The sequence below is a fragment of the Methylobacterium nodulans ORS 2060 genome (genome assembly GCF_000022085.1).
GTDB classification, from domain to species: domain Bacteria; phylum Pseudomonadota; class Alphaproteobacteria; order Rhizobiales; family Beijerinckiaceae; genus Methylobacterium; species Methylobacterium nodulans.
This window is the reverse complement of the sequence record NC_011894.1, coordinates 3315398-3545466: the sequence shown is the minus strand read 5'-3', so window position 1 is coordinate 3545466 and position 230069 is coordinate 3315398. Positions and strand designations below refer to the sequence as shown.

Sequence of the window (230069 nt, the reverse complement as noted above, 5' to 3'; positions counted from 1 at the left end):
GCTCGTGATCGGGGCGATCTGCGTGCGGCTGAAAGAGATCTACTTCGCCTTCATCACGCTCGCCTTTCAGATGTTCATTCACAGCATCATCGTGACCTGGGTGAGCCTGACCGGCGGCGACCAGGGGCTGCGCGGGGGCATCCCGCGGCCGCCCTTCCTCGGCATCGACCTGAACGACGCGCGGGTGCTCTACGGGGCCTGCGCGGTTTTGTTCGTGCTCTGCGTGCTGGCAATGCGGCAGGTGTCGCAATCCCCCTTCGGCTACACGCTCCGGATGATCCGCGACAACCCGGCCCGGGCGAATTTCCTCGGCGTGAACGTGGCGGCGGCGAAGCTCGGGATCTTCGTCTTCGCGGGCGCAATGGCGAGCGTCGGCGGCCTCATCCTGGCGCTGTTCGTCTCGGGCGCCTATCCGGAATTCGCCTTCTGGACCACGTCGGGCGAAGCGATCTTCATGATCATGCTCGGCGGCACCAAGCTGTTCCTCGGGCCGCTCGTCGGCACGCTGCTGCTCCAGACCCTGAACCACTACGTGACGATCTACACGGAGTATCACGGCCTCGTGCTCGGGACCGTGATCCTGCTGATCGTGCTGGGGCTGCGTCGCGGGATCGCCGACACCCTGTACGACACGCTGCGCCAGCGCCGCGCACCGCGCCCCGCGGCGTCGCCTCCCCCCGCTTCGAGCCCCGCCGTCGCCGCGACGGCGGACGACCTCGCCAAAGGCAGGACGGTGTGATGCTCCGCGTCGAGAATCTCTCCAAGTCCTTCGGCGGCGTGCGCGCCACGCGCGACGTGTCGATCGACTTCCCGGCGGGCTCGCTCACCGCGATCATCGGGCCGAACGGGGCAGGCAAGACCACCTTCTTCAACCTGATCTCCGGCCATATCCGCCCCGACGAGGGGCGGGTGCTGTTCGACGGTGAGGATCTCGTCGGGCTCTCCAGCCTGGAGGTGGTGCGGCGCGGCATGGCCCGCGCCTTCCAGGTCGCCTCGCTCTTCCCGAGCCTCACCGTGCGGGAGGCGCTTGCCGCCGCCGTCACGGCCCATCGGCGCCGCTCCTGGCAGGTGCTGACGCGCTTCCCCCTGGCGGGCGCGGTGCGCCGGGCCGACGAGATCATGGACCTGCTCGGGCTCTCGCAGAGGGCGGAGGTCGTCTCCGCCAACCTGTCGCATGGCGACCAGAAGCTCCTCGATATCGGGTTCGCCCTCGCCATGGAGCCGAAGGTGCTGCTCCTCGACGAGCCCACCGCCGGCATGGGGCCGGAGGAGCGCTGGCGGATGATCGGCAAGGTCCACCGGCTCTGGGAGGTCACCGGCATGACGATGATCTTCATCGAGCACGACATGGACATCGTTTTCAAGATCGCGCAGACGATCCACGTCCTGAAGTACGGCGCCGTCCTGGCCCAGGGCACGCCGGACGAGATCCGGCGCAACAGGGACGTGATCGATGCCTATCTGGGCGTCGATCACCGGCTCTCCGAGACGGTCGGGGAGGCTTGAGCCATGGCCGCACCGATGCTCGAAGTGCGCGGCGCCGACGTCTTCTATGGCGCGAGTCAGATCCTGTTCGGTCTCGACCTCTCGGTCGAGCGGGGCCAGACCATGGCGCTGCTCGGCCGCAACGGGGCGGGCAAGAGCACGACCTTCAAGGCCATCGCCGGCCTCGCGCCGCCGCGGCGTGGGGAGATCCGGCTGGCGGGGGTGCCGGTCTCCGGCAAGGCGCCCTACCGCATCGCGCGGGCCGGGATCGGCTACGTGCCCGAGGACCGGCAGATCTTCCCGGAGCACACGGTCGAGGACAACCTGATCGTCGGCGCCAAGCGCGGCCCGCGCGGCGAGGCCCACTGGACGCTGACGCGCATCTACGAGGTCTTCCCGCTGCTCGCGGGGATGCGCACCCGCATGGCCGGCCGCCTCTCGGGCGGCGAGCAGCAGATGCTCACCATCGCCCGGGCCCTGATGGGCAACCCGGATATCCTGCTCCTCGACGAGCCGAGCGAGGGCTTGGCGCCGATCATCGTGCAGGCGATCGGCGGGCTGATCCGCACCATGCGCGGTATGGGCGTCACCATCCTGCTCGCCGAGCAGAACATGCATTTCTGCCTCGACGTCGCGACCCACGCGACCGTCGTGGACAAGGGGCAGGTCGTCTACTGCGCCCCGATGGCGGAGCTGCGCAGCAACGCCGCGATCACGCAGCGCTTCCTCGCCGTGTAGCGCGCCGGTCCCCGTGCGGGGGCGGTTCTTTGCAGGAGTCGATGATGGAACGGGACGAAGGACGCGGCCGGGTCGCCCTGGTGACCGGCGGCGCGAGCGGGATCGGGCGCGCGACCGCGGGCGTGCTGGCCGCGCGGGGATGGCGCGTCGTCATCTCCGACATCGACGCGGCACGCTGCCTGGAGGCGGCCGGGACGATCGGGGCCGAGGCGGTCCCCTTCGACGTGGTGGACGAGGCGGCGACCGAGGCGGCGCTCGCCGATATCGAGGCGCGGCTCGGCCCCGTGGACGCGCTGGTGGCCAATGCCGGGCTGATCCAGCCGGGCGGCCGGCCGGAGGACCTGCCCCTGTCCGAGTTCGACCGCATCATCGCGGTGAACCTGCGCGGGGTCTACGTGTCGTGCCTGAAGGCCGGGACCCGCATGGCCGGGCGCGGCCGGGGCGCCATCGTCATCACGGGCTCGGTCACCGCCTCCCGGACGGCCCCGCTCCATGCCTACGCGCCGTCGAAGGCGGCGGCCGTCCACATGGCGGCCTGCCTCGCGGCCGAATGGGGCCGCTCGGGCGTGCGGGTGAACGCCGTCTCGCCGGGCTACGTCGCGACCCCGCCGCTGCAGGCCGCCATCGACCGTGGCCAGCGCGACCCGCGACTGCTGACGGAGGCGGCCGCGCTCGGACGCCTCGTCGCGGCGGAAGAGGTGGGACGCGGGGTCGCCTTCCTCCTGTCGGACGACGCCTCGGCGATCACCGGCATCAACCTGCCGGTGGATGCCGGGTGGCTCGCGGGCGCGCATCTATCGACCTATGGCGGCGTGCGCCCGGCCCGCTGATGCCCTGCGCGGCCCGCACCGATGGGCCGGCCGCCGAAGCAAGACCATGGTCCGCAAAAGGGGAAGTAGACGCAATGAAGGCGCGGTCACGCTTCTGTGCCCTGATGGCTCTGATGCTGGGGTCGAGTGCAGTCCAGGCCCAGATCTCCGACAACGTGGTCAAGATCGGCGTGCTCTCCGATATGAGCGCCGGCCAATCCGACAGCACGGGACCGGGATCGGTGGTGGCGGCCCGCATGGCTGTCGAGGATTTCGGCGGAAAGGTGCTGGACCAGCCCATCGAGGTCGTCTCGGCCGATCACCAGAACAAACCCGATGTGGGTTCGAACATCGTCCGGCAATGGCTGGAGCGACAGCAGGTCGACGTCGTCGCCGACGTCCCGACCTCGTCGGTTGCGCTCGCGGTCCAGACGCTCACGCGGGAGCGCGACCGCATCTTCCTGAACTCCTCGGCAGGCTCGTCCGACCTGTCCGGACCGGCCTGCTCGCCCACGGCGATCCACTGGACCTACGACACCTACTCCCTGGCCAATGGGACGGCCGGTCCCCTCGTCAGCCAAGGCGCGGATACGTGGTACTTCATCACGGCCGACTACGCCTTCGGCCATGCCCTCGAACGCGACACGAGCCAGGCCGTGACGCGGAACGGCGGCAAGGTCTCGGGCACCGTGCGGCATCCTATGGGCATGGCCGACTTCTCCTCGCCCCTGCTGCAGGCGCAGGCCTCGCAGGCGAAGGTGATCGCACTGGCCGATCCCGTCGGCGACACCGCCACGGCGGCCAAGCAGGCCGGCGAGTTCGGCATCCAGGTGCAGGGCCAGAAGCTCGTGGGCCTGCTCATCGACGTCGTCGACCTGCGGGCGATCGGGCTTCCCATCGCCCAGGGCATGCTGCTGACGACCTCGTTCTACTGGGACCGGGACGACGAGACCCGAGCCTTCGCGAAGCGCTTCTTTGACCGCCACAAGCGCATGCCGACCCAGTTCCAGGCCGGCGTGTACTCGAGCATCATGCACTACCTCAAGGCCGTGCAGGCGGCAGGAACCGACGAGGCGAAGGCCGTCGTCGCGAAGATGCGGGAGATGCCGGTCAACGACTTCTTTGCCCGGAACGGCAGGCTGCGCGAGGACGGTCGCATGGTTCACGACATGTACCTCATGCAGGTCAAATCGCCGGCCGAGTCGAAGGGCGAGTGGGATCTGCTCAAGCTCGTGCAGACGATCCCGGGCGAGCGGGCCTTTCGCCCACTCGATGCCGGCGGCTGCCCCTTGGTCGCCAAGGACCGGAAAGACTAGAGCGCTCCCCGCCGGCGTGGAGGCCGGTTCGGCACAAGGGAGCGCGTCACATCAAGGCCTGAGAGCCGTGAGCCGACCCAACCGGGGCGGGCAGGGCTGCGATGCGGTAGATCGCGCGGAAGCGGCGTCTGCGCGATCCCGAAGGGGATCACGGACGGCGAGTGGCTGTGGATGACGGAGTGCAGGTCGGGCCGCACCCGGTAGATCTCGGCGTGGATGAAGCGCGCCAGGAAGACCGGCCGGCTCCTCGGGTCGACCGGGTTACCATCGAGATCAAATTCCATGATGTCGTCCGCCGTGACCCCAGGGCCGGCGTCCCGGAGCGCGTCATCGAACCGGCTCGGGTTGCGCTGGAGGCTGCGGAGAATAGAACCGTGCGCAATCAGGCCGGCATAATGCACCCGCAAGGCCCTGAAATTCCTGTTGGCTTTTCGATGACAAGATGAATCTCTCAACCGGGGAAATGCAAGTCACGCCCCAGAATTGTGCACCTCACCCTGCCTGTGGATTCTCCGCATGTGTCAAATGCAATGGTGGATTGGGACACGCTCAATGCCCCGGCATGTGACCTCGTTGAGAGACGTGCCAGGGCAGGGACAGTCGTTCGGCCCCTTCCACGACGTAGAAGAGTATGGTGCCGAGAATTCCGAGCAGGATCAGGCAAACAAAGACGCGAGGTGTATCGAATTGCCCTTGAGCGGTCAGGATCGCGAAGCCGAGCCCCTCGGAGCCGGCCACGAATTCCCCGACAATGGCGCCGACCAGTGCGAAAGAGATCGCGACCTTAAGGCCAGCGAAAATGCTCGGCAGCGCGTTCGGCAGCCTGATCTTGGCAAGGATCGCGAGCTGACTCGCTCGGCTGATCCTCGCAAGGTTTAGCATGTCGGGATCAACCGAGCGAAGGCCGAGCACAGCGTCGATCACGACGGAAAAGAGAGCGAGCATCAGCGCGATGCCGATCTTCGGCTCGATGCCGGTTCCCATCCAGATGACAAAGAGTGGCGCGAGCGCCACCTTCGGCACGCTGTTGAGCGCGACGAGAAGCGTGTAGACGGTCTTCTCCAGCAGGCGCGAATGCACAATCCCTATCGCGAGAACAAGACCGAGGAGCGCAGCGAGTCCGAAGCCAGCCAAGGTTGTGTAGAGCGTGAAGGCAGTCTGCCGAAGAAAATAGGTCGGTGTCTGCAGAAATTCCGACATGATGACGCTTGGCGCCGGCAGGATGATCGGCGGCGGCTTGATCAGCCACACACCGAACTCCCATAAGGCGAACGCCACCGCGATGATGCCTAGGACCGACGCGATCTCATGCAGAGTGGAGCGCATGGTTCAGCCCTCCTTGAGGATGCCGAGGCCGGCGAAGAGGTGGCGGACATGAGCCACGTAGCGTCCGAATTCGGGAGTCTCGCGCACGGCGAGGCTGCGCGGGCGCGGCAGGTCGATCTCGAGCACTTCGGCGATGCGGCCGGGATTGCGGTCCATCATGACGACGCGGTCGGAAAGGAAGATCGCTTCCGAGATTCCGTGCGTGACGAAGACCACCGTCTTCCTGGTGTCCTGCCAGATGCGGGCAAGCTCAAGATTGAGGTCGTCGCGCGTCATGGCGTCGAGAGCCCCAAAAGGCTCATCCATGAGGAGAAGCTCGGGATCGCAGAGGAGCGCTCGGCAGATCGAGGCGCGCTGGCGCATCCCGCCCGACAGCTCCCAGGGATGGCGGTTCTCGAATCCCGAAAGCCCGAAGCGCTTGAGGAGTTGCATGGCGCGCGGTTTCAAATCCTCGCGCCTCAGCCCGAGGAATTCGGCCGTGATGAGCACGTTGTCAAGGATCGTGCGCCAGTCCAGAAGCACGTCGCGTTGGAATACCATGCCAGCCTTCGCTGGCGGGCCGGAGAGCGGCTGGCCGCGGATCTTGAGTGATCCGGTGGTGATGTTCTCAAGACCGCCGATGCATTTGAGCAGCGTGCTCTTGCCACATCCGCTGGGTCCGAGGATCGAGAGAAACTCACCCTCACGGACCTGGAGATCAATCCCGGAGAGGGCCTTCACCGCGCCGTGGCGCGAACCGTAGGCTTTGCCAACGTTCTCGATGGAGATGTAAGCGGGCGCCTCGCCAGCCGAGGAAAGGCCACCGACCCTGAAGGCGGTTGCTGGTTCGATCGTCTTCATGGCGAGGGTCGTCCTCATGCGAGTTCCCCTATTTGATCAAGTCGTTGGTGTAGTAGTCCGATGTCTTCCATCCCGGCTTCACGGCCCCGGCCGCCTCCAGGCCTTTGAGAGCCGCGTTCCAGTCGCTGTCCGCCTGCCAGCCGATGGGCTTGCCTTGGGTGGCCGGCGTGTCGAAAAAGGCAATCGTGAGCCGGATCTGCTCGGCGAGCGCTGTGCGATCGAGCTTGGCGTCGGGCCGCTGCTTGACGATGGCGTCGACGCCCTCCTCGATCTTGCCGTCGCGGAGGTAGGCCCAGGCCTTGGCCTGCACGGCGACGAGCTTGGCCAAAGCCTCCCTCTTGGCCGCGATCGTCTTTTCCGTCGCGACCAGCCCGTAGCTCGGATAGGCGACGCCGGCATCTTCGGCCAGGATCGCCTTGGAGGGCCGCGCCGCCGCGGCGATCGGGAGCGCCGAGGGCTCGGTCGACATCAGGCCGTCCGCGCGCTTGGCGGTGTAGGTGCCCCATAGCGCCGCCGGGTCGACGAACATGATTGTGGTCTTGGTACGGTCGAGGCCGCCCTGCTTGAGCCAATAGTCGATGTAGGGGGCCCAGGGACTCGCGGCGAAGACCACCAACGTCTTGCCAGCAAAGTCAGAGACCTTCTTGATCGGCGAGTCCTTGTCGACCAGCACTGCGAGATCGGTGCGGCGCCCCCACCCGGCGATGCCCTTCACCTGGGCGCCGTTCTCGCGTGCCTGCGGCAGGAGGCCGAGCTGGATCTGGCCCACATCGACCTGGCCGGCATTGACGAGTTGAAGGGTATTGCCTGAGCCGCGTCCGTCCTGGACGTCGACGTCGAGCCCGGCCTCCTTGAACCAGCCCTTCTCTTTGGCGAGGTGCATGGCGGCATGCACGCCCCAGGGCGAGAAATCGAGCCGGACGCTGACCTTCTCCTGGGCCAGCGCGGGCAAGGCCGAGATCGCCAGCACCGCAAGACCGACCCCCATCCCGCGCAGGGCGCGGGCCCATTGAGTGGTTCGCTCCATCGTTCCCTCCCGGCTCACTCCTTGTAGACTAACCGGTCCAACTAACGGCGCAAGCCCAATCTTGCGCCTCTTCCTGCCTCGCAGATCGCTGCAGCTAAGCTTGACTCCGGTCATTTGCAGGACTAACCACCTAGTCCAATAGAGAGGAGAGGCCTCATGGCTGGAGCGAGCGGCACCGCCCGGATCGGCGTCGATATCGGGGGCACCTTCACGGATCTCGTGCTCACGGATGCGGCAGGGCGGACCTTCCAGCGCAAGGTTTCCTCGACGCCTGCGGCGCCAGAGGAGGCCGTGCTCACTGGCGTGCGCGAGATCCTCGACCAAGCGGGCATCCCGGCCTCCGAGGTCGGCGAAGTCGTGCATGGGACTACGGTCGGATCGAACACGCTGCTGCAAAAGGTTGGTGCTCCGACCGGCCTCATCACAACCCGCGGCTTCAGGGACGTGCTCGAGATCGGGCGTTTGCGGACGCCAGGCATGTTCGACCTGCAATGGGAGAAGCCGCGGCCGCTCGTGCCGCGGCGCCATCGCCGCGAGGTTGCGGAGCGCATCACGGCCTCGGGTGCGATCCACACGCCGCTCGACGAGGCGGAACTGATCGAGGCGGGTCGCGCACTCGCAGCGGAGGGGATCAAGTCTGTTGCGATCTGCTTCCTGAGTTCCTACCGCAATCCGGAGCATGAGCGCCGGGCTGAGGCGCTGCTCGCCGAGCATGTGCCCGAGTTGCAGGTGACGACCTCTGTCTCGGTCCTGCCCGAGGCCAAGGAGTACGAGCGCACCTCGACGACGGTCGTGAACGCCTATGTGCGGCCGGTGCTGGAGGCCTATCTGACGCGGCTCGAGCGGGGTCTCAGCTCGATCGGCGTCTCGGCGCCCCTCCTCGTCTGCAACTCCAACGGCGCGCTCGCCTCGTCGGGGATGGCCCGGGCGAAGCCCGTCTTCTTCATCTCGTCAGGCCGCGCGGCGGGCGTCGTCGGCGGAGGCCGCCTGGGCGAGGCGCTCGGGGAAGGCGATCTCGTCGTCTTCGACATGGGCGGAACCACCGCCTCAGCCTCCCTCATCCAGGGAGGTCATCTGATGCGGGTGTCGGAATACGAATTCCGGGCCGGCATCTCGACGCCGAGCCGTTTCATCAAGGCGGGCGGCTACATGATGAGCGTGCCGACCGTGGACGTCGCGGAGGTCGGTAGCGGCGCGGGCTCGATCGCGCATGTCGATGAGGGCGGGCTCATGAAGGTCGGGCCGGTCTCGGCTGGCGCCGACCCGGGCCCCGCATGTTACGGGATCGGCGGCGACAAGCCGACCGTCACCGACGCGAACCTCTATCTCGGCTATCTGCCGGATACCCTCGCGGGCGGCTCTCGGAAACTCTCGCGCGAAATGGCGGAGGCTGCCATTGCGCGCGACCTCGCCGAGCCCTTCGGCCTGGATGCCGCAACGGCGGCCTACGGCGTGCGCGAGGTTGTGAACGCCAACATGGCCCGCGCCATCCGGGCAGTCACGGTCGAGCGCGGGGTCGATCCGCGCGACTTCACGCTCGTGGCGATCGGCGGCTCCGGCCCGGTCCACGCCGTCGACATCGCCCGGCTCCTGTCGATGCCGCGCGTTCTCGTGCCGGCCTCGCCGGGGGTCTTCACGGCCATGGGCATGCTTGCCGGCGACGTCGAGCACTACCTGATCCGCCCACTTCCCGGCCGCCTGGACGGCATCGACCTCGAAGGCGCGCGCCGGATCGTCGACGAGCTTGCCGCCGAGGCGCGCGAGCGGCTTCTCCGAGAAGGGGTCGCGGACGAGGACATCTCCCTCCAGCCCGAACTCGACATGCGCTTCCGCGGCCAGGAGATGTCGCTCGCCGTGCCCTTCGGTGAGGCAGCCGATGCGGCGAGCCTGCGCGTGGCCTTCCTCGCTGCCTATGGCGCCATCTACAGCTACGCCTCTGACGACATCATTGAGACGGTTAGCCTGCGCCTGATCGGGCGGGGCCTGCGGCCGGGCAAGCTCGACTTCCGGCACAAGCAGGAGAGCGTCGAAGCCGCTCCCGGCCCGAGCGAGCGCCGCGAGGTCTATTTCGGGCCGGAGCGCGGCTGGATCGACACGCCGATCTACGACCGTGCCACCCTGCGGGGCCGCGTCGAGGGGCCGGCCATCCTCCAGGGGGCGGACTCGACCGTCCTCGTTCCGCCGGATGCGTCCGCCGTCACGGATCCGCACGGGAACCTTCTCATCACGCTCGCCGAGGGAAGCCTGTCATGAGCAAGCGAATCGATCCGATCACCTTCGCGGTGTTGAAGAGCGCCCTCGAATCCATCGTCGATGACATGGCCTACACGGTCATGCGGACCGCCCGCTCGCCCATCGTGCGCGACGTGCTCGACTACTCGACCACCATGTGCGACGCGAAAGGACGCATCCTGGCCCAGGCGAAGACGGTCGCGCTGCATCTCGGCGCGGTGCCGGACGCCATGGAGGCGCTCATGCGCCACTACGGAGACGATCTTCATCCCGGCGACGTCATCATTTTCAATGATCCCTATGATGGCGGCATGCACCTGCCGGACATCTTCATGTTCAAGCCGATCTTCGCCGGACCACGCCACGTGGGCTTCTCGGTCGTGATCTGCCACCATTGCGACGTCGGCGGCAGGGTGCCGGGCTCGAACGCGAGCGACTCGACCGAGATCTTCCAAGAGGGCTTGCGCATCCCGCCGCTGAAGCTCCTCGACAAGGGTGTCCGCAATAAGACGCTGTTCAACATCATCGCGAAGAACGTCCGCTTGCCCGACCTTGTGATCGGCGATCTCGACGCGCAGCTCGCGACCTGCGCGCTGGGTGAGCGCGAATTGCTGCGCCTCGTCGACAAGTACGGGATCGCACAACTCGAGGGCTTTCTCGAAGAATTTCTCGATTATGGTGAGCGACTCTCCCGCAGGGCTTTCGCAGCTTGGCCCGATGGAACCTACCGCTTCACGGACTACATCGATGGCGATGGGTTCGACGAGGCGCCCATCCCGATCAGGGTCGCCGTCACGGTCGAGGGCGATGGTCTGATCGTCGACTTCGCCGGGTCCTCGCCGCAGGTGCGGGGGGCCATCAACTCAACGCTCTCCTTCGTGAAGTCGGCGACCTATCTCGCTGTTCGCTGCACCCTGGATGCGGATGTGCCGAACAATGCAGGCCTGTATCGCTGCATCGACATCCGCGCACCCAAGGGCTCGCTCCTCAACCCCGACTTCCCGGCTCCCGTCGCGGCGCGGGCGCTCACCGGCTACCGCGTCGTGGACACCGTGCTCGGAGCGCTGGCCCAGATCGTGCCCGACCGCGTCTCGGCGGCGGGCGAGGGCGGCAACTCGGTCGTCTGCCTCGGCGGCTATGACAAGGAGACGCGGGAGCCTTTCATCGTCGTCGATATGATCAACGGGGCGCTCGGTGCCCGCGCCGGCAAGGATGGAATCGACGCGATCACCAATCCCTCGCAGAACATGTCCAACATGCCGGTCGAGATCATGGAGGCGACCTATCCGCTCATGATCGAGGAATATGCGCTTCGCCCAGATTCGGGCGGAGCCGGCCGGAACCGCGGCGGCATCGGCGTCGTCCGGCAATACCGCCTCCTCGCCGATGAGGCGGTCATGCAGCTCCGCACGGACCGTTACACGACCAGGCCCTACGGCCTCTTCGGCGGGGAACCTGGCCTGGCCTCGCGCAACATCCTCACGAAAGCTGAGACGGGGACCGCCGAGGTACTGCCGAGCAAGATCACCCGTACGGTCCGGAAGGGCGACGTCATCCGCCACGAACAGGCCGGCGGCGGCGGCTACGGCAATCCCCACGCGCGGGATCCGGCCCGGGTTCTGGAGGACGTGATCGATGGAAAGGTGACCGAGCGCTTCGCGCGCGAGGGCTTCGGCGTCGTCATCCGAGAGGGGGCCGTCGATGACGTCGCGACGGCACGCCTGCGCGGCACAGGTACGAGGAGCGCCGCGTGAGCACGTCTCGTCCGGATCTCTCCCGCTTCGCCATCAACCAGATCACGACCCGCGACTGGACGCTCGCGCAGGCCGTCGACGGCTATGCCAGAGCCGGTGTGCGAGGCATCGGGGCCTGGGTCCAGTACGTGGACGATGCCGGCACCGCGGCCGCCGCGCGGCTGATCCGTGAGGCAGGGCTCTTCGTGCCCTGCCTGTGCACGACGGCCTGGGTGAACCTCGCCGACTCCACCGCCTACCGGGCCGCTCTCGCGGAGAACCGTCGCCGGCTCGACATGGCGGCGGAGATCGGCGCGAAGACCCTCGTCGTTGTTCCGGGAGGCCTCGCCACGGGCGAGCGCGACCTCGCAGCCGCGCGCCGCCGCGTGGCGGAGGCGCTGGCCGAGCTTCTGCCCTATGCACGCTCGGTCGGCGTGGCGCTCGGGCTGGAGCCGCTGCATCCCATGTACGCGGCGGACCGCTCGTGCCTTTCGACCTTCGCGCATTGCCTCGATCTCTGCGAGCTGCTGGGCACCGGGGCCGGTATCGTGGCCGACGTCTATCATTGCTGGTGGGATCCGAACTTCATCGCAGGCTTGGAGAAGGCCGGACCGGACCGTATCCTGACCTTCCACCTCTGCGACTGGCTCGTCCCGACGCGGGACGTCTATCAGGACCGTGGCATGGTGGGCGACGGCGTCATCGACATCGCCGGCTACCGGGCGGTGCTCGATCGGATCGGCTACGATGGCCCGTTCGAGATTGAGATCTTCTCGAAACTCGATTGGTGGCTGCGCGACGGCGCGGAGACGACGCGGATTGCCGTCGAGCGCTGCGCGCCTTTCGTTTCCCCGCGGCCCCAGGCTAAAGCGGCGTGAGGTCCACGATGTTCGCGGTCCCGCCGACAGAGCCCAAGCACGACGTGAAAGAGCAGCCGCGCAAGCGCGATTCGATCCAGACTCAGGAGCGCATCCTCCTGGCAGCCCAGGCGGAATTCGCCCGCAAGGGGTATGACGGTGCGCGCGTCGATGCCATCATCGACCGGGCAAAGATCAGCAAGAACCTCCTCTATCACCATTTCGGTTCCAAGGAGGATCTCTACATCCGCGTCCTGGAGCGGACATACGAGACGCTGCGTCGGCGCCAGGGCGACGTCCCGCTCGCCGGCCTTGATCCCGTCGAGGCGATGCGGCGGCTCTGCGAGAGCACCTTCCAGGTCTTCATCGACGAGCCCGACATCATCGTGATGCTGAACACGGAGAACCTGCATCGCGGCAAGCACATCTCCAAGTCGCCCATCATACGGGCGCTCTACAACCGCCTCTCTGACACGATCCGTTCGATCCTCGACGAGGGAGTGCGGCAGGGTGTGTTCAGGCCGAACGTCGATACGGTCGAGCTGTACATCTCCATGTCGGCGCTCGGCTATTTCTATCTGTCGAACCGCTTCACGCTCTCGCTCCTCTTCGAGCGGGATCTCAAGGCGCCCCAGAACCTCGTGCATCGGAAGGCACACATTGTCGACATGGTGTTGTCATACCTGACGAACGGCGCCCCAAAGGGCAGCTGGACGCCGCAGGCACCCTCATCTCCTCCGGCCGAGGCGCCGGAGGAGACCAAGCCCTGAATCCCGAGCCGAACCCCGCAGGCAACCATGGCCCATTCTCTCAACCGAGACCCTGCTCCTGTCGCTTCGGTTCCGGCCGATCGCCTGAACCGTCCCGCGCTCGACAGTGACGAGGTGATGCAGGCACGCATCGACCTCGCCGCCTGCTTCCGCTTCGCGGACCGGCTCGGCATGCACGAGGGCATCTGCAACCACTTCTCCGCCATGGTGCCGGGGCACGACGACCTGTTTCTGGTAAACCCCTATGGCTATGCCTTCCGCGAGGTGACGGCCTCGAAGCTCCTGATCTGCGATTTCCACGGCAATGTCGTGCAGGGCGAGGGCGAGCCGGAGGCGACGGCCTTCTACATCCACGCCCGGCTACACAAGAACGTGCCGCGCGCTCGCGTCGCTTTCCACACGCACATGCCTTACGCGACGGCGCTCACGATGGTCGAAGGCGATCCGCTCGTCTTCGCGGGCCAAACGGCTCTGAAATTCTACGGCCGTACGATCGTCGATGGGGACTACAACGGCCTCGCACTCGACGAACGGGAGGGCGACCGCATCGCGGCCGCGATTGGCGATGCCGACATCGTCTTCATGAAGCATCACGGCGTGATGGTACTGGCTCCCACTATTGCCGAGGCCTGGGACGACCTCTATTACCTTGAGCGGGCGTGCGAAGTACAATGCCTTGCGCTGTCGACGGGTCGGCGGATTGTCCCTGTCTCGAAGGAGATTGCCGAAGCCACGGCGCGGCAGATGAGGGCTGGAGACGCGGAATCCGCCAAGCTCCATCTTCAAAGTCTTCGCAGGACCTTGGATCGCCAGGAGCCCGACTACCGAAATTAGCGGCCGCCTGGAGCGCTCCCCGCCGAAGTGGATGCCGGTTAGGCGCAAGGGAGCGCGTGACTGCAAGACCTGAATAGAAACCGACGTGGGTGGCAGCCGCCCCGCACTTCAGCATGAGGGCCGGAGTTGGGTGCCATGAACGGGAGTGCTCATTCAGCCACGGTTTCATCCGTCAGGGTGAACCCGGCCGGTGGCGAACTGACACCGACGGCCCGAGATGCTGACGCGCATGCTCACGCATCGGGCCGTTGACCCATCTCGAAGTGTCGACACCAAGCCAAAGGCTTTGAGACGAGGCTTGGCGACAATGCGAGACCGGAACCAGCGGTCCTTTTCAAGGACCGTTGGTATAACAACTCAATTCTGGATTATCGATCATCTTCTGCGTATTTTGATTCTTCGTCGGTCACTATGAGAAAGACGGGTCAATGTCGTCTCAAGCAAATGCCGAAGAACTTAATTTCTATGTTAGTCATTAGGTATTAAAAAGTCGCGTTGACGCTCGATCGAAAACCTATATCGCGATCAAACATTCATTTGCCGTCGAGTTGCGAGGGTTGAGATCGGCTTCAATTAGAAGCTGGGCGGAGTGCAGGCACTAACGACCTCGCATGGTAGTGGGCCGATGCACCGGAAGCGGTGGGGGCGGCGGCTTGAGAAGTAATACGCGTCCCCGGGCCCAAGGATGCGTCGCTCGTCGTCGACCGTCACTTCGAGCCGCCCCGACAGCACGATGCCGCCCTCCTCGCCGTCATGGGCGAGCGGGATGCGCCCGGTATCCGCGCCCGGCTCGTAGCGCTCCTTGAGCAGCTGCAGCGCACGACCGAACAGGGCATCGCCGACCTGGCGGTAGGAGATGCGCCCCTTCCCGATCTCGACCAGTTCCTCGCTGGCATAGAACGCCTTCTCGGACCGGTCCGGCGTGAGAGAGAAGAACTCCGCCAAGCCGATTGGCACCGCGTCGAGGATGCGCTTGAGCGCCCCGACCGAGGGATTGGCCTTGCCGGACTCGATCAGCGAGATCGTCGAATTCACGACCCCGGCCTTCTTGGCGAGCGCGCGCTGCGACAGGCCGTGCCGGAGCCGCACGTAGCGCAGCCGCGCTCCCACACCGTCGTTCGTCATGCGGTTCCCGTTCAGGTTGTTGCGGTTCTCGCAACATTGCCGCGCGTGCACAAGCAATGTCAAAGGGTTATGCCGACAAAGAAAAGGACTTGTTGGGGCTCTCGGAACAGGGTGTCTGCGGGTGGTCCGCACCACGACACGGAGACCGCCGCCATGCCTGCCCAGACCCGAGCCAACCGACCGAGCCTCGACGCCTACTGGATGCCCTTCACGGCCAACCGTCAGTTCAAGGCGGCCCCGCGCCTGCTGGTTGCAGCAGAGGGTATGCACTACACGAGCGAGGATGGCCGCCGCGTTCTCGACGGCACGGCAGGCCTGTGGTGCGTCAACGCGGGGCATGGGCGCCGACGCATCGCCGCGGCGGTGGAGCACCAGCTCGCAACCCTCGACTACGCGCCCTCCTTCCAGATGGGCCACCCGATCGCCTTCGCGTTCGCCGAGCGGCTGGGCGCTATCGCGCCGGGCGGCCTCGACCGCGTGTTCTTCACCGGCTCGGGCTCGGAATCCGTCGACACGGCGCTCAAGATCGCCCTCGCGTACCAGCGCGCCATCGGGCAGGGGACGCGCACGCGCCTGATCGGCCGCGAGCGCGGCTATCACGGCGTCGGCTTCGGCGGCATCTCGGTCGGCGGCCTCGTCAACAACCGCCGCGCCTTCCCGCTCCTGCCGGGCACCGACCATCTCCGGCACACGCACGACCTCGCCCGCAACGCCTTCGTGAAAGGGCAGCCCGAGCACGGGGCGGACCTCGCGGACGACCTCGAGCGGCTCGTGGCCCTGCACGGGGCCGAGACGATCGCCGCGGTGATCGTCGAGCCGGTGGCGGGCTCCACGGGCGTCCTCGTGCCGCCGAAGGGCTATCTGGAGCGCCTGCGCGAGATCGCGACGCGGCACGGCATCCTGCTCATCTTCGACGAGGTGATCACGGGCTTCGGCCGCCTCGGGGCGCCCTTCGCCACCGACTTCTTCGGCGTGACGCCGGACCTCGTGACGACGGCCAAGGGCCTGACCAATGGCACGATCCCGATGGGCGCCGTCTTCGCCAGCCGCGCCGTGCACGACGCGCTGATGACCGGGCCGGAGAACGCGATCGAGCTCTTCCACGGCTACACCTATTCCGGCCATCCGGTCGCCTGCGCGGCGGGCCTTGCGACGCTCGATGTGTACGAGGAGGAGGGCCTGCTCACCCGGGCGGCGGCGCTGCAGGATCATTGGCACGAGGCGATGCACGTCCTGCGCGGCGCCCCCCACGTGATCGACATCCGCACGATCGGGCTCGTCGCGGGAATCGAACTCGCGCCGCGGGCCGGGGCGCCGGGGTCGCGCGCCCACGCGGTGTTCGTCGACTGCTTCGAGAAGGGCCTGCTGATCCGGGTCACCGGGGACGTCATCGCCCTCTCGCCGCCCCTCATCACCGAGCGCGCGCAGATCGACGCCATGGCGTCGATGCTCGGGGACGCCCTCGCGCGCGCGGCCTGAGCTCGCGCGCGCGGCCAGTCCGGACGGGCCGTGCTCGGCCGCGCGCGCCGCCCGCCGGGTCAGTCGTGCGGCGGCGTGATGATCCAGACGACCTTGGTCTCGACCTCGCCCGGATTGGCGCAGCGATGCCGCCCCGTGCTGCTGTAAGGAGAAGCTGTCGCTGACCGCGAGGCGGAACATCTTCTCCCCGATCCACAGGTCGAGCGTGGCGGCGAGCGCCAAGCCCGCCTCCATACCGTCGTGGCTGTAGAAGTCGCCGTCGGAGCCGGGGGCGATCGTGCAGAGCAGCACCTCCAGCGGACCGCTCAGGTTCGGCGAGAGGAGTTCCTCCGCGATCCCCGTGCCGGTGAACGACATCCTGCGGCGGTCGGCCCGCACGATGAAGTCCCGCTCCTCGGGCGGGCCGAGCGTCTGCGGCGCTGGCAGGCCGTGCGTGCTGTCCAGGATGGTCATGTCAGCCCTCTTCAAAGCAGAGGCCATAAGCCAAGCACGGCGCGCCACTCTGCCGCACAGGTTCCAGACGTGAATGGGCGGAGAACCGACCCAAGCTAAGCTTCCGTTTTGCCGATAGCTCCTGGAGAGCTGCTATGGGCTGACCCTCCTGGGCGGCAATGGGACATATTTTGCAAAATCCATTTGCATTGGTGCTGAAAATGCAGGCAATTTTGCGCTGCAGCACGAGTTTTCGGTACTAAACTTCCACACGTGTCGGCGCCTACCAAAAAACTGTCGCAATGGGACAAGCCGGCCGGCGGCCACTCGCTACTTTTTGATAGTCCTAGATAAAAACCTGTCGGATTGCTGAAGGCGGAAAGTCTTCCCGCAAGGCGCCGAATCGATAGGGAGTGTACGCATGGGCCGACTGTCTCTCGTGGGCGTCAGCAAGATATTTGGGGCGAACTGCGCCGAGGCTCTCGACCTCATCGCAAAAGGAAAAGGTAAGAACGAAATTGCTGCGACATGCAACGCTGTCGTCGGCCTGCGCGACATCTCGTTCGATATCACCGAAGGAGAAATTCTTGTCCTGATGGGTCTTTCGGGGTCGGGAAAGTCGACTCTGTTGCGCTGCATGAACAGACTGGTCGAGCCGAGCTGCGGACAGATCGTCGTGGACGACGTAGACGTCACCAAGCTCAGCCGCAAGGAGCTTCTGGCATTCCGCCAGAAGAAGTTCGGCATGGTGTTCCAGCACTTTGCGCTCCTTCCGAACCGGACGATCCTCGGAAACGTCGGCTTCGGCCTCGAGATCAGACGAGTTCCGGCCAGGCAGCGCATCGAGCGGGCGATGCAAGCCATTGAGCTCGTCGGCCTGAAGGGCTGGGACAGCAAGTATCCGCATGAGCTCTCCGGCGGGATGCAGCAGCGCGCAGGACTTGCGAGGGCGCTGGCCGCCGATGCGGACATTCTCCTGATGGACGAAGCCTTTAGCGCTCTCGACCCTCTCATCCGGCGCGACATGCAGGCTGAGTTGCGGGAACTCCAGCGGAAGCTGAGGAAGACGATCGTCTTCGTTTCTCATGATCTCGACGAAGCCATATCGCTCGGCGGCCGCATCGTCCTGATGAAGGACGGCGAGGTGGTCCAGATCGGGCAGCCCGAGGAGATCGTCGCTCGCCCCGCGAACGAGTATGTTGAGCGGTTCGTCGAGCATATCGACGTCGCCGCTGTATTCAAAGCGGAACAGGTTGCCGACCGTTCGAGCGTCGTTCTTGCTTCCACGCAGACGGTCGCAGAGGCCAGAGCGGCGACCGCAGCCACGGCCGACGATGCGTGGCTCGTCGCCGACGACGACGGCCGGTTCGTCGGCCGTGTCTTCGCGAACAAACTCGGCGCAGCCCGCTCCACGGAGACCGTCTCCTCCCTGCTCGACCTCGGGGTCGGCGCCGTGGAGGCGGACGCTCGCCTGGAAACGATTTTGGAGCAGGTGGCAGTCGAAGGGGCCGTGGCTGTCGTCGCGCGCGACGGGCGCCTGATCGGACGCGTGGCGAGCCGCGACATCGTGCGGGCATTGGCGTCCAGACCTGGCGCCGCCCATGGAATTCGTCACACGGGCCCTGTGACATGCCCGAACCCGGCAGGAGCGGATCAATGGAGTGGAACGTCCCCAAATTCCCCCTCGATGCGATCAGCGATGATGTTCTCGGCTGGCTCACAGACCATGGGAGCTGGCTGACCCGGGCCGTCAGCCGCAACATCTCCGACTGGATCGACAGCTTCACGACCGCGCTCGTATCGCTCCCGCCCTGGATCTGCATCGGCATCGCCACGCTGGTCTCCTACCGTATCGGAGGCCGGAAGATCGGGGTGCTGACACTGGCGGGCCTCCTGTTTCTCTGGAACCTGCGGCTTTGGCAGTCGACCGTCGAGACGCTCGTCCTGGTGACGCTCGCAACTGTCGTGGCTCTGGTGATCGGCATCCCGGTGGGAATCTGCTGTGCGCTCAGCCGACGCGCTTGGCGGCTGTTCTCGCCGCTGCTCGACATGATGCAGACGCTGCCGAGCTTCGTCTATCTGATCCCCGCTCTTCCCTTTTTCGGGCTGGGCGCCGTGTCGGCGTGTTTCGCGACGATCGTCTTCTCCGTACCGCCCGTGATCCGGCTCACGGCTCTCGGCATACGGGGCGTGCCCACCGAACTGGTCGAGGCGTCCGATGCCTTCGGCGGCTCGGCGGCTCAGAAGTTGTTCAAAGTTCAGCTTCCGCTGGCGCTCCCGACCATCATGGCCGGCGTCAATCAGACAATGATGCTTGCCCTCTCCATGGTCGTCATCGCGGCGATGATCGGGGCAGGTGGTCTCGGCCGGGAGGTCTGGCAGTCGATCCAACGGCTCGAAGCCGGTGCAGGTTTCGAAGCAGGGATCGGGATCGTGATCGTTGCGGTCATCCTGGACCGGGTGACCCAGGCCCTCGCGGCCCGAGCACGTCCCCACGGCACGGCGTAGGAGCGTTCCCTGCCGAAGTGGATGCCGGTTCGGCGTCAGGGAGCGCGAAAAATCAAGAACTCAGAGCCGCCGACCTGATGCAATCAGGTCGGCGGCTCTAGAGAGCTTCCCGCCCAGGCAGATGCCGATCCGGCGCCAAGATGCGGGAGAACACAAAGACTTGCGAGCCATGCCTGATCCGACTGGACGGGCAAACGCAAGGGCAGTGCAAGTCGTACCCGTCCTCTTTCGATGAAATGAAGGTTCGACCGATGCGTGCAAAGGTGCTCGGGACTCTCCTCTGCCTGACCCTGGTTCAGGGATCTGCCGAAGCGGCAGACAAACAGGTCAGGATTGCCTACGTAGAGTGGGCCGATGCCGTGGTTGCCACCAACATTCTCAAGCTCGTTCTTGAGGAGAAGGGCTACCAGGTGAAGACGATCCCACTCGCCGCTGCGGCCATGTGGCAGTCAGTGGCGAACGGCGATGCGGATGTAAGCGTTGCAGCTTGGCTTCCGACCACGCAGGGCGCCTACTATGCGAAACTCAAGAACCGCGTCGATCTCATCGGCCCCAATGTGACGGGTGCGAAGATCGGCTGGGTGGTCCCGGCCTATTCCGATCTGAATTCGATCGAGGATCTGAAGTCGAAGGCATCCGAAGTCGATGGCAAGGTCATCGGGATCGATCCCGGTGCCGGCGTCATGAGAAGCTCTGAAGAGGCGATCAAGGCATACAAGCTTCCGGTCAAGCTCGTTGACGGCAGCGATGCCACGATGACGAGCGCGCTCAAAGATTCGATAAGACAAAAGAAGAACATCGTCGTCACCGCATGGACGCCGCACTGGATGTTCGCGCGCTACGATCTGAAATACCTCGCCGATCCCAAGGGGGCGTTCGGTCAGGAAGAGACCGTGAACACCCTGGCCCGCAAAGGGCTCAAGGATGACATGCCCGAGGTCTACAGGATACTCCAGAAGTTCAAGCTGACCATCAAGGACGAAGAAACCGTGATGGCAGAGAACGAAGAGAAGGGTGCGAAGCCGTCCGAGACGGCCGCGAAGTGGATCGCAGAAAATCGCGCGACAGTCGACAGCTGGCTGAAGTAGAGGCTGAAGATCGGACGGCCGCTCCTTAAGGCCGTCCTGCCGCATTCATCGGCAGAGGAGGAGATCGTCCCGCCACCGGCCTAATCGGCCGGATTTGGCGCGGCGGCAGCCCAAAGACAAAAAACGCGCAAGGGTGCGAGGAGCAGCAACATGAACGCTAGGGAATTGGCGGCCGCCCTTGTGGTCTGCGCCGCAGGGGGACTGCTGTTCAATTCTCCTGCCTGTGCGCAGGACCAGGGCACGCAGGAGATCAACGCCGAGCCCAGCCAGGTGAATCGGGAGGAGCCGGTGACCGTGCCCGAACCGACACCACCAACAGAGGCCGCGCCGGGGTTGCCGGGCAAGTTTACCTTCGGGGGCGCTATCCGAGCCCGTTACGACGTGCGGTTCAACTCTGTCAGCCTGAGCGGCTTCCCCAAGACCGCGGAGCATTTCTCCTTCGACACGCTCGCCCTCAAAGCGGCCTACGATTCGGACACCATCTTTGGTGCTGCTCAATATCGGTTCTATGGGGGCAGCTTCATCTACGGCCCCCGGAACGGCTACAGAGGCTATCCGGGCGAAGTCAATTTCCCGATGTGGGCCTATATAGGCTACAAGCTGACTCCCGCCGATAGCATCACCTTTGGCCTCAATCAGGTTCCTTTCGGGCTGACGCCCTATTTCGGGTCAAGCTTTCTCGAATCTCTTGGCTTTACAATGGGAATCGAGGAAATCTATAATTTAGGCGTCAAGTACGCGCATGTCGAGCCGGATTTCAACTACCAATTCGGCTTCTATCCGAGCGCCAGTCCGAGCGCATTCGGCATCAGCCGTGACAGCGCCCGCTATTCAACAAACATCGTAAAAGCCGACAGCTATGTCCCCTTCGGTTCGCGCAACGCCGAGGAGAACATGTTCGTCGGCAGGGTGGAATATTTCTTCGTAAAGAACGATCTGGCTTCCCTGGCTCTCGGCGCTTCGATCTGGCATTCTGACATCTACAACTTCGACACGCGTCAGACAGGCTCGAAGCAGCTCGAAGGTCTGCATTTAAACGCCACCTATGGGCCGTGGGGGTTCAAGGCGATCTACGTCCGGCAGGACATCGATCCGAAGAATCCCATCAGGAACGACCTCATCACGATCGGAGGCTACGATGCTTCCTACAACATGGCAACGCACGGAAATTTCATCTCGGGGGAAGTGAGCTACAAGATTCCCGAGGACATCGGCCCCTTCAATGTCGTGCCTTACCTGAACTACAGCGCCTACTTCAAGGATCGGTCGAATTTCAAGAATTCCGAGCGCTATATCCTGGGAGCCGCTTGGACATTGAAGGCTGATCCGAACTTGGTGATCTATTCGGAAGGCGTCTTCGGCCGAAATGACCCCTATGTCGGAGCGGGGCAGTTTTTAAATGGCCTCGCGAAGGGGGGCGACAACAAGTGGAAAGCTGCGTTCATCGTGAACATCGGCTACTACTTCTAGAGCACTCCCCACCGAAGTGGAGGCCAGTTCGGCGTTAGGGAGCGCGTCACATCAGGAGCTTGTAGAACCCGGTCGACGGGACGCGACCCACTCAACCAACCGTCCTCGGGACGAAACTCTCCAACAGTCGAGGTCACCATGAGCGCGGGCTCCGCCAAGACATCCCTGTCCAACTCCTTCTTCTCGGCCTCGCTGGCGGAGGTCGATCCGGAGCTCGCCCGCGCGGTTGATCAGGAGCTCGGCCGCCAGCAGCACGAGATCGAGCTGATCGCCTCCGAGAACATCGTGTCGCGGGCGGTGCTGCAGGCGCAGGGCTCGGTGCTCACCAACAAGTATGCGGAGGGCTATCCGGGCCGCCGCTACTATGGCGGCTGCCAGTTCGTCGACATCGCCGAGAATCTCGCCATCGAGCGCGCCAAGCGCCTGTTTGCTTGCGAGTTCGCCAACGTGCAGCCGAATTCCGGCTCCCAGGCCAACCAGGCCGTGTTCATGGCGACGATGCAGCCGGGCGACACCTTCCTCGGCCTCGACCTCGCCGCGGGCGGCCACCTGACCCATGGCGCGCCCCCGAACGTGTCGGGCAAGTGGTTCAAGCCGGTCTCCTACACGGTGCGCCGCGAGGACCAGCGCATCGACATGGAGCAGGTCGCCCGGCTCGCCGCGGAGCACAAGCCGAAGCTGATCATCGCCGGCGGCTCGGGCTACCCGCGCCACTGGGACTTCGCGCAGTTCCGCGCGATCGCCGACAGCGTCGGGGCGGTGTTCTTCGTCGACATGGCGCATTTCGCCGGCCTGGTGGCGGGCGGGGTGCATCCCTCGCCGTTCCCGCATGCGCATGTGGTCACCACCACGACGCACAAGACCCTGCGCGGGCCGCGCGGCGGCATGGTGCTGACCAACGACGAGGCGCTGGCCAAGAAGATCAACTCGGCGGTGTTCCCGGGCCTGCAGGGCGGCCCGCTGATGCACGTCATCGCCGCCAAGGCGGTGGCCTTCGGCGAGGCGCTGACGCCCGAGTTCAAGCTCTACACCAAGCAGGTGGTCGAGAACGCCAAGGCGCTGGCCGCCACCATCAGCGCGGGCGGCTTTGCCATCACCACGGGCGGCACCGACAACCACCTGATGCTGGTCGATCTGCGGCCCAAGAGCCTGACCGGCAAGGCCGCCGAGGCGGCGCTGTCGCGGGCCGGCATCACCTGCAACAAGAACGGCGTGCCGTTCGACCCGCAGAAGCCGACCGTGACCTCGGGCATCCGCCTCGGCACGCCGGCGGCGACCTCCCGCGGCTTCGGGGTCGCCGAGTTCAAGAAGGTGGGCGAGCTGATCGTGGCGGTGCTCGATGGGCTGGCCCGCGCGGGCGAGGCGGGCGACGCCGCCGCCGAGGCGAAGGTGCTGCAGGAGGTCCACGCCCTCACCGGCCGCTTCCCCATCTACAGCTGATCGATTACACGGCAGCGTGGGAGCCGGGCCTTCAGGACCGGCTCCCACGCCGACGTTGCAACGGCCATCATGAGGACCATGACCGTAAGGCAGCTCTAAATCTTTCCATCAAGGCCCATCTGGTAATATTTGTGGATAATTTTGTTCTGGTTCTCCAAAAGCCAGTCGATCGACGGCTCGTTGGTCATGGCCTTGCGGATCGCCTCGGTCATGCCCTTGCGCTGGATCTCGAACAGCGCCTTGTGGTCGACGGTCTCCGCCTCGATCACGCCGGGGCTCAGCCAGACCGAGCAGATGATGCCGAGATCGTTGACCCGGTCCTTCGGCAGGTAGCCCGCCCGCACCGCATCCAGCACGCCGTTGGCGATGGCGAACTGCACCGTGCCCATCAGGATCGAGGTGTATTTCGACTCCGTGACGCTGACCTTGGAGACACACAGCGTCACCGGGCGCACCATGATGTCGGTATTCAGGAGGGCGAAGACGCGCGAGTGGCCGACCACCTGATCCCCCGTGAGGGTGGCGATGGCGGTGCCGACCGGCCCGTCCAACTCGCCGATGATGACTTCGGGCTCGGAGGCGGTGTTGGGCGGACCGCCCGCCACGAGGGCTTCGCCGGCGCGAAGGATGATGCGTTCGCTCATGCTGGGTATCCTTTCTGACAATTCCGGGCGCTGACCGAGAGCCGATCAGTCCTGCTGGGGTGTCTTACATGTTCGGGAGTTGGGTCCAACCTAGGCTGAACGGATCCTGCTCTAGAGCATTTTCCGACGAAGTGGATCCCGGTTCGTCGCAGAAAATACGGCACAATCAAAAACCTGGAGCAGGATCTGTTCCACCATGAACGGATCCTGCTCTAGAAATCGGCTGGCTCGGTGACGGCTTCCGAAACCGAAAGCACGAAGGCGTGAGGGGCGTGCCCGTGGGCGGTCAAGATGTCGACGAGATCACCGGGCCTGATCGAGAGTGTCCTGTCGCTCGTCAGAGGATGAACGTTGATCCTCTCCTCGGCGAGGAGCGATGATTCGATGAAAACGGTCACGATACCCGCTGCGTCGTTCATGGCCGCGAGCGGAGAGACCGCGCCGCTGATGACGTGGAGCTTCTCGCGAAGAGCCTCGTCGCTAGCGAAGGATAAACCGCCCTTCGCGCCCAGAACTGGACGAAGGGCCTTCAAGTCGAGACGGGCGTCGTGGGGAAGCGTGACCAGAAAATAGTTCTTCTTGCCATCGCGCAGAAATAGGTTCTTCGTGTGAGCCCCTTTGATGTCGCCGCAGACCTCCATCATTTCTTCCACGGTCAATACCGGCGGATGCTCGTGGAGATCTGCCTGGATGCCGCCGGTGCGGATCGTCGCGAGAAGGGCGTCGGAATCGTAGGGCATGTCTGTTGACGTCTTTAGTGTTGGGGCGCAGCGCCGGTGATGGTCTCGTCTCTTGCGTTCAGCCGTTCAAGGCGGAGCGCGATCCTTCGCAGGAGGCGCCAAGACACCGATCTGACGCAGAAAGGCGATGATCTCGCGCGCCGCCTCGGCGGGGTCAGGATCGATCAGGACCCTGCCACCGGACTGCCCCGCATTTCCCGTGGCGGCTTTGAGTCGGTCCCCGGCACTCCCCCCGGAGGGGGCGCCTTTCAGGATCTTCGGACGCCTCCGATAAGGCCTTTCCTCCAACGGCTGCTGCGGCGCATGAGCAAGGAAGGGAACCGGCTTCGCCTCGATCGTCTGGATGCGTCCGCGACGCGCACGGCCGAAGGCAAAGGCCAAGGCCGGGGGGGCATCGTGATGCACGGTGAGAACAGCGGGAAGACGTACGACGAGGCGGCGCAGGGCACCACGGCCGAGGCTTTGATCGACCGTGAGCGTGCCGGGAGTGGCGCCCGAACTCACTGACACGACGTCGGAGACGAGCGTCATGGACAGCGCTCTCGCCAGCACATAAGGCACGAGGCCGGTTTCTTCGCCGCCCTGGCTCCTGCGCCCGGTCAGCACGACATCCGGCGGCGCGGCGGACAGGCGGCCGATCAGAAACGGCACCGGGTCGGCATCTCGCGGGGTCTCGACATGCTCGACAAAAGCCAATCCGTGCCCCAATGCATCCGACACGGCATCGGCACTCGGGCCCGCATGCAATCCGTAGGCTTCCCCGAGCGTCTGACCCATTCGGATGGCCTGGGCCTCTGTCTTCGGAACCACAGGCGCCCCGGACACGGGGTGCAGACCCGACGACAGCAGAACGGCGACCTTCATGCCGCGCCTCCATTGTCCTGTGCCAAGGCCGCCAGGAGCGCGGGCATCACGCGCTGCGCATCCTGAACGATGGCGAGCCCGGCCCGCTCGATCATGGCCGCATGCAGGTCGGTATTGACGGCGACGACGTGTTCGCACCCGGCGACACCCTGAAGGTGCTGCGGTGCTCCCGAGATGCCGAGGGCGAAATAGCAGGTCGCGGTCAGAACGGTGCCGGAGGCACCGACCTGACTGTGCCGGGGCATCAGGCCGGCATCGCACATGACGCGGCTCGCGCCGGGCGTCGCGCGCAAGGCTTCCGCGAGCCGCCGGAACGTCGCCAGATCGGTGACGCCGTTTCCGACCGCCGCGACGAAGTCGGCGAGCCCGAGCGGTACGGTCGCGGGATCCGCCGGGATGCGCTGCGACGTGATCACGCCGCCATCTCCCGGCATGTTTGCCATCGGAAAACCGTCGGCGATTTCGCGCGCTTCGCGCGGCGGGCCCGAATATTCGGCGACCGCATCCGCCGCGACCGTGATCAGGCGCGCGGGAGCACAACGCTGCTCGACGCGCCGGCCGCGGGCCGCTCTCAGCAGGCTGGACGCCGAGACGAGCTCTGCGTCCGTGAAGAGAGATTCGCCCGAGACCACGGCCAACCGGCGTGCGCGATCCCCACCGTCGACCGTTTCCGGAAACAGCACATGCCGGGGATTGAGTCCCTGCACCGCCGCATGGATCGCGGAGACGATCGCATCGGGGTCGTGGGCAGCCCGACATTCCGGAAGCCGGAGCAGCCGGTCCGCCCCCAGAGCTCCGCAGGGCTCGCAGTCCGGAGGAGCGAAAACAACGACGGCACCGTCGCGACCAGCAAGAAGGCGAGCCGCTCCGATCGTTTGCCGGTCGAGCGCCGAGAGTCGGCCGCCCGGTGCATCCGGAACCACACCGACGAGGAAGGCCGGCCTCTCGACCAGAACGATCTCAGGCCTGTTCGGGCCTTCGGGACGATCGACCGGATTCGCCCCCGGATTGCCGGACAGGAACCGTTGCGAGCGATCCAGCCGGAGGCGCGGCCCGCTCCGGACGGATTGTGTCGCCAGCTCCTGCCGCGGGTCGCGGCGCAGGCGGCCTCCGCTGCCGCGCCTGCCAAAATCGAACCGGGCGCGAGGGCTCCCCGAGACGGCGGCTGCCTCGCGCTCTGCGCGTGGATTGCGACGAATGCGCATCAGGAGCGTGCCTCCACCGCAGCGAGCAGCAGCTCGGCAACGTCGCGGATCTCCGCCTTGCGGTCGGTCACGCCCTCGAGCATCGCCGTACAGGTCGGGCAGGCCACCGCGACGACGCCCGCGCCCGTCTCGGCCGCCTGAGCCATGCGCAGATCCGGGATCCGGCGCTCTCCCTGGACATCGCTGACCGGTGCTCCGCCGCCGCCGCCGCAACACATCGAGCGTCGCCCATGGCGGGCCATCTCGACCCGCTCGACACCGATCGTGTCGAGGAGGTTGCGCGGGGCTTCGGTCTCGCCGTTGTAGCGACCGAGGTAGCAGGGATCGTGATAGGTCACGGACAGGTCGCTGAGGCGTCCCGGGACGAGTTTCCCCTGCCTGACGAGTTCGAGCAGGAATGCCGTGTGGTGCACGACCTCATAGCGTGCCCCGAAATGCGGATATTCGTTCCGTAGCGCGTGCAGCACATGCGGGTCCGCCGTCACGATCTTCGAGAAGCGGTAGCGGGCGAGTGTCGCCGTATTTCTGCGCGCCAGATCCTGGAATGTGGCCTCGTCGCCGAGGCGCCGCGCGAGATCGCCGGTGTCGCACTCCTCCGCACCGAGGACGGCGAAGTCGACGCCCGCCTGGCGCAGGAGCTTCACGAGCGCCCGAAGGGTACGGCCGTAGCGCAGGTCGTAGGCCCCCTCGCCGAGCCAGAGAAGCACGTCCGCGCTGCCGCGATCGGCCATCACCGGCAGGTCGAGGCCCGCCGCGAAATCGGTGCGTGCGGCCAAGGGCCGTCCGCCGGCATCACCCGCCGCGCGGAGCTCCGCGATCGGAGCCACCGCCTTCTCCGGCAACGCCCCGAGCTCAAGGGTCTGATGACGCCGCAGGGAGACGATCGCATCGACGTGCTCGATCATCATCGGGCATTCTTCGACGCAGGCCCGGCAAGTCGTGCAGGACCAGAGCGTGTCCGGATGGATTTGGGCATCGGAACCGACGAGGCGTACGAGCGGACCGCCCGAGCCTGGACACGGACCCTCATCGACCCCCGGGTAGGGACTGCCGGCATAGGCTGGATCGGCGGGCGAGAGGCCAGCGACGAGATCCTGGATCAGCTTCTTCGGATTGAGCGGCTGGCCGGCCGCGAAGGCCGGGCAGGCCGTCTCGCAGCGGCCGCACTGGACACAGGCGTCGAAGGACAGAAGCCGGTTCCAGGTGAAATCGGCCGGCATTTCCGAGCCGAGCCGTGGCGCTGTGAGATCGAGCGGCTGCAGCGCGGTATCGGGACGCCCCTCGAAACGGCCGGGCCGTGGATGAGCAACGAGATGGAGCGCGCCCGCCACCGCATGCCGCATCGGGCCGCGGCGGACTTCGAAGGCGAGGCCAAGACCACCGATCGCGGCGAGCGCGAGCGGCAAGGCAAGAACCGGGATTCCGGCAAGATCGAACGCCAGCAGGAGAGCCGTGACGGTGCCGCCGATCGTATAGGCAAGGAGCAGGACAGGGAGGTATTGGAACCTGCCGCCGGAAAGACGTTTCGGGCGGTGCGGATAGCGGCGCGCGCCCACCAGGAGCGCGCCGGCGGCGCTCACGGCGAAAGCGAGGGCGACGAGAGCCCAGTAGGGCCGGAATCCGGCAAGCGGCGGAAGCAGGGCGAAGGCCGTCAGGACGGAGGCGGCGATGAGACCGCCCGCAACGACGGCATGCATCCGGGACGCGTAGGGATCCCGTGCCACCACGTGGTGGACGTCGACGAGATAGCGGCGGGGCAGCTTGGCGATGCCCGACAGCCAATCGACTGGCGCGGCGGCTCCGAGGCGCCACAACGCCGAGCGGCGAAGTCCCTGAACCAGCGCCAGGGCGGCCATCGCCCAAACCAAGCCGGTGAATGCGTAGCTCATGGTCGGGTTGCCGATTCTCGATGGGCCGCCCGGTCGCGGCCGGTGCTGAGCGTCCGCGACGGGGCCTTAAGCGGTTTCAGAGGTCCTTGCAGAGACGCAAGGCGTCGTAGATGGCCGCATGGATGTTGCGGCCCGCGACGGCATCGCCGATGCGGTACAGCGCGTAGCCCTTGGAGAGATCGTGAGGCTGCGGCTCGCCGCGGACGATTGCCGCCTGGTCGGTCTGCCCCCGGTTGACCGAGCCCGCCTTGAGCGCGTGGTACAGCCCCTCGACCGGCAGGGTGCCGTGTTCGACGACCACGCGGTCGACGACCCGCTCCTCTTCCGCATCCGTCATCGTGTTGCGCAGGGCGGCGACGAGCCGGTTGCCCTCGGGATAGATCTCGATCAGCTCCATGTTCGGCGTCATCATCACGCCGAGCTTGTACAGCTCACGCAGATGGATCGGCTGGTTCGTCGTGCCGACCTCTTCCGCAATCATGCGGTCATGCGTGACCATCTCGACGAGGCAGCCGCGCTTGGCCAGGAGTTCCGCCACGGAGGCGGCGTTGTGCTGGCCCATCTCATCGTAGAGGAGGACGGACCCGGTCGGCTCGACCGCGCCGGTGAGAACGTCGACCGTCGTCACGGCATGAGCCTCCTCGCCCTTGGCATGGCCACGAGAGGGCGTGCCTCCGGTCGCGACGATGACTACGTCCGGCTTCTCGGCGAGCACGGCCGCCTCGGTCGCCTCGGTTCCGAGGCGAATGTCGACGCCGAGCTTGGTCACTTGGGACAACAGCCAGCGTGTAATGCCCGACATGGCCTCCCGCCAGCCGGCCTTCGCGGCGATGGTGATCTGTCCGCCCGCGGCCGCGTTCTTCTCGAACAGGACGACCGAATGCCCGCGCTCGGCCGCGACCCGGGCGGCTTCCAGTCCGGCAGGGCCGGCGCCCACGACGACGACGCGCCGCTTCACCTCCGCACGGCGGATCTCGTGCGGCATCGTCGCTTCACGGCCGGTGGCGGCATTCTGGATGCACAGGGCGTCTTTCCCGACATAGATGCGATCGATGCAATAGCCGGCACCGACGCATTGCCGAATGTCGTCTGCCCGGCCTTCGGACAACTTCCGGACGAGATGCGGATCCGCGATGTGGGCGCGGGTCATTGCGACCATGTCGACATGGCCCTCGGCGACGGCCCGGGCGGCCGTGGCGAGGTCGGTGACGCGCTGGGCATGAAATACCGGTACGTCCACCTCCCGCTTGATCGCGCTCGGCAGAAAAAGGAACGGCGCGACCGGGAACGACATGTTCGGCAGCGAGATCGCATGGGCCATATCGTCACGGGCCTGGCCGCCGAGGATGTTGAGGAAGTCGACGAGCCCGCGCCTGGCATATTCGGTGGCAATGGCGACGCAATCCTCGTGGCTCAGACCATCCGCGATCATCTCGTCGCCGGACATGCGGATACCGATGACGTAGTCGTCCCCGGCCGCTTCGCGCATGGCCTCGAGCACCTCGATGCCGAAGCGCATCCGGTTCTCGAGACTACCGCCGTATTTGTCCGTCCGCTGATTGACCGAAGGCGACCAGAACTGGTCGATGAGGTGGCCATGCGCCGCAGAGACCTCGCAGCCGTCGAGGCCGCCCTCGCGGCAGCGCCGCACGGCATCGGCGAAGCTTTTCACGATCCGGGCGATGTCCTCCTCCTCGATCTCCTTGGGGATCGTGCGGGAGGCCGGTTCGCGACGCGGCGACGGCGAGACCGTCGGCAGCCAGTGCTCGGTGTCCCATTTTGTCCGCCGACCCATGTGGGTCAGCTGGATCATGAGCTTCGCACCGTGACGGTGCACGCGGTCGGAGAACTCGCGAAAGAAGGGGATCACCGAGTCGTCGGCGACCGAAATCTGGTTCCAGGGCGCGGCCGGGCTGTCGAGTGCCACAGACGAGGAGCCGCCGAACATGGTCAGACCGATGCCGCCCTTGGCCTTCTCCTCGTGATAGAGCTGATAGCGCTCCTGCGGCTTTCCGTCCCGGCCGTATCCAGGGGCGTGGCTCGTGGACATGACCCGGTTGCGGATTGTCAGGCCCTTGATGGTCAGGGGCTTGAGCAACGCGTCGGCATTGGCGATCACGGGGACAACTCCCGAGGGCTAGAGACTTCCGATTGCCCTCTGCCGACGAGCGGCCGAGGACGCGCTATCGGTCGATGACGAGGTCGCTCGTCGGCTTGGAGCAGCACAGGAGCGCCATGCCGGCGTCGATCTCGCGCTGGCGGATGCCGCCGGCATGGCTCATCGCAACCGTTCCGGATGCGATCTTCGACTTGCAGGTGCCGCACAGGCCCTTCGTGCACGAGGATGGAAGACGCAGACCGGCCTTTCGGGCCGCCTCGAGCACGGTGACATCCTCGGGGCATTCGAGCACGCGGCGCGTCTTTGCAAATTCCACCCGGAACGTCCGACCACTCCTCGGCGCGTCCAGTTCCTGTTGTGCCTCGACCGCCGCCTCCCTCTCGACCGATGGCAGTTCGTCGAAGTCGAAGCTCTCCTCGTGGTGCCTCCGCATGTCGAAGCCGGCATTGGCCAGCATCGTGCGGACGGCCGCCATGTAGGGTTTGGGACCGCAGACGAAGACCTCGCGATCGAGGAAGTCAGGGACCGCGTCGCGAAGCGCGTCGATGGAGATCCGTCCCGTCGGACCGTTCCAGCTTTCGCCGGGAGCCTGGTCCTCGCAGATGGCGACGAAGCGGAACGCGGTGTCGAGTTGCGCCATCCGCTCGAGCTCGCTGCGGAAGATGATGTCCGCGGGCGTGCGCGCCGAGTGGACGAACGAGACGTCCCGCGCCTCGCCGAGATCGTGGAAGGTGCGCGCCATGGACATCATCGGAGTGATGCCGCTGCCACCTGACAGGAAGAGGTATTTCGGGGCCGGATGGGTGAAGCATGAGAACTCGCCCATCGGGCCGACGGCCCGCACGATGTCGCCGGCCCGCAGACGGTCGTGCAGCCAATTCGACACAGGCCCGCCGGGCACGCGCTTGACCGTGATGGAAGCCGCCCCGGGCCGCGTCGGAGCCGACGAGATCGTGTAGCAGCGATGGATCGTCTCGCCGTCGATCTCGAAGGCAAAGGTCAGGAACTGGCCCGGCGCATACACGAAACGTTGCGGCGCTGCGGGCGCGAACACAAACGTTTTCACGTCGTGCGTTTCGTCCCGGACGGCGACGCAGACGAGTTGGTCGTCGGCTTCGGCGTTCCAGTCACCGGAGGCCGCGAGCCGAGCGGCCGCCGGCTCGAGCATGGTTTGGGCAGAGGGGAATGCCATGTCAGCGCTCGAGATGCGCGGCCATGCGGCCGACATACCAATTGCAGAATTTCTCGACGAGCATCTCCGTATGCGGAGAGTAGGGGCCGGGCTGATAGGCCGGGCTGTGCACCCCCTGCTGGCAGAAGCCGACGAGCTCGCTGTCCTGGTCGTTCGTTGCCTGCCAGACGCTGGTCAGGTTCTCGAGGTCGTAGTCGACGCCCTCGACCGCGTCCTTGTGGACCAGCCACTTGGTGCGCAGCAACGAGCGCTCCGCGTCAAGCGGCAGCACCGAAAACGTGACGATATGGTCGCCGAGGAAATGGTGCCACGAATTCGGCTGCGTCCAGACGGACAGGCCGCCGAGCTTGGCGTTGGAGAAATTGCCCAGGAGCTTCTTGCAGGCGGCCTTCGTGTCGAGGGTGTGGGACTCGCCTTCGCCGTCGAGCGGAAGCCGCTCGGTGCGGAAGCCCGTGACCCTGGTGTCGAGCTCGTCGATCTCCTTCGAGGGCAACCCCTCGCTCTCCCACTCGGCATGCCGGGTCTTCAGGAGACAGCCGTAGCGCTCGGCATTGGCGCGGTCGGTCTCATCCATCTCCTGAGGCGCGAAGCCGAAGCCGTAGGCGAAGAGCGGCACGGTCAGCTCGGGATGGTTCGCGTTGCAGTGGTAGCACTCGCGATTGTTCTCCATTGTGAGCTTCCAGTTGCCCGGCTCCACGATGTCCTTCTGGAAGGCTACCTTGGTGTTCCGGACGTTGTGCGGCTCGAGATAGGGGCCGAGCTTTGCCGCCATCTCGTCGAAATCTGCCGGCGGCTGCTCCGCGAGGCAGATGAAGAGCAGGCCGGCCAGCGAACGGACATGCACCGGCTTCAGCCCGTGGCAGCCCTTGCTGAAGTTCGGCCCCATGTGCTCGGCGTGAATCAGGCTGCCGGTGAGGTCGTAGGTCCAGGAATGGTAGCGGCACACAAGATTGCCGACCGTACTCTTTTCCTCATGGACGAGCCGGGCGCCCCGGTGGCGGCAGACATTGTGGAAGGCGCGGATCTGCTCGTCGTCGTCGCGAACGATCGCGACCGACGTCTTGCCGATATCGACGACCATGACGTCGCCCGGCTCCGGCACGTCCGGCTCGACGCCGACATAGATCCAGTGCCGCCCAAAGATCACTTCCATGTCGGCTTCGAAGATCTCCGGGCTCGTATAGAAGGGGGCCTGGAGCGTGTAGCCGGGGCGGCGCTCCTGAAGCAGCCGCTGCAACGGAGTCGGCGTAACGTCGAGCATGGGATTCTCCGGGACTGCTGCACCGAGCGATTGGTTGACGGCATGATTATGCGTCGATGCCGGCTCCACGCTGCCATGGCAGCGACATTCCGTTGGCTCGATGCGACGCGTCCCAGGCGCGCGGGAGACGCTGGCAACGGACGGATCTGGATTGCCCATGAATCCAGATTTGGAATCCGGGCTTGAGGGCCGCCGCGCCCATTGTTGTGGTGATCGGGCAAGCTCGGTGTGGTCACGGCTGTCGCTCGCCGTGCCACCGTCAGCGCTGGGCCACGGCAGGCCGCGGCGGCGCCTTCAACTCGGCGAAGCCACTGCGGGCCCCTCTCCGGAGAGAAAGGAGGCTCGCTCGCGACCGACATGGTAGCGTAGCGGCTTCATGCATGGCGGTACTGGCCGAGCGCTGCTACACTTCCACCTGATGCCCGAGCAGTCGCCAATCTCGAGGCCTCGCTCCAATCCAGTTGCGCATACGCGTCAAAAGTTGTGAGAGGGAGGTAGCTGTGGCAGAGCATGTCTTCAAGGTGATCGAGCTTGTTGGCACGTCGAAGGAGAGCGTCTCAGACGCCATCAATGCTGCGGTTAAACGAGCGGCAGCGACTGTTCGCAATATGCGGTGGTTTGAAGTAGTTGAGACGCGCGGAGATATTGTTGGTGAGAATGTGCAACATTACCAAGTGACACTTAAGGTCGGATTTACGCTTGAGGATGCTGGATGATTTCGGTGAGGCGCCCCCTCCGAGGGCCGCTCATCGAAGCGGATCCAGGCCAGCTCGATTGCCCAGCCTGATACGGCATCCGATTGATCTGTTCGGAGACAAGAGGGCGCGGGAACCGCGGGATCCCCTCTCCCGAGCGGGAGAGGGGTAGGGGTGAGGGTCCCGGACCGTGCAGCAAGCACCCACAACCGTGGTGCTGGCAGCGGGACGGTTCAGGATACTTGCTGAACCACCTGGGCCCTCACGCGCGATCTTCGATCGCCTGCCCCTCTCCCGCACGGGAGAGGGGTTCCCCGCGCGTCCTCGTCTCGGAAGGAATCAACCGGAAGCCGTATGACTCAACCCGCTCGGGCTCTGCTTTAGCCCGCTCTGCCGCGGCTGAACGGGCGGCTTGTGCGATTTCACGCGCAAGACAAGCCATCAAAGTGCCCGGGCGGCATCAGCCGCAGAAGGTGCATGAAGGGATGCCTGTCGTTGACAAGGGTCCGCGGTAAGCTTTGGTCATTTCGCGGGGACCCCGGACAACGATCGCGGGGTCGCCTTGCGCTCGGAACTGGGAGGGTGGCCGTAACAGTCGACATAAGCCTTCGAGAAATGCGATGCCGAGGTGAACCCACATTCCATGGCGACCGATAGCAGCGGCATCGCCGTCTGCCGGATCAGGCAGCGCGCCTTGTCCAGCCGAACGCGCAGATAGTACTTCGCCGGCGATTGCCCCAGGTATTTAAAGAACAGGCGCTCAAGCTGCCGGGTGGACAATTGGACGGAATCAGCGAGATCCTGGCTGCTCAGGGGCTCTTCGAGCGATTCCTGCATCAGGGCGACAACCCGCAGCAGCTTGGGATGCGAGATGCCGAGCCGCATGCGCAGATCCATCCGCTGCCGCTCGCCAGCTTCGCGGATCCGGTGGTGGATCAGCTGGTCCGCGACGTCCGACGCGATGTCCGGTCCATGATCCTGCATGATCATCGACAGCATCATGTCGGCCGAGGCCGTGCCGCCGCTGCACGTAAAGCGGTTGCGATCGATCTCGAAGAGGTCCGAGCCGAGTTCGAGGCCGGCATGCTCCGAGGCGAGCCCCGGCAGGTTCTCCCAGTGGATGGTGGCCCGGTAGCCTTCGAGGAGGCCGGCTTTGGCGAGTACGTAGGTGCCGGTGCAGACCGCCCCTAGGGCCGCGCCGAGCTTCGCTCCGCGCCGGAGTGCCGCATTGAGGGCCCTGTGGTCCAGAAGGTGGATGTCGATGCCGCCGCAGACGATCATGAAGTCGAGGTCGACCGCCTCCGAGAAGCGGCCCGAGACCTTGACCTCTATCCCGTTCGAGGCCGTGCACGATTGTCCCGCCTCCGACCAGGTCGAGTAGCGGTACAGCTCGCGCCCGGCGGCCCGATTCGCGAGCCTGAGCGGTTCGATCGCCGAGGCGAACGCGATCATCGAAAACTTGTCGACCAGCATGAAGCCGATCGACCTCGTCTGTGGCGAGCGTCCCAAATTGCTTGCCGCGTACATGCTCCTGCTCCGCCCGTTCCGACGGCTGAAGGGACGCTTTTAGCAGATTTCGACGGAGCGGACGCAGGAAGTCGCATTGCCGACCGGCAACGCTTCCCCGGCCGAGCGGGAGTGAGCCCAAGTCGTAAATCCGAAACTCGCCGTCGCCTTGGACGAAGCCGCGCTGCGGAGGGCAACGCAGTATTGATCATCACGTGAGGCCGATCGATGCGCCGCTTCTCTCTATCATCTCTCCTGACCGAGGCCCTGAATGGCCATCAGGGCTGGGGCCGCCAATGGCGAGACCCTCAGCCGAAACGTCATTACGATGTCGTGATCGTCGGCGGCGGCGCCCACGGGCTCGCGACCGCCTACTATCTCGCGAGCGTCCACGGCATTACCAACGTCGCCGTCTTGGAGAAGGGGTGGATCGGCGGCGGCAATACCGGCCGCAACACGACGATCATCCGCTCCAACTACCTCTACGACGAAAGCGCCGGCATCTATGAGCATGCCTTGAAGCTCTGGGAAGGCCTGTCGCAGGAGCTCAACTACAACGTCATGTTCTCGCAGCGCGGCGTCCTCATGCTTGCGCACAACATTCACGACGTCCAGAGCTTCAAGCGCCACGTTTACGCGAACCGCCTCAACGGCATCGACAACGAGTGGCTGACGAAGGAGCAGTGCAAGGAGTTCTGCCCGCCTCTCGATATCTCTTCCTCGCTCCGGTATCCGGTCCTCGGCGGCGCGCTCCAGCGCCGCGCCGGGACGGCCCGCCACGATGCGGTAGCCTGGGGTTACGCCCGCAGCGCAGATGCAAGGGGCGTCGACATCATCCAGAACTGCGAGGTGAAGAGCATCCGGCGCGATCTTGCCGGGGCGGCAGTCGGGGTCGAGACGACCCGTGGCTACATCGGCGCCGGCCGGATCGGCGTCGTCGCTGCTGGCAATACCAGCACTGTGATGGCCATGGCCGGCGTGCGGATGCCGCTTGAAAGCTATCCGCTCCAGGCCCTCGTTTCCGAACCGGTCAAGCCGGTCTTCCCCTGCGTCGTGATGTCGAACGCGGTTCACGCCTACATCTCGCAATCCGACAAGGGCGAGCTCGTGATCGGTGCCGGCACCGACCAGTACACGTCCTACAGCCAGCAGGGCGGCCTCCACATCACCAACCACACCCTCGACGCGATCTGCGAGCTGTTTCCGCAGTTCACGCGGATGCGCATGCTTCGCTCCTGGGGCGGCATCGTCGACGTCACGCCGGACCGCTCGCCGATCATCGGGAAGACCCCGGTGCCGAACCTGTTCGTGAACTGCGGCTGGGGCACCGGCGGCTTCAAGGCGACACCCGGCTCGGGCCACGTCTTCGCGCATACCCTGGCGACCGGGATGCCGCACGAGATCAACGCGCCCTTTACACTCGACCGCTTCCGCACCGGGCGCCTGATCGACGAGGCCGCGGCGGCCGCCGTTGCGCACTGACCGACGTCCTTCCTTTCACCCTTCAGCGACGAGCCACCCGATGCTGCTGATCGCCTGTCCGAATTGCGGCCGCCGGCCGGAGACCGAGTTCCGGTGCGGAGGCCAGGCCCATATCGCGCGTCCGGCGGATCCTTCCGCCCTGAGCGACGAGGCCTGGGCCGAGCACCTGTTCGTGCGCGCCAATCCCCGTGGCGTACACGCCGAGCGGTGGTGCCACGTCCACGGCTGCGGCCGCTGGTTCAACGCGCTGCGCGACACCGTCAGCGACCGCTTCCTCGAAACCTATCCGATCGGCGCGAAGCCGGCCCGCACCACCGAAACCGAGACGAGGGCGTGATGACACAGCCGTACCGACTTTCCCGCGGCGGCCGCATCGACCGGTCGCGCCCCATCGTGTTCGAGTTCAACGGCCGGCCGGTCCATGGCTTCCAGGGTGATACCGTCGCCTCGGCCCTCCTCGCAAACGGCATCCACCTCGTCGGGCGCTCGTTCAAGTATCACCGTCCGCGCGGCATCCTCAGCCATGGCGCCGACGAGCCGAGCGCGCTCCTGTCGGTCGACCGCGGCGCCGGACGTGTCGACCCGAACAACCGCGCCTCCGTGGTCGAAGCGCGCAACGGCCTGCGGACGACCTCGCAGAACCACTGGCCGTCGCTGGATTTCGATGTCGGCGCGGTCAATGACCTGCTCTCGCCGGTCTTCGTTGCCGGCTTCTACTACAAGACCTTCATGTGGCCCCGGAAGTTCTGGGACCGGGTCTACGAGCCCTTCATCCGTTCCGCGGCGGGTCTTGGCAAGGCTCCGACCGAGGCGGATCCGGACCGCTACGCCAACCGCCACGCCCATTGCGACGTCCTCGTCGTCGGTGCCGGGCCGGCGGGGCTCGCCGCCGCACTCGCTGCCGCACGTGCGGGCGCCCGCGTGATCGTCGCCGAAGAAGGCGCGGAGCCCGGCGGCTCCCTTTTGCACGACACGACCTCCGAGATCGGCAACCGCCCAGCGGCTGGCTGGCTGGCTGACGTCCTGGCCGACCTCGACGCCCGGGAGAATGTGATCTTCCTGCCTCGGACGACGGCGTTCGGCTACTACAACCACAACCATGTCGCCCTCGCCGAGCGGATCAGCGACCACCTGCCCGGCGACGTCTCGCGCATGCCACGCGAGCGCCTGTGGCAGGTGCGCGCCGAGCGCGTCGTGCTCGCATGCGGCGCGCACGAACGTCCTCTCGTCTTCGCGGACAATGACAGGCCGGCCATCATGCTCGCCGAGAGTGTCCGCGTCTTCCTCAACCGCTACGGCGTCGCTCCTGGGCGGCGCATCGTCTTTGCCACCAGCGGCGCCTCCGCCTACACGGCTGCGCTCGATGCCAAGGCAGCCGGCCTCAATGTGACCCTCGTCGACCTCCGCCCGGAGGCGGATTGCGGGCCGGAGTTGGGGCGCCTGCGAGCGGCCGGCTGCGAGGTATTGACCGGCCACACCGTGGTCGGATCCAAGGGCCGAAAGCGCGTGACGGGGCTTCTCGTGGCGCCGATCGGAAGCGGCGGCCGGATCGGCAGCCGCCGCGTTCTGCCCTGCGACTGCGTCGGGATGTCTGGAGGCTGGACACCGGCCGTCCACCTGTTCTCTCAGTCGCGCGGCAAGCTCGCCTACGACAAGGCCATTGACGCATTCGTGCCGGGAGCCTCGGCGCAGGCTGAGCAATCGGCCGGGGCCGCCAGGGGCACCTACGATCTTTCGGCCTGCCTCGCGGAAGGCTATGCGGCGGGCGCTGCGGCTGCCGGCACGGACGAGCGGTGCGACTTCTCGGCCACGCCGACCGCCACCGGCTTCCAGCCGGTGCGGAGCATGCCGACCGACGCCGATCCGACCAAGGTCCGTGCCTTCGTCGACTTCCAGAACGATGTCACGGCCAAAGACATCAAGCTCGCGGTCCGCGAAGGCTTCCAGTCGATCGAGCACGTCAAGCGCTACACGACGACCGGAATGGCGACCGACCAGGGCAAGACGTCGAACATGAACGCCCTCGGGATCGTCGCCGAGGTTCTCGATCGGCCGCTGCCCAGCGTCGGTACGACGACATTCCGCCCCCCCTACACGCCCGTGACTTTCGGAACGCTGGTCGGGCCGGCCCGGTACGCGCTGTTCGATCCGATCCGGACGACACCGATCCACGAATGGGCGGAGCGCCAAGGCGCCGCCTTCGAGAATGTCGCGCTCTGGCGGCGTGCCTGGTATTTCCCGAAGGACGGCGAGGACATCCACGCGGCGGTCGCGCGCGAATGCAAGGCGGTCCGCGAGGGGGTCGGCATCTTCGACGCGTCGACGCTTGGTAAGATCGAAATCGTCGGTCCGGACGCCGCCGAGTTCATGAACCGGATGTACGTCAATCCCTGGCTGAAGCTCGAGCCCGGCCGCTGCCGCTACGGGCTGATGCTCAAGGAGGACGGATACATCCTCGACGATGGCGTCGTGGCCCGCGTCTCGAAGGATTGCTTCCACGTCACGACGACGACCGGCGGCGCCCCGCGCGTGCTCGCCCATATGGAGGACTACCTGCAGACCGAGTGGCCGGATCTGCAGGTCTTCCTCACCTCGACCACCGAGCAGTGGGCGGTGATCGCGCTCCAAGGCCCGAAGGCCCGGCAGGTCATCGAGCCCCTCGTCGAAGACATCGACCTGTCGCCTGACGCCTTCCCGCACATGGCGATGCGTGTCGGCAGCATTTGCGGCGTCCCGACGCGCCTGTTTCGGGTCTCGTTCACGGGCGAACTCGGCTTCGAGATCAACGTGCCGTCGGACCACGCATTGGCCGTCTGGGAGGCGATCTACAAGGCCGGTCAACCCTTCGGCATCACGCCCTATGGCACGGAGACGATGCACGTCCTTCGCGCGGAGAAAGGCTACATCATCGTCGGCCAGGAGACGGACGGCACGGTGACGCCCGACGACGTCGGGCTCGCGGGCATGATCGCCAAGGCCAAGAAGGATTTCGTCGGAAAGCGCTCGCTTGCGCGTCCCGACGTCGTCGCCTCCGGCCGCAAGCAACTCGTCGGTCTCGTCACCGACGACCCGACGCTCGTCCTCGACGAGGGCGCCCAGATCGTCGCCGATCCGAACCAACCTGTCCCCATGCGGATGCTTGGCCACGTGACGTCGAGCTACTGGAGCCCGAATTGCAACCGGTCCATCGCCCTGGCTCTCGTCGCGGGCGGCCGGGAGCTTCTCGGTCGTCATCTCTACGCCACGACGCCCACCGGATTCAGCCGGGTCGTGGTCCGTGAACCGGTGTTCTTCGATATTCAGGGGGAGCGCATCAATGCTTGAGACCCGCTTTTCGACCGGGCGCGCGTTGCCTCTCGGCACCGTCGTCAAGACGATCTCCGATCCCTCCGGCGTGGAGATCCGCCCCGTCGGCGCCGAGGCGCGGTTCTCCCTCCGCGTTCGACTCTCGGGCGAAGTCGGCACGGAGGTGGCCGGCTTCGACCTCAGCGCCCCACTCAATACCGTCGTCGCGAACGGCGACCAGTGGATCGCGCGACTTGGGCCCGACGAATGGCTGGTCGGCTGTCCGGAGAGCGATTCCGATCTCGTACAGGCGCGGATCGAGGAAGGTCTGGGCGGGCGCGCCTACGCCCTCGTCGACGTGTCCCATCGCAATGTGGGCATCGACATTTCGGGGGAGCATGCAGCCATCGCCCTCAATGCCGGCTGCCCCCTCGACCTCGGCGAGATCGCCTTTCCGCCGGGCAGCGCCACACGAACGCTCCTGGGCAAGGCCGAGATCGTCCTGCTGCGCGTTGGCACGGAGCCGAAGTACCGGGTCGAATGCTGGCGCTCCTTTGCGGATTACGTCCACACCTTCCTGGCGGAGGCGGCGTTCGGCCTCGGCGGCCCGGGAGCACGGCCGGCGCGATGATCAGCACATTCGATCTCTTCAAGATCGGAGTCGGGCCGTCCAGCTCGCATACTGTCGGCCCCATGCTTGCCGCGCGTCGGTTTCGCGAAGCCGTCCTTGCGGAGCCTGGCATTGTACGCGTGACGGCCGAGATCTACGGGTCCCTGGCCTGGACGGGGCGCGGGCACGGCACCGATATCGCCATCTTCCTCGGGCTGCTCGGTCATGACCCGGCGACGGTCGACCCGGATCTGACCACGTCCTACGCGAACGAGCTCAGGCGGAAAGGCGATCTCGGGATCCCCGGCGTCGTGTTCAACGCCGAGCGGGACCTCGTGTTCAACTTTACCGAGGTGCTGCCGCTGCACACGAACGGCATGCGGTTTCGTGCCTACGATGCCGGCGGGACGATCGTCGCGGACCAAATCTTCTACTCGATCGGAGGCGGCTTCGTCGTCTCGGACGTGGCAGCCGCCGAGACATCTGTCGTGCAGCCGAAGTTCGCCTTCGGGAGCGCGCGCGAACTCCTCGCGCTCGCCGTCCGCACCAGACTGACCGTGTCCCAGATCCAATTCGCCAACGAGCTGACGCTGCGCTCCCGCGAGGAGATCGAGGAGGGGCTCGACGCGATCCGGGACGCGATGTTCGCCTGCATCGAGCGCGGTCTCCGGATGGACGGCGAGCTTCCTGGCGGCCTCCGGGTGCGCAGGCGGGCCAAGCGCCTGCATGAATCCCTCGAGGGGGGCAAACTGTCCAACACCAGGCCGGCGCACGAGATCGTTGACTGGATCAGCCTTTATGCCCTTGCGGTGAACGAGGAGAACGCCTCGGGCGGCCGGGTCGTTACGGCACCGACCAACGGTGCGGCCGGCATCATTCCGGCCGTGCTGCGCTACTGCCGCGACTTCTGCCCTGGCTGGACCGTCGAGCGTGGGCGCGACTTCCTCCTGACGGCCGCCGCGATCGGCGGATTGATCAAGAGCCGGGCCTCGATCTCAGGGGCCGAGGTGGGATGCCAGGGCGAGGTCGGCTCGGCCGCTGCCATGGCCGCTGCGGGTCTCACGGCTGCGCTCGGTGGAACGGCCTTCCAGATCGAGAATGCAGCCGAGATTGCCATGGAGCACCATCTCGGCATGACCTGCGATCCCATCGCCGGTCTGGTTCAGGTGCCCTGCATCGAGCGCAACGCCTTCGGCGCGAACAAGGCCGTGGTCGCGGCCTCGCTCGCACTGAGGGGGGACGGCGAGCACCGGGTGACGCTCGACGAGGTGATCGAGACGATGCGCCAGACCGGCCTCGACATGCAGTCGAAGTACAAGGAGACCTCTCTTGGCGGCCTTGCCGTGAACGTCGCCGCCTGCTGAGGCGCGGCTTCTCAAGCTAAGCAGAGAGAGAGGGGGTTGGGCTTCTCGACGGATGGGGGCCGTAAGCTCTGTCCCCTGGTGATGGACCTCCTCGAGCGGATCCCGCCGGAGTGGCGCCAGGGCCCCTTGATCATCGACGAGAGCGCCGGGCGGCCCTACGCCGAATCAGCCTACGGCCGCGAGTGGCGGGTGGTGGCGCGCGCGGCCGGCCTGCCGAGCCACGTCTGGAGCATGGACGCGCGGGCGGGCGCGATCACGGAAGCGGAGGATGCGGGTGCCGACCTCGACCACATCCGCTCGGCCGCGGCGCATGCTCAAGCTGCGACGATGCAGCGCTCCTCGCGCGGCGCGGTGGGCAAATCGCCCGGTGGCGGAGACGCGGCTGGCGCACCGGGGCCTGCGGAAGGGATCCTGAACAGGAGCGGGGAACGGCTGGGGAACGCCTCGGCCGTTCGGCCTCTGAAAACTTCTGGCGCCACGCGCATAGCAGCCGGCGGCGTGGAGGCTTCGCGCTGCTGCTCCATGCGTTTCGGCGGGATCGGCTTGACCATGAAATGCTTGCACGCGCATGCAACCCGCCTTCCTCCGAGGACCAGGTTCTGTGTGGCCTTTCCACATCAGCTGAGTAGGTCATGTGGTCTAGCACCACCTCAGCCACTAAACCGGCTACCCCGGCCCGCCGAAACGTGCTGTTAAGGTTCCGTTAATGAGCAGTGCCGGGCCACTCGGATCGGAGCTGACCGAGGAGCCGATGTCGCTGATTCACGCCAGCCTTGCCCGCACCATACGGCTCGCGCTCGCGTCCGGGTGCCTCATCATTCTCACAGCCGCTCACGCGCAAGCTGCTGACGAAGGTGGCCTCGGCGGCTTCTTCCAGCGCCTCTTCTCGTCCCAGCCTGCACCGGCCACGCAGCCTATTCCGACGCCTGCCGTGCAGGCTCCGGCCTACGGCTTCGGGGATGGCTCTGGACACCACGAGGCGCGGACTGCCCGTCGCCGCTTGCTACGGGACCTGTATGGGCACGTTCGTCCCAAAGTCAGGTACGCTGCCCTGTCCAAGCCTGAGAAGGTGAAGATTGCCGCGACGGAGAAGACGCGCGCGGCGGAGAACAAGGCTGCGGCACTGGCCAAGGCCGGCGAGCCGAACGCAGCACTGCTGCAGGACGCAACCCTGCGCAAGGGCGACATCGTCATCATGGCTGAAGGGCCGAAGGTGTTCACCGGCAGGGCGAAGGAGCACCACACAGCCGGCGACTTCGAGGAGGCGAGCCGCTCACCGGGCCTGGATCGCAAGACCCGCGAGCTTCTGGCCGCAATGGTGGCGCCTCGCGGTGCGCTGCCGGCGGACGAGGCGCGCAAGCTCGTGGCCGAGCTGCCCCGCCCATCGGAGCAGACCTCCGCACCTGTGGCAGTGCAGGCGCAGGCCGCGCCCCTGCGGGTTGTGTACCCCTCCGCCGCGCCGGAGGCCGCAGTGAAGGTCAATCTGCAGGACCGCTGAGCCTCGACACGCGACTGACCTAACCGCCGCAGCGGCAGACCTCGATGAATGCGCCCCGTGCCGGACGGCTACTCCGCAGCTTCGGCCAAAGTGTTCGGCGAGCGGTCCTGCTCTCCTCCCGCACCGCGAGCCTGAGCTCGGCCTAAACCCATGGCCTTCGCCCACCCGGAGCGCTGGGCAGCGTAGCTGGCGGCCACCATTGGATATCACCGCCCATTCCCGATCCGCCATGTCGGCGTTGTCACGCGAAGAGGAGGCAGGTCCGCTCGGGTCGGGGTAGGGCAGGGGCCATGCCGCCCGTCTCCTACGCTCGCCACCAGCTCCCACCCGAGATCATTCAGCACGCCGTCTGGCTCTATCTCCGCTTCACGCTCAGCTGCCGCGGCATGGAGGAGCTCCTGGCCGAGCGCGGCATCCAGACCACCTACGAGAGTATCCGGCGCTGGGTCCTGAAGTTCGGGCCCGTGTTCGCCCGCAACCTCCGCCGCCTCCGGCCCCGGGTCGGCCAGCACTTGGCACCTGGATGAGATGGTGGTCTCGATCCAGGGCCGGCGCCTGGACCTGTGGCGGGCGGTCGATGCGGAAGGCGAGGTGCTCGACCTGCTCGTGCAGCCCAAGCGGGACAAGCGCGCGGCCCGGAAGCTCATGCGCAAGTTGGTCAAGAAACAGGGCTTCGCCCCAGAGACGCTGGTGACCGACAAGCTGGGTTCTTATGGCGCAGCCAGACGCGAGCTGCGTCTCTCCTGCCGCCACGAGCAGGGACTCCGGAAGAACAACCGGGCGGAGAACTCCCGCCAGCCGGTCCGACGACGGAAGCGCAAGCAGCAGGGCTTCAAGTCGCCGGGGTCAGCCCAGTGGTTCTTGTCAATGCACACAGCTGTCCAGAACACGTTCTCCATTCAACGTCATCTATCTCCCGCCGCACGCTTCTCCAGTTCAGGGCTGAGGCGGCGGACGCGTGGCAGACGGCAACCACTGCGGCCTGAGATGAGGCCGGTCCTGCCGTTCCTGCGACCACAGCTCAGTTCCCGTGACAGTGCCGGCGTGCCCATTGTGGGGAGCCGAGGAGAGGCGTAGCATCAGTGGTGCCCGCACCAGAGCCATTGATCGACGGCGCTTCGCCGATAGGTCACCGTGGCAGGAGGGCGCCATGGCACTTGCTCCGACCCTGGAAAAATATCTGGCCGACCGCGGGATCACGTACGACGTGATCTCGCATGAGAGAACGGAATCCTCGCTGGGGACAGTCGAGACAAGCCATATCTCGGCGGATCGCTTCGCCAAGGGGGTACTGCTGCGAGACCGGCAGGGCTATTGGCTGGCCGTCGTGCCTGCGTCGCGGCATGTTCGCCTGTCCGATCTCAAGGAGGACCTCGGCGACCGCATCGATCTGGCCAGTGAGGAGGAGATCGCCAATGTCTTCCGGGATTGCATCCGCGGCGCCATTCCGCCGTTCGGTGAGTGCTATGGGCTGGATGTGATCGTGGACAACAGCATCGATCAGCAGCCGGAGCTCTACTGCGAAGGCGGCGACCACGCGACACTCGTCCATATGAGCCAGGCTGAGTTCGCACGGCTGAACGGCCAAGCCCGGCATGGATCTTTTGCGAGCCTCGACTGAGCCTGCGACGACCTCCAGCAAGCCTGGATCGCCCTGGATCGCCAGACGCTGCTCCGGACGGAGATGACGCCGATGGCTTACACCTGCGCAACGCCCGACGACGTTCTCAAGGCGATTAAGGACGACGAGGTCGCCATGGTCGATCTGCGCTTCACGGATCTTCCCGGCCTGTGGCAGCACTTTTCTGTCCCGCCCTCGGCCCTTGCTGGCGACAGCTTCACCGAAGGCGTCGGTTTCGACGGCTCCTCGATCCGGGGCTTTCAGGAGATCCAGGAAAGCGACATGCTGGTCGTGCCGGATCCGACTACCGCTTTCCTGGACCCGTTCAGCGAGGCGCAGACCCTGGTTCTCATCTGCGACCTCCGGGATCCAGTCAGCGGCCAGCCCTATGGGCGGGATCCCCGCCATATCGCGCACAGGGCAGAAGTCTATCTGACGAGCACGGCGATCGGCGACACGGCCTATTTCGGTCCCGAGCTCGAGTACTTCGTGTTCAACGAGGTCAGCTACGACCAGGGCGCGAACTACGGATACTACGAAGTCGACGCCATTGAGGCCAACTGGACCGCCAGGCGCACCGACGGGCCGAGCCTTGGTCACAAGCTCCGTCCCAAGGAGGGCTACTTCCCGGTGCCTCCCGCGGACGTACTGCAGGACGTCCGCACCAACATGGTGCTGACCCTCGAGGCGATCGGCATCTCGGTCGAAGCCCACCATCATGAGGTCGCGACCGGCGGGCAGGGCGAAATCGACATGCGCTTTGCGACGCTCAAGCGGATGGCCGACAACGTGATGATCTACAAATACGTGGTGAAGAACGTCGCCCGCGAGCGCGGTATGAGCGCGACCTTCATGCCGAAGCCGCTCTTCGGCGACAACGGCTCGGGCATGCACGTCCATCAGAGCCTCTGGAAAGGGGAGCGGCCGCTCTTTGCGGGCGATGGATATGCCGGAACGAGCGACCTCATGCGCTACTACATCGGCGGGCTGCTCCGGCACGCGCCGGCGCTCCTGGCCATCTGCGCTCCCACCTCCAATTCTTATCGGCGGCTCGTTCCTGGGTTCGAAGCCCCGGTCAATCTCGGCTACTCCGCGCGCAACCGTTCGGCCGCGTGTCGCATTCCCATGTATTCGCTCAGTCCGAAGGCGAAGCGGGTCGAGTTCCGCTGCCCGGATCCTGCCTGCAACCCGTATCTCGGATTTGCCGCCATGCTGATGGCGGGCCTGGACGGCATCAAGAACCGCATCGATCCGGGCGATCCAATCGACAAGAACCTCTACGACCTGCCTCCTCAGGAGCGAGCCAGGATTCCTTCCACGCCTGCCTCCCTGGAGCAGGCCCTCGATGCGCTCGAGAGGGACCACAAGTTCCTTTTGACCGGTGAGGTGTTCACGGCAGACGTGATCGAGACCTATCTGACTTACAAGCGCCTGCACGAAGTCAACGAGATGCGCCTGCGGCCTCATCCGTACGAGTTCGTTCTCTACTACGACGTCTAGGGGCGGGCCTGCACGGCAGTCGTCATGGCGCGGGCTTCACGTTTCAGCCATCAACGAGCAGGAGACAGACTGAAGACGTCCAGCATACCCACAGGTTCTTCGTCGTCCCGGAAACTGGTGACCGCCTTCCTCGAGAACCGCGGCGATGCCGAGGATGCCATCGATCGCCTGGTCGATGCCGGCGTGTCCCGCAACGGTATTCGATTCATACCCGGTATCGAGCGCGACCCGCCGGACGATCCGGCGCCTTGAGGCGCACGGAGCCGCGCGGCTCCACATCTATGCGGAGAGCCTGCGCCGCGGCGGCTATCTCATCTCGGTTCATGCCAGCGACGAGAGATATGAGCGCGTGCTCGACAGGCGTTGTCACGGGAACGGTTTTTACTTACCGATCGCGGCCCTGTGGGGCAGGGCACCCTCTGCGCCTTCAACGACTTAGCCTATGTCGAAAAGGCCACGGATGGCGCCGAAACGCCCTTTGCTTGTTAGATGTGACAATGCCATCCAGACAGTTAGGGCTCGGCCCAACTGGGCTTGAGCGGTTCGGATTGAATCTGAAGGTTCGTCCGTTCCGGCAAATTGACCGAAAGTCACGCCGAATCGCTCCGCAGGCGGAGGTGATCGAGCAGATTCGTTGGGAGCGGGAAGACTATGGTCGAGGACCGTTCGCCGGCGATATCATGCAACGCCGCGAAATAGCGTAGCTGCATCGCCTGCGGTTCCTGGGCGAGGATGCGGCCGGCCTCGACGAGCTTTTCCGCGGCCTGCTGCTCGCCCATCGCGTTGATCACTTTGGCACGTCGCAGCCGTTCCGCCTCGGCTTGCTTGGCGATCGCGCGCACCATAGTTTCGTTGAGATCGACATCCTTTATCTCGATTGCGGTGACCTTGATACCCCAGATGTCGGTCTGCTTGTCGAGGATTTCCTGGATGTCGGCGTTTAGCCTGTCGCGTTCCGCGAGCATCTCGTCGAGTTCGTGCTTGCCGAGCACCGAGCGCAGCGTGGTTTGTGCCAGCTGGCTGGTCGCGGACATGTAGTCGCCAACCTTGATGATAGCGCGCTCGGAATCGACGATACGGAAGTAGAGAACGGCGTTGACCTTGACCGAGACATTATCGCGCGAAATCACGTCCTGCGGCGGAACGACCTGCACCATCACCCTGAGATCGACCTTGACAAGTTGCTGTACAACCGGAATGAGGATGATGAGGCCCGGACCCTTCACGCCGGTGAAGCGGCCAAGCGTGAAGACGACGCCGCGCTCGTATTCCCGCAGGATGCGAATGGCCTGGGATAGAAATATGATGACAAGCAGCGCAAGCGCTGCATAAGTGAAATAATCAAGCATCATGTTGTGCCTCCGTCTCCGGCGGAGCTGACGTGCGCCGTACCACCAGCGTCAAATCGATGATGTTGGCCACTTCGACCGTCTCTCCGGGCCTGAACGTTTCGGCGCCGCGCGCTTGCCAGCGTTCACCGTGGGCAAGGACGTGGCCTTCGTTCTCGGACCAGTCGAGTATCTCGGCAGGTAGGCCTCGCATGGCTTGCGCGCCGACCCGTATCGGACCCTTGCCGGCGCGGCGAAGCGAGCCGAGCACGACGACAACAAAGCCGACGAACACCGCCACAGTGGTGCCGATGACCCACCATGACAGCCGGTAGCCAGGCGCCTCGACCCTGAAGAGCATCAGCGCTCCCAGCACAAAGGCGATAACCCCTCCGAGGCCGATCACGATGGTCGGGTTGAAAGCTTCGATGGTGAGAAGCGCGATCCCGATCAGCATCAAGGCGAAGCCGGCGTAGTTGATCGGGAGCAGATTGAGGGAATAAAGGCCGAGCAGCAGGCAGATCGTGCCGACGACCCCCGGGGCGACAGCGCCGGGGGACATGAATTCGAAGATCAGCCCATAGATCCCGATCATCAGCAGAATGAACGCGACGTTGGGATCGGCGATGATCGTGAGGAAGTGTGAGATCCATCCGGGATCGATGGCTTCGAGGATGGCATACTTCGTGTTCAGGCGTTGCGTCTTGCCACCTGCAACCTCCACCGTGCGTCCATCGACCTGCCTCAGCAATTCTGCCGGATCACGTGCGACGAGGTCGATGACACTTGCCTGCAACGCGCCGTTGGCCGAGAGGGTGGCAGCCTCACGCACCGCCCTTTCGGCCCAGTCGGCATTGCGGCCACGCAGCTCGGCGAGGCTGCGGATGAAAGCGACGGCATCATTTGTCGCCTTTGCCGTCATGGTGTCCTTCGCTTCGGGTTGACGGCCGCCATCCTTCTTGTCTTTGCCATCCTTGTCGGGGATGCCGCCCGGCAGACCCGGAATCGGCCCGCCGATCTGCACCGGTGTCGCCGCGCCGATGTTGGTGCCCGGCGCCATGGCCGCGATATGCGTCGCATAAAGAATATAGGTCCCGGCGCTTGCCGCATGGGCTCCGGAGGGAGCGACGTAGCCGACGACAGGAACGGAAGAGGCGAGCACATCGCGGATAATCTCGCGCATGCTGGTGTTGAGACCGCCTGGTGTATTCAGCCGCAGAATGATGATCTCGGCACGTCGTTCGCGCGCCGTCACCAGGGCGTCCTTCACGTAACTGGCCGACGCCGGTCCGATCGCTCTATCGATTGAAATAATCAGTGCAAGACTGCCGCTCACCTCCGCTGAACCGGGACGGAGGGAGACAATCAGAGCGACGATTGCCATCGCCGCAACGAAGGCCGCCTTTGCGGTCTGCACAGCAAGGACTCCCTTGCAGAAAATATGGGGTTCCAGTCCGGAACCTCAATGCCCCCGAGCGATTCCGGACGCCGTTGTGCAATGCAATGGATCAGCCGGAACGCCTTTTCTGGAAGCACGTGCAAACAGGTGAGAGTCCGTTGGGAAAGGGTGGCCAAGAGAAAAGGCCGGGTGGTAGGGGCATGTCCGCTCGCCTCGAATGGATGAATGGCCCCTCCTTGGTCTGGACCGCTACAAATAGGCCGCGCTATGACCGCCGCGGCCAGAGATACCCCGGTGATATGACGAACGACGAGTGGCTGACCCTGGAGCCACTGCTTTCTGCCGCGGAGGGAACAGGGCGACCGCGGACCTATCCCATCCGGGACATCATGAATGGCATTCGCTACGTGCAGCGGTACGGGATCCCGTGGGATGCCATGCCCAAGGATCTGCCGCCCGCCAGTCTCTGCTACGATGATCGGCGGCTGCTCGCCGATGGCGGCCACATGGAGCGGATCAACCCTCATCTCGTGATGATGGATCGAGAGAAGTCTGGACAAGAAGCCAGTCCGACCTTGGCGATGGTGGATGCCCAGGCGGTGAAGTGTGACGCCCCGCAAGGCGAGCGGGGGTACGACGCCGGAAAGAAAGTGCTGGGCCGCAAGCGCCATCTGGCGGTCGACAGCGACGGACGTCTGCTGGCGGTGATGGTCACCCCCGCCGACGTTCAGGATCAGGAGGGCGGCATCCCGCTGGTCAAGCGCTTGGTTCGTCTGTGTCCCTGGATCACGACCGTCGTGGTGGACGGCGGCTCCAAGAGCCGTTTCATCGACGCCGTTCAGGCGGGGATGAACCGTGTCGTGGACATGGTCCTATGGCCGCAATTTGCGAAGGGCTTTGTGCATCTGCCGAAAGGGTGGCGGATTGAGCAAAGCATCGGTGCCCTTACGGTGTCGCGCCGTCTCAAGCTGGACTACGATACGCTGCTTCATATCTCGGCGGCGGCCATGCTTTTCGCCTCGATAACCCGGATTCTTGCGTCTATCACTATGAAATGACCCTTTCCCAACGAGCTCTGAGTTACGACTTCAGCTCAAGGTCTGACTTCAGTGCGACCATGAAGCGAGCGGCTTCGCCGCCGGTCACGACGCGATGATCGAAGGTGAGCGACAACGGCAGCACACGCCTCAGGGCAGGGTGGCCCTGATGCGCGACTGGCTGCTGGGAAATCCGCCCCGCTCCAATGATCGCCACCTGCGGCGGCACGATGATCAGGTTGGCAAACCGGCCTCCGATCATCCCGAAATTCGACAGCGTAACGGTCGCGCCGCGCAGCTCCTCAGCGGGTATCGAGCGCGCGATTGAATCAGCCCGCAGGCGATCGAGGCCGGCCCGCAAATCCGATACGCTGCGCGCTGCGACATTGCGCAATACGGGAACGATGAGGCCACCCTCGGTATCGACGGCGATGCCAAGATCGACGCGCTCGATGAGGCGCCGTTCTCCCGCGGCGGAACTGTACCAGGCATTGAGAGCGGGTTCTGCCTTGCAGGCGGCGGCGATGGCCCGCACCAAGCGGATCGTCACGTCCTCGCCAGTCAGCCAATCATCGATGTCGGCTTCATCGGTTACGGTGGCGGGGACGACTTGCGCATGGGCTGCCGTCATGCGTTGGGCCATCGCGCGCCGCATGCCGCGAAGGGGCTCGGCGCGGCCGGTTTGGGACAGGTTCTTTGCGGCCCGTTCGACGTCCGACCGCGTGATGGTGCCATCGGGTCCCGTCGCCTCGACACTCTCAAGATCGACATCGAGCTTGCGCGCGAGTGCGCGCACAGCCGGAAACACCCGAGGCTGCTGCCCGGTCGGCCGCTCCGAGAGGATTCCTGCCGCGGGCGAATGTTCGCCGCTGCCGAGCTCGCCTACGATTGTGCCAGTGTCTTGTTCGGCGCCTTCGGCAAATTCGACGAGCGGCATGCCGACCTTCACGATATCTCCGTTGGCGCCAAATACGTGGGCGATGCGTCCGTTCGTTGGGGACGGAATTTCGACGACCGCCTTGTCGGTCTCAACGGAAAGGAGCGGCTGATCGGTGACGACGTGATCGCCTTCGTTGACATACCAGGTGACGATCTCAGCCTCTTCAAGGCCTTCTCCCAGATCCGGCAGCATGAACTGGCGCATAGGATGTCCGTTGAGAACTAGCTGAACTGGCACGCCCTGCGCGCCCCAGTGACGATGCGTTCGACCGAAGGCATATAGTATTGCTCGAGGCGTGCCATCGGGATGACGGTGTCATAGCCGGTGACGCGGGTCACGGGCGCAAGCAGCGAGGGAAGACCACGCTCGGCGATAAGGGCTGCGATCTCGGCGCCAAATCCGCCGGTGTGTGCCGCCTCGTGCACGATAACGCAACGTCCGGTCTTTGCAACCGAATCGAGCACGGTACTCTCATCATAAGGCTTGAGCGTGGCAAGATCGATAACCTCGGCGGCAATGCCTTCGGCGGTAAGCGCATCGGCTGCGGCCATGGTCTCCCTCACCACCGCGCCCCAACTGATCAGCGTGATGTCGCGTCCTTCCCGCAGGACGAAGGCACGATCCAGCGGCAAGGCTTCACCGTCATCCTGCACCTCGCCCTTTGCCGCACGGTATAGGCGCGTTGGCTCCAGAAACACCACCGGATCGGGATCGCGGATCGCGGCGAGCAGAAGTCCATAGGCGCGCTCCGGCGAAGAAGGGATGACAACACGCAAGCCGGGAATATGGGCGAGCATCGCCTCGGTGCTTTCGGAGTGATGCTCGGGCGCGCGAATGCCAGCCCCATGCGGCGTACGCAGGACCATTGGACACGTGAGCCGTCCCTGGGTGCGGTTACGCATTCGGGACGCGTGGTTCACCAGCTGATCCAGGCAGGGATAAATAAACCCCATAAACTGGATTTCGCCGATGGGCTTCAGCCCCTGCGCCGCCATGCCCACGCAGAGCCCGCTGATCAGGAGCTCAGCAAGCGGCGTATCGAAGACGCGCTCAGCCCCAAAGCGTTTCTGCAGGCCTGCAGTCGCGCGGAAGACGCCTCCGTTGACGCCAACGTCTTCACCAAGCACGACCACATCGGGATCGTCCTCCATCGCGCGTCCTAGCGCCAGATTGATGGCTTCCACCAGCGTTACCTCAGGCATCGTGCTCTCCCGTGAGCTCGCGGCGCTGTGCGGCATAGACCTCGGGTAGATCGGCGTAGAGGTGATCGAACATGGTTTCCGGCCGGCGCGGAGCCGTTGCCAGATAACGCTCGACCGCCGCCTCGATGCGCTCATGGCACTCGGTGGCGAGCCGCTCCTCGTCTGCTTTGCCCCACATTTTTTGAGCAACGAGATAGGCCCTCAGGCGGGCGATCGGCTCTTCCTTCCAACGCGCCTGGACTTCGTCAGCCGAACGATAGCGTGATGCGTCATCGGAGGTTGTATGGTCGCCGAGGCGGTAGGTGACCGCCTCGATGAAACGGGGGCCTTTGCCGTCACGCGCTGCGGCAATGGCCTCTTCGGCAGCGGCGCGCATCGCCACCACGTCACTGCCATCGACCTGCTCACCGGTGAATCCCGCGGCGATGGCCTTCTGCGCCAGCGTTTCGGAACTGGTCTGCAGTCGCAACGGCACCGAAATGGCCCATTGATTGTTGGTGGTGACGAACACGACGGGCAATTTGTGCACGCCGGCAAAATTCATCGCTTCGTAGACGTCGCCTTTCGAGGTGGCGCCATCGCCGAACAGGCACACGGCGACATGCGGCTTCTTGCGCAGCTTCAAGGCATAGGCGACGCCGGCGGCATGAGGCGCCTGAGATCCCACGGGAACGCAGAATGGAAAATCGTGGACCGGTCCGGAGAAACAATTGCCTCGTTCGTCCCCGCCCCAAAACAGCAGGATCTCTTCAAGCTTGACGCCGCGCCAAAGCAGCGCGCCATTGTCGCGATAGGAGGGTAACAACACATCTTCTTCTCGCATCGCACTGGCTATCGCAACCGATACCGCCTCTTGGCCGAGCGAAACGGCGTAAGTCCCGAGCCGACCGGTGCGCTGCAGTGCAACAGCCTTTTTGTCAAACAGGCGCAGCAGCACCATGGCCCGGTAGAGCGCGATGAGCAGGTTGGCATCGGAGGCGAAGGCGGGGAGCGGCCGGGCTATCGAGCCGTCTGGCGCGAGGTATTTGCGATGGCGCACCTCAAAGCGCGCGACGACGGGGAGATCCTGGTTTACCCTTCGGCTGGCCACGCTCTCACTCCTGGAGCGATTGTGTCTTGTATAACTTATTCAGTTGGTGTTTGTGCCGGGACGATGCAAGAGCACGCGGGCGCCCGTTGATGCGCATCCGGTCATTGCTGCACCATGAACAACCCGGTGCTGACGGAGCAAATGCTTCCGACGCTGGCACGGGTTGCCGGTCCGGATCGGGTCCGGCTGTGACCGGCCGCCATGGCGACCGAGGACTTTTCGTTTTTCGCCCAGCAGGTGCCGGGCCTGTTCTTCTGGGTCGGGATCACGCCGCCGGACCAGGATCCGAGACGAGCTGCGCCGAACCACTCACCGCTGTTCAAGGTCGACGAGACGGGGCTGCTGTTGGGCTTGCGCGGCATGCTGCACGTGGTCGCCGACCATACGGGCAGCGGGGCCGCCTGATCGGGTCAGCTGGAGCCCGGAGCAAAGTCGGCGCGCTCCAGTCTGATTGTACGATGTGCAGAAAACGACGGGAAACCTTCCACGCGGATTGGGTCCCGCCCGGCGCTCCAGCCCCTCAGCCGTCTGTGTCAGGAAACCCTGTCAGGAAATCAAATGTCCGGAAAACGCTCGCAACCGGACGTTCCCCACACCGGCTGTGAAGGTCTGAAAGGGGTCACTCTCTTCCGTTCGGTGCTGACTTGGTCGAATCGGCCGCGTGCCTCGAAGGCGAGTTGACCTGAGAAGGGCAGGGGGCGAGCCTGCCGACCGCAAGAGGTGGTCTCCAGCGCGCACGTGTGTCGCGGGGCGTGAAAGCCTGTCCTCGCCTGACGCGCCCGCGTGTGCCCGTCGCAGTGCTATGAATGGAGCGCAGGTTGCAGCCTGTCCACCTGGCACGAGATAGGCCCGCGCGAGGAGATTGGCATGAAGCGGTGCGTTGCTCTCGCGCTTGTGGCTGCACTTGCAGCCAGTTCAGCTTCCGCCGAACCAGTCGAGCTTTCGACCTTTCGCAGTCTGCCGCGGCCCGAGCCCACTCTGCAGGTCCGCTACGGTGAGGCATCCACGCAAGTGGTCGACGTTTTCCTGCCTGCCGGCCCTGGTCCGCATCCGGTTGCAGTCCTGATCCATGGCGGCTGCTGGAGCGCCACCACTTCGGGCCGCGAGCAGCTGCGGCACCTCGGGCCAGAGTTGACCCGGCATGGTATCGCAGTGTGGAGCATCGGGTATCGTCGCGCGAACGATGCCGGCGGCGGCTATCCCGGCACCTACCTGGACATCAGTGCCGCACTTGAACGCCTGCACGGGAATGCAGCACTCCACAACCTGGACCTCTCGCGCACGGTGCTCGTCGGTCATTCGGCAGGGGGCCATCTCGCCCTTTGGGCAGCGTCACGCTCCTCGCTTCCTGCCACAAGCCCGCTACATGCGGTGTCCCGGGTCGTACCCCGCGCAGTCATCAGTCTGGCAGGCGTCGGGGATCTCGATGCTTTCGCACGTTTTGTCCCGCTGTTCTGCGGCAGTGGGATCCTTGAGTGGCTTGCCCCGCCGGACAAGCTCGCGGAGGTGTCGCCGGCCGCCCTCGTACCATCGGCGGCCTCGATCGTTCTGGTCAGCGGCGTGCTTGATCGGCTCGTGCCACCCTACGTTGCGTATGACTATGCCCGCGCCGTGCGCGCCAAGTCCGGGGCCGCGGTGCGGCTGATCAACATCCCGGATGCCGGGCATTTCGACTTGGTCACGCCGAACTCGTCGGCATGGGAGGAAGTGCGCAGCCTCATCGAGTCTGCTCTGAAAGTTCCGTAGGTCGCCGGCTTCTACGGCAGAAGGGTGTCCCTTGCTGCAGCACGAACGGGCAGGCTGGTCACGCAGAGATTGGTCTGCAACGCGCCAGCATCGGAATGTGCCGTCGACGTTTCAGGCGGGCCCTGCAGGACGGACGGAGAGACGGAACGGGTCGAAAAAGAAACGGAGCAGCGGCCCAATATTGGGATGGCTAAGCAGCTGCTTTGGCGAGGCAGCAAGCCGGCCAGCAATGCTAACGCCTACCAGTCAGCGAGCGGGAAAGGCCACCTCAGCCGGGTCTTCATCTGGCCGTGCGGGTCGGGTTTACAGCCCCGCATGCCCACGATCATGGTGATGCTGATCGCCTCCTCGAAGGACGACAGGTTGGGCTTGCGGATCTGGATCCAGGACTCCGGCAGTTTCTCCGCGCACCAGTCCAGGAAGGTCTCCGCGGTGTCGCCCGCCGGCCACTCGCAGCCGGTCAGGTACTCCATCAGGCTCACGCGGTGCGTCACCTTGATCGCCAGCCCAGGCCACCTGCGCGGATGCCCGTGGCGGGCGTCGTCGCGCAGTTCACGGATCACCAAGCGGACGCATGCCATGGCCGCGAGTTGGCTCGCCGCCCCTTGCGATTCGGTTATCCGAGACGAAGCCCGTGCCCTCGTAGGTGATGAGCGCGACCGGAATGCCGAGGCGGCGTCCCAGCTCGCGCGCGAGATCGACCGAGAGGGCTTGTCACGTTGGTCCGGGTGATGGCTTGCCCAGGCTCGACGGGCGGCATAGCCGGTAAGGATGAACGCGCCCTCCTACGCCGGCTTCCGCTACTCCTCCACCTGAACTGCCTGCTACCGAACGAGGCCGAACTCGATGCCGAGAGCCTGCCGCGCGTCGCCATGCCGAACCGCAACGGCTTCGTGCCCGATGCCCGGCCGGACGTTCCCCACCGAAACCGTGACAGGGCACGTCGGGCGAAGGCCGGTGCCCTCCGGAGATCGGGGGCGGCATCGACCTCGGCGCCAATCAGGGCGGCGACCTCGACGGCCTGGTTGCGGATGTCGGGCGCCGCGAGGCATTCCCACGGCGCGCCGCGCAGGAGCGGCCCGAGGGTCCAGAGCCGGCCCGGCCGGACGCCCCGCACCCGATAATCCGGACCGACATCAAGGCCGAGCCGGAAGGGCCTCGGCCGCACGAGACCCCGCGCCGTCAGGCGGTGCAGCAGCGGGTCCGCGCTCTCGTCGATGCGCCCGATCCCGGTCGCGTCGAGGAAGTGGTGCTTCGTCACCACCAACTCGAAGGGACTGATCGTCAAGCTCGAGGCGAGCATCCGCAAACGGTTCGGCGCCGCCCGGCGGCTCATCACGATCACGGCCGACACCGGCTCGCGGGCCGATGTGCAGGACTTCGTGGCGAACGCCGCCGCCCGGGCAGCCGACTACGACGTCATCCTCTGCTTGCCCTCGCTCGGCACGGGAGTGGACATCACCTTCCCTGACAAAGCCAAGCATCGTGGATGCCGTGTTCGGCTTCTGCGAGCCGAAGATCAACACGCACCTCGACTTCGACCAGCAGCTCGCCCGTGTCCGTCATCCCGGAATTGCCAAGATCTGGATCGCGCCCCGCCGCTTCAACTTCGAGACGCATCTCGACGTGGTGCGGCACGACATCCCGCGGGCCGGACTGTACAAGGACATGCTGGATGGCTTCGGCGACGACGGGAAGCCACGCTTCGTCGAGGATGATCCGCTGATCGAGATGGCGGCCCTCGTCAAGTCAGCCCAGCGTGCCTCGAAGAACAACCTGCGCGGCAACTTCATCCGCTACAAGCAAGCTCAGGGCTGCACCATCGTTCACGTCGGCAAGAACCTCGACCGGAGCGTCGATGGTTACGCCGCGTTGAAGCGCGGAGAGGCTCTGGCCGGCGAGGAGCTCGAGGCCCGGATCATGGGTGCGTCAGTCCTGACGCAGCCTGACTTCGAACAGGTCCAGAAGGCTCTCGAGGCGGGCGACGTCGTCAGTGAGGCGATCCGCAGCTCCTACAACCGCACGCGCCTGGAGCTGTTCTACCGCGCCGAGGCATCACCGGAGCTGGTCCGGCTCGATCGCGGCGGCAGAGGTCGACGGGAAGTCCGCCTGTTTCAGGAGGTCACGCGCCTCCCGCCAGAGGCCGTCCCGGCGAACCCGCTCGAGCCGCTGCACAGGGACCTGAGCTTCATCGGCGACGCCAGGCGGGACCTTGCCCCGACCCTCGTGCGGCTTCTGCGGCTGACGCCGCTGTGGCGGGAGCATCGGCACGATCCGCTCCCCATGGGTGTGAGCGTGAGCGAGGCGGGCCGGTTGGCTCCGCCCCTCGATGCGTGGCTGCTGGTGCCGGACGGACGCGTCGCGGGATCGTTCGACGCCGAGGCGGTGCTCGACACCCGTGACCTCCAGACCCTCGCGCGATTCATGATCGACAACAAGGAGCCGCTGGAGAGCCTGCTCGGGTGCGAGGTCCGCGCCGACGTCCTGAAGAAGCCGGCTCAGCAGCTGGGGCAGGTGCTTGGCCTCCACGGGCTCGCCCACACCGGGGCCGGAACCCTGAAGATCTCGGGCCGGAAGATCCGCCGCTACCGGCTCGACGCGACCGCCCTGTCCGCGATGGAGGGGATCGTGGCCCGGCGGGAGCGGAAGAAGGGCTGGGCGTTCCTGGTCGACCGCTACGGGCCGCACATGGACCCGTCGGACGCCGATGATTGGAGCGAGGCCGAAGCGGAGATCGCGCGCGCGGCCGAGTTCGTGCGGGGGGACAACGGGGACAGTACAGGGAGAGGAGAAAAATGATCTCTAAAGAAATCCCCGCGTTGTCCCCACCACCGCTCGTCAGGGGGGACAACGGGGGCATTACAGGACGAGGGGAAAGATGATCTCTATAAAAATTGCCCCGTTGTCCCCGCCGCGAGGGGGGCAGGGTCGGGAGCGGGGAGGGGGGCGCCCACTCTCCCGGACCGCGAGCCTGCAGCCGGAGGCACCATCCTGCGGATTGCGACGATCCACTCTGATCCTCCAATCAGGAGCAGGGGAGGGGGCGGGTGCCGATCCCGCCCCTCGTCCCCGCCCCAAAGGCAAACGAACACCCCAGCCGCCCCGCGCCGGCTCCAAGATTCCGGCCGTCCTCCTTTCTCGAGCTGACCGCGTCCCCCGATGAGCCGCAGCTGCCCCTCTCGCGATGCCGGGCTGTTCCCGTCCGAGGCCGAGATCGCGCGGCGGCTCAGCCAGACCCCGCAGGAGTGGGCCGCCAAGGCCAAGGTGCTCGAGCGTGACGGGTTGCCCCGCGTCGACCCCCTGATGGGCGGAAGGTTCTGGCCGGCGGTCCGCGCGTACTTCCTGGCGCGGTACGGTCTTGCCGGTGCCGAGGCGCTCGCGCCCGACGGCCCGGAGAACCTCGATGCCCTCTGACCGCAACACGCCCGGCCTCAAGGTCCGACGCAATCCGGGCAGGACGCGGGCGCCGACCTCGACCACATCCGCGCGGCCGCGGCGCACGCGCAGGCCGGGACGACGCAGCGCTACTCGCGGGGCGCGGTGGGCAAGTCGCGACGGGTCGCCGAACTGCGGGTCGCACACCGATAATCTTCGCAACTCGGTGATGCGCGAGGTCCCACTCATGGCGCAGCTGAGCCACTCGTTGCGCCGATCTCCAATGGGTGAGAATTGACCCGAAGCGGCCCCTCGCGGCGCGTGTCGGGAACGTCCGGTTGCGAGGGTTTTCCGGACATTTGATTTCCTGACACGGTTTCCTGACATCGGCCGCCACATGGGACTCTCGCGTCAGGCGCGTCAGCCGGAGCCGCCGTCCGACCTGTAAGGAATCCGTCGTTTTCTTTACACATAACAATCGACTGGCGGCACCAATAGGGGTTGCATGGTCGCAAACCATCTCTGGGCCGTCGTACTCGGCACCTTCCTGCTGCGTCCGAGTGTCCCTCAGAGCCGGACTCAAAAGTTCACGTTGGATAGCAGCACCTTGCGAGCCATCGTGACATCAGCCGGATGCTGGCGATGAAGGCCCACGCAGCGGAACTCGCGGTGGTTTTCTCCCGGTCCTTCGCGAGGCGCCGGCAGCGGCCAAGCCAGGCGAACGTTCGTCCGACCACCTATCTGCGCGGGAGAACCGCGAAGCCCTCTGCGGTGTCGGATCACTGGATGATCGCGATGGTCCAGACGCCCTGGCCGCGAAGCGCCGCGCGCAGCTTGTCACCCGCATAGCCGCCATCGGCGAAGATCTGGCACAGCGAGGGAAAACGGGAGCGGATCGCCTTCAGCAGAGCCGGGGCTCCGTCGCGATCCTGCACGTCGGCCCCGTGAACGAGGACGAAGAGCATCAGCCCGAGCGTGTCGGTCACGATGTGGCGCTTGCGGTCTTTGATCGTCTTGCCCACAGCGTAACCCGCCAGCCCTCCGCTCTCGCTGGTCTTCACACTCTGGCTGTCGATGACGCCCGCGGTGGGGCTGGCCTCCCGCCCTTCCAACTCCCGCGTGCTCAGGACCAAAAGGTGGTTGATCGTCTCCCAAAGACGGCTGTCCCGCCAGCTGTAGAGGTAGCCCTGCACCGTTGATCGGGGCGGAAAATCCTTGGGCAGCATCCGCCATTGGCAGCCACCGCAGGCGATGGAGAGGATGGCGTCCATTACCGCCCGCAGATCGGTCGTGCGCGGCCCCCCTCCCGACTTGGGTGGGGGCAACAGGGGCGCAATCACGGCCCATTCCCGATCCGTCATGTCACCCGGATAGCGAGCAGACGAACGCTGATGGTGGCGGCGAGCCGCATCATCCCAGGCCATCGGATCCTCCGCCTCTCTGTCGGGCGGAGGGATCACAACCCATTGAGATCACTCAACTCCGTTTCGGCCCGGCTCTGACGGCCCTCCGAATCTCGGTCCGGCCAAAGCGTAAGCCTCCGAATATGCACCAGATGCACCCTGAAGATCGGCTGCAGGTACTTTATCCGTAGCAAACTGAACGCGATGATGTCTTCGGTGGCGAGCTCGCTCCCGATGCTGCCTGATTGATTTGGAAGCTATTTGTAATTCGATTTTTGCTGAGCAGGTCCCACACATCCAGATCGGTGTTGTAAACAGCGTACAGGGCGTGCGATCAGGATCGAAAAAGCCTCACCTGCGTCTGCATGGTTGTTGCGGATCGCCTTGGAGGCCGCCGACGGTGCTCCTGTGCCGGCGTAGCCGACGACTGGAGAGCTGCCCGACGCGTCAGAAGCCCCCATAGCTGGGCTACGCTTGCAGATCCCCTGACAAATCATTAATTGACCATACGGACAAATTTTTTGGTATCTGCGGGGATCCGCCATGGGCGGAGACGGGTTCGCTCCATGCCCTGCGAGTAGGGCTGGACGGGCTGGTCGACACGGATGAGGCAACATGGCTCGCACGCGCGCTCAGGACTACGACCTTAAACGACAGACAATCCTACACAAGTCGGCGGAACTCTTCGCTCAGTTTGGCTATTCTGGCACCTCGATCGCCATGATTGCAGAGGCCTGTGGCGTGTCCAAGGCCCTGCTCTACCACTATTATCATGATAAAGAGGCAGTGCTCTTCGACATCCTGTCATCACATCTCGAGCAGCTCATTGAGGTGGTGGAGTCTGCCCTTGAGACCGCGCCTGAGGTCAGTCGCATCTATGCTATCGCGGCTGCGCTGCTCGAGGCGTATCGCGATGCCGATGCTGAGCACCAAGTCCAACTTGCGAACCTCAAGCTGCTACCCGCCGAGAAACAAGAGGTGCTGCGTGGTATGGAGCGCCGGCTCGTCACCTATTTGTCCGATGCCATCGCGGAGGCAGTGCCCGAGATCGGTCGCGGACCGCTGCTCAAGCCCGTTACCATGTCAGCCTTCGGGATGATTAATTGGCATTATCTCTGGTTTCGCGACGGCAAGGGCCTCTCTCGCGCCGATTACGCCCGCCTCGTAGCGGAGTTGATTACGACTGGTGCAGCAGGAGCCGCCGAGGCTCTCGCAGCGCCCATCCCTGCCAGTCGGATGACAGTGCCACCACGTCCCGCTGCGGCGGTCAGCCGCCGGAAGACGCCAGCCCCTGGTGAAGTCTAAGCCGAAGGGGGCTCAGCGCTCCGCAGCACGAGGGCGGCGCAAGCCGGAGTAGTAGGCTCTTCTCGCCCCTGCATGTCTCGCTACGACAATGAGCTTTTCGACAAAGCATTTCGTACCAACAGCAAAGGCCCGGCATGAGCCGGGCCTTGTCGACTGTCAGTACCAGAGAGCCTTGTCTACCTGCCTCCCGGAGAAGAACAAGAGAATATTCAACCTTTTGGTCGGCGGTCGATGATGCGCTTTGCCTTGCCGGTGGCGGAACGCTCGATGCCGCCAGGCGCATGCAACTCAATGCGAGTCGTGATGCCGATCGTGTCCTTGATTCGGGCGAGAATACGCTGAGCGCAGACATCGAGATCGGCGCTGGCATGGGCGTCCTCGCGGACCTCGGCATGGACGGTCATCTCGTCCATGCGGCCCTCACGCGTGAGCTCCAGCTGGTAATGCCCTGAGCAGGGCTCGATTGCCAGCAGGATTTCCTCGATCTGAGTCGGGAAGACGTTGACGCCGCGCAGGATGATCATGTCGTCCGAGCGCCCGGTGATCTTCTCCATGCGCCGCATGCCGGGCCGAGCCGTACCCGGAAGAAGGCGTGTGAGGTCCCGCGTGCGATAACGGATGATGGGAAAGGCTTCCTTGGTGAGTGAGGTGAAGACGAGCTCGCCCTTCTCACCATCGGGCAGCACCTCGCCAGTCTCTGGATCGATCACCTCTGGCAAGAAGTGGTCCTCCCAGATGTGAAGGCCGTCCTTGGTCTCCACGCATTCCTGCGCCACTCCCGGGCCGATCACCTCGGACAGGCCATAGATGTCGGTAGCATCCAGGGCGAAGTCACGCTCAATCTCCTCACGCATGGCGTTGGTCCACGGCTCGGCGCCAAAGATGCCGAACTTCAGGGACGAGGCGCGCGGATCAAGGCCGGCTTTCGTGAAGCCGTCGAGAAGCGCGAGCATATAGCTTGGCGTCACCATGATGGCGTCGGGTCGGAAGTCGTTGATCAGCTGGACCTGTCGATCGGTCATGCCGCCTGACATGGGCACTACAGTGCAGCCCAGCCGCTCTACGCCGTAGTGCGCACCGAGACCTCCGGTGAACAGGCCGTAACCGTAGGCCACGTGCACCATCATGCCAGGTCGCACGCCCGCCGCGCGGATGGAGCGAGCCACTACGTCGGCCCACATGTCGATGTCAGCCGCAGTATATCCCACAACGATGGGTTTGCCGGTGGTGCCCGAGGAGCCGTGGATTCGCATCAACTTCTCGCGCGGCACGGCGAACATGTTGAATGGGTAGTTGTCCCGCAGATCGGTCTTGACCGTGAAGGGAAACTTGGCGAGATCCGAGAGATCTCGCAGGTCGGACGGGTGGACGCCTGCCTCATCGAACTTCCGCCTGTAGAACGGCACGTTCTCGTAAGCATGGCGCAGTGACCAGGCGAGACGGTCCCGCTGCAGGGACAGGATCTGATCTCGCGACGCGCGTTCTGCCGAATCAAGCCCGCCTTTGATCGTTCGCCCTAAAGAAGATGATGAATCAGACATGGCTGTCCTCCCTTCACTATTAAGCTGATGATGCAGTACTTTATTCTTCCGGTGCGCCTGCTGGAGGGGCGATAACAGCGCCTCCGATGGTACGGGAATGCCCGCGAAACTGCGCGATTACGACGTCGTCTTGCGTCACCGCAACGTCGTAGATGCCGGATCGGCCGAGACGGGCGACTTCCCGTGCCACGGCCACGAGCCGTCCTCCGCAGGTGCCGGGGCGAAGGAAGGTGATGGAGCAGTGCGCCGCGACTGTGCGCTCATCATAAGTGTTACAGGCGAAGGCGAAAGCGCTGTCGGCCAGGGCAAAGATGAAGCCTCCGTGGGCCGAACCATGGCCGTTGGTCATGCGCTCGGTGAGCGTCATCGCGAGCGTCGCCGTGCCGGGGCCGACTGCCAGGATCTCAATCCCGAGCCCCTGGCTGGCAAGGTCCGTCGCCCACATCGCCGCCGCGCACAGGCGCGCTGTCTCCTGAGCCGAACGGAGCAGAGTAGGCGTGCTCATGAGCACCACCCCAAGAAGCAGGCAGACCGCTTTTCTATGAAGGCGGTGACGCTCTCGCGGCAAACCGGCGTGTAACCCGCCTCGCGCTGCGGGTCGAGATCGTGATCCCCGTTCGCAGCATCGTCGAGTACTGCGGCCATGGCCCGGCTCAGCTCTTCATTGAAGGAGTTGAGGCGGTCGGGACAGTTGAGCGTCAGCTCCGTCCAGCCGTCATGATGCGTCACGAGAAGCGATGGATCCACGTCGACCTCCCTGTCCGGGCTCCTCGGAGGAGTTTTTAATTTACCGATCATTCGGTTAATAATAGCGGAAGAGACACGGCTGTCAATGCCTATGGAGACCGCACCACTCTTTCCTTTTCAAATATTAGACCAGGATCGAGAGCAAATACGTCAACTCCTGGTGTCCAGTTCGCGTCGCCTATCGCTCGGTATTAGATGCAGCAACCAAGCAGAACTCCGAGATAAAATGCAGAGCCACGCTAAAGACAGGCGCGGCCCTGCTCAGGGCATAACTCACTGTCCGACCAAAACGGGGGGAGCGTTATCCAGTTTTATCTTTGTCTTCTGGACCGGCGGAATCTGATGCCTGACCATCCAGAGCCCGGTCAGTACGCAGACCATGGCTACGCCAAGCATCGTGAAATAGGCCGATGCACCGCCAGCCGTGATCACCGCAGCTCCAGCAAACGCGCTCAGGATCGCCCCCAGTCGCCCAACTGCAAGCGTCGCAGCTGTGCCGGTGGCCCGCACATTGGTAGGATACACGTGGGCGCATAGGGCATAGATGATGCACTGCACGGTGGTCACGAACAATCCGTGCACTCCAACCCCAAAGATTAGGACATTCGTGTTTTGGGTGGGGTTCACCCCGATCAGCAGGAGTGCGCTGAGTGCGCCGCCCGCGCTGAACACCGCCAGCGGCCAGCGAGAACCGAAACGGGCAACTGCAGCTGCGCAGAGCAAGGCGCCGCATACGCCTCCCAGATTGTAGGCGGTCAATCCAGAACCGGCCACGCTCGCACTGAGCCCCTCGTTGGCCAACATGGTCGGCAGCCAGCTGAATGCACTGTACACGGCCAACAGGCATGCAAAGGTCGCGAGCCAGAGGGCAATTGTGTCGCGTCGGCGCCCCTCTTCGAACAGAGCGCGCAAACCAGCATCTTCCTCGACCTTTTCTTCCCTGCTGTCGATGAACGTCGACCCTGCCGACACAGGGCGGGACATGCGTCCGAGTAGCCTGATCAACTCGGGCCAACGGGCATGGTGGTGAGCCAAAAAGCGAGGAGACTCCGGTAGACGAAAAAACAGCACTAAAGCGAGAAGGAGCGGGATCGTACCGCCTATCCAGAATAGACCGCGCCAGCCGAACGCTGGGAGAATAAAGCTTGCGAATACTCCGCTGAGCATGCCGCCCAGCGGGAAGCAAACGATGGTAGCTGTGATGGCTATCGTTCGGCTTCGGGCAGGGGTGTACTCCGCCGTCATGGTGGTCGAGGTCGGAAGCGCGCCACCGATCCCGAGCCCCGCGACGAACCGAAGCGCAGCCATCATCCAAAGGTTCTCGGAGAAGCCGATAGCGCAGGTCGCTAAACTGAATAGCAAGACACTGCAGATGACACCCATGCGCCGTCCAAAATGGTCGGCCAACATCCCTGCGCACGCACTTCCGATCGCCATGCCGATGAGGCCGGACGCCACCACAGGCGCAAAATCACCCCGAGTTACGTTCCATTCTTTGATGATGAGGGGGATCGCAAATCCGATGAGTTGGCCATCAAAGCCATCTGCCACAATTGCGAGCGCGGCCAGAACAACCACTATCTTCTGCATCGTTGTCCAAGGGCCGTCATCGAGGATCTGGCCGATGTCCACCCTCTGCTCCTGAGAGTTATAGGTCACAGCCATTGCAGCACCCCCTGTTCAGAACGAGCTAGAAGGCCGGTTGGGGGCTGGCCGCACACCATTTCAGGTGGAGCCCCATTGGTTGGCAGAGACATCCATCACCTCCCTCGTTAAGCGATGTTTATGAGCGCCGCCCCGAGAAGCGGGCCGGCCGCTTCTCCATGAAGGCGGTGACACCCTCGCGGTAATCCGGCGTGCGACCCGCCTCGCGCTGCAGGTCGCGCTCGAGGTCGAGTTGTGCATCGAGCGTATTGCCGGCCGAGGCATTAAGCGCCGCCTTGGCCAACGCGAGGCCCTGCGTCGGCTGGGTGGCGAGGTGGGCGGCGAGCGCCCGAGCCTCCGGGAGCAGAGCCACATCGTCCACCGCCCGCCAGATGAGACCCCAACTCTCGGCCGTCTCCGCGCTCACCGGCTCGGCAAGCAGGGAAACTGCGCGCGCGCGGGCCTCGCCGATCAGGCGCGGCAGGAAGAAGGTGCCGCCGGAATCCGGCACGAGGCCGATCTTGGCGAAGGCCTGAATAAACTTGGCCGAGCGCGCGGCCAGCACAATGTCGCAGGCGAGCGCAAGGTTTGCGCCCGCGCCCGCGGCGACTCCGTTCACCGCGCATACGACAGGCTTGCGCAATCCGCGGAGCCGCCGGACCAGGGGGTTGTAGAAGGTCTCGATCGTGTAGCCGAGATCTGGGGGACCATCGGCGCTGACGCGCTCGCCGAGATCCTGCCCCGCACAGAAACCACGGCCGGCCCCCGTGAGAAGGACCGCGCGACAGGCGTCATCTTCTGCGTCATCTAGCGCCGCGGCGAGCGCCCGGCTCAGCTCTTCATTGAAGGAGTTGAGGCGGTCGGGACGGTTGAGCGTCAGCTCCGTCCAGCCGTCATGATGCGCCACGAGAAGCGATGGATCCACGTCGGCCTCCCTATCCGGGCTCCACAATGAGGGTGGAAGCCTCTTGCATTAACCGATCGACCGGTTAATGATAGCCGAAGTGGCACGGGTGTCAACGTCGTTGAAGACCGCGTCGTACTCGGGAGGAATGTCGTGGACGATCTGTTTCAGGCTCACGCCGCGCTGCTCGATGCGGCGGTTGCTGCGTCACGCCGTCGAGAGTTTTGGTCGGCTTTCCCCGAGCATCCGAAAGCCTATCCTGGCTCGGCCCCGGCCGAGGGACAGGCGGCCTTCGAGGCCCTGAAGAATCGCCCTTTCGAGCTTGCGCGCGATGAGCAGGATGAGCTGCGCGGCTGCTGGGTCGGCGAGGAAGTGTCTCCCTTCGGTATGCGGCTCGGCATCACTTATCGCTCACAAGCTGCGGATGATCTCGTTGCGGCGGCTCAGAGGGCGCATGCAGCCTGGTCGGAAGCGTCGGTGGAGCAGCGCGTCGGCGTCACACTCGAGATCCTCGTACGCCTGAACGCGGCGAGCTTTCTGATCGCCCAGGCGGTGGAGCATACGACCGGACAGGCTTCCGCCATGGCCTTCCAGGCCGGAGGGCCTCACGCGCAGGACCGGGGGCTCGAGGCCGTCGCCTACGCGTATGCGGAAATGACGCGCGTCCCCGAGGCCGTCCGTTGGGAGAAACCGATCGGGCGGTCGTTCATCCGCCTCGACAAGAATTTCTTCGTCGTGCCCCGTGGTATCGGGCTCATCATCGGCTGCGCCACTTTCCCGACTTGGAATAGCTACCCGGCCCTCTTTGCGAACCTTGCGACTGGCAATGCTGTCATCGTGAAGCCGCACCCGGCCGCGATTCTGCCACTCGCTTTAACCGTGAAGATTGGGCGCGAGGTGCTCGCTGGGCAGGGCTTCGATCCCGACGTGCTCCAGCTCGCGCCGGACACGACAGAAGCTCCGCTCGCGAAAATTCTGGCGACGCACGCGGCCATCGACATCGTCGATTTCACAGGTTCTTCAGCCTTTGGCAGCTGGCTACGGACCAACGTGACGGACAAGCTCCTGTTCACCGAAGAGGCGGGCGTGAACACGATCGTCATCGCCTCGACAAATGCCTTCTCGGCGATGTGCCAGAACATCGCTTTCTCCCTGTCCCTCTATAGCGGACAGATGTGCACTGCGCCTCAGACCATTTTTGTTCCAGCGTCTGGGATCTCGACTGACGAGGGGCACAAGAGCTTCGAGGCGGTGGCCGCGTCGATCGCAGGCGCTATCGATGCGCTGCTCTCAGATCCGGTTCGTGCAGGTGCGGTGCTCGGAGCGATCCAGAGTCCGGAAACCCTCACGCGTATCGAAGCGGCGCGTACCCTTGGCAGGGTCGTGCGTGACAGCTCAGCCCTACCGCTCGAGAGGGCTCGGACTGCAACACCGCTCCTGATCTCGCTCGATGCGTCCGAGGCCACTCCTGCGCTTGAAGAATGGTTCGGGCCGATCGCCTTCATCGTCGCGGTGCACGACGCCGAGGAAGGCATTGCGCGGGCGAGCGCCGCAGCCCGCACCAAGGGCGCGATCACGGCCGCGCTCTACAGCACGGACGAGGCGCAGATCGCGAGGGCGATCCCGTCGTATGCCCGAGCAGGTGTCGCGCTCTCTGTGAATTTAACAGGCGGGATCTACGTCAATCAAAGTGCAGCCTTCAGTGACTATCACGTTACGGGCGCCAATCCCGCCGGAAATGCCTGCCTGACCGACACTGCCTTCGTAGCTGGGCGCTTTCGCGTCGTATGTGTTCGTCGTCCGGCTGCCGCCTGAATTCCGCTTCCAAGGAGAGCACCATGTCTCACGCCTATATTTGCGATTTCGCCCGCACGCCCATCGGCCGCTATGGCGGCGCGCTCAAGGACGTTCGCGCCGACGACCTCGCGGCCTATCCGATCCGCGTGCTGAAGGAGCGCAACCCGGGTATCGACTGGGAGGCGGTGGACGACGTGGTGCTCGGCTGCGCCAACCAGGCCGGGGAGGACAACCGGGACGTCGCTCGCATGGCGGCGCTGCTCGCCGGCCTGCCAGTGAGCGCACCGGGGACAACGGTCAACCGGCTGTGCGGCTCGGGCCTCGACGCGGTCGGCATCGCCGCCCGTGCCATCATGACGGGCGATGCGGACCTCATGCTGGCGGGCGGCGTGGAGAGCATGACGCGTGCGCCCTTCGTGATGGGCAAGGCGACGGAGGCCTTCTCCCGCCAAGCGGAGGTGTTCGACACCACCATCGGCTGGCGCTTTGTGAACCCGCTGATGAAGGCTCAGTACGGCATCGATTCCATGCCCGAAACCGGCGAGAACGTCGCCGAAGAGTTCCGGATCTCGCGACAGGACCAGGACCTCTTCGCTCTTCGCTCGCAGCAGCGCGCAGCGGCGGCCCAGGCCGAGGGGTTCTTCGACCGCGAGATCGTGGCTCTGGAGGTGAAGGGCAAGAAGGGGGCGGTGATCCGGGTAGATCGGGACGAGCATCCGCGCCCCGACACCACGCTGGAGCAGCTGGCGGCCCTGAAGACCTCGTTTCGCAAGGAGGGCGGCACCGTAACGGCCGGCAACGCCTCCGGCGTGAATGACGGGGCCGGTGCCCTCATCCTTGCTTCAGAAGAAGCCGCACGGAAGTATGGCCTCACGCCGCGGGCGCGGGTGGTGTCCGTCGTGCAGGCGGGCGTGCCACCGCGCATCATGGGCATCGGGCCTGCCCCGGCCACCCGCAAGCTCCTCGCGAAGAATGGACTCTCTCTGAGCGAGATCGACCTGATCGAGCTCAACGAGGCGTTCGCCTCACAGGCCCTGGCGGTATTGCGCGAGCTCGGGCTGCCGGACGATGCGGAGCACGTGAACCCTCACGGCGGAGCCATCGCGCTAGGCCATCCGCTCGGCATGTCGGGGGCGCGGCTCGCAATGACGGCCGTGAGTGCGCTCGAGGTCCGCGGCGGCAAGCGCGCGGTCGCCACGATGTGCATTGGCGTTGGACAGGGGATCGCCGCCCTCATCGAGAGGGTGTGAGCGTGAGTACCTCGACATCTCCCGTCCAGGTCCACCGCCACGGGACGGTGGCGGTGATCACCATCGATCACCCTCCGGTGAATGCCCTGTCGCAGGCGGTGCGGCAGGGCCTCCTCGCTGCCGTGCGCAAGCTCGATGCCGATTCCTCTGTTACGGCATTGGTGATCACTGGCGTTGAGGGCCGCTTCATCGCGGGTGCCGACATCCGCGAGATGAACCAGCCTCCGGGCGAGCCGCTCCTGCCCGACGTCGTCGCGGCGATCGATGCTTGTACCAAGCCGCTGATCGCGGCCATCGGCGGCCCGGCTCTGGGCGCGGGCTTAGAGATCGCGCTCGCTTGCGATGCGCGTCTCGGTGGACCCGCGGCGCAACTCGGCCTGACCGAAATCAGGCTCGGTCTCATCCCGGGAGCGGGGGGGACGCAGCGCTTGCCGCGCCTCGTCGGCGTGGCCCGGGCGGTGTCGCTCATTGGCGAAGGTCGCGTGCTGAAGGCGCCGGAGGCCCACGACCTTGGTCTGTTGGACGAGGTGGTGACGGGAGACCTCCTGGTCGCTGCCCTCGAACGAGCGCCGCACGTGGCCAAACGCCGCGTCTCGGAGCTTCCCGTTCCGCGGGGTGATGCGGCCGCGGAGGCGCTGGCCTTCTCCCGCGCACGGAAAGCGGCGAAGAGTGTTCCGGCGATCGAGGCCGCGATCCGGGTGATCAGCGCCGCGCATGAAGGCGATTTCGCCTCCGGCCTTGCTCAAGAGCGCGCTGCCTTTCTTGCCTTGCGAGGGAGCTCGGAAGCGCGCGCTCTGCGCCATCTCTTCTTCGCCGAGCGCGAGGCCGGCAAAGTCCCAGGAATGGCGGAGGCGGTTGCGCGTCACGTGGCCATGGTCGCGGTGATCGGCGCCGGGACGATGGGCGCGGGCATCGCGGTCGCCCTCGCCGACGCCGGTCTGCCTGTGATGCTGGTCGAGCGCGACGACACGGCGGCTTCGGCCGGGCTCAGCCGGGTTCGCGACCTCTACGAGCGACAGGTGAAGAGTGGTCGCATTTCGGAAGCGGATGTGGCGGAAAGACTCGGTCGCATCCTTCCAACGTCGGATTGGAGCTGTCTTGCCGCTGCCGACCTCATCGTCGAGGCCGCCTTCGAGGACATGGCAGTGAAGGCGGATATTTTTCGCCGCCTCGACGCTGTCGCGAAGAGCGGCGCGGTGCTCGCCACGAACACCTCCTACTTGGACCTCGACGCGATCGCGGCTGCCACTTGCCGCCCGCAGGACGTGGTGGGGCTGCATTTCTTTGCTCCCGCCCATGTCATGAAGCTCCTCGAGGTGGTGCGTGGCAGGGCCACTGCACCCGAGGTGATCGCCACCGCACTCACCCTCGCGAGGAGGGCAGGCAAGCAGCCCGTGGTGGCTGGGAATTGCGACGGCTTCATCGGGAACCGCATCTATGCAGCCTATCGGCGCCATGCGGAGTACCTTGTCGAAGACGGGGCGGCTCCCGATGCCGTCGATGCAGCGCTCGAGGCCTACGGCTTTGCCATGGGCATCTTCACCGTGTCCGATATGTCCGGCCTCGACATCGCCTTCGCCATGAGGAAGCGCCGAGCTGCGACCCGTGACTCTCGCGAGCGTTACGTCGCGATCCCGGACCGCCTGTGTGAGCTCCAGCGCCTCGGGCGGAAGACGAATGCAGGGTGGTACGCCTATGATGCAGCGGGACGGAAATCCGTCGATCCGTTGGTCACGCAGCTGATCGCTGCGGCGCGTGCGGAGAAGGGCATCGTTCCCCGTACCTTCACGGCTTTGGAGATCCAGAACCGCCTTCTTGCGGTCATGGCCAATGAGGGTGCGAAAGCCCTCGCGGAGGGTGTCGCGCTGCGCGCCTCCGACATCGATGTCGTGTTCGTCAATGGCTACGGCTTCCCACGCACCAAGGGCGGACCGATGTGGGCTGCCGACCAGATGGGACTGCCGCGCGTCCTCGCAGAGATGAAAGCGGCTCAGGAGGCGGGTGGCTCTGGCTCGGAGCCTGCGCCCCTCCTCGTCGAGCTGGCGCGCACAGGTCGCAGCTTCGCCGACTGGCACTAGGGAAGGACAATTCAGATGACTCGTATCCTCAACAGCTACGCCCTCGATCGCTGGTTCGTCCCGGAGGAGGGGCTCGTCGACATTCCGAGTGCCATCGACGGACGGATCGTGGCGCGCTCCTCCACGCGGGGGCTCGATATGGCAGCCATGGTGCACCACGCCCGGACCGTCGGCGGTCCGGCCTTGCGTGCGCTCACCTTTCACGAGCGTGCCGACCGGCTTCGCGCGCTCGCTACCCACCTGACCGCCCACAAGGACGCGCTCGCGGAGCTTGCCGCCGACACGGGCGCCACCAAGCGCGACAACGCCTTCGACATCGACGGAGGTATCGGCACCCTGTTCGCCTATGCATCGCGTGGGCGGCGGGAGCTGCCGGCCCAACGCTTCGTCGTGGACGGCGGGCCTGAGCCCCTCTCCAGGGGCGGCTCGTTCCTGGGAATGCACGTCATGACACCGCTGCGCGGCGTCGCCGTGCACGTCAACGCCTTCAACTTCCCTTGCTGGGGCATGCTGGAGAAGCTCGCCCCCTCCATCCTCGCCGGGGTGCCTGTTATCACCAAACCAGCCACCGCAACCGCCTACGTTGCTGAAGCAGTGGTGCGCCTGATCGTGGAGGCGGACGTCCTGCCGAAGGGCGCGCTCCAGCTCCTGTGCGGGTCGGCCGGCGACCTGCTCGACCACCTCGCCGGGCAGGACGTCCTCTCCTTCACCGGGTCGGCTGCGACCTCACAGGTCCTGCGCGACCACCCGGCGGTCTCGCGCCAAGCGGTGCGCTTCATCGCCGAGCGGGATTCCCTTAACGCCGCAGTGCTCGGGCCCGATGCGGCGGAGGGCACGCCGGAGTTCAACCTCTTCGTCAAAGAGGTCGTCCGCGAGATGACGGTGAAGGCGGGCCAGAAGTGCACCGCCATCCGCCGCGTCATCGTCCCGCGCGCGTTGGAGCCGGCCGTCATCGGTGCGCTCAAGGCGCAGCTCGCCGCGGTGCCGGTTGGCGATCCCCGCCGGGAGGACGTGCGCATGGGCCCGCTCGCGAGCCTGAGCCAGCGCGCCGCCACGCGTGAGGCCGTTGCGGAGATCGCTCGGGAGGCGGAGATCGTCTTCGGGGATCCCGAGACCGTCACGGCGATCGGCGCGGACCCTGAGGCCGGGGCGTTCATGGCGCCGGTCCTGCTGCGGTGCCCGGATCCCCTGCGGGCCGTCGCGCCCCACGCGGTGGAGGCGTTCGGTCCGGTAGCCACGGTGATGGCCTATGACGACCTCGACGACGCGGTGGCCCTGGTGGCGAAGGGGGAGGGCAGTCTCGTCGCCTCGGTGGTCACGGCTGACCCCGAGGTCGCCGAGAGCCTCGTGTTCGGCATCGCCGCCCACCACGGCCGCGTGCACGTGCTCGATCGCGACTGCGCCAAGGAATCCACGGGCCACGGCTCGCCCCTGCCGGGTCTCGTGCACGGTGGACCCGGCCGGGCTGGCGGCGGGGAGGAACTCGGCGGCCTGCGCGGCGTCTTCCACTACTTGCAGCGCACGGCGGTTCAGGGCTCGCCTGCGCGGCTCTCGGCCCTGACCCGCACATGGCTCTCGGGCGCCCCGGCGCCCGTCACGGCCGAGCATCCCTTCCGGCGCGACTACGACGCGCTCGCTGTCGGGGACACGGTCGAGACGCCCTCGCGGGTGATCACGCTCGACGACATCGAGCACTTCGCCAGCTTCACGGGCGACACCTTCTACGCCCACATGAACGAGGAGGCCGCCAAGGCCAATCCCTTCTTCCCCGGCCGCGTCGCGCACGGCTACCTCATCCTGTCCTTCGCGGCCGGCCTGTTCGTGGATCCGGCTCCGGGACCGCTGCTGGCCAATTACGGGCTCGACAACCTGCGCTTCCTCAAGCCGGTCTCACCGGGCGACGCGATCCGCGTGCGGCTCACCGTCAAGCAGAAGCAGCCCGCCCGCAAGCCCGAGTACGGTGAGGTGCGCTGGGACGTGGAGGTCTTCAACCAGGACGGCGAGACGGTGGCGCGCTACGAGCTTCTCACCATGAGCGCGCGAAACACGGCCGGCGGTCGCGCGGCCGCGTGAGCGGCCCGCTGGTCCTGATCGTCGCGGCGAGGGGCCGTCCGGCCAGTGGGCGCTGCCGCCCCTCGCCTCCCGATTGTGCGACTAGTGGCTGAAACCTGACGGTTGAGTCCATCAGATGCCGGGAGGGGGGCGGATCAGCGGTCTGCCTGCGAGGCTAGCGGGATGCTCAACGGCATCTCGATCACGCTCACCGCCCCCGACCGTGCCAGCCTCGAAGCCCTGGTCGCGGACCGGAACATGCCCCAGAAGCACGTCTGGCGCGCCCGGATCGTGCTGATGAGCGCTGGGGCTCGGGCACGCACGCGACCATGCGCGAGGCGGGCGTGTCCAAAACCGCCGTCTGGCGCTGGCCGGAACGCTTCATGCGGGAGGGTGTAGGGGGTCTGTTGCGCGACAAGACCCGGCCCTCCCGCATCCCGCCGCTCGGACCGGAGGTGGCCGAGCGCATCATCATCCTGACCCAGGCCGACCCGCCCGGCGAGACGACGCACTGGACAGCTGCCGCCATGGCCGAGGCGGCGGGGATCTCGGTCTCGTCCGTGCAGCGGATCTGGCGCAGGCCCGGCCTGCAGCCGCACCGTATCCGGCAGCTCAAGCTCTCCACCGACCCGGCTTTCGCCGAAAAGCTGCGCGACGTAGTCGGGCTCTCCGTCAATCCCCCGGCCCACGCCGTGGTGTTGTCGGTCGATGAAAAATCCCAGATCCAGGCACTCGCCCGCACCCAGGCTCCGCTGCCCATAAAGAAGGGCCGGCCTGAAACCCGCACCCACGACGACAAACGCCACGGCACCACGACACTATTTGCCGCGCTCAACGTGCTGGAGGGCAAGGTGATCGGCCGCACGGTCGAGGCGGCGGTCCCGGCCAGCAAGGTCGTGCACGCGATCCTGGACAACGATGCGGTCCACAAGCACCCGAAGGTGCGCGCCTGGCTTGAGCGCCACCCGCGCTGGACCTTCCACTTCACGCCGACCTCCGCCTCCTGGCTCAATGCCATCGGAGGCTTCTTTGCCAAACGCGCCAAGCGCCGGCTGAAGCGCGTGTGTTCGGCTCGTTGTCGAGGTGCAGGCGGCCATCAAGCGCTTCATCGCCGAGACCAACGGCAACCCGAAACCCTTCGTCTGGACTGCAGACCCCGACCGTATCATCCAAGCCGCCAAGCGTGGGCATCAAGCTTTAGACTCGAACCACCAGCGGTTTTGACGTAAGCCGCTCTGCCCATTCCGCTTCGGTCGAGGATCGAAGGCGTCGGCGAGGGCAGCGGACGATGATGTGCGCCGCGATCGCCCTTAAGGGGAGGTGATTTGAGCAAGGCGCGCAGAACCCTTTCGGACAGCAGCGGCGGAGCCCTGCTCTCGCGCCTGATCGAGAAGGTGCCGCTGCGCTCGGGCAGCTTCATCGTCACCCTGTACGGCGATGTGGTCGAGCCCCGCGGCGGCCGCCTGTGGATGGGCAACATCGTCGACACCTGCGAGGCGGTCGGGATCAGCGAGACGTTGGTGAGAACGGCGGTGTCCCGGCTCGTCTCCGCGGGCCAGCTGACAGGCGAGCGGCAAGGGCGCCGAAGCTTTTACCGGCTCACCGAGGCGGCGCGGCGCGAGTTCCTGTCGGCGGCCAGGATCCTGTTCGAGCCGCATGACGAGACGGGATGGCGGTTTGTCTGGCTCGATCCCGACCGGTCGGGCGAGGGCGGGCCGATGCTGGAGCAAGCGGGCTACGTCCGGCTCGGGCCGCAATGGTTCCTCGGGCCGGCCCATCAGGCACTCTCCGATCCGTCCCTCGCAATCTTCGAGGGCACGACCGCGGCGGCGGGGCCGGTGCTCCGGCGGCTCGCTGCGGCGCACTGGGACATCGCCTCCTTCAACGCGGCCTATGACGCCTTCCTCGCCGCCTTCGCTCCCGTCAGCGAGGCTCTCGCGAAGGGCGTTCGTCCCAGCGATGCGCAGGCCCTGCACCTCCGGCTGCTGCTCGTGCACACCTACCGCCTTGCGGCTCTGCGGGACGCCCGTCTTCCGGCCGAGACTCTGCCCCCCGACTGGAGCGGGCATCGCGCCCGCAGGCTGTTCGCCGACCTCTATCTGCGGCTCTCACCCGGAGCTGACCGTCACGTTGGGCACCACCTCCTCTCAGGCGAGAGCACGCTGCCCGCGGAATCCCCGGAAGTCTCGCGGAGGCTCACGGCGCTCGCACGGGTGCTCGACGGCGCCTGAACCGGCCGCTCGCGGCGGGCGATCCGGCGCGGCCGAATGTGTCACAAGAAATGGCGACACCCGTCTTGTTGTGTGATGCTTTCGGTGGTACATGATTGACCGAGCGGTCGGATTTTGCGGCGCGACAGGCCCGCACGGTGCGAAGGCCGTCATGAAGGCGGCCTCGAGGCATGGTGCGCCGAGTCCATCGGCGTTGGGCCGGCATTGCCCCCGCCATCGCACGCGTCTGATCAGGAGGATCTGGCATGTATGCTCAATTGGTGAAGACAGACAGCGACCGCATCCGAGGCGCCGACGAGATGTCTCCCGAGGAGCGGGCGTTCCAGGAGCGGATCGACCGGGGCGAGAAGATCGAGCCCAAGGAGTGGATGCCCGAAGGCTACCGCAAGACGCTCATCCGGCAGATCGGCCAGCACGCCCATTCGGAGATCGTCGGGCAGCTGCCGGAGGGCAATTGGATCACGCGAGCCCCAACGCTCGAGCGAAAGGCGATCCTGCTCGCCAAGGTGCAGGACGAAGCTGGCCACGGGCTCTACCTCTACTGCGCTGCCGAGACGCTCGGCGTCAGCCGCGACGAACTCATAGAGCTGCTGCACGCGGGCAAGATGAAGTATTCGTCGATCTTCAACTATCCAACGCTGACCTGGGCCGACATGGGCGCGGTGGGCTGGTTGGTCGACGGTGCGGCGATCATGAATCAGGTGCCATTACAGCGCACGTCCTACGGCCCCTACAGCCGCGCGATGATCCGCATCTGCAAGGAGGAGAGCTTCCACCAGCGGCAGGGCTACGACATCATGATGAAGATGGCGCGTGGCACGCCCGCGCAGAAGGCCATGGCGCAGGATGCGCTCAATCGCTTCTGGTATCCAGCGCTGATGATGTTCGGGCCGTCCGACAAGGACTCGGTCCATTCGGCGCAGTCCATGGCCTGGAAGATTAAGATGAACACGAACGACGAGCTGCGCCAGAAGTTCGTCGACCAGACCGTGCCGCAGGCCGAGTACCTGGGCCTGACGGTTCCCGACGAGAACCTGCGTTGGAACGAGGAGAAGGGCGGCTACGACTTCTCCGAGCCCGACTGGAGCGAGTTCTTCGATGTGATCGCGGGCAACGGGCCCTGCAACCGCGAACGGCTCGGCGCACGGGTAAAGGCCTGGGAGGATGGTGCTTGGTTCCGCGACGGCCTGAAGGCCTATGCGGACAAGGCCTCCGCACGCCGCTCTGCCGTGGCCATCGCGGCCGAATAGCAACGCAGTCGCGCGGCCAGCGCTGGGCAATCGGACCCAGCCGCCCGCCAACCCGGGACTCTGGAGGCAGCAAATGTCCAATGAATGGCCCTTGTGGGAGATCTTCATCCGCGGCCAGCACGGCCTGAACCACCGCCACGTGGGCAGCCTGCATGCCCCTGACGCCGAACTGGCGATCAAGAACGCTCGTGACGTCTACACGCGCCGCAACGAAGGCGTGAGCATCTGGGCGGTGCGGTCGAGCGACATCGCCGCTTCGAGCCCCAGCGACAAGGGGCCCCTGTTCGAGCCGTCGAACGCCAAAGTCTATCGGCACCCGACGTTCTACGCCATTCCCGAAGATGTGGGACACATGTGATGCCATCGCTGCCTGACATGACAACGCCCAACGTCGTCGCGCTCGCCGCCGCGGCCGCCGAGGCTACTCCGCCGCGGGTCTACAATGAGGCGTGCCCTGAGAAACGCGCCGCCCTGTTCGAGTTCCTCACCCGGATGGGCGACAACACCCTCGTCCTCGGTCACCGCCTGTCGGAATGGTGTGGCCATGCCCCGGTGCTGGAAGAGGACATCGCCCTTGCCAACCTCGCGCTCGATCTGATCGGACAGACCCAGTTCTGGCTGGGCCTCGCAGGCGAGGTCGAGGGCCTTGGACGAAGCGCCGACGACCTCGCCTTCCTGCGCGATGTCTGGGACTTCCGCAACGTCCTTCTGGTCGAGCGCCCGAACGGCGATTTCGGGCACACGATCATGCGCCAGTTCCTGTTCGATGCATGGCACATTGAGGCGTTGCGGGCGCTCACGCACTCGTCGGACGCGCGCATCGCCGGCATCGCCAGCAAGGCGATCAAGGAGGCATCCTACCACGTCGAGAGATCGGCGGATCTCGTCATTCGGCTCGGTGGCGGTACCGAGGAAAGTCACCGTCGGATGCAGCAAGCGCTTGACGAGCTGTGGACCTACACAGGCGAGCTGTTTCTGTCCGATTCGACCGACGTGGCCATGGCCGAGGCTGGCATTGCTCCCGATCCCGAGAGCCTCAAGGCCGCCTGGGACGCAACCGTCAGGTCGGTCCTCGCGGAGGCGACGCTCGCGATCCCCGCCACGGCCTATGTCCACAAGGGCGGGCGGCGTGGCGTTCATACCGAGCACCTGGGCCGCATGCTGGCCGAGATGCAGTTTCTCCAGCGCGCCTATCCCGGCGCGAGGTGGTAGGCCGCAATGAGTGTCCATACTCTCCCTGCAATTGACGAGATCTGGACCTGGCTCGCACAGGTGCCTGACCCTGAGATACCCGTGATCTCCGTCGTGGACCTTGGGATTATCCGCGACGTGGTTTGGGAGGATGACACTCTTATCGTGACGGTGACGCCCACCTACTCAGGCTGCCCTGCCACCTCGGCCATTAACCTCGCCATTGAGGCGGCCCTCCGTGCGCAAGGCATTGAAAAGTTAAGGTTGATTCGTTCGCTCTCGCCCCCTTGGACGACCGACTGGATCAGCATCGAGGGCCGCGAGAAGCTGCTGGCCTACGGCATTGCCCCGCCGATCGATGGTACCGCCGCGGACGGCCGCCTCGCTGGAAGGATTGACCGTCTCGCCAAGGGCTCGAACCTGGCGATCCGCTGCCCAAGATGCGGATCGTCCGAGACCGAGTTGATCAGCAACTTCGGATCGACGCCTTGTAAGGCTAGCCGGCGATGCACGGCCTGCCTGGAACCCTTCGATTACTTCAAGTGCATCTGATCATCTGGCAGTGACGCTCCATGGCACGCTTCTACCCTCTCGACGTCGCTGACGTCCGACGCGAAACCCGTGATGCGGTGGTGCTCACGCTGACGCCGCGTGATGGTCACGGTGCGCTGTTCGATTTCACGCAGGGTCAATACCTGACCTTCCGTCGCGAGTTTGATGGCGTCGAACTGCGCCGCTCCTACTCGATCTGCGCCGGCAAGGACGAGGGTGTCCTGCGCGTTGGCATCAAACGCGTTGAGGGCGGCGCGTTCTCGACCTGGGCCAACGAGGACCTGAAGCCTGGCGACGTGCTGGATGCGATGCCGCCGATGGGCGCCTTCCACACGCCCATCGAGCCCGACGTGGCGAAACATTATCTGGGCTTCGCGGGTGGCAGCGGCATCACGCCCCTGCTCTCCATCCTCAAGACCGTGCTCGCCCGCGAGCCGCTCTCGCGCTTCACGCTCGTCTACGCTAACCGGCAGGTCAACACGATCATGTTCCGGGAGGAGTTGGAGGATCTGAAGAACCTCCACCTCGGCCGCCTCTCCGTAATCCATATCCTTGAGAGCGAGACGCAGGAGATCGACCTCTTCACGGGCCGCGTCGACGCCCAGAAGTGCGAGATGCTGTTCCGGACTTGGATCGACCTGAACTCCGTCGATACCGCCTTCATCTGCGGGCCGGAGCCGATGATGCTCGCCATCGCAGCAGCGCTCCGGGAGCATGGACTGTCGGACAAGCAAATCAAGTTCGAGCTGTTCGCATCGAGCCAGCCCGGCCGGGCTAGGGCCCGCGCGGTGTCGGCGACCTCTGCGGCATCAGACGCGACCTGCGAGGCGACCGTAACGCTTGATGGCGCGACGCGCACGTTCCGCATGCCGAAGCAAGGCGAGAGTCTGCTGGACGCGGCGCTCGCGAACAGCATGGACGCGCCCTACGCCTGCAAGGCCGGTGTCTGCTCGACGTGCAGAGCTAAAGTGCTCGATGGCGAGGTCGAGATGATCACGAATCACGCGCTCGAAGATTACGAGGTGCGGCAGGGCTACGTCCTGACCTGTCAGTGCTACCCGATGACGGACAAGGTTGTCGTCAGTTTCGATCAGTGAACGAATCCGGGGGGTGTGCGTGTCTGATACAATGGAAATCGACGACTATCTCGCGCAAGGTGGCGTGCTAACGAGCCCCGCCAATACGCCGCCCCGCTACCGGGGCGAGCTGCTGCGACTGATGGCCACCTTCGTCGACAGCGAACTTGCAGGCTCCGCAGGATTCGCGGACGTCATCAACGACGCTCCGGGCCTCAAGGAGCGGATCGCGGCCGCGCGGATCGTTCTTGAGAAAACCGATCATGCGGAGCGTGTGCTCAACCTGATGGGCACGTTCGGAGCCGACACGGGGCGCTATGCGGTCCACCATCCCTGGGCTGCGCGCGTCGATCGTGAAGCCGATATCGGTGCGACCCGCCAAGGGACGGATATGCGCCTGTCGGTGTTCCACTACCCCCTACAGGGCTGGACCGACGCGGTTGTGATGAACGTGCTGATGGGGCAGGCTGTCGGAATTCAGCTTGAGGAATTCTCGCGCGTTTCCTATGCGCCACTGGCCGACGTCTTCCGCGAGATCGCGCCGCGTGAGGCGCGGCACGCGGAGCTCGGGCGGGAGGGCCTGATCCGGATCGTCTCCACGGGGGAAGGACGCGAGCAGGCGAAGCGGAGCATCGCCTTCTGGCGACCCCGGGTTGCCGCGAGCTTCGGCCGGGAGGGCTCGGCGCGGTTCGAAACTTTGAGGCGCTTCGGCCTGCGTCACCGCACGAATGAAGAGCTTCTTGCGGCCTGGACAGCCGACATCGACGAACTTTTGCCGACGCTCAGTCTGCACTGAGACCCCGCCACGTTTCTCGTCGGTAATCCGCGCGGCCCGAAAGCGATCTGCTCTTCTCGGGGCCTGTCGCAAACGCGCGGGTGTTCACGCATCGTTAGGCATACCCACCCAGTTTGCCGGCTCCGCCCCGGAGCCGGCCCATGATCCTCAACGCCCTCTCCCTCAAGCTGAAGCGACAGGCCCAAGGCGACTTCAGGGGCCGGCACGTCGAGGCCCCCCGATCGTGCAGGCCGTCTCCTGGTATCTGCTCTACGCGCTCAGTTACCCGCGACATCGAAGAGACCCTTTGTTTCCGCCCCTGAGGAGCTCTGGTTCCATACGCTGTGCTTATGCGGATGGGACGAGGTCGGAAGTACGATCCACGAGCTTTCGAGAGGTCCGCTGTCCGGAGACGAACGGCCCTTCCGGACGCGGTGCCTGAAGGTCCGGAAAGTGTGAAGGGTTTCGGATGCCGGCCCGAGCTCGACGGGTCTGACGTGGCAGAGGGCCGGCGTCCGAAAGCCCCCAAGGAGGGAAACCGCGGACCAACCGGCTGCGCGTGCCGAACGAGCTATGGGGATTGAGCGGGGTGCCCGGGCGGTCGGCAAAGGCGTGCGGGGCGCCGAGGCGGTGCTCGCAGCCGGCCGGGCCGCGCTCGGGATCGGCTAACGGCGCTCCGGACGCCTTGCACGAGAGCACCAGCACCGGATCGGGCACGGCGGCACGAGCGAAGGCGCGCCCGTCCAAGCTTGGGCGGCGCACTGAGCATCGATCCAGCAGCGGGGCGCGTTCGGATGGGAGCTCATGACGTGCCGATCCTGACGACGCGGATCGGGCGCAACATCCTGACGGCACGGATGTAATCGGCTTGCGTCTTGGTGCCGAAGCCGGATGGTCATATCCTCGATCATGCGACGGCGCAGCGGGCTGACGGCTTCGTTGGTCTTGAGAGGCTCCTGTCCGAGACGAGGTGGACCCCTCGATCTTCGGACAGGCCTCGCCGGGCCAATCACGCATCTGCTTGCAAAGCGCTCTACCGCGGAAGCGGTTTAGTTCAATGTCGGCTTGTAGCGCATGGGCAATCAAGCTGAACGCAAACTCGGGTCCGGTCGCAGGCCCTCGCAGTTCGCGTGCCGAACGTCCAGCCTGGAGCGTTCACCGGACTATTCATTCTGACACACGGTTCTCGCGCACAGCCTATCTGTGGCTGGGCCGCCTAGTCGCGCTTGGATCGGGTGACTCCGATCCCAGTCGGATGCTGTTGACGAGTTCCTGTGTTGGTTTGAGTGCCGTCGGGAGTCTGTTTACCGCTGACGTGCTGCGCGATCGACCACGATCGCGCCCCCCGCCACGATCAGCGCTGGCATCTGCCTTTCGACGACGATCTGTGGCACGTGCTGGGCGTCAAAGATGACGAGGTCGGCCCGGGCCCCAGGGGTGATCGTCCCCGGCCCGAGACCGGCGGCGCGCGATGGCACCTCGGTGACGTGGTCGATCATCGATGCGATTTCGTCGTCGCGCCTGAGCCCAAATCGATAGGTCGCCAGCATGGCACGGTCGACCATGCCGATGACGGAGGCCGGGTTCCAGCAGTCTCGGACATTGTCCGAACCGAAGAAGACCGCGACGCCCAGTTCGCGCAGGCGCGGGATTGGCGGACAACGATCGCCGCCCGGAATGCTGGAGAGGATCGCGACGCCCGCTTCGCGCAGTGCCTCCGCTATCGTCCCGAGGCGTCTATCATCCGCATCCGCGAGCGCGAAGGCGTGACTGATGGTGACCCTGCCGCTGAGGCCGCCCGCCCGCGTGCGATCTACGATTGCGTCGATCTCATCAAGCCCTGCAGGACCGCCGTCGTGCAGGTGGATATCGATGGCGCGACCGTGGCGTTCAGCCAGCGAGAACACGACGTCGAGCTGCCCGTCGCGGTCGCCGTCGATGCCGACCGGATCGAGGCCGCCGATCAGATCCGCACCCATCCGCAGCGCCTCGTCGAGGTACTCGGCCACGGGCGGGCAGGCCATGACCCCGCTCTGCGGAAATGCGACAATCTGGATCTGCATCCGGTCGGCCCATCGCGCGCGCAGGTCGAGCAGTTGAGCGAGATGGTCAAGTCGGGTCACATCGTCGATATCGACGTGTGTGCGCAGACTCGTCGTGCCGTGACGGAGCGCCGCCTCGAGCAGCGCCCGGGCCCCTTGCTCATCCAGGGGGATCTGTGCCGCGCGGCGGTAATTCTTCTCGTCCTCGATGCGTGCCCGGATCGAGGGAGCCGAGCGATGCGGCCGCCACTTCGACCCCAGCATGGTCTTGTCGAGGTGGACGTGGCCGTCGGTGAGGCCAGGAAGGACCAGCGCCCCGCTGAGATCGATCTCGGCTGCGGCGGCAGGCATGGATACGTCCGCGCTTTTAACCGCGGCGATGCATCCGGCCGCGATCTCGATCGCGACGCGCCGGCCGTCGGCCAGGCGAGCATGGGCCAGCCGTAGATCACAGAGACAATCTGTCATCGCATCTCACCAGCGGATCGCTGACTGTGCCTGAAGGAAGGATTCCTTGGCTAGCTCGATCACTGGGGAGGCTAGAGCGTTATTCGACCACCGTCATGCAGCGGGAGCCTCTCCGCCTTATGTGCGGTTAAGGCCGGCCTCGATGCCGCTCGATTCCTTCACGAACGTCCGCTCTCAGGCGACGAGCCAACTTCCAATCATGTGAAGGTTTTCGGATGCCGGCCCGTGCGCGACGGATCTGGCGCGGCTGAGGGGCCGGCGGTCGAAAACCTCCCGGGGAGGAAACCACGGGACGGTGAGGCTCCCGGCGACGCTGCCGCGACCGATGGGGATTTGGCGCGGGGAGCGGGGGTTTGGCGACGGTCTGGCGATTGGCTCGCCGGTGCCGTCGATGTCCTGACCGGCTTGGTCGATCGAAGGTGCCTGTCACCGGGATGGGGATCGGGTGCTCCTGATCGAGCCCAGCGGTCTGGATCGGGCCTGAGCGCGCGAGCGGGAGCGTGGCGGGTCGATGGACCCACGATGCATCGGTCGACGATCGCGATGGTGTCCGGAGCGGCGATCATGACGGATCGATCCGGATGACGGTCAGGCTCGGCGCATGCGCGAGCAGCAGCGCGACCTCCTCAAGGCTAGCACGACGGGCAGCCTCTCGGGAGAAGGTATCCGGGCCATGCAGTCGCCGAAGCCCGGCCGACCGAGCATGACATGGAAGAAGAACCGCAACGCCGTGCCGGCGAGGTTCATGCGGGCGTAGCTCGCGCCGAGCGAGGCGAGATGGAGCTGGAAGCGTCGGAGATCCTCGGACTCGGCCCGGTCCGGGGAGCGACCGAGGAGGAGTGCGAACTCCCGGACCTGGCGGATGTCGTCGCGCTTGGTGTGCTCGCCGAACTGGCGGATGGTCATGTCCTCAATCATCCGCCGGCGCAGCGGAGAGACGGTGTCGCGGGTCATGGGAAGCTCCCGTCCGAAGGTGAGGCGGCCAAACGCCGGCTGGAGCTACCGCGAGAGCGGTTTAGTCCTATGGCGCATCTTCACCTTTCTGGGCACAGCTCGGACAAGTTGGACACGCTCTGTCGTGCCGCCCGCCGGGTATTGCAGTTTACCTCTTCGGTCTCGCGCGCTCTCGGTCACCCAGATCTGCCGGGCGTGCCAGGCCTATCGATGCTGCCGAAGTGGCATTAATGGCCAAGCCTCGCTACTCTCCTCGTCGATCCGAATGCGGAGGCGACATGCAAGCCGCCTTAGCCCATGCGGCGCGCAGTAGCGCTTCAAGAAAATAGTAATACGAGTTTTGGGAGAGAAAACATGCCGCGCAATATTCTGATCCTGGGAGCCTCGTACGGCTCTTTGCTCGCGACCAAGCTGCTGATGGCTGGTCACAGCGTGACCCTGGTCTGCCGAAGGAAGACCGCCGACCTGATCAATCGGGACGGTACCGAAGTCCGCATCAAGTTGCGTGACGAAGCCGGCCACCGGTCCATTCTATCGCGCGATCTGCCTGGAACGTTGGATGCAGCGCCGCCTGAAGAAGTTGACCTGCGCCGCTACGATCTGGTCTGCCTCGCCATGCAGGAACCGCAATATAACAACCATACGATCCGCGTCCTGATGATCAAGATCGCCGAGGCGAAGCTGCCTTGTCTCTCAATCATGAATATGCCGCCCCTGCCGTATCTCAAACGCATCCCGGCGCTTGCGGAAATGGACCTCGAGGATGCCTACACCAATGCTGGCGTTTGGGACCGGTTTGAGCCCGAGTTGATGTCGCTCTGCTCCCCTGACCCGCAGGCCTTCCGCCCGGCGGACGAGGGGGCAAACGTCCTTCATGTCGGGCTGCCGACGAACTTCAAAGCGGCGACATTCGTGGACGAGACGCACAATCGGCTGCTCCGAGAACTGGAGGCGGACATCGACACGGTGCGGCTTGACGGCAAGGACGTTCCGGTCAAGCTCAAGATATATGACTCGCTCTTCGTCCCGCTGGCGAAATGGTCGATGTTGCTGACCGGCAATTACCGCTGCATCACGCTTGGCGAACCTCAGTCGATCCGCGACGCGGTGCACGGTGATCTGGCGCGTTCACGCGCGATTTATGAGCACGTCGACGCGATTGCCCAACGTTTGGGCGCTGATCCGAAGGACCAGGTCCCGTTTAAGAAGTATGCCAAGGCCGCGGAGGCGCTTCTCAAGCCCTCTTCGGCGGCCCGGGCGGTGGCGAACGGGGCACCTTTCATTGAGCGGGTCGACCTGCTGGTCAAGCGGATCTCGCATCAGCTCGGCATGCCTAACGCCGAGATCGACCGGACGGTGGAGATCGTGGATCGGAAGCTCGGAGAGCGGATCATCGAAGGCTGATCCGGCACGGCGTGAGGTGCGATCTCCGCACCTCAACCCTTGCCTGACAAAACCTCAGCAGATGGATCCGCCACGCTGTCTGGACCCACACCCGAATTCTTTGGACAGCCGAGGCCGGAGGCACTGCACAGGCTCGGTCGCTGGTCCGCAATGCGGGAGCACGACCGAATCTGGCGGATTTCGTTGAAAAACTCGCGGGCGATCTGGATCGAGCACCGATCGGCTGAGCGAGCCGATCCAACATGAGGGGGATCCCGGCCGATCAGGCCGGGCTCAGCTGCTGTAGCGGGATCAGCTGGGCGAGCTTCCTGAGGTTCTGGGCCGCTGCGGCGAGGTGGAACTCGTCCCGGGCCCCGTTCGGACCCCGCAGCCGCAGCCGATCCAGCTTCAGGATTCGCTTGAGGTGGGCGAACAACATCTCGACCTTCTTGCGCTCGCGCCGCGAGGTGCGGCCCTCCTCCGAGGCGCAGATGTCGCGCGCCATCTGCCGGGCGCCTTCGTGGATCGAGCGCGGGATCTTGCGGGCGGGTGTGGTGGGGCAGCATCGTGGCTTCAGCGCGCAGGCGTCGCAGTCGCGCTTGCTGGCCCGGTAGCGCATCATGCCATCGTCGTCGACGAGCGGGAACGGCGTCCGATAGACCTTCTGGCGTGGCCGCAATGGGTGGCCGGCCGGGCAGGTGTAGGCATCGGCTGCAGGGTCGTAGGTGAAGGCTGACCGGCTGAAGGTGCCATCGCGGCGCTCGGACTTGTCGAAGACGGGGATGTGCGGCTCGATCCCGCGCTCGTGCACGAGCCAAGCGAGCTGCTCGGCCGACCCGTAGGCACTGTCGGCCGCAAGCCGGGCCGGCCACAGCCCGAAGCGGTCCTGCGCGCGCGCGATCATGGTGCGGGCTGCCCCGACCTCCGCCTGCCGGATGGCGCGGCTGGCCTCGACATCGACGATCACGGCGTGGTCGAGGTCGATCAGGTAGTTGGTGGCGTAGGCGAAGAAGGCATGGCCCTTCAGCGCGCCCGTCCACTGCGCCGCCGGGTCGGAGCGGGAGACGAACTTCGGCTGGACCTCGCTCGCTGCTCCCCAGGCGGCTTCGTCGAGGGTGTCGAGGTACTCGCGCACCGACCGGCGGATCCGGGCGAGATCGTTCCAGTCGACGGCCTCGGAGGCGTCTGCGGAGCGCTGCTTGTTGGCATCGGCCCGGATCAGGCTGGCATCGACCGCGAAGCCCTCGCCACCGACCAGCCCCTCCTCGATGCAGCGCTGCACGGTGGTCTCGAACACCTCGCGCAGCAGGTCGCTGTCACGGAAACGACCGTGTCGGTTCTTGGAGAAGGTCGAGTGGTCGGGCACCGCGCCATCCAACCCGAGCCGGCAGAACCAGCGGTAGGCGAGGTTGAGATGCACCTCCTCGCACAGACGGCGCTCGGAGCGGATGCCGAAGCAGTAGCCGACGAGCAGCATGCGAACCATCAGCTCGGGATCGACCGAAGGCCGACCCGTGGTGCTGTAGAAGGGACGCAGGTGCGCGCGTAGGCCCGACAGGTCGACGAAGCGGTCGATGGCGCGCAGGAGATGGTCGGCGGGTACGTGGGTATCGAGCGAGAACTCGTAAAACAGGGCGCCCTGCTCGACTTGCCGAGGTCCCATCATCTGCTTCGATCTCCGTCTTTCGACAGGAGTGAATCACCCCGCGACTACCGCCGCAACAGCGGAGTTTTTCAACAGAATCGGCGCATTGCTGACCTTCGAACGCGCGAAGCCATCAACTCGGGCGTGCAGTGTTCCTCAGCTGTGAGGTCAATGTCGGGGTTGCAGGCAAGCACTTTGGCAATTCGGCCCGGAGGCAGGAATACCGCACGCTCTCGGAGGTGCCGTCAGCTTCCGCTCCCTCCAACGCCTTCTCGCTGGCTCCCCGCAGAAGAGGCGCTCCGACGATGCGCTACGCTGGGAAGGCCTGGTCCAGTTGCCGCAACTCGTCCAGTCCTAGCCTCAAGGTCAGAGCCGCTGCATTCTCGCGCACATGGGCAACCGATCCGGACTCGGGAATCGCGATCACGTTTCCAGAGCGCATTGCCCAGGCCAGAGCGACGGCTGCCGAGCTTTGACCCTGCGAAGAAGCGATGCGCTGCACAGCCGGGTTCCGCAAAACCCTCGAGCCTTCACCGCCGAGCGGGGAATAGGCCATGATCGGCATGCGGTGTTGTACACACCACGGCAGAACATCGCGCTCGACCTTCCGATCGGCCAAGCTGTAGGACACCTGATTGGTCGCGCAGTGCTCGCCTGCAGGGATGCGGAACAGCCGATCCAGTTCGGCAACCCCGAAGTTCGAGACGCCCCAACGCCAGATCTGACCGCCAGCCCGCAATTGCTCGAAGGTGCCGACGACTTCTGCCAGATCCTTCACGCGGTCAGGCCAATGCAGCAGGTACAAGTCGAGATGATCGGTGCCGAGGCGGGCGAGGCTGGCGGAGCAGGCACTCTGGATGCCCGCTCGGGTCGCGTGCGAGGGCCACACTTTCGAGACGAGGAAGACCTCCTCGCGCCGGCCCTTGATCACACGCCCGATCAGTTGTTCCGCCTTTCCGTCGCCGTAGATCTCAGCCGTATCGATGAGCGTCATGCCGAGCGAGAGGCCGGTGCTCATGGCCTGCTCCTCCTCAGCGAGGGGATGCCGCCCCTGGCCCAGACGCGCTGATCCTTGCCCCAAGGCCGGCACGACCGTGCCATCGCTCAGAGAAACGGTTTGCGCGGCCGCGCTCGTGGCGATGCGCGGCAGACTCAGGGCCGAGATCAGGCCCGCGCTGCATGCGGCAAAGCGACGTCGCGTGATCGCGTTCATGGCGCTCTCCGACCTCGATGGCGGATCGGAGACGTGTACACGTCTTCGGAACCCGCAGGGATGGCGATTGCGCGTTGAGAGAAGGGCTTGATGCCAGTGCAGGCCGAGCGCCGAGGGATACGGTCGTTCGGCATCCCGCCCGCGGGCTATAGAGCAGGCGACCGTGCCCGCGATCACAATGATCGGCATGGAGGGCGTGAAGAACGTGGTCCATGCCTCGCGCGCCAAGCGGCTCCCGGCGGGGACAACCCGGGACATCAGTGAGGGAGAGTGGATGATTTCCTATAAAACTCCCCGCGTTGTCCCCGCCCGGTCACACTCCCGACGAGGGAGCTCCGGCGATGCTCAGCGGGGGCCTTCAGCGGGTCGACGGGAGGCCTTCGCCATCGGCCATTCCGCCTCGGCAGTCTCCTCGGAGCCGTCCCGTGCAGTCGAGCCTGCCTCATGCCCCGGGCTGCCGAGGCACGAACAGGCCTCGTCCGCGGGGGCGAGCCGCCGAAACCCCACTCGGCTGGTGCGCTCGGGCTGGGCCTCTCGCTGCAGCCTTCGTGTGTGCAAGGGGCCTCACCCCCCCGATCTTCTGAGCACGGAGAGCGATGCCGTCGTGGAGGCCGCTTCATGCCGCCGCATCCGTTCAGGCGATGCCGCGCTCACCCCTCGCGCGGATCAACAGACGAGCGAAGCGGTCGTGGCCGGTGAAGCGGCTGATGCTCGTCGAGACACTCACCCGCCGGATGGTCGCCGCAGGGATCAGTCCTGAGGCGCGGAACAGATCCTGAACGAGACAGGGGGAACGCGGTGGGGAACATGGGGAACACCTCGGCCGCTTGGTGGCTCAAAAGGTGTTCAGTTCCAAGGGGTTGATGGAGCGGGCGATCGGGATCGAACCGACGACATTCAGCTTGGGAAGCTGACGTTCTACCACTGAACTACGCCCGCGTCGGGCCCATGCGGGACCCGATCGTGGCACGGTGGCGCACAAACGCCTCACCGAGCCGGGCGGGACCATAAGCAGAGTCGGCGGGTTTGTCCACGGTGGTGTGCCGCGTGGCTGGACGGCGGGCGTGAGATAGGGCAGGTGCGGTCCCCGAGACGACCACCCATCCACTCAGGGCGCGCCATGACCGAGTCTTCTCCGCCTGCGCCGGGCACGCGTCCCAAGCTCGTGCTCGCCTCGGGCTCGCCGCGGCGCCTCGCGCTGCTGCAGCAGTCGGGCATCGAGCCGGACGCGCTGCTGCCGGCGGATCTCGACGAAACGCCACTCAAGGGCGAACGCCCGCGGGAGCTGGCGCGGCGGCTGGCCCGCGCGAAGCTCGACGTCGCGCTCGCGGCGGCCCGCCACGGCGAGGATCTGCGCGAGGCCTTCGTGGTCTCGGCCGACACGGTGGTGGCGGTCGGGCGGCGCATCCTGCCGAAGCCCGAGGTGGCCGACGAAGCCGAAGCCTGCATGCGCCTCCTGTCGGGCCGAACGCACCGCGTCTACACGGCGGTCTGCATCGCCGGGCCGCGGGATCGCACGCGCGAGCGGCTCGTCGAGACCCGGGTCCGCTTCAAGCGTCTGGCCGCGCGCGAGATCGATGCCTATGTGGCCAGCGGCGAATGGCGCGGCAAGGCGGGCGGCTATGCCATCCAGGGCCTCGCCGGCGGCTTCGTGGTGAAGGTGGTGGGCTCCTATAGCGCGGTGGTCGGGCTGCCGCTCTACGAAACGATCGCCCTTCTCGAGGGCGAAGGCTATCCGGTGCGCGCCGCGTGGCGCGCCGCTGCGTGAGGGCGCCGTGACGGCCGACCCACCCGGCGATGCGCCGGCTCCCGCGCCCTGCCCGATCTGCGGCAAGCCTGCGGATCCCAAGTTCCGGCCCTTCTGCTCGAAGCGCTGCGCCGACGTGGACCTGCAGCGCTGGCTGAGCGGGCGCTACGCGATTCCCGGCCGGGAGGACGACGCCCTTGGCCGCGAGGACGAGGGCGAGGGCTGAGGGCGGCCGTCATCCGGCATTCAACGGCCCGTGCTTGAAGGGGCCGGCACAGGGAGGCGGCGGATGAGCGAGCGGATGACCCTGACGCGGCGCGAGACCGTGGCCGGTGCGGCGGCCCTGGCACTGGCGCCCCGGGCGGCGGGCGCGCAGGGCGGGCCTGTCCAGGTCACGGGCATGCAAGTCACGGGCGTGGTCTACGAGGACCGCTCCGGCCGCGGCCGGCGGGGTCCGGACGATGCCGGGCTGCCGGATGTGCTGGTCTCGAATGGGCGCGAGGTGGTGCGCACCGACGCGCAGGGCCGCTACACCCTGCCCGTCAGCGACGAGACGGCGATCTTCGTCATCAAACCCACCGGCTACGCCCTGCCGCGGGATGCCGACAACATCCCACGCTTCGCCTATCTGCATCACCCGGCCGGGACACCCGCGGCGCTGAACCTGCGCTTTCCGGGAATCGCGCCGACCGGGCCGCTGCCGGCCTCCGTCGATTTCGGCCTCACCCGGGCCGAGGAGAGCGCTGATTTCGACGTGATCCTGTTCACCGACCCGCAGCCCGAAAGTCACGCGGAGCTCAGCTATGTCCGCGACACCGCCGTGACCCGGGCGATGGGCCTCAAGGCCGCCTTCGGCATGACGACAGGCGACGTCCTGTTCGACGACCTGTCGCTCTATGCCCGGCAGAACCGGATCGTCGGGCGGATCGGCCTGCCCTGGTTCCACATTGGAGGCAACCACGACCTCAACTTCGAGGCGCCCGATGCCCGCCACAGCCGCGAGACCTTCAAGCGCATCTACGGGGCACCCTACTACGCCCTCAACCACGGCGGCGTGCTCTTCCTGATGCTCGACAACGTCCATTATCTGGGCGCGGCCACCGGATCCGCATCGCGCGGCGGGCGCTACGAGGGCCGGATCGGGGAGGCGCAGTTCGCCTTCGTGGAGGCGGTGCTGCGCGAGACCCCGCGCGATCGCCTCGTCGTCGTGGCCATGCACATCCCGCTCGCGACCGATCTCGGGCCGGACGATCCGGTGATCAGCACCGTCGACCGGGCCGCCCTGCTGCGGCTCCTCGCGGGACGCCCCTGCCTGAGCGTTGCGGGCCACACCCACACGACGGAGCACCACTACCTCGATGCGGCCGGGCGGCCCGGTGCCCCGGGGCCGGAGGCGCATCATCACCACGTGCTCACCGCCGTCTCCGGCTCGTGGTGGAGCGGCCCGCCCGACCGGCGCGGCATCGCCACGGCCGACAGCCGCGACGGCACCCCGCACGGCTTCCACGTGCTGAGCATCCGGGGCGGGCGCGACTACACCACCCGCTACGTCCCGGCGAGCGAGGATGCCGGCCGCCAGATGCGGATCGTGCTGGAGAGCCAGTTCCGCGGCGCGGATCTCGCCGGCCTGCCGGACACGCGGCTGAACGAGCTGTTCGGCTCGCCCATTCCCGCCGAGTCGGTCGGGACCACGGACCTCGTGGTGAACCTCTTCGACGGTGGACCGAAGAGCCGGGTGCGCTACCGGATCAACGGCGGCGCCGCGATCGAGATGGTGCGCACACGCCGGCCCGATCCCTTCGTGGCGGCGCTCTATGCCCGCTTCGCCGCGACGAAGAAGTCCTGGGTCAAGGCTGAGCCCTCCTCGCATATCTGGACCGCCCGGCTGCCGCGCGATCTCGCGCCCGGGACGCACCGTATCGGCGTCGAGGCGGCCGATGAGTACGGCCGCCTCCACGAGGACGGGATCGTGCTGGAGGTGCTGGCCGGGGAGGGGAGTCCGCGGAGGATCTGAATAAAAACTCGCTATCTGAGCGTGCAAACTGCCTCGAAAATGCTCGCCCAGGCTTCATCCATCAGGGTCGGTGTCGCCGGTGGCAACTGATCCGGTTTCCGGTTGAGCCGTCAGAGCCGCTTGGGGAAATTGATCACCGCGTCGCCGACGGCCTCGACCGTGTCCTTGATCGCCTTGCCGGCGGGCGCGAAGTCGGGGACGGGGAGGCCGAGGAAGGTGTTGCGTTCGGGTTGCTCCGGGGCGGGCGCCGGTTCGGCGGTCGCCGTCCTGGTGGCGTCCGGCTTCTCCCGCTTGGCCACAGGCTTGGGCGCGGGCTTCTGGGGCTTGGCCGCTGCCTTCGCGGGCGGCTTGGCCGGAACGGGGGCGGTCTCACGGGCCTCCCGCGCAGCCGGGGCTGGCTCCGCGTTGGGCGCCGGCGCGGCGGATTTCGGCTCTACGGGCTTGGATTCGGTGGCCTTGGGTTCGGTGACCTTGGGCTCGACGGGCTTCGGCTCCGCTGGTTCGGATACGCTGGGCTGGGGTTCGACGGCCTTGGCGACCGGTTCCGGTGCGGGATGCTCGAAACGCTGGGGCGGGTTGAGCGTGCCGGTCACGAGGCTGTCGGCACGGGCCGCCACCACGGGTTGGGCCGGCGGCGGCGTCTGCGGGGGCTCGGCAGGCTTCTCGGTCGGGGCCGCGGCGGGCGGAATCGCCACGGTGCGCACCCGCGGGGCCTCGGGCGCGATCTCGGGCGTGTCCGCCTTGAGCGCCGGAATGCCGTCCTTGATCTCCGGCATCTCGCGGATCGGTCCGACGCGGATCGCGCTCGGGCGCGGGGCCAGCAGAGCCGAGACCGCCGGATAGGCGAACGCCCCGAACGCGGCCACGCCGCCGAGGCCCGCGGCCGCGATGAGCGCCGGACCGCGCCAGCCGGAACGCGCCGGCGCAGGGCTGCGCCGTTCGGACGGATCGATCTCAACGGACATCATGTTTCCGGCACTCCGGTTTGCGCCTCCCCGCTTGACAGCATCATGGCGAATCAGGCGCGAAGATGTCGGACAGTGGCCGACTTTGCCGGAATAGCTGCGATCACTCACGAATTCGTTAGCGTGGCTTTTCGCCGTCGCGGCCGGTCCGTTCTGTTTCGCAACACCCATCCTTATTTTGGCAGCATGCAGTGGAGCGATGAGGGCCTCGTCCTGGGGGCGCGGCGGCATGGCGAGACGAGCGTCGTTCTCGAATTGATGACGGCCGGGCACGGCCGTCATCTCGGGCTCGTGCATGGGGGGCGCTCGCGGCGGATGCAGCCCGTGCTCCAGCCCGGCAACCGCGTGCGGGCGGTCTGGCGGGCCCGCCTCGACGAGGGCCTGGGGCATTTCGCGGTCGAGCCGATCGAGAGCGCGGCCGGGCGGCTGATGGGATCGCGCCTCGCCCTCTACGGCCTGGCCCATGCCGCCGCCCTGTTGCGGCTCCTGCCCGAGCGCGACCCGCATCCAAGCCTCTACGCCGCCGCCCAGGTGCTGGTCGCCCACCTGACCGACCCGGCCATCGCCCCCGCCCTGATGGTGCGCTTCGAGCTTGCGGTGCTCGCCGACCTCGGTTTCGGCCTCGACCTCTCGGCCTGTGCAGCCACGGGCTCCAACGCCTACCTGGCCTATGTCTCGCCGAAGAGCGGACGCGCGGTGAGTGCTGCGGCCGGTGAGCCCTGGCGCGACCGTCTCCTCGCCCTGCCCGACTTCCTGGTCGCGCGCGAGGCGGGCGGGACCGGGGCCACCCCGACGCCCCGCGACGTTCGCCAAGGATTTACCTTGACGGGATATTTCCTCGATCAGCATGTCTGGCATCCGCGCGGCGTCGCGCCGCCCGAGGCGCGCGAGCTATTCGTCGCACTCGGCACCGCGGATGCGGGCTGATGTTCGTGTTATGTTCCGTCATCTGGACCGGAACGCAATGAGCCGACGGGGGTCATGGGCAAGCCATTCGAGCCGCCATCCGATCACGGGGGAATCGAGAGCGTCGAGCTGAAGGCCGCGCTGGAGGAGCGCTACCTCGCCTATGCGCTCTCGACCATCATGCACCGGGCGCTGCCCGATGCGCGTGACGGGCTCAAGCCCGTGCACCGGCGCATCCTCTACGGCATGCGCCTCCTGCGCCTCGACCCGAATACGGCCTTCAAGAAATGCGCCAAGATCGTCGGCGACGTGATGGGCGATTTCCATCCGCACGGCGACCAGGCGATCTACGACGCGCTCGTGCGCCTGAGCCAGGACTTCGCGCAGCGCTATCCGCTCGTCGACGGCCAGGGCAATTTCGGCAATATCGACGGCGACGGCCCCGCCGCCTACCGCTACACCGAGGCGCGGCTGACCGAGGTCGCGCGCCTCCTCCTCGACGGCATCGACGAGGACGCGGTCGATTTCCGCCCGAGCTACAACGGCGAGAAGGACGAGCCGGTCGTCCTGCCGGGCGCCTTCCCGAACCTGCTCGCCAACGGCTCGCAGGGCATCGCGGTCGGCATGGCCACCTCGATCCCGCCGCACAACGCGGCCGAGCTCTGCGACGCCGCCCTCTACCTGATCACCCATCCGACCGCGACGTCCGAGCAGCTTACGAGCTTCGTGAAGGGGCCGGACTTCCCGACCGGGGGCATCGTGGTCGATTCCGCGGAAGCGATCGCCGAGGCCTACCGCACCGGGCGGGGCGCCTTCCGGGTCCGCGCGCGCTGGACCAGGGAGGATCTCGGCCGCGGCGCCTGGAACGTGGTGGTCACCGAGATCCCCTATGGCGTGCCGAAGGCCCGGCTGATCGAGAAGATGGCCGAGCTCCTCACGGAGCGGAAGCTGCCGCTCCTCGCCGATGTCCGCGACGAATCGGCGGAGGATGTCCGCATCGTCCTGGAGCCGCGCTCCCGCACGGTCGATCCGGTGGTGCTGATGGAGTCGCTTTTTCGGCTCACCGAGCTGGAGAGCCGCTTCTCCCTCAACATGAACGTGCTGGTGAGCGGGCAGGTGCCGCGGGTCGTGGGCCTCGCCGAGGCGCTGCGCGAATGGCTCGACCACCGCCGCACCGTGCTCCAGCGCCGCTCCCGCCACCGCCTCGCGCAGATCGAGAAGCGGCTGGAGATCCTGGGCGGCCTGCTCATCGTCTATCTCGACCTCGACCAGGTGATCCGCATCATCCGCGAGGAGGACGAGCCGAAGGCCGAGCTGATGCGCTACTTCCAGCTCACGGAGGTGCAGGCGAACGCGATCCTCGACACGCGGCTGCGCTCCCTGCGCAAGCTCGAGGAGATGGAGCTGAAGCGCGAGCAGGCCGCGCTCACCGCCGAGAAGGCGGATCTCGACGCGCTCCTCGGCTCGGAAGCCCTGCAGTGGAAATCCATCGCCGCGCAGGTGCGGGCGGTGAAGAAGACTTTTGGGCCGGAGACGCCGCTCGGCCGCCGCCGCACGACGCTGGAGAACCCGCCCGACACCTCCGACCTCGATCTCGCCGAGGCGATGATCGAGCGCGAGCCGATCACCGTGATCGTGTCGCAGAAGGGCTGGATCCGGTCGCTCAAGGGCCATGTCGCCGACCTGTCGGGCGTGCAGTTCAAGGGCGACGACGCCCTCAAGCTCAGTTTCCCGACCGAGACGACGGCGAAGCTGCTCGTGCTCGCCTCGAACGGCAAGGTCTTCACGCTCGACGCCGCCAAGCTCCCGGGCGGACGCGGCTTCGGCGATCCGATACGCCTGATGGCCGATCTCGACGAGGGCACCGACATCGTGACGGTCTGGCCCTACCGGGCGGGCGCCAAGCTCCTGTTCGGCACGATCGACGGGCGCGGCTTCACGACGGGCTCGGACGGCCTCGTGGCGAATACCCGCAAGGGCAAGCAGGTCGTGGCGCTCGACGGGGCCGCGGTGGTCACGCATTGCGTCGAGGTGGGGGAGGGCGACCACGTCGCGGCCTGCGGCGAGAACCGCCTGCTCGTGGTGTTCCCGCTCACCGAGATCCCCGAGATGGCCCGCGGCAAGGGCGTGCGGCTGCAGCGCTATCGCGAGAGCACGCTCGCCTACCTGACCGTGTTCAAGCTGGCGGAGGGGCTGACCTGGCCCGACAGCGCCGGCCGCACGCGGAGTGTGGTGGGCGAGGAACTGGCCAAGTGGGTCGGCCACCGCGGCACGGTGGGGATCATGGCGCCGCGGGGATTCCCGCGCAGCAACCGGCCGTAGGGCTCAGCCGATCGGTGAAGGGCTGGCGCGGGATGCTCCGGATCCCCTCTCCCGGGTGGGAGAGGGGCAGGGGTGAGGGTGGAGACGGTGCAGCAAGAGGCTGGAACCGTGCCGCGGCCAGCGCGACGCTCAGTGCTTCATTCTGAACCCGTGCACCCTCACCCCTACCCCTCTCCCACTCGGGAGAGGGGGATCCCGCGCTCTTTAACTCTGTGTGTGATCAGAAACTCTGTAGGTGATCAGAGCCGGACGGCACCGCGCGTGATCGCCGCGTAGAGTTCCGCGGTCAGCGGCACGTAGGCCCCCGCCGCCGCATCCTCGAAATACAGCGGATCCGCGATCCGCGCCGGATCGAAACCCTCCGCCAGCAGCGTCTGCTTCTTCTGCTTGAAGGTCTCGGTGATCTCGAAACCGGCGCGAAGGCGCAGGAAGAGCGGGCGGGCATAGGCGGGCAGCTGCGCGGCGAGATGCGCCCTCAGAACGGCGAGATCGAAGCCGGGCCCGACCTTGAGAGCCGCCATGCCGGCCCGGCCCTCCGTCCCCGGAACGGCCACGCCGTAGACCGCCGCCTCCTCCACCCCGGCGGCACCGGACAAAGCCGCCGCTACCTCCGTCGTCGCCACGTTCTCGCCCTTCCAGCGGAAGGTATCGCCGGCCCGGTCGACGAAGAAGTAGAAGCCCTGCCGGTCGATCCGCATCAGATCCCCGGTGCGGAACCACGCGTCACCCGGCTTGAACACGTCGCGCAGCAGCTTGGCGTCACTCGCCGCCGCGCTGGTATAGCCCTCGAAGCGCTGGCTCCCGACCTCGCTTCTGAGCCGGCCGATCAGCTCGCCCGCCTCGCCGGGAGGGCAGCGCAGGCAGAAGCCGTCGGCCCCTCGGGCCGGCGCGCCCGTGTCGGGATCGTGGCGGACGATCGCCGCCGGCGAGGAATGCGCCAGGAAGGGAGGGACCCGCCCCACCGCGCCGACCCGCCCCTCGACATTGCAGAGCGACAGCGTGCCCTCGGTCGCGGCGTAGAACTCGAGGATGCGGGGAATGGCGAACCGTGCCTGGAACGCCTCCCAGACCTCCGGCCGCAGGCCGTTGCCGGTGGCGATCCGCAGGGAATGGGCCCGCTCCAGCGGGTGGGTGGGTGCCGCGAGGAGATAGCGGCAGAGTTCGCCGATATACTGGAACAGGGTGCAGCGCTCGGCCGCGATGTCGTCCCAGAAGCGCCGCGCGGAAAAGCGCTCGCGCAGGATGGCGGCCCCGCCGCCCACGATGACGCTCCCGGTCGCCACGACGCCGCCGACGCTGTGATACATCGGCAGGCAAGTGTAGAGCCGGTCCTCCGGCCCGGTCGCCAGCAGCCCGGCGAACCAGTGGCTCCAGGTCATCACCCGGTGGTGGCTCACCCGGGCGGCCTTGGGCAGGCCGGTCGTTCCCGAAGTGTAGATGTAGAGGGCGGTGTCGGCGAGCGTCACCGCGCGTTCCTCGCGCTCCTCGAACGGACCGCCGTCGCAGTGCGCCAGGGCGGCGGCGAGGTCGTCGGCTCGGACGAGACGCGGCCGCTCCGGCAGGTGCGGCGCGGCCTCCTCGCAGGCAGGCCACAGGCGCTCCGCGACGATCAGGTGCGTGGGCGCCGCGGCCGCGATGCAATGGGCGAGGCTCGCGCCGGTGAGGTTCGTGTTGAGGAGCGCGACGCGCAGGCCGACCCGGCTGAGCCCGAGCCACGCCGCCATGTAGTCGGGGCCGTTCGGCATCAGGAGCGCCACCGCGTCGCCGGCCCGGATGCCCTCGGCGAGTGCCCAGCGGGCGTAGCGCCGCGCCCGGTCGGCCAGGCCGGCATGGCTCAGCGTGCCCTGCTCGCCGATCAGCGCCGGCGCCTCGCCGTGGGCGAGGCCGAGCTCGTCCACGACCCGCGGCAGGATTCGCGACGGCTGCGTGCCGATCCGGGACGTGCGTTCGAGCGCCCCGAGCCACCCGCCCGCAGCGGCCGACGGGCCCTGCCGCGCAGCCGATGCGCCTGCAACTGCCATGTCTCGCACCTTTGTCCTCGTCGAGGGATCGTGCCGCAGGCTGCGTCCAAGGTTTAAACAAACGCTTGCAGGGTCTTCACAAGACCGTCATCCCCGCCCGCCCGGCGAAGTCGAAATAGTGCAGCAAGACATTCTTCAGCATGGCCGCGACTTCCCGTCCGGCAATGCGGCTTTGCGGGCGGCCGGGAAGCAAGTCGCAAGGTTCTCGGATCAGTATCCCGGCACCATCGACCGCGAGCCCGGCCGGCTTGTGCGAACGCGGCACAGTCCGTCCGGTGCAGCGCTTGCATCCTGATGGCCAAACAGGTTCGAGGACGACACGATGCGGCCCGAGACGATCGCGATCCACGCCGGCTACGAGGACGACCCGACGACCAAGGCCGTCGCGGTGCCGATCTACCAGACCGCCGCCTACGCCTTCGACAGCGCCGAGCACGGCGCCGCGCTCTTCAATCTGGAGGCCGAGGGCTACCGCTACAGCCGCATCGCCAACCCGACCAACGCGGTGCTGGAGCGGCGCGTGGCCGAGCTCGAAGGCGGCCACAGCGCGCTCAGCGTCGCCACCGGACAGGCGGCCCTCCACTACGCGATCGCGACCCTGGCGGATTGCGGCGGCAACATCGTGTCGGTGCCGCAGCTCTACGGGACCACGCACACGCTCCTCGCGCATGTGCTGCCGCGTCAGGGCATCGAGACGCGCTTCGCCGAGACCGACTCGCCGGAGGCGATCGCCCGCCTGATCGACCGCGACACCAAGGCGGTCTATTGCGAGAGCATCGGCAACCCCGCGGGTAACATCTGCGACATCGCGACCCTCGCCGAGGTGGCGCATGGCTGCGGCGTGCCCCTCGTCGTCGACAACACTGTCGCGACCCCGATCCTGATGCGCCCGATCGACCACGGGGCGGACATCGTCGTGGCCTCGCTCACCAAGTTCATGGGCGGCCACGGCACCACTCTGGGCGGCATCATCGTGGATAGCGGGCGCTTCCCCTGGCTGGCGCATGCCGAGCGCTTCCCGATGTTCTGCGAGCCCGACGCCTCCTATCACGGCCTCGTCTATGCGGAGCGGTTCGGGGCGGGGGCCTTCGCGGCGCGGGCGCGCAGCGTCTACCAGCGCACCACCGGGGCGGTGCTCGCGCCGCTGAGCGCCTTCCTGCTGCTTCAGGGCATCGAGACCGTGGCGCTGCGCGTCGAGCGCCACGTCGAGAATGCCCGCAAGGTGGCGGAATTCCTGCGCGACGATCCCCGCGTCGCCTGGGTGAACTACGCGGGCTTCCCCGACAGCCCGCATCACGCCATGGCCCAAAAATATCTCGGCGGCCGGGCCTCCTCGCTCCTCACCTTCGGGGTGCGGGGCGGCTACCGGGGCGGTGCGGCCTTCTACGACGCGCTGAAGCTGATCAAGCGGCTCGTGAATATCGGCGATGCGAAGTCGCTGGCCTGCCATCCGGCCTCGACCACGCACCGCCAGATGTCACCCGAGGAGCAGCGCCAGGCGGGCGTGCTGCCGGAGACGATCCGGATCTCGGTCGGCATCGAGCACAGCGACGACATCCTGGCTGATCTCGATCAGGCGCTCGCCGCGGCGAGCCGCAGCCTGATCCGCGCCGCCGAATAGCCCCGGGGGGGGCCGCGATGCTTCAGCCCGCCGTCGGCCCGTCCGCTCCCCACCGGCGCCCCCGCCGCTCTCCGGCGGGCGACCGCATCACCGTCGGTCTCCTCAACAACATGCCGGACGCCGCGCTCGCGGCGACGGAAAGGCAATTCGAACGGCTCGTCGGCGGGCGGGCCCGCCTGCTGCGCTTCCACCTGCCGGAGATCGCCCGCGGCCCCCAGGCGCTGGACTTCCTCGCTCCGCGCTCGGCGCCGGCCGAGGCGATGGAGAGCGCCGGCCTCGATGCGCTGATCGTCACCGGCTGCGAGCCCCGCGCGGCGAATCTGCGCGACGAGCCCTACTGGACGGCGCTGACCCGCGCCATCGACTGGGCGCGGGACCACACCGCCTCGACCCTGTTCTCATGCCTCGCCGCCCATGCGGCGGTGCTGCATCTCGACGGCATCGAGCGCCGCAGGCTCGCGCGCAAGTGCTCGGGCGTCTTCGTCTGCCGGGCGCTCGCCGGCCATCCGCTCCTCGCCGGGCTGCCCGGAACCGTGGCCATCCCGCATTCGCGCTGGAACGCGCTGCCGGAGACCGATCTCGCGGCGGCGGGTTACGCGGTGCTGACCCGTTCGGACGAGGCCGGGGTCGATCTCTTCGTGAAGCCGGGCCGCAGCCTCCTCGTCTTCCTGCAGGGCCATCCGGAATACGATGCGGACAGCCTCGCCCGCGAGTACCGGCGCGACCTGGCCCGTTTCCGTGCCGGCGAGCGTCCCGACCGGCCGGACCTGCCCGCCCATTACTTCGATGCCGCCGTCGCCGCATCCCTCGACGCCTCTGCGGCGGACCCGCAGGCGGACGAGCCGCCCGCCATCGAGGCCCCCGCCGACCCGCCCTGGCCGGGGATCGCGGAGGCTCTGTTCGCGAACTGGCTCGCTCTCGTCGCCGCGCGGCGCAGCGCCCGGGCCGCCGCCCCGGGGGTGCCGTGATCGGCCGCCCGGGGCTCCCGGCCCGCCTCTCCCAGCTCCTTGGCGGCTCCGCCGTCCTGGCAGCGATCCGTCTCGGCGGGGTCCGCTTGCATCCTGTGCGTGACGCCGCTCCTCGCCGCGGCGCAGGTCGCGGTGTTCGGGCTCTGCCCGAAGCTCGCGCTTCTCGTCGGCTATGTGGTGCAGGTGATCCGGCAGATGGCGGTGCCGGACTTCGCCGATGCCCGCCGCGCGGGCGACCGGCCGGCGATGCGGCGCATTCTGCGGCGGGCGGTGACGCTGCCGGCCGCCGCCCTGGCGGACCTCGCGGTCGTCGTCGCGGGCGCGGCGGGCGCCGTGCTCGCGAGCTACGCCGCCTGGATCTTCGGGACGGCGGCCACCCTGAGACGCCTCGGCGAGATGCGCACAGGCCTCATCGCCCTGCTGTCGGGCCGGAGGATGGTGCCGGCCGGGGCCTGAGAGCGCCCTTGCCAGCCGTCCGCGCCTGCCGCAGGGATACGGCGGGGCCGCCGGATCAAGGCGGCCGGGAGGACGACGATGAAGGCGCTTCTGTGCAAGGCGCTCGGCGGCCCGGAGGATCTCGTCATCGAGGATCTGCCGGATCCGGTGCCCGGACCGGGCGAGGTCCTGGTGAGGGTCACGGTCGCGGCGCTCAATTTCTTCGATACGCTCATCATCGCCGGGCGCTACCAGGTGAAGCCGGACCTGCCCTTCTCGCCGGGCGCGGAGGCGGCCGGGATCGTCGAGGCGCTGGGGCCGGGGGTCGAGGGCTTCCGGATCGGCGAGCGCGTCATCGCGCATCTGGGCTACGGAGCCTGCCGCGAGCGCGTCGTGGTCGGCGTCGGCGGCCTCAGCCGCGTGCCGGATCAGGTGAGCGACGAGCAGGCCGCCGGCCTCACCGTCACCTACGGCACCTCGCTGCACGCTCTCCAGGACCGGGCCGGCCTCAGGCCCGGCGAGACGCTGGCGGTGCTCGGGGCCTCGGGCGGTGTCGGTCTCGCGGCGGTCGAACTCGGCCACGCCATGGGCGCGCGCGTCATCGCCTGCGCCTCCTCGGCCGACAAGCTCGAGGCGGCCAAGGCACACGGCGCCGATCTCATCCTCGACTACGGCACGGAGAACCTGCGCGAGGGCCTTCGCCGCCTCGGCGGCGAGAAGGGCATCGATGTCGTCTACGATCCCGTCGGCGGCGACTTCTCCGAGCCGGCGCTGCGCTCGCTCAACTGGAAGGGCCGTTTCCTCGTCATCGGATTCGCGTCCGGGCCGATTCCCCGCATCCCCCTCAACCTCGTGCTCCTCAAGGGCATCGACGTCCAGGGCGTGCATTGGGGCGCCTTCGTGAAGAACGAACCGGAGGCCCATGCGGCGAATCAGGCACGCCTCCTCGCCCTGGTCGCGGAGGGGCGCCTGACCGCCAAGGTGCACGGGGTCTATCCGCTCGCGCGAGCCGCGGAGGCGCTCGGAATCCTCTCCCGCCGCGAGGCGGTGGGGAAGGTGCTGCTGCGGCCTTGAGGGCATCGACCCTGGAACCCGGCGGTCCCGTTCCGGTTGGGCGCGGCGTGGCTCTTCGGCCGGAAGCGGCACGACGTCCGCAGACGACGGCATGCCGTTCCGCTACGGTCGGGCCTCGCGTGGTTCAGCGTCCGCGAAGCCGTGACGACGCGCCGTCACGGCTTCGCGGCGATGGGTCGCGTCGTTCCTGTATTTTCAGAAATTCCTGAAATGACGAAATAGCTCACACGCAAGCCTCGAACGGGGGTTCGTCATGCTGTCGGACGTCGAAGCGCTGCTGCTGGCCCGGATCCAGTTCGGGTTCACGGTGGCGTTCCACATCATCTTTCCGGCCTTCTCGATCGGGCTCGCGAGCTACCTCGCCGTCCTGGAGGGGCTCTGGCTCGCCACCAAGCGCGCAGTCTTCTTCGACCTCTTCAAGTACTGGGTGAAGATCTTCGCCGTCGCCTTCGCGATGGGGGTCGTTTCGGGCCTGGTGATGTCCTACCAGTTCGGCACCAACTGGTCCGTGTTCTCGGACAAGGCCGGTCCGGTGGTCGGGCCGCTGATGGCCTACGAGGTGCTCTCCGCCTTCTTCCTGGAGGCCGGCTTCCTCGGCGTGATGCTGTTCGGCATGAACAAGGTCGGGCCGCGCCTGCACTTCCTGGCGACGCTGGCGGTCGCGGCCGGCACCTTCTTCTCGGCCTTCTGGATCCTGTCGGTGAATTCGTGGATGCAGACGCCGCAGGGCCATGTCACGAACGCCGCCGGGCAATTCGTGCCGCAGGACTGGTGGGCGATCATCTTCAACCCGTCCTTCCCGTTCCGCCTCGTGCACATGGTGCTGGCCGCCTATCTGACGACGGCCCTCGTGGTGGGCGCGGTCGGCGCGTGGCACCTCCTGCGCGACAGCCGGGCCGCGGTGAGCGGCCCGAACGAGGGCGCCCGCACCATGTTCTCGATGGCGATGTGGATGGCCGCCCTGGTGGCGCCGATCCAGATCGCGGCGGGCGACGCGCACGGGCTCAACACCCTGGAGCACCAGCCGGCCAAGGTCATGGCCATGGAGGGCCATTTCGAGAGCCACCCGGCCGGCGCGCCGCTGATCCTGTTCGGCCTTCCCGACCAGGAGGCGGGCCGCGTCCGCTATGCCCTCGAGATCCCGAAACTCTCCTCGCTCATCCTCAAGCACGATCCGAACGCACCCCTGAAGGGGCTCGACACGGTGCCGCGGGAGAACTGGCCGCCGGTGCCGGTGGTGTTCTGGTCGTTCCGGGTGATGGTGGGCCTCGGCTTCCTCATCCTGTTCCTCGGCCTGCTCAGCCTGTGGGCGCGCCTGCGGGGGCGGCTCTACGATTGGGTTGCCCTGCACCGCTTCGCCCTGGTGATGGGGCCGGCCGGCTTCGTCGCCGTGGTGGCGGGCTGGATCACCACCGAGGTCGGGCGCCAGCCCTTCACGGTCTACGGGCTCCTGCGCACGGCCGAATCCGCCTCGCCGCTCTCGGCCCCGGCGGTGGCGGGCTCGCTGATCGCCTTCGTGCTGATCTATTTCGCGGTGTTCTCGATGGGCGTGATCTACATCCTGCGGCTGATGAGCAAGCCGCCGCATTACGGCGAGCCCGGCGTCGAGCCCGGCAAGCCGATCCGCACGGCCGGCATCACGCCGGCGCCCTCGGTCCATCCGGACCGCGCCCTGTGGCCCGCCGAGTGAGGAGGCAGGAATGCTGGAGAGCCTCGATCTCACGATCGTCTGGGCCTTCGTGATCGCCTTCGCGGTGTTCGCCTACATCGTGATGGACGGTTTCGATCTCGGCATCGGCATCCTGTTCCCGGCCTTCCGGCCGGGCGAGGAGCGCGACACCGCCATGAACTCGGTCGCGCCGGTCTGGGACGGGAACGAGACCTGGCTGGTGCTCGGGGGAGGGGGGCTCTTCGCCGCCTTCCCGCTCGCCTACGCGGTGCTGCTGCCGGCCCTCTACGTGCCGATCATCGCCATGCTGCTCGGCCTGATCTTCCGGGGCGTGGCCTTCGAGTTCCGCTGGCGCGATCCGGGCCACCGGGCCTTCTGGGATCTCGCCTTCACGGGCGGATCGGTCGTCGCCGCGCTGTCGCAGGGCATCGCGCTCGGCGCCATGCTGCAGGGCGTCGCCGTCGAGGGGCGGGCCTATGCGGGCGGTTGGTGGGACTGGCTGTCGCCCTTCAGCATCCTCGTCGGCTTGGCCCTCGTCTGCGGCTACGCGCTGCTCGGGGCGACCTGGCTGGTGATGCGCACCGTGGGACCGCTTCAGGACCGGGCCCGCAGCCTCTCGGTGGCCTTGGGGGTGGCGACGATCCTGGCCATCGCCCTGGTGAGCGCGGTGACGCCCTTCCTCGAAGGGAAGTACTGGCAGCGCTGGTTCGCCATGCCGAGCGTGCTCCTCACCGCGCAGGTGCCGCTCCTCGTGGCGGTGGCGAGCGTCCTGTTCTTCCGCTCCCTGGCGCGGGGAGGCGAGCGCGCGCCCTTCCTGATCGCGCTCGGGCTGTTCCTGCTCTCCTTCATCGGGCTCGGCATCAGCATCTACCCGGACGTCGTGCCGGGGCGGATCTCGATCTGGGACGCCGCCTCGCCGCACTCGAGCCAAATGTTCATGCTGGTCGGCGCCTCCGTGCTGATCCCGATCATCCTGGCCTACACCGCCTATTCCTACTGGGTGTTCCGCGGGAAGGTCGATTCGACGGGCTACCACTGATGGCCTCCCCCTCTGATCCCAACGGCCCAAGATGCTGCCGCATCGGGCCGTCGACCCATCTCGAATTTTCGACACCTAGCCAGAGGCTTGGCGAAAATCCGGGAACGGAACCAACGGTCATTTTCAATGACCGCTGGTATGACAGGCCGGCGCCGCTCTGGCGCCGGCTCCTCTGGTTCGCGGCGCTCTACGGCGGCAGCGTGCTCGTCCTCGGCCTGGTGACGCTCGGGCTGCGCGCGTGGCTGAAGGCGGCCTGACCGGCCGGGTGCCGCCGTGCAGCTGCCCCCGTTGATCCAGACCTTCGTCCTCCATTTCGGCGAGATGGGCTCGCGCTGGGGGATCAACCGCACGGTCGGCCAGATCTACGCCCTGCTCTTCGTCGCGGAGCGCGCCCTCAATGCCGACGAGATCGTCGAGCGGCTGGGGCTGTCGCGCTCGAACGTCAGCATGGGCCTGAAGGAGTTGCAGGCCTGGAACCTCGTGCGGCTGCAGCACGTGCCCGGCGACCGGCGCGACTACTTCTCGACGCCCGAGGATATCTGGCAGATCGTGCGCACGCTGGTGGAGGAGCGCAAGAAGCGCGAGGTCGACCCGACCCTCACCCTGCTGCGCGAGATCCTCATGCAGGAGCCGCAGACCGGCGAGGAGCGGCATGCGCAGAGCCGGCTGCGCGAGATGCACGACCTCTTCGAGCTCTTCGCCGGCTGGTACTCGGACGTGCGGCGTCTGGAGACGGAGCGGCTGATCCAGCTCCTCACCCTGGGGGCCCGCGTGCAGAAGATCCTGGAGATGAAGGACCGGCTGTTCGGCGGGGCGCCCCGCGGCCGCCCGGAGGGAGAGCCGGACTGACAGGATTCGGTCACGCTGCACCTGCGAATGGCGTGCGGTGCGGCGTGCCCTGTGGCATGATCGGGGCAGTGTTTCACGCTCGGATGTGATCGGGCATGTCATCCATCGAACAGACCATCTCGGACCTGAAGAGCCTCGAAGCGGCCGGGGAGGCCGCTCTCAACGCGGCCCTGAGCCGGCTCTCGCCCGCGGAGCGGGACGCCTACTGGGCTTCGGTGCGCCGCTGCTACAATGCGCCCTACAATGACGCGCCGGCGAAGGCGCGGGCCGCCCTGTGGCCGCGGGAAGGCGGGCCGCAGCTGCGGGCCGGCTGAGTGGCGCTGCTCTCTCTCTCTCTCTCTCTCTCTCTCTCTCTCTCTCTCTCTGCTCAGACACGCGGAGGAACCCCTCTCCCGGCCGGGAGAGGGGTTTCTTCATGGGTCCGGCCACCGGCGCGAGCAGGCCGAGCCCTCGGCGGCCTTCCGGCGCAAGCATCCGGGAAGGTTGCCGGATCCGGATCGGACATACATCGCGTTAACCATTTTTTAAGCTTTCCGGACGATAACCGCAGGCGTCCAGCCTTCTGGATGTCGAGTGGTCTCTGTCCACTCTGTTTGATGCCTCCCTGTACGACTCTCCGCCGCCCCTCGGGGCGGCTTTCTTTTTTCCGCCTCTGCCAGGTTTTCGCCTCCGCCACGCCGATCGTGGCCGGGAGCCGCGCACCGTTTCGCGCGTTCCGCGTTAAGGTTAACGTCCCGTTACCCGGGCGCAGGGCGGCCGTCGGCGCTATTGTTGCGACGGTGGGTTCGAACACGGGGCGCACGTTTCGAAACGGGACGGCGCCGAGACGCCCAGGTCGCAGGAGGGGTTATGGTCGGGATGGACGTCATGTTTCGGGACCCGCGCGAGACGGTGAATTTCGGCGAGACCTTCGTGGCCTCGGATGCGTTCCGGACCCTGTTTCGTGAGGGCATGACGCTGGTCGAGGAGACCGCCGCCTATCTCGATGGCCCCGGCCGCGACGAGTCCCGCCTGCTCGCCCGCCATGCGGCCTTGAGCTATGCCAGCGAAAGCATGCGGCTGACCACGCGGCTCATGCAGATCGCCTCCTGGCTCCTGGTCCAGCGGGCGGTGTCGGAGGGCGAACTCTCCTTGAGCGAGGCGCAGCAGGAGAAGACCCGGGTGAGGCTCGGGGCGAACGAGGGGCCCGAGACCTCGGCGGTCGTGCTGGCCGAGCTTCCGCTCTCCCTGCAGGCGCTGATCGAGCACTCGAAGCGTCTTCACGCCCGCATCCGGCATCTCGACAGCCTGATCTCGGACGACCGCCCGACGCCGGCCCCGCGCGAGAGCCCGGTCTTCGCCCAGCACGACCTCCTGCGCGCCGCGTTTCGCACCGCGCGGTAGCGCATTTGCGGGTTCACCACGGGCCTTGCCAACCCTGACGGATGACACCGCGGCTGATTGAGCGCTTCCTCCTATGCTACCCCGACGGCCCTCAATCGGAACTGACCTGCGTGGAGGCCGCCCCGCTCCTCATGCCGAGCAACCATTAGTTTGATTGAGGGCTGGGGTTGGCTGCCGCAGGTGGGAGCGCTCGGACAGCGGCGGTTTCATCGGCCAGGGTCTGCAGCGCCGGTGGTGATCTCGTCCGACATCCGATGAATGGCTTCGCCATACGGGATGGCGTCGGCATGCGGATGTCGGTTTGGTTCAGGCGGACGGTTCTCCGCCCCTTCGCGCTCCCTCTTTCCGGGCCCGTTCGGGCCTGCACGACTGCAGCGGCAGCGGAAGGAGATCCGGGAACCAGCACGGCGAGTTGCCGCGCGGCGGCTCCGGTTGTCTCCAGCGTGGCTAACAAGCGGTTGCTGCGCGACGTCTTGTGCTGGGTCCCGGGTCGCATTCCGCTGTCGCTCCATGCGCCCGAGAAAGGGCGGAGCGGACATCCTCGCCTGGGCCTGCCGCGGTCTCAATCGATCGAGGAGCGGGGCGGCTTCCATGCACGGTGTCCGGGCGGGGATGGGCCTCCATTTTCGATCAAGCCCACAGCCGAACGCTGCAGCGCCGCGCCCTCTTGTTCAAGCGGGGGACATTGTGGCGCCATCGGCCCCCGGAGCCACTCCGGCCCGCGAAACCCGGCCCATGAAAAAACCCCGACCGGGCGGCCGGGGTCTGACCTTGCGGGCAAGGGAGGGCGCGGGGCGCCCCCGCCTCACTTCTTGCCGAACGTCATGTTGCCGAAGCGCGAGTTGAAGCGCGACACGCGGCCGCCGCGGTCCATCAGCTTCTGCTCGCCGCCGGTCCATGCCGGATGGGTCGTCGGGTCGATATCGAGGTTGAGGGTGTCCCCCTCCTTCCCCCAGGTCGACCGGGTCGTGTATTCCGTGCCGTCCGTCATCACCACCTTGATGAAGTGGTAGTCGGGGTGCTCGGTGGCCTTCTTGGCAGTGGTCTTCGCCATGACGTAATCCTCGAAGCGGCCCGCCGCCAACGCTCCGCTGTGGGCCGCGGCCATTGATCGCGCGTAATCGGATGAGCGGCGGCCTATACCTCACCCGACGGCGCCAAACAAGCGCAGCAACCGGATTCGCTCACACGACATGGATTCCGCCGATACGGCCCGCTCCCGGGCCTCCCTGGGCGCGCTGAAACCGCTCATTCCCTACGCCATGCGCTACCGCGGCCGCATCGCGGCGGCCCTGGTCGCGCTGATCGCCGCGGCCGGCGCGACGCTGATCGTGCCGATCGCGATCCGGCGCGTGGTCGATCTCGGCTTCTCGCATGTGGGCGCGGCGATGATCGACGCCTATTTCGGGGCGCTGCTCGGCGTCGTGGGCATCCTCGCGCTGGCGAGCGCCGCGCGCTACTACTTCGTCGTGACGCTCGGGGAGCGTGTGATCGCGGACCTGCGCGCCGCGGTCTTTGCGCGGCTCACCACGCTGGACCCCGCCTTCTTCGATCAGGCGCGCAGCGGCGAACTCGTCTCGCGTCTCACCGCGGATGCCGCGCAGGTGAAGGCGGTCTTCGGCGTGTCGCTGTCGATCCTCTTGCGCAACGTCTTCCTGTTCCTCGGCGCGGTGGCCATGATGGTGTGGACGAGCCCGTGGCTCTCCGTCCTGGTGCTCGTCGCGATCCCGATCATCGTGTTCCCGCTGATCCTCTCGGGCCGCGGCGTGCGGCGCCGCTCGCGCGCCGCGCAGGACCGGCTCGCCGATGCCTCCGCCTATGCCACGGAGGCGGTGGGGGCCGTGCGCACCATGCAGGCCTTCGGCATGGGGCCGGCGACCGCCGCGCGTTTCGCGGCGGCCTCCGAGGCGGCCTTCCTGGCGGCGCGCCACTCGGCCCGGGCGCGGGCGCTCCTCACGGGCGTCGCCATCTTCCTCGTCTCGGCGAGCGTCGTCGGCGTGCTCTGGTACGGTGCGCAGGGCGTGGCGAGCGGCGTGATGTCGGCCGGCCAGTTGTCGCAGTTCGTGCTCTACGCGGTGTTCGGCGCGAGCGCGCTGGGGCAGCTCTCGGAGGTCTATGGCGAGCTCACGCTGGCGGCGGGTGCCGCGGAACGGCTCGGCGAGATCCTGCACACCGAGCCCGCCATTACGGCCCCGGCGCAGCCCGTCGCGCTGCCGGTTCCGCCGCGCGGCGAGGTGGCCTTCGAGCACGTGCGCTTCTCCTATCCGGCGCGGCCGGAGCAATCGGCCCTTCAGGATCTCAGCTTCCGCGTGGCGCCGGGCGAGCGCGTCGCCCTGGTGGGGCCGTCAGGCGCTGGCAAGAGCACGGTGCTGCAGCTGCTCCTGCGCTTCTACGATCCCGATTCGGGACAGGTGCGGGTGGATGGGGTGCCGGTCGACGCGGTCGACCCCGCCCTGTTGCGGGACCGGCTCTCGCTCGTGCCGCAGGACCCGACGGTGTTCAGCGGCAGCGTGCTCGACAACATCCGCTACGGCCGGCCGGAGGCCAGCGAGGCCGAGGTGGTGCGGGCCGCCGAGCAGGCGCATGCGGATGGCTTCATCCGCGCCCTGCCGCAGGGCTACGCCACACTGGTGGGCGAGCGCGGCGTCACCCTGTCGGGCGGCCAGCGCCAGCGCATCGCCATCGCCCGCGCGATCCTGAAGGATGCGCCGATCCTGCTCCTCGACGAGGCGACCTCGGCCCTCGATGCGGAGAGCGAGCGCGCCGTGCAGGCGGCCCTCGATCTGCTGATGCGCGGGCGTACCACCCTGGTGATCGCCCATCGCCTCGCGACGATCCGGGCGGCGGACCGCATTCTCGTGCTCGATGACGGGCGCGTGGTGGAGGAGGGAACCCATGAGGGGCTGCTCGCCCGCAACGGGCTCTATGCCCAGCTGGCGGCGCTCCAGTTCGCCGATCCGGGGGAGGGGGGGCGCGCGCGTCTGGTCGCGGTATAGGTGGGCGCCCCGTGGCGCGGCAATAGTGGACCCTGCCCCGGGCGATGCTTATCTTGCCCGTGTATCGTATGAACCCTCAACCGCCCGGGCCTTGAACCCGGCTGCCGGAGAGATCGGGATGGTAAAGAGTTTCAAGGTGATGACGCTGACCGAGGCGGCTGCCGACCGGATCAAGCGCATCATCGCGGAGGCCGATCGCCCCATTGCGGGCGTCCGTGTCGGCGTGAAGAACGGCGGCTGCGCCGGGATGAGCTACACGATGGAATACGCCGAGGAGCAGCGCCCCGGCGAGGATGTGGTGGAGGACCGCGGGGTACGCGTCTTCGTCGACCCCAAGGCGGTGCTGTTCCTGCTCGGGACCGAGATGGACTTCCAGACGACGAAGCTCGCGTCGCAATTCGTGTTCAACAACCCGAACCAGACCTCGGCCTGCGGCTGCGGCGAATCGGTGGCGATCACGCCGGCCAAGCCGGAGGCGCTCCAGGCTGCCGGAGCCTGAGCCAGACCCTTTCCCGCGTCAGGCGACCTGCGTGACGTCCAGTCCGGATTCGTCCACGACGACGCGGTTGCGGCCGGAGCGCTTGGCCGCGAACATGCACTGATCTGCACGCTCGATCAGCGAAACAGCGGTGTCGCCGGCCCGATAGGCGGCGACACCGACCGAGACCGTGACGCGGCCGAGCGACTCGCCGCTCGACCGCTTGACGAGCTCGCGGCCCATCACGCTCGTGCGGATCCGCTCCGCCAGATCGAGCGCATCGTCCCGCCCGCCATAGGGCACGATGACCCCGAACTCCTCGCCGCCGAAGCGGGCGATGGTGGCGCGCGAATCGACCATCTCGCGCATTGTCAGCGCGACGAGGCGCAGCACGCGGTCTCCGGTGAGATGGCCATAGACGTCGTTGAACCGCTTGAAGTGGTCGATGTCGAGAACGATGAGCGCGATGGACTGCCGGTTCGCGACGGCGTCGCCGACCGCCTTGTGCAGCACCTCCTCGAACAGCTTGCGGTTGCCGATCCCGGTGAGCGGATCGGTGAGGGACTCGACCCGGACGGCCTCCAGCATCTCGTGCAGGCTCCGGATCTCCTCGCGGCTCTCCCGCATCCGCGCCTCGAGGGTGCGGTTGTCGGCGGTGACGTCCCGCGTCGCCACGATCAGCGACGCCACGAGATCGCGCAGCCGCGCCCGGTTGACCGTCGGGGCGACGATGTCTTGGCTGAAGGCCTGGAGCGAGGCCCCGTAGCGGGCCGTCGAGCCGAGTGCGACATCCAGCATCTCCAGCACCTGCTCCATCTCGGAGAGCAGGGTGGTGCCCGCCCGCTCGGTCTCCACGACCTGGCGGCGGCTGTCGAGATAGGTGTCGTAGAGAACCTCGATCGTGTCGTCGCGCAGCGCGCCGTGCTCGGCCGCGATTCGCTTCACCGCCTCGTTGAGCAGAGGCTGATGCCCCGACACGTAGGTGTACCAGACAGCATAGCTGCGCGGGCTCGCCGACGACCCATAGGCCTTCATCAGCTCGATCGCCCGTTGGCCGACCGCGAGGCTGCGGTCCGTGTCGGCCCTGGACAGGTCGCTCATCCGGCTCCTCCGTGCGCCATGTCGGATCGGTGATCCGTCCGGCAGCCATCATCCTAGGGCGGGCGAATGGAAAAGCCGTTAAAGTAGATCCGCTGGATCGAGACGACCGCGAGAACTTGAGTCTCTACTCACGGTCCTTGCGTTTTTTCAGGATAACCGGGCGGAGCAGGAAGGCCGGTACATGCGCGCCGAGCCCGACCTCGGCCTCCGGCATGGCGTCATCCTCGTTGCGGCGCCGGGCGGCGGCCCGGGGGCGGTCCTCGCGGCGGGGAGTCTTCGGCCGCTCCTCGGTGCGGCGCTCGCCGCGCCGGCTGCGCTCGCCGCGTTCCCCGCGACCGCCCCGCTCGCGCGGACGGCGCTCGCGCGCCTCGCCGGGCTCCTCCTCCGGCAGGCTGCCGAGGTCGCCCTCGGCCCAGGGGATCGGCTGGCCGATCAGGCTCTCGATCGCGGCCAGCGCCTTCTCGTCCCCGCGGGCGACCAGGGTGAAAGCGGAGCCGTTGCGCCCGGCGCGGCCGGTGCGGCCGATCCGGTGCACGTAATCCTCCGCGTGGTGCGGCACGTCGAAATTGAAGACATGGCTCACGGCCGGGATGTCGAGGCCGCGGGCTGCCACGTCGCTCGCCACGAGGAGCGGGATCTCGCCCGACCGGAAGGCGTCGAGGGCCGCCATGCGGGCCCGCTGGTCCATGTCTCCGTGCAGGGCCGCGACCGTGAAGCCGTGGTTGGCCAGCGACTTCTGCAGCTGCGCCACGTCGCGCTTGCGGTTGCAGAAGATGATGCCGTTCTTGAGCTCCTCCGCGCCGCGGATCAGCCGGCGGAGGGTCTTGCGCTTCTGGTGACCCTCGCCGCCCGTGGCGACGAGGCGCTGCTCGATGGTCGAGGCCGTGGAGGCGGGCCGCGCGACCTCGATCCGCACCGGATTGTGGAGGAAGTCGTCCGCGAGCCGCTGGATCTCGGGCGGCATCGTCGCCGAGAAGAACAGCGTCTGGCGGGTGAACGGCACCAGCTTCACGATCCGCTCGATATCCGGGATGAAGCCCATGTCGAGCATGCGGTCCGCCTCGTCGATGACGAGGAGCTCGACGCCCGTGAGCAGCAGCTTGCCGCGCTCGAAGTGATCGAGGAGCCGGCCCGGCGTGGCGATCAGGACGTCGACGCCGCGGGTGATCTTGGCATCCTGGTCCGCGAAGGAGACGCCGCCGATCAGCAGCGCGACGTTGAGCTTGTGGTTGGTGCCGTAGCGCTCGAAATTCTCCTCGACCTGCGCGGCGAGCTCGCGCGTGGGTTCGAGGATCAGCGTGCGCGGCATGCGGGCCCGGGCTCGACCCTGCTCCAGGCGGGTCAGCATCGGCAGCGTGAAGGCGGCCGTCTTGCCCGTGCCGGTCTGCGCCACGCCGAGGACGTCGCGGCGGGCGAGGACGTGCGGGATGGCCTGGGCTTGGATCGGGGTCGGCGTGGTGTAGCCGGCCGCGGAGACGGCCTGCAGGACCTTTTCGCTGAGACCGAGTTCGGCGAATGACATCAGGAATGAAAACCGTTGCGCGCGGGCCGGGCAACCGGCGCGAGGGGGAGTCCGTCGCGGCAACGGCCTGGACGAAAAGAAGCTTCGCGCCCCGGCTGCGCTCGCGCGAGCAGGGCACCCGAACCTGCCATTGCTGCAGCGCGCGGGATCGCGCCGGCGGGTGCGACACGCCCGATGAGCGCGCGTTTGTCAAGTGGCTGCTTCGCCACACGTCCCTTTCGGTCGGCTCACCGGGCCCCGTGCGGGCCGCACGGGTCGAGCCGCAATTCCCCGGCACCGCCGAGGGCGCCCGTCGTCTCGGGGTCGGCGGCCCCGCGCAGCGCGGCGAAACCGGCCTGAAGGCGGCCCGGGCGGCTCTGCTCGGCCATGTAATGGGTCGCAGCGAGCGCCAGGACGGTGATCAGCGCCGCGAGCTTTCCCGTCCGCACCAGCAGAGCGCGTGTCGGGGCACGGTTCTCGTATTTCTGCATGGCAACCCGGCATTCGGTACATGGCTGGCAGCACGATCGGGAATCAAGGTTAATCCAGGGTAAGCGGCCTCAACTCCTTTGTTCGATTCGGCGGAACCGTGAGTTCATCTTTTGTTGACGGGTTCGGGGCTATTGAGCAGTCCTCGTTGCAGGAAAGCGACAGACCGGACGTGAGGCCGGGGATAGAAGCCGCGCCGGCTCTCGCCAACAGGACCATGACAATGAAGAAGATCCTCCTCTCCACGGTCGCCCTTGCGGGCCTCACCGCCGCCGCGTCGGCCGCGGATCTGCCGCGCCGTGTTGCGCCCCCGCCGGTGTTCACGCCGGTGCCGGTCTTCACCTGGACCGGGTTCTACGCCGGTTTCAACGCCGGCTACGGCTTCAGCACCAACGACAACAACACCCCGACGGTGCTCGGCGTCGGCCCGGCCACCGGCCTCGTCTTTGCCCCGACGGTGATCGCCTTCCAGAACCGCAACAACAATGACGGCTTCGTCGGCGGCGGTCAGGTCGGCTACAACTACCAGTTCACGCCCGGCTCGGGCGTGGTGATCGGTCTCGAGGCCGACGCCCAGTTCGCCGATTTCGGCCGCAACCGCAACCGCTTCCTGGCCACCGGCCCGATCGCCGCCCAGACGGTGTTCAACCCGGCCGGCATCTCCGGTCTCGACTGGTTCGGCACGGTGCGCGGCCGGCTCGGCTACGCCTTCGACCGCACCCTGGTCTACGCCACCGGCGGCTTCGCCTATGGCAGCGGCGGCGGCCGCGACTTCGGCCTGCCCAACCGCGACGACTTCCAGACCGGCTGGACCGCTGGCGGCGGTGTCGAGTACGCCCTGCCCACCGACTCGTTCCTGAACTTCTTCAAGTCGAACGCCGTGACGGTGAAGGTCGAAGGCCTGTACGTGAACCTGGAGCGCGAGCGGAACCGCAGCGGCGCCTTCGCGGTGAACAATGCCGGCACCCTCATCACGACGGCGAGCCCCGGCGTGGTGGTGGTCAGCGGCGCCAACCTGCGCCGCGACACTGAGTTCGCGGTGGTCCGCGCCGGCCTGAACTACAAGTTCGGCACCTACTAAGTCTGGGCCCCCCCGATCCCCAGCAGAAGCCCGGCCGAAAGGCCGGGCTTTTTCATATGGTTTCCGGGTGATCCGTTCGGAGACAAGAGGGTGCGGGAACCGCGCGATCCCCTCTCCCGTGCGGGAGAGGGGTTCCCCGCGCGTCCTCGTCTCGGAAGGGATCAACCGGAAGCCGTTATCACTCGATCCCGAGCTTCGCCTTCAGCAGGGCGTTCACGGCGGCCGGATTGGCCTTGCCGCCCGTCGCCTTCATGGTCTGGCCCACGAACCAGCCGAGCAAGGTCGGCTTGGCCTGGGCCTGGACCACCTTGTCCGGATTGGCCGCGATGATCTGATCGACCGCCGCCTCGATCGCTCCGGTATCCGTCACCTGCCTGAGGCCGCGGCTCTCCACGATGGCGCGCGGGTCGCCGCCCTCGCTCCAGACGATCTCGAACAGATCCTTGGCGATCTTGCCCGAGATAGTGCCGTCGGCGATGAGGTCGATGATCGCCCCGAGCTGCTCGGCCGATACGGGCGAGTCCTCGATGCCGTGCCCCTCCTTGTTGAGGCGGCCGAACAGCTCGTTGATGACCCAGTTCGCCGCAGCCTTGCCGTCGCGACCCCTGGCCACGGCCTCGAAGTAGTCGGCCGAGGCGCGTTCGGCCACCAGCACCGTCGCGTCATAGGCCGAGAGGCCGTACTCGGCGACGAAGCGGGCCTTCTTGGTGTCGGGCAGCTCCGGCAGCTCGGTCTTCAGCTCATCGATGAAGGCGTCATCGATCTCCAGCGGCAGCAGGTCCGGATCGGGGAAGTAGCGGTAGTCGTGCGCCTCCTCCTTGGAGCGCATCGAGCGCGTCTCGCCCTTGTTCGGGTCGAACAGGCGCGTCTCCTGCTCGATCACGCCGCCATCCTCCAGGATGGCGATCTGGCGGCGCGCCTCGGCCTCGATCGCCTGGCCGATGAAGCGGATCGAGTTGACGTTCTTGATCTCGCAGCGGGTGCCGAGGAACTCGCCGGGTCGCCGCACCGAGACGTTCACGTCGGCGCGCAGGTTGCCCTTCTCCATGTCGCCGTCGCAGGTGCCGAGATAGCGCAGGATGGTGCGCAGCTTCGTGACGTAGGCCTTGGCCTCCTCGGCGGAGCGCAGGTCGGGCTTCGAGACGATCTCCATCAGCGCCACGCCCGACCGGTTGAGGTCGACGAAGCTCAAGGATGGGTGCTGGTCGTGCAGCGACTTGCCGGCATCCTGCTCCAGGTGCAGGCGCTCGATGCCGACCCGGATCGTCTCGCCCTCCGGGAGATCCACCAGCACCTCGCCCTCGCCGACGATCGGGCTCTTGTACTGGCTGATCTGGTAGCCCTGGGGCAGGTCCGGGTAGAAGTAGTTCTTGCGGTCGAACACCGAGCGGTGATTGATCTGCGCCTTCAGCCCGAGGCCGGTGCGCACGGCCTGCGCCACGCATTCCCGGTTGATCACGGGCAGCATGCCCGGCATGGCGGCGTCGACCAGCGACACATTGTCGTTCGGCTCCGCGCCGAAGGCCGTCGAGGCGCCCGAGAACAGCTTCGAGCGGCTCGTCACCTGGGCGTGGATCTCCATGCCGATGACCACCTCCCAGTCGCCCAAGGCGCCCTTGATCAGCTTCTTGGGGTTCACGGGAGCGTTCATGGCGTGGGGTCTCCGGAAGGGCTGGGATGCGCGTCCCGCGTGGAGAGGGGGGCTCGGGTGCCTAGTAGGGAGCGGCGGACGGGCCGGTCAAGCGCGTCAGGGGCGGGGCGCGATCACGCGCCGCGCACCGTAGCCGAGGAGGGCCCAGAGGAAGGCGGCAGCGGTGCGCACGGGGAAGAAGGTCGGCAGGTCGTGGCCGATCGGCGCCGGCCAGGGCAGGCCGATGCCCGTCAGGATCCACGAGGCCAGGACCGAGACCGCGAGCGCCGCGATGGCGACGATGGAGACCTTTCCGAGCTGGTCCGCCTTCCAGCCGAGGACGAGCGCGACCGCGATCAGGATCGGGTCGAGGCCCGCCATCAGCCAGACGGAGGGCGGATAATACGGGACGCTCACCCGGTCACGCCCACCAGCGCGGCGGCAGCACGGTCCGGCCGGCCGCCTCCTCGATGACCTGCCCCGCCGCGAACAGCGTCTCCTCGTCGAAGGGACGGCCGATGAGCTGGAGACCGAGCGGCAGGCCCTGCGCATCGAGCCCCGCCGGCACGGCGATGCCGGGCAGTCCCGCCATGTTCACCGTCACGGTGAAGACGTCGTTCAGGTACATCTCGACCGGATCGGCGTTCTGCTTCTCGCCGATGCCGAACGCCGCCGAGGGGGTCGCAGGCGTGAGGATGGCGTCGACGCCGTTCGCATACACGGCCTCGAAGTCGCGCTTGATCAGCGTGCGGATCTTCTGGGCGCGCACGTAATAGGCGTCGTAGTAGCCCGCCGAGAGCACGTAGGTACCGATCATGATGCGCCGCTTCACCTCGCGGCCGAATCCGGCCGCGCGGGTCTGCTCGTACATGCCGACGATGTCCTTGGCCGGCACGCGCAGCCCGTAGCGCACGCCGTCGTAGCGGGCGAGGTTCGAGGAGGCCTCCGCCGGGGCGACGATGTAATAGGCCGGCAGGGCGTATTGGGTGTGCGGCAGCGAGACCTCGACGATGGTGGCGCCCGCCGCCTTCAGCCACTCGGCGCCCTGGTGCCAGAGGCGCTCGATCTCGGCCGGCATCCCGTCGACGCGGTATTCCTTCGGGATGCCGATGGTCAGGCCCTTCACGCCGCGCCCGACCGCCTTCTCGTAATCCGGCACCGGGCGGTCGACGCAGGTCGTGTCCTTCGGGTCGTGCCCGGCCATGGAGGTGAGGAGGATCGCCGTGTCGCGCACCGTGCGGGCGATCGGGCCGGCCTGATCGAGGGAGGATGCGAAGGCGACGATGCCCCAGCGCGAGCAGCGCCCGTAGGTCGGCTTGATGCCGACCGTGCCGGTGAAGGCCGCGGGCTGGCGGATCGATCCGCCGGTATCGGTGGCCGTCGCACCGAGGCAGAGCCGGGCCGCGACCGCCGCCGCCGAGCCGCCCGAGGAGCCGCCCGGCACCAAGGGCGCGTCCGAATCCCGGCGGCGCCAGGGCGAGATTACCGGGCCGTAGGCGCTGGTTTCGTTCGACGAGCCCATCGCGAACTCGTCGAGGTTGAGCTTGCCCAGCATCACGGCGCCGTCGCGCCAGAGATTGTGGCTGACGGTCGACTCGTAGTGCGGCCGGAAGCCTTCGAGGATCTTCGAGCCCGCCGTGGTCGGCACGTCGTGGGTGCAGAACAGGTCCTTGATGCCGAGCGGCAGCCCTTCGAGGGGGCGCGCCTCGCCGGCGGCGATCTTCCGGTCCGCCACCTCCGCCATGGCGAGCGCCCGCTCGGGCGTCTCGATCAGGTAGGCGTTGAGCTTGCGCGCCTGCGCCACCGCGTCGAGATGCGCCTGCGTGATCTCACGGGCGGAAAAGGATTTCTGACGAAGACCGTCGCGGGCCTCCGCGAGGGTGAGTTCGGTCAGGTCTGCCGGTGTCGTGCTCAAATCGAAAGTTCCTCGCCGCCCCGGGGCGCCGCCGTCGGCCTACTCGACGACCTTCGGCACCAGGAAATAGTTGTCCTCGGTCAGCGGTGCGTTGAAGACGATGTCGCGGGCATAGCCGCCATCGGTCACCGCGTCCTCGCGCTGCTTCATCGCCATCGGGGTGACCGAGGTCATCGGCTCGACGCCGGACACGTCGACCGCGCCGAGCTGCTCGACGAAGGCCAGGATGGCGTTGAGCTCGTCCTGGAGCGGCGGCACCTCCGCGTCGCTCACCGCGATGCGCGCCAGATGCGCGATGCGCCGAACCGTCTGCGCGTCGACCGACATGAAACCCCGCTTCGCGTGGAGAGTCCGGCCTCGCGGGCCGTCCGCCGCGCGCTATAGCACCGGCTTTCGCGCAGCCGCAACGGCGAGCCGGACCGCGGTCGCTCCGCTGGCCCTGCGGGTCTCCAGCAAGGCGATCCGGTGACCGTCGCGGCCCGCATCCTCGATCAGGATGGCGGGAGGCCGGAATTCCTGGCGCGCCCGCGCCGTCCCGGCCACCAGCACCTCGGCGGCGAGCGCCAGCATGAGCTTGTGGCGCAGCGGCATCGCTCTGCGGCGGGGTGCCGGGGGCAGCGTGATCCGGGGCCGTCCCGCCCGGATCGGATGCGGGCGTGGCCGCGCGGGCGCAGGCCGGCCGACCGGCACGAAGGCGCGGGCCGAAATACGCTCCCGCCCGGCCGGGGCGGCGGCCCGGTTCGGGAGACGCGGTGCTGCGGCCCGGGCCCGTCCGATCGTCACGATGGCGGCGTGCGGAACCCGCGAACGGCGCCTCGGCATGCGGGCCTGCCCGGGAAAGCTGCCGCCCGCGCGGGGGAGGGGACCCCGCAGCGGCTCCTGGCTGCCGTCGAGATCGATCGTCAGCCGGGCGCTGCCCCTGCAGGCGCCCGACGGCAGCGTGGTCGCGAGGGAGAAGGGGAGCACGGGCGGACTTGGCTCCGGTGGGCCGCAGGTTAACGCAGAGTTAATGCTGCCCGCCCGCCCGCGCCATATCAACCTCGCCTTAACCCTAACCGCCCGGCGCTCACGGGATCGTCACCGCCGTGCCCTTGTGCGGAACGACGACCTGGATCCCGCTGCCGTCGAGGGCGGACACGAAGGCATCGGCGCTCGGGGCGATGATCGGGAAGGAGCCGTAATGGCAGGGGATCACCGCCTTCGGCGCGAAGAACTTCCGCACGGCCAGCGCCGCCGTCTCGGCGCCCATGGTGAAGCGGTCGCCGATCGGCACCATCAGCACGTCGGGGCGGTAGATCTCCTGGATCAGCGCCATGTCGCCGAAGATGTCGGTGTCGCCCATATGGTAGACGGTCGGCTCGCCCGCGGCGCGGACGATGATGCCGTTCGGCAGGCCGAGCGGCACGGTGACGCCCGCCTCGCTCATCCCGGCCGAATGGTCGGCGTGCACGAGGGTGACCCGGAACGCGCCCTGGTCCGTCGTCCCGCCCGTGTTCATCGGGTCGAAATTCGTCAGGCCCTTCGAGGCGAGCCACATGCAGAGGTCGTAATTCGTGACCACCTTGGCGCCGGTCTCGCCCGCGACCGCAAGCGTGTCGCCCACGTGATCGCCGTGGCCATGCGTGATGAGGATGTGGGTTGCGCCCTCGACCGCGCTCGCCCGCGCGGCATCGCCGCCCTCGAAGGCGGGGTTGCCGGTGAAGAAGGGATCGATCAGGACGTGGCTCGCCCCGAAATCGAGGCGGAAGGCCGAGTGGCCGAACCAGGTGATGCGCATGAGGAGGTCTCCCGGATGGACGCCACGTACTTAAAGCCTGGCGCGCGCCCGTGAACCGGGAGAGTTTCGCGCGCTTCGCGGAATCCTCGCGTGCCGGCGGCGCGCGCCTGCTCGGGCTCGATCTCGGCACGAAGACCATCGGGCTTGCCCTCTCGGATGTCGGGCGGCGCATCGCCTCGCCGCTGGAGACGATCAGGCGGGTCAAGTTCACGCCGGATGCGCAGAAGCTCGCGGGAATCGCCCGGCAGCACGGCGTCGGCGGGCTGGTGATCGGCCTTCCCCTCAACATGGACGGCAGCGAGGGGCCGCGGGCGCAATCGACCCGCGCCTTCGTGCGCAATCTCGCGCCGATCCTGCCCCTGCCCGTGCTGCTCTTCGACGAGCGCCTCTCCACCGCCGCCGTGACCCGCACGCTCCTCGAAGCCGATGCGTCGCGGGCCCGCCGCGGCGATCTCGTGGACAAGCTCGCCGCCGCCTACATCCTGCAGGGCTGCCTCGACGTCCTGGCGGGTCTCGCGCCACCCGACGCGGTGGAGGATTAGAGTATGTCCAGGAGAAGTGGACACCGGTTCTCCGTCCGGACATACGAAAAATCAAAGACTTAGAGTCTGTCAGGCGCTTCCATGAGTGCCTGACAGACTCTAGCGCAGCGACACCGTGCCGCCTCCGTGGCGCGCGACGAGCCCGTCCAGTTCGAGTTCGAGCAGCAATCCCTGGACGGCGCGGGCCGGCAGGCCGGCCTGCCGGGCGAGGGCATCGATCGCGACCGGCGCGGGGCCGAGGAGCGCGAGCAGGCGAGCGCGGTCGCTCCCGGGGATGGGGGCCTCCGCCTCCTCGAAGCCGAGCGGCACCGGCGCGGGAGCGGCGCCGTCGCCGAAGAAGTCGGTCTCGTCCCAGTAGAGGGCTGGCTCGGCAGGCCGCTCGCCGTCCTCCGCCTCCCTAAGCTCATCGCGGCCGGCGACGAGCGGCGCCAGGACGGCGATGACATGCTCGGGGGCGGCGCAGAGCGTGGCGCCCTGCCGGATCAGGTCGTTGGTGCCCTCCGCCCGGGGATCGAGGGGCGAGCCCGGCACGGCGAAGACCTCGCGGCCCTGTTCGAGGGCGAAGCGGGCGGTGATGAGCGAGCCGGAGCGGCGCGCCGCCTCGACCACGACGGTGCCGAGGGACAGCCCCGAGATGATCCGGTTGCGGCGGGGGAAATCGCGCCCGCGCGGCTCCCAGCCGAGGGGCATCTCGGCCACGATGGCCCCGCCATGGTCGAGGATGCGGGCGGCGAGGGGCTCGTGCTCGGCCGGATAGATCCGGTCGTGGCCGCCGGCCAGCACCGCGACCGTTCCGGAGTCGAGCGCCGCCGCATGCGCGCGGGCATCGATGCCGCGGGCGAGGCCGGAGACGACGACGAGCCCCTCGGCCCCGAGCGCATGCGCGAGCCGCTCGGTGAAGGTCAGGCCGGCGGCCGAGGCGTTGCGGGAGCCCACGACGGCGATGCAGGGGCGCCGGAGGGAGGCGGCATCGCCCCTGAGGGCAATCAGCGGCGGGGCGTCGTCGGTCGCCTGGAGCGGCGCCGGATATTCGTCCTCGCCCATCGCGACGAAGCGCACGCCGATCCGCGCGGCGGCCGCGATCTCGCGCTCTCCTTGAGCCTTGGTCATGACCTTGACGGCCTTGCCCCGCGCGCGGGCGAGGTCCGGCAGGGCCTCCAGGGCTGCGCCCGCCCCGCCGAAGCGGTTCACGAGGCCGCGGAAGGTGCGCGGGCCAACGCCCTCCGAGCGAATCAGCCGCAGCCAGTCGAGGCGCTGCGCGTCGGTCAGCTGCACGTGAGGCTCCCCTGCGGCAGGGCAGGGGATCGTCTCAACCCTTCTGCCCGATGCGCCCTTCGGTGCCGTCCATCAGGCGCCGGATATTGGGCATGTGCTTCCACCATAGCAGCAGGGCGAGCACGACGAACAGCAGGGCGGCGCGGGTCTCGCCCATTGCCCAGAGCAAGGCCGGGGTCGCGGCGCTCGCCGCGAGAGCCGCGGCGGAGGAGTAGCGCAGCAGGAATGCGAGGCCAAGCCAGATCGCCGCGAAGGCGAGGACGGCGAGCGGGGCCAGGGCCAGGAGCACGCCGAGGAAGGTCGCGACCCCCTTTCCGCCCTTGAAGCCGAGCCAGACCGGGAAGAGGTGGCCGAGGAAGGCTCCGAGCCCGGCGGCGAGCGCGGCCTCCGGCGCTCCGAAGCGGCCCACGATCAGCACGGCGGCGGTGCCCTTGAGGGCATCGCCCACAAGGGTCGCGGCCGCGAGGCCCTTGCGGCCGGTGCGCAGCACGTTGGTGGCGCCGATATTGCCCGATCCGATCGACCGCACGTCGCCGAGCCCGGCGGAGCGGGTGAGGATGAGCCCGAAGGGGATCGAGCCGAGGAGATAGCCGAGGCCGAGGGCGGCGAGCAGGAACGGCCAGCTCTGCGCGTCCATCAGCGGCCCGCCTCGAACCGGTAGGCGATGCGGCCACCGACCAGGGTGAGGAGAGCGCGGCCCTGGAGCCGCGCCTCGTCGAAGGGCGAGTTCTTGGAGCGGGACTTCAGCAGGCGCTTGTCGAGGATGTAGGGCTCGTCGGGATCGAACAGGACGAGGTCGGCCGGCGCGCCCTTGGCGAGCCGCCCGCCCTCGCGGCCGAGGAGCCGCGCCGGCTCGGCCGACAGGGCGGCGAGGAGGCGCGGCAGGGCGATGTCGCCGGCATGCACGAGGCGCAAGGAAGCGGCGAGCAGCGTCTCGATGCCGAGCGCCCCGTCCGCCGCCTCCGCGAAGGGCAGGCGCTTCGTCTCCACGTCCTGCGGGTTGTGGTCCGAGACGACGACGTCGATGACGCCCTCGTTCAGGGCCGCGACCACCGCCTTGCGGTCCTCCTCGGTACGCAAGGGGGGCGAGAGCTTGCAGAAGGTGCGGTAGTGGCCGATGTCGTTCTCGTTCAGCACCAGGTTGTTGATCGAGACGCCGCAGGTGACGGGCAGCCCCGCCTCCTTGGCCCGCCGCACGATCTCGACCGAATCGGCGCAGGAGATCATGGCGGCGTGGTAGCGGGCGCGGGTCAGGCGCACGAGGCGCAGGTCGCGTTCCAGCAGGATCGTCTCGGCCTCGCGCGGGATGCCGTGCAGCCCGAGCCGCGAGGCCATCTCGCCCTCGTTCATCACCCCGTCGCCGACGAGATCGGGCTCCTCGACATGCTGCATCAGCAGCGCGCCGAAATCGCGGGCATAGGTGAGGGCCCGGCGCATCACCTGGGCGTTGGTGACCGCGCGCAGGCCGTCCGTGAAGGCGACGGCGCCCGCCTCCGACAGGAGCCCGAACTCCGTCATCTCGCGCCCGGCGAGATGCTTGGTGATGGCGGCGGCCGGCAGCACGTGCACGCTGGCGGTGTCGCGGGCGCGGCGCAGCACGAAGTCCACGATGGCCGGCTCGTCGATCACCGGGTTGGTGTCGGGCATGCAGACCAGCGTGGTGACGCCGCCCGCCGCGGCCGCCGCGCTCGCGCTCGCGAGCGTCTCGCGGTGCTCGGCCCCGGGCTCGCCCACGAAGGCGCGCAGGTCGGTGAGGCCCGGCGCCAGGACATGCCCGCCGCCGTCGATGATCTCGGCGTCCTCCGGCGCGGGCGGGGACGCGCCCCACTGGAGGTCCGCAATGCGGCCGTCGCGGATGAGGAGGGCGCCTACCTTGTCCTGCCCGGAGACGGGATCCAGGAGGCGCGCATTGGCGATGACAAGAGGGCGTGCGGTCATGGCATCCCGTGGACTGGCGCCCGAGAGGCTCGGCGCTGAGGCCAGCTGAAGCGGACGGCCGGCACCGGCCGTCACCCATTCGGAAGCGTTTGGCAGATGACGCGGTGCCGGGACAAGCCTCGTTACGGCGTCTCAGGCGTTCGGCAGGTGCATCGCCAGCGCCTCCAGCACCGCCATGCGCACCGCCACGCCCATCTCCACCTGTTCCTTGATCAGCGACTGCGCCCCGTCCGCGACCTCGGACGAGATCTCGACGCCCCGGTTCATGGGGCCCGGATGCATCACGAGCGCGTCGGGCTTGGCGAGCCTCAGCTTCTCGCCGTCGAGGCCGAAATAGCGGAAATACTCTTTCACGGAGGGCACGAAGGAGCCGTTCATGCGCTCGCGCTGAAGGCGCAGCATCATGACGATGTCGGAGTCGCGCAGGCCCGCCCGCATGTCGGTGAAGACCTCGACGCCCATGCGCTCGATGCCCGGCGGCAGCAGCGTCGAGGGGCCGATGACCCGCACCCGGGCACCGAGCGCCTGGAGCAGGATGATGTTCGAGCGCGCCACCCGCGAATGCAGGACGTCGCCGCAGATCGCCACCTGGAGCCCCTCGATCCGGCCCTTGTTGCGGCGGATGGTGAGCGCGTCGAGGAGGGCCTGGGTCGGGTGCTCGTGGGCGCCATCGCCCGCATTCACCACCGCGCAATCGACCTTGCGGGCCAGGAGATGCACGGCGCCCGCCTGATGGTGGCGCACCACGATGATGTCGGGCCGCATGGCGTTCAGCGTCGCGGCGGTGTCGATCAGCGTCTCGCCCTTCTTCACCGACGAGGAGGCGACCGACATGTTCATCACGTCGGCCCCGAGCCGCTTGCCCGCGAGCTCGAAGGAGGATTGGGTGCGGGTCGAGGGCTCGAAGAACAGGTTGATCTGCGTGCGGCCGCGCAGCGTCGTGCGCTTCTTCTCCACCTGCCGGCTGATCTCGACGGCCTCGTCGGCGCGGTCGAGCAGCGCGGCGATGTCGAGGGGCGTCAGGCCCTCGATGCCGAGCAGGTGGCGGTGCGGGAAGCCCGGGCGGGTCGGCTGGGTGCTCATGCTGAGCCCCGGCTATAGGAGCAGGGCGAGAGGCCCGCAAGCAGGGCAGGCCCCCCGTTCCGGGCATTTGACAACGGCTCCGCGTTCACCCACTTGTCGGGCTTGAGGCGCCTCCCCTTAGCGCCGTGCGTCCGCCACATCGAGACAAGACCGCAGCGGTCTGCTTGGGAAGAGGCAAGCCGTTCATGAAAGTCGTCGTCGTCGAGTCGCCCGCCAAGGCCAAGACGATCAACAAGTATCTCGGCCACGGCTACGAGGTTCTGGCCTCCTTCGGGCATGTGCGCGACCTGCCCGCCAAGGACGGCTCGGTCGATCCCGAGCAGGACTTCAAGATGCTCTGGGAGCTGGAGGACCGCGGCGCGAAGCGGGTCTCGGAGATCGCCAGGGCGGTCAAGGGCGCCGACAAGCTGATCCTCGCCACCGACCCCGACCGCGAGGGCGAGGCGATCTCCTGGCACGTGCTGGAGGCGCTGCAGGCCAAGCGGGTGCTCAAGGACGTGTCCGTCGAGCGCGTGACCTTCAACGCCATCACCAAGGACGCGGTCCAGACGGCGATGGCCCAGCCCAGGCAGATCGACCAGGCGCTGGTGGATGCCTATCTGGCCCGCCGGGCTCTCGACTACCTCGTCGGCTTCAACCTCTCGCCGGTGCTGTGGCGCAAGCTGCCGGGCGCGCGCTCGGCGGGCCGGGTGCAATCGGTGGCCCTGCGCCTCGTCTGCGACCGCGAGGCGGAGATCGAGGCGTTCAGGCCGCGCGAATTCTGGTCGCTCGTCGCCACGCTCGCCACCGCCAGGGGCGCTGTGTTCGATGCGCGGCTCGTCGGCGCCGACGGCAAGCGCATCCAGCGCCTCGATATCGGCACGGCCGAGGAGGCGGAGGCGTTCCGGCGCGACCTCGAACTCGCCACCTTCACGGTGGGAAACGTCGAGGCGAAGCCCGCCAGGCGCCACCCGCAGCCGCCCTTCACCACCTCGACCCTGCAGCAGGAGGCCTCCCGCAAGCTCGGGCTCGCCCCGGCCCAGACCATGCGCATCGCCCAGCGCCTCTACGAGGGCGTCGAGATCGGCGGCGAGACGGTCGGCCTGATCACCTACATGCGGACGGACGGCGTCGACATGGCGCCGGAGGCGATCCAGGACGCGCGCCGCGTCATCGGGGCCGAGTTCGGGGATGCCTACGTGCCCGCCGCGCCCCGCAGCTACAGCGTCAAGGCGAAGAACGCCCAGGAGGCCCACGAGGCCGTGCGCCCGACCGATCTCGGCCGCCTGCCCAAGGAGGTCGCCCGCTTCCTCGAACCCGAGCAGGCCCGGCTCTACGAGCTGATCTGGATCCGCACCGTCGCGAGCCAGATGGAATCGGCCGAGCTCGAGCGCACCACGGTCGACATCGCCGCGCAGGTCGGCCCGCGCCGCCTCGACCTGCGCGCCACCGGGCAGGTGGTGAAGTTCGACGGCTTCCTCACCCTCTACCAGGAGGGCAAGGACGACGAGGAGGACGAGGAATCCCGCCGCCTGCCGTCCATGGCGGCGGGCGAGGCCTTGCGGCGCGAGCGCATCGCCGCGACCCAGCACTTCACGGAGCCGCCGCCGCGCTACTCGGAGGCGAGCCTCGTGAAGCGGATGGAGGAACTCGGCATCGGCCGTCCCTCCACCTACGCCGCCGTGCTGCAGGTGCTGCGCGACCGCGAATACGTGCGCCTGGACAAGAAGCGGCTCGTGCCGGAGGACAAGGGGCGCCTCGTCACCGGCTTCCTGGAGAGCTTCTTCCGGCGCTACGTCGAGTACGACTTCACGGCCGACCTGGAGGAGCAGCTCGACCGGATCTCGAACGCCGAGATCGACTGGCGCGCCGTGCTGCGCGACTTCTGGCGCGACTTCTCGGCGGCGATCGCCGGCACCAAGGAGTTGCGCACCGCGGAGGTGCTGGAGGCGCTCAACCAGCTCCTCGGGCCGCATATCTTCCCGCCGCGTGCGGACGGCGCGAACCCGCGCGCCTGCCCGAACTGCGCGAGCGGGACGCTCTCGCTCAAGCTCGGCAAGTTCGGCGCCTTCGTCGGCTGCTCGAACTACCCGGAATGCAAGTACACCCGGCAGCTCTCGGCCGCGGGAGTCGAGGGCGAGGGGGACGGGAGTTCCGGCGAGGGCGGCCAGCCCGGCCAGCGCGTCCTTGGCGAGGACCCGGCAACGGGCCTGCCCGTGACCCTGCGCGAGGGCCGCTTCGGCCCCTTCGTGCAGCTCGGCGAGGCCTCGGCCGAGAAGGGCGCCGAGAAGCCCAAGCGCTCCTCGCTGCCGCGCGGCCTCTCGCCCGCCGAGGTGTCGCTGGAGACGGCGCTGAAGCTCCTCGCCCTGCCGCGGGAAGTGGCGCGGCACCCCGAGACCGGCGAGCCGATCCTGGTCAATCTCGGCCGCTTCGGTCCCTACGTGCAGCACGGGAAGACCTACGCCAACCTGGGCAAGGGCGACGATCTCCTGGAGATCGGCGCGAACCGGGCGATCGACCTGATCGTCGCCAAGGAGCAGGGGGGCGGGCGGCCGGCGGCCGATCCGGGCCGCGTCCTCGGCAACGATCCCGAGAGCGGGCGCGCGGTCACCGTGAAGGCCGGACGCTACGGGCCCTACGTGACGGATGGCGAGGTGAACGCGACCCTGCCGAAGGGCGCCGACCGCGACGCAATCACGCTCGATGAGGCGCTCAGGCTGATCGCGGCCCGGCGCGAGGCCGGCGGGGGCACCAAGAAGAAGGCGACGACCCGCACGCGCAAGTCCGAGACCGCCGCGAAGCCGGCCGGGAAGGCCACCAAGAAGGCGCCCACCAAGGCGAGCGCGGCCAAGAAGAAGGCAGCCGCCGAATAGAGCATTTTCCGACGAAGCGGATGCCGGCTCGTCGCAGACAATGCGGCACAATCAAAGAGCGAGAGCAGGATCCGTTCCACCATGAACGGATCCTGCTCTAGCCCGGGCGTCAGAGCGCCCAGGCGAGCGTGGCGGCGAGGGCGACCGCCACGGCGGCCCCCGTCGCCGTGGTGGCGAAGCGGCGGGCTGAAAGGTGGGAGACCATCACCGCCTCGTCGAGACAGCCGAAGGCCTGACCGGCGGCGCGCTCGGCGCGCGCAAGGGCGATATGACGCGCATGGCGGGTGGCGACGGTCATCGGCTGGCAACCTCTCGACGGGACCGGGAAGCGTAGCCGTAACGCGTCGATGCCCGGATTGTTCCCGGGGGAGGGGTGCGGAGTGAAGCAATCTTAACGTAACCTGTTTACGAACCCGCGACGGGCTGGGCGCGTGCCGCATGCTCCCACTCCGCCGCGGATCCGTGTTTGGACCCTTTCTGTTTCCGGTTTGTTCCGGTATAGGGAGAGGATGAGTGCGAATGCTGCCAGAGCCGTCCCCCCATCGCGAGGCCGTCGCGTGAACGACGCCGCGCGGGATCTGTTCGGTCCGGGCGCCAAGCCGGCGCCCGTCGACCCCATCGCCGGGCCGAAGCGCCCGAAGCCCGTGGCCGTGCCGCAGCCGGAGCCGACCCCGGAGGCGGGCTACGACGCATCGGCGATCGAGGTGCTGGAAGGGCTGGAGCCGGTCCGGCGCCGGCCCGGCATGTATATCGGCGGCACCGACGAGAAGGCGCTGCACCACCTCTTCGCGGAGGTGATCGACAACGCCATGGACGAGGCGGTGGCGGGCCATGCGAGCTTCATCGAGGTGGAACTCGCGGAGGGCGGGATCCTCACCGTGACCGACAACGGCCGCGGCATCCCGGTGGACCCGCATCCGAAATTTCCGGGCAAGTCGGCCCTCGAAGTGATCATGACCACGCTGCATGCGGGCGGCAAGTTCGACTCGAAGGTCTACGAGACCTCGGGCGGGCTTCACGGCGTCGGCGTCTCGGTGGTGAACGCGCTCTCCGACCTCCTGGAGGTCGAGGTCGCCCGCAAGCAGATCCTCTACCGCCAGACCTTCTCGCGGGGCCTGCCCCAGGGCGGGCTGGAGCAGGTCGGCCCGGTGCAGAACCGGCGCGGCACCAAGGTGCGCTTCCATCCCGATCCGCAGATCTTCGGCGCCCTGACCTTCGAGCCGCGGCGCCTGTTCAAGATGGCCCGCTCGAAGGCCTATCTGTTCGGTGGGGTCGAGATCCGCTGGCGCTGCGCCCCGGCGCTGCTGGAGGGCGTCGCGAACGTCCCGGCCGAGGCCGTGCACCGCTTCCCGGCGGGCCTGAAGGATTATCTGGCGCGGGAGATCGACGGCAAGGAACTCGTCACGGACGGGCTCTTCACCGGCAAGATCACGAAGCCCGGCAGCCACGGCTCGCTCGAATGGGCAGTGGCGTGGCTTGCCAACGACGACGGCTTCTCCTCCTCCTATTGCAACACCGTGCCCACGCCCGAGGGCGGCACGCACGAGAGCGGCCTGCGCATCGCGCTGTTGCGGGGCCTGCGCGACCACGCCGAGCGCGTGGGGCAGGTGAAGCGCATGCAGGCGGTCACGACCGACGACGTGATGGCGACCTGCGCCGCCATGCTGTCGGTCTTCATCCGCGAGCCCGAGTTCCAGGGTCAGACCAAGGACAAGCTCGCGACCCTCGAAGCCTCGCGCATCGTCGAGGCGGCGGTGCGCGACGCCTTCGACCACTGGCTCGCGGCCTCCCCGACACAGGCGAACCGCCTGCTCGACTGGGTCATCGACCGGGCCGAGGAGCGGCTGCGCCGCCGCCAGGAGAAGGAGGTCGCCCGCAAGACCGCGACCCGCAAGCTGCGCCTGCCGGGCAAGCTCGCCGATTGCTCGAAGGCCGGGGCGGCGGGCTCCGAGATCTTCATCGTCGAGGGCGACTCGGCCGGCGGCTCCGCCAAGCAGGCGCGCGACCGCGCCACCCAGGCGGTGCTGCCGCTGCGCGGCAAGATCCTCAACGTGGCCTCCGCCAGCCGCGACAAGCTCGGGGCGAACCAGCTCCTCTCGGATCTGACCCAGGCGCTCGGCTGCGGCACCGGCGCCCATTACCGCGAGGACGACCTTCGCTACGAGAAGGTCATCATCATGACGGACGCCGACGTCGACGGCGCCCATATCGCCTCGCTGCTCATCACCTTCTTCTACCGGCAGATGCCGCGGCTGATCGAGAAGGGGCACCTCTACCTCGCGGTGCCGCCGCTCTACCGGCTGACCCAGGGCTCGAAGAGCGCCTATGCGCGTGACGACCGCCACAAGGAGCAGCTCATCAAGACCGTGTTCAAGAACGGCAAGGTCGAGATCGGGCGCTTCAAGGGCCTCGGCGAGATGATGCCGGGACAGCTCAAGGAGACCACGATGGATCCGGCGAAGCGCACGCTCCTGCGCGTCGCCGTCCTGGAGGAGGCGCGCGAGGCCACGGGCGACACGGTGGAGCGCCTGATGGGCAACAAGCCGGAGGCGCGCTTCGCCTTCATCTCCGAGCGCGCAGCCTTCGCGGACGAGGCGGAGCTCGATATCTGATCCCAACGGTCCAGGATGCCGATGCGTCCTTCGGGCCGTGGGTGTGAGTTCGCCAGCGGCTGCGTCGACGCTGGCGGATAAACCTGAGGCGGCCGCGCGGGCGTCCCTCCTCAGTCCCGCAAGACGGTCGTGGAGGCCAGAACGATCCTTATGCTGAGGCGCTGGCGATCAAAGATCGCACAGGCGATCGAAGATCGCTCAGCCTCGAAGCACCCCGGACCGGTGCTCCCGATCACCCGGAGCTTGGACGAGCGGTCAGGCGTGCTTCGAGGGCCGGCTGCCGCCAGCCACCTCAGCATGAGGGCCGTTCTGGCCTCCACGACCGTCTTGCGGGACTGATAGGGACGGGTCTTGACTTCGTTCGGTGCCGGCCAAACCGACCCTGACGACGGATGAAGCGCCAAATGCGCCCTGCGTCGTCCCGAACCCAAACGACAGATAGTCTCAGAAGGCAAAGCGGAAGCGGCTGAGGTGGGGCATCTCTGTCTGTGAGCCGCACGTACATGACGTGGCCTCGAGCCCCGGGGGCCGCTTCCACCCTGTCATCCGCGAAGAACCGCTACGCACCGGACCGGACGCCTTCCGGCGCGATCAACGCGGCATGTTTCGTCGGTGGCGTCATGCCTCCCTCCGCGTGGTGCGCTCCGGCTGCTCGTTCGTACTGCTGGTCCCTGGCGGCCGGAGCAGGTGAAACGTGATCCTCCGATCGAGGAAGGTCAAGGGAGATTCGGCGGCGAATCGGCTGCTACCATCGGCCTGCGGGCGGCTCGACCCGTCCCGCTTCCGACCTGGAGGAGACGCCGATGCAAAAGCCCGAGATCAGGGTCGCGACCTTCGCCGGACCCGGCGCCGCGCCGGAGATCCGCACCGTCCCCTGGCCCGCCGTGCCGCGCCGGGCCGCGCTCATCAAGATCGGCGCCTGCGGGGTCTGCGGCACGGACCAGCACATCCTGAAGGGCCATTGGCCGAAGCCCTTGCCGTGGCCCTTCACCCTCGGCCACGAGATCGGCGGCGTCATCGTGGAGAAGGGCGACGACTTCACCGCCGACTTCATGGACAAGCCGCTCGCCGTCGGCTCGAAGGTGATGATCCCGCCGCTGATGCCCTGCGGGCACTGCTACTACTGCGTCCATTACCCGGAGCAGGCCAACAAGTGCCTGACGCCGGTCTATTACGGGCGCTATCTCGGCTTCGACAAGGCGCCGCACCTGTGGGGCGGCTTTGCCGAATACGTCTATGTCGATCTCGACATGCTGCCCGGCACCAAGGTGTACAAGCTGCCGGACGACATGAACCTGCGGCTCGGGGCGCTGGCCGAGCCGCTCACTTCGTGCATCCGCGCCTTCAACCGCGCCGTGAAGGCGGGCGGGTTCAGGTGGGGCGATACGGTGGTCATCCAGGGATCCGGGCCGATCGGCATCCTGGCCGTTGCGGCAGCCCAGGAGATGGGGGCGGGCCGCGTCGTCTGCGTCGGCGCGCCGGAGGAGCCGCGGCTTGCCTTGGCACGCAGGTTCGGCGCCGAGGCCACGGTGGACATCTCGGCGGTGACGACGCCCGAGGCGCGCATCGCGCGCGTGCGCGAGATCGTCGGCGGCTTCGGGGCCGACCTCGTGATGGACTGCTCGGGGCATCCGTCCGCAGGGCCGGAGGGGATCGAGTTCCTGCGCGACGGCGGGACTTACGTGGAAATGGGGCAGTTCACGGATGCGGGCTCGATCGAGACCTCCTGGCACCGCATCTGCGCCAAGGATCTCACGGTGCTGGGCTCCTGGGCCTTCACGGGCAATGACTTGCCGCTCGGCGTCGACATGCTCTATCGGGCACGCGCGAAGTATCCCTGGCTGGAGATGCAGACCCTGTATCCCTTCACCCGGGACGGCGTCAGCGCCGCCGTGGCGGACGCCATGGCGATGCGGACCGTCAAATCCACCATCGTGCCCTTCCCCGATCTCGTCGCGTGAGGCCGCGACCGCTTCCCCCACCTCATCCGGAGACGCCCCTTGCACCGTGTGATGATCGCCCTTCTGGCCCTGACGATGCCGGCGCTCGCCGAGCCGAAGCTCGACCCCAGCGGCACCTGGCTCACCCCGGGGGGCGACGCCCATATCCGCATCTCCCGCTGCGGCGGGGGCTATTGCGGCACCGTCGCCAAGATCCTGACCGGCGAAACCCGGGACGTGAACAATCCCGACCCGGCCTTGCGCGGGCGCAGCCTCGTCGGCGTTGCCCTGTCGAGCGACATGCATCCGACCCTGGAGGGCTGGGAGGGCTCGCTGTACAATTTCCGCGACGGGAAGACCTATACGGGCAAGCTCGCGATGAAGAGCCAGAACGCCCTTGAACTTGCCGGTTGCGTCCTCGGCGGGCTGATCTGCAAGCGGCAGGTGTGGTCGCGGGTGAATTGAGGCGAGAGGATGTCCAGGAGAAGCTGGCGCCTCTTCTCCGTCCGGACATCCGGCCCATCAAGGATCGAGAGCCTGTCCGGCGCTTCGAGACGCGCCGGACAGGCTCTCGAGGCCGCCTCGCGCGTGACGTCCCGCTGATCGAAGCCATCATCCATCCTTATTCGACAGGCCCGATCGCCCACCCCTAGGATCGCCGCCAAATCCGACCGCTGATCGCGGGGCGGCCGCGAAGGCGGGAAGAGCAGATCGAGGGATCGTCCATGGACGCGGCGGCACGCCATCGGATCGACGGGGAGGCCCATTCCCCGGAGGCGGGCAGCATCGCTCCGGTGAGCGGCGCGCGCGCCGGCCGGATCGCGCCGGGCGGCCCGCTGATCGGCCGGGCCCGCCGCGACGCAGTGGCGGCGCGGGTGGAGGCCGGCTTCACGGAACCGAGGCACGTCGGCGAAGTGCCCGGCCTGATCGAGGGACGTCTGTCGTGAGCCGCAACCTGCCCCTCGTGGTCGGCATCTCGGGGGCCTCGGGCGTGATCTACGGCATTCGCCTGCTGGAGATCCTGCGCGACCTCGGGATCCCGGCCCATCTGGTGATGTCGCGCTCGGCCGAGGTGACCCTGGCGCACGAGACGGACCTCAAGGTCACGGAGGTTCGCGCGCTCGCCGCCAGGACCTACGCGCAGGCCGATATCGGCGCGGCGATCTCCTCGGGCTCGTTCCGGACCCGCGGCATGATCGTGGCACCCTGTTCGATGCGCAGCATGGCGGAGATCGCCACCGGCGTGACCTCCGGACTGCTGACGCGGGCCGCGGACGTGGTGCTGAAGGAGCGCCGCCGCCTGGTGCTGATGGTGCGCGAGACGCCCCTGCATACCGGCCACCTGCGCACCATGACGACCCTGTCCGAGATGGGGGCGATCATCGCGCCGCCCGTGCCGGCCTTCTACGCGCGGCCGGACAGCATTGCCGAGATGATCGACCACACGCTCGGCCGGGTCCTCGACCTGTTCGAGATCGAGTCCGGCATCGTCCGGCGCTGGCGCGACGCCGAGGCTTGAGGGTGGGGCTCAGAGCCCCGCGAAGGCCCCAAGCAGGGCATCGGACGCCGCCCTCGGCAACGGACGGCCCAGATGCAGGGCGTAGAGATCGAGATGGCGCCGGGCCGACGCCAGCGGGTCCAGCGGGGGCCCGGCCCGGGGCGCGCCCGCCGACAGGGCGGCCAGGGCAAGGCGCTCCGCCTCGATCTCCACAGCCTTGATCCTGTCGCGGAACGCCTCCGTCCCCGTGCCCGCAAGCAGCGGCGTCTTGGTGGCGCGGCGCACCCGCCGCAGAGGCTCGACCACGGCGGCGCGCCAGGCCGCGACGGCGTCGTCCGCTGCCCGGACCGCCCCGGCATCGAGAGATCGGTTCGTGGCGGCGCACCAGATCAGGTAGAGCAGGATGGTCACGTCGGCTCCCGCCTCGTCCTGCAGGGTGAGGCAGGCGGGCGCGGCGCCCGGCCGGCCATAGAGGTCGAGGGAGAAGGTCCAGAGCGGATCCTCGGACATCGGCTCAATTCCTTCCCGAGAAAAGCGGTGTCCGGCGCTGCGGAGTTCGCATCGCCGGACACGATGGTGCCGAGGGCCGGATCCGGAGTGGATCTCGGACCGCTCAGAAGCGGTCGAGGTTGCCCCGGGTCTCCGGCGTGAGGAGGGCACCGGCCAGGTACACGAGGGTCACGGCGGTGGTGAAGATCGCGAGCATCATCGGGATCTGGCTCGGGCCGTCGACCGCCAGCGACACCAGAGTCGGCAGCATGCCGCCGAGGGCGAAGCCGACATTCCAGGTCAGGCCGGTGCCGGTGGCGCGCAGGGCCGTCGGGAACTTCTCGTTGAGGAAGATCAGCAGCGGGCCGTAGCTCGCATTGGCGATGAAGGAGAGGAGCAGGGCGTAGACCGTGATCAGGGCGAGGTCCGTCGTCCCCGCCATGGCCAGGAACAGCGCCGGGAAGGCCACGAGCCGGACCGCGCCCATGATCAGGAAGGTGCGCTTGCGTCCGATGCGCTGGCTCAGCTCGCCCAGCGCGCAGGCGCCGAAGGCGGCGGCGATGTTGGCGCCGATGAGCATCATCGAGGCGTTCGCGTTCGGCACCCCGTTCACGAGCTTGAGGAAGGTCGGCAGGTAACCCAAGGTCAGGTAATAGGCTGCGCCGCCGCCGAACGAGACCAGGACCGCGACCACGAAGGCGCGCAGGTGCTCGGCCGAGAACAGGGCGCGGACCGGCGAGGCCACGACCGGCGCGCCGGCGCGGCGGGCCGCCTTGTCGGCCTGGAGCTGCCGGAAGATCGGCGATTCCTCAAGGTTGCGGAACAGGATCAGGCCGATGACCGAAGTCAGGAGGCCCGAGAAGAACATCGCGCGCCAGCCCCACGACGCGAAGGCGTCGCCGGGCGCCAGGAGGGAGACCACATAGAAGACCAGCGAGGCGAGCAGCCCGCCGATCGCGGCGCCGCCGCCGCCGACCGCGCCCGACATCAGGCCGCGCCAGCGCTCGGGCACGGATTCGGTCCCGATCGTGTGCGAGGCCGCGACCACGCCCCCGACGAAGATGCCCTGAATCAGCCGGAAGGCCAGGAAGATCGCGGTCGCGAGCCAGCCGATCTGCCCGACGGTCGGCAGGAGCCCGAAGGCCGCCGTCGAGAGGCCGACGCCCATCACTGCGATCATGAGGGCGCGCCGCCTGCCCAGCCGGTCGGCGTAGGAGCCGAACAGGGCCGAGCCCAGGGGCCGGATCAGCAGCGTGACGGCGAAGGAGGCGTAGGCGCCGGCGAGCGACAGCATCGGCTTGTCGGCGGGAAAGAACAGGGCGCCGACGACCGGCGCGACGTAGAGCAGGATGAAGAGGTCGAACAGGTCGAGGCCCCAGCCGAACAGCGAGGCCATGGCGGCGGTGGCGGTCTGACGGGTCGTGGGTCTGGGCAGAGCCGCCTCTTGGGCCGGCATCGTCGTCGCGGCGTTCATGGGTTTCCTCCTCTGGGCATGCGTCATGGTTCACGCCGCCTCGCCGGTCGCGTGTTCGGGGTCCGCCCCGCCGGTCTTGTGCCGGCCGGAGCGGGAATAGGCGGGTGCGGCTCTACGAGCGTGCGGCTCTACGAGCCGCGGAAGGTCGGCTTGCGCTTCGCGTGGAAGGCTTCGACGCCCTCGCGGAAATCATCCGACTGGCGCAGGCGGCTGTAGCAGTGGCCTTCGAGCTCGATGGCGATCGAGAGGGTCGCATCCTCGGTGTCGTTGAGGAGCTTCTTGGCCGTCCGCTGGGCGATGGGCGAGAAGGCGCGCAACTCCTCGACCAGGGCGTCGACCGCGGCTTCGAGCTCGCCGTCCGGGACGCATTCGGTGGCGATGCCCCAGTCCAGCGCCTGCCGGCCGGGGATGCGCTTGGAGCGCATCACGATGTCCTTGGTGCGGGTGATGCCGACGATCTTCTGCAGGCGGGCCGAGCCGCCCGAGCCCGGGATCTGGCCGAGCTTCTGCTCGGGCAGCGCGTATTGGCAGGTCTCCGAGACGATGCGGAAGTCGCAGGCGAGCGAGATCTCGAACCCGACCCCGAAGGTGTAGCCGCGATTGGCGGCGATCACCGGCTTGCTGCAGCGGGCCGGGGCGGCGATGTTCCAGGCAAGCTTGGAGACGTGCTCGGGCGAGGCTTCGAGGAAGCCCTTGATGTAGCCGCCCGAGGAGAAGTGCTCGCCTTCCGCGCGCAGCACGATGACACGCACGCGGTCGTCCTCGTCGAGGGCCTCGAACACCTTCCGGATCTCGTCGCGCTGGGGCATCGAGATCACGTTCATGGGCGGCCGGGCGAGAATGACGTCGGCGCGCTCGCGGGCGGGGTCGATCTCGACCCGGAAGCCGTCGAGGTTGGTCAGGCGGGGATCGCTTGTCATGGCGGCACTCTCTCGGTGAGGGGGGAAGACGGTCAGGGGCTCAGGCGGCGGCCGAAGGGTCGCCCTGGGTTTCGGCGTCGTAGGCGCCCGCGACGAGCTGGCGGCGCAGGAGCTTGCCGACCGGCGATTTCGGGATCTCGGCGACGAAGACGTAAGCACGGGGCCGCTTGTGGCTCGGCAGGCCCGCCTCGCGGCAATGGGCGTCGAGGGCGGCCTCCTCGACCGGGCCGCGGCGCTTGACGAAGGCGGTCACCACCTTGCCCCAGCGCTCGTCCGGCAGGCCGACCACCGCGACCTCCGAGACGCCCGGATGCAGGGACAGGCAGCTCTCGATCTCGACGGGCGAGACGTTCTCGCCCCCCGTGATGATCATGTCGTCGACCCGGCCGGTGACGAAGACATCGCCGTCCTCGTCCATGAAGCCGGTATCACCCGTGAAGTACCAGCCGTTGCGGAACGCCTTGGCGTCGGCCTCCGGGCGGCGCCAATAGCCCTCGAAGGCCTCGTCGCCGCTCGCGATGACGGCGATCTCGCCCTCCTCGCCGGGCGCCGCGCTCGCCTCCGGATCGGTCGCCCCGAGGGGCGCGATCCGCACCATGGTGTTGAGCCCGGCGCGGCCCGCCGATCCGGGCTTGCCCGCGGCATCCTGGTTGATCGTGAAGGTGTAGACCTCCGACGAGCCGTAATGGTTGACGAACAGCTCCGGCCGGAACGCCTCGGTCAGTTTCTTCAGGAGGCCGTCGGTCATCGGCGCGCCCGCGAAGCCGAGCTTGCGCACCGAGGAGGTGTCGGTGGCCGCGAAATCCGGGTGATGGACGAGGTCGTGATAGAGGGTCGGCACGAGGTAGAGGTTGGTCACCCGCTCGGCCGCGATCAGGCGCAGCGCCCCGGCCACGTCGAAGCGCGGCAGGCACACGAAGGTGCCGCCGATGAGCGACATGGCGAGCAGCGAGCGCACCCCCATCGTGTGGTAGAGCGGCATGACGCCGAGCGTCCGCTCGCCGCGCCCGTAGAGGTTCTGCGCCACGTGGGCGAGGGCGGCGGCGCGCTCGGCGCGGTGGCGGCGCGGCACGCCCTTGGGCTTGGCCGTGGTGCCCGAGGTGTAGAGCATCAGCGAGATCGCCTCGGCATCCGCCCGGGGCTTGGCCGGCGGGGCCTCCCGGGCGGCGAGATCGGCGAATCCGGTCTCGCCGGGCTCGGGCGGCACGCCGACGGCGATGCGCGGGAGGTTCCGCGCGGCCGCGCTCGCCCGCAGGCTCGCGGCCGAGACCCCCTCGTAGGCGATGGCCTTCGCCTCCGCGTTCTCGACCGCGAAGTCGATCTCGTCGGGGCTGGCGCGCCAGTTGATCGGCGTCAGGACGAGGCCGGCGAACTGGCAGGCCCAGTGGAGCGTCGCCGCCTCCACACGGTTCTGCAGCACCGTGACGAGGTGGTCGCCGGCCTTGAGGCCGAGGGCGTCGAAGCCTGAGACCACCGAGGAGATGATCCGGTACCACTGCGCATAGGTGAGCCGGGTCTCGCCGTCGACGATGGCGAGTTCCCGCGGGTCGCGCGAGACGCTCGCCAGGAAGCTGGTGCCAAGGTCAAGCATGGGTCGAAATCTCCTCGATCGCTTCGCCGCGCAGCATGGCGGCGGCTTCGACGGCAGCCTCGATGATCGGGGCGTAGCCGGTGCAGCGGCAGAGATGCCCGCCGATCACCTCGGTGAGTTCGGCGCGCGTCGCCCGGGGGCGCAGCCGCAGAAAGGCATCGAGCGACATCAGGATGCCGGCGGTGCAGAAGCCGCATTGCAGGGCATGGTGGCGCCGGAACGCCGCCTGGAGCACCCCGAGCCGTCCGGGCTCCGGCGCCAGCCCCTCGACGGTGCGGACCTCGCAGCCCTCGACGCCGACGGCGAGCGTCAGGCAGGCGCGGGCCGGCACGCCGTCGATCGCGACCGTGCAGGCGCCGCAGACGCCGTGCTCGCAGCCGACATGGGTGCCGGTCATCCCGAGCCCGTGGCGCAGGGCGTCGGTGAGCAGCGTGCGCGGCTCGACCTCGACCCGGGCCGGGGCGCCGTTCAGGGTGAAGGCGACGCTATGGCGGCGCTCCGCATCTAGCCGTGGCATCGGCGAGCCTCCTCTCTGGCCTCTTCCAGCACCCGGCGGCCGAGACGGCGCACGAGGTCGCGGCGGTAGCGCGCCGTCGCATGGACGTCGTCGCCCGCGCCGAGGTCCCACGCGAAGGCGTTGAGGGCGTCGTCGAGGGCGGAGCCGTCGAGAGGCGGGAAATCGCGGGCGGTCGGCCGGTCGGCGACGCCGCCCACGGCGAGCCGCATCCGCCGGCCGTCGACCACCGCCGCGCAGGCGACGATGGCGAAGTCGCCGTGACGCCGCCCGACCTCCGCGAAGGCGTAGCCGGTGCCGGGCGCGCGGGTGGGATAGCCGATCGCCTCGACGAGCTCGTCGTCGGCCCTGTCGGTCACCATCATGCCGACGAAGAAATCCTCCGCCCGCACGCGCCGCGCCCGCTTGCGGGAGCGCAGATGCACCTCGCCGCCGAGGGCGACGAGGCAGAGCGGGATCTCGGCGCTCGGATCGGCATGGGCCACGGAGCCGCACAGGGTGCCGCGGGCCCGGGTCTGGACATGGCCCACCCAGGGCAGGGCGGCGGCGAGCAGCGGCAGGTCGTCGGCGAGCCCGGGCCGGTCGAGCAGGATCGCCTGGCGGATTCCGGCCGGGACCACGAGGGCGCCGCCCTCCAGGCGGGGCTCGCGCAAGGTGCCGATCCGCATCACGTCGACGAGGATCGCGGGCTTCGTCAGCCGCATGTTCAGCATCGGCAGCAGCGACTGGCCGCCGGCGATGACGCGCGCCTCGTCGCCGTGGCGGCCGAGCGCCTCCAGCGCCTCGTCGAGGCTGCCGGCGCGCAGGTAGTCGAACCGGGCGGGCTTCATGCGGAGATCCCCAGAAGCGCGAGGAGGCGGCGCAGCAGGCCCGGCGCGGCGCCTCCGCCGGCCCGGCGGGCGAGGGCCGAGAAGAACCCGCCGATGATCACGCGGGCCGCGCCGTCGAGCAGCCGACCGCCCACCGCCGCGACCTTGCCGCCGACCGAGGCCTCGTAGGCATAGCCGATCCGCGTGCCGCCCCGGCCGTCCGGCTCCAGGGTGATGCGCCCCGTGCCGCCGCCATTGCCGAGCGCCCCCGTCACGGTGCCGGAGAGCGTGGCGGCCCGGGGCGGATCGAGGTCGGAGAGGGTGATGTCGGCCTTGTAGCGGCCCTTCACCGGCCCGACGCCGAGGGTCACATCGGCGCGGAAATGCGTGCCGGACAGCTTCCTCACCCCGTGCGCGCCCGGGATGACCGAGGCCAGCACCTCCGGATCGAGCAGCATCGCCCAGACCGCCTCCGGGGCCGCCGACACCGTGGCCGACCCGTCCCCGCGCATGGTCCGATCGCCCGGCTTGGCCGCGGATCGCGGAGCCGCCCCGTGGCCCGCCGGGGGAGCGGGCTCCTCCTCGCGCGCCGCCAGGGCGGCGAGCTTGGCCGGGGTCAGCGGCAGGTCGATGGAATCGAGGCCGAGCGCATCGGCGACCGCATTGGCGAGGCAGACCGGCGTCGACATGCAGTTGCCTTCGCCGACCCCCTTCGCGCCGAGCGGCGTGAAGGGCGAGGGGCTCTCGACATGCAGGACGGTGAGTTCCGGCACCTCCGCGGCGGTCGGGAGCAGGTAGTCGGCGAAGGTGCCGGACAGGAAGGCGCCGTCCTCCCCGTAGGACAATTCCTCGTAGACGGCCGCGCCGAGCGCCTGCGCGAAACCCCCGCGCACCTGCCCCTCGACCATGCCGGGATGCAGGATCCGGCCGCAATCGTGCATGGAGACGTAGCGGTCGATGCGCAGCTGGCCGGTCACGGGATCGACCTCGACGCCGCAGAAGTCGAAGATGAAGCCGTGGCAGAGCGACGAGTTGACCGCGTCGCCTTCGTCCGGCGCGGTCAGTTCCGGCGGCGTCCAGAACGCCGTCTCGCGGATCACGGCGCCGACCTCCTCCGGCACCAGGCCCGGCGACCAGTGGCTGGTCGCGGCGACCCGGGCGAAGGGAAGGGCGGCATCCGGGTTCGTGCGCGAGGCGACGCGGCCTCCTGCGAAAACGAGTTCGTCGGGCCGGACGTTGAGCTGCGCGGCGGCGACGGCCGCGAGCCTGTCGCGCAGGCGCGTGGCGGCCTGGTGCGCCACCCCGGCGACCGCGGCGGCGAAGCGGCTCGAATAATTGCCCGAGGCGATCGACCACGCGTCCTTGGCGGTGTCGAGGTCGGCCGTCACCCGGACCTGATCCATCGGGATGCCGAGGACGTCCGCCACGACCTGGGCGAGCACCGTGCGGTGTCCCTGGCCCTGGGGCACGGAGGCGACCTGGACGGTCACCGAGCCCACCGGGTCGAGGGTGATGGTCGCGGTGGCCTGCGCGCCATTCTTCGGGCCGGCCTTGGCGCGCTCGGCCGCGGTCAGCACCGTCGTGATGTAGCCCATGTTCGAGACGCTGGGCTCCACCGCGGCGGTGAGCCCGATGCCATAGAGCCGGCCCTCGGCCCGGGCCGCCGCGCGGCGGCGGCGCAATTCCTCCAGGCCGCCGTCCCGGACCGCCTCGTCCAGCGCCCGCTGGTAGTCGCCCGAATCGTAGAGCGCCCCGGTTGCCGTCCGGTACGGAAAGGCATCGGCCGGGATCAGGTTCCGCCGGATCACGTCGAGCGGATCGAGCCCCAGGGTGACGGCGATGCGCTGCACCAGGCGCTCCAGGGGGTAATAGACCTGCGGACCGCCGAAGCCCCGCACGAGGCCGGTCGGCGTCTTGTTGGTCAGGACCACCCGGTTGCGGATGCGCACGTGCCGGATCGCGTAGGCGCCGGTCATGTTGCCGTGCATGCGATATAGCGTGGCCGGCTCGGGCGCGCGCAGATAGGCTCCGCAATCCTCGACCTGGTCCCAGTCGAGCGCGGCGATGCGGCCCTCCTCGTCGAAGGCTGCGGTCAGGGTGGTGACGCGGTTCGTCGCCGAGACCGAGGCTGCGAGATGCTCCAGCCGGTCCTCGATCCACTTGACCGGGCGCCCGACCCGGCGGGCGGCGGCGGCGATCAGGACGGCGTAGGGGGCAACGCCCTGCTTCACGCCGAAGCTGCCGCCGGAATCGGGCGGCGTGCGCAGCCGCAGGCGGTTGCCCGGCACCTTGAGCGCCCGCGCCAGCACGGCGTGGATGCTGAACGGTCCCTGGAAATTGGCGAGGACGTCGTAGCTGTCGTCACCCGGGTCGTACTCGGCGACGACCCCGTAGGTCTCCATCGGCGAGCCGGTGTTGCGCGGGTAGCGGACCGTCACCGACAGGGTGCGGGGCGCCTGCGCGAAGGCGGCCTCCGGGTCGCCGTAGCGGAAGGAGCGGTCGCTGACGAGATTGGCGCCGGCTCCGTCGTGGAGCACGGGCGCGTCCGGCGCGAGGGCCGCCAGCGGATCGACCACGGCCGGGCGGACCCGGTACTCGGCCTCGATCAGGTCGCAGCCGTCCTCGGCGAGGTAGCGGTCCTGCGCCACCACCACGGCGACGGGCTCGCCGACATAGCGCACCCGGTCGACCGCGATCACCCGGGCATCGACGGCGGCGCGCAGGGCCGGGACGAGGGGCCCGGTGATGTCGAGAAGGTCACGGCCGGTGAGCACCGCGACGACGCCCGGCAGCGCGAGGGCGGCCGTGGCGTCGATGCCGAGGATATCCGCATGGGCGTGGGGCGAGCGCAGGATCGCCGCGTGCAGCGTGCCCGGCTTGTGCCCGAGATCGTCGATGTAGCGGCCGCGGCCGGACAGCAGAGCGGCGTCCTCGACGCGCTCGATCGACTGCCCGACGAAACGGCGATGCGCGATGCCCAAGATCCGTTTCCTCACGCGAGGCTCGTTCCGTGCGGCCTCGTCGCGGGCACGATGCCCCCGGCAGTCGGCCCGGCGCGACGCCGAGGGGTCTCGCGACTTACCCAGACGTCTCAAAATGTCGGGGAGGGCTTGCGCGCGGCAGCGGCGCAGGGGCCGAGGAGCGTGGCGCCTTGCGCATCCTGAGGCTCCATACGGTTTCCGGTTGATCTGTTCGGAGACGAGAGGGCGCGGGATCCCCTCTCCCGAGTGGGAGAGGGGTTAGGGTGAGGGTGCACGGGTTCAGGATTGAGCGCTGAGCGTCGCGCTGGCAGCGGCACGGTTCAGGATACTTGCTGCACCGTCTCCACCCTCACCCCTGCCCCTCTCCCACTCGGGAGAGGGGTTCCCGCGCGTCCTCGTCTCCGAACAGATCAACCGGAAACCGTATCATCCGTCAGGGCGGGGCAGCCGGTGGCGAACTCATCCGACATCCGGTCGCTTGCTTGCCCATGCGGATGTCGGGTTCAGGTGCCGCGCGGGTGCGATGATCCGAGGAAACCTCCGGCAGAGGCCCGGGCGGGCGCTCAGAGCGTTGCAGCGGCGGTCCGGCGCACGATGCTGCGAAAGACGCTCGGCGGCACGCTCACGTGGTCGCGGAAGAAGCGCGAGAAATGGGCGGGCGCCGAGAAGCCGAGCTTCGTCCCGAGTTCGGCGAGGCTCTCGTCGCTGCCGACGATCGCCTCCACGGCGCGTTCGACCCGGATGGCATTGAGGAAGACGTGCGGCGAGGCGCCGGTCGTCTGTTCGAACAGGCGGTAGAAATGGGCACGCGACAGGCCCGCCTCGCGCGCGAGCGCCTCGGCGCTCAGGCCGAGCCCATTCTCCCCGCGCATCCGCGCGATCGCGCGCTGCACGCGCCAGTCGCCCCGCGGGCGCCGGCTCGCCTCGCGCAGCGACAGGCCGACCTCGCGCCACTTCGTGAAGCGCTCGATCAGAGCGACCATCAGCCCGGGCAGCAGCTCGTCGCGGATGCGCTTCGAGCCGGGGGCATAGACCATCTCGGCGGCGAGGTCCCGGACGAGCCCCCGGATCGGAGCGGTCACGAGGCCGACGGGCTCGTGGAAGAAGCCCGGCGCGCCGCTCGCCGACCAATTGTGCCGGAAGGCGCCGAGCCATGCCGGCTCGATGTAGAGGGCCAGGATCATCGCCGCGTCGCGGCGTGGATCGTGGAGGTAGGCGTGGGTCTCCCAGGCGTTGACGAGCACGGCCTGCTCGTCGGTCAGCCGGACCACCCGGTCGCCGACGAGGAACTGCGTGTCGTCGCCCTCGACCTTCAGGAGCACGTGGCAGTGGGGATGCGCGTGCCGCACGAGCCCGCGATCCATGTCGAGCAGGGCGACCCGGCCGAAGTCTCCGTAGGCGATCTCAAGAGCCTCAGACATCGGAAGAGTTTAGCATCCGGCGCAGGACGCAGCCAGCCGTGGGCCCGAATCGCCTCGGGCGATGGCGTCCGGCTGATTCTGCACCCCCGGCACCACAGGAGGAATGGGCGGCCCAGGCGGCCGCCCTGCCGATCGCCCGGCCGCCTACTCCCGGGACAGCGATGGGGCCGGGACCGCCTCCTGCGCGCGCGTGCCCGCTCCCTTCAGCAGATGGTCGACCCCCATCACGACGAGGGGAATGACGAGCGCCACATAGGCGTTGTCGATCCCGAAGGGGTCGCCGGCCAGGAACCATCCGATCGTCAGCACGAGCGAGGCGAGAATGCTGACCACCGCCGACCGCGGCCGGGCGACGTGCGGGGCATAGAAGGCGAAGAGCACGAGCACGGCCAGGGTGGTCCGCAGGGACTTGGCCAGGAAGGTGACCTTCAGGATGTCCGGGGCGTAGATGGCGAGCGGGATCGGAGCGAGGCCCACGAGCACCGTGGCGACGCGCACGAAGACGAGCGAGCCGCGCGTCTCCTCGCCGCCGCGGAGAGGCAGGTAGAAGTCCTTGTAGAGGAGCGTGGCCGCCCCGATGCTGAGGGCCGAGATCGTCCCGAACAGCGAGCCGGCGAGCCCCGCCACGACGATGGCCGCGAGGAGATCGCCCATCCGGGCGATCAGGGCCGGCAGCGCCTGGATCGGCGGCAGCCCCGGCAGCAGCGCGCCGGCGCAGACGCCGACGAGGGCCGCGAGCAGGCCGAAGGGAATCAGCAGCACCGCGCAGTAGAAGCTCGCCGCCTGGGCAGTGCGCCCGTCCTCCACGGTGTTGATCGCCTGGATCACGTACTGGGTCGAGAAGACGGCGCCGATCCCGGCGACGAGCCACGCGAAGATCTGGGCCCAGCCCACGGTATCGGCCGCGAACATGCGGGGCGGCACCTGGGCCTGCAGCGCCGCGAGGCCGCCGACCTGCGACAGGGCGAAGGCGGCGGCGACCAGGATGCCGATATACTTGACGAGGGCGTGCAGGACGTTGGTGTAGATCACCGAGCGCATGCCGCCCATGCCGACATAGAGCGTCGCCACCGCCCCCGTGATGATGATCGCGGTCGTGCGGTCGACCCGCAGGAGGCCGGCCAGGATGGTGCCGCCTCCCGCATAGGTCGAGACCGCCACGATCTGCAGCGCGAAGATCATGATGACGGAGGTGGCGAGCTTCGTCGGCCGGCCATAGGCGCGGGCGAGCGCGCCCGAGATCGTGTTCTCGCCGAGCGTCTTGAAGCGATGCGCCAGGAAGCAGGCGTAGAGCACGAAGCCGATGGCGAGCGCCACGATGTTCCAGGCTGCGGAGAGGCCGACCGAGACGGCCGTCTGCGTCGTGCCGACGCTGGCGGCGGTTCCGATGAATTCCGACATCAGCAGGAAGCCGATCAGGAAGGCGGGGTAGCGCGTCCCGCCGGAGGTGAAGCTCCCCGCACTCCTGGCGTAACGCCGGGCGGAGAGGCTGATCAGCCCCATCGCCGCCATGTAGGCCAGCGTGAGCGACAGTACGATCCAGTTCGGCTGCATGGCGGGCCGTCCGTCAGACGTCCAGACCCGCGCGCAGGGCGCAGTGGCAGAGCATGGTTCCTCCCGTTTCGTGTTTTTGGTCTCCCGCGCAGGCCGATATCTGCGGGCGCGCGACCTTCACTGCGGGATCGTGCGTGCGGTTGAACTATTCATCAAATAGAGAAAACTGATCCTGCCGATCAGGAACAATGATGCCTTCTGACGGCCACCAGGTTCGTCGGTGCATGTCCACCCGCCTGCCGGCCTTCGACGCAGGCTGCGGCGAGCAGGGCCATCGGCTGCCTGACGTGCCGGGCGGACCGCCCGGCTGGCCTTCAACAAGGGTGAGCGTCCCCGAACAGCCAGGCCCCATAGCCTACGACGGCGTCGCGCGAGCCTGCCGTATCACCCGAATTGCACAAGGCAAGCCGCTGCGCCTCGAGGCCCCGCCGGGTTGTCAGGACGAGCAAGCCCGCAATCGCCAGATACCCGCAGGCGTCCCCGGGACCGAGGCCGGCCCAGGTTCCACGCTCGATCGCCACGGCGGTGTCCGCATCTCGGAGCCGCGCGGTCTCGTAATCCTGGAAGTGGGACAGATCGGAGCTGACGACGATCACCGTTTCCGGCCCGCCCCAGAGCCGGTCCAGAACAGCGGCCACCTCCTCGGGGCGGGCATCACCAACGAGCAGCGGCACGGCCGCAAACCGGGAGAGGAGAACCTGCAGGAAGGGGAGTTCAACCTCCAGGGCGTGCTCGGGAGCGTGGGGCGCGTCGGCGGCTTGCACGCCCGGCATCTCGGCACTGACCGCAAGCGCGTTCAGGTCCAGCGGAACACGGCCGAGCGGCGTCTCGAAGCCCTCGACCATTGGAATGCAGATCCCGCGAAACCGGATATAATGGGCCGGCCCGATCAGGATGACACGCTCGATGTCCTGTTCGGCCCCTTCCAGTGGGGCGAAGGCTGCGGCGGCGACCGGGCCGGAATAGGAATAGCCGGCATGGGGAGCGATGATCGCCTTCGGGCGACCGCTTGCGGCGGCTCGGGGGGCCTCGGCCAGGAGCCTTTCCACCGCGGAGCGGAGACGGTGCGAATCGTCCGGGTAGAACAGGCCCGCCGCAGCCGCCGGGCGTGTGGTGAGGCGGGCTGACCAGGTCGGCATGGCTTGCTTCCGCTGCATCCGATCCCTAGCTAGATGGTGCCGCATCATAGGCATTGCCAGGCATGACTGAGTTGATCGTCCCCGGCACGCCGGGCCGCTACTGGCATTCTCTCGAGGACGGGCGCATTCAGTGCGACGTCTGCCCGCGCTTGTGCAAGCTGCATGAGGGCCAGCGCGGTTTGTGCTTCGTACGCGCCCGCCAGGACGACCGGATCGTGCTGACGACCTACGGCCGCTCCTCCGGCTTCTGCATCGACCCGATCGAGAAGAAGCCGCTCAACCATTTCCTGCCCGGCACGCCCGTGCTGTCGTTCGGCACCGCAGGCTGCAACCTCACCTGCAAGTTCTGCCAGAATTGGGACATCTCGAAAGCCCGCGCCTTCGATCGCGTGCAGGATGTCGCCTCGCCCGAGGCGATCGCCGAGGCGGCGGAGCGAAGCGGCTGCCGCTCGGTCGCCTTCACCTACAACGACCCGGTGATTTTCCTGGAATACGCCATCGACGTGGCGCAGGCCTGCCGCGCGCGGGGGATCAGGTCGGTGGCGGTGAGCGCCGGCTACATCTGCGAGGCGCCGCGGGCCGAGTTCTTCCGGCACATGGACGCCGCCAACATCGACCTGAAAGGCTTCACCGAAGACTTCTACAAGAACCTCTGCTCGGCCCGGCTCGGCCCCGTGCTGGAGACCCTGGAGTATCTGAAGCACGAGACGGATGTCTGGTTCGAGATCACGACGCTCCTGATTCCCGGCGAGAACGATTCACCCGGCGAGATCGAAGCGCTCAGCCGCTGGGTCATGGAGCGCTTGGGCCCGGACGTGCCGCTGCACTTCACGGCCTTCCACCCCGACTGGAAGATGCTGGACAGGCCGCCGACACCGCCTGCCACGCTGCGCACGGCCCGACGCATCGCGCAGGATGCAGGGCTGCGGTACGTGTTCACCGGGAACGTTCACGACGAGGCGGGGCAGAGCACCTACTGCCATGCCTGCCAGGCGCGGCTGATCGGCCGCGACTGGTACGACCTCACGGCCTGGACCCTCACGGATGACGGCCGCTGCGCAGAATGCGGCACGCCCTGCGCCGGAATCTTCGAGGGCCGGCCCGGAACATGGGGCCGGCAGCGGCGCTCGCTGACGGTGCGGGAGCATGCCGTTGGGGCGTGACGGTCAGGACGACCGTCCCGCAGCGTTTCAGAGCTGATCCAGGGACGGTGCGTCACCGCCGAACCAATTGCCTTTCATCAGGCGCTTTGCGTCTTCGATCCCTTGGGCATCGCCGCGCATCTCCGCGACTCTCAGCAGGCCCGCAGCGGCCCATCCGTTGTTCGGCGAGCGTTGCAGCGCTGTCCGGAAGGCCCCCTCCGCCTCGGCGAGCCGGCCCTGCGAAGCCAAGGCCGCGCCAAGCGACTGATGGACCGGGTAGTCCCAGAAGGGTGGCTCCATGTAGGGCAGCCGGTCCTGAATCTCCGCAGCCTGCGCGAAGAGCGCAGCCGACGTCGCGTGATCTCCCGCGTTCTGGGCCGCTCGCGCCTCGATCACCTTTCCGGCAATGGCCAGGATGTCGAGGCCCGGCACGCCGGCAGCCGTGAGAGCCGCAATCTCCGGCGTCTGCGCCAACCGGTTGATGGCCTCCACGTCGGCTCTCGCCTCGTCGGCCCGTCCGAGCCGCGCGAGAGCAACGCCGCGCGCATAGTGCCACGTGGCGCGAATGAACGGGAAGCTCGTGTCAGGTGGGGCTAAGGCCAGCACGGTCTCGGGCGAGGAGAAGCGCGCATGGGCGCTGTAGGGAGCGGCCGCGATCGGCTGCGTCCAGGGCACCTCTCGCTTCGCGCGGTCCGACACGATCCCGGCGAGTTTTTCCGCAGCCGCCACCGCCGTCTGCCCGTCACCGCCCATCACCGCGGAGGCGAGCACGAAATGGACGTTGTGGGCGTAGTAGGCCTCCGAATAGAGCAGGCTCGCACCGCCTCGCCGGACGAGCATCTCGTCGACGGCGGCGGCCCTCACATTGGCGTCCAGGCTCTCGCGCCAGCGTCCCACCCGGTACCAGATGTGGCTCGGCATGTGCACGAGATGCCCGGCCCCCGGCATCAGGGACGCCAGTCTCTCCGCATGGGGAACCGCCCGCTCGGGCCGGTCGGAGGCCTCGACGGCGTGGATATACAGGTGAATGGCGCCGGGATGATCGGGAGCCGCCACGAGAGCGCCCACCTTCCGGTCGCCCAGAACGCCCTCAATGAGCTCCACCATCCGCCCCGCCTCACCTTTCGGCGTCCGCCCTCCATCGGCCCAATAATCCCAGGGGCTCAGGTTCATGAGCGCATCGGCCGTCAGCAGCGCGACATCCGGGCTGTCCGGGAACCTGGCCTGCACGGCCTTCATGGCGTCCGCATAGGCTTGGTCGAGCGCCTTGCGGTCCGCATTCGCCTCGGACGCGTAGCGATGGGCAAGCGCCTCGATGAGCGCCGCCTGGAGCGGTTCCGCTGAGGATGCCAGGCGCTTTGCTTCCGCCAAGGCGACGAGCGCCCTGGCATTGGCGTCCGCCTCCAGAGGGAAGTTGATGTGCGGCCCGAGCACCCAGGCTTCGCCCCAGAAGCACATGGCGCAGCGCGGGTCGAGTTCCTGTGCGGCCCGGAACGCGCGGGCGGCCTCGGCGTGATTGAAAGCCCACGCGAACCGGTATCCCTGGTCGAAATAGGCCCTTGCCTCCGCATGGGAGGGCCGCACCACCGCCCAGGTGAGTTGACCGAGGTTGTCGTAGAGCGGCGGGCGCTCGGAGGTCGTCGGCGCCGCAGCCCCTCTCGGCAGATCGCGACTGTAGGTTCCGAGCTCGTTGCGGGCCGGCGGAACCGGGTGCGCGGGATGTTGGGCCTGCGCCGTCAGCATCGTCGCTCCGGCGGCGGGCCGGTCGGGCGGGAGCAGGCTATGGAGGAGCCGCACGCGCGGGCTGTCATGGCTTCCGAGAGGGCAGGCCGTTGCCGCGCTCCCCATCGCCAGACCGCTTGCCGCCGTGGTGATCAGAAGAGCACGTGCGAGAGAGTGCTGACGCCGCATGGCGGAGTTGATCATCGGAGCCTCCCGTGATCACGCAGACCGACAAGCATCCTCCAGATCAATCGCGCATGCGCCAACTACAAATCTTATGAGAGCTGCGCGGAACGGCCGATCGTGGATGATCAGGCCGGCATGCGCTTCCGGCCCCGGGATGCCGGCGCTGACGCAGGGTTTTGGCCAGCCCTTATGCCATAGCCGGAAACGGGGCGGCCCAGGGGGTTGTTCCTGTCGGGAACCCCGCCACGGCTTCATGCCCTTGGTCACGGCCTGATCACGGAAGGTGAGCGAACAATGTGCTGATCGGATCCATGCCGACGTGCGATTCCTCTTGGCAGGAGCAGATCTCGGTTTTCTTTTTGCGTTGGAAAGTTTCAGGAAATATCCTCGCGAGCGCGAAGGCCCCGCTCATGGCCGGGGTGCGGGTCCGGCTGCGACGCGCAGGAAGGTCGCGATGATCCGGCTGCCGGCCCGCAGCGTGCCGGAGAGCGAGCCCGCCACCTTCGAGGCGCCCCCCGCGCGGCACCGGTAGGGCAGGGGCAGCTCGGCGATGCGCAGGCCCGCGCGGGCGGCCTGCATCTGCATCTCGATGTTCCAGCCGTAGGTCATCTCACGCAGGCGCAGCCGCGCCAGCGCGGCCCGGTCGATCGCCCGGAAGGCACACATGTCGGAGTAGCGCACGCCGTAGAGCGCCCCGATGCCGAAGCCCGCGAGGCGCCCGGCGAGCACCTGGTGCCAGAGCATCGCGCCCGGCTCGCGCGCGCCGCGGGTGCGCGATGCCAGAACGAGATCCCGCTCGCCCGCCAGCACCGGGCCGGCCACCTCCGCGACGAGGTCGCCGCGGTCGGCGCCGTCGCCGTCGAGGAAGACGAGGACGCGGCTCTCGGGCCGGGCTGCCGCCGCGCCCGCCGCGCAGGCGCGCCCGTAGCCGCGCCCGGCCGCGATCACCCGCGCGCCCGCGGCCGCGGCGGCGGCCGGCGTGCCGTCGCTGCTGCCGCCATCGGCCACGATCAGGTCCCCCGCATAGGCGCGCGGAATCTCGCGTAAGACAGCCCCGATCGTCTCCGCCTCGTTCAGGGTCGGGATGATGACGCTCACAGGCTCCATCGCAGGCCACAATTCCGGCAGGGGGCGGGGGGCGCATCCGAGAGGAGGGCGGTGCGGAAGTCGCGATAGGCGGCGCCGTTCCAGATCTCGCGCAGCGTCGCCTGCGTCGCGTCGCCGAGCGTGTAGTGGCTGTAGCCGCGCACCGAAAAGGGCGCGATGCAACAGGGCAGCGCCCGGCCATGGGCGGTGAAGTACATCAGCGACCAGGGCCGGCGGCAGGTCGCCCAGGGCTGGTCCTCGGCCTGCCGCTTGAGGCTCAGGCCCGGCTCGGTCGCCCCCGAGGCGTCGAGGGTGACGCCGAGATCCGCCCCGATGGCCTGCGCGGCCTCGATCGCGGCGAGTTCTTCGGCTCGCGTGGTCTCGAACAGCGAGAGGTCGGCCCGGGCAAGGCCGTAGCCGACCTCGTCGAAGACGAGGCGCTGCAGATGCACCTCGCGCACGCCCATCTCGGCGGCGAGGCGCACGAAGGCCGGCAGCTGCGCGATGGTGTCCTTCAGCCCCGTGAGCCAGAGCGAGACCTTCGGCGTCGCGGCCCCGACCTCCCGCTGATAGGCGACGAACCGGCCGACATCCCGCACGATCCGATCGAAGAAATCCTTGCCGCGCACCCGCAGGTAGGAGGCGCGGTCGGCCGCATCGAGCGAAACCCGCAATTCGTCGAGGCCGGTATCGATCAGCTCCTGGAAGCGCTTAGGGTTCATCAGGGTGCCGTTCGTGTTGAACAGCACGTAGGTGCCCCGGTCCTTCAGGTAGCGGATCATCCGCGGCAGGGACTTCACCAGCATCGGCTCGCCGACGCCGTGGAGCACCACGCGGGCCACGTCCGGCACCTGGTCGACGATGCGGGTGAACAGCTCCCAGCTCATGTCGGCCGGGGGTTCCAGCGTCTCGAAGGTGCGCGGGCAGGTCTCGCAGAGGAGATTGCAGCGGTTCGTCACCTCCAGATAGAGGCAGACCGGCGGCGCCTCGGATAGTGCCGAGCGCTGCGCACCGATCTGCTCGAAGTAGCGGCGCGGGTCCTTGAGCATGGCGGATGCCGGCATCAGGAGGCTCCTCTCGGACTGAAGGCGAGCGGGGCGGAGCGGGCGCGCAAGGAGGCGCGCAGCACCAGCGCCAGGGCCGGGACAAAGACGAGGCCCGGCCAGACGAAGCGCTCGTTGAACGGGTCGATGTAGAAGAGGACGGGCGCGGCCGAGAGCCAGATCACCGCCGGGCTCGGAGCCACCGTCGCGGGGAGCGCAAGCCACGCATAGTACCATGCATAATGCGGATTCGCGGCGGCGGTGGCGCAGGCGGCGAGGATGCCGGCGTCGCGGCATAGGGTGACCGGGGCGGGCACATCCGCGGGCAAAGGCCGCGTCGCGATCCGCAGCGCGAGGGCCGCGAGGGCGAGGGCGACGCCGAGCCCATAGACCCGGGCGGCCCCGGATGGCAGCGGGACGAGGTGGGACAGGCCGGCGAGTAGCCAGAAGCCCTGTCCGGTATCAAAACCCTCCTCCGCCCCGTAGGCCGGGAGGAAGCCCAGCACCTGCGCGCCCGCCGACAGGTAGGGCAGGTAGAGCGCGGCAATGATTGCGGTGCCCGCGAGGACCGGCCGCCAGAACCGTCCGCCACGCAGGAAGGCCGGCGCCACGACGACGGGCAGGAACTTCACCAGCGTCGCCGCGGCGAGGATCACCCCCGCGAGCCCGTCGCGGCGATGCACGCGGGCGAGGAGCGCCAGGGCCAGCAGCGCCACCGCCAGCGCGTCCACATGCCCGTCGCAGGCGAAGGACCACAGCACGAGCGGGTTCCAGGCGTAGATCAGCACGCGCTCCCGCTTCAGGCCGGAGAGCGCGAGCAGGCGCAGCAGACAGGCGATCGCGAGGCTGTCGCAGAGCAGCATCGCGGCCTTCATGCCGGTGACGGTGGCCGTGACCTGCCCGACGGCGGCGAAGAAGATCTGCGCGGCCGGCGGATAGATGGTGTGGGCGTAGTCGGCCCGGTTGATGAGCGGGAACACCGCCGGATCACGTAGCCGAGCCAGCGCCGGATCCGCCGGCACGTAGCGGTAGGGATTGATGCCCGCGGCCTGGACCTGCCCGTCCCAGACATAGCGGTAGATGTCGCTCGACAGGAAGGGCAACGAGGGCAGGAGGAGGAGGCGAAGGAGCGCCGCAATGGCGATCACGAGCCAGACGGCCTGCGGCGGCAGCGCCGTCCGCAGGACGTGGCGCACGGCGACGAGCCAGGCAGCGACGCTGATTGCGAGCACGCCGACGAAGATCTGGGCCCGCAGCGGCGTGCCGACCGTGTCGGCGCCGGGCAGGTGGAGCGACAGGGCGCACGCCATGAGCGCGATCAGGACGCTGCCGAGCAGGGCGAGGCCGGCGAGGGGCCTCCTGACCGCCGCTCATGGCGTGCGCCCTGTGCCCCGCCGCCACGGCCGGATCGCCGCCTGTCTCCGGCGCTCCGTCATGCCGGGAGCCGCGGCGGCGTCGCCTCTCCCTGCCTCGCCGCGGTCGAGCCGCGCCAGGACGGCGCGGGTCGCGGGCGCCGCATAGCCGTTGCGCTCCGCCCGCAGACAGGCGAGCGAGGCCGCGTCGTCCACGTCGTACCAGGGCGGCAGCTCGACGAGGTCGAGCCCGAGCCCGCGGGCCCGCGCGCGCGTGGCCTCGGCGACGCTCGCGGTGCTCCAGGCGATGCACGAGAACATCTCCGGGTGCCGTGCCTTCAGGCCGAGCAGGTAGTAGCCGCCATCCGCGCAGGCGCCGAGCACCGCCCGGTCGCCGGGTTCGAGGAGGAGCCGGGCGGCCTCCACCAGGAGGGCGGTCGGCAGGGTCGGGCAGTCGGAGCTCAGCACGCAGGCGGCTTCATGGCCCTCGGCCAGCATTCCGTCGATGGCCTGGAGCAGGCAGCGCCCGAACCCGTCCACGCCCTCCGGCATCGGCGGCGAGCCGTCCGCCAGCACCAGGGCCGTTCCCGGGGCGATGCCGGCCCGGACGAGATCCTCCGCGCCCGCAGGCGCATAGGCGGCGTAGGGCGCGATCGGCGCCGTTGCTGCCGCCTCCGCCACATTCCGGGTCGTGTCGTGCAGGAAGGCCGCCGAGAGCGCGGCGGCCTCCTCGGGCGCGAGCGGCGGGCAGAGGCGCGTCTTCGAGCGGCCGGGCTGCGGGGCCTTGGCCATCACGCCGATCGCGCAGGTTCCGGGGACGGCGCAGCCCATGCTCAGAGCCCGCTGAACCAGTTGTAGCCGCGGTCCGTCCAATAGCCGCGCGGCTGCTTGTCCGTGACGTAGAGGGTGGTCACGAATTTCGGATTCTTGAAGCCGAGCTTCGTCGGGATGCGCAGCTTGAAGGGGAAGCCGTGCCGGTGCGGCAGCAACTCGTCATGCAGGCGGAACGCCATCAGGGTCTGCGGGTGGAGCGCCGTCGGCATGTCCAGGCCCTCGTAGTAGCCGTCCGCGCACTCGAAGCCGACGTAACGGGCCGTGGTGTCGGCCCCGATGCGCTCCAGGAAGGTGCGCAGCGGCGTGCCGGTCCACTTGCCGATCATGCTCCAGCCTTCGACGCAGACGTGCCGGGTGATCTGGGTCACCTGGGGCAGGGCATGCAGGGCGGCCACGGTCCAGGGACGCTTGTCGGCGATCCTGCCCGCCAGGAGGAGACGGTAATCCGCAGGGTCGAGGCGCGGCGCCTGCTCGGGCCCGTACCACGCGTTGTAGCGGAAGTCCTTGATCGCCATGGATTCCGGGAAGGTGGGCGCGAGGCGATCCGGGCCGAACAGGCTGGCCTGGACCCGATCGTTCCAGGCCGAGACCCGCGCGAGCGCCGCCTGGACCGCGTCGCTGTCGCTCACATCGCAGCCCGTGAGCAGCGTGAGGGCGCCGAGCGTGACGCCGCCGCCGAGAAGCTGGCGTCGCGCAAACGTGAAGTCTCGCGGAGTCCTGATCACGGCGCTCCTCCGGTCTGGGACGTCTTCGGTTCCTCGAGGTCCGGCCGGCCGGAGCGCCCGGTGATCATCGCCACGAGGGTGCTCGGCACCAGCGCCACGAGGACGAGGTGAATGGCGAGGAAGCCGACGATCGCCGACATGGCGAGGAAATGGACGATGCGGGCGCCCTGGAAGCCGCCGAACAGCACTTCGAGCGGATAGGTCTGCACCGGCTTCCAGATCGCGAGGCCGGAGACGATGATCACGGCGATCGCCGCGAGCACCCCCCAGTAGAAGACCTTCTGCACGGCGTTGTACTCGCCGAGCCGGTGCTCCAGGCGGAAACGCAGGGCCGCCGTGAAGTCGCGCAGGAAGGCGCGGGGGCCGACCGGCAGGAAGTCGCGCCGGAAATGGCCCGAGAGCACGCCGTAGCCCACGAAGAGCAGGAAGGCGGCGACGAGGAGCCACATGCCGGCGAAGTGCCACGCGATCGCGGTGGCGACCCCTGGATCGCCGTGGCGGGCGAGGGCCGCCTCCACGTCGCCGCCGAGCGTGGCCGCGAGCGGGAAGCGGAAGGGCAGGATCGGCTCGGCATTGTAGATCCGCCAGCCGCTCCCGATCATGATCAGGATGGCGAGCGCCATCGACCAATGCGCCACGCGCACCGGCCAGGCATGGGTCTGGACACCGTGGGCGCTCATGCGGCGGCCTCCAGCCCTTGCGCGCTCAGGGCCGCCCGGCCCGGGGCCGACAGGAGGAAATCCACGAAGGCCTGCGGGTCGGGGCGGCGGGCGAGGGTCGTCACCGCGACCCGGTAGGCGAGCGGCGGCGCCACTTCATCCGGCACGGGGCGGACCGCCTCCAGGCTCGGGCGATGGGGGAGGTCGCTCGCATGGAGGAGGCCGGCCTCCGCCTCGCCGCGATCCAGCAGGAACGCGACCTCGTCCGTGTCGAGGACGCCGAGGATCGCCCTCTCGCCGAGATGCAGCGCCCGGATCACTTCTGGCCCGTCCACATCCGCGGCGGGCGTCGGGTCGGGGACGGCGATGCGCCCCTTGAGGGCCGCCTCTCCCATGCCGCTTCGCGCGGCCAGCACGAGGCGGTTGCGCCATGCGCCCGCGGCTTCGCCCGCGATCAGGCCGGCGGCTGCCGCCGCCTCCATGATGGTGCCCTGCGTGAACAGAAGGTCGTTCTGGACCTTGCGGGCGAGCTGCGGGATGAGAAGGCCGGGGCTCGTCGGGAAGATCCGCACGCGCACGCCGACGGCCTCGTGGAACCGGTCGGCGGCGCGCGTGAGGGCGGGTGCCGTCGCGGTGTCGCAGTTCAGGACGAGGTCCGTCGTGGTGACGGTTCCGCCCGAATTCCGGGGCTTGGCCGCCACGAGCGACAGCAGGGGCAGGCTCTGGAGAAGACGTCGGCGCGGAATCGTCATGCTGGCGCAGTCCTCCGATCGACCTGATCTTGGTTCGTCGGGCGGGCGGGGCGGTTACGCGGGGAGCCGAAAAATCGTCCGTCCCGACCTCCGCAGGGTCCGGCCACTCTGTCGGCGGCTTGCCGCCCTTCGCCCTGTGCGATTCAGCGGGCCATCCGCAGACGTGTAACGCTGCCTCCTCTCTCGCCCGTGAGCGCAATGCGCTGATCTCGACGTGCGCGATGCAGGTTGACCTTCGGCGCATCTTGGCTGAGCCCGGTCGCTGCCGCCGCCTCGTCGACAGAATACTCGCGTCGGGAGAGCAATTCCATGGCAACTTCGCCAAGCTCACTCACGCGCCCGACAGGCGCTTCGTCGTGATCGGCGAGGGCACGCATGCGGCGATCATGGAGACTGAATGAGCGCTCCCTCCCGTGGCATCCCCACCGGTCCTCATGCTGACGTGCCGGCTGGCTTCCACGCAGGTCAGGTTCTATCTGGAGCCGCCGACCTGATTGCATCAGGTCGGCGGCTCTCAAGCTCTTGATATGACGCGCTCCCTTGCGCCGAACCGGCGTCCACTTCGGCGGGGAGCGCTCCAAGCAGGCTTCGAAGTCCGCGGTTTTCCGGCAAAAACCTGCGACAGACCAAGGACCTCAGCAGGCGAAGTGGTGGCACGCCAACGCAAGCCTGCTCAGCGCGAGCCGGAGACGATCGGGCAGTTGCCCTCTCCCATCGGCCGGAAGGCCTCCTCGGCCGGGATGGTCCTGAGCAGCTTGTAATAGTCCCAGGGGCCCTTGGATTCGGACGGCGTCTTCGTCTCGAACAGGTACATGTTGTGCATCTTGCGCCCGTCCGCCCGGATCGTGCCCTTGCCGAACAGCGGGTCGTCGGTGGGCAGGCTCTTGGCGACCTCGACCACGTGCTTCCCGTCGGTCTTCGTCCCGGCCTTCTCGACGGCCTTGAGGTAGTGCAGCGTGGCCGAGTAGGCGCCGGCCTGGAGCTGCGTCGGCATGCGGCCCTCCATGCGCTCGGCAAAGCGCTTGGCGAAGGCCCGCGTGCCGTCGTTGAGGTCCCAGTAATAGGCCGCCGTGAACTGCAGGCCCTGCGCGACGTCCAGGCCGAGGGAATGCACGTCGGTGATGTAGAGCACCATGGCGGCGATCTTCTGCCCGCCCTGCGCGATGCCGAACTCGGAGGCCTGCTTGATCGAGTTGATGGTGTCCCCGCCCGCATTGACGAGGCCGACCACCTTCGCCTTCGACGCCTGCGCCTGCAGCAGGAAGGACGAGAAGTCCGGGGTGTTGAGCGGGGTGCGGGCGCTGCCGAGCACCTTGGCGCCGGTGGCCGAGAGGATCTTGCGGATGTCGGCCTCCATCGTGTGGCCGAACGCGTAATCCGCCGTCAGCAGGTACCAGGAATCGCCGCCGGAAGCCACCACGGCGCGGCTCGTGCCGGTGGCGAGCGCGTAGGTGTCGTAGGTCCAGTGGATGCTGTTCGGTGTGCAGTTCTTGCCGGTGAAGTCCGACGAGGATGCGCCCGAATTCATGAACACCTTGTTCTTCTGGCGCGCCAGTTCCGTCACGCTGAGGGCGACGGCCGAGTTCGGCACGTCCACCACGACGTCGACCCCGCCCTGGTCGAACCACTCGCGCGTGATGGTCGAGCCGACATCGGGTTTGTTCTGGTGGTCGGCGGCGACGACCTCGGCCTTCACTTTGCCTCCCGCGGCCTCGTAGTCCTCGACGGCCATGCGGGTGGCCGTCACCGCGCCGCTCCCGTTGGTGTCCGCGTAGAGGCTCGAGAGATCGGTCAGAACCCCGATCTTCACCGACAGCGCCTCCGGCTCCGCGAGCGCGGAGCCCGCCGCGACCGCGACGGCGCCCGCGCACAGCGCGCGCAGCAATGCCCTGATGCCCATTCCTCCCGACCTCCCTGATCGTCTCTCGTTGTCGCACGCCGGTTGACGAGGTGTGCACATCTGTACCATGGTACGAATATCCAAGGGAGGCAAGGCGTGCCGGACATCGTTGTCGAAAGAAAGGGAAGGGTGGCGGTCCTCACCATCGACCGCCCGCGTCGGCGGAACGCCATCGGCGTGCAGCTCGTGGAGGATCTGACGCGGGAATTCGCGCGCCTGGATCGTGACGCCGACACGCATGCCATCGTGCTGACGGGCGCAGCGCCCGGCTTCTGCGCGGGGAGCGATCTCAAGGAACTGGCCGACACCGATCTCACCGGGATGTGCGCGCACGAGGCGCACACGGGCGCGCTCGCCCGCTCGATCGCCTTCCTCGACACGCCCGTGATCGCCGCGGTGGACGGGTTCGCGCTCGGCGGCGGCTTCGTGCTGGCGATCTCCTGCGACGTCGTGGTGACGGGGGCGGAGGCGCGCTGGCACCTGCCGGAGGTGACGATCGGCTGGATCCCGCCCTGGGGCCTCCAGGCGGTGGTCGCCCGCGTCGGGCCGGTCGCCGCCCGCCGGCTGACCTGGGGCGCGGCGCCCTTCGACGGCCGCGAGGCCCACCGCCTCGGCATCGCGGACACGCTCGTCGCCCCCGGCGAGAGCGTCCTCGATGCGGCGTTGCGCGAGGCGGAAGGCCTGGCGGCCCTGCCGCCGCCGGCCGTCGCCTCGACCAAGCAATTCTACGCTCCCCTCGTGGCGGGCAATGCGGAAGCCGCGGATGCCTGGGCGAACCGCCTGTTCGCGGGCGATTGCGGTCACCCGGTCGCGCAAGCGACGCTGCGGCGCTTTGGAGTGAAGGCATGAGCAAGCGCATCACCGCCGCCGAGGCCGCGCGGCTCGTCCGCTCCGGCGACACCGTCGCGAGCGTCGGCGTGATCGGCTGGATCACGCCGGATGCCCTCCTGAAGGCGCTCGGCGAGCGCTTCCAGCAGGATGGCGATCCGCGCGACCTCACCTTCTACTTCCCGTGCGGGACCGGCGACTCGATCGACATCCGGGGCATGGACCACGTCGCGATCGAAGGGCTGATGAAGCGGATCGTGTCGGGGTCCTACGTGAACCCCCTCCACCCGGTGAAGCGGACGAGGCCCGAGCTGATGCGGCTCATCCGCGAGAACCGCGTCGAGGCCTATAGCTGGCCGATCGGCGCCAGCATGCACTGGCTGCGCGAGGTCGCGCGCAAGAGTCCCGGCTACATGACCGAGATCGGCCTCGGCACCTATGCCGACCCGCGCCAGCAGGGCGGCAAATTCACCGCCCGCGCGACCGAGGACCTGGTCGAGCTGATCGAGTTCCGGGGCAAGGAATACCTGTTCTACCCGACCTTCCCGCTGAATGTCGGCTTCATCCGGGCCTCGTCGGCGGATGCCTTCGGCAACCTGTCCTACGAGGACGAGGCCCTGATGTCGTCCAACACGGCGCTTGCGCTGGCCGTGAAGGCCTCGGGCGGCATCGTGGTGGCGCAGGTGCGGCGCGAGGTGGAGCGGCATTCGCGTCCGGCCCATTTCGTGCGGGTGCCGGGGGCGCTCGTCGATCACTACGTGGTCGAGCCCGAGCAGATGTCGGGCACCGACAACCCCTTCGACCCGATCTATCTCGGCGGCCAGCGCGCGGCCCCCTCGGCGCTGCCGCGGCTGCCGCTCGGGCCCGACAAGGTGATCGCCCGGCGCGCCGCCGCCGAGGTGAGGCCCGGCCGCACCAGCATCTTCGGCTTCGGCGCCTCCTCGGACGCGCCCCTGGTGATGGCCGAGGCCGGTCTGTTCGACGATGGCCGCATCGACGAGTACCAGTTCACCACCGAGCACGGCCCCTTCGGCGGCGTCGTGATGAGCGGCTGGCAATTCTCGGCCAATATGGGCCCCGAGGCCCTGCTCGACGGGCTGCAGCAGTTCGATTTCATCGACGGCGGCAACTGCCCGTTCGCGGCGCTCGCCTTCGCGCAGTTCGATGCGGACGGCAACGTCAACGTCAGCTGGTTCGGCGCGAGCAACCCGGGCGCCGGAGGCTTCATCGACATCGCCCAGAACGCCAAGGACCTTCTCTTCACCGGCACCTTCACGACGGGCGGCCTCGACTGCGCCATCGGGGAGGGCGGGCTGTCGATCCGCCGGGAGGGGAGGGTGCGCAAGCTCGTAACTCACGCCGAGCAGGTGACCTATCCGGTCCGCGTCGGCGTCACCGAGCGCGGGCAATCGGCCCTCGTCATCACCGAGCGCGCCGTGTTCCGGGTCGAGCCCCAGGGGCTCGCGCTCGTCGAGGTCGCGCGCGGCGTCGACGTGCGGCGCGACATCCTCGACCAGATGGAGTTCGCGCCGCACCGGATCGCCGATCCGCTGCCCTTCATGGATGCGGGGCTGTTCGCCGAATAGGCGGTCGCCCCTGCGCACGACGACCCGCGCGACGGTCCGCCCGACCGTCCCGCGGCCGAGACAACGACAAGGACGACGAACGGGAGGACGCCATGAAGGCGCGGGTGATCGGGGCGGTCCTGCTGACGGCCGCTCTCGCCGCCGGAGGAGCCCAGGCGGGCGAGAAGGCCGTGAAGATCGGCGTGCTCACGGATATGAGCGGCATCTACGCCGATTTCGGCGGGCGCGGATCGGCGCTGGCGGCCCAGATGGCGGCGGAGGATTTCGGCGGCCGGGTCGGCAACCTGCCGATCGAGGTGGTTTCGGCCGACCATCAGAACAAGGCCGATATCGGCTCGGCGCTCGCCCGGCGCTGGTTCGACCAGGAGGGCGTCGACGTCATCGCGGACGTGCCCACCTCCTCGGTGGCGCTGGCCGTGTCGGAGATCGCCCGCGAGAAGAACAAGGTGCTGCTCGTCTCGGGCGCCGGCACCTCGGACCTCACGGGCAAGAACTGCTCGCCCAATACGGTGCACTGGACCTACGACACCTGGGCGCTGGCGAATTCCACCGGCGGCGCTCTGACCAAGGCCGGGTTCGACACGTGGTACTTCATCACGGTCGACTATTCCTTCGGCTATGCGCTGGAGCGCGACGCGAGCGACTCGCTGACGGCGGCAGGTGGCCGGATCCTCGGCAAGGTGCGCCACCCGGTCGGCACGGGCGACTTCTCGTCCTTCCTGCTGCAGGCGCAAGGGTCGGGCGCCAAGGTGGTGGCGTTCGGCAATGCCGGCTCCGACACGATCAACGGCGTCAAGCAGGCGGCGGAGTTCGGCCTCGTCCAGGGCGGGCAGAAGCTCGCCAGCATGCTGATCACGCTGAGCGACATCCATTCGCTCGGGCTCAAGGCCGCACAGGGGCTGGTGCTGACGGAGGCCTTCTACTGGGACCTCAACGAGGGCACGCGCGCCTTCGCCAAGCAGTTCGCGGAACGCAATGGCGGCGTCTACCCGAACATGGTGCATGCGGGCGTCTACGGGGCCGTGCTGCATTACCTGAAGGCGCGGGCGTCGGTGAACGGCGACGACGGCACGGCGGTCGTCCGGGAGATGAAGCGCCTCAAGACCGACGATCCGCTCTTCGGCAAGGGCGAGGTGCGCAGCGACGGGCGGGCGACGCACGACCTCCATCTCTTCGAGGTCAAGGCGCCGGCCGAGAGCAAGGGGCCCTACGACTACTACAAGCACCTGCGCACGGTCCCGGCCGCCGAGGCGTTCCGGCCGCTTGAGGCTGGCGGCTGCTCCCTCGTGAACTGAGGGGTGTCTTCCAGGTCGGGACAGGGGGCAAGGGCATGGGAGTTCGGCGTTTCGCATCGAGCGCCGGGCCGTCGGCACCGCCTCCGCGGCGGACCACGAGACTGTAATTGGAGAGTCGAACGTGATGCGGGAAATCGACGAACGCAGCGGGTTTGCCCTCGATACCGACGTGCTCGTCGTCGGCGGAGGCGCGGCCGGCGTGGCGGCGGCGGTGACGGCGGCCCGGCAGGGCGCGCAGGTCACGCTGCTGGAGCGGTACGGCTTCTGCGGCGGGGGCGCCGTGGCGGGCCTCTCGGGGACCATCTGCGGCATGTATGCCGCAACCGACGACCGCAATGCTCCGCCCCGCCAGGTGGTCCACGGCTTCCTCGACGACTTCGTGGCGGCGATGGAGTATCGCGGCGGCCTTGCCGAGCCGGTGCGCTACGGCAAGACTTACACCCGCGTCCACGACCCGCTGGTCTGGCGCGAGGCCGCCGACGCGCTCCTGGCGGAGGCCGGCGTGCGGGTGATCTACCACACGGTGGTGACGGGCGCGCTGGTGGAAGGCGGTGAGCGCATCGAGGGCGTCGTCGCCTACACCAAGGAGGGCAGGGCGCGCATCCGCGCCAAGGTCACGATCGACGCGAGCGGCGACGCCGACGTCGTCGCGATGGCGGGCTTGCCGTCCTTCGTCGGGCAGGACGGCCACGTCCAGAACCCGACCATGATCTTCCGGCTGATGGGCGTCGACACCGCCCGCTTCCTTAAGACCTACGGCACCGACACCATCATGGGCGAAGAGGTCTCGGCGCTCATTCGCGAGAAGGGGGGCGGGAACGGCTACACGCTCCCGCGCGCGAAGATCTGGCTGTTCACGACCACCCGCCCCGGCGAACTCCTCTGCAACTGCACCCGCGTGATCGGGGCGGAGGGGCGCGAGCTGAACACGCTCTACGCCCGCGACTTCACCGAGGCCGAGATCGAGGGGCGGCGCCAGATGCGGGAATATGCCCGCTTCTTCCGCGATCATCTCGTTGGCTGCGAAAACAGCTTCGTGAACGACACCGGCGTTCAGGTGGGGGTGCGGCAGACCCGGCAGGCGAAGGGCGTCTCGCTCCTGCGCAACGCCGACGTGCTGGCGGGCACGAAATTCGCCGACGGGATCGCCCGCTCGCCCTGGCCGATCGAGCTCCACACGGGCGCCAAGCCCCGGGTCGAGTGGCTGCTCGACGACGTCTACGAGGTGCCCTACGGCTGCTTCGTGCCCGAGCGCGGCGAGGGGTTGCTCACCGCCGGGCGCTGCCTGTCGGCGGAGCACGAGGCGGTCGCCTCCGCCCGGGTCACGGCCCAGTGCTTCAGCTACGGCCATGCGATCGGGCATGCGGCCGCCATCGCGGCGCTCGACCGGGTCGCGCCCCGCGCCATCTTGGGCGCCGACCTGCGCGCGCGCCTGAACCGCGACGGAGCGCGCCTCGATTGAGCACGACGCAGCGGCAGCACACGCGACCGTTGTCGCCGGAGGGGGATTCGGCCTACCACGAGGGCCCGATCCTTCCCTGGCACCGATCTCCCTTGCTGCACTCCCTCGACACGCTCGCCGAACCCACCGCCGCCAAAGCCGGGTTGCGCCTCGGCGACCAGGCCTACGCGGCCCTGGAGGAACTGATCGTCACGGCGGCGCTGCCGCCCGGCAGCCTGTGGTCGGAGGCGGCGCTGAGCGAGCGCACCGGCATCGGGCGCACCCCGGTCCGCGAGGCGCTGCAGCGGCTTGCCGCCGATCACCTCGTCATCCTGCTGCGCCGGCACGGCATCAAGATCACCGAGGTGCTGGGCGCCGAGCAGCTTCTCGTGCTCGACGCGCGCCGCGAGCTGGAGCGGCTCGTCTCGGTCTGCGCCGCGCGCCGTGCCACCAGGGCCGAGCGGGAGGCGCATGTGCGCAGCGCGGTCGAGCTGCGCGAGGCTGGCGAGCGGCGCGACCCGCTCCTCTACCTGCGGGTCCATTTCGCGCTCAAGCGGTTCACCTGCGAATGCGCGCGCAACCCCTACGCCACACGGGCCCTGTCACCGCTGCACGCCCTCTCGCGCCGCTTCTTCTACGTCCACTGGGACCGCTTCGGCGACCTGATGGAAGTGGCGCGGGTCCATGCCGACCTCGCCGAAGCGATCGGCCGCGGCGACGAGGCCGGCGCCTCGGCCTGCTGCGACACGATGACGGACTACGCGGTCGCGTTCACGCGCAAGATCATCCTGGAATAGGCAGGAATGCCGATGCCCCGCGATGCTGCACCTCCGGCCTTCCCCCGTGGGCTCCTCGGCGAGGCCGCGCTGGCGCTCTGGGGCGGCATCGACCCCGCCCGCGAGGCCGAGTTCAACGACTGGTACACGCACGAGCACCTGCCCGAGCGCATCGCGATCCCGGGTTTCCTGCGCGCGCGCCGCTACGTCGAGAGCCTGACGGACCCTCTTCTCGCCGGCTGGCGCTACTTCACCCTGTACGAGGTTGAGAATGCGGGCGTCCTGCACTCGCCGGCCTACCTGAGCGCGCTCGACCATCCGACGCCCCGCACCCTGGCCTCGCTGCCCCTGTTCCGGGCCATGAGCCGCATGGGTTGCGCCGTGACGCATTCCATCGCCCGCGGGATGGGCGGCGACCTGTTCGTGGCGGAACTCGGCCCCCGGGCCGGCGAGGCGGAGCGTTTGCGCGCGTGGCTCGCGACCACGGTCTCGTCCCGGGTGATGGAGATGTCCGGCGCGCTTGCGGCGCATCTGTGCGAGAACGACGCGGCGGCGACGCGGGCGGGCGTCGATGTCGCGTCCTACCGCGAGGTGAAGACCGGAACCGGGCGGTGGCTGTGGCTGGTCGAGGGCGCCTGGACCGACCCGGCCCAGGCCATGGCGGATTGCATAAGGGCGATCGCCGAGGCCAGCGCCCAGGGCGCCGAGGAGCGGGTCTCGCTCGGCATGTTCCGGTTCCTCGGCTCGCTCACGCCCGGGCAGCTGGGGGCCGCGTGATCCCGGTGGCCCCAGGCTGCTGACGCATCGGGCCGTCGGGATACGTTTGCCGCCGGCTGCGCCGACCCTGAGGGATGAACCCGGCCGCAAGGCCCCCGATGGCAGCCCCACCTCAGTTTCTATTTCGAGGAACCTGGTTCGTACCGTGCGATCCAGTCGAAGACCCTCGGCCAGAGCCGCTCATGGGCGGCTGGCGCCACCAAGGGGCCAAGATGCTGCAGCATCGGGCCGAAATCGCCCTCATAGGTCAGCACATCGACCGGCGCACCTGTCACCGCCTCAAGGCCGCGCAACAGGGATGCCGGCGGCACGATGCCGCCGATCGGGTTGATCACGGCCAGGACAGGCGTGCGCAGACCAGCGATCCCGATCCGCCGATCACCGATCTGGAGCGTGCCGCCTCGAAAGCGGTCCTCTCTGTAGAGTTGCTCCAGGACATCCTCGAAGAGCTGTCCGGGGAGCGGGAACTCGTCGAGCGCCCAGCGTGCCACACGCGTATGGACCGTCAGGGCGAGTGGATTGGTCAGGCTCGCGGCGAGATCCATGACGGGCTGGAGACGGAAGACCTCCGGCGCCGCCTCAAGGCTGAGCGCGTTGATCACGGATCCGGGCACCGGACTGCCGAAGGCCGCGCGGATGCCTCTCGCATGTGGGATCAGCCTCACGGCGCGGGCCAGGGGCCCGCCCTCCTCGCCGAAGGCGAGAGGCGCATCCACCAGGACGAGGCCGCCGACCTGCTCGGGATGCAGGGCCGCGAAGATGGCCGCGAAGGTGCCGCCGAGCGAGTGACCTGCGATCAGGGGTACCCCCCCGTTCGTCTCCGACGCGATCGCGGCCAGCGCGTTCCCGAGCAGGCGGTCGGCGTAATCGGTGAGACTCCGTCCGTCGTCCTGCTCGGTGGGATCGAGCCACTCGAGCAGATAGACGCGCAGACCCCGTGCGAGACAGCGTCGCACCACGCTCACCTGCGGGAGCAGGTCCCAGATATAGGCACGCTTGAACGGAGCAGGACAGATCAGCAGGACGGGCCCGTCGGATTGCTGTCGACCGTGATAGGCGCGGACCCGCGCGCCGGGCAGATCAGCGACGACGCGCCATGGCGTCTCCACCGGCCCGCAGCCGAGCGCCTCAAGCATCCGCCCGATCTGGCGGCGCATCTCGTCCAGCCACGCACTCATACGGTTTCCGGTTGATCCATGAGTTTCGATTTGGAACTTCCACCGCGGATCCGGGTCCTCGGTGTGGCCCACGAAGGCGGCTCTCCGCAGAGCACGCAGATCAGGGCATGACCCTGCTCTGGCGTCCTCCAGCTGCCGCATCCCTCCTGCGATTCGCGACGATCCGGATGCCTTCATGATCGTCGCCGAAGCCCGGTTCGGCCTCCGTCTCCGGCCCATCCTGAAACGGGCTGCAGCCCGCCGCACCCCTGCCGTGCCTCCGGCGCCGCCCTAGATCCCGACCGGTCCTCGCGTCCGAGATCCGAAGGTCCGCTGCATCCCGCCCACGATCAGGAGGCCGTGTCATGCGCTCGCGCTTTTCCTCGCTCTGCCGGCATAACACCGGCTCGCGCCTCCGGACGGGCGCCGGGGCGCTCGCCACGGCCCTTCTCGCATTGCCGGCTGTCGGCACATCGCCTCGGGCGGCCGGCGGTTCCGGCGCGGCCTGCCCGGGGGACAACGGCGGGCTCTCCCTGCCGCCGGGCTTCTGCGCGACGGTGTTTGCCGACAATCTCGGCCATGTCCGCCAGATGGCGGTCGCACAGGACGGCACGCTCTACGCCAACACCTGGAGCGGCCCCTACTACAAGAACAACGATCTGCCGCCCGGCGGATTCCTCGTCGCCCTCAAGGACCGGAACGGCGACGGACGCGCGGACGTGACCGAGCGCTTCGGCGAGACCCCCGCCCAGGGCGGGCATGGCGGCACCGGCCTCGCGCTCTTCGACGGCGCGGTCTATGCCGAGAGCAACGACCGCATCATGCGCTACCCCCTGGCGCAGGGCGAGATCGCCCCGAAGGCCAAGGGCGCGGTGGTCGTGTCCGGCCTGCCGCTCACCGGCGACCACCCGATGCATCCCTTCGCGATCACGCCGAAGGGCGAGCTCCTCGTCGATCTCGGCTCGGCGACGAATGCCTGCGAGGTGAGGAACCGCATGCCGGGCTCGCCGGGCAACAACCCGTGCACCGAGAAGCAGACCCGCGGCGGCATCTGGCGCTACGACGCCCGCAAGACCAACCAGACCTTCTCGCCGGCCGAACGCTACGCCTCCGGCATCCGCAATGGCGAGGGCATCGCGCTGGACGGGGAGGGCCGCGTCTTTGCGACCCAGCACGGCCGCGACCAGCTCCACGAGAACTGGCCGAAGCTCTACACCGCCCAGCAGGGCTTCGAGCTGCCCGCGGAAGAGGTGGTCGAGCTGAAGCAGGGGGCGGAATACGGTTGGCCGGAATGCTACTTCGACCCGACCCAGCAGAAGCTGGTGCTCGCCCCCGAATACGGCGGGGACGGGGGCCGGAAGGTCGGCCTCTGCGCCGAGCGGCAGGGGCCGGTGGCGGTTTTCCCGGCGCATTGGGCGCCCAACGACATGAAGTTCTACCTCGCGAAGGGGGCCACGGCCTTCCCGGCAGCCTACGAGGGCGGAGCCTTCATCGCGTTCCACGGCTCGTGGAACCGGGCGCCCGGTCCGCAGGGCGGCTACAACGTGGTGTTCCAGCCGATGAAGGACGGCAGGGCGTCGGGCGATTACGTGGTGTTCGCCGACGGCTTCGCCGGGGCGGTCAAGGAGCCGGGCCGGGCGCAGCATCGCCCCTCCGGCCTCGCGGTCGGCCCGGATGGTGCCCTGTACGTCTCGGACGACGTGCGCGGACGGATCTGGCGCGTGACCTATGTGGGCGGCAACCCGGGCGCCGCGATTGCCGCCGCCCCGGCGGCCGGCCCGCCGGCCCGCAGCTCGCGCGCGGCACTTCCCCCCGAGGGCATCCATCCCGATGCCGGGCAGGCGGTGGCGGCGCTGCCGGTGCCACCCGGAGCCACCCGGGAGCAGGTCGCGCGCGGCGAGCGGGTATTCCATGGCGAGGTTGCGGGCGCGACCTGCGGCGGCTGCCACGGCTCGGACGCGAAGGGCTCGCCGATCGGGCCTGATCTCACGGACGGCAAGTGGCTGTGGAGCGACGGCAGCCTCAAGGGCATCGAGCAGACGATCGCGAACGGTGTGCCCGAGCCGAAGCAGCATGGGGGGGCGATGCCGCCGATGGGAGGGGTCGAGCTGTCCGATGCCGACCTGAAAGCCGTAGCCGCCTATGTCTGGGCCGTCGGGCACCCAACCAAATGAATCGGATCAGCCGACCTCGCCGCGCGGCCGCGCCACGAGGCTGCGCCGGCCCTCGATCAGCTGCCAGAGCAGGAGTGAGGGGAGCCCCAGCACCACGTCCGGCACGCGCTTGACCAGGGACAGGGCGAGCGCGGTATCGGCGTCGATGCCGAAGAGGGCACCGAGGAGCACGAGGCCGCCCTCCTGCACGCCGAGGCCGCTCGGTACCGGGAAGGCCGCCGACTTGATGGCCTGGCTTAAGGATTCGAGCACCACCGCTTCGGCGAAGGAGACATCGGCGACGCCGATGCATTTGAGGGCGATCCAGATCTCCAGCGCGCCGAGGAGCCAGGCGGCCATGTGGAGACAGAATCCCTGCATCAGCGAGCACCAGCGGCTGCGCGCCCAGAGGGTGTCGAGCGCCCCCTGAACGCCCGGCCGGGCATCCGGGCTCGGTGCCGTCTCGCGCAGGAAGCGCCGGCCGAGCGCGGCGAGCCGGCGCTCCACCGCGCCCGCGCCGCCGAGGCGCTGCACGGCGAAGAAGGCGCTAAGCACGATCGCGCTCACCACGAGACCCTCCGCGCACCAGGTCGCGAGCCGCGCCGCCTGCGCGTTCTCCACCTGGGCCAGCAGGAGCGCGCCCGCCAGCGCGAAGAGCGCGAGCCCGATGACCTGGAAGAACAGGTCGACGACGATGCCCGCCGCCGCGAGCGGACCTGCCACGCCCCAGAAGGTGAGGAGCCGCCCGCCGAGCACCTCGCCGCCGACCGACGCCACCGGCAGCAGCACGTTCACGCCCTCGCGCACGAAGCGCAGGAGCAGGAACGGCCCGGTCCCGATCCCGGAAGCGTCGGCGACCTTCGCCCAGGCGAAGCCGCAGAGCAGGAGGATCAGCGTGCGGACGAGCACCACTGCCGCCAGACCAGCCGGGCCGACGCGCCCGAAGGCGCTCGCCACGGCGCCGACGTCATGGACGCTCACGAGCCAGAGGGCCAGGAGGATGCCCGCGAGGGCGCCGAGCAGCGGAACGCGCCGCAGCAGGGCCCTGCCGAGCCGATGCCGCAGAGGGGCGGAGGAGGCGGTCGTCACGACGCGGGATCCGGCACGAGCACCTGCGCCATCGCCTCGGCTTCCGTCGCTGGATCGAGGACCACAAGGCGGCCGGCGCGCAGGGAGGCCGCCGTCGCGAAGGTGAGGCTGCGCTTCGGGCAGAGGCCGAGGCAGCCGGTCTCGACGACGCGCACCTTGCGGTCGGGCCGGGTGCGCTTGAGGGCGCGCTTGAGGTCCTTGCGCACCTTGCCGATCCCCTGCCGCTTGGCGCATTTGGCGCAGACCACGACGAGGTCGTTCCAGGGGGCCGAGGCCGCCTTCGGCCGCCGACGCTGCACGTCACCGCTCCCGCTCACACCGTCCCTCCTGGCCCCCGGCGGGCCGGCCGATGGGGTAGCGGCGCGCGAGGGAGGGTGCAACGCGGCATGCTGAGCCGCCCCGCGAGGATGACGGGCGCGCTTGGATCGCGACCGATCGATTCTCCGGGGCGTCGCCTGGGGAAGAGGCACTGAACCGGCTCGCCTGAAGGACCCGACGCGTGGGAACGGCCAGGGTTGGCTGCCGGTTCCGGGGGCGACACGCCATGCCGCCCCGGCGCCGTGCGGTCAGGCGGCCTCGCCGATCCGGATGCAGCGCGCCGCGTGGCCCGGCACCACCGCCACGCGCGGCGGCAGGCCGTCGCGGCAGGGCGGCGCGGCGCGGCTGCACCGGGGCTCGAACGGGCAGCCGGGGGGCGGGTCGGCGAGATCCGGCGGCGAGCCCGGGATCGTGGCGAGCCGCACGCCCTTCTGCGAATCCGGCGTGATCCGCGAGGCGAGCAGGCCCTGCGTGTAGGGATGGGCGGGCGTGCCGATCACCTCGCCGCTCGATCCCACCTCGACGAGGTGGCCGCCATACATCACCGCCACCCGGTCGGCGACCTGCACGGCGACGCCGACATCGTGGGTCACGAAGATCACCGCGAGGCCGAGATCCCGCTGCAGCTCGCGCAGGAGCAGCAGGATCTGGATCTGCACCGTGGCATCGAGGGCGGTGGTCGGCTCGTCGGCGAGGAGCAGCTTCGGCCGGCAGGCCAGCGCCAGCGCGATCATGGCGCGCTGGCGCATGCCGCCCGACATCTCATGCGGGTAGGCGTCGAGCCGCCGGGCCGGGGAGGGGATGTGGACCCGCTCGAACAGCTCGAGCGCCCGCGCGCGGCCCTTGGCGAAGCTCGCGCCCTCGTGGCGCACCACCGCCTCGGCGATCTGGTCGCCGATCCTGTAGACCGGATCGAGGGCGAGGCCCGGATCCTGGAAGATCATCGCGACGGTGCCGCCCCGGTAGGCCGCGAGGCTCCGGCGGCCGAGGGACAGCACGTCCTGGCCGTCGACGCGCAGCGTGCCGCCGATGCGGGTGCGCCTCTCCGGCAGCAGCCGCATCAGGGCGCGCTGCGTCACGCTCTTGCCCGACCCGGATTCGCCGAGGAGCGCGAGGGCATCGCCGGCCTTGAGGTCGAAATCGACGCCGCCGACCGCCCGGACCGGCTTCCTCCCGCCGAGGAAATCCACCGTCAGGCCGCGGACATGGACGAGGGCGTCGGTCGCCGTCTCGGGCTGACGCGGGGAAAAGTTCATGATCAGGCTGCCATGGGGAGAGCGGGAGCCTCGGGGTGGCCGGAGCCGGCCACCGCCCTGTGGCAGGCGGCCCGATGGGCGGGCGCGACCGGGTCGAGGCCGGGCTCGCGGCTGCGGCACACCTCGGCGGCGAAGCGGCAGCGGGTGTGGAAGCGGCACCCCGGCGGCGGGTTGATCGGGTTCGGCGGATCGCCCGTGAGCGGCGCGGCGTCGATCCGCGCGCGCGGGTCGGTGGAGGGCTGCGAGGCCAGGAGCGCAGCCGTGTAGGGATGGCGCGGCGTCGCCAGGATGTCGTCCGCGGGGCCGAGCTCGGCGACCTTGCCGAGATACATCACCATCACCCGGTCGGACATGAAGCGCACGACGTTGAGGTCGTGCGAGATGAAAAGGTAGGTCAGCCCGAAATCCCGCTTGAGGTCCGCGAGCAGGTTGAGCACCTGGGCTTCCACCGACTTGTCGAGGGCCGAGACCGCCTCGTCCAGGATGAGCAGCCGGGGTTCCAGGGCGAGGGCGCGGGCGATGTTCACGCGCTGGCGCTGGCCGCCCGAGACCTCGTGCGGGTAGCGCCCGCCGAAGCGCCGGGGCTCCAGGCCGACCCGGCGCAGCAGGTCGTGGGCGCGCCCGAGCGCGGCCTTGCGCGACAGCCCATGCGCCTGCGGCCCGAAAGCCACCGTCTCCTCGACGGTCAGGCGCGGGTTGAGCGAGGCGTAGGAATCCTGGAAGACCATCTGCACCTGCCGGCGATAGGACTTCAGGTCGAGGGCGCGCGAGCCGAGGAGCTCGCCGTCGAAGACGATCTCGCCCTGGTCCGGGGCGATGATCTGCATGAGAAGGCGCGCGGTAGTGGACTTGCCGCAGCCCGACTCGCCGACGACGCCGAGCGTCTCGCCCTTCAGGATGTCGAAATCGACGCCGTCCACGGCACGCACCACCGGGCCTTTGCCGAACAGGCCGCCCTTCGTCCCGAAATGCTTGACGAGGCCGGTGACCGACAGGAGGGGCTGGGCGGGGCCGCCACGGTCCCGCGGATCGAGCGTCTCGCTCATGAGCGCACCTCCATGGCCGAACGCAGGCCATCCGACAGCAGGTTGAAGGAGATCGAGGTGAGGAAGATCATCACGCCCGGCAGCGCTGCGACGAGCGGGTTGACGTAGATCGCCGTGCGCAGGGTGTTGAGCATCAGGCCCCATTCCGGCTCTGGCGGCTTCACGCCGAGGCCGAGGAAGGAGAGGCCCGAGGCCAGGATCATCGACACCGAGATCAGGCTGGTCGCGTAGACGAAGACCGGACCCAGCACGTTGCCGAGCACCTGCACCCGCACGACCCGGAACGGGTTGGCGCCCGAGACGCGGGCCGCCTCGACGTAGTCGCGATTGCGGATCTGCACCGTCACGCTCTCGGCCACGCGGGTGATCTGCGGGACGAACACGACGGTGAGCGAGACGATCGAGTTGAGGATGCCCGCCCCGAGCGCGCCCGAGAGCGCGATGGCGAGCAGCACGGACGGGAAGGCGAAGAACACGTCGACGACGCGCATGATCAGCGTGTTGATCCAGCCCCCGGCATAGCCCGCCAGGATGCCGAGGCCGGACCCGATGAAGAAGGCGATCACCACCGGCAGCACGCCCATGAACAGCGACAGGCGGCCGGCGTAGAGCAGGCGGCTCAGCATGTCGCGCCCGAGCTCGTCCGATCCGAGGATGTAGGTCGCGTCGCCGATATGCTTGAGGCGGCGGACCATCGAGCCCTTGAACGGATCCATGGGCGCGATCAGCGGCGCGAAGATCGCGGCGAGCACGATCAGCAGGATGACCAGGGCGGCCGCCATGGCGACGGGGTCGCGCAGGAGGCGGGAGAGCACGCTGGACCAGTAGCCGCGTCCCGCCTGGATCGGGGCTTCGGCCGCCTCGGCGGGGAGCGCCGTCGCGGCGCCGGGATCGGCGGAGGCGAGGGAGGTCGGCGTCGTCATCGTCTCACGCCCTCTGGATGCGCGGGTCGAGGGCGGTCTGCACCACGTCGACCAGGAGGTTCAGGGTCACGAAGAACATCGCCAGCACCAGGATCGTCCCCTGGAGGAGCGGCAGGTCCCGCTGGAAGATCGCGGCATTCAGCAGGAAGCCGGTGCCGGGCCAGGCGAACACGGTCTCGATCAGGATCGAGCCGCCGAGCAGGTAGCCGAGCTGCAGGCCCATGATGGCGATGGCGGTCGGGGCGGCGTTCTTCACCACGTGCCTGAACACGCCGAATTCCGACAGGCCCTTGGCGCGCAGGGCCTGCACGAAGTCCTGGTGCAGGATGTCGCCGACGAGCGCCCGCACGGTGCGGGAGATCACGCCCATCGGGATCACCGACATGGTGATGGCCGGGAGCACGAGGTAGCGCAGGTGCTCGGCGTCCGGCCACCAATTGCCGGAGCCTTGGGGCCCCGCCCCGGTCGGTGGCAGCCAGCCGAGCATCGCCGAGAAGATGATCACCATCACGATGCCGAGCCAGTAATGGGGCACGCTCACCCCGAAGACCGCGATGGCCGAGGCGAGCCGGTCGAGCCAGGAATCGCGGGCGTAGCCGGCGACGAAGCCGAAGAAGGTGCCGGTGGTGAAGCCGATCAGCGTCGCGACGGCGGCGAGGATCAGGCTGTTGCTCACCGCGCGCCCGACCTCGGACAGCACGGGCCGGCCGGTGGCGATCGAGGTGCCGAGATCGCCCTGCAGCACCTTCCAGAGCCAGAGCCCGTACTGAACCGGCAGCGGCTTGTCGAAGCCGTAGGCCGCCCGCATCTGCGCCTGCATCTCGGCCGTGGCGTCGACCGGCAGGATCGCGCTCAAGGGATCCCCCGGCGCGAGGTGAACGAGGAGGAAGCAGACGAGGCTGACCCCCAGGGCGACGGGCGCCGCATAGGCGACGCGCTTCAGGATGAACGAGAGCATGACGCCTCAATGCCTGTCTTGCGGGAGGCCTCTTGCGGGAGGCCCTTCGCCGACACCTCGGTCCTCATGCCGGGGTGCCGGCGATCGATCACTTCTCCATCGAGATCGACGAGAAGTTCTGGAACCAGCTCTGCGCCTGCACGAAGCCCTTCACCTTCGGGCTCATCGCCCGCGGGTTGACGTCGTGCGTGACCATCAGGAAGAGTGCGTCGTCGACGAATTTCTCGTGGATCTTCTGCAGCACCGCCGTCTGGGCTGCCGGGTCGAAGGTGCTGCGGACCTGATCGAACAGCTTGTCCATCTCGGGGTCGCAGTAGAAGCCCCAGTTGGTGCCGTTCGGCGGCGCCAGGTTGCACTGGGCGTGGCGGATGAAGGCGGTGAACGGGTCCTGGATCAGGTAGGAGTAGTTCATGCCCGTGGCGCCGCGGGCGGTGTCACTCTTGGCGCCCGCACGCCAGATATTGATGAGCGTGTTCCACTCCACGACCTCGAAATCGACCTTGATGCCGATTTCGGCGAGGTTCTGCTGGATGAACTCGTTCATGGGCAGCGGCTGCATCTGGCCGGAGCCCGAGGCCGAGATCAGGATCTTGGTGGTGATCGGCTTGTCGGGGCCGTAGCCCGCCTCCTTCAGGAGCTTTTTGGCCGCCTCGGGATCGTACTTCACGGTGAAGCTCGGCTTGCCGAACCAGGGATGGCCGGGCGTCATGAAGCCTTCGGCCGGCACCGCGAGGCCGCCGAGGAACTCCTTCAGGCCCTCGCGGTCGACCGCAAGATTCGCCGCCTTGCGCACGCGGATGTCGTTCCAGGGCGAGCCCTCGACCCGCGACAGGTGCCAGGTCCAGTTGTGCGGGTAGAGGTTCGTCACGAGCCTGAAGCCCGCGGCCTTCAGCGAGGCGAGGGCGTCGGGAGCGGGCGCCTCGATCCAGTCCACCTGGCCGGAGCGCAGGGCCGCCACGCGGGCATTGGCCTCGGGCAGCGGGATCAGCACGAGCTTGTCGAGCTTCGGCACCCGCGCCTTGTCCCAGTAGTCCTTGTTGGGCGTGAGCTCCGCCCGCTCGCGCGGCACGAAGGCGGTGATCTTCCACGGTCCGGTGCCCGACGGGGACTTCGCCACCGCGTCCCAGCTCCTGCCCTGCTTCTCCCAGTTCGCCGGCGAGGACATCAGGATCCAGGAGATCTGGTACGGGAAGGTCGCGTCCGGTGTCTTGGTGGCGATCTCGACTGTCTTCGGGTCGATCGCCCGGTAGCTCGCCACGCCCGGGATGCGGGTGCGCCCTTGCGCCGACTGGCGGGGATCGAATTGCGGGCTGTCGGTCTTGAGGATCTTGTCGAGGTTCCAGACCACCGCGTCGGCGTTGAACGGCGATCCGTCGTGGAAGGTCACGCCCTCGCGCAGCGTGAAGATCCACTTGCGGGTGTCGTTCGGGTCGACCTTCCAGGCGGTGGCGAGGCCGGGCGTCAGCACGGCAGCCTTGTCGGCGCTGCCGAGGTCCCAGTTGATGAGCGCGTCGTAGGCCGTGTAGCCCGTGAAGCGCATGCCCTCGCCACCGTTGTCGGCCTGTCCGGTCGTCAGCGGAATGTCCGACGCCGTCATGCCGATGCGGAGCACGCCCTGCGCGGCTGCCGGCCACGCCATCACGGCGCCGAGAGCCAGACCCAGAAGCGGGCTGCGGAAGAACGATGGCCTCACTGAACACCTCGCGTCGCTGTTGACGCGACGGCTTCTGCAAGAGGCCTGCCAGGACGGGCTGCCCGTCCGGCCAAGGTGAGAGGCGCGCGATTGCCTAGCTTATAGGCAGATTTGCATGCGGGCCAATTTCGAGGCAGGCGAGCCTGCCCGCTTCTGCCGCGCGCCGCCGCGGAGGCTGGCGGCCGGCGATCTCAGCCGAGATCGAGCTCGACCGTGACCGGCACGTGATCGGAGGGCTTGTCGAGGCCGCGCAGGTGCTTCTGCACGGAGGCCGAGACCAGGCGGTCGAGGGCCTGGGGCGAGAGCAGCAGGTGGTCGATGCGGATGCCGAGATTCCGCGACCACGCCCCGGCCTGATAGTCCCAGAAGGTGTAGAGCCCGGGCCGCTCGTCGCAGGCCCGCAGCGCATCCGTGAAGCCTTCGTTGAGGAGCATCCGGAAGGCAGCCCGGCTCTCGGGCAGGAACAGGGCATCGCCGGTCCAGGCCTCCGGATTGGCGACGTCGATGGGCTCCGGGATCACGTTGTAGTCGCCGGCGAGGACCAGCACCTCCTCCTTCTCGCGCAAGGCGCGGGCATGCAGCAGGAGGCGGCGCAGGAAGGCGAGCTTGTAGTCGTATTTCGGCGTGCCGATCGGGTTGCCGTTCGGCAGATAGATCGAGGCCACCCGCAGCGTCGCCGTCGCGGTGGGGATGACCGCCTCGATGTAGCGCGCCTGCCCGTCCTCCGGGTCGCCGGGCAGGCCGCGGCGCACATCGCGCAGGGGCAGGGGCTGGCGGGTGAGGAGCGCGACGCCGTTGAAGGCCTTCTGGCCGTGGGTCGCCACCACGTAGCCGGCCTCCTCGATCTCCGTCCGCGGAAACGCCTCGTCGACGCATTTCAGCTCCTGCAGGCAGACCACGTCGGGACTGGCCTCCTTCAGGAAGGCGAGGAGGTGGCCGAGGCGCTGCTTGACCGAGTTGACGTTCCAGGTGGTGATCCGCATCGGGGCCCACGGCGCGTTGGAGGAAGGCGGCTGCCGTCATCGGGGTTTCGCCGAGGCTTTGCAAGAAGACGGGACGGGGTGCCGCGGGGGAGGCCGATGGGGTGGTGGGAGCCGGTGCGGGCCTATTGCGAGCGCATCGATGCGGGCTTCTGGGCCGAGCCGCTGAACGCCCTCTCGAACGCCGCCTTCCTGGTCGCCGCCGTCGCGCTGGCCTTGGCCGAGCGGCGCCGCGCGGCGCCCGATCCGGTCGCGCTCGCGCTTGCGGGGCTCGTCGGGCTGATCGGGCTCGGCAGCTTCCTGTTCCACACGCTCGCCTTGCGCTGGGCCGAGCTCGCCGACGTGCTGCCGATCACGCTGTTCATCCACGCCTATTTCTTCCTCGCGCTATACCGCCTGCTCGGTCTTGGCGCGCTTGCCAGCACGCTCCTGACCCTCGCCTTCGCGGCGGCGGGGTTCGGGTTCGAGCCCGCGCTCTCGGCCCTTGCCGGGCGGCCGCTCGCCCCGGCGACGAACGGGTCGATCGCCTACGCGCCCGCACTCCTGGCTCTCCTTGGGATCGGCGCGGCGCTGCGGGCAGCCCCGCGGGAAGCGCAGCACCGGGCCGGCCGGGCCCTCCTCGGCATCGCGGGGATCTTCCTGCTGTCGCTCTGCGCCAGAACCCTCGACCGCGCGCTCTGCCCGCTGCTGCCCTCCGGAACGCACTGGCTCTGGCACATCCTCAACGCCGTGGTCCTGGCGGCCCTGGTGCGGGTCGCCGCGCGCCACCGGCGGGAGCCGGCGGGCTGAGCGTTCCTTGCACGGGGCCGGAAATCGTTGCAGAAGGTCCCCGTCCGCCGGAGGCCGCGCTTCGCGCACGTCCGGTTGTCGAGAAGCCCCTTGGATGCGTGCATGACTCAGAGCCTTCGCCTCGGCGTTGCCGGTCTCGGCACGGTCGGCTCCGCCGTCGTGCGCATGGTGGAGCGCCGCGCCGCGACGCTCACGGACGCGGCCGGACGGCCGATCCGCGTGACCGCCGTCTCGGCCCGCGACCGGACCCGCGACCGCGGCCTCGCGCTCGCCGACGTCGCGTGGTTCGAGGATCCGGTGGCGCTCGCCCGCTCGGGCGAGGTCGATTGCGTGGTCGAGCTGATCGGCGGCGCCGAGGGGGCTGCCCGCGCCACCGTCGAGGCGGCGCTCGCCGCCGGCAAGCACGTGGTGACCGCCAACAAGGCGCTGCTCGCCCGCCACGGCGCGGCGCTCGCCCGCGCGGCGGAGGCGGCCGGCGTCGCGCTCGCCTTCGAGGCCTCGGCCGCTGGCGGCATCCCGGTGGTCAAGACCCTGCGCGAGGCGCTCGCCGGCAACCGGATCTCCCGCATCTACGGGATCCTCAACGGCACCTGCAACTACATCCTGAGCCGGATGGAGCTGGAGGGCCTGACCTTCGAGGCCTGCCTCAAGGACGCCCAGGCGCTCGGCTACGCGGAGGCCGACCCGACCTTCGACGTCGAGGGCTACGACACCGCCCACAAGCTCGCTTTGCTGACAAGCCTCGCCTTCGGCAGCGAGATCGACGCGGATGGCGTCTCGGTGGAGGGGATCTCGGCCATCACGCCCCTCGACCTGCGCATGGCCGACGAGCTCGGCTACCGGATCAAGCTGCTCGGGGTGGCGGAAACCACGCCGGCCGGCATCGAGCAGCGCGTCCACCCGACCATGGTGCCGAAATCCTCCGCCATCGCGCAGGTGATGGGGGTGACGAACGCGGTGACCATCGACACGGACGCGCTGCGCGAGCTGACGCTCATCGGCCCCGGGGCGGGCGGCGAGGCGACGGCCTCGGCAGTCGTCGCGGATATCGCGGACGTCGCGGCCGGCCGCCTCGTCCCGGCCTTCGGCCGCCCGGCGGCGGCGCTGGTGCATCCCCGGCGGGCCGAGATGCAGCGGCACGAGGGCGGCTACTACATCCGCCTCACGGTCCACGACCGGCCCGGCGTCGCCGCGGGCGTTGCGACCCGGATGGCCGAGCGTGACATCTCGCTGGAGAGCATCCTGCAGCGCCGCTCCGAGAACGCGGCCCAGCAGGATCCGCATGGACGCTCCGGCGTGCCGGTGCCGCTCGTGCTCATCACCTATGCGGCGACGGAGGCGGCGATCCGCGCGAGCCTCGACGCCATGGCGGCGGACGGCCTCCTGTCGGAGCCGCCGCAGGTCATCCGCATCGAGCGGGACTGATCCCGGCACCGTTACCCGAGAGACTGACGAGGGAACCTGACCGCATGTCGGACGCCACCAAGGCCGGCCCGAGCCCGATCATCGAGCGCATCCTCACCCTCGAACTGGTGCGCGTGACTGAGCGTGCGGCGGTCGCCGCCGCCCGCCTGCGGGGCCAGGGCAACGAGAAGGCCGCCGACCAGGCTGCCGTCGATGCCATGCGCCGCGAGCTCAACCGGCTGCCGATCGCCGGAACGGTGGTGATCGGCGAGGGCGAGCGCGACGAGGCGCCGATGCTGTTCATCGGCGAGACGCTCGGCAACGGCCAGGGGCCCAAGGTCGACATCGCGGTCGATCCACTGGAGGGCACCACCCTCTGCGCCAAGGACATGCCGGGCTCGGTCGCCGTCATGGCGATGGCCGAAGGCGGCACGCTGCTCGCCGCCCCCGACGTCTACATGCACAAGATCGCGATCGGCCCCGGCTATCCGAAGGGCGTCGTCGATCTCGATGCCTCGCCCGAGGACAACATCCATGCCCTCGCCAAGGCCAAGGGCGTGCCGCCCTCCGAGATCACCGCCCTCGTGCTCGACCGGCCGCGCCACACCGACCTCATCGCGGCGATCCGCCGGACCGGCGCGGGCGTGCGCCTGATCTCCGACGGCGACGTGGCGGGCGTGATCTTCACGACCATGCCGGAGGAGACCGGCATCGACATCTATCTCGGCATCGGCGCGGCGCCGGAGGGCGTGCTCGCGGCGGGCGCGCTGCGCTGCATCGGCGGCCAGATGCAGGGGCGGCTGATCCTCGATACGCAGGACAAGCGGGACCGCGCGGCCAAGATGGGCGTCACCGACCCCGACCGCCGCTACGAACTCGAGGATCTCGCCCGCGGCGACGTGGTGGTGGCGCTGACCGGCGTGACCGACGGCGCGCTGGTCAAGGGCGTGCGCTTCGGCCGGGAGGTCGTCCAGACGGACACGATCGTCTACCGCTCGCATACCGGCACGGTGCGCCGCATCCAGGCGGAGCACCGCGACTTCGCGAAGTTCCACCTGAAGTAGGGCGATGGCGGGCTTGCTGATCCGTCCCCTGCGGCCCGACGAGCGGGCCGCCTGGGATCCCCTGTGGCAGGGCTATCTGCGCTTCTACGGCCAGAGTCTCGATCCGGCCGTCAGCGACACGACCTGGGCGCGCCTGCACGACCCCGCCGAGCCGATGCACGCCCTGGTGGCCGAGATGGACGGGGCAGTGATCGGCCTCGTCCACTACCTCTTCCACCGCTCGACCTGGACGGTCGGGCCCTACTGCTATCTGCAGGACCTGTTCACCGCGGAAAGCGCCCGCGGGCAAGGGGCGGGCCGGGCGCTGATCGAAGCCGTTTACGCGGCGGCCCGCGCGGCGGGTGCGAGCCGCGTCTACTGGCTCACGCAGGAGGGCAACGTGACGGCCCGCGCGCTCTACGACACGCTCGCCGACCGGCCGGGCTTCATCCAGTACCGGAAGGTATTTTGAAGAGGGGCACCGGGACCGGCGGATCCCGGCGGACGGGCAGTTCTTGATCGATCGTCCGTGCTGCCCGTCCTCACCCCTGGCCGTGCGGCGCACCCGCTCGCTAGTTCGGTCCAGCTGCGAGAGAAGGACGCGGGCGTCCTGCACGAAGACCTCACCAGCCTCGGTCAGTTCGACACCGCGCGGCAGCCGCTGCACCCCAAGCTCGCGTTTGAGCTTCCGGATCTGCTGGCTAAGCGGCGGCTGCTGCATGCCCAGCCGCACGGGTGATGTGCCCCTTCTCGGCAACGGCGAGCAGGTAGCGCAGGTGCCGGAGTTCCACGGTGCCATATTCCGCAGATATCGGTTGCGACGTTTCCATATTATTGCTCGCGTTCACGTCGGCAACTAGACTTGCATCATCCTGACAACCTGAAGGTCAGCGCCATGATCATCAGCCGTCGCCAGTTGCTGGCGGGCGGGGGAGCCGCCTGCGCCCACAGCCAGCAAGTCCGCCCGGCCCCGCTGCGGCTGGCATTCTGTCCTAAAGATTCCGCTCTCGGAAGGTCGGTTACCCCGCAAGAAGAGATGCGCCTCATGCCGAGGACGTGCTTAGCTATAACTCCCTGAGAGCAAGATGTCGCCTTCGCCCCGCCTGGCCCTGCCACGGCGGGGCTTTTCTCTTCAGCCCTCCTCATCCGGCCACGGCACGTCCCGCCCGACCGCCTTGTCGTGCGCTGGCAGCGGACCGGCCGATCCCGTGCCCCATCCGGTCTCGGCGTGCATCCGAGCATCGTGGGCCAGCATGTCGCGCATCACGCCGACCTCCCGGGAGCCGCAGGCGGAGCAGCGGAGGCGCAGCGCAATACCCGGGAAGGGCAGATCGGCCGGGAAGCGATCGGTGCTGATGATCGCGTGGCGGCGGCCTCCGTAGCGGCTCACGGGCGCGGTGGTAGGGCTGGCCGTGCGCACCATCCCGGACCTCTGGACCGCCATGAAACGCGCGCTGACCCGCTACCGTCCGGCCGAGTTCGAAACGGCGTCGCCACAGCGGGGTACGACGCAACTTGATCGATTGCCGCCCTAAGCAGCCCCACGAAGACAGCCCAAGAGGATTTTTTGACCTACCCACTCAGCCCGCCGCGGCGGGCCGCCTTCCGTATCGGACGCCTGTCTGGATCTGTCCCGTGGGACCCCACGTTGATCCGTTAGGCACGGGCCAGAAGCCCAGTGTCAGCCAACGTACATAGGGAGCTCTCCCGATGAAACCTGGACACGTCCTTGGCGTATGCACTGCAGCCATGTTGTCCCTCGGCTCAGTAGCCCTTGCAGCGGAAGGGACGACCACAGGATCAGGAACCGACAAACCGGCAGCGGCGGGTAATGCTCAACAGGAGCCACGCACGACCGGCGCAACACCAGGCGCAAATGTTGGTGGCGGAGCGCCCGGCGTCGCAGGACAGCCAGGTGGCCGAGCCGATCCCGGCCACCCGCCGGGTCCAGGCGAGCGTCCTGAATCCAAGCAGAAGTGAAAGATACTCGAGTTCGCTGTGTCCGTCCGTGCGTAGCTCGGCGATGGTCGGCGGCGGGATCTCCCGATCGTTGTCGCCGTAGGCATAACGGGGATTGCGGCGGAATCTCATGAAGATAGAGGTGCGCCGCGCCCTGGTGCGCGGCGACTGTGTGAGTCAGGCTGGCCTCACCGATAAAATCGCTGCCCTGTCCGGAATTGTTATGACCCAGCAGGCTTCTTCGAAGCGCCAACGAGTTCCGCATGTGCGAGGAACGCTTCGATGTCCGGGCTGAGAAGCTGGGATATTGCTGCCGCAATCTGCTCCTCCGGCCAGTTCCACCATGCGACGCGAAGCAGACGCTCGATGATGGGCGCCTCAAAACGGTAGCGCACGACCTTTGCCGGATTGCCGGCCACAATCGCATAGGGTGGCACTTGCCCGCGCACGAGGCTGCTTGCTCCGACGACGGCACCGGATCCAATTCGTGCGCCCGAGAGGATCGTGCTGCTGGCGCCGAGCCACACGTCGTGCCCGATAAGCACGTCGCCGCGTGTGTCGTGATCGTCGTCCGCATTCGCGGCGCTCGGCCAAGCTGTCGAGAGCGTGTTGATCGCTTTGAATGGATAGGTCGTAACAAGATCCGTTCGGTGATTTCCGAGCGCGATGGTGACGTTTGGGCCGATGGAGCAGAAGCGACCGATGTGAAGGCGTGCGAGGTCAGGCTCGAGCACGCGAGGCGTACCATAGGTATGCTCACCTATGTCCCACCCCCACATCGCGATCTCACTGGCGAGTCGGAGGCGTGTCAGCTCCGGGAACACCGGATTGGGCTCAATCATCCTATCACCCGGCAGAGTGGCTGCAGTGGGGTGTACGCAACGATCACGCCTGCCAGCAGGATCGCGGTCCTCACTGCCATGCAGACGCTCAGCCTGCGGGTTTGATATCGGCTTCCGCTGCGATCAGCATCGCCTGCGGCCAGGTTTGGGCGCCGAGCGCTTCCATGACTCGGGCCCGGTGGACCTCAACCGTGCGTGGGCTCAGCCCTAGCATACCTCGCGCTCGCGAGCGGAGAGAGAGACGCGATCCTAGCCAGAGCGCCCTGGCGTGAACGCTGGCGATCGACGTCCGCGCGGATCTCGGCCAACGCAGCCGCTATAGCGCTCAACAATGCATCCGGCGCATAGGGCTTCTCGAGGTGGTCGACGGCACCCGCCTTGATCGCGCGGACGCCGAAGCCGACATCGCCACCGCTCGATCCCAGGACGGCCACCGGCAGGTTGCGGCCCATCGCTCAGAGCACGCCCTATTGGAACACCGGCCCCCTGAGATTGCGCCTGCCGGGATGCTGTCCGCATGTCGGGCTAGGAGGAGGCGGCGCATAGGGCACCACCTCCCACGGAACGCACGTCTCGGACTACGGCCTCGATGGTGCGGTTCCGGATCCCGGGCTTGCGCTGCCTGTAGTCGGCAGCGAACGGGCTTTGTCGAATAGCATGGTGGCAGCGTCAACGCAGTCCTTCAACGTTTCGCGGGGACCGCATTGGACACGGATCCTCGCATCTCCAATCTTTATGTGGAACGAAGAGCCTCGCCTCGGCATGTAATCCGAATAATCTCGCCAATCATCGTGGTCTCGGTCCTCATAGGGACGATATCTCCCATCGTCTCTACTTCTGTCACTTCGGCCGTATGATCCGCCTCGGTCATCATCCCGGGATAAACCTTGAGCAAGAGCAGGAAGCGGCAGTAAGAAAAGACAAGATGCAGCGATAAGGATCTTTCTCATTTTGCACCTCCAGAAACAGGCACCGAGTCACATTCAGAATCAGCGGCAATTTTCCCGGTAGCGCCGGCAGTTGCCCGCCCCTCGCTCGCCCAGTTCATCCTTATAGAGGCAGGCTTGGCGCAGTTCCCAGCACATATCTCGAGAGGGACGGCGTCTCTCGCACGCTTCGCGGTAGCGCCGGCAGTTGCCTTCGCCCCGTTCACCCAAGGCGTCCTTGTTCAAGCACGCGCGCCTTAGCTGCTCGCAGTCGCCGCCGCGGCGGCCGCCTCCGAAGCCAATACCGCCCGGCCCAATCTCAATCCCCTGTGAGAAGGCCGAAATCGGCAAGATGAAGAGCGCTGCTGCAGCGGTGATGCCGAGTGCATGTGGACGCATGATGTGGCCTCCCTCTGAGTGCTGAAGGACGCAACAGCTAGGGGTATGGCCCAGTTTTTCAAGACGACGGCGCGGATCCGGTTCCGGAGGACACTCGCGCGGCGGCCATGCCGCCCGCTCCCCTACGGCGCCTAAAGCCGAGGAGTCCGCCTAGGTACCGCCCAAGGTCGAGGTGACAGGGAGCCTACCCACGCAATCAGCCCCCAAGCGGCCGGAGATTGCCAAGGGCCGGCTTCCGAACCGGAAGCTGGGCACGCCGAGGGGCATGTACGCGGTGCGGGACATTTGCATCGGCTGCAATCCCTGACGCGAGCCGCTCACTCGCGGCGTCGGCTCACGGCTGTCGAGCGCGGCCAAATTGGCCATTATGCGAACGGCCCTCCTCTTGCGCGTGCGAGGGGCCGTACAGTCTCACAGCTTCGCGGGCGTCTTGACCCGTTCGTCGGGCCGGAAGCCAGGGCACGGCGGCAGGCCCAGCGACAGGCTGGCGAGCCCGCGGCTCCATTCGAGGACGGTGGGGACGGATAATGGGGAGGTTGTGCTCAGTCCTATGCCGCGAGAGCAGCCCGATCGAGACCAGGGCAGAGTGGAAACAGACCGTGGTAACGCGCGCGGTAACGCACCTGAAAGATCAGGTGAGGAAGCGCCACTTAAGTCATTGAGAGATAAGTGGTGCCAGGGGCGGAATCGAACCACCGACACTGCGATTTTCAGGAGCGTTGTTTATCGTCCGTTTTCAACAAGTTAGCGCCGAGCGAAGCTGTCTAACCGGCCTTTGAGAAGCTTGGGCTTTTCCGCCAGTTTGTCTAACCTACCCGTCGCATGACCGAGCCCGATTTTGACCTCTCCCCCACCGTCCTCGAATGGTCCCGCGGGCTCGCCAGCCTGTCGGCGGGCCAGCCGCCATGCCCCCGCTTTCGGCCGGACGAATGGGTCGAGACGCTCGCGAACTGCCGGCGTTTCGTGGACGACTTCGGGCCTGAGGCTGACCGGCTCGGCTGGGACACTTTGACGCTGTTCGGGGTCCACCCTCAGTCCGGTGTGATCCGAGGCGACTGGACAGGCGTGCTGCTGATCAGCCTCTACCCGGTTCTGGAGGTGCGGGCCGACTCATGCGGAAGCACCTCTGGACGATCCCACGGCACAAGCCGGGGCGGTATCGCGGGATCCTGGTGTGGGAGTTCGGGCGTTAATGCGATTAGGCCGGCGTTCTGGCAGATTGCGGCTTGAGTCTTACCGCGTCCCAAAGGCCCCGGAGTTGTAATTAACGATAGGCTGTAAAACGGTATTCGATTTGCCATACCAGCCGTCGTGGATCTTTTTCAGCTTTTCTGAATACCCGCTCGTATCTTTGCAGGCATAGATCCGGTTGCTTTGACCGCCATACCAGCGGCAACTTTTGGCTGAAGCAGTGGTTGCGAACGCCGCGCTAGCGATGACGCCCGCAATAGCTAAGGTAAGACTCTTTTTCATAATCTATTTCCTCCAATCTCCAGATTAGGGTTGCGCAGGCATCTGAAGTGAGAACGTCATAAGCAGTTTGTCGGAGGACTGCTGTGCGTTGGTGCACGACAGTAGATCGAACGAATGCACTCTCGCAGGCTTCTGTAGGGAGAATTAGCCGCGCAACGTGCGGGGCCTACGTCTCCGTCTATGAGCCGCCGCAGCCCGCGCGGCGCCTACGACGAGAACGGCCGGGAGATCCCACCACCTACAATGAGCGAAGCCGCCCGGCACATGGCAGTGCGGACAGCGATCCTGCTGGCGAGGCCCGCGTGAGTGACCCGAACCCGCACACCGTAGCGGCGTGGCAGGCCAGCGGAGCGCTCGGCTTCACTCTGCACTGCCGATACTGCCAGCGACGGACCCGGATGGGCTGACCGTTCCTGGTCGCGCGGCCGGAGGAGGCTCTGGTTGGTGAAGCCGATATACCGGGCGATCGGCGCCTTGAGCGCCGCAAGCACGCCCGGCTGGTTCCCTCTCGCTTGGATCTAGACCCCCGTCTCAAGCTGTTTCGGAAGCCTCACCCCCGGCCATCTGAGACGTACTGAACGGCGTCTCACGCCGCCGCCTCAAATCGGCACACCTTAGCAGACAACACCGTCCTGCTTAAAGAAAATGCCGGCACAGCTGACAATCCCGGCCAGCATTCGAAGTTTCGGCTGCTATTAGACCTGCCGTTGGCGCACAGATCTCATCCCAGGCTCAAGCCGGCGGGGTGAGATACCCGCCCATCGAGATGCCGTGATGATCGAAATGGTCCGGCTCCGAGGTGGCCATCAGGCTGCCGAACAGGCCCTGTGCTTCGTTCTGCACACCCGACGTGAAGTAGACGCTGTGGGGATCGCCGTTTCGCACCCCGGTGCCGGGTTCAAGCGCCCACAGGTCCCCAATCGTGATTGGATTCCCCGCGGGGTCATCCAATTTGCCCAGAAAGCCGAAGTTATGCGGGTCGTAGACGTTGATCGTCCCGTCCCCGAAGTTCCCGACCAGGAGGTCGCCAGAGAATTCCCCGAACCCAGAGGGAGCGATGGCCAGCCCCCAGGGAGAGTTCAGCAGCCCACCCGAGGCAACGCGGTGGAGAAGGTGCCCGGAGAAGTCGAACTCGTCGACAAAGCCGTTGCCCGGGCCAGCCACATCGTCGTGCTTGGCCTCATCCTGCAGAGCAAAGCTGACGAACAGGTGGTCATCGAGTACCTGCGTGTTGAAGGGCGCGTACCCTGCCGGCAAGCTCGGGTCCGTGAAACTATTGACCGGGTGGAACTGACTGTCGAACACGTCCACGGTTCCATCGTGGAAATTCGCCGCGAAGAGGAGCGTATCGGACTCGGTATGTCCGATTGCCAGTCCCTTGTAGACAGCTCCGGCTGTGGAATTATCGACCGCCAGCACCGACTTGGCCGGATCTACGTTCGGGTTCCAGCCGGAGATGGTGCCGTCCTCGGTCCCGAAAATGAAGGCCGCGGGCGCTGTTGAGCCGTTCTCGGTAATATCGAAGCCGCTACCGGTGTCGTTGAAGACCTGGCCGGTTGGGGTGGCGTGGTCGGTTTGACCGGGCGGCGTCGCGATGGTGATGGCTGTGTTTCCGTCAATCGGGATCAGATTACCAGCGCCATCGTAGACGGTGGTTACGCCTGTGCCGTTGTCTGAAACCCAGAGCGGTCCGCCGGGGCCGTGCGCAACACCCCACGGATTGATCAGGTTGGGATCGATGAACTCCGCCGGCAGCGATGGGTCGGAAGACACCAAATTGGTCTGAGTGTAGCTGTTTTCTTGTTCCTGCCGGTGATGCTGATGACGCATGTGTTCGTGCCGGTGATGCATGTGCTCGGGTTCGGCTTGACTGTAATCTAAGGCGCCCATGGCTTTACTCCACGCACTGGGTTAGCCCCCTGCGCTGCCAAAGGAATGCCGGCTCAGCACAAAGTTCGCCCAGGCCTCGGTGCCCGTTTGATGTTTGGCAGGAGCCACAATATTTCGTGGCTTAGGCCGACGGCATGCTACAATATGTTGTGCTTAAGCTGCACTCCCGAACGGGCTGTCACGGCCGGCAATGTCTTGGTCAGCGTGAGTAGAATGGCATAGGCGCGCGGAAAACCGAATCACTTTTGATGCGTCTGAGGCAAGATATTTGTTGGATGTACGAGGCGGAGGGTTCGGGTACCTGTTTCTATCGTTGCCGGGATCTGTAGTTATACTAGTCCAGTGCGTATGACCTGAGCACGTGCGGGTTCACGATCGAGGAGTGCCTGCAGAAAAGGGGTCTCCCGCTCGACCACCCCCATGATGGCAGCCAGCTACGCAGATGCGGCGCATCAGGGGGAACGACACGCTCGCTCACACTGGCACGGCATTGACCACGGGCAGTTCGTCAAGCCGCGTCGTGTAGCGGGGCGTGCGCATCTCGAACTTGGTCGCCCACGTCCGCTTCGCCTCCAGCCCCGCCCGCGCCGGCACCACGGTGCCGCGCCCGAAACGTCGGTTGAGCAAGCAGGCTCTTGCACAGTCTCGGCCTGCAGCAATGGGTCAGAACTTTCGCTGGCCGGTATCACGGCCAGCAGAGCTGGATGAGCGGTAAGCTCTACCGCGTTGGGTTGAGCGCGACCGAGCCCAAAGCCGAAGAGGGCAACGCCTCCACGCTCCTCATCCCGGCGTCATGCCCCGTGACTTGAGCCACGTGGCGACAGCGGCGGCCTTGCTGCCGGGCCGATGCATGTCGGGGATCAAGCCAGCTTTGGTCAGTCCTGAACACTTGCTTGGCAGTGGGGCGACGGCATCCATTGTTAAGTTTGTCGTAGGTGCTGGTCCAGCCTCCTGTTCTGCGAGTTTTTCGCTGATCCGCATAGCTTGTCTCCACGTCGGTTCCGCGACGAATGCGCTGAAACTGCGGAGGCAACTGCATCAGCGCGCAGTTTGATCCATTCTCGTACGGCAGCGGTGCTTTAGCGCTGCTGTGAGCCTGCAAAGGCTCATCGCTCCCGCATCTCCCACCACTCCCGGATCAGTGCCCGCACCGCGCGCCGCATCGCGATCGCCGCGGAGCTAGAGCCTCGGTTTCGGAGCGATGGCGCTGAGGATCATGGGTCTGTTCCGGGGGATGCGGCCCATCGACAGGCGCTATCAGCGCACAGCGGAGGGCCTGCACTGCCGGCCGATGCTGTTCCGGTTCAGTCCCGACGAGGGGCAGGCCTTCGCCTCGGCCAACGCGCGGGCACAGCGGGCCCGTCGAGCCCCGGCGCCAGCTGGCCGGCGAGATCCCGCCGTCTGCGCTGCAACGCCCGCCTATAAGCCTCCCTGCGCCCCCAGGGCCATGCCAGCGGCTCAGGTCGCCCACATGCAAAGCTCACCGGGAACCGGTCCGATTATGGGCGAGGAGAGGAGCAGGGCACCAGAATCGAGCCTCGAGGCTGCGCTTGAGCCACTGCGCCGGGCGGGAGGGTTCTGGTCCGTGGAGGCCAGCGGAGCCGTCGCAAAGGCTGCCGAGAGGCAGGGCGGCAGCGGCCGGCGCAGCTTGCGAGATTCCCGCAGGGTCGCGGAGGCGATTGATGCTATGCGGTAGGGCGTCGGATCAGGCCACGATTGAATCCGGCCTGACCCCGGTGCCTCGAACTCGTGATGCCCTATTTCGGGTTCAACAAGGCTGACCTGAGGCTCAAATGAAACGCGCTCTGATCATCTTTACTGCTCCGCTCCTGATGACTGCAGGAACATCATGTGCGTATGCAAAGGACCCTTGGAAGAAATACTATAAGCAAGAGATGAAACAGGAAAAAGAGTTCTATAAGGCTCAGCGCAAAAGCGAGAAGGCTTGGCACAAATATCACAGGAAGTACGGTTACGATTGGTAGGACCGCATCATATCAGGCGGATCGGCCAGACGAGAAGAAGCCCGCCACGGCAGGACCGGGCGGGCTTAGAGTGTTCTCAACGGGGGTGTTGAGATAGGCGGCAAAGGCCACAGCGGGCCACGTGGCGAAATCACATATGTTGGTGCTCCGGCATCTGAGGCGGGTCTCATCGGATTGCCCCCTGCGCATTGGGCATGCTCATCTCGTGCACGCGGGCGAACCGAGGAAAGAGCCCGCCACGGCGGGACCGGGCGGGCTACGGCGATGACCGAGTCTCATCAGATCAAGCGGCGCACCTCGCAGCGTGGCGCAACGCAGATGCCCCGCCGCGTTGGCATCGCAGCGGGGCATGCTCCTCCCTAAACCTCGGGCCGCTCCGCAAGAGCGGCTTTTCCTTTTGCCCTGCTGGCTGGATTGCCTCTCGCTCGCGCGAGGCGACGCGCTACAGGCGGGCTGCTGCTCGTGAACTCGGCGTTCCGACGAGCCCTGCGAGATGATTGGCCAGTCAGGCTGGTATACCCTCCAATCATATCTCCCAATACCCATTCCCATAGCTGCTACGTACACCAGCGTGTACCCTCATGTTGGAGGCGAATGAGTGTAGGGGTTGGACGTTTACCCTACCCGTTGTTTTAGGAGGAACGCCGTGTATTCTGATCTGGAGCGCGCACGTCAGAGGTGCGAACAGCAGAAGGAAGTGATGCGCCGACTTGAGCGGAGTGAACCGGAGCAGGGCAAATCTCGGGCGCAGCAGGAGGCGACCCTGCACACGGCCCGCCTTCGCGGCTACATCGCGATGGGCCGCGTGATCGCACTACAGCAAAGCTGCCATGCTCATCAAGCCTGCGAGAGTGCTCCTACACGCAATCAGCAACAGGGGTAGTCGATTACTCGACCTGTAGAGACGTCCGGTGCGGGATATGAACTCCAGCCGGGCGTTTTGCCGTCCAATTGTAATCTGCGTGAATGACACGGCGAGCGGGCAGGCCCGCCGCAGGCCTGCGGTGCCAACGTCTGTTCCCGAGACGTTCCAGGCAGCACCGTCAGCAGGCTGGGCCTGATCATCGCTCTCAGGCCCGGCCTGCTGCATCTCCCAGGAAAAAGGAAAGCCGTCCCACGGGGGCTTGGGGACAGAGGAACACCATGCTGAATCACGGCTACACCGTGCGGCGGGGGCGCAATGGCTGGAGCGTCTATGCCGTGCACACGGGCAAGCCGGTCCGCGTGAATGAGCGGGTACAGACGGGGCTGTCGCGCGAAACCGCCATTGAGCTTCTCGCGTCGCTGAGGGTCTTCGCCTTCATCGAGGCTGAGTCCGGCGAGCAGCCGATCGTCAAAGGGCGCTCGGTCGACTAGGGCGCGGCGTCCAGGCGGGCGAGCACGCGCTGCACCAACGTCGTAGTCCAGGACGTCGAGCCCCGCGCGGTCGGGATGCCGCGCTTGGTCAACGCCTTGGCGATGCCCGTCGCCGACGTGATGCCGGACGCGCGGATCTCAGCGATGGCAGTGCCTACCTGAGCGACCCGCGCGTTGGCATTGGCAGTCCTGGCAGCCCTGCCTGTGGCGCGGACTTCATCGGTCAGTGGCACGCCTCTATTCCCTCCCAGGCTCACGGCCTTGCCCTGCGAGACGAGTTCGTCTCGCTGCTCGGGCGTCAGCTCGGCATAGAACCTCTTCTTCGCCGCTAGGGCGGCACGAGTGCGGGCCGATATCAGACCAGCCTCCAGCTCGGCCACAGCGGCCATTTGATTCAACATGAACCGGCCGGTCGGACCCTCACTCTGCGGCAAGTCGCAGAAGCGCACGTCAACCCTGCTTTCCAGGAGCCTGGATAGGAGGCGACAGATCGGGTGAGGCAATCCACCTTCGCTATGACCAGGGGAACGCGATGTAGGCGAGCATCGGCGAGCGCGCGGCGGTGGCGGGTGGCGCGGGCCCGGGTGGTTGGGCCGTTCGCGGATGGGTCGAGGCGCTCGAGGGCCTCGGGGGCTGCCGCATGGTGCCGGGCGACTTGTGCGAGGCGCGGGCCCCAATCTCCAGGAGGCGTGCGCCGGAGGTCGGCATCGGTCGGGACGCGCACTCACAGCCTCCTGTTTCTGACCGCGCCAGGGCGGGTTCCTGACGTCCAACCCTGCAGCGGTGCAGGGCAAGGAACGCGGAACGCTTTGATTTTGCTGACGATTTGCGGGGACGGTTCCTGACGGCACGCAGGAGGCGCCTCGCGGGAAAAAGATCTGCGCCTGAGATTGCGTGCGGTCGATGACCCCTTGCGCTCCAGAGTTTGACCCGCCCCCTGGGGTCTGCAGCCGTCCCTGCAGTGTTGCTGCCAGTTGCAGGTGCGTCTACCGTCTGCCTGCCGATGGAACTCACCTTCGCCGATGCCTGATGAGCCGCCTGACGAGCGTGAGCAGGGGCGTGGGCTCTCGCACCACATCCTGCCCGCGTCTGGCACAATGGTTGGCATCTGCGCCACTGTGATCGGCTTGGTGAAAATCTTGGAGGAGCGGATCGGTCCCAGCCACGTCGACGAGTACGCGGGCCTCGCGGCGCTGCTGTTTCTGGCCAGCGCGCTAGCCTCGTACCTGTCGATGCGCAGGACCACAGGCATCGGGTTGAGCGCTCGATTGGAACGCGTCGCAGACCTGTGCTTCGTACTCGGCCTAGTCAGTCTCTCGCTGATTGCGGTTCTGTTCGCATACGAGACGATCTAAGCGAACGGGCCTGTGCGCGAGAATGCGGAGGCCTGCGCGGCGTGTCCGGGAACCGGTCTCAGCGAGCCGCGCTGCTCCAGCAGGCCCTTCGGGCTGGAGTGCGCGCCATGTTGGAGATGCTGGAGGGTGCGGGTGCGATGATCCTCGCGGCCGGCGTCGTCCTGGCGGTCGTTGCGGTGGTCGCGCTCGTCGGCCGCCTGCTCTCGCGAGACTGAGCTGTCGCCTCCATCCTCCGGCGAGGTGCCGATCCCAACCGGACTGGCCGCATGGCTGGAGACGCTCGGGCAGGTGCACGCCGCTGCGCCGCCACCGAAGACGTACCGCAGGGGGGTGCCGGTGCAGCTCACCTGCAACGAGCCCATCCCGTTCGGCTGCCATGCCGCGCCCGACTGGTTGAGGCCGATGTAGGGGGCGTGGCCATGGCCGGTGAGGTCGTAGTTCGACCACGTCCCATAGATGCCGGGAGGCCACGGGCCGGTCATCCCGTTGTGGCCGGCCACTCCCGCCCGGAAGTCCGAGTTGTAGAGCAGGTTGGTCGAGTTGAGCCCCACCCCGATCTTGTCGGCCGTGATCGCGCCCGCGGCGAGCTGGTCAACGCCGATGGCGCCGGCCGCGATCTGCCCGGCGGTGATCGAATTCGCGACGAGCTTGTCCGCTGAGATGGTATTGCTGGCGATATTCCAGCCGGTGATGGTCTGGCCGGCAATCTGGTTGGCGGTGATGGTGTTTGTCGCGATCTCCCAGGCCGTGATGGATCGGCCGACAATGTTGGCCGCGGTGATCGTCCGCGCCGCGATGTTCCCACCCGTGATGGTCGAGCCGGCGATTTCGGTTGCCGTGATCGCGCCGACCGCGATCTGCCCGGCAGTGATCGATCTTGCGACGAGCCGGTCCGCCGCGATCGTGTGCGTCATGATGGTGCCGCCGTCGATCAGCGTGACACCGGGCGGGGTGTAGGGCGAACACTCCGTCTGATCGGAGCGGGCGCCCGCATACATCATGCCGGCGAGCATCACGATCGGGCCGTCACCCGTGATGTTGACGCCCCGATACATGACCCGGAACTGGGTCGCGGTGCTCGGAGCCTGGGCGATGAACCCGAGGCGGGGGTAGTCCTTCAGGGCGCCGCCCTGGATGCCCTGGTTGTTGGCACCGACCACGCCACCGGCATAGGCGACATGATTGCCGGCCGCGTCGAGGAACTGGACATACATCTGGGGCGCGCAGCGGTGCCCCGTCGCGTAGACGCTGAACTCATAGAAGGACCCGCCCACGCGGGGGGTAGAAGGCCCAGACGCCGTTGGCGTTGGCGCGGCCGTGGAACAGCTCGAAGTAGCCGCCTGCCGGGACGGCCGCCGCCGCGACGTCGCAGGTGAGCCGGATGCCCGTCGCGCCGGCCGGCACCCAAAGGGTTTCCTGCCAGATCGCGGGCATGTTCGCACCCCAGCTCGTGCCGGAGATGTTCCAGCCCCGGGTGCTCTGCACCAGCTCCGTATTGTAGGCGAAGTTGTAGCTGGAGACCGCGAGCTTCGGCGTGGTGATGGAGCAGGCCGCGAGTTCACGCGCGGTCAGGGTGCCCGCCTTGATGTTGCCGCCCGTGATGGTGTTACCGGCGATCTTGTCCCCGGTAATGGTCCCGCCCGCTATCTCGGTGGCGGTGATGGTGCCAGCGGCGATTTCGCCGGCCGTGATCGAGCGCGCAACGAGCCGGTCCGCACCTATCGACCGGGTGATGATCCCGCCGCCCGAGATCGCCGTGATGCCAGGGTCGACGTAGGGCGACACCTCCGTCTGGCCCGCGACGGCCACCGCGAACATCACCCGCGAGAGGTAGAAGCAGGCACCCGCCGCCCCGGCCGCGGTGGTGGCGGCGCAGATGACCTCCGCGTAGGCCGCTCCGGCCGGAGCGGTCACGAGCAGCATGCTCCTGCTGTAGGCGTAGGACCCGCCGCGCCCGTCGACCAGCGTACCGTAAGCGGTGCTGATCGCCGATCCGGCGCTGTTGAACCAGTTGACGATGACCAGTCCGGCGCACTTCAGAGCCGCATAATATGCCTGCAGCTCATAGTGGGTCCCGGCGCTGACGCTGTAGCGCGCACTGCCGCTGTCCGTGCCCACAGCCCAGGCCCATGCCGCCGGTGTAGCCGCTCATGAAGAGCGTTCCGCTACTGCCAGTCTCGTCACAGGCCTTTGCCGAGGAGAGGACCGGGCGCTGGGACCGGGAGGGGTTCAAGGGGGCGGCAGTCTGAGGGCCGCCACACACATCAGAAACACGGGACTGCCAAGCTTGGCGTGCTCCGTGCCAGTGCTTCCTCGATGCGGGGCCGCGGGCCGGGCGATGAGGGCTTCACCAACAAGTGCCGGGCCCGCACATCATCCGGAAACATCACACGTTCAAGATTAACCTGTCTCGCAGGTATCCTACCGAAAGTGTGGGACTGCGGGCCGGTCGCGAAAATCATCCCCCTCAGTCGCGACTGGCCCGCCTTGAGCTTTCCCGCGAGGGACCTGCCCCAGCCATGAAGACTGCTCGGCCATCACGCGCTGAGCCATTGCCGTGGCAGGGGGAGCGGCACGCCGGCGAGAGCTGGAAAACGACGCATTCTCCCTGTCGCGGCGCACGGGGCTTCCGGGCCAGGGCCACACCGGAGATGCACTCGAAGCTCGCGGATCACGCACAGCGTGGGCGTCCGCTGAGCTAATTACCATCTTCCCTTGCGTTCAGCAACACGGCGCTGTCTCTGGGTGGAAGCCAACCTGATCCGCCCTCACGAGAGTGGCTCTTCGCGCAGGTTGTCACTCGCGGCGAGGTGCGCGCCTCAATAATGCATTGGCTGACACACCTCGGTGTCGAGAACGACGCCGTCCAGGTCTATGCGCATTTGATTGTACTCTATGAGAGCTGGAGCAAGCCAACGCGGCCCCGTCGTGTCATGGCGTATGCTGAGCCAGAGCTCGTCGATGGCCCGTTGTATTCGGCCGATATCTCTTGAAGCCATTTCGAAGGCTAATGAACCGACGACAGCTTCTTCTGTAATGAACATCCCACACTCATGGCGGATGTAGAATGCTCGATACAGGAGCTCTTGTTGCATGGCATTCACAGCAGACGGTCAGTGAGATTGAAAGAACATCCTCAGCCGCTCACATCCTCAGCCGCTCACATCCTCCGCTGCTCGGAAGCCGCGGCGAGGGTAAGATAATCTCCTTGCAGACGTCAGCACGGCCCACCTCATCACTCGTGAGAACATAGAAAAGCGGCCCTCCCAAGCGCGTGCGAGATCGGGATCTCGACGGCGCGACCGGGTGCGTAGACGTAGGCGACGCAGGCCGGATCATTCTCATCTTATACCAACGGACATCAGCAATGACCCTTGGTTCCATTCCCAGATTTCGCCAAGCTGTGACCTGGCATCGAGAAGTCGAGATAAATCAACGGCCCGAAGCGGCAGCATCTCGGGCCGTTGGTATTATTTTGCCAAAGCCTGCCTACAGGAGGTGCTAGGTACTGGCGCCGTCGCAGTGTTGCTCGTGGGCTTTGCGGTTTCGACATAAGAAACCGGCTTCTGAACCGTGCGGTAGTTTAAGCTGAGCCGGTCGGGTACTTCCTGCTGCTCCGGATTGGATCGGCCAGCTGCCACATTGTACGGGTCGGTAAAGATTCCGTAAGTCCCTGGCTGCATCTTGTATTCGACCGTCCTAGTGCCGGCACCTGCATTGGCGAGGTACTTGTCCGGATCGCTCCAATCACGCCCGTCCAAGTTGCTGTAGAACTTAATGTCTATGAGCACTGCATCACAGAGCGGGGTGACCTCCTCGTACTGGGTCGGCCAGCCCGAGCCAGCCCGCGGGTCGGGGTATCTGCCCCAGTCGCCGCCTTTCAGCGGACAGGCACCGCCACTGCTATAGGCAGCACGGTCCGGATGATGAACGCCATAGATTGGTAGCCCGACAGCCTGACCCGTACCGCCGTCTTTCAGCGGAAATGTTGGAGCTGCGGGGGCAGTTGTGCGCACGCCCTTTGCACGGTCTCCGAGGGATCGAAAGTAGGCTCCATTGGGCCGGAGATACGCGAACCCATTACCGCTCTTCGGCTCGTATACGGCCACAACGAACAGATACGGCTTATTAAAAAACGGCCTCTCTACCAAGTAGAACTCGGCATCGGTTCGATCATAGTCGACAGCTTTCCAGTCAACATGGAGGCTGTCTCGGCCGGGTTGGCCGACATTGACCCCATTGACCCACGTGCGTGCGTCCGGGAACTGCTTCAGGCGAAGCACTCTCGTGTAATTTTCTTTGATATCTAGGCCGGCGCGCCGACCCAGTGGTCCAACGACGTTAGCTCCAGGTTGCGAGAAGGCAAAGTTCACTGCCTGAAATGCATAAGGGTAATCGGCCTCAGACATCGTGCAATAATAGTTCGCAAGGTCGATAGGCTCGTGGTCTGCGTATTTAGCTTCGTATTTTGCGTGGCTAATTGGTAGGTCTATAAAATTGAGACGACCATCCGCGCTGAGCTGCTCGTCTGGATACTTGTAACCGGCGTAGCTTTCGTCAGGCAAATACGACGCATAATCCTTTTTAATCACATCAAAATTCTTGGGATCCTCAAGGTTGGCATCCTTTTCCAAACCGGCCGCACCTTTTTTTCTGTACTCCCGGACGAAACCGTTCTCCTGGGTCCGCCACAGCCCGTGCTTGCCTTCACCGATCATGATAAGGACTTGCTCTGCTACGCTCACGAACCGATAGGTATAGTTCGTGTTCATGTAGCCCATGTAAAATGGTAGATGGGGAATTCGTGAATGTGTCGTCGATGGACGCCCGACACCCACGAGAGCTTTCTGTCCCTCCCCTTCTCTAACGTACTGGTCGCTCGTATAGAAGAATGGATCTCCCCCCGTGAGATCGCGCAGATTGGCTACCGGATCAGCCAGGACAACCGAAGGTTCGATCATGGCCAAGCCAAGTAATGGCAGGCTACAAATTGACGGGAATTTCATGGGGCACCTCTACAACCTCGAGACCGGGTTGAAGCCGGTTGTCAGGATGCGGGGCGTTGGCCACAAGCCCAAGCCAAGCCGGAAGATGCGGTCGTAAAGGTAATATTTGCACCTTTCGGGAGCAGAAGTGCGTCTCCTTTGTGCGCGGTGAAGGTGGACTTGCCGTCGCTCACCGTAATTTCGCCATCCAAAATAATCTTTGTGTCGTCGTAGTCGTAGGTGTACTTTAGCGGTTCTGATTTCTCAAGCCGGAACATGGCACAGGTGATCGGCGACTTCGGATCCTTTGAGGAAACGATATCTTCAAAGAAAGCCTTCACTCCAGGTTCATTCATGGATTTAATTTTTTTACTGGATGCGGCTTTAACGTAGGTCATTTCCGCCGATGTTTCGACGCCGTGTCCCTGGGCGGTGAAACCGGCGCCCAAAACGAGCGCTGCGACCCCAGCAAGAATCCCCAATGATTGAATCTTGTGCATTGTTCCATCCCTTCGTCGTTATTTTTGTGCCATCAGCCTATTGTTATGAGGTTGATGCCAACATTGACACCGACTATTTACCCAGTCGATGTGAACACGAATGATCGAATTTGTTAAACGGATGCTTCCATTTGTGAACGGATTTTAACTCTCGCCGAGCGCTGGATCGGCACCGGCCGAGAGTGGCGCGAGCGCATCGGCATCGCGCGGTCCGAGAGATCAAGGAACTTCGAAGCGGGGCTCGAACCATCCGGGAGCAAGGCTGTCGTCCAAGTCAAGCCGATCAACGTTGCTTTTATAGACCAATAGAATTGATGGGCCGACGTGGCGGTGCTCGAGTTTCTGCTCCAACGCGCGGATGGCTTGGTCGATCGCCAGTCGTCCCTGAAGCACCGGCGAGTCCGTCGGGGCTGCTATTAAGCGCCCCCGTTTGATCGCACGGTAGGTGCCGTGGGTAAAATAATCAGCGAAGATCTTTATCGAGGTATCCGGTCTTCGCTCTCTCAACACGCTTACGGCGGCATCAGCTGTCACGGCGCTTCCGACGATGTAGTCAACTGGAGGTCCGCTCTCGAGTGTCTCTTCGACGAGACGTGATTGGATGTCAAAGCCGGTATCTCCCCATTTGACAATCGAAATTGTCGCGGCGCTTCCAGCGAGTCCGGCCCGGAACCCAGCATCGATGAATTTGACCCAGCCTGCGGCGGATGGGCCGGGAAACCACGCGACTTTCGCAGCGGCGCCTCCCGTCGGATGACGGCTTGCTAAGTAGGCACCCACGATGCGTCCCATCTCAGTCCAGGAGATTCCGACCTTTGCGGCAAGGCCAGCATCTTCCATATCGTTGACGGCGGCGATCACGGGAATACGCGCCGCTATCGCCCGTACAACCTCGCTGAGTCCATCGTAGGAGACCGCTCCGACAATGAGCGCATCTGCATTGTGGCTGCAAGTTTCGATCTGCTCTCTCTGTCTCTTCACGTTGGGATAGCCGCCAGCGTCAACGACAGTGAGTCGAACGCCGGCAGCGGTCGCTTGGGCGACCATGCCATAGTTGACGCTGATCCAATACGCATCCTTGAGATGCGGATAGGATGCGCATATCCGCCACTGCCGTTCCGCCTTCGCGATTGGCTTGAAAGAGATCGTCGCAGGCGTGCCAGAATAATCGTAGGGTGGTGGCCACGCCAGCACCTCGCGTTCCGCACCGTGAACGCTGGCGCGCAGCCCGACCACTGCCACCAACGCCAAGGCAATCGGCGGGAGAAGACGGCTGATCGCACAGGCCAAAGTTTGCTCCAGGTTCGAGCGGCGATATTTCCAACGTCGACCCACGGGCGAGGGCTTGCGTCGATCCACAATGGAACGGTTGAACGCCATCATGTTTTCGCAGTCAGGCATCGGTCGGCGGCTGTTCGTTGCCTTCCTCATCATAGCTTCGCTGTCATTGACGCCCGGTTTGTTCGCCTGGTTGATACTCCGCGATGTCGCGGAAACCCAGACGCTGTTGAGTGCTCGCGCGCTTCCGGCCGTGGTCACAGCACAGTCGATGGTTGAATCAAGCGACCAGCTTGTTGCAATGGGGCCGGCCCTGCGACGTGTCAACGATCCCGTGGAGTTTGAGCGGCAGAAGACCGACTTTGCCCGCCTTCGCGACCAGATCAGAAGGCTCCTCACCAGAGAGGGCGAGCCGGTCACCGGCTCGAGCCATACGAGCCGGCTGAAGTACGAGATTGAAAGCCTGCTCTCAGATCTTGAGCGGCAGGAAGCACTCGTTGCTGAGCGCCTCCCGCTTGCTGCGCGCTTCGAGAATGTCGTCGGGCAGACAATGGACGCCGCTAGGAATCTAACGGAGCTTTCCGAGACCTTCGTATCGAATGCACATGCTCTCAGCCTGGCGCTCATCGCGGATCTCTACAAACCAAAGGACCCGAAGCTGGAAGACGAAGCAAAATTAGAGATGTTAGATCAAATTGTCGAGAGGAATATCTACAATCTTCAGCAAATGTCCGAGTTGCGCCTTGCGGCCTCACAGATAGGAGTCGTTGTCAATAAGTTTCGCTATGCGTCCAAGGCCATCGAAGTCTCCGACATCAGGACTGAGTACCTTGCATATATCGAAACGATCACCAGGCGGGTAACCGGGATCGCGGATCCCACCCGGCGCCAGCAGGCCAAAAGTTACCTGGAGGCGCTGCGCAACGCGATCAGCGACAATGCGCCGGACGGCGGCCTCGCCGGAGCGCGCTCGCGGATCGTCGCCATCGGTGCTCAATCCGATAACTTGGCGCGTACCGCTGAGCGGTCGGCCGATGCGACGAGGACGATCGCGGCGGATCTCCTGAAGGCGGCCCAAGCATCCTCCGCGGCTGCCGCATCTCGTGGCGAGAGCGCCGTCACTTGGGGTTTCATCATTCTGATCATGTCGACCGTAGCGGCGGTGGGAGCGTCAGGCTTCGTCGTGTGGTTGCTGGTCGAGCGGCGTTTGGTGAGACCGCTGGAGGAGGTGACCCTCGCGCTTGAGAGGCTGTCGGACGGCGACGTCGACGTTGATGTTGATATCAGGGGGGCGCCCGAGCTGCAGCAGCTAGGGCGGGCGGTCGTCGTATTTCGGGACGAGTCCAAACGTCGCCGGATGTTGGAAGTAGAGCAGGCCGAAACTAACCTGGAGCTCCTACGGCATAGACGAGACCTCCAGCAACTCGTGCGCGAGCAGACCGCAATGCTCGAGGCTGCGAACGAACTCCTGCGGATCGAAGCTGTGGAACATGCTGCCGCCCGGACTCGGGCCGAGGCCGCGAGCCGCGCCAAGACGGAGTTCCTCGCCGTGATGAGCCACGAGATCCGGACGCCGTTGACTGGGATGATCGGCATGATGGATCTGCTCAGCTCTGCCGAGCTCAAGCCGGAGCAAGCCCGGTGGCTCGACGGCGCGAGACGCAGCAGCGCCGCGCTGCTTCGCGTGCTTGATTCCATTCTTTCCTATGGAAGGGCAGAGACGAGCGAAATTGCTCTCGACATCGAGCCAGTCGACGTGAGGACGCTCGTGGAGGGCGTCGGCGCACTGATGCAGCCGGTCGCGGAAGCCAAAGGGCTTTGCCTCGAACTCGAAGTCGACCCCGATTTGTGGCCGCTTCACCGCGCTGACGATGGAAAGATACAGCAGATCATAGTCAATCTCGTCAGCAACGCTATCAAGTTCAGTGAACGCGGCGTAGTGCGAGTCGAAGTCGTAGCTTTGGATGAGGATCAGGATTTTCAGTCCGTGCGCTTCGACGTGAACGACATGGGCGTTGGAGTCCCATCTGACCAACTCGAACGTATCTTTGAGCCATTTGCTCAGGCCGATAATTCCATCACCCGCCGCTACGGCGGGACCGGCCTCGGCCTCGCGATATCACGCCGGCTCGCCGCTCTCATGGGCGGCGAGGTGTCGGCTGTATCCGAGCCTGGCAGAGGCTCGACCTTCTCTCTGACGCTACGACTCGAACGGGCAGAGCGTTACCACTATGATGCCGCGCGTCGGGAACGCGGAATTGAGCCGGTCCAAAGCCGTCAGGTTTTACTGATCGAGGATGACGAGGCGACGCGCATCGTCGCTTCGACCTATCTGGAACGGCTCGGACACGAGGTCATCGCCGCTTGCGACGGCGCGAGCGCCGTGGAAGCGCTTGAACAGTTTCGGCCTGATATCATCGTGACTGACGTCAGCCTTCCGGATTTCGACGGACCGGAGGTCGTCGCTCGCCTGCGGGAACGTCTCGGTGATCCACACCTCCCCGCCGTCTGCATGTCCGCGCATGTGTTCCCCGACGATGTCGAACGCTTCGTGTCTTTGGGAATGAATGCTTTCGTGGCCAAGCCACTTTCGCCGATCGCGCTGTCGGGCGCCATGGCATCGGCGCTCAATAGCTCAAGCCTAGCACATCATCACGAGGCATTCGCCGCGGACCTGGCGGCTCTCGGGCCGGCCGTGATGGCCTCCCTCATTGAAGCGGCGCGCAACACGATGCCGGCACGTCTCGATGCGCTTGATCGGGCATTGGCTGAAGGCGATGGCGACAATCTCCGACGCCTCGCTCATGCCATCCAAAGCACAGCAGGATCGCTCAACATGAGCCGCTTGCTAGAATCCGCCCAGCGCGTTGAAAGGAGCGGTGCGGGTCCAGGGGATGGGGAGTTGTCGAGACTCGTCGCAGAGTGTCGGCTTGCCTGGGACGCAGGGCTGAAGGCGATTGAGAGCCAGGTCCAGGCTGCGCAGTCAGCCCCGCGAACTCAGGCCACGGCGGCGCCGGACAGATAATAGCCTTCGTTGTGCGAGGTCAGAATGATCTGTGGCTTCCGGCCGTCATCCCTCAGCTTGCGCCGCAGTCGGCGAACGAGCACATCCGCAGTGCGATCGGCCGCGTCCCATTCGCGATGGGCGATTTCGCGGAGAATCCGATCACGGCTGAGTACCTGTCCTGGATGGCGCGCAAGCAATGCGAGCAATTTGAATTCGGCATTCGTAAGGTTTGTCGGATGACCTTGGCTATCGCATAACAACCTCGCTCGAAGATCGAGGCGCCAGCCTGCGAATTCGACGTATTTTGGTTCATCTGTGGCGCTTCGCGTACGCTCCATCCGCGAGATAAGGTTTTTGACCCGTGCCAGGAGTTCGCGTGGTTCAAATGGTTTGGTCACGTAATCGTCGGCGCCAACTTCCAAGCCGACGATCCGGTCGATCGCGTCGGTGCGTGATGTCACGAGGATGATGCCGACGTCCGAACTTTCACGTTGCTCTCTCGCCAGTCTGAGGCCATCCTCGCCTGGCAGGTTCACGTCGATCATAAGGACGGTGGCAGGAGCGCGCTCCAGAATCCGCCGCATCTCGGCGCCGTCTCTCGCCTGGGTCACCCGGTAACCCTCGCTGCTGAAGTAGTGCGCGAGCTTCATGCGAGTCACCGGATCGTCTTCCACAACAACGATATGTCGGTCACGCTTCGCCACTACCGAACGCTCCCATCCTACAAGGAGGTGGAGTCTCTCGCACACTGCGCGTCCAACCTTCCAGAGGATGCGAGAGTGCTAAGGCGTTGGAACGTTTGCAACCCGCTCGATTGTCTGAATGCAAAACCTCCTTGGCAGCTGAAATGTGCTGAGCGCCAGAACGCGTAGGCGGGCCGGCCGCGCTTGGGATAGAGGTCAGCGAAACCCGCGTTGGCAAAGATGATCCCGAGCCGGGCGCGCAGGAGCAGGTAGGGATTGCCGCGCGGGAACGCGGTTTGGGCTACGCGGGCGGTGTCCTTAGGCACCGGTGGGAGTGGCGATTGCAGTCGGAGCGACATGGGCGACCTCCGGGCCGGACAAATACCCTCCACCCAGGGCGTCACTCCGCCGGGCTTTAAGCTGTCGCCCGGCAGACCTCGGACGCTCCCCTGCGTACCAAGTCGCCAACCTCACAGAAGTCCAGGCTGCCCCTCCAGAATGCGGGCAGCCGCAGCGGGGAACTGCCCGACCGGCTCCGCGCCCGCGTAAAGCACCGCGCCCACCTTGTCCGAGAACCGCTGCAGCTGCTCGGGCCCGAACGGTCCCATCACGCTGTAGAAGGGACGCTCCGCCTCGTCTCGCTCCAGAGCGAGGCGCCGCTCGACCTGCAGAGCCTCCACCGGGCGCGTGAGCGCCTCGTCCTCGCCCGCACGGCCCTGATCAATCAGCTGCGTGCCATGCTCTTGGAGCGGGGCATCGTCCTGGCGAAGGCGCGCGCTCCTCATGCGGCGCCTGCTCGCCGACCTCTGCGCGGATCCTGGGTCTAGATGGGGTGCTCGACACCGCGTCGTTGATGAGGACCCCGGGCGCGCGGATCTCCATCTTGGCCAGGGCGCTGCCCTGAGACCGGAAACGTTGATGTAGACCGGCATCGCCATTTTGCTACACCCTTGCAGACGGGGCGGGCCATACGTTCTGGACACCATTCATCACCTGGCCGATCAAGCGAGCTGAATTGCTCGCGCTCAGTCAGCCTCGCGCGAAGACAAACACTGCCCGGCGGCCCAAGCGGTCGATGAAGATCACTCCGAGTATGTTTGCCGCACCGCATCCCAGCGCTTCAAGGCCACGGTGCCGTTGCTGATGACGAAGCGCATCAGATCCTCTCCAACCGCGAGCGGTCCGGAGTAGGTGCGCCGGGTGGCTGCTTCGATCTGTGCCACATCCGGAGTAGTTGTCGAACCGCGAGCCGTGAGTTGGATGATGTGCGTGTAGGCCGCGAGCTTCGGCTTGGCCCGCGAGAACACCGTGCCCGCCTCCTCCGGCGAGGTGTGGTGCTCCATGATCGCTCGGTTTTGCAGTTTGTCGAGCACGTCTGACGGTGCGTCGCAGACCTCGTGGACCAGCAGGTCGGCGCCCGTGCCGTGCCGGATTACCGCCTCGTCGAATTTCGTATCACCGGAAATCAGTACAGAATGGCCGGCGTGATCCACCCGGTAGCCGTAGGCTGGATGAATCAGCGGGCCGTGATTGACCGCGAAGGCCGTGACTTTCACGCCATTCGCCTCGAACACAACGTCGTCACTGTTGAAGTCCCGAGCATCGATCTGGGTCGCGATCTCGGGCGTCTTCTCGTCGGCCATGCGGATGCGGATGTCGTCTATAAAGGCGGCTCGCATGTTCTCCGCCATGTGTTTCGTGCCCACCGGCCCGATTAGAACCATAGGCGCCCTCCGCATCGCGTAGGAGGTCTGGATGTAGCCTGTCATCCAGAGATCCGGCAGCCCAACGGTGTGATCCGAATGGAAGTGAGTGAGAAAGACCGGAGCAACACTGCCAAGCGGAACCCCGATTTGGCGCAGCCTAATGGCACAGCCCCGTCCCGCGTCGAATAATAGGTTGAGCCCTCCGGCCTGGACCAGCGTGGCTGCGCTGAACCGGGAGGGTTGGGACTTGGTGATCCTGTCCCGAGCAGGGTCACTGTCATAGCATCTGCTGCGGCCGGGGCCGTTTGCGCCCGGGCCGGCGTGGAGATGACCGACGGTGCCAAGCAAGCGCCGAGCAGACCTATGCCTGCGCGGAGTACACCTCGACGCTGTTGATGCAGATGCGCTGTGTCGTCGAAGATGCGGCGCATGGAATTTCTCCTCGCGGTAAAATTATGGTTGTTCCGGAGGGCGTAGTTCGTCACCACGCCGAGCTTGATCATTCGACGTCAGGCTGCCGCGATGGATGGGCTGCTTGGAACGCGGGGTGGGTCTCGGCGAGCGCGGCAGCGCGCTCGATCTTCAGGAATTCTCTATCGGCACGGCGAAGCGGCGGGCTGCGTAGACCTGCGGAACCAAGTACACATCGGCGAGGCTAGGCTCGGCCCCGAAACCCGGCGAGGCGTGCCGCTCAACCGCGGTTAGGCACTCTTAGCCCTGATCAAGGCAGGTTCAACTTCGGACATGACCTTGCCGGATGGCACCAGCAGAGTCAGCACGCCGCCGAACATGCCTAAGCTGGCCAGGATGTAGAAGATGGTTTCGAGCGCGAAGCCGCCGCCTGCCAGGTAGCCGCCCAGGATCGGGCCCCCGACGCCGCCCAGGCGGCCGAAACCAGCGCACCAAGCGACACCGGCGCTGCGAACGTTGGTCCGGTAGTAATTCGCCACCAAGCCATAGATCAGGGTCTGGGTGCCACTCGTCCCCAGACCGACGACGGCGACGATGGCCAGCAATACGCCCAGCGGAAAACCCATGGTTAGCAGGAAGATCGCAAGGGCCCCGATGGCGAAGCAGGCAGCAACCACCAGCTTTGCGCCGAAGCGGTCGGCAACCTTGGACCCTAGCAAGGCGCCCAGAACGGCGCCGCCGTTGAGAACCATCAGGAAGGACAGCGAACCTTGCGCGTTGAAGCCGGCGCGCAACATCAGCTCAGGCAGCCAGGTGTTCAGCGAGTAGACCAGCATCAGGCCGGTGGCGCTCATCAGTCCGAGCAGGATGGTGGGCAGCGGGTAGGACGTGAACAGACCCGCCCAGCTGGCCTTCCCGTCACCCGTCGAACTCCTCGTCACCTCGGCCGGCCGTGGGGCCGCCTCCGGTACATCGATGCCGGTCTTCTCGGCGACGGCCTGCGCTTCTGCCATGCGCCCCCGCGCGGCGAGCCACGCCACCGACTCCGGCATTTTGAAGTAGGCGAGCGGCAGCAACGTAACGATCGGCAGGGCGCCGATCATGAACAGGCCGCGCCAGCCGACCGAGCCCAGCAGGATGATCGCCAGGGCGGCGGCCATCAGGCTGCCGAGCGGCACGCCCGAATAGACGATCGCGTTGCACAGGTTCTTCTTACCCTTGGGGGCGAACTCGGACACCAGCGCGGCGGTGGTCGCCACCAGGGCACCGACACCGAGGCCGGTCAGGAAGCGCATGATGCCGAAAGCCGCCACCGTACTCGTCATCGCCGTGACGGCCATGCCGAACGAGAACCAGGCGTAGGAGAACAGCATCACCTTGCGGCGGCCGATGAGATCGCCAACCGAACCGGCGAGCAGCGCGCCGACGAGGACCCCGAAGAGCGCATAGCTGCCCAGCTGACCGGCGATCGCGGGGGTCACGATGCCCAGTTGCGTCGCATCGCGCAGGAACGTTGACACGCAGGCGCCGTAGACGACCAGGTCATATCCATCGAAAACCAGCCCGACCAGGGCGAGACTTACGACCCAAACGACGGTCCGGATCTGTTTCGCCTCACGATCGGGATCTGTCGCGCCGCTCGCGCTCACGAAGGCCGCCATTGTTCGTCTCCTCGGTTATCATGATTTCTGTGTTAGAGCACGTAGCCGCACGTATTCGTCTCGGCTCTGGTCAGGCTCGAGCCCCACGGCTGTGAGGCGGGAGGTATTCTGTTCGGAACAGGGGGCATCGGCTGCGCGACGTTCGGAAACAGCGCGCCATCCCCATCCATCCGATGCGCTCCGGCAGCGTCACGGCGCTTGCGCTAGGCCAGCCGACCTCAGCGACGATCAAGCAGGAACCGTCCGAAGAAGGCGGCGAGGTCGTCGTGCGCATCGAGCGGGAGCACGTTCGCCACGTGCTGGTCCGGACGGACCACCACCATCGCTCCGGTCCCGCGGTCGATGCCGCGCAGGTCGAAGATGTCGGGGCCGGTCTTGAGGTCGGGCGTGTAGGCCTTCTCGTAGTCGATCAGGCCGAACCGTCCCTTGCGCGGGAGCAGCAGCGCGGGCAGCTCTTCCACCTTCAGAGCGCGATGGCCCTGCTGGAAGATCGCCCGCACGTCGATGACGCTGTCGATGCTCGCCCCCTCCGGGGTGAACCGGCGGATCGGCGAGTTTTCGGACTCCGCGAGGAAGCGCATGAGCGCGCGCACCCGCTGTCCGCTCGCGTCGGCGAAGGCGTAGATGCGCCAGGCGCCATCGGCCCGGGCCGCGTGGCCGAGCTGCATCGGCCTGGCGTCGGCGAGGCGCACGACGGGCGCCGAGTGGAACCGCTTGCCGACCGGGAAGCCCGCGGCAAGCGCCTGATGGGTCGCCGCGGCGGTGAGAACGGTCGCCGGCGGATAATGCGTCGCCACCCCGGCCGTGTACCGGCCCGACTTGACGAAATAGGCCTGCAGCTCCGCAGGGTCGACGCCGCCGAGCTCCGGATGCGCCGGATCCGTCGGCGGCGAGGCCATGATCGTCGACCATTCCTTGTCGAAGTCGATCAGGCCCTGAGCGATCGCGTGGCGCTCGGTGGTGTAGGTGCGAAGGAGCTCCGGCTTGGTGCGCCCCTCGAGCACCGCGATGAGCTTCCAACCAAGGTTGAACGTGTCCTGCATGGACACGTTCATGCCCTGGCCGGCCTTGGCGCTGTGGGTGTGGCAGGCATCGCCCGCGATGAAGACGTGGGGCAGGCGAGATCCGGCCTCCTCCGCCGGGACATCGTCGAAGCGGTCGGTGACGCGCTGGCCGACCTGGTAGACCGCGAACCACGCGACGTCGCGCACCTCCAGCGTGTACGGGCGCAGCACGCGCTGGGCGGTCTCGATCACCATCTCCTGCGTATTCAGCCGGAACGCGTCGCGATTGCTCGGGTCGATCTCACCGAGATCGACGTAAAGCCGAACCAGGTAGCCGCCTTCGCGCGGGATGAGGAGGATGTTGCCCTCGTCCGCCGACTGGATCGCGGCCTTGAGCCGGATATCCGGGAAGTCGGTGACGGCGAGCATGTCCACGACGCCCCAGGCGTGGTTGGCGAAGTCCCCGCGCGGCTCGGCCCCGATCGCATCCCGCACGCGGCTGCGCGCGCCGTCGCAGCCGACGACGTACTTGGCGCGGATCGAGGTCTCCGCCCCGCTGTCCACGTTGCGCACCGTGACCACGACCGGGTAATCGCCCTCGGGTTCGATCGTCAGCGTGACGAACTCCAAGCCGTAATCAGGCACCAGTCGCGTCGGCGCCTTCAGCATGTAGTCCGACAGGTGCTGCAGCAGGCGGGCCTGGTTCACGATCAGGTGGGGAAATTCAGACAGGCCGTCCTCGGTGTCCTGCACGCGACCGGTGCGCGTGATTGTGGAGCGGTCGTCCGGCGCGGGACGCCAGAACACGGTTTCGTTGACCCAGTAGGACTCGCGGACCAGCTTCTCGCTCAGGCCGAAGGCTTCGAACATCTCGACCGTGCGGCACGCCACGCCGTCTGCCTGCCCCACCTGGAGCGGACCGTCGCGGCGGTCGATGATGCGCGTGCTGATGCTGGGGAAAGTCGAGAGTTGCGCGGCCAGCAGCATCCCGGCCGGACCGGCGCCGACGATGAGGACGTCGACGGTCTCGGGCAGACCCGCTGGTTGGTTCGCGGCGCCCGGTGCGGCGGCGAGGATGTCGGGGTCGCCAGGATTGTAGCCGTCGAGATAGAACTGCATGACTGTCCTCCCAAATCTCTTATTGGCTGAGATGAACTCTCGCTGCGGGGCCGGCGTGCTCTCGTTGCTCTGCGATCGTGCCGCTCGGACCATCCCGGCGCGCGCAGCCCGTGCCGCGAGGGCGGCCTGTCGGATCGCGCGACGTCCTCTCGCCAAAAAGACCGTATACGGATAATATGTATGCTGTCAATATCGGCTCGCGGCGGGGTGCCGCCTTTCTGGGGTGGGGAGGACTGTGAGGACGCGGCTTGGCTCGAAGGCGCTCGCGTCACGGCCGTAGCAGGCGCTGCCACGCACCTCGCCAGCGAGCGTGAGGCTCTCTCGCCGCCGCTGGATTGGCAGGATCGCGCAGCGATGCGAGGCTGGCCGCGTCCGACGCCGGCAGCCGGAGCCGGAAAGGCGTCAAAGTACGGACGAATCGGCAGATTCCGCCGGCTCGCTATAAGCTTAGATCAGATGCCCTGCCAGGAACCCATGAGCGATCTCTACTCGATGCCCGGCCACTTGTTCCGCCGTATTCACCAGATTTCGTCGGCGATCTTCGCCGAGGAATGTGCCGCGTCCGGTCTGACCTCGGTTCAGTACGCCGCGCTGACCGCGATACGCGAGAACCCCGAGGTGGATGCCACGCGGTTGTCGTCCCTGATCGCGTTCGACCGCTCGACGCTCGGTGACGTGCTGGAGCGCCTGGAGGCGAAGGGCTGGATCCTTCGCAGCCCGAGCCCGAGCGACAAACGGGTCAAGCTGCTGCGCCTTTCGCCGGCCGGCCTGCAGGTGCTCAGCGACGTGGAACCCGCGGTCCGTCGCGTCCAGCAACGGCTTCTCGAGCCGCTCGATCCCAGCGAGAGAGCCAAGATGGTGCGGTTGCTCGCGCAGCTCGTCAATCTGCACAATCACGTTTCGACCGGTACGCTGGACGCAGCGAAATAGCGCTCATCGCCGCGGAACCGAGTGTGGTTCTGCTCGCGCACGGTCCAGACACCCGAGAACCCGAAGCCCGTGCGCAGCCATAGCATGGCCTCGAAGCCCTGGATCGCGCGCCGCGCGGTGTGGAACGATCGGAACCCGCCCACTCGTGGCATCGGCCGCTTGATCCGGAAGGGGTCGCTCGCGATCCCTTGCTGCAGGGGCTTGGTGACGTGGTGCGTGGGCATGCGCGGCAGCAGACCCTCCTCGTGGCTCTCGGCGATCGCCGGCGGATAGGGACCGGCGCCATCCGTGCCGATCCGGTCCGGAGCTAGGAGCGGCTGATCCTGTAGCAGTGCGGTTTGCGGAACCGGCGCAGCTGGCGCCCAATGGCAGCCGCGTAGGCCAGAACCCAGCGGTTGATGGTGGAGTGGTCCACCGTGAGGCCTCTCTCCAGGAGCATCTCCTCGATGTCGCGGTAGCTGAGGGCGTAGCGCAGGGACCAGGAGACGGCCTGCACGATCAGCGCCGCCTCGAAGTGCCGGCCCCTGAGGTCGCCACGCGCCTGCGCTTCAGCTTGAGGGCGAGGACGGTGAGGATCATGGGCCGGCTCCGGGTCGGAGGCGGCAAGCTGGGCCGGTATGGCTAACGACCCGAGAACGCCGGCGCGTTCGCGTTTGCGACAGCCCCAATCGAGCGGCATCTGTGGGAAACGATCACGCGCAAGGTGGAGCGGCGCTTTCGGCGAACTGCACAGGTGCGGTAGTCAGGCCTAGGTACCGCTCTTCAGTGTGCCTCCGGGCCGACCGGCGCACCTCATCAGCGCCGCGTGGCCAGATACTCTGGTTCCATACGCCGCTCTTATGCGAATGGGGCCGGCCTCACGCGGGCGGGCGCATTTCCGGCGACGACGGGCGCTCACATCCAGCGTGCCCTGAACTGGGTGAATGAGCTGGTGCTGTGCAACATGCAAACCGCGCCGGCCTAGTCCAAACGGCAGGATTGCCTCGCCGCCTGAGGCGTGTACTTCTAGTGCCACTTGTCTACGAGCTGCCTTCGCCCGCCCGGTTTACTGTGGCGGGCTTTTCTTGTTTTCAGCCCCTGATAGCCGTTCCAACCGCTCTCCTCGCTGGAGTCACATTCTTCTTCGCAATCTGCAATAATATCGTCCCATCGTCTGTCTTATAAGCACTTAGATTATAGATTTATTCTATAGAACCTGACCTCGCCTTAAAAAAGCGATTATTATCTGCTCATCCGCGTTATCGGGAGCATTATGGCGCGCCGTGCTCAAGCTTGTCGATCGCTTGTTGAGGACGCGGCAGAGGTGACCGTCGGCCGGCGCAGCGGAACCAGACGAGCAACCGGACGTCGACTCGTGGGCCTTGTGCCCCAACGATTGATGGCAACCGGTCATGAAGGACCCCAACCTCGCCGAGGTGCTGCGGCAGGTCGAAGAGACGATCACGGAGTGGAACCGTCAGGCGGCTGAACTCCGCCGGTCGACGGAGGAGTTGCTCCGCGTCGAGGTGACCGCCGAGCGCAAGTCCGCCCGCGCGATCCGATGCGCCTGGACGCCCGCCCCGGGCCGCAGGAGAGTCGCAGGCGGCGTTTGAGGGGGCCGGCGGTGCCGGGGGCGGGGACTCGACAGGCACGATCGGCCGCTGGTGGCCTCCTGCGCGATCCATCGGAACTGATTGGTCGGCCGGCGAGTTACCGGCGGTCGGCGCGGGTGTCTCCCCCGCACGTCCCCGCGCCGCCAGCGAGACTCCTCGCAAAGGGACGGGGGCCGGTCAGCCGGAGGGGGCCACCGGTCCTCGTCTGACACCTGCCCGTGGGCATCACCACGGACAGCCGATTGCGCCAGGAGCTCCGGTTCCTTCTCGCCGGGCTCGCCCATGTCGGAGCCTTCGGTGAAGCCAAACAGGGGCTCGCTGTCGAGCTCTTCGTCGCGGCCGCTGTTCTCTGCCGCGGTTCTCTCATCCTGAGCCAGGACCACGCTGTCGGGCGGCAGGATGAGGAATGCAGCAGCGGGTAGGAAAGGCAGAGAGTCACCGACAGCCGCCTCTCACCGTCTAGCTGGTCGAGTTCCGAACCCAGACCGATTTTCGCCTTCGGCCAAGCTCGCCGCGTTCTTTGCCGCGGCGAGCCGCTCACAAGCCCGCACGCGCCGTCGGTGAAAGGTGCGCTCTTGCCAACCCTTCTCACGGCACCACTCCGCAATCGAGGCCTCCGCGTCCCCGCCGGCCGCCCGGATGCGCGCGTAAGTCGTCAGCGCCAGGAACTCGTCCTTGTCGGTCAGCACCGTGTGGGCAAACGCCAGAATGTCGAAGCTCGCGCTCGGCCGATCTGGAGCGGCCGAGAGCAGCGCGTCGCCCAGCCCCGTGACGATCGAGGTCTCTCGCAGAAGACGCGTCGGGATCACACAGCAGGTGAGGCACCAACTCTAACTTGCTCGGGATGTTCGGTAATTAGAGTGGTGCCCAGGGGCGGAATCGAACCACCGACACTGCGATTTTCAGTCGGTCTGATGTCATTGATTTTTCAGCACTCTGTTACCGGGCAAGGGCTTCAAATGAGGGCAGGGAAGCCGCCGCGCTCGAGCACCACGGCGAGGCCGGGCCACGCCTTGGCTCGACCGGGGCCGAGCACAGCACGCGCGATCTCGGCCTCATCTGGGTAAAGGCAGGAGGGCTCGTGCCCGGCGGGATCCGAAGAGCGGCGTGGCATCCGCTATTTCTCCCCCTTCTCACGCCCAACACTCGCCAGCGCGAGCCCGAGAACCGCCTCCGCGGTTTGACGGCAGCCGCAGGCGCCTACGCCGCCACCGCCCGCCCTGCAGTCCCGAGCCGGCTGGGAGCATCCCGCGTTCTCGGCGATGATGCGGCGGCCGGCCTCGACGTGATCGGCGGTCTTCTCCCCCGCTCCTGACGCGGGCGAGGATCGGGAGAGAGCTTGAGCGGCAATCCAGCGGTGTCCCGACGTGTCGAATGGACAGCCTGTAAGGCTCTCGGGTGTGTAGGCTGCATCGCGGATGATGCGCAGAGCCTCGCGCAGCCGGGCGTTCTCGGTCACCAGCCTATACTCGTGTTACTCAGCCTCTTTGCGCCACCGCTTCACGTCCTCACGCGTGACTGCGTTTGCAGCCCCCGGCGCATCCTCGCCCCCGGCCGCAGCCAGTTTCAGGGCGTAGCACTCGGCCTCCAACTCTTCGACGCGGGCATTCAGAGAGGTAACAGGGCCGGATAGGCGCTCGGCGAGCACGATAACCAGCTCTGGCGTGATCCTCATTTTGATGACCGGGGGCGCATCCTCGCGGATCCAGGCGTAGATGGCCTCGCGCAGATCAGCGCTCATCGCCTCTCCTCCGTGCTCGGGGCGGCGAGGGCGGCGCACTCGTAAGCGCGTGTCGCCTTTCGGGCGTGCTCTACGCGCAGTTTTGGTCGATGCTCACGGCTGCTTCTCCGTACTCGGGGCGTCTCGCCTTGGCGGCGTCGCCCGGTATCCGGTGATGCGTTCGGCCCACTGCACAGCAGCGGCGAGGGTGATGCCTGGTCCGCGCTCATCGGCGGTGTCCTTCTGCGGATGGGGAGCGGGCGGGCGGGATCAGCGCACATGAGGCACCCGCGACCATTCCGAGCGTTTTTTCACTGGGGCGCCGAAGGTCTGATGCCCATGTACGTCGCGCACATCGTAATCGGCCTTCTTCTTCTGTTCGTGTCCGCAGTCATCGCGTGGCGAGGCGAGGTGGTGCACCGTCGGGATCCTGCGACTCATCCGATCGACGTGATGGCAGTCGTGTGCGCGGCCGCTCTGATTGCGGCGCTTCTGGTTCTTCAAGCAGAGATGCACTGACACCATTCTCGTCACTCCGCGCTGTTGCTGGCCGGCCCGGTGCGCCCTGAGGGCGGGTGAGGTGGGAGAGGGCATTGGTTTGCCCCTCTGGCAGATGCGCCCGCATGGCGTGAACCAGGCGGGCGCTGTCTCTACCGGCGCCGCATCGGCGCCCGATCAGCCCTGCAGCAGCTTCTCGCCGTTCACGCCCAACACCTGGGCGATGGTGAGCAGCGCCTGCTTCTCCTCGTCGCCAATGCCGCCGTTGTCGGCCACGTCCGCAGCGATCAGGAAGATGCGCTCCTTGTCCGCTGCCGGACGGCTGGACACAGGCGATCCTCCTGCATCGCGTTGTCGAGCGCCTCAGCTTCACAGCCATGGCCCGGCTCAACATGGGCGATGAGCGCACCGTGAGCGTCCTCTTCCTCAGCGCCTGCGATGCCGTCGCCGCCTTCTACCGCTTCTTGCCCGAGCCGGCTGACGTTGAAGCGCTGAACCAGCGCCTCGAATCCCAGCCGCCGACCGCCTGAGGGAATCTCCATGGCAACGATGGACGAGGACGAGGTCACGAGACTGCTGGGTTGCGAGAAGGTGGGTCTCGTTCACCCACGAGGCCAAGAAGCGCGGGCGCCCGTGCGGCTGCGTCCACCAGCGGTTCGTGATCGACGCCCAGCACGGGACTGTCAGCTGCAAGGACTGCGGCGAGTCCGTCTCTGCCTTCCATGCACTCAAGACCGTCGCGACCCAGGAGGGACTGTACCGGCGCCAGATGGCCGCGATGAAGCGCGAGGAGGCCGAGATCAAGGAGCACCGGTTCCTGAAGGCCGTCCGCATGCTGGATCGGATCTGGCGTGGCGGCCGAGCGCTACCCTGCTGTCCGCACTGCAAGCGCGGGATCTATGCCCACGAGCTGACCGGCGCCAGCGTCGGCATTGCACTCGAGGAGCAGCGCCGGAAGGCGTCACCGCGATCGCCCTGACCCACGGGGCAATATCAGGGCAGAACAGCGTTAGCCTGCCCGCTTCATCCCAGGACAATACCCGGAGAACACCATGAACAAGCCAGACCTGCTCAAGGCCATCGCTGCGAAGGCAGGGGTCAGCGAAGCGATCGGATCGAAGGTCCTCGCGGCCTTCGGCGACATCGCGACCCAGAGCCTGAAGAGCGGCGACGATGTCCCGCTGCCCGGCCTCGGCAAGCTGGTGACTGTCCGCCAAGAGGCCCGCAAGGGCCATAACCCGCGCACCGGCCAGCCCCTGCAGATCCCGGCCCGCCTGGTCCCGAAGCTCCGGGCGTCAACCACGCTGCACGACGCGCTGAACTGAGAAGGTTGGCGGCGGGATCGAAGCTTCCCAGGGCACGGTCCCGCCGCCGTCCACCCGCCATCCCAGCAGCGGGCGGCGCCATCGGTCCAACTCTTCCCAGGAGACCAGACCAATGACGGATCGAACCGATACATCAGGTCGGTGGCCGGGCGCGAGCCTTCAGGTGCTCGACTATAATGGGCACATCATCCACGAGCGCGGCGAGACGCTGTCGCTCACGGACATGCGGCGTGCCGCCGGCGCCGACCCGTCCCGGCAGCCGGCCGAGTGGCTGAGGTCCGCCGATGCCAAGCGGTTCCTTTCCTTCCTTGCGGACGTTCTCAACCTGGGAAATACCCAGTATGGGATCGTCCGGGTGGTGAGGGGCGGGAAGTCGCCCGGTACATGGGCGTATTGGCAGGTCGCCATGGCCTATGCGAAGTACCTGGATCCCGCCTTCCACGCGTGGTGCAACGAGGTCGTTCGCCAGCACATGGAGGCGATGCACAACCCGGCGATCGAGGCGCCGACGGAGCGCCGGCCGGGCCTCTCACCGCAGAGTGCTCGTGATGTCGGCGCCATCGTGAAGCGAGGCCTGCACGCGAACGTGCCGGAGATCCTCGACGCCAATGCGCTCGGATGCCGCTCTGGTTAAGCGGGTCATAGACCATGCGCCTGCTCACTCGTTCCGCGATCGCCATTCGTTCCAGCGTGCGCCGCATCAAGCTTGACGATCAGAGCAGGCGACGGCGGCTTTAGCTTGTCTTACTTCGCAAAGAGGTCCTTGATGCGCGAAGCCACTTTGCTCGCGGATCAGCCGGACCGAGCAAGGCCGCGTTCGGGTGCACTTCCCGATCTCGCTTCGACCGGCGATAGCGTTAACGCATCGCCGCCCGAGAACACGCGAAGGCATAAGGTGCGCCTTATGCCGCGCCCATGAATATCCTCGTTTGCCGAATTCGGCTCCGTACTTAATGTATTTTTGGTCGAATTCGACCACGAATGCATAAAGTATAATGTGGCATAATGCCCGCGGGAGAAACGTCAAATGAGCAGGCACCGTAGTGCGATGCACGTCTCCATCAATGTTTCACTGGAGGCGTCGGCAGTCATCCAAGAATACAATCGTATTACCACATCCGATCATCGCTGCTGAATGAACCGCGCCGGAGGCCGTTTCGTTCCAGTCAAGCAACCGTGGCTGGTTGTTCCAGCGTGACGCAGCAGCGTGCCTCGGCTTCGCCGGCGGGATGGTGCGGATGTGCCCCAGTCGCCGGCGATCGTTGAACCCGTCGACCCATTTCAGTGAGCCGAACTCGCCCGCGCTGAAGGAGCGCCACGCTCGCGCGCTGGTGGATGAACTCGGCCCTCTAGAGGAACGCCTCATGTCATCTTCAGTGTCATCCATAGAGAGCACAACTGCCGATTCCGGCGAGACCTCAGCAGCATTCAAGCAACGCTTCATGCGGCGGCTGATCGCCGTCCTCATCGGCGGGATGTTCCTCGACGGCTACATCCTCGGGATCATCGGTCCGGTAACCCAGAAGATGACCGACGATTTGGGCCTGTCGACGCTCTGGGTAGGTCTGATCGCCGCGGCCCCGTTGTTCGGCATCTTCATCGGCTCGCCGCTCGGGGGCTGGGCCACCGACAAATTCGGCCGCAAGCCGCTGTTCCTGGTGGACATAGCCTTGTTCGTGATCGCCTCGTTCATGCAGTCATTCGCTGGGTTGGTTCAGTTCTTCGTCGACTCGGCCTGGCAGCTGTTCTTCGTGCGGCTGCTGATGGGCGTCGCTATCGGCGGCGAGTACTCCATCGGCGGGCCACTGATGTCCGAGTTCGCTCCCGCCCGGCTGCGCGGACGGCTCTTGGGCATGACGCTGATCGCCTGGTACGCCGGGTTTATGTTCGCGTTCATCGTGGGTCACGTGCTGGTGGCGACAACCGACCTGAGCTGGCGGCTCATCCTGGGATCGAGCACCGTGATCGCAGTGGCCTTGTTCATCGCCCGGCTCGGCCTGCCCGAATCCCCCCGCTGGCTGTGGAACCAGGGCCGCCGGGACGAAGCCCGCACCATTGCCCACCGGTACATGGAAAGCGCTTCCGACATGACCGACGTCGAACATGAGGACATCCGCAAGGGCAGCTTCGGGATGCTGTTCTCCCGGCAGTACTGGCGAGCGACGCTCTTCACATCCGGGTTCTGGTTCTGCGCCGTCACCCCGTATTTCGCCATCGCCACCTTCGCCGACAGCGTGCTGCAGCAATACGGCCTCAGTGGTGGGCTGGCCGGTGGGGTCGGGCTCTCCGCGCTCGCTCTGCTCGCGGTGGTGATCACCGTGCTCTTGATCGACAAGGCCGGCCGGCGTGTCCTGACCGTGCCGCCGCAATGGCTGTGCGCCGCGTTACTGGCGGTCATCGGCCTGTGGGCGGGCGCACCGCCGACCGTCGTACTGATCCTGTTCCTCGCCTTCTCGTTCTTCAACGCCATGTACACCACGCTGACCCAGATCTTCCCGGCTGAGGTTTTCCCGACTGAAATCCGCGGCATCGGCACCGGATTCAGCGCCGCTGTCAGCCGGATCGGCGCTGGCCTCGGCACTTTCCTGCTGCCGTGGTCCATGACGAACCTCGGCACTTCAACGACCATGCTGATCGCCGCCGGCGTCGCTGCGGTCGGTGCCGGATTGTCGCAGTGGCTGGCTCCCGAGACGAAGGGGAAGAGCCTCAGCGAGACGGCCGCTGGGTATTCGCACTAAGTACAACCTCGAAAGTCGTATGGCATGCGCTCCGATGATGGAGCGCACAGCTTCTGGCTTGCGGTTGTAGCAGTCGAAGAAATCCTGGGTGGCTTGGAGCAGCGCGTCGACGCTCTCGAACAGCTCGCAGTGCGTGACCTCACACCGGAAGTGACGCCAGAGCATCTCAATCGGGTTCAGCCAGGGACTGTAGGTCGGGAGATCCAGCAGAACGAGGCGCCCAGCCGCGCCGCGCAGGACGGCTTCGATCTCCTCATCCTCGTGCGTGCTGGCGTTGTCCCAGGCCACGTACACCGTCTCGCTGCGGTGGCGCGCCAGCAGCGCCTCGAGCAACTCAGTTACTTCACGCCGTCGCTTGTGCGGCCGGGTGAGGACCAGGCACAATCAAAGAGCTAGAGCGGCATCCGTTCCACCATGAACGGATCCTGCTCTAGAGCGTCGCTCGATAAACGAGAATCGGACGGGATTCCTATTTGGGTGCTTTCATGATTCCCTTTGATGTGGAGGTGGATCATGGGCAAAGCGCTGAAGTGGACCCGATCAGCGGGACCAATGGGTTGGGTTTCTTAGTTGGAAGCTCGCCCGTCTCCGATCCTTTGTCCCGTCACGCCACCAGGCCTGTCTGTTGCTGCTGCAGCTGCGGGCCTGTGGGCAGCGCGTGAGCGTTATCCAAGCTTCGCCCCTGGTGAAGCGTCATGTCCACAGCCTTGCCGTCGAGGGTGCCGGTCGGCCGCGAAGGCGAAGAAGGATCAGCGTTGCACGATCACGCACGGTGCCAGCGCCGCAGCAGCGATAGGAGCTTGCGGCATATGGCCTGGTTTCAATGCAGAGCTTGCGGTTCAGCTAAAGAGGGGAATGCGGGATGACGATAGTTCGCTAGTTAGCTGGTCTTGCGCACACAAATCTGCATGATGTTGCCATGTTCCCCTCGTGAGCATGTTGCTGTATGTCACTCAAGCGCCGTTATCTTCCCTCCCTTGGTTCGTTCGCCGCTTTCGAAGTCGCAGCGAAGCATCTCAGCTTTACCCTCGCTGGGAACGAGCTCAACGTCACTCAAGCCGCCATCAGCCAGCAGATTCGCGGACTCGAAAAATCACTTGGCGCTACCTTGTTCGTCCGCAAGCACAACAGCTTAGAATTGACGTCCAATGGGCAACAGCTCTTGTCTGCTGTCAGTGACGGGCTGGACATAATCTGCCACGCGATCAACGGCCTCAATGCGTCGTCCGGTCCTCCCGTCATCACCTGTTCGGGCACCCTTGCAGCGATCGCCTGTTGGCTGAAACCCTTCGTGGACAGGTTCCGTTCCGAACGGTCGGACGTCAGGTTCGTTCTTTTGGCCTCTGACGAGGATGATACATTGAGAAACTTCGACGAGGTCGATCTTTCTTTTATTTTTGGAAACGAACGCTGTGAGGTTGGAGAGTGTCTCTATTATCTCTTTCCGGAAGTCGTCCAGCCGGTATGCAGCCCAGCCTATCTAGAACGCCATGGGCCGTTTCCGGACGCCCAAAGTCTCGGACGCGCGGATTTGTTGGAGCTGCACCGGAAGCATTGGACCGCTGAAGCCATTGGCTGGCATCCGATCACCTGGGCTAGCTGGTTTCACGCGAACGGTCTCGATATGCCGCACTTTTCTCCCATCATGACCAGCAACAATTACCCGCTTCTTCTGAACGCCGCGGTCAAAGGAGAGGGAGTCGTTCTGGGGTGGCGTCACCTCGTTAGATCGCTGGTGGACGAAGGCGCGCTCTGCGTATTGTTCGACGCCCCTCTCCGGGTTGACCGGGGATACTATTTGAAGGTGAACCGGGCATCTTTGGACAAGCCGCATGTGCAGGAGTTCATAGATTTCGTTCTCATGAATCTTGCAGACTCGGAACAACACCGGTCGCACGGGGCGGCGACCGGGCAGACTCTGTGACCCGGCTTTGCCGCACTTAGTCTTCGAACCACGCGGTCACGGGGCGCAGGCTCAGGCGCTGGACCCAACTTATCCCCGGCCGGAATTCAGGGGAGCACGTCACCATCCGCCGGCGATTGCCTATGATACCGTGGACTGGACGCCGCCCGAGGGCGCACGGCTGACGGATGTAATCTATGAAGAATACGGATTGCAGTCGATCTGGATTCCCGGCTCTCAGCTCGAGTTTGGCTCTTTCAGGCTGGTGACAAGCAGCGTCGGCCAGGCGATCAAAGAGGGCTTTTGGGATTGTCGCCCTGTCTCGGGCGTCCCGAGAGGTTGAGAAAGCCTGCGCGGTCCAGAGTTCCTTTCGCGCGGCGGCGAGCGCGTCGGAGAAGGTGACCTCGGCTTTGGGATACCAGGCGGCGCGTCGGGGTCGCACGAGGCCGCGCAGAGCCAGGCTGCTGGCCCAGAGGGTGACCAGCGAGAACAGAGCCAGTAGGCACGGCGTGCTCCTCACGCTGCCTCCGGTGTCCGACGCCCGGACGCTCGCCATTCTCCTCCATAAGGATGAAGGGGCTTCTAAGCGGCGAGCCTCTGCCTGAAACGGGTGTAAGCCTCGGTCAGCAGCCTGAGATGCCGCGCACCAACCCCATCCTGACTAGGAGCCCGTCCGAGTAACGGGTTGATGCGTTGGGATTGAGGTTGAGATCTGGGCGGATGGATTCCGCGCCACAGGCTTAGCGCGCGGCCTGCGCCAGCTTCAGGAGGTTATGGGCGGTGCAGATCATCGCCCACTCGCCTCGGACCTGCTCAAGACCGCGCAGCAGGAACTGCCGAAAACCTCTGGCCTGCTTCATCTGCCCGAAGACCGGCTCGACCACCTGCTTTCTCAGGCGGTAGCGGCTCCGGCGCCCAGCCCGCTTCAGCCGCTGAGCCATCGCGCTCATCAGCGGCATCTTCGTCAGCTTGCGCCGTCCAGCCGCATGGGCCTCGCCGTGACGCGCTCGGCCGGGCGGCAGGTAGCCCCGGATCCGACGCGCCTGGAGCGCCGTCAGGTTCGCCTCGGTGGCAAAACCGGCATCGCCCGAGACCTCGCGCGGCTTGCGTCCGAGATGAGCAGAGACGTCGTCGATCAGCGGCACCAGGGCACGATAGTCGGCTGCGTTGGTCACGAGCCGCTGCGCCACGATCACCTGATGCGCCGCATCGACCGCGATCTGGCCATTGTAGCCCTGCACGAACCCGTCGCGGGTGGGCAGGATCCGGCTGTCCGGCTCGGTGAAGTTGCGCTGTGCCCGGTCGGGTGGGCCGCCGTCCTCGCCGCGCAGGGGCCGCCCCTGCCAACGCATGCCCGACGAGGCGCCCGGCCCGCTCTCGTCCTCAGGGGCGGGCGGATCGGCGGCCTCGGCTTCCAGGGCGGCCTTGGCGGCGCGGATCGCAGCAAGCCGCCGCTGCTTGTCGGCCATCCAGTCCGGCGTCTCGTCGCCGCGCCGATCCATTCCGTGCGCGCGGTCCTCAGCGGCATCCATCTCGGCAGCTTGGGCAAGCCACGCCTCGACCTCGGCCGCCAAGGCCGCTTCGGTCGTCTTCATCCGGCCGTAGCTCATCGCTTTGTGGCGCGAGGCATTGGCCTTCAGCTTGGTCCCGTCCACCGCCACATGAGCAAAGCCCACCAGCCCGGCCGCCTGGCACAGCCGCAGCACCTGCACGAACAGGTCCGACAGCGCCGCGAGATGACGCTTGCGGAACTCGGCGATGGTGCGGAAGTCGGGCCGGTTCAGGCCGGTCACCGCCATAACGTCGACCCGCTCCTCGCAGGCGCGGGCGAGTTGGCGCGAGGAGTACAGGCCGCGGCTGTAGCCGTAGAGCAGGAGCGCCACCATCATGCCGGGATGGTAGGGTGGATAGCCGCGCTCCTCGGTATAGGTGTCGAGGATGGCTGACAGATCGAGCGCCTCGCGCACCGTGTCGCGCACGAAATGCGCCATATGCCCGGGCGGCACGAACTCATGCAACGAGGGCGGCAGCAGCCAGCCTTGATCGACATCCCAGGAGCGAAACACCTTGGCCATGGGCCGAGTGAATCACCTCCGCGCCCCGCCGTCGAGACGCTTACTCGGACAGGCTCCTAGCTGTCGCCTCCATGAGTGCGAGCACGCTCCGGTACAGGTCATCCACGGCTGCATCGATGCCAGGATTGCGGACGACAAGGTCCAGCACGTCCAGGAGTGCGGCACGAACCTCGGCAGCTTCGGCCGCGACCGCCTGGCCCTCTGCGATGCGCTTGACGGCATTTTCGATCGCGCTCAGGCGCGCGCTGAGCATCTCGGCTGGCGTCATTCCATACGCCGCCTGGTCGATGCGCCAACGATGAGGGTGGCGAGAGCCGCAGCGCCGGCTCCATCCTGGAGCGCCTTCTCCGGCTCATCAGGCATCACCAGCAGCCACACGAGGGCGGTGGCGACGATGGCGATGCCGAGGGCGGCGGTGATCCCGCGACTGATCACTTCGAAGGGTCCTCAGCGGTGTAGCGGTCGGCACAATCGGAAAGCACGGCTTTCAATCCTCGTCGATGTCAGCCGGCGAGCCTGGCGGCAGCGGTCCGCTGTCTTCGACATCGTTGCCGAAGATGCCGGGAGGTCCGTCAAAGCCCACCACCCCATCGGGATTGTCCGGGGTCACGTTCGGATCAACGGCCGGCGGGCGGTCCCGCCCGAGCCTTCGTTCAAGTCGCCGCTCGCGCTGGAGGTCGCGCTGGATAGGAACTTCGGTCGACCCCTGGGCCAGTGCATCAGCAACTTCACCAGCGCCGAATGTGCCGAGAAGGATGGCTGCAATCGTGGCTCTCATGGAGGCTCTCCGCTCGTGGCTCGGGTAGCAGCGCATTCAGTGCCGGGTTTCCGGCGGCATGACGAAGGAGCCGATCCCTTCCTGGGCGAGCGCGTTTCGAAAAGCCTCGTATGCTGCGTGCTCGGTCAAAAACGTTTCATCCCAGACGGTCGAGCCACCCTCGTGATCCACCACCTCCAGGGTCCAGGGATCGCCTGTGCCGAGGAAACGGAAGATCTTCACATCGACGGTGATGCCGGCCTGTGTGACGGGGCCAGAGAGCGGTGAGTACTCGATCGTACGGTCCTCGGTCATCGGGTTCCTCACTGGGCGGATGGGGCAGCAGCGCTCATTGTGGAGGGCGCCCCCTGGCGCGCTCGAAAGCCTGGATCTCAGCTATCGCGGCACGATGCACCCGCAGGACCTCCTCTCGCACCTTCCATACCGGGTAAACGCATGGCATCAGCACGCCCGACTAGGCGGGCTGGAGCCCTGCTAATCGGAAGCCCTGCGGAAGCAGATCTCGTCGTGAGGCGGATCGTTCATGATCGTGCAGCCATACCGCCGAGCGAATTCGTAGAATCGCCCGCGGGCGCCATCGTCCGGCTCACCTGGCGGGAAGAGGCTGGCGTACACGTCGTGGTGAATGCATGCTTCCTGGCCGGGCTGTAGGCCGATGAGCAGCCGCTCGAGTTCGTCCTGGGTCATGCGAAGCCTTTCGCCCGTCTGGCTACCCACCGGCGGAGCAATGTTCTGCCTTACACCTCAGGAGGAGCGCAATGCTCCAACCTGCGGCCCGAAATCGTCCACGAACCGCCGGCCGTTCGCGAGCGTCTCGACCCATTCGTCAGGCCTAAAGCCAGAGGGCACGGCGGGCTGGCCGGGCGACAGGCCGGCGAGCCCGCAGCCCCATTCGAGGACGGTGGGGGAGGGGACGTCGAGGGTGGGTGAGTCGGACATGGCGGGACGCTACTTGCGAGCGTGGCCGCGCGCGAGTGCGAACCGAACTTGCAGCCTGATGCTGGGCGGTAGCCGTCGCGTGAGTGGCTGATTCCACCGCCGTCCACGACCGCTTGTTGACCACTCATTGGACAGGAGAGGACCGCAAACAAGCTAAACCGTTGAAAAGGTTGGCGCGCCGGAGCAGATGAGGATGAGAACTGGTTGGCAACCGTCAGGCTCATAACCTGAAGGTCGTAGGTTAAAATCCTATCCCCGCAACCATCATAACAGTTTGGCATAGCAAGTAATTTCAGATGACGCCCTCCGGGGCGACTTTGGTCTTTTGATCAGAAGTAATCACCGAATAAGCACGGCCGCGGTTTTCGGCTGCGTTCGGTTCCGGCCCGCTCTGGCAAGCAGCGAATGCCCGGTCACCCGAGGCCGGAAAAGCGGGATTCATGCGAAGAACTGAATACCATCGAATTTGCGCTAGGTGCGGGCGCTTGATCCGCCCATCGGCATTTCCGTTGGGCCAAACTCGACAAAACTGAAGGGGAGCACAACGAGTCCGCCCTCGAGTGGGCAGCGTATTGTCCGCACCGGCCTGTCGATTTCGGCTTCATCCGACCACTACAGCTTGTAGCCGATTTTTCGTAATAGATCTTTCCGCCACGCAATATCAGCGTCGGTTTCGACACCCAACGGCGAGGCGCCATCCACGACGCCGAGCACGCCGCGGCCCAGCTCCGTTTGCGCGACAATTACCTGCGTCGGGTTGGCCGTCGCGCAATAGATGCGACAGACCTCCGGTACCGCGCGCACCGCAGCCAGCACGTTGAGGGGAAAGAAACCGTCGCCCAGGAAGATCAGGAAAGTGTGGCCGGCGCCGATGGCCAACGCATTGTCGCGTGCGAGAGCGAGGGCGGCTTCGTCATTACCCGACCAGCGCACCAACCGTTTACCGGAGGCCTCGCAGAAGGCCAGCCCGAAGCGGATGCCCGGAACCGCGCTCACCAGCACCTCGTGGAGGTCTTCCACTGTTTTGATGAAATGCGACTGGCCGAAGATGAAGTTGGCGGCATCCGGCTTGACGATAGGCACCACGGTGAGTTCCATGGCTGCGCTCTTGGGCGGTGGCAACGCAATGCATGGTAGGCCGCCGGAAGGTGATTGCAAGCCGCCACAGGCGGCAGCGGCGGTCGAGGCCAGCGCGACAGACACGTCCAGTCTGACCTTTCAAAGCCGGGCGTTGTCACATCTAACAAGTAGAGGCTGTTTTGGGCCCGTCCGCGGCCCTCGGACGGTTCGCTAAGGCGTTGAAATTGCATCAGGCGCGCAATGATGCGACCCCACTGGCGGCAAGTAAAAACCATTCCCGTGACAACGCCCTTTAACCTGCTCTTCGCGACCGTGGCCGCTCGCCAGTCCGTCGCGAAGGCGGCCTGATCAAAGTTGCCTGACATCCGGTTCGGGAGCCAGGCGCGTCGCCGGCCTTGACCGTATCGGTCGGGGCGGGCGATCGGGTCTTGCGCCCGGGCGGGCGGCGGCGCATCCTCCTACAGGAGTGCAGACCATGTCCCAGAGCGAGATGGCGGCGCGTGTGGCGGCCGATGGCTTCATCGCCGCGCTCGACCAGAGCGGCGGGTCGACCCCGGGTGCGCTGCGGCTCTACGGCATCCCCGACGGCGCCTACACCGGCGAAGCCGAGATGTTCGCGCTGATGCACGCGATGCGGGTGCGCATCATGACCGCGCCCGCCTTCACGGGCGCCAAGGTGATGGGCGCCATCCTGTTCGAGGGCACGATGAACGGGTCCGCCGCGGGCAAGCCCGTCCCGGCCTATCTCTGGAGGGAGCGCGGCGTAGTGCCCTTCGTCAAGGTCGACAAGGGGCTGGCCGCCGAGGCAGACGGGGTCAGCCTCATGAAGCCGATGCCGGACCTCGACCCGCTCCTCGCGCGCGCCGTCAAGCTCGGCGTGTTCGGTACCAAGATGCGCTCGGTCATCAACGGGCCGTCACGCGACGGGATCGCCGCAGTCGTGAAGCAGCAGTTCGACGTGGCCGCCCGGATCGCCGCGCACGGGCTGATGCCGATCGTCGAGCCGGAGGTCTCGATCAAGAGCCCCGGCAAGCGGGATGCGGAGGCGATCCTCCTGACGGAACTGACGAAGGCGCTAGACGCGATGCCCGATGGGCGGGTGATGCTGAAGCTGACCTTGCCCGACGTGACGGACCTCTACGCGCCGCTGACCCGGCATCCGCGCGTGGCCCGGGTCGTTGCGTTGTCGGGCGGCTACTCGCGGGCGGAGGCTTGCGAGCGGCTTGCCGTCAATCACGGCGTGATCGCGAGCTTCTCGCGCGCGCTGACCGAGGGCTTGACGGTCACCATGAGCGATGCGGAATTCGACGCGGCGCTCGCCGGGGCGATCGAGCAGATCTACGTGGCCTCGGTCGCAAAGCAGTAGTTGTAAATCGATCATTGCACTATGAGGCAGTAGTCATGTGATCAGCCCCCACTGAAGTGGTTAATCGTCGAGTTTGATACCGCTGGCGAAGTTGGTGTCACCTACGACGGCAAATACGTGGTGGGCGTGTTCAGCGGCTTCCAGCGGCTGTCCAGCGGTATCGCCTTCATCGATGCCGAGACCGACGAGCTGGTCGGCATCTGGCCGAGCAACGGCGGCCACCACGACTGCGTCATCGTCCCGACCTCGCTCGAGCACATGAAGCACACGCGCTCGTGCACGGTGTAGCCGCTGCGAGCGGGCACTGGCTGCGCGGCGCGGTCAGTGGCGCTTGAAATACTGCACCGCGCATACGAAACTTGAAAGCAGATTGGGCATGAAGCCGCAAGGCTCAGAATTTGGCGGCGCGGGTGCTCAATGGCCAACCGACGGTCATTCCCACGGCGTGCCGCGCGACGCTCAGCCGGCGCAGTCTTACGAACCGACGATTATCCAGAGGTGCTTCCGCATGAAGTCGGCCCGCACCTCCAGGACCGGGTAGGTGGACGACAGCAGCACGCTCGACCAGTCGCCGCGGATCACGCCGGACTTCGGATGCACCCCGAACAGGGTGATGGTGTCCCAGCCGAGCCGGTCAGCCTTAGGCCCGAAGTCGTCCACGAAGCGCCGGCAGTTCGCGAGCGTCTCGACCCATTCGTCGGGCCGGAAGCCAGGACAGGGGACCTAGCCGGGCGACAGGCTGGCGAGCCCGCGGCTCCATTCGAGGAGGGTGGGGGGAGGGGACGTCGAGGGTGGGTGAGTCGGACATGGCGGGACGCTACCCGCGGGCGAGGCCGCGCGCGAGAGCCGCCAAGCCTCACTCTCCCCCGATCCTCACAGTAATCCCGACCGCCTCGGCCTCTCGGATACGGTCTGCCGTCCCGGGTGTGCCCAGGACGGCAAACACGGGGTCAGCTCGGCTTCGGCGATCATGCGGGCCTCGAGTGCTGGTACTTCTTGGCCCGCCCGATCCAACCGCGGCGGGCTTCTCTTGCTTTTATCCAGGCCTCTAGCGGCAAACCCGACGTGGGCCGTAGGGGGTGCGGACAAACCAGCAACGATACATCCCGCCCCGAGGTCTCCATTGCCGGCGGCAGCCACCGTACGGACCTCGATGCCACCCAGGCCCGCATCCGCCTGCCACGGGAGTGACTTTTGTCGAAGACCCAATCAGATCAGTTGATGACACCGGAAGGGCTTCAGCCCTGAAAGGTGCCGACACAATCACGATGAACAGGGCGATCGCAAAGAACAATGCATTCATCGGTCATGCCTCTTTCAAGTGGATATCCACCATTGAATCTTGTCAGAGTTGCGCACAGAGCGCAACCGGCGACGCACAAGAGAAAGTGAGCGCCTCTAAGACTTGTTTGCCCATTTGCGCCAAATGCCGTTCGATTTTCAGGTTGACCATTACCCTTTCTGGGTGTCTCGCCCAAATGCCTCGAGAGGTGGAGAACGCTCGAACGCGTGCACCTCACAAATCTAGTCGGCCGGCAGCGATGTCAGCTAAGCCTCAGTCTCCTCCGATCATCCACACTGAGATCCTGGGCGGCCCTTGGCGAGCACGAACCGGCCTAGCTCGCTGATCACGGCGCGCCGCTCGGGGTCGAATGCCCCGCCGTCCCAATCGACCAGACCGCGGGCAGCCAGATTGCGGACCGTGGCGAGGCGAGCGACACGACAAAGAGCGGGCGGCTCGCCGTGAGCCGTATAGACCGTTTTGCTGCCGCCCTCTCGGACGAGGCACTGGCCCTCGCTGAGGCCTTCAGCACGCGCCGCTGAGCCGGCGAGATGCTGTGTCAGGTGCTTCGGGCTTGGCTGACGCCCCTCTCCACATCCCACAGATTGCGTTCCACGTCGGCGACGATGTCGGGCCGTCCCTTCTCAAAAAGCATCTGCTTCACCCGCTCGGTCATAGCGCGGGTCTCGCGTTCGAGCTGATGCAGCAGGCGTTCCTCGGCCGCGAAATCTGGTACGCCCATCACTCTCCAATCCTCGTACCAGGATCTTGACCTGCCCGGTATTTGGGACCGAGCGGCTGCCGATGGCGGCGAAGTTCTCGCTCGCATCGTCATTGCGGATTTCCGCACTTAGTCCCGCAGCTTTGTGCGGGAATCCGGAACGGGGTCGGGCCGGGTCTCCTCCGGCATCGGAAATTTTCTCCCTTTCACAACATCTTAACAAATTATTTGCCGGCCCAACGCCCTGGCACGCGGGTTGCCATCACGCCAGCCAACCGTGGCCTTTTCCGTCGGCAGAGGCTGCACACCGAAAGGTTAAGAGCAAGAGCCGGAATCGGTCGGGCCCTGTGCCCGGCGCGTCGATCGGCCCCGTCCGCAATCAGCCGGGAGAACGCCTCATGGCCGTGATTGTCCCATCGCCCCAGACTGCCGCGCGCACGCCGCCAGCGCCCAAGCCCATCGATTAGATCCTCCGCTTTCAGGTTCTCGTCGCAGTTGCGATGCGCTCAATCTCGGTGTGGGTGTGGCCCGCGCAGAGTTCGGCGGAGGCGAGACGATGCGCGGCTTCGGCCTCGACGTGTCCGGCGACCTTGGCCTATCGGGGGCAGCCGGAGCTCTTCCCCGACGGCGACCTGCTTCAGATGTGGGCGTGCACCAAACCAATAAGAAGGAAAAATGGGGGGAGCCATGTGTAATCGCCGCTTCACCGTGCGCAAGGCCCGTAAAGGCTGGGGCGTCTATTGCGCACACACGGGCGAGCCGGCCCGCGTCAACGGGCGGGAGCAAACAGGACTGTCGCGCAAGGCCGCCACTGAGCTTGCCTCGTCGCTGAAGATACTCGCCTACATCCAGGCCGAGCTCGATGAGCGACGGGCGGGCAATCCTCACACGCTTCACTGAGGCGACAGGCGAACGAGCGACAGGAGCACCAGCCCGCGGCTCCATTCGAGGACAGTGGGGGAGGGTGCATCGAGGATGGGTGAGTCGAACATGGCGGGACGCTACCCGCGGGCGAGGCCGTGCGCGAGAGCCGCCAAGCCTCGCTCTCCAACTCACGCTTGATTCGGCTGGCTTGCGCGGGCGCGCAGGAACTTGTTTGCCGCGCCAGAATTCCAACTGTGTTACCGTCATGAGAGGATGCCGTCTCATAGCCAGCACCACGGGCACTGGTAATCCCGAGTATAATCTCGTCAGCGTGCTTTATCATGCACTGCAAGGGGCGGAGCTTTATCAAAAGTACGCCAGCGACGCGGGAAGCGATCAGGACTCGCTAACTTCTTCCGCCAGGTTCATCAGCAGGAGCAGCAGCGGGCTGAACGCGCCAAGCAGCTCCTCGCCTCACGGCTACAGCGCAGCTAGATCTTAAGGATCCGGTCTCAGACGGCGGGACTACTGCATTCCGACCCGCTGGTCTCACCAGCGGGTTGTTTGTTCTGAACCCCGCCCGTTTGATGAGCCGTCCATCGATGCCCAATCTATGTCCCAACTAAGCTCAGTGGCTCCTTCCGTTGGGATGGCCTCGCCCACTCGGCAGGTGGCACAAAACGGCCGAGAGCCGGCGACCTCTGTGGCGGAGGAGGGCGCGGCAGGAACAGGGGCGGTCATCGAACCGCCTGACGGCCAGCGGTCCGTCAGCTATTATGCCGTCGGGTCCCGGTCATTCTCGTGACGGAAGGGGCGTGCTCATGGTGAAATGCCGAATTGCCCTCGTGGTGGCGCTCCTGCTCTCCGGCGTACCCGGCTTGGCCGCACAGACCCCCTGGACCGATCCGCCGACCCACACCACAGCCCCGTCCGGGACGGATGTGCCTGCCCGGCCGGAGGTCGAGCAACCGCAAGCACCGGCATCCCCGAAGGCGGTCCGGCGGCAGGCGAAGCGCCCGCCCGCCCGCGGCCGCACCATCGCCACCGTCCGGCGGCCTGCGCGGGTGGTCGCGCAGCGTCCGTCGCCGCCCGTTCTCCGCTCGCGTCAGGCGGAACGCGTCTCCAGACCGGTGCCGCACCAGCAGGTCGCTGTGGTCCGAAGAACTCATCCCGTCGTGACCTCCAGACCGGTGCTGCACCAGCAGACTGTCCAGGTCCGAAGAACCCATCCTGTTGTGGCCTCCAGACCGATGCCGCCCCGGCAGACCGTTCTGGCCCGGAGGCCCTATCCCGTCGTGTCCAGACCAGTACCGCCCCGGTGGGCCGTCCTGGCCCGAAGAACCCATCCGGTCATGGGAATCGACGATGTCGACCCATGGGCGATCCGCGCGCATCCTTGGGCCGGCGACCTCGACTACTCTGGCCCCTATGGAGTCAGGCGCGGGCTGTGCCCCTGGAGACCCGCCCGAAATCCCGGCGACGAGGACGAGTAGTGCGGTTTCCTGCCGGATCGTACTTCTCGATATGCCGGCAGCACCGGCCAACGATGGAGAACGTTAAGCCTCCAGGCGGGCTTACGGCGGCAGACGAT

The 230069-nt window shown here is 67.0% G+C and carries 205 protein-coding genes, 1 tRNA gene and 9 pseudogenes (1 of these 215 cut by a window edge); 99 read left to right on the top strand and 116 right to left on the bottom strand.

Features of this window, described 5'->3' with window-relative positions; genetic code table 11:
* From MNOD_RS16195 to MNOD_RS16175, 5 genes are all read left to right on the top strand, one after another.
* On the top strand, positions 1-739 hold the 3' portion of the coding sequence (locus MNOD_RS16195) for a branched-chain amino acid ABC transporter permease (RefSeq protein WP_015930002.1). 296 nt of this gene lie to the left of the window's left edge; 739 of the gene's 1035 nt are visible here — the last part of the coding sequence; the start codon falls outside the window, past its left edge; its stop codon occupies positions 737-739.
* Positions 739-1506 carry an ABC transporter ATP-binding protein gene (locus MNOD_RS16190; RefSeq protein WP_015930001.1) on the top strand — a complete coding sequence of 256 codons (768 nt, stop codon included), beginning with the start codon at positions 739-741 and terminating at the stop codon, positions 1504-1506. The genes MNOD_RS16195 and MNOD_RS16190 overlap by 1 nt, the downstream gene beginning before the upstream one ends.
* Before the next feature lie 3 nt (positions 1507-1509).
* Positions 1510-2223, top strand: coding sequence for an ABC transporter ATP-binding protein (locus MNOD_RS16185; RefSeq protein WP_015930000.1), 714 nt, complete (start codon positions 1510-1512; stop codon positions 2221-2223).
* A gap of 44 nt (positions 2224-2267) precedes the next feature.
* Positions 2268-3053 carry an SDR family NAD(P)-dependent oxidoreductase gene (locus tag MNOD_RS16180; RefSeq protein ID WP_015929999.1) on the top strand — a complete coding sequence of 262 codons (786 nt, stop codon included), beginning with the start codon at positions 2268-2270 and terminating at the stop codon, positions 3051-3053.
* A gap of 74 nt (positions 3054-3127) precedes the next feature.
* Positions 3128-4348, top strand: coding sequence for an ABC transporter substrate-binding protein (locus MNOD_RS16175; RefSeq protein ID WP_015929998.1), 1221 nt, complete (start codon positions 3128-3130; stop codon positions 4346-4348).
* Here the strand turns inward: MNOD_RS16175 and MNOD_RS50315 are convergent.
* The 4 genes from MNOD_RS50315 to MNOD_RS16155 form a co-directional block, all read right to left on the bottom strand.
* The gene (locus MNOD_RS50315; RefSeq protein ID WP_083786682.1) at positions 4345-4632 is read right to left on the bottom strand and encodes a class II aldolase/adducin family protein; all 288 of its coding nucleotides are present in this window, start codon (positions 4630-4632) and stop codon (positions 4345-4347) included. The two genes, MNOD_RS16175 and MNOD_RS50315, sit on opposite strands and share 4 nt — an antisense overlap.
* 265 nt (positions 4633-4897) lie before the next feature.
* Positions 4898-5674 carry an ABC transporter permease gene (locus MNOD_RS16165; RefSeq protein ID WP_015929997.1) on the bottom strand — a complete coding sequence of 259 codons (777 nt, stop codon included), beginning with the start codon at positions 5672-5674 and terminating at the stop codon, positions 4898-4900.
* Between the two features lie 3 nt (positions 5675-5677).
* Positions 5678-6514: an ABC transporter ATP-binding protein gene (locus MNOD_RS16160; RefSeq protein WP_157091476.1), complete on the bottom strand. Its 837-nt coding sequence runs from the start codon at positions 6512-6514 to the stop codon at positions 5678-5680.
* A gap of 28 nt (positions 6515-6542) precedes the next feature.
* Positions 6543-7541, bottom strand: a complete 999-nt coding sequence (locus MNOD_RS16155; protein WP_015929995.1) for an ABC transporter substrate-binding protein — start codon at positions 7539-7541, stop codon at positions 6543-6545.
* Between the two features lie 156 nt (positions 7542-7697).
* On the opposite strand from MNOD_RS16155, the gene MNOD_RS16150 reads away from it, so the two are divergent.
* Genes MNOD_RS16150 through MNOD_RS16130 form a run of 5 tightly spaced genes read left to right on the top strand, consistent with a single transcriptional unit; the run spans position 7698 to position 13967 of the window.
* Complete coding sequence (locus MNOD_RS16150) at positions 7698-9794, top strand: hydantoinase/oxoprolinase family protein (RefSeq protein ID WP_015929994.1); 2097 nt, start codon at positions 7698-7700, stop codon at positions 9792-9794.
* Positions 9791-11527 (top strand): hydantoinase B/oxoprolinase family protein, encoded by a 1737-nt coding sequence (locus MNOD_RS16145; RefSeq protein WP_015929993.1) that lies wholly within the window; start codon positions 9791-9793, stop codon positions 11525-11527. Before MNOD_RS16150 ends, MNOD_RS16145 begins: the two co-directional genes overlap by 4 nt.
* The gene (locus MNOD_RS16140) at positions 11524-12384 is read left to right on the top strand and encodes a sugar phosphate isomerase/epimerase family protein (RefSeq protein ID WP_015929992.1); all 861 of its coding nucleotides are present in this window, start codon (positions 11524-11526) and stop codon (positions 12382-12384) included. The genes MNOD_RS16145 and MNOD_RS16140 overlap by 4 nt, the downstream gene beginning before the upstream one ends.
* A gap of 8 nt (positions 12385-12392) precedes the next feature.
* Positions 12393-13133, top strand: a complete 741-nt coding sequence (locus tag MNOD_RS16135) for a TetR/AcrR family transcriptional regulator (RefSeq protein WP_015929991.1) — start codon at positions 12393-12395, stop codon at positions 13131-13133.
* Between the two features lie 27 nt (positions 13134-13160).
* Positions 13161-13967: an aldolase gene (locus tag MNOD_RS16130; protein WP_015929990.1), complete on the top strand. Its 807-nt coding sequence runs from the start codon at positions 13161-13163 to the stop codon at positions 13965-13967.
* 573 nt (positions 13968-14540) lie between these two features.
* On the opposite strand, the gene MNOD_RS16125 is transcribed toward MNOD_RS16130, so the two are convergent.
* Positions 14541-15092 carry a cupin domain-containing protein gene (locus tag MNOD_RS16125; protein WP_015929989.1) on the bottom strand — a complete coding sequence of 184 codons (552 nt, stop codon included), beginning with the start codon at positions 15090-15092 and terminating at the stop codon, positions 14541-14543.
* Between the two features lie 153 nt (positions 15093-15245).
* Between MNOD_RS16125 and aptA the strand changes: the two genes are divergently transcribed.
* The 6 genes from aptA to glyA all read left to right on the top strand — a co-directional run bounded on the left by aptA (position 15246) and on the right by glyA (position 23509).
* Complete coding sequence (aptA, locus tag MNOD_RS16120; RefSeq protein WP_015929988.1) at positions 15246-16571, top strand: omega-aminotransferase AptA; 1326 nt, start codon at positions 15246-15248, stop codon at positions 16569-16571.
* 853 nt (positions 16572-17424) lie between these two features.
* Complete coding sequence (locus MNOD_RS16110) at positions 17425-18744, top strand: quaternary amine ABC transporter ATP-binding protein (RefSeq protein ID WP_043748823.1); 1320 nt, start codon at positions 17425-17427, stop codon at positions 18742-18744.
* On the top strand, positions 18660-19511 hold the full coding sequence (locus tag MNOD_RS16105) for an ABC transporter permease (protein ID WP_015929986.1): 852 nt from the start codon (positions 18660-18662) through the stop codon (positions 19509-19511). The genes MNOD_RS16110 and MNOD_RS16105 overlap by 85 nt, the downstream gene beginning before the upstream one ends.
* Positions 19512-19762: 251 nt before the next feature.
* Entirely contained in the window at positions 19763-20599 is an 837-nt protein-coding gene (locus tag MNOD_RS16100) for a glycine betaine ABC transporter substrate-binding protein (protein ID WP_015929985.1), read from the top strand.
* A gap of 150 nt (positions 20600-20749) precedes the next feature.
* Positions 20750-22069 (top strand): hypothetical protein, encoded by a 1320-nt coding sequence (locus tag MNOD_RS16095; protein WP_015929984.1) that lies wholly within the window; start codon positions 20750-20752, stop codon positions 22067-22069.
* Between the two features lie 138 nt (positions 22070-22207).
* Complete coding sequence (gene glyA / locus MNOD_RS16090) at positions 22208-23509, top strand: serine hydroxymethyltransferase (protein ID WP_015929983.1); 1302 nt, start codon at positions 22208-22210, stop codon at positions 23507-23509.
* Positions 23510-23604: 95 nt separating this feature from the next.
* Here the strand turns inward: glyA and MNOD_RS16085 are convergent, their stop codons facing one another.
* The 8 genes from MNOD_RS16085 to MNOD_RS16050 form a co-directional block, all read right to left on the bottom strand.
* Positions 23605-24153 carry a formaldehyde-activating enzyme gene (locus MNOD_RS16085; RefSeq protein WP_015929982.1) on the bottom strand — a complete coding sequence of 183 codons (549 nt, stop codon included), beginning with the start codon at positions 24151-24153 and terminating at the stop codon, positions 23605-23607.
* Between the two features lie 212 nt (positions 24154-24365).
* Positions 24366-24893: a prolyl-tRNA synthetase associated domain-containing protein gene (locus MNOD_RS16080; protein ID WP_015929981.1), complete on the bottom strand. Its 528-nt coding sequence runs from the start codon at positions 24891-24893 to the stop codon at positions 24366-24368.
* A 66-nt stretch (positions 24894-24959) separates the two neighbouring features.
* Complete coding sequence (locus tag MNOD_RS16075) at positions 24960-25757, bottom strand: adenine nucleotide alpha hydrolase family protein (RefSeq protein ID WP_015929980.1); 798 nt, start codon at positions 25755-25757, stop codon at positions 24960-24962.
* On the bottom strand, positions 25754-26965 hold the full coding sequence (locus tag MNOD_RS16070; protein ID WP_043751326.1) for an electron transfer flavoprotein subunit alpha/FixB family protein: 1212 nt from the start codon (positions 26963-26965) through the stop codon (positions 25754-25756). Before MNOD_RS16070 ends, MNOD_RS16075 begins: the two co-directional genes overlap by 4 nt.
* A complete protein-coding gene (locus MNOD_RS16065) occupies positions 26962-28851 on the bottom strand; it encodes a (Fe-S)-binding protein (protein WP_015929978.1) in 1890 nt (629 codons plus the stop codon). Before MNOD_RS16065 ends, MNOD_RS16070 begins: the two co-directional genes overlap by 4 nt.
* A 76-nt stretch (positions 28852-28927) precedes the next feature.
* Positions 28928-30970 (bottom strand): NADH:flavin oxidoreductase, encoded by a 2043-nt coding sequence (locus MNOD_RS16060; protein ID WP_015929977.1) that lies wholly within the window; start codon positions 30968-30970, stop codon positions 28928-28930.
* Between the two features lie 64 nt (positions 30971-31034).
* Positions 31035-32162 carry an FAD-binding oxidoreductase gene (locus tag MNOD_RS16055; protein ID WP_015929976.1) on the bottom strand — a complete coding sequence of 376 codons (1128 nt, stop codon included), beginning with the start codon at positions 32160-32162 and terminating at the stop codon, positions 31035-31037.
* A gap of 1 nt (position 32163) precedes the next feature.
* Positions 32164-33423 carry an aromatic ring-hydroxylating oxygenase subunit alpha gene (locus MNOD_RS16050; RefSeq protein WP_015929975.1) on the bottom strand — a complete coding sequence of 420 codons (1260 nt, stop codon included), beginning with the start codon at positions 33421-33423 and terminating at the stop codon, positions 32164-32166.
* A gap of 500 nt (positions 33424-33923) precedes the next feature.
* On the opposite strand from MNOD_RS16050, the gene MNOD_RS43405 reads away from it, so the two are divergent.
* Positions 33924-34139 carry a dodecin gene (locus MNOD_RS43405; protein WP_015929974.1) on the top strand — a complete coding sequence of 72 codons (216 nt, stop codon included), beginning with the start codon at positions 33924-33926 and terminating at the stop codon, positions 34137-34139.
* Positions 34140-34640: 501 nt separating this feature from the next.
* Here the strand turns inward: MNOD_RS43405 and MNOD_RS16045 are convergent.
* Positions 34641-35645 (bottom strand): GlxA family transcriptional regulator, encoded by a 1005-nt coding sequence (locus tag MNOD_RS16045; RefSeq protein WP_015929973.1) that lies wholly within the window; start codon positions 35643-35645, stop codon positions 34641-34643.
* Positions 35646-35852: 207 nt separating this feature from the next.
* Here MNOD_RS16045 and MNOD_RS16040 point away from each other — a divergent pair, with 207 nt between their 5' ends.
* The 10 genes and pseudogenes from MNOD_RS16040 to MNOD_RS49975 all read left to right on the top strand — a co-directional run bounded on the left by MNOD_RS16040 (position 35853) and on the right by MNOD_RS49975 (position 47236).
* Complete coding sequence (locus MNOD_RS16040) at positions 35853-37106, top strand: sarcosine oxidase subunit beta family protein (protein ID WP_015929972.1); 1254 nt, start codon at positions 35853-35855, stop codon at positions 37104-37106.
* A 40-nt stretch (positions 37107-37146) separates the two neighbouring features.
* Positions 37147-37443, top strand: a complete 297-nt coding sequence (locus MNOD_RS16035; RefSeq protein WP_015929971.1) for a sarcosine oxidase subunit delta — start codon at positions 37147-37149, stop codon at positions 37441-37443.
* Entirely contained in the window at positions 37443-40430 is a 2988-nt protein-coding gene (locus MNOD_RS16030; RefSeq protein ID WP_015929970.1) for a sarcosine oxidase subunit alpha family protein, read from the top strand. The genes MNOD_RS16035 and MNOD_RS16030 overlap by 1 nt, the downstream gene beginning before the upstream one ends.
* The gene (locus tag MNOD_RS16025) at positions 40423-41022 is read left to right on the top strand and encodes a sarcosine oxidase subunit gamma (RefSeq protein ID WP_015929969.1); all 600 of its coding nucleotides are present in this window, start codon (positions 40423-40425) and stop codon (positions 41020-41022) included. Before MNOD_RS16030 ends, MNOD_RS16025 begins: the two co-directional genes overlap by 8 nt.
* Positions 41019-42365, top strand: coding sequence for an L-serine ammonia-lyase (locus MNOD_RS16020; protein ID WP_015929968.1), 1347 nt, complete (start codon positions 41019-41021; stop codon positions 42363-42365). The genes MNOD_RS16025 and MNOD_RS16020 overlap by 4 nt, the downstream gene beginning before the upstream one ends.
* 751 nt (positions 42366-43116) lie before the next feature.
* Positions 43117-43863, top strand: a complete 747-nt coding sequence (locus MNOD_RS45710) for a hypothetical protein (protein ID WP_015929967.1) — start codon at positions 43117-43119, stop codon at positions 43861-43863.
* 290 nt (positions 43864-44153) lie between these two features.
* A pseudogene (locus MNOD_RS16010) lies at positions 44154-44849 on the top strand (IS6 family transposase).
* Between the two features lie 164 nt (positions 44850-45013).
* The gene (locus MNOD_RS16005; RefSeq protein ID WP_015929966.1) at positions 45014-45484 is read left to right on the top strand and encodes an aminoacyl-tRNA deacylase; all 471 of its coding nucleotides are present in this window, start codon (positions 45014-45016) and stop codon (positions 45482-45484) included.
* Positions 45485-45556: 72 nt separating this feature from the next.
* Entirely contained in the window at positions 45557-46984 is a 1428-nt protein-coding gene (gene glnA, locus MNOD_RS16000; RefSeq protein WP_015929965.1) for a type I glutamate--ammonia ligase, read from the top strand.
* A gap of 117 nt (positions 46985-47101) precedes the next feature.
* Positions 47102-47236 (top strand): hypothetical protein, encoded by a 135-nt coding sequence (locus MNOD_RS49975; RefSeq protein ID WP_280113460.1) that lies wholly within the window; start codon positions 47102-47104, stop codon positions 47234-47236.
* A gap of 338 nt (positions 47237-47574) precedes the next feature.
* Here the strand turns inward: MNOD_RS49975 and MNOD_RS15995 are convergent, their stop codons facing one another.
* Both MNOD_RS15995 and MNOD_RS15990 read right to left on the bottom strand, forming a co-directional pair.
* Entirely contained in the window at positions 47575-48336 is a 762-nt protein-coding gene (locus tag MNOD_RS15995; RefSeq protein WP_043748819.1) for a slipin family protein, read from the bottom strand.
* Positions 48326-49729 (bottom strand): NfeD family protein, encoded by a 1404-nt coding sequence (locus MNOD_RS15990; protein ID WP_015929962.1) that lies wholly within the window; start codon positions 49727-49729, stop codon positions 48326-48328. The genes MNOD_RS15995 and MNOD_RS15990 overlap by 11 nt, the downstream gene beginning before the upstream one ends.
* A 182-nt stretch (positions 49730-49911) precedes the next feature.
* Here MNOD_RS15990 and MNOD_RS15985 point away from each other — a divergent pair, with 182 nt between their 5' ends.
* Positions 49912-50769, top strand: a complete 858-nt coding sequence (locus MNOD_RS15985) for an IS5 family transposase (protein WP_015929961.1) — start codon at positions 49912-49914, stop codon at positions 50767-50769.
* Between the two features lie 22 nt (positions 50770-50791).
* Here the strand turns inward: MNOD_RS15985 and MNOD_RS15980 are convergent, their stop codons facing one another.
* The 3 genes from MNOD_RS15980 to pdhA are packed head-to-tail and all read right to left on the bottom strand — an operon-like array spanning position 50792 to position 53980.
* Positions 50792-51892, bottom strand: a complete 1101-nt coding sequence (locus MNOD_RS15980) for a dihydrolipoamide acetyltransferase family protein (protein WP_015929960.1) — start codon at positions 51890-51892, stop codon at positions 50792-50794.
* Between the two features lie 17 nt (positions 51893-51909).
* Positions 51910-52890: an alpha-ketoacid dehydrogenase subunit beta gene (locus MNOD_RS15975; protein WP_015929959.1), complete on the bottom strand. Its 981-nt coding sequence runs from the start codon at positions 52888-52890 to the stop codon at positions 51910-51912.
* Entirely contained in the window at positions 52883-53980 is a 1098-nt protein-coding gene (gene pdhA, locus MNOD_RS15970; RefSeq protein ID WP_015929958.1) for a pyruvate dehydrogenase (acetyl-transferring) E1 component subunit alpha, read from the bottom strand. The genes MNOD_RS15975 and pdhA overlap by 8 nt, the downstream gene beginning before the upstream one ends.
* A gap of 201 nt (positions 53981-54181) precedes the next feature.
* On the opposite strand from pdhA, the gene MNOD_RS15965 reads away from it, so the two are divergent.
* Complete coding sequence (locus tag MNOD_RS15965; protein WP_043748813.1) at positions 54182-54385, top strand: hypothetical protein; 204 nt, start codon at positions 54182-54184, stop codon at positions 54383-54385.
* A gap of 462 nt (positions 54386-54847) precedes the next feature.
* Positions 54848-55726: an alpha/beta hydrolase family protein gene (locus MNOD_RS15960; protein ID WP_015929957.1), complete on the top strand. Its 879-nt coding sequence runs from the start codon at positions 54848-54850 to the stop codon at positions 55724-55726.
* A gap of 239 nt (positions 55727-55965) precedes the next feature.
* On the opposite strand, the gene MNOD_RS15955 is transcribed toward MNOD_RS15960, so the two are convergent.
* Entirely contained in the window at positions 55966-56289 is a 324-nt protein-coding gene (locus MNOD_RS15955; protein WP_244424746.1) for a hypothetical protein, read from the bottom strand.
* Positions 56290-57211: 922 nt separating this feature from the next.
* Here MNOD_RS15955 and MNOD_RS15945 point away from each other — a divergent pair.
* Together MNOD_RS15945 and MNOD_RS15940 are read left to right on the top strand one after the other, a co-directional pair.
* Complete coding sequence (locus MNOD_RS15945) at positions 57212-58525, top strand: hypothetical protein (RefSeq protein ID WP_015929954.1); 1314 nt, start codon at positions 57212-57214, stop codon at positions 58523-58525.
* Positions 58526-58885: 360 nt separating this feature from the next.
* A complete protein-coding gene (locus MNOD_RS15940; RefSeq protein WP_015929953.1) occupies positions 58886-59140 on the top strand; it encodes a hypothetical protein in 255 nt (84 codons plus the stop codon).
* 548 nt (positions 59141-59688) lie between these two features.
* Here the strand turns inward: MNOD_RS15940 and MNOD_RS15935 are convergent.
* Positions 59689-60525: pseudogene (locus tag MNOD_RS15935) on the bottom strand (IS5 family transposase).
* A 594-nt stretch (positions 60526-61119) separates the two neighbouring features.
* On the opposite strand from MNOD_RS15935, the gene MNOD_RS15930 reads away from it, so the two are divergent.
* Entirely contained in the window at positions 61120-61809 is a 690-nt protein-coding gene (locus tag MNOD_RS15930; RefSeq protein WP_015929952.1) for a TetR/AcrR family transcriptional regulator, read from the top strand.
* 209 nt (positions 61810-62018) lie between these two features.
* On the opposite strand, the gene paaK is transcribed toward MNOD_RS15930, so the two are convergent.
* From paaK to paaG, 5 genes are all read right to left on the bottom strand, one after another.
* On the bottom strand, positions 62019-63350 hold the full coding sequence (paaK, locus tag MNOD_RS15925) for a phenylacetate--CoA ligase PaaK (protein ID WP_015929951.1): 1332 nt from the start codon (positions 63348-63350) through the stop codon (positions 62019-62021).
* Between the two features lie 40 nt (positions 63351-63390).
* Positions 63391-63855, bottom strand: a complete 465-nt coding sequence (gene paaI / locus MNOD_RS15920) for a hydroxyphenylacetyl-CoA thioesterase PaaI (RefSeq protein WP_015929950.1) — start codon at positions 63853-63855, stop codon at positions 63391-63393.
* Positions 63852-64097 (bottom strand): hypothetical protein, encoded by a 246-nt coding sequence (locus MNOD_RS48070; RefSeq protein ID WP_015929949.1) that lies wholly within the window; start codon positions 64095-64097, stop codon positions 63852-63854. The genes paaI and MNOD_RS48070 overlap by 4 nt, the downstream gene beginning before the upstream one ends.
* A 273-nt stretch (positions 64098-64370) precedes the next feature.
* Positions 64371-65729, bottom strand: a complete 1359-nt coding sequence (locus tag MNOD_RS15910) for an MFS transporter (protein ID WP_244424745.1) — start codon at positions 65727-65729, stop codon at positions 64371-64373.
* 151 nt (positions 65730-65880) lie between these two features.
* Complete coding sequence (gene paaG / locus MNOD_RS15905; RefSeq protein WP_015929947.1) at positions 65881-66666, bottom strand: 2-(1,2-epoxy-1,2-dihydrophenyl)acetyl-CoA isomerase PaaG; 786 nt, start codon at positions 66664-66666, stop codon at positions 65881-65883.
* A gap of 132 nt (positions 66667-66798) precedes the next feature.
* Here paaG and paaN point away from each other — a divergent pair, with 132 nt between their 5' ends.
* The 13 genes and pseudogenes from paaN to MNOD_RS46650 form a co-directional block, all read left to right on the top strand.
* The gene (gene paaN / locus MNOD_RS15900; protein WP_015929946.1) at positions 66799-68460 is read left to right on the top strand and encodes a phenylacetic acid degradation protein PaaN; all 1662 of its coding nucleotides are present in this window, start codon (positions 66799-66801) and stop codon (positions 68458-68460) included.
* A gap of 23 nt (positions 68461-68483) precedes the next feature.
* On the top strand, positions 68484-69692 hold the full coding sequence (pcaF, locus tag MNOD_RS15895; protein WP_015929945.1) for a 3-oxoadipyl-CoA thiolase: 1209 nt from the start codon (positions 68484-68486) through the stop codon (positions 69690-69692).
* A gap of 2 nt (positions 69693-69694) precedes the next feature.
* Entirely contained in the window at positions 69695-71770 is a 2076-nt protein-coding gene (locus MNOD_RS15890; RefSeq protein ID WP_015929944.1) for an FAD-dependent oxidoreductase, read from the top strand.
* Positions 71771-71785: 15 nt separating this feature from the next.
* Complete coding sequence (gene paaZ, locus MNOD_RS15885; RefSeq protein WP_015929943.1) at positions 71786-73843, top strand: phenylacetic acid degradation bifunctional protein PaaZ; 2058 nt, start codon at positions 71786-71788, stop codon at positions 73841-73843.
* A gap of 162 nt (positions 73844-74005) precedes the next feature.
* Positions 74006-75046 (top strand): annotated as a pseudogene (locus tag MNOD_RS15880) (IS630 family transposase).
* Positions 75047-75147: 101 nt separating this feature from the next.
* Complete coding sequence (locus tag MNOD_RS15875) at positions 75148-76053, top strand: PaaX family transcriptional regulator C-terminal domain-containing protein (RefSeq protein ID WP_015929942.1); 906 nt, start codon at positions 75148-75150, stop codon at positions 76051-76053.
* A gap of 245 nt (positions 76054-76298) precedes the next feature.
* Positions 76299-77303 (top strand): 1,2-phenylacetyl-CoA epoxidase subunit PaaA, encoded by a 1005-nt coding sequence (gene paaA, locus MNOD_RS15870; protein WP_015929941.1) that lies wholly within the window; start codon positions 76299-76301, stop codon positions 77301-77303.
* 73 nt (positions 77304-77376) lie between these two features.
* Positions 77377-77661, top strand: coding sequence for a 1,2-phenylacetyl-CoA epoxidase subunit PaaB (gene paaB, locus MNOD_RS15865; protein ID WP_015929940.1), 285 nt, complete (start codon positions 77377-77379; stop codon positions 77659-77661).
* 134 nt (positions 77662-77795) lie between these two features.
* Complete coding sequence (paaC, locus tag MNOD_RS15860; RefSeq protein ID WP_050783516.1) at positions 77796-78515, top strand: 1,2-phenylacetyl-CoA epoxidase subunit PaaC; 720 nt, start codon at positions 77796-77798, stop codon at positions 78513-78515.
* A 6-nt stretch (positions 78516-78521) separates the two neighbouring features.
* Positions 78522-79046, top strand: coding sequence for a 1,2-phenylacetyl-CoA epoxidase subunit PaaD (gene paaD / locus MNOD_RS15855; protein WP_015929938.1), 525 nt, complete (start codon positions 78522-78524; stop codon positions 79044-79046).
* 20 nt (positions 79047-79066) lie between these two features.
* Entirely contained in the window at positions 79067-80143 is a 1077-nt protein-coding gene (gene paaE / locus MNOD_RS15850) for a 1,2-phenylacetyl-CoA epoxidase subunit PaaE (RefSeq protein ID WP_015929937.1), read from the top strand.
* 31 nt (positions 80144-80174) lie between these two features.
* Complete coding sequence (locus MNOD_RS15845; RefSeq protein WP_015929936.1) at positions 80175-80918, top strand: Phenylacetic acid catabolic protein; 744 nt, start codon at positions 80175-80177, stop codon at positions 80916-80918.
* 140 nt (positions 80919-81058) lie between these two features.
* Positions 81059-81214 (top strand): annotated as a pseudogene (locus MNOD_RS46650) (IS6 family transposase); the annotation flags it as partial.
* A 987-nt stretch (positions 81215-82201) separates the two neighbouring features.
* Here the strand turns inward: MNOD_RS46650 and MNOD_RS15840 are convergent.
* The gene (locus tag MNOD_RS15840; RefSeq protein WP_015929934.1) at positions 82202-83407 is read right to left on the bottom strand and encodes an amidohydrolase; all 1206 of its coding nucleotides are present in this window, start codon (positions 83405-83407) and stop codon (positions 82202-82204) included.
* Positions 83408-83995: 588 nt separating this feature from the next.
* Positions 83996-84361 (bottom strand): phage integrase N-terminal SAM-like domain-containing protein, encoded by a 366-nt coding sequence (locus MNOD_RS15835; protein ID WP_015929933.1) that lies wholly within the window; start codon positions 84359-84361, stop codon positions 83996-83998.
* A 354-nt stretch (positions 84362-84715) separates the two neighbouring features.
* Between MNOD_RS15835 and MNOD_RS15830 the strand changes: the two genes are divergently transcribed.
* Positions 84716-85765, top strand: a complete 1050-nt coding sequence (locus tag MNOD_RS15830) for a ketopantoate reductase family protein (protein WP_015929932.1) — start codon at positions 84716-84718, stop codon at positions 85763-85765.
* 262 nt (positions 85766-86027) lie between these two features.
* On the opposite strand, the gene MNOD_RS15825 is transcribed toward MNOD_RS15830, so the two are convergent.
* The 3 genes from MNOD_RS15825 to MNOD_RS15815 all read right to left on the bottom strand — a co-directional run bounded on the left by MNOD_RS15825 (position 86028) and on the right by MNOD_RS15815 (position 89541).
* Positions 86028-87410, bottom strand: a complete 1383-nt coding sequence (locus MNOD_RS15825) for an IS1182-like element ISMno9 family transposase (RefSeq protein ID WP_012631264.1) — start codon at positions 87408-87410, stop codon at positions 86028-86030.
* Between the two features lie 289 nt (positions 87411-87699).
* Entirely contained in the window at positions 87700-88602 is a 903-nt protein-coding gene (locus MNOD_RS15820; protein WP_015929931.1) for an aldo/keto reductase, read from the bottom strand.
* Positions 88603-89466: 864 nt separating this feature from the next.
* Positions 89467-89541 (bottom strand) — tRNA-Gly (locus MNOD_RS15815).
* Positions 89542-89722: 181 nt separating this feature from the next.
* Here MNOD_RS15815 and MNOD_RS15810 point away from each other — a divergent pair.
* From MNOD_RS15810 to MNOD_RS15800, 3 genes are all read left to right on the top strand, one after another.
* On the top strand, positions 89723-90370 hold the full coding sequence (locus MNOD_RS15810; RefSeq protein WP_015929930.1) for a Maf-like protein: 648 nt from the start codon (positions 89723-89725) through the stop codon (positions 90368-90370).
* A 7-nt stretch (positions 90371-90377) separates the two neighbouring features.
* A complete protein-coding gene (gene yacG, locus MNOD_RS15805) occupies positions 90378-90575 on the top strand; it encodes a DNA gyrase inhibitor YacG (RefSeq protein WP_015929929.1) in 198 nt (65 codons plus the stop codon).
* 63 nt (positions 90576-90638) lie between these two features.
* Positions 90639-92363, top strand: a complete 1725-nt coding sequence (locus MNOD_RS15800; protein WP_015929928.1) for a calcineurin-like phosphoesterase C-terminal domain-containing protein — start codon at positions 90639-90641, stop codon at positions 92361-92363.
* Positions 92364-92473: 110 nt separating this feature from the next.
* On the opposite strand, the gene MNOD_RS15795 is transcribed toward MNOD_RS15800, so the two are convergent.
* Positions 92474-93331, bottom strand: coding sequence for a hypothetical protein (locus MNOD_RS15795; RefSeq protein WP_015929927.1), 858 nt, complete (start codon positions 93329-93331; stop codon positions 92474-92476).
* A 183-nt stretch (positions 93332-93514) separates the two neighbouring features.
* On the opposite strand from MNOD_RS15795, the gene recO reads away from it, so the two are divergent.
* Both recO and parC read left to right on the top strand, forming a co-directional pair.
* Positions 93515-94255: a DNA repair protein RecO gene (recO, locus tag MNOD_RS15790; RefSeq protein WP_015929926.1), complete on the top strand. Its 741-nt coding sequence runs from the start codon at positions 93515-93517 to the stop codon at positions 94253-94255.
* 54 nt (positions 94256-94309) lie between these two features.
* Entirely contained in the window at positions 94310-96556 is a 2247-nt protein-coding gene (parC, locus tag MNOD_RS15785) for a DNA topoisomerase IV subunit A (RefSeq protein WP_015929925.1), read from the top strand.
* A gap of 239 nt (positions 96557-96795) precedes the next feature.
* Here parC and MNOD_RS15780 read toward each other — a convergent pair whose 3' ends face one another.
* Both MNOD_RS15780 and MNOD_RS15775 read right to left on the bottom strand, forming a co-directional pair.
* Positions 96796-98577, bottom strand: coding sequence for a long-chain-acyl-CoA synthetase (locus MNOD_RS15780; protein ID WP_015929924.1), 1782 nt, complete (start codon positions 98575-98577; stop codon positions 96796-96798).
* 76 nt (positions 98578-98653) lie between these two features.
* Complete coding sequence (locus MNOD_RS15775) at positions 98654-98842, bottom strand: hypothetical protein (protein WP_043748803.1); 189 nt, start codon at positions 98840-98842, stop codon at positions 98654-98656.
* Positions 98843-98899: 57 nt separating this feature from the next.
* Here MNOD_RS15775 and MNOD_RS15770 point away from each other — a divergent pair, with 57 nt between their 5' ends.
* The 10 genes from MNOD_RS15770 (at position 98900) to rcdA (ending at position 107615) form a co-directional block, all read left to right on the top strand.
* Entirely contained in the window at positions 98900-100198 is a 1299-nt protein-coding gene (locus tag MNOD_RS15770) for an O-acetylhomoserine aminocarboxypropyltransferase/cysteine synthase family protein (protein ID WP_015929923.1), read from the top strand.
* A 17-nt stretch (positions 100199-100215) separates the two neighbouring features.
* On the top strand, positions 100216-101166 hold the full coding sequence (gene metA / locus MNOD_RS15765) for a homoserine O-succinyltransferase MetA (RefSeq protein ID WP_015929922.1): 951 nt from the start codon (positions 100216-100218) through the stop codon (positions 101164-101166).
* Between the two features lie 99 nt (positions 101167-101265).
* On the top strand, positions 101266-101622 hold the full coding sequence (locus tag MNOD_RS15760) for a hypothetical protein (protein WP_015929921.1): 357 nt from the start codon (positions 101266-101268) through the stop codon (positions 101620-101622).
* A 78-nt stretch (positions 101623-101700) separates the two neighbouring features.
* Positions 101701-102675, top strand: a complete 975-nt coding sequence (locus tag MNOD_RS15755) for an NADPH:quinone oxidoreductase family protein (RefSeq protein ID WP_015929920.1) — start codon at positions 101701-101703, stop codon at positions 102673-102675.
* 253 nt (positions 102676-102928) lie between these two features.
* Complete coding sequence (locus MNOD_RS15750; RefSeq protein WP_015929919.1) at positions 102929-104365, top strand: cytochrome ubiquinol oxidase subunit I; 1437 nt, start codon at positions 102929-102931, stop codon at positions 104363-104365.
* A gap of 10 nt (positions 104366-104375) precedes the next feature.
* Entirely contained in the window at positions 104376-105383 is a 1008-nt protein-coding gene (cydB, locus tag MNOD_RS15745) for a cytochrome d ubiquinol oxidase subunit II (protein ID WP_015929918.1), read from the top strand.
* Positions 105383-105640, top strand: coding sequence for a DUF2474 family protein (locus tag MNOD_RS50310; protein ID WP_015929917.1), 258 nt, complete (start codon positions 105383-105385; stop codon positions 105638-105640). Before cydB ends, MNOD_RS50310 begins: the two co-directional genes overlap by 1 nt.
* A 16-nt stretch (positions 105641-105656) precedes the next feature.
* Positions 105657-106232 (top strand): GbsR/MarR family transcriptional regulator, encoded by a 576-nt coding sequence (locus MNOD_RS15735; RefSeq protein WP_015929916.1) that lies wholly within the window; start codon positions 105657-105659, stop codon positions 106230-106232.
* Between the two features lie 95 nt (positions 106233-106327).
* Positions 106328-106546: a hypothetical protein gene (locus tag MNOD_RS15730; RefSeq protein ID WP_015929915.1), complete on the top strand. Its 219-nt coding sequence runs from the start codon at positions 106328-106330 to the stop codon at positions 106544-106546.
* 535 nt (positions 106547-107081) lie between these two features.
* Positions 107082-107615 (top strand): protease adaptor protein RcdA, encoded by a 534-nt coding sequence (rcdA, locus tag MNOD_RS15725; RefSeq protein ID WP_015929914.1) that lies wholly within the window; start codon positions 107082-107084, stop codon positions 107613-107615.
* A gap of 805 nt (positions 107616-108420) precedes the next feature.
* Here rcdA and rpmE read toward each other — a convergent pair.
* The gene (rpmE, locus tag MNOD_RS15720; protein WP_015929913.1) at positions 108421-108669 is read right to left on the bottom strand and encodes a 50S ribosomal protein L31; all 249 of its coding nucleotides are present in this window, start codon (positions 108667-108669) and stop codon (positions 108421-108423) included.
* Positions 108670-108808: 139 nt separating this feature from the next.
* On the opposite strand from rpmE, the gene MNOD_RS15715 reads away from it, so the two are divergent.
* Entirely contained in the window at positions 108809-110611 is a 1803-nt protein-coding gene (locus MNOD_RS15715; RefSeq protein ID WP_015929912.1) for an ABC transporter transmembrane domain-containing protein, read from the top strand.
* 118 nt (positions 110612-110729) lie between these two features.
* Positions 110730-111110, top strand: coding sequence for a Fe-S cluster assembly scaffold SufA (gene sufA / locus MNOD_RS15710; protein WP_015929911.1), 381 nt, complete (start codon positions 110730-110732; stop codon positions 111108-111110).
* An 18-nt stretch (positions 111111-111128) separates the two neighbouring features.
* Here the strand turns inward: sufA and MNOD_RS15705 are convergent, their stop codons facing one another.
* The 3 genes from MNOD_RS15705 to MNOD_RS15695 all read right to left on the bottom strand — a co-directional run bounded on the left by MNOD_RS15705 (position 111129) and on the right by MNOD_RS15695 (position 114182).
* Positions 111129-112190 carry a GGDEF domain-containing protein gene (locus MNOD_RS15705; RefSeq protein WP_015929910.1) on the bottom strand — a complete coding sequence of 354 codons (1062 nt, stop codon included), beginning with the start codon at positions 112188-112190 and terminating at the stop codon, positions 111129-111131.
* A 124-nt stretch (positions 112191-112314) separates the two neighbouring features.
* The gene (locus tag MNOD_RS15700) at positions 112315-113712 is read right to left on the bottom strand and encodes a DEAD/DEAH box helicase (protein ID WP_015929909.1); all 1398 of its coding nucleotides are present in this window, start codon (positions 113710-113712) and stop codon (positions 112315-112317) included.
* Positions 113713-113939: 227 nt separating this feature from the next.
* Positions 113940-114182: a hypothetical protein gene (locus MNOD_RS15695; RefSeq protein WP_015929908.1), complete on the bottom strand. Its 243-nt coding sequence runs from the start codon at positions 114180-114182 to the stop codon at positions 113940-113942.
* Positions 114183-114403: 221 nt separating this feature from the next.
* Between MNOD_RS15695 and MNOD_RS15690 the strand changes: the two genes are divergently transcribed.
* Positions 114404-115261, top strand: a complete 858-nt coding sequence (locus tag MNOD_RS15690) for an outer membrane protein (RefSeq protein ID WP_015929907.1) — start codon at positions 114404-114406, stop codon at positions 115259-115261.
* A 178-nt stretch (positions 115262-115439) separates the two neighbouring features.
* Here the strand turns inward: MNOD_RS15690 and gatB are convergent, their stop codons facing one another.
* The 6 genes from gatB to MNOD_RS15660 form a co-directional block, all read right to left on the bottom strand.
* The gene (gatB, locus tag MNOD_RS15685) at positions 115440-116912 is read right to left on the bottom strand and encodes an Asp-tRNA(Asn)/Glu-tRNA(Gln) amidotransferase subunit GatB (RefSeq protein ID WP_015929906.1); all 1473 of its coding nucleotides are present in this window, start codon (positions 116910-116912) and stop codon (positions 115440-115442) included.
* Between the two features lie 96 nt (positions 116913-117008).
* Positions 117009-117308, bottom strand: coding sequence for a hypothetical protein (locus MNOD_RS15680; RefSeq protein WP_015929905.1), 300 nt, complete (start codon positions 117306-117308; stop codon positions 117009-117011).
* A gap of 4 nt (positions 117309-117312) precedes the next feature.
* Positions 117313-118806, bottom strand: coding sequence for an Asp-tRNA(Asn)/Glu-tRNA(Gln) amidotransferase subunit GatA (gene gatA / locus MNOD_RS15675; protein ID WP_015929904.1), 1494 nt, complete (start codon positions 118804-118806; stop codon positions 117313-117315).
* Positions 118807-118845: 39 nt separating this feature from the next.
* Positions 118846-119133 carry an Asp-tRNA(Asn)/Glu-tRNA(Gln) amidotransferase subunit GatC gene (gatC, locus tag MNOD_RS15670; RefSeq protein ID WP_015929903.1) on the bottom strand — a complete coding sequence of 96 codons (288 nt, stop codon included), beginning with the start codon at positions 119131-119133 and terminating at the stop codon, positions 118846-118848.
* A 51-nt stretch (positions 119134-119184) separates the two neighbouring features.
* Entirely contained in the window at positions 119185-119772 is a 588-nt protein-coding gene (locus MNOD_RS15665; RefSeq protein ID WP_015929902.1) for a hypothetical protein, read from the bottom strand.
* A gap of 100 nt (positions 119773-119872) precedes the next feature.
* Positions 119873-120583: a metal-dependent hydrolase gene (locus tag MNOD_RS15660; protein ID WP_015929901.1), complete on the bottom strand. Its 711-nt coding sequence runs from the start codon at positions 120581-120583 to the stop codon at positions 119873-119875.
* A 50-nt stretch (positions 120584-120633) separates the two neighbouring features.
* On the opposite strand from MNOD_RS15660, the gene ruvX reads away from it, so the two are divergent.
* Entirely contained in the window at positions 120634-121125 is a 492-nt protein-coding gene (gene ruvX, locus MNOD_RS15655) for a Holliday junction resolvase RuvX (protein WP_015929900.1), read from the top strand.
* A gap of 99 nt (positions 121126-121224) precedes the next feature.
* Here the strand turns inward: ruvX and dprA are convergent, their stop codons facing one another.
* The 4 genes from dprA to MNOD_RS15635 all read right to left on the bottom strand — a co-directional run bounded on the left by dprA (position 121225) and on the right by MNOD_RS15635 (position 125421).
* A complete protein-coding gene (dprA, locus tag MNOD_RS15650) occupies positions 121225-122400 on the bottom strand; it encodes a DNA-processing protein DprA (RefSeq protein WP_015929899.1) in 1176 nt (391 codons plus the stop codon).
* Between the two features lie 34 nt (positions 122401-122434).
* Positions 122435-123037: a glycerol-3-phosphate 1-O-acyltransferase PlsY gene (gene plsY / locus MNOD_RS15645; RefSeq protein ID WP_015929898.1), complete on the bottom strand. Its 603-nt coding sequence runs from the start codon at positions 123035-123037 to the stop codon at positions 122435-122437.
* A complete protein-coding gene (locus MNOD_RS15640) occupies positions 123037-124338 on the bottom strand; it encodes a dihydroorotase (RefSeq protein WP_015929897.1) in 1302 nt (433 codons plus the stop codon). Before MNOD_RS15640 ends, plsY begins: the two co-directional genes overlap by 1 nt.
* Before the next feature lie 132 nt (positions 124339-124470).
* Positions 124471-125421, bottom strand: a complete 951-nt coding sequence (locus MNOD_RS15635; RefSeq protein ID WP_015929896.1) for an aspartate carbamoyltransferase catalytic subunit — start codon at positions 125419-125421, stop codon at positions 124471-124473.
* A gap of 185 nt (positions 125422-125606) precedes the next feature.
* On the opposite strand from MNOD_RS15635, the gene topA reads away from it, so the two are divergent.
* Entirely contained in the window at positions 125607-128273 is a 2667-nt protein-coding gene (topA, locus tag MNOD_RS15630) for a type I DNA topoisomerase (protein ID WP_015929895.1), read from the top strand.
* A gap of 109 nt (positions 128274-128382) precedes the next feature.
* On the opposite strand, the gene MNOD_RS15625 is transcribed toward topA, so the two are convergent.
* Entirely contained in the window at positions 128383-128571 is a 189-nt protein-coding gene (locus MNOD_RS15625; protein WP_015929894.1) for a hypothetical protein, read from the bottom strand.
* Positions 128572-128830: 259 nt separating this feature from the next.
* On the opposite strand from MNOD_RS15625, the gene parE reads away from it, so the two are divergent.
* The 5 genes from parE (at position 128831) to MNOD_RS15595 (ending at position 134344) form a co-directional block, all read left to right on the top strand.
* Positions 128831-130885 (top strand): DNA topoisomerase IV subunit B, encoded by a 2055-nt coding sequence (parE, locus tag MNOD_RS15620; protein WP_015929893.1) that lies wholly within the window; start codon positions 128831-128833, stop codon positions 130883-130885.
* Positions 130886-131688: 803 nt separating this feature from the next.
* A complete protein-coding gene (locus MNOD_RS15610) occupies positions 131689-132846 on the top strand; it encodes a zinc-binding dehydrogenase (protein WP_015929892.1) in 1158 nt (385 codons plus the stop codon).
* Between the two features lie 39 nt (positions 132847-132885).
* Positions 132886-133290, top strand: coding sequence for a DUF2147 domain-containing protein (locus MNOD_RS15605; protein ID WP_015929891.1), 405 nt, complete (start codon positions 132886-132888; stop codon positions 133288-133290).
* A gap of 260 nt (positions 133291-133550) precedes the next feature.
* Complete coding sequence (locus MNOD_RS15600) at positions 133551-133772, top strand: hypothetical protein (RefSeq protein ID WP_015929890.1); 222 nt, start codon at positions 133551-133553, stop codon at positions 133770-133772.
* Positions 133769-134344 (top strand): UbiX family flavin prenyltransferase, encoded by a 576-nt coding sequence (locus tag MNOD_RS15595; protein ID WP_015929889.1) that lies wholly within the window; start codon positions 133769-133771, stop codon positions 134342-134344. Before MNOD_RS15600 ends, MNOD_RS15595 begins: the two co-directional genes overlap by 4 nt.
* Before the next feature lie 9 nt (positions 134345-134353).
* Here the strand turns inward: MNOD_RS15595 and MNOD_RS15590 are convergent, their stop codons facing one another.
* The 10 genes from MNOD_RS15590 to amrB form a co-directional block, all read right to left on the bottom strand.
* On the bottom strand, positions 134354-134833 hold the full coding sequence (locus MNOD_RS15590; protein ID WP_015929888.1) for a TIGR02444 family protein: 480 nt from the start codon (positions 134831-134833) through the stop codon (positions 134354-134356).
* Positions 134834-134936: 103 nt separating this feature from the next.
* Positions 134937-136286, bottom strand: a complete 1350-nt coding sequence (locus MNOD_RS15585) for an MFS transporter (protein WP_015929887.1) — start codon at positions 136284-136286, stop codon at positions 134937-134939.
* A gap of 128 nt (positions 136287-136414) precedes the next feature.
* Positions 136415-137206, bottom strand: coding sequence for an enoyl-CoA hydratase/isomerase family protein (locus MNOD_RS15580; protein WP_015929886.1), 792 nt, complete (start codon positions 137204-137206; stop codon positions 136415-136417).
* A gap of 40 nt (positions 137207-137246) precedes the next feature.
* Positions 137247-138797, bottom strand: coding sequence for an AMP-binding protein (locus tag MNOD_RS15575; RefSeq protein WP_015929885.1), 1551 nt, complete (start codon positions 138795-138797; stop codon positions 137247-137249).
* Positions 138790-139314 carry a (2Fe-2S)-binding protein gene (locus tag MNOD_RS15570; RefSeq protein ID WP_015929884.1) on the bottom strand — a complete coding sequence of 175 codons (525 nt, stop codon included), beginning with the start codon at positions 139312-139314 and terminating at the stop codon, positions 138790-138792. The genes MNOD_RS15575 and MNOD_RS15570 overlap by 8 nt, the downstream gene beginning before the upstream one ends.
* A complete protein-coding gene (locus tag MNOD_RS15565; RefSeq protein WP_015929883.1) occupies positions 139302-140141 on the bottom strand; it encodes an FAD binding domain-containing protein in 840 nt (279 codons plus the stop codon). The genes MNOD_RS15570 and MNOD_RS15565 overlap by 13 nt, the downstream gene beginning before the upstream one ends.
* Entirely contained in the window at positions 140138-143101 is a 2964-nt protein-coding gene (locus MNOD_RS15560; RefSeq protein WP_015929882.1) for a xanthine dehydrogenase family protein molybdopterin-binding subunit, read from the bottom strand. The genes MNOD_RS15565 and MNOD_RS15560 overlap by 4 nt, the downstream gene beginning before the upstream one ends.
* A 563-nt stretch (positions 143102-143664) precedes the next feature.
* Positions 143665-144522, bottom strand: a complete 858-nt coding sequence (locus MNOD_RS15555) for a helix-turn-helix transcriptional regulator (RefSeq protein ID WP_015929881.1) — start codon at positions 144520-144522, stop codon at positions 143665-143667.
* A gap of 144 nt (positions 144523-144666) precedes the next feature.
* Complete coding sequence (locus MNOD_RS15550) at positions 144667-146076, bottom strand: sodium:solute symporter family protein (protein WP_015929880.1); 1410 nt, start codon at positions 146074-146076, stop codon at positions 144667-144669.
* Positions 146077-146390: 314 nt separating this feature from the next.
* Positions 146391-147215, bottom strand: coding sequence for an AmmeMemoRadiSam system protein B (gene amrB, locus MNOD_RS15545; RefSeq protein ID WP_015929879.1), 825 nt, complete (start codon positions 147213-147215; stop codon positions 146391-146393).
* A gap of 62 nt (positions 147216-147277) precedes the next feature.
* Between amrB and amrS the strand changes: the two genes are divergently transcribed.
* Positions 147278-148378: an AmmeMemoRadiSam system radical SAM enzyme gene (gene amrS, locus MNOD_RS15540; RefSeq protein WP_015929878.1), complete on the top strand. Its 1101-nt coding sequence runs from the start codon at positions 147278-147280 to the stop codon at positions 148376-148378.
* A 27-nt stretch (positions 148379-148405) separates the two neighbouring features.
* Here the strand turns inward: amrS and MNOD_RS15535 are convergent, their stop codons facing one another.
* From MNOD_RS15535 to MNOD_RS15490, 10 genes are all read right to left on the bottom strand, one after another.
* Entirely contained in the window at positions 148406-150283 is a 1878-nt protein-coding gene (locus tag MNOD_RS15535) for a hypothetical protein (RefSeq protein WP_015929877.1), read from the bottom strand.
* Positions 150284-150673: 390 nt separating this feature from the next.
* Positions 150674-151363 (bottom strand): glycosyltransferase, encoded by a 690-nt coding sequence (locus tag MNOD_RS15530; RefSeq protein ID WP_015929876.1) that lies wholly within the window; start codon positions 151361-151363, stop codon positions 150674-150676.
* On the bottom strand, positions 151360-152415 hold the full coding sequence (locus tag MNOD_RS15525; RefSeq protein WP_015929875.1) for a radical SAM protein: 1056 nt from the start codon (positions 152413-152415) through the stop codon (positions 151360-151362). Before MNOD_RS15525 ends, MNOD_RS15530 begins: the two co-directional genes overlap by 4 nt.
* Positions 152415-153704 carry an MptA/MptB family glycosyltransferase gene (locus tag MNOD_RS15520; RefSeq protein ID WP_015929874.1) on the bottom strand — a complete coding sequence of 430 codons (1290 nt, stop codon included), beginning with the start codon at positions 153702-153704 and terminating at the stop codon, positions 152415-152417. Before MNOD_RS15520 ends, MNOD_RS15525 begins: the two co-directional genes overlap by 1 nt.
* Before the next feature lie 60 nt (positions 153705-153764).
* Positions 153765-154538 (bottom strand): TIGR04282 family arsenosugar biosynthesis glycosyltransferase, encoded by a 774-nt coding sequence (locus MNOD_RS15515; protein WP_244424744.1) that lies wholly within the window; start codon positions 154536-154538, stop codon positions 153765-153767.
* 41 nt (positions 154539-154579) lie between these two features.
* Entirely contained in the window at positions 154580-155305 is a 726-nt protein-coding gene (locus tag MNOD_RS15510; protein ID WP_015929872.1) for a molybdopterin-dependent oxidoreductase, read from the bottom strand.
* Entirely contained in the window at positions 155302-155985 is a 684-nt protein-coding gene (locus tag MNOD_RS15505) for a cytochrome b/b6 domain-containing protein (RefSeq protein ID WP_015929871.1), read from the bottom strand. The genes MNOD_RS15510 and MNOD_RS15505 overlap by 4 nt, the downstream gene beginning before the upstream one ends.
* Positions 155982-156716, bottom strand: a complete 735-nt coding sequence (locus tag MNOD_RS15500) for a substrate-binding domain-containing protein (protein ID WP_015929870.1) — start codon at positions 156714-156716, stop codon at positions 155982-155984. Before MNOD_RS15500 ends, MNOD_RS15505 begins: the two co-directional genes overlap by 4 nt.
* Before the next feature lie 143 nt (positions 156717-156859).
* Positions 156860-157093: a hypothetical protein gene (locus MNOD_RS46640; protein ID WP_157091474.1), complete on the bottom strand. Its 234-nt coding sequence runs from the start codon at positions 157091-157093 to the stop codon at positions 156860-156862.
* A 296-nt stretch (positions 157094-157389) separates the two neighbouring features.
* Positions 157390-158616: an ABC transporter substrate-binding protein gene (locus MNOD_RS15490; protein WP_015929868.1), complete on the bottom strand. Its 1227-nt coding sequence runs from the start codon at positions 158614-158616 to the stop codon at positions 157390-157392.
* Between the two features lie 96 nt (positions 158617-158712).
* Between MNOD_RS15490 and MNOD_RS15485 the strand changes: the two genes are divergently transcribed.
* The 6 genes from MNOD_RS15485 to MNOD_RS15460 all read left to right on the top strand — a co-directional run bounded on the left by MNOD_RS15485 (position 158713) and on the right by MNOD_RS15460 (position 165319).
* Entirely contained in the window at positions 158713-159465 is a 753-nt protein-coding gene (locus tag MNOD_RS15485) for an enoyl-CoA hydratase/isomerase family protein (protein ID WP_015929867.1), read from the top strand.
* Positions 159462-161030, top strand: a complete 1569-nt coding sequence (locus MNOD_RS15480; protein ID WP_015929866.1) for an acyl CoA:acetate/3-ketoacid CoA transferase — start codon at positions 159462-159464, stop codon at positions 161028-161030. Before MNOD_RS15485 ends, MNOD_RS15480 begins: the two co-directional genes overlap by 4 nt.
* 92 nt (positions 161031-161122) lie before the next feature.
* Positions 161123-162325 carry an ABC transporter substrate-binding protein gene (locus MNOD_RS15475; RefSeq protein ID WP_015929865.1) on the top strand — a complete coding sequence of 401 codons (1203 nt, stop codon included), beginning with the start codon at positions 161123-161125 and terminating at the stop codon, positions 162323-162325.
* Positions 162326-162449: 124 nt separating this feature from the next.
* Complete coding sequence (locus MNOD_RS15470) at positions 162450-163787, top strand: FAD-dependent oxidoreductase (protein WP_015929864.1); 1338 nt, start codon at positions 162450-162452, stop codon at positions 163785-163787.
* Between the two features lie 92 nt (positions 163788-163879).
* A complete protein-coding gene (locus tag MNOD_RS15465; RefSeq protein ID WP_157091473.1) occupies positions 163880-164563 on the top strand; it encodes a GntR family transcriptional regulator in 684 nt (227 codons plus the stop codon).
* 12 nt (positions 164564-164575) lie between these two features.
* A complete protein-coding gene (locus tag MNOD_RS15460; RefSeq protein WP_015929862.1) occupies positions 164576-165319 on the top strand; it encodes a DUF4286 family protein in 744 nt (247 codons plus the stop codon).
* 119 nt (positions 165320-165438) lie between these two features.
* Here the strand turns inward: MNOD_RS15460 and MNOD_RS15455 are convergent, their stop codons facing one another.
* Positions 165439-166497: an alpha/beta fold hydrolase gene (locus MNOD_RS15455; RefSeq protein WP_015929861.1), complete on the bottom strand. Its 1059-nt coding sequence runs from the start codon at positions 166495-166497 to the stop codon at positions 165439-165441.
* Between the two features lie 344 nt (positions 166498-166841).
* Between MNOD_RS15455 and MNOD_RS15450 the strand changes: the two genes are divergently transcribed.
* Positions 166842-168650, top strand: a complete 1809-nt coding sequence (locus MNOD_RS15450) for a PQQ-dependent sugar dehydrogenase (protein WP_015929860.1) — start codon at positions 166842-166844, stop codon at positions 168648-168650.
* A 6-nt stretch (positions 168651-168656) separates the two neighbouring features.
* On the opposite strand, the gene MNOD_RS15445 is transcribed toward MNOD_RS15450, so the two are convergent.
* From MNOD_RS15445 to xth, 8 genes are all read right to left on the bottom strand, one after another.
* The gene (locus MNOD_RS15445; RefSeq protein ID WP_015929859.1) at positions 168657-169718 is read right to left on the bottom strand and encodes a lysylphosphatidylglycerol synthase domain-containing protein; all 1062 of its coding nucleotides are present in this window, start codon (positions 169716-169718) and stop codon (positions 168657-168659) included.
* The gene (locus MNOD_RS49075; RefSeq protein WP_015929858.1) at positions 169715-170035 is read right to left on the bottom strand and encodes a (2Fe-2S) ferredoxin domain-containing protein; all 321 of its coding nucleotides are present in this window, start codon (positions 170033-170035) and stop codon (positions 169715-169717) included. The genes MNOD_RS15445 and MNOD_RS49075 overlap by 4 nt, the downstream gene beginning before the upstream one ends.
* 249 nt (positions 170036-170284) lie before the next feature.
* Positions 170285-171292 carry an ABC transporter ATP-binding protein gene (locus tag MNOD_RS15435; RefSeq protein ID WP_015929857.1) on the bottom strand — a complete coding sequence of 336 codons (1008 nt, stop codon included), beginning with the start codon at positions 171290-171292 and terminating at the stop codon, positions 170285-170287.
* A 2-nt stretch (positions 171293-171294) separates the two neighbouring features.
* Complete coding sequence (locus MNOD_RS15430) at positions 171295-172338, bottom strand: ABC transporter ATP-binding protein (RefSeq protein WP_015929856.1); 1044 nt, start codon at positions 172336-172338, stop codon at positions 171295-171297.
* On the bottom strand, positions 172335-173261 hold the full coding sequence (locus MNOD_RS15425; RefSeq protein WP_015929855.1) for an ABC transporter permease: 927 nt from the start codon (positions 173259-173261) through the stop codon (positions 172335-172337). Before MNOD_RS15425 ends, MNOD_RS15430 begins: the two co-directional genes overlap by 4 nt.
* A 4-nt stretch (positions 173262-173265) precedes the next feature.
* Positions 173266-174219, bottom strand: coding sequence for an ABC transporter permease (locus MNOD_RS15420; protein WP_015929854.1), 954 nt, complete (start codon positions 174217-174219; stop codon positions 173266-173268).
* 88 nt (positions 174220-174307) lie between these two features.
* A complete protein-coding gene (locus tag MNOD_RS15415; RefSeq protein WP_244424794.1) occupies positions 174308-175858 on the bottom strand; it encodes an ABC transporter substrate-binding protein in 1551 nt (516 codons plus the stop codon).
* A 245-nt stretch (positions 175859-176103) separates the two neighbouring features.
* Positions 176104-176895: an exodeoxyribonuclease III gene (gene xth, locus MNOD_RS15410; protein WP_015929852.1), complete on the bottom strand. Its 792-nt coding sequence runs from the start codon at positions 176893-176895 to the stop codon at positions 176104-176106.
* Positions 176896-176991: 96 nt separating this feature from the next.
* On the opposite strand from xth, the gene MNOD_RS15405 reads away from it, so the two are divergent.
* The 4 genes from MNOD_RS15405 to MNOD_RS15390 all read left to right on the top strand — a co-directional run bounded on the left by MNOD_RS15405 (position 176992) and on the right by MNOD_RS15390 (position 180600).
* A complete protein-coding gene (locus MNOD_RS15405) occupies positions 176992-177681 on the top strand; it encodes a ceramidase domain-containing protein (protein ID WP_015929851.1) in 690 nt (229 codons plus the stop codon).
* Positions 177682-177783: 102 nt separating this feature from the next.
* Positions 177784-179106, top strand: coding sequence for a homoserine dehydrogenase (locus MNOD_RS15400; RefSeq protein ID WP_015929850.1), 1323 nt, complete (start codon positions 177784-177786; stop codon positions 179104-179106).
* Positions 179107-179150: 44 nt separating this feature from the next.
* On the top strand, positions 179151-180149 hold the full coding sequence (glpX, locus tag MNOD_RS15395; protein ID WP_015929849.1) for a class II fructose-bisphosphatase: 999 nt from the start codon (positions 179151-179153) through the stop codon (positions 180147-180149).
* Positions 180150-180153: 4 nt separating this feature from the next.
* Positions 180154-180600, top strand: a complete 447-nt coding sequence (locus MNOD_RS15390; RefSeq protein ID WP_015929848.1) for a GNAT family N-acetyltransferase — start codon at positions 180154-180156, stop codon at positions 180598-180600.
* Between the two features lie 201 nt (positions 180601-180801).
* Here MNOD_RS15390 and MNOD_RS50655 read toward each other — a convergent pair.
* The 8 genes and pseudogenes from MNOD_RS50655 to MNOD_RS43380 form a co-directional block, all read right to left on the bottom strand.
* Positions 180802-180849: pseudogene (locus MNOD_RS50655) on the bottom strand (hypothetical protein); the annotation flags it as partial.
* Positions 180850-181260: 411 nt separating this feature from the next.
* On the bottom strand, positions 181261-181551 hold the full coding sequence (locus MNOD_RS15380; protein ID WP_015929847.1) for a hypothetical protein: 291 nt from the start codon (positions 181549-181551) through the stop codon (positions 181261-181263).
* Between the two features lie 377 nt (positions 181552-181928).
* Positions 181929-182219, bottom strand: a complete 291-nt coding sequence (locus MNOD_RS46635; RefSeq protein ID WP_015929846.1) for a hypothetical protein — start codon at positions 182217-182219, stop codon at positions 181929-181931.
* Between the two features lie 89 nt (positions 182220-182308).
* Positions 182309-182929 (bottom strand): CatB-related O-acetyltransferase, encoded by a 621-nt coding sequence (locus MNOD_RS15375; protein WP_015929845.1) that lies wholly within the window; start codon positions 182927-182929, stop codon positions 182309-182311.
* Between the two features lie 989 nt (positions 182930-183918).
* Positions 183919-184254 carry a hypothetical protein gene (locus MNOD_RS43390; protein WP_015929844.1) on the bottom strand — a complete coding sequence of 112 codons (336 nt, stop codon included), beginning with the start codon at positions 184252-184254 and terminating at the stop codon, positions 183919-183921.
* A 1233-nt stretch (positions 184255-185487) separates the two neighbouring features.
* On the bottom strand, positions 185488-185727 hold the full coding sequence (locus MNOD_RS46630; RefSeq protein WP_015929841.1) for a hypothetical protein: 240 nt from the start codon (positions 185725-185727) through the stop codon (positions 185488-185490).
* 732 nt (positions 185728-186459) lie between these two features.
* Complete coding sequence (locus tag MNOD_RS15355; protein WP_015929840.1) at positions 186460-187617, bottom strand: TIGR03118 family protein; 1158 nt, start codon at positions 187615-187617, stop codon at positions 186460-186462.
* A 474-nt stretch (positions 187618-188091) separates the two neighbouring features.
* Positions 188092-188238: pseudogene (locus tag MNOD_RS43380) on the bottom strand (DUF4113 domain-containing protein); the annotation flags it as partial.
* A 2507-nt stretch (positions 188239-190745) separates the two neighbouring features.
* Here MNOD_RS43380 and MNOD_RS15345 point away from each other — a divergent pair.
* The gene (locus tag MNOD_RS15345; RefSeq protein ID WP_015929838.1) at positions 190746-190958 is read left to right on the top strand and encodes a hypothetical protein; all 213 of its coding nucleotides are present in this window, start codon (positions 190746-190748) and stop codon (positions 190956-190958) included.
* Here MNOD_RS15345 and MNOD_RS49070 read toward each other — a convergent pair.
* Complete coding sequence (locus MNOD_RS49070) at positions 190955-191407, bottom strand: recombinase family protein (RefSeq protein WP_015929837.1); 453 nt, start codon at positions 191405-191407, stop codon at positions 190955-190957. The genes MNOD_RS15345 and MNOD_RS49070 overlap by 4 nt on opposite strands.
* Positions 191408-191980: 573 nt before the next feature.
* On the opposite strand from MNOD_RS49070, the gene MNOD_RS15335 reads away from it, so the two are divergent.
* Complete coding sequence (locus MNOD_RS15335; protein ID WP_043748787.1) at positions 191981-192313, top strand: hypothetical protein; 333 nt, start codon at positions 191981-191983, stop codon at positions 192311-192313.
* Here the strand turns inward: MNOD_RS15335 and MNOD_RS49065 are convergent.
* The 6 genes from MNOD_RS49065 to torT all read right to left on the bottom strand — a co-directional run bounded on the left by MNOD_RS49065 (position 192310) and on the right by torT (position 199181).
* Positions 192310-193587, bottom strand: a complete 1278-nt coding sequence (locus MNOD_RS49065; protein ID WP_015929835.1) for a hypothetical protein — start codon at positions 193585-193587, stop codon at positions 192310-192312. The two genes, MNOD_RS15335 and MNOD_RS49065, sit on opposite strands and share 4 nt — an antisense overlap.
* A complete protein-coding gene (locus MNOD_RS49060) occupies positions 193568-194431 on the bottom strand; it encodes a hypothetical protein (RefSeq protein WP_015929834.1) in 864 nt (287 codons plus the stop codon). Before MNOD_RS49060 ends, MNOD_RS49065 begins: the two co-directional genes overlap by 20 nt.
* Before the next feature lie 701 nt (positions 194432-195132).
* Positions 195133-195357 carry a hypothetical protein gene (locus MNOD_RS15320; protein ID WP_157091472.1) on the bottom strand — a complete coding sequence of 75 codons (225 nt, stop codon included), beginning with the start codon at positions 195355-195357 and terminating at the stop codon, positions 195133-195135.
* Positions 195358-195783: 426 nt separating this feature from the next.
* Positions 195784-197319 (bottom strand): hypothetical protein, encoded by a 1536-nt coding sequence (locus MNOD_RS43350; RefSeq protein WP_015929832.1) that lies wholly within the window; start codon positions 197317-197319, stop codon positions 195784-195786.
* Positions 197320-197360: 41 nt separating this feature from the next.
* A complete protein-coding gene (locus tag MNOD_RS43345) occupies positions 197361-197798 on the bottom strand; it encodes a cupin domain-containing protein (protein ID WP_015929831.1) in 438 nt (145 codons plus the stop codon).
* A 219-nt stretch (positions 197799-198017) separates the two neighbouring features.
* Positions 198018-199181 (bottom strand): TMAO reductase system periplasmic protein TorT, encoded by a 1164-nt coding sequence (gene torT, locus MNOD_RS43340; protein WP_244424743.1) that lies wholly within the window; start codon positions 199179-199181, stop codon positions 198018-198020.
* Here torT and MNOD_RS15315 point away from each other — a divergent pair.
* Positions 199159-202101, top strand: a complete 2943-nt coding sequence (locus tag MNOD_RS15315; RefSeq protein ID WP_015929829.1) for an ATP-binding protein — start codon at positions 199159-199161, stop codon at positions 202099-202101. The two genes, torT and MNOD_RS15315, sit on opposite strands and share 23 nt — an antisense overlap.
* Here the strand turns inward: MNOD_RS15315 and torR are convergent.
* From torR to MNOD_RS15290, 7 genes and pseudogenes are all read right to left on the bottom strand, one after another.
* Entirely contained in the window at positions 202074-202787 is a 714-nt protein-coding gene (gene torR / locus MNOD_RS15310; RefSeq protein WP_015929828.1) for a two-component system response regulator TorR, read from the bottom strand. The genes MNOD_RS15315 and torR overlap by 28 nt on opposite strands.
* Positions 202788-202933: 146 nt before the next feature.
* A pseudogene (locus MNOD_RS46620) lies at positions 202934-203125 on the bottom strand (IS5/IS1182 family transposase); the annotation flags it as partial.
* A gap of 111 nt (positions 203126-203236) precedes the next feature.
* Positions 203237-203551, bottom strand: coding sequence for a hypothetical protein (locus tag MNOD_RS50650; protein WP_015929826.1), 315 nt, complete (start codon positions 203549-203551; stop codon positions 203237-203239).
* A gap of 297 nt (positions 203552-203848) precedes the next feature.
* Entirely contained in the window at positions 203849-204820 is a 972-nt protein-coding gene (locus tag MNOD_RS15300; RefSeq protein ID WP_015929825.1) for an MBL fold metallo-hydrolase, read from the bottom strand.
* 234 nt (positions 204821-205054) lie between these two features.
* A pseudogene (locus MNOD_RS50645) lies at positions 205055-205138 on the bottom strand (maleylacetoacetate isomerase); the annotation flags it as partial.
* A gap of 35 nt (positions 205139-205173) precedes the next feature.
* Positions 205174-206544 (bottom strand): MFS transporter, encoded by a 1371-nt coding sequence (locus tag MNOD_RS15295; protein ID WP_015929824.1) that lies wholly within the window; start codon positions 206542-206544, stop codon positions 205174-205176.
* 218 nt (positions 206545-206762) lie between these two features.
* A complete protein-coding gene (locus MNOD_RS15290) occupies positions 206763-208667 on the bottom strand; it encodes an FAD-binding monooxygenase (protein ID WP_015929822.1) in 1905 nt (634 codons plus the stop codon).
* Between the two features lie 474 nt (positions 208668-209141).
* On the opposite strand from MNOD_RS15290, the gene MNOD_RS15285 reads away from it, so the two are divergent.
* The gene (locus MNOD_RS15285; RefSeq protein ID WP_015929821.1) at positions 209142-209597 is read left to right on the top strand and encodes a MarR family winged helix-turn-helix transcriptional regulator; all 456 of its coding nucleotides are present in this window, start codon (positions 209142-209144) and stop codon (positions 209595-209597) included.
* On the opposite strand, the pseudogene MNOD_RS15280 reads toward MNOD_RS15285, so the two are convergent.
* A pseudogene (locus tag MNOD_RS15280) lies at positions 209561-210176 on the bottom strand (IS6 family transposase). The gene MNOD_RS15285 and the pseudogene MNOD_RS15280 sit on opposite strands and share 37 nt — an antisense overlap.
* 812 nt (positions 210177-210988) lie before the next feature.
* Here MNOD_RS15280 and MNOD_RS15275 point away from each other — a divergent pair.
* A complete protein-coding gene (locus MNOD_RS15275) occupies positions 210989-211189 on the top strand; it encodes a hypothetical protein (protein WP_012631400.1) in 201 nt (66 codons plus the stop codon).
* Positions 211190-211641: 452 nt separating this feature from the next.
* Here the strand turns inward: MNOD_RS15275 and MNOD_RS15265 are convergent, their stop codons facing one another.
* Positions 211642-211998 (bottom strand): hypothetical protein, encoded by a 357-nt coding sequence (locus MNOD_RS15265; RefSeq protein WP_015929820.1) that lies wholly within the window; start codon positions 211996-211998, stop codon positions 211642-211644.
* A 665-nt stretch (positions 211999-212663) separates the two neighbouring features.
* A complete protein-coding gene (locus MNOD_RS15260; protein ID WP_015929818.1) occupies positions 212664-212930 on the bottom strand; it encodes a hypothetical protein in 267 nt (88 codons plus the stop codon).
* Positions 212931-213242: 312 nt separating this feature from the next.
* On the opposite strand from MNOD_RS15260, the gene MNOD_RS15255 reads away from it, so the two are divergent.
* On the top strand, positions 213243-213428 hold the full coding sequence (locus tag MNOD_RS15255) for a hypothetical protein (RefSeq protein ID WP_043748779.1): 186 nt from the start codon (positions 213243-213245) through the stop codon (positions 213426-213428).
* Between the two features lie 156 nt (positions 213429-213584).
* Here the strand turns inward: MNOD_RS15255 and MNOD_RS46615 are convergent, their stop codons facing one another.
* Positions 213585-213737, bottom strand: coding sequence for a hypothetical protein (locus MNOD_RS46615; protein ID WP_015929816.1), 153 nt, complete (start codon positions 213735-213737; stop codon positions 213585-213587).
* A 47-nt stretch (positions 213738-213784) separates the two neighbouring features.
* On the opposite strand from MNOD_RS46615, the gene MNOD_RS46610 reads away from it, so the two are divergent.
* From MNOD_RS46610 to MNOD_RS15235, 5 genes are all read left to right on the top strand, one after another.
* Positions 213785-213937: a hypothetical protein gene (locus tag MNOD_RS46610; protein ID WP_015929815.1), complete on the top strand. Its 153-nt coding sequence runs from the start codon at positions 213785-213787 to the stop codon at positions 213935-213937.
* 128 nt (positions 213938-214065) lie between these two features.
* Positions 214066-214386, top strand: coding sequence for a hypothetical protein (locus tag MNOD_RS15250; RefSeq protein WP_015929814.1), 321 nt, complete (start codon positions 214066-214068; stop codon positions 214384-214386).
* Between the two features lie 73 nt (positions 214387-214459).
* Entirely contained in the window at positions 214460-214732 is a 273-nt protein-coding gene (locus MNOD_RS15245) for an HU family DNA-binding protein (RefSeq protein WP_015929813.1), read from the top strand.
* Positions 214733-214844: 112 nt separating this feature from the next.
* Positions 214845-215366 (top strand): KilA-N domain-containing protein, encoded by a 522-nt coding sequence (locus tag MNOD_RS15240; RefSeq protein ID WP_015929812.1) that lies wholly within the window; start codon positions 214845-214847, stop codon positions 215364-215366.
* Positions 215367-215916: 550 nt separating this feature from the next.
* Complete coding sequence (locus MNOD_RS15235; protein ID WP_425277500.1) at positions 215917-217470, top strand: MFS transporter; 1554 nt, start codon at positions 215917-215919, stop codon at positions 217468-217470.
* Here MNOD_RS15235 and MNOD_RS50640 read toward each other — a convergent pair.
* Positions 217351-217803 (bottom strand): transposase, encoded by a 453-nt coding sequence (locus MNOD_RS50640; protein WP_198157608.1) that lies wholly within the window; start codon positions 217801-217803, stop codon positions 217351-217353. The two genes, MNOD_RS15235 and MNOD_RS50640, sit on opposite strands and share 120 nt — an antisense overlap.
* Before the next feature lie 613 nt (positions 217804-218416).
* Between MNOD_RS50640 and MNOD_RS15225 the strand changes: the two genes are divergently transcribed.
* Entirely contained in the window at positions 218417-219394 is a 978-nt protein-coding gene (locus MNOD_RS15225) for a LysR substrate-binding domain-containing protein (protein WP_015929809.1), read from the top strand.
* A gap of 719 nt (positions 219395-220113) precedes the next feature.
* Here MNOD_RS15225 and MNOD_RS15215 read toward each other — a convergent pair.
* The 8 genes from MNOD_RS15215 to MNOD_RS15185 form a co-directional block, all read right to left on the bottom strand.
* The gene (locus tag MNOD_RS15215) at positions 220114-221448 is read right to left on the bottom strand and encodes an IS1182-like element ISMno8 family transposase (protein ID WP_012631188.1); all 1335 of its coding nucleotides are present in this window, start codon (positions 221446-221448) and stop codon (positions 220114-220116) included.
* Between the two features lie 40 nt (positions 221449-221488).
* Entirely contained in the window at positions 221489-221716 is a 228-nt protein-coding gene (locus MNOD_RS15210; protein ID WP_015929807.1) for a hypothetical protein, read from the bottom strand.
* A complete protein-coding gene (locus MNOD_RS48060) occupies positions 221713-221883 on the bottom strand; it encodes a hypothetical protein (RefSeq protein ID WP_015928909.1) in 171 nt (56 codons plus the stop codon). Before MNOD_RS48060 ends, MNOD_RS15210 begins: the two co-directional genes overlap by 4 nt.
* Before the next feature lie 52 nt (positions 221884-221935).
* On the bottom strand, positions 221936-222226 hold the full coding sequence (locus MNOD_RS15205; RefSeq protein ID WP_015928910.1) for a hypothetical protein: 291 nt from the start codon (positions 222224-222226) through the stop codon (positions 221936-221938).
* 36 nt (positions 222227-222262) lie between these two features.
* Positions 222263-222520: a hypothetical protein gene (locus tag MNOD_RS15200; RefSeq protein ID WP_015928911.1), complete on the bottom strand. Its 258-nt coding sequence runs from the start codon at positions 222518-222520 to the stop codon at positions 222263-222265.
* Between the two features lie 180 nt (positions 222521-222700).
* Positions 222701-222913 carry a hypothetical protein gene (locus tag MNOD_RS15195; protein ID WP_015928912.1) on the bottom strand — a complete coding sequence of 71 codons (213 nt, stop codon included), beginning with the start codon at positions 222911-222913 and terminating at the stop codon, positions 222701-222703.
* Between the two features lie 57 nt (positions 222914-222970).
* Entirely contained in the window at positions 222971-223165 is a 195-nt protein-coding gene (locus MNOD_RS43315) for a hypothetical protein (protein ID WP_015929806.1), read from the bottom strand.
* Between the two features lie 612 nt (positions 223166-223777).
* Positions 223778-224263 carry an adenosine-specific kinase gene (locus MNOD_RS15185; RefSeq protein ID WP_015929805.1) on the bottom strand — a complete coding sequence of 162 codons (486 nt, stop codon included), beginning with the start codon at positions 224261-224263 and terminating at the stop codon, positions 223778-223780.
* A 457-nt stretch (positions 224264-224720) separates the two neighbouring features.
* On the opposite strand from MNOD_RS15185, the gene MNOD_RS15180 reads away from it, so the two are divergent.
* The gene (locus tag MNOD_RS15180) at positions 224721-225611 is read left to right on the top strand and encodes a fructose bisphosphate aldolase (RefSeq protein WP_015929803.1); all 891 of its coding nucleotides are present in this window, start codon (positions 224721-224723) and stop codon (positions 225609-225611) included.
* A gap of 117 nt (positions 225612-225728) precedes the next feature.
* Complete coding sequence (locus MNOD_RS43310; RefSeq protein WP_015929802.1) at positions 225729-225899, top strand: hypothetical protein; 171 nt, start codon at positions 225729-225731, stop codon at positions 225897-225899.
* A 186-nt stretch (positions 225900-226085) separates the two neighbouring features.
* Here MNOD_RS43310 and MNOD_RS15175 read toward each other — a convergent pair whose 3' ends face one another.
* The 3 genes from MNOD_RS15175 to MNOD_RS15170 all read right to left on the bottom strand — a co-directional run bounded on the left by MNOD_RS15175 (position 226086) and on the right by MNOD_RS15170 (position 227635).
* On the bottom strand, positions 226086-226271 hold the full coding sequence (locus MNOD_RS15175) for a hypothetical protein (RefSeq protein ID WP_015929801.1): 186 nt from the start codon (positions 226269-226271) through the stop codon (positions 226086-226088).
* A 388-nt stretch (positions 226272-226659) separates the two neighbouring features.
* Positions 226660-226914 carry a GCG_CRPN prefix-to-repeats domain-containing protein gene (locus MNOD_RS50635; protein ID WP_083786431.1) on the bottom strand — a complete coding sequence of 85 codons (255 nt, stop codon included), beginning with the start codon at positions 226912-226914 and terminating at the stop codon, positions 226660-226662.
* Between the two features lie 538 nt (positions 226915-227452).
* Positions 227453-227635, bottom strand: coding sequence for a hypothetical protein (locus MNOD_RS15170; RefSeq protein ID WP_015929800.1), 183 nt, complete (start codon positions 227633-227635; stop codon positions 227453-227455).
* A gap of 666 nt (positions 227636-228301) precedes the next feature.
* Here MNOD_RS15170 and MNOD_RS15165 point away from each other — a divergent pair.
* A complete protein-coding gene (locus MNOD_RS15165; RefSeq protein ID WP_043748774.1) occupies positions 228302-228514 on the top strand; it encodes a hypothetical protein in 213 nt (70 codons plus the stop codon).
* Positions 228515-230069: the final 1555 nt, after the last annotated feature.

Coding starts and splice junctions, on each gene's coding strand:
- paaZ (WP_015929943.1), top strand. CDS start 71,786: ATGACTCGTATCCTCAACAGCTACGCCCTCGATCGCTGGTTCGTCCCG.
- MNOD_RS43345 (WP_015929831.1), bottom strand. CDS start 197,798: ATGCACAAGATTCAATCATTGGGGATTCTTGCTGGGGTCGCAGCGCTC.
- MNOD_RS15610 (WP_015929892.1), top strand. CDS start 131,689: ATGCAAAAGCCCGAGATCAGGGTCGCGACCTTCGCCGGACCCGGCGCC.
- MNOD_RS15520 (WP_015929874.1), bottom strand. CDS start 153,704: ATGGCGTGCGCCCTGTCGCTCCACCTGCCCGGCGCCGACACGGTCGGC.
- parC (WP_015929925.1), top strand. CDS start 94,310: ATGGGCAAGCCATTCGAGCCGCCATCCGATCACGGGGGAATCGAGAGC.
- MNOD_RS15375 (WP_015929845.1), bottom strand. CDS start 182,929: ATGATTGAGCCCAATCCGGTGTTCCCGGAGCTGACACGCCTCCGACTC.
- MNOD_RS16030 (WP_015929970.1), top strand. CDS start 37,443: ATGACACAGCCGTACCGACTTTCCCGCGGCGGCCGCATCGACCGGTCG.
- MNOD_RS16185 (WP_015930000.1), top strand. CDS start 1,510: ATGGCCGCACCGATGCTCGAAGTGCGCGGCGCCGACGTCTTCTATGGC.
- MNOD_RS15355 (WP_015929840.1), bottom strand. CDS start 187,617: ATGGGCGCCTTAGATTACAGTCAAGCCGAACCCGAGCACATGCATCAC.
- MNOD_RS15210 (WP_015929807.1), bottom strand. CDS start 221,716: ATGACGCCAGCCGAGATGCTCAGCGCGCGCCTGAGCGCGATCGAAAAT.
- MNOD_RS15415 (WP_244424794.1), bottom strand. CDS start 175,858: ATGGCGTGGCCGGCAGCCGCGCAGGGCGTGCTCCGCATCGGCATGACG.
- MNOD_RS15640 (WP_015929897.1), bottom strand. CDS start 124,338: ATGACCGCACGCCCTCTTGTCATCGCCAATGCGCGCCTCCTGGATCCC.
- MNOD_RS15835 (WP_015929933.1), bottom strand. CDS start 84,361: ATGACCCGCGACACCGTCTCTCCGCTGCGCCGGCGGATGATTGAGGAC.
- MNOD_RS16160 (WP_157091476.1), bottom strand. CDS start 6,514: ATGAAGACGATCGAACCAGCAACCGCCTTCAGGGTCGGTGGCCTTTCC.
- MNOD_RS15295 (WP_015929824.1), bottom strand. CDS start 206,544: ATGGCGGCCTTCGTGAGCGCGAGCGGCGCGACAGATCCCGATCGTGAG.
- MNOD_RS16150 (WP_015929994.1), top strand. CDS start 7,698: ATGGCTGGAGCGAGCGGCACCGCCCGGATCGGCGTCGATATCGGGGGC.
- MNOD_RS15435 (WP_015929857.1), bottom strand. CDS start 171,292: ATGAACTTTTCCCCGCGTCAGCCCGAGACGGCGACCGACGCCCTCGTC.
- MNOD_RS15425 (WP_015929855.1), bottom strand. CDS start 173,261: ATGACGACGCCGACCTCCCTCGCCTCCGCCGATCCCGGCGCCGCGACG.
- MNOD_RS46630 (WP_015929841.1), bottom strand. CDS start 185,727: ATGAAAAAGAGTCTTACCTTAGCTATTGCGGGCGTCATCGCTAGCGCG.
- MNOD_RS15500 (WP_015929870.1), bottom strand. CDS start 156,716: ATGACGATTCCGCGCCGACGTCTTCTCCAGAGCCTGCCCCTGCTGTCG.
- amrS (WP_015929878.1), top strand. CDS start 147,278: ATGACTGAGTTGATCGTCCCCGGCACGCCGGGCCGCTACTGGCATTCT.
- plsY (WP_015929898.1), bottom strand. CDS start 123,037: ATGGACGCGCAGAGCTGGCCGTTCCTGCTCGCCGCCCTCGGCCTCGGC.
- rpmE (WP_015929913.1), bottom strand. CDS start 108,669: ATGGCGAAGACCACTGCCAAGAAGGCCACCGAGCACCCCGACTACCAC.
- sufA (WP_015929911.1), top strand. CDS start 110,730: ATGGTAAAGAGTTTCAAGGTGATGACGCTGACCGAGGCGGCTGCCGAC.
- MNOD_RS15390 (WP_015929848.1), top strand. CDS start 180,154: ATGGCGGGCTTGCTGATCCGTCCCCTGCGGCCCGACGAGCGGGCCGCC.
- MNOD_RS43390 (WP_015929844.1), bottom strand. CDS start 184,254: ATGCGTCCACATGCACTCGGCATCACCGCTGCAGCAGCGCTCTTCATC.
- MNOD_RS15345 (WP_015929838.1), top strand. CDS start 190,746: ATGCTGAATCACGGCTACACCGTGCGGCGGGGGCGCAATGGCTGGAGC.
- MNOD_RS15400 (WP_015929850.1), top strand. CDS start 177,784: ATGACTCAGAGCCTTCGCCTCGGCGTTGCCGGTCTCGGCACGGTCGGC.
- MNOD_RS15820 (WP_015929931.1), bottom strand. CDS start 88,602: ATGAACGCGATCACGCGACGTCGCTTTGCCGCATGCAGCGCGGGCCTG.
- MNOD_RS15985 (WP_015929961.1), top strand. CDS start 49,912: ATGTCCGCTCGCCTCGAATGGATGAATGGCCCCTCCTTGGTCTGGACC.
- torT (WP_244424743.1), bottom strand. CDS start 199,181: ATGATGGCGTTCAACCGTTCCATTGTGGATCGACGCAAGCCCTCGCCC.
- MNOD_RS15600 (WP_015929890.1), top strand. CDS start 133,551: ATGGACGCGGCGGCACGCCATCGGATCGACGGGGAGGCCCATTCCCCG.
- MNOD_RS15185 (WP_015929805.1), bottom strand. CDS start 224,263: ATGGAACTCACCGTGGTGCCTATCGTCAAGCCGGATGCCGCCAACTTC.
- MNOD_RS15690 (WP_015929907.1), top strand. CDS start 114,404: ATGAAGAAGATCCTCCTCTCCACGGTCGCCCTTGCGGGCCTCACCGCC.
- MNOD_RS15260 (WP_015929818.1), bottom strand. CDS start 212,930: ATGAGCGCTGATCTGCGCGAGGCCATCTACGCCTGGATCCGCGAGGAT.
- MNOD_RS16025 (WP_015929969.1), top strand. CDS start 40,423: ATGCTTGAGACCCGCTTTTCGACCGGGCGCGCGTTGCCTCTCGGCACC.
- MNOD_RS15515 (WP_244424744.1), bottom strand. CDS start 154,538: ATGGCCAAGGCCCCGCAGCCCGGCCGCTCGAAGACGCGCCTCTGCCCG.
- MNOD_RS16050 (WP_015929975.1), bottom strand. CDS start 33,423: ATGCTCGACGTTACGCCGACTCCGTTGCAGCGGCTGCTTCAGGAGCGC.
- MNOD_RS15180 (WP_015929803.1), top strand. CDS start 224,721: ATGTCCCAGAGCGAGATGGCGGCGCGTGTGGCGGCCGATGGCTTCATC.
- MNOD_RS15200 (WP_015928911.1), bottom strand. CDS start 222,520: ATGACCGAGGACCGTACGATCGAGTACTCACCGCTCTCTGGCCCCGTC.
- MNOD_RS15285 (WP_015929821.1), top strand. CDS start 209,142: ATGAGCGATCTCTACTCGATGCCCGGCCACTTGTTCCGCCGTATTCAC.
- MNOD_RS15460 (WP_015929862.1), top strand. CDS start 164,576: ATGCCCCGCGATGCTGCACCTCCGGCCTTCCCCCGTGGGCTCCTCGGC.
- MNOD_RS15755 (WP_015929920.1), top strand. CDS start 101,701: ATGAAGGCGCTTCTGTGCAAGGCGCTCGGCGGCCCGGAGGATCTCGTC.
- glnA (WP_015929965.1), top strand. CDS start 45,557: ATGGCTTACACCTGCGCAACGCCCGACGACGTTCTCAAGGCGATTAAG.
- MNOD_RS15800 (WP_015929928.1), top strand. CDS start 90,639: ATGAGCGAGCGGATGACCCTGACGCGGCGCGAGACCGTGGCCGGTGCG.
- paaD (WP_015929938.1), top strand. CDS start 78,522: ATGAGTGTCCATACTCTCCCTGCAATTGACGAGATCTGGACCTGGCTC.
- pcaF (WP_015929945.1), top strand. CDS start 68,484: ATGTCTCACGCCTATATTTGCGATTTCGCCCGCACGCCCATCGGCCGC.
- paaK (WP_015929951.1), bottom strand. CDS start 63,350: ATGTCTGATTCATCATCTTCTTTAGGGCGAACGATCAAAGGCGGGCTT.
- glyA (WP_015929983.1), top strand. CDS start 22,208: ATGAGCGCGGGCTCCGCCAAGACATCCCTGTCCAACTCCTTCTTCTCG.
- MNOD_RS15980 (WP_015929960.1), bottom strand. CDS start 51,892: ATGCGCCAGTTCATGCTGCCGGATCTGGGAGAAGGCCTTGAAGAGGCT.
- MNOD_RS16155 (WP_015929995.1), bottom strand. CDS start 7,541: ATGGAGCGAACCACTCAATGGGCCCGCGCCCTGCGCGGGATGGGGGTC.
- MNOD_RS15450 (WP_015929860.1), top strand. CDS start 166,842: ATGCGCTCGCGCTTTTCCTCGCTCTGCCGGCATAACACCGGCTCGCGC.
- MNOD_RS16055 (WP_015929976.1), bottom strand. CDS start 32,162: ATGGCATTCCCCTCTGCCCAAACCATGCTCGAGCCGGCGGCCGCTCGG.
- MNOD_RS15830 (WP_015929932.1), top strand. CDS start 84,716: ATGCCGCGCAATATTCTGATCCTGGGAGCCTCGTACGGCTCTTTGCTC.
- xth (WP_015929852.1), bottom strand. CDS start 176,895: ATGCGGATCACCACCTGGAACGTCAACTCGGTCAAGCAGCGCCTCGGC.
- MNOD_RS15490 (WP_015929868.1), bottom strand. CDS start 158,616: ATGGGCATCAGGGCATTGCTGCGCGCGCTGTGCGCGGGCGCCGTCGCG.
- paaC (WP_050783516.1), top strand. CDS start 77,796: ATGGGCGACAACACCCTCGTCCTCGGTCACCGCCTGTCGGAATGGTGT.
- MNOD_RS15845 (WP_015929936.1), top strand. CDS start 80,175: ATGGAAATCGACGACTATCTCGCGCAAGGTGGCGTGCTAACGAGCCCC.
- amrB (WP_015929879.1), bottom strand. CDS start 147,215: ATGCCGACCTGGTCAGCCCGCCTCACCACACGCCCGGCGGCTGCGGCG.
- MNOD_RS15275 (WP_012631400.1), top strand. CDS start 210,989: ATGAAGGACCCCAACCTCGCCGAGGTGCTGCGGCAGGTCGAAGAGACG.
- MNOD_RS16080 (WP_015929981.1), bottom strand. CDS start 24,893: ATGCCCTACGATTCCGACGCCCTTCTCGCGACGATCCGCACCGGCGGC.
- MNOD_RS15550 (WP_015929880.1), bottom strand. CDS start 146,076: ATGCAGCCGAACTGGATCGTACTGTCGCTCACGCTGGCCTACATGGCG.
- MNOD_RS15780 (WP_015929924.1), bottom strand. CDS start 98,577: ATGGCAGTTGCAGGCGCATCGGCTGCGCGGCAGGGCCCGTCGGCCGCT.
- MNOD_RS15245 (WP_015929813.1), top strand. CDS start 214,460: ATGAACAAGCCAGACCTGCTCAAGGCCATCGCTGCGAAGGCAGGGGTC.
- MNOD_RS15455 (WP_015929861.1), bottom strand. CDS start 166,497: ATGAGTGCGTGGCTGGACGAGATGCGCCGCCAGATCGGGCGGATGCTT.
- MNOD_RS15420 (WP_015929854.1), bottom strand. CDS start 174,219: ATGCTCTCGTTCATCCTGAAGCGCGTCGCCTATGCGGCGCCCGTCGCC.
- MNOD_RS15750 (WP_015929919.1), top strand. CDS start 102,929: ATGCTGTCGGACGTCGAAGCGCTGCTGCTGGCCCGGATCCAGTTCGGG.
- MNOD_RS15525 (WP_015929875.1), bottom strand. CDS start 152,415: ATGCCGGCATCCGCCATGCTCAAGGACCCGCGCCGCTACTTCGAGCAG.
- MNOD_RS15995 (WP_043748819.1), bottom strand. CDS start 48,336: ATGATGCTTGATTATTTCACTTATGCAGCGCTTGCGCTGCTTGTCATC.
- MNOD_RS15335 (WP_043748787.1), top strand. CDS start 191,981: ATGCCTGATGAGCCGCCTGACGAGCGTGAGCAGGGGCGTGGGCTCTCG.
- MNOD_RS16145 (WP_015929993.1), top strand. CDS start 9,791: ATGAGCAAGCGAATCGATCCGATCACCTTCGCGGTGTTGAAGAGCGCC.
- MNOD_RS16125 (WP_015929989.1), bottom strand. CDS start 15,092: ATGACGAACGACGGTGTGGGAGCGCGGCTGCGCTACGTGCGGCTCCGG.
- MNOD_RS46610 (WP_015929815.1), top strand. CDS start 213,785: ATGGCCCGGCTCAACATGGGCGATGAGCGCACCGTGAGCGTCCTCTTC.
- MNOD_RS16075 (WP_015929980.1), bottom strand. CDS start 25,757: ATGAAGGTCGCCGTTCTGCTGTCGTCGGGTCTGCACCCCGTGTCCGGG.
- MNOD_RS50650 (WP_015929826.1), bottom strand. CDS start 203,551: ATGAGGAGCGCGCGCCTTCGCCAGGACGATGCCCCGCTCCAAGAGCAT.
- paaI (WP_015929950.1), bottom strand. CDS start 63,855: ATGAGCACGCCTACTCTGCTCCGTTCGGCTCAGGAGACAGCGCGCCTG.
- gatB (WP_015929906.1), bottom strand. CDS start 116,912: ATGAACGCTCCCGTGAACCCCAAGAAGCTGATCAAGGGCGCCTTGGGC.
- MNOD_RS16065 (WP_015929978.1), bottom strand. CDS start 28,851: ATGAGCTACGCATTCACCGGCTTGGTTTGGGCGATGGCCGCCCTGGCG.
- MNOD_RS15660 (WP_015929901.1), bottom strand. CDS start 120,583: ATGCGCATCACCTGGTTCGGCCACTCGGCCTTCCGCCTCGATTTCGGG.
- paaA (WP_015929941.1), top strand. CDS start 76,299: ATGTATGCTCAATTGGTGAAGACAGACAGCGACCGCATCCGAGGCGCC.
- MNOD_RS16135 (WP_015929991.1), top strand. CDS start 12,393: ATGTTCGCGGTCCCGCCGACAGAGCCCAAGCACGACGTGAAAGAGCAG.
- cydB (WP_015929918.1), top strand. CDS start 104,376: ATGCTGGAGAGCCTCGATCTCACGATCGTCTGGGCCTTCGTGATCGCC.
- paaE (WP_015929937.1), top strand. CDS start 79,067: ATGGCACGCTTCTACCCTCTCGACGTCGCTGACGTCCGACGCGAAACC.
- MNOD_RS15290 (WP_015929822.1), bottom strand. CDS start 208,667: ATGCAGTTCTATCTCGACGGCTACAATCCTGGCGACCCCGACATCCTC.
- MNOD_RS50310 (WP_015929917.1), top strand. CDS start 105,383: ATGGCCTCCCCCTCTGATCCCAACGGCCCAAGATGCTGCCGCATCGGG.
- MNOD_RS15825 (WP_012631264.1), bottom strand. CDS start 87,410: ATGATGGGACCTCGGCAAGTCGAGCAGGGCGCCCTGTTTTACGAGTTC.
- MNOD_RS15570 (WP_015929884.1), bottom strand. CDS start 139,314: ATGCCACGGCTAGATGCGGAGCGCCGCCATAGCGTCGCCTTCACCCTG.
- MNOD_RS15475 (WP_015929865.1), top strand. CDS start 161,123: ATGAAGGCGCGGGTGATCGGGGCGGTCCTGCTGACGGCCGCTCTCGCC.
- MNOD_RS16100 (WP_015929985.1), top strand. CDS start 19,763: ATGCGTGCAAAGGTGCTCGGGACTCTCCTCTGCCTGACCCTGGTTCAG.
- MNOD_RS15705 (WP_015929910.1), bottom strand. CDS start 112,190: ATGAGCGACCTGTCCAGGGCCGACACGGACCGCAGCCTCGCGGTCGGC.
- MNOD_RS15730 (WP_015929915.1), top strand. CDS start 106,328: ATGTCATCCATCGAACAGACCATCTCGGACCTGAAGAGCCTCGAAGCG.
- MNOD_RS15840 (WP_015929934.1), bottom strand. CDS start 83,407: ATGACAGATTGTCTCTGTGATCTACGGCTGGCCCATGCTCGCCTGGCC.
- MNOD_RS15975 (WP_015929959.1), bottom strand. CDS start 52,890: ATGCCTGAGGTAACGCTGGTGGAAGCCATCAATCTGGCGCTAGGACGC.
- MNOD_RS16180 (WP_015929999.1), top strand. CDS start 2,268: ATGGAACGGGACGAAGGACGCGGCCGGGTCGCCCTGGTGACCGGCGGC.
- MNOD_RS15940 (WP_015929953.1), top strand. CDS start 58,886: ATGAGCCGCAGCTGCCCCTCTCGCGATGCCGGGCTGTTCCCGTCCGAG.
- MNOD_RS15505 (WP_015929871.1), bottom strand. CDS start 155,985: ATGAGCGCCCACGGTGTCCAGACCCATGCCTGGCCGGTGCGCGTGGCG.
- recO (WP_015929926.1), top strand. CDS start 93,515: ATGCAGTGGAGCGATGAGGGCCTCGTCCTGGGGGCGCGGCGGCATGGC.
- MNOD_RS15635 (WP_015929896.1), bottom strand. CDS start 125,421: ATGAGCACCCAGCCGACCCGCCCGGGCTTCCCGCACCGCCACCTGCTC.
- MNOD_RS15960 (WP_015929957.1), top strand. CDS start 54,848: ATGAAGCGGTGCGTTGCTCTCGCGCTTGTGGCTGCACTTGCAGCCAGT.
- MNOD_RS16005 (WP_015929966.1), top strand. CDS start 45,014: ATGGCACTTGCTCCGACCCTGGAAAAATATCTGGCCGACCGCGGGATC.
- MNOD_RS16105 (WP_015929986.1), top strand. CDS start 18,660: ATGGAGTGGAACGTCCCCAAATTCCCCCTCGATGCGATCAGCGATGAT.
- MNOD_RS15195 (WP_015928912.1), bottom strand. CDS start 222,913: ATGACCCAGGACGAACTCGAGCGGCTGCTCATCGGCCTACAGCCCGGC.
- MNOD_RS15585 (WP_015929887.1), bottom strand. CDS start 136,286: ATGAACGCCGCGACGACGATGCCGGCCCAAGAGGCGGCTCTGCCCAGA.
- MNOD_RS15770 (WP_015929923.1), top strand. CDS start 98,900: ATGCGGCCCGAGACGATCGCGATCCACGCCGGCTACGAGGACGACCCG.
- MNOD_RS15240 (WP_015929812.1), top strand. CDS start 214,845: ATGACGGATCGAACCGATACATCAGGTCGGTGGCCGGGCGCGAGCCTT.
- rcdA (WP_015929914.1), top strand. CDS start 107,082: ATGGTCGGGATGGACGTCATGTTTCGGGACCCGCGCGAGACGGTGAAT.
- MNOD_RS16165 (WP_015929997.1), bottom strand. CDS start 5,674: ATGCGCTCCACTCTGCATGAGATCGCGTCGGTCCTAGGCATCATCGCG.
- MNOD_RS15795 (WP_015929927.1), bottom strand. CDS start 93,331: ATGATGTCCGTTGAGATCGATCCGTCCGAACGGCGCAGCCCTGCGCCG.
- MNOD_RS16085 (WP_015929982.1), bottom strand. CDS start 24,153: ATGAGCGAACGCATCATCCTTCGCGCCGGCGAAGCCCTCGTGGCGGGC.
- MNOD_RS15930 (WP_015929952.1), top strand. CDS start 61,120: ATGGCTCGCACGCGCGCTCAGGACTACGACCTTAAACGACAGACAATC.
- MNOD_RS15555 (WP_015929881.1), bottom strand. CDS start 144,522: ATGTCTGAGGCTCTTGAGATCGCCTACGGAGACTTCGGCCGGGTCGCC.
- MNOD_RS16110 (WP_043748823.1), top strand. CDS start 17,425: ATGGGCCGACTGTCTCTCGTGGGCGTCAGCAAGATATTTGGGGCGAAC.
- MNOD_RS15575 (WP_015929885.1), bottom strand. CDS start 138,797: ATGCTTGACCTTGGCACCAGCTTCCTGGCGAGCGTCTCGCGCGACCCG.
- MNOD_RS15205 (WP_015928910.1), bottom strand. CDS start 222,226: ATGAGAGCCACGATTGCAGCCATCCTTCTCGGCACATTCGGCGCTGGT.
- gatC (WP_015929903.1), bottom strand. CDS start 119,133: ATGTCGGTCGACGCGCAGACGGTTCGGCGCATCGCGCATCTGGCGCGC.
- MNOD_RS15625 (WP_015929894.1), bottom strand. CDS start 128,571: ATGACCGTCGCCACCCGCCATGCGCGTCATATCGCCCTTGCGCGCGCC.
- glpX (WP_015929849.1), top strand. CDS start 179,151: ATGTCGGACGCCACCAAGGCCGGCCCGAGCCCGATCATCGAGCGCATC.
- MNOD_RS45710 (WP_015929967.1), top strand. CDS start 43,117: ATGTCGCTGATTCACGCCAGCCTTGCCCGCACCATACGGCTCGCGCTC.
- MNOD_RS16190 (WP_015930001.1), top strand. CDS start 739: ATGCTCCGCGTCGAGAATCTCTCCAAGTCCTTCGGCGGCGTGCGCGCC.
- MNOD_RS15480 (WP_015929866.1), top strand. CDS start 159,462: ATGAGCAAGCGCATCACCGCCGCCGAGGCCGCGCGGCTCGTCCGCTCC.
- MNOD_RS50635 (WP_083786431.1), bottom strand. CDS start 226,914: ATGAATGCATTGTTCTTTGCGATCGCCCTGTTCATCGTGATTGTGTCG.
- MNOD_RS16040 (WP_015929972.1), top strand. CDS start 35,853: ATGCGCCGCTTCTCTCTATCATCTCTCCTGACCGAGGCCCTGAATGGC.
- MNOD_RS15695 (WP_015929908.1), bottom strand. CDS start 114,182: ATGCAGAAATACGAGAACCGTGCCCCGACACGCGCTCTGCTGGTGCGG.
- aptA (WP_015929988.1), top strand. CDS start 15,246: ATGCCTGCCCAGACCCGAGCCAACCGACCGAGCCTCGACGCCTACTGG.
- MNOD_RS16020 (WP_015929968.1), top strand. CDS start 41,019: ATGATCAGCACATTCGATCTCTTCAAGATCGGAGTCGGGCCGTCCAGC.
- topA (WP_015929895.1), top strand. CDS start 125,607: ATGAAAGTCGTCGTCGTCGAGTCGCCCGCCAAGGCCAAGACGATCAAC.
- MNOD_RS15225 (WP_015929809.1), top strand. CDS start 218,417: ATGTCACTCAAGCGCCGTTATCTTCCCTCCCTTGGTTCGTTCGCCGCT.
- MNOD_RS15715 (WP_015929912.1), top strand. CDS start 108,809: ATGGATTCCGCCGATACGGCCCGCTCCCGGGCCTCCCTGGGCGCGCTG.
- metA (WP_015929922.1), top strand. CDS start 100,216: ATGCTTCAGCCCGCCGTCGGCCCGTCCGCTCCCCACCGGCGCCCCCGC.
- MNOD_RS15470 (WP_015929864.1), top strand. CDS start 162,450: ATGCGGGAAATCGACGAACGCAGCGGGTTTGCCCTCGATACCGACGTG.
- MNOD_RS46640 (WP_157091474.1), bottom strand. CDS start 157,093: ATGCGTGCCCTCGCCGATCACGACGAAGCGCCTGTCGGGCGCGTGAGT.
- MNOD_RS15165 (WP_043748774.1), top strand. CDS start 228,302: ATGTGTAATCGCCGCTTCACCGTGCGCAAGGCCCGTAAAGGCTGGGGC.
- MNOD_RS15580 (WP_015929886.1), bottom strand. CDS start 137,206: ATGACAAGCGATCCCCGCCTGACCAACCTCGACGGCTTCCGGGTCGAG.
- MNOD_RS15700 (WP_015929909.1), bottom strand. CDS start 113,712: ATGTCATTCGCCGAACTCGGTCTCAGCGAAAAGGTCCTGCAGGCCGTC.
- MNOD_RS46635 (WP_015929846.1), bottom strand. CDS start 182,219: ATGAGATTCCGCCGCAATCCCCGTTATGCCTACGGCGACAACGATCGG.
- MNOD_RS15810 (WP_015929930.1), top strand. CDS start 89,723: ATGACCGAGTCTTCTCCGCCTGCGCCGGGCACGCGTCCCAAGCTCGTG.
- MNOD_RS15405 (WP_015929851.1), top strand. CDS start 176,992: ATGGGGTGGTGGGAGCCGGTGCGGGCCTATTGCGAGCGCATCGATGCG.
- MNOD_RS15255 (WP_043748779.1), top strand. CDS start 213,243: ATGCCCATGTACGTCGCGCACATCGTAATCGGCCTTCTTCTTCTGTTC.
- MNOD_RS43315 (WP_015929806.1), bottom strand. CDS start 223,165: ATGTCCGACTCACCCACCCTCGACGTCCCCTCCCCCACCGTCCTCGAA.
- MNOD_RS15170 (WP_015929800.1), bottom strand. CDS start 227,635: ATGGGCGTACCAGATTTCGCGGCCGAGGAACGCCTGCTGCATCAGCTC.
- MNOD_RS15430 (WP_015929856.1), bottom strand. CDS start 172,338: ATGAGCGAGACGCTCGATCCGCGGGACCGTGGCGGCCCCGCCCAGCCC.
- MNOD_RS43350 (WP_015929832.1), bottom strand. CDS start 197,319: ATGAAATTCCCGTCAATTTGTAGCCTGCCATTACTTGGCTTGGCCATG.
- MNOD_RS15215 (WP_012631188.1), bottom strand. CDS start 221,448: ATGGCCAAGGTGTTTCGCTCCTGGGATGTCGATCAAGGCTGGCTGCTG.
- MNOD_RS15965 (WP_043748813.1), top strand. CDS start 54,182: ATGGCGACCGAGGACTTTTCGTTTTTCGCCCAGCAGGTGCCGGGCCTG.
- MNOD_RS16175 (WP_015929998.1), top strand. CDS start 3,128: ATGAAGGCGCGGTCACGCTTCTGTGCCCTGATGGCTCTGATGCTGGGG.
- MNOD_RS50315 (WP_083786682.1), bottom strand. CDS start 4,632: ATGGAATTTGATCTCGATGGTAACCCGGTCGACCCGAGGAGCCGGCCG.
- MNOD_RS16035 (WP_015929971.1), top strand. CDS start 37,147: ATGCTGCTGATCGCCTGTCCGAATTGCGGCCGCCGGCCGGAGACCGAG.
- MNOD_RS15535 (WP_015929877.1), bottom strand. CDS start 150,283: ATGATCAACTCCGCCATGCGGCGTCAGCACTCTCTCGCACGTGCTCTT.
- MNOD_RS15565 (WP_015929883.1), bottom strand. CDS start 140,141: ATGAAGCCCGCCCGGTTCGACTACCTGCGCGCCGGCAGCCTCGACGAG.
- MNOD_RS15320 (WP_157091472.1), bottom strand. CDS start 195,357: ATGTTCATTACAGAAGAAGCTGTCGTCGGTTCATTAGCCTTCGAAATG.
- MNOD_RS15590 (WP_015929888.1), bottom strand. CDS start 134,833: ATGTCCGAGGATCCGCTCTGGACCTTCTCCCTCGACCTCTATGGCCGG.
- MNOD_RS15380 (WP_015929847.1), bottom strand. CDS start 181,551: ATGGTGCGCACGGCCAGCCCTACCACCGCGCCCGTGAGCCGCTACGGA.
- MNOD_RS16095 (WP_015929984.1), top strand. CDS start 20,750: ATGAACGCTAGGGAATTGGCGGCCGCCCTTGTGGTCTGCGCCGCAGGG.
- MNOD_RS15315 (WP_015929829.1), top strand. CDS start 199,159: ATGGAACGGTTGAACGCCATCATGTTTTCGCAGTCAGGCATCGGTCGG.
- paaB (WP_015929940.1), top strand. CDS start 77,377: ATGTCCAATGAATGGCCCTTGTGGGAGATCTTCATCCGCGGCCAGCAC.
- MNOD_RS16130 (WP_015929990.1), top strand. CDS start 13,161: ATGGCCCATTCTCTCAACCGAGACCCTGCTCCTGTCGCTTCGGTTCCG.
- MNOD_RS16045 (WP_015929973.1), bottom strand. CDS start 35,645: ATGTACGCGGCAAGCAATTTGGGACGCTCGCCACAGACGAGGTCGATC.